This is a genomic window from Paractinoplanes hotanensis (assembly GCF_023717965.1).
Taxonomy (GTDB): domain Bacteria; phylum Actinomycetota; class Actinomycetes; order Mycobacteriales; family Micromonosporaceae; genus Actinoplanes; species Actinoplanes polyasparticus.
The window spans coordinates 1-182,083 of the sequence record NZ_JAMQOL010000047.1 but is presented as its reverse complement, the minus strand read 5'-3'; the positions used below and the strand labels follow the sequence as shown (position 1 = coordinate 182,083).

The 182,083-nt window shown below is 68.1% G+C and carries 161 protein-coding genes and 1 pseudogene; 102 read left to right on the top strand and 60 right to left on the bottom strand.

All coding sequences use genetic code 11. The annotated features are described in order from the left end of the window. Positions 1–74: 74 nt before the first annotated feature. From LXN57_RS32700 to LXN57_RS32690, 3 genes are all read right to left on the bottom strand, one after another. Positions 75–1,877, bottom strand: a complete 1,803-nt coding sequence (locus LXN57_RS32700; protein ID WP_251802053.1) for a DNA cytosine methyltransferase — start codon at positions 1,875–1,877, stop codon at positions 75–77. A gap of 326 nt (positions 1,878–2,203) precedes the next feature. Then, entirely contained in the window at positions 2,204–2,548 is a 345-nt protein-coding gene (locus LXN57_RS32695) for a tyrosine-type recombinase/integrase (protein ID WP_307853939.1), read from the bottom strand. Positions 2,549–2,556: 8 nt separating this feature from the next. Then, positions 2,557–4,053, bottom strand: coding sequence for a restriction endonuclease (locus LXN57_RS32690; RefSeq protein WP_213008819.1), 1,497 nt, complete (start codon positions 4,051–4,053; stop codon positions 2,557–2,559). A gap of 362 nt (positions 4,054–4,415) precedes the next feature. On the opposite strand from LXN57_RS32690, the gene LXN57_RS32685 reads away from it, so the two are divergent. Further along, entirely contained in the window at positions 4,416–5,624 is a 1,209-nt protein-coding gene (locus LXN57_RS32685) for a tyrosine-type recombinase/integrase (RefSeq protein ID WP_251802052.1), read from the top strand. 590 nt (positions 5,625–6,214) lie between these two features. Here the strand turns inward: LXN57_RS32685 and LXN57_RS32680 are convergent. The 3 genes from LXN57_RS32680 to LXN57_RS32670 all read right to left on the bottom strand — a co-directional run bounded on the left by LXN57_RS32680 (position 6,215) and on the right by LXN57_RS32670 (position 11,320). Next, complete coding sequence (locus tag LXN57_RS32680; protein ID WP_251802051.1) at positions 6,215–8,281, bottom strand: hypothetical protein; 2,067 nt, start codon at positions 8,279–8,281, stop codon at positions 6,215–6,217. A gap of 70 nt (positions 8,282–8,351) precedes the next feature. Further along, complete coding sequence (locus tag LXN57_RS32675; protein ID WP_251802050.1) at positions 8,352–10,562, bottom strand: hypothetical protein; 2,211 nt, start codon at positions 10,560–10,562, stop codon at positions 8,352–8,354. Next, on the bottom strand, positions 10,559–11,320 hold the full coding sequence (locus LXN57_RS32670) for a hypothetical protein (RefSeq protein ID WP_251802049.1): 762 nt from the start codon (positions 11,318–11,320) through the stop codon (positions 10,559–10,561). Before LXN57_RS32670 ends, LXN57_RS32675 begins: the two co-directional genes overlap by 4 nt. A 309-nt stretch (positions 11,321–11,629) precedes the next feature. Here LXN57_RS32670 and LXN57_RS32665 point away from each other — a divergent pair, with 309 nt between their 5' ends. Together LXN57_RS32665 and LXN57_RS32660 are read left to right on the top strand one after the other, a co-directional pair. Continuing rightward, positions 11,630–12,031, top strand: coding sequence for a hypothetical protein (locus LXN57_RS32665; RefSeq protein WP_251802048.1), 402 nt, complete (start codon positions 11,630–11,632; stop codon positions 12,029–12,031). Beyond that, positions 12,028–12,369 carry a hypothetical protein gene (locus LXN57_RS32660; RefSeq protein ID WP_251802047.1) on the top strand — a complete coding sequence of 114 codons (342 nt, stop codon included), beginning with the start codon at positions 12,028–12,030 and terminating at the stop codon, positions 12,367–12,369. The genes LXN57_RS32665 and LXN57_RS32660 overlap by 4 nt, the downstream gene beginning before the upstream one ends. 1,016 nt (positions 12,370–13,385) lie before the next feature. Here LXN57_RS32660 and LXN57_RS32655 read toward each other — a convergent pair. From LXN57_RS32655 to LXN57_RS32630, 6 genes are all read right to left on the bottom strand, one after another. Further along, on the bottom strand, positions 13,386–13,982 hold the full coding sequence (locus tag LXN57_RS32655; RefSeq protein ID WP_285904698.1) for a cation-translocating P-type ATPase C-terminal domain-containing protein: 597 nt from the start codon (positions 13,980–13,982) through the stop codon (positions 13,386–13,388). A gap of 108 nt (positions 13,983–14,090) precedes the next feature. Then, positions 14,091–14,837: an SDR family oxidoreductase gene (locus LXN57_RS32650; RefSeq protein ID WP_251802045.1), complete on the bottom strand. Its 747-nt coding sequence runs from the start codon at positions 14,835–14,837 to the stop codon at positions 14,091–14,093. 417 nt (positions 14,838–15,254) lie between these two features. Continuing rightward, positions 15,255–16,061 (bottom strand): carotenoid biosynthesis protein, encoded by an 807-nt coding sequence (locus LXN57_RS32645; RefSeq protein WP_251802044.1) that lies wholly within the window; start codon positions 16,059–16,061, stop codon positions 15,255–15,257. A gap of 56 nt (positions 16,062–16,117) precedes the next feature. After that, the gene (locus tag LXN57_RS32640) at positions 16,118–16,543 is read right to left on the bottom strand and encodes a hypothetical protein (protein ID WP_251802043.1); all 426 of its coding nucleotides are present in this window, start codon (positions 16,541–16,543) and stop codon (positions 16,118–16,120) included. 643 nt (positions 16,544–17,186) lie between these two features. Beyond that, entirely contained in the window at positions 17,187–17,654 is a 468-nt protein-coding gene (locus LXN57_RS32635; protein WP_251802042.1) for a carboxymuconolactone decarboxylase family protein, read from the bottom strand. A 41-nt stretch (positions 17,655–17,695) separates the two neighbouring features. Continuing rightward, positions 17,696–18,445: an SDR family oxidoreductase gene (locus tag LXN57_RS32630; protein ID WP_251802041.1), complete on the bottom strand. Its 750-nt coding sequence runs from the start codon at positions 18,443–18,445 to the stop codon at positions 17,696–17,698. 79 nt (positions 18,446–18,524) lie between these two features. On the opposite strand from LXN57_RS32630, the gene LXN57_RS32625 reads away from it, so the two are divergent. Both LXN57_RS32625 and LXN57_RS32620 read left to right on the top strand, forming a co-directional pair. Continuing rightward, on the top strand, positions 18,525–18,998 hold the full coding sequence (locus LXN57_RS32625) for an RrF2 family transcriptional regulator (protein WP_251802040.1): 474 nt from the start codon (positions 18,525–18,527) through the stop codon (positions 18,996–18,998). A 1,079-nt stretch (positions 18,999–20,077) separates the two neighbouring features. After that, entirely contained in the window at positions 20,078–21,427 is a 1,350-nt protein-coding gene (locus LXN57_RS32620; protein ID WP_251802039.1) for an NAD(P)/FAD-dependent oxidoreductase, read from the top strand. On the opposite strand, the gene LXN57_RS32615 is transcribed toward LXN57_RS32620, so the two are convergent. The 5 genes from LXN57_RS32615 to LXN57_RS32600 all read right to left on the bottom strand — a co-directional run bounded on the left by LXN57_RS32615 (position 21,418) and on the right by LXN57_RS32600 (position 24,492). Further along, on the bottom strand, positions 21,418–22,614 hold the full coding sequence (locus tag LXN57_RS32615; protein WP_251802038.1) for a cation:proton antiporter: 1,197 nt from the start codon (positions 22,612–22,614) through the stop codon (positions 21,418–21,420). The two genes, LXN57_RS32620 and LXN57_RS32615, sit on opposite strands and share 10 nt — an antisense overlap. A 298-nt stretch (positions 22,615–22,912) precedes the next feature. Continuing rightward, on the bottom strand, positions 22,913–23,329 hold the full coding sequence (locus LXN57_RS32610; protein WP_251802037.1) for a hypothetical protein: 417 nt from the start codon (positions 23,327–23,329) through the stop codon (positions 22,913–22,915). A gap of 78 nt (positions 23,330–23,407) precedes the next feature. After that, the gene (locus tag LXN57_RS48225; protein WP_308206670.1) at positions 23,408–23,713 is read right to left on the bottom strand and encodes an MmyB family transcriptional regulator; all 306 of its coding nucleotides are present in this window, start codon (positions 23,711–23,713) and stop codon (positions 23,408–23,410) included. Between the two features lie 7 nt (positions 23,714–23,720). Next, on the bottom strand, positions 23,721–24,113 hold the full coding sequence (locus LXN57_RS48220) for a helix-turn-helix domain-containing protein (protein WP_308206669.1): 393 nt from the start codon (positions 24,111–24,113) through the stop codon (positions 23,721–23,723). 112 nt (positions 24,114–24,225) lie between these two features. After that, complete coding sequence (locus LXN57_RS32600; protein ID WP_251802036.1) at positions 24,226–24,492, bottom strand: Rossmann-fold NAD(P)-binding domain-containing protein; 267 nt, start codon at positions 24,490–24,492, stop codon at positions 24,226–24,228. A gap of 411 nt (positions 24,493–24,903) precedes the next feature. Here LXN57_RS32600 and LXN57_RS32595 point away from each other — a divergent pair, with 411 nt between their 5' ends. The 3 genes from LXN57_RS32595 to LXN57_RS32585 all read left to right on the top strand — a co-directional run bounded on the left by LXN57_RS32595 (position 24,904) and on the right by LXN57_RS32585 (position 27,362). After that, complete coding sequence (locus LXN57_RS32595) at positions 24,904–25,860, top strand: alpha/beta hydrolase (RefSeq protein ID WP_251802035.1); 957 nt, start codon at positions 24,904–24,906, stop codon at positions 25,858–25,860. Positions 25,861–25,867: 7 nt separating this feature from the next. After that, positions 25,868–26,689 carry an alpha/beta hydrolase gene (locus LXN57_RS32590; protein ID WP_251802034.1) on the top strand — a complete coding sequence of 274 codons (822 nt, stop codon included), beginning with the start codon at positions 25,868–25,870 and terminating at the stop codon, positions 26,687–26,689. A 169-nt stretch (positions 26,690–26,858) separates the two neighbouring features. Continuing rightward, positions 26,859–27,362, top strand: coding sequence for an SDR family oxidoreductase (locus tag LXN57_RS32585; RefSeq protein WP_251802033.1), 504 nt, complete (start codon positions 26,859–26,861; stop codon positions 27,360–27,362). Here LXN57_RS32585 and LXN57_RS32580 read toward each other — a convergent pair. Both LXN57_RS32580 and LXN57_RS32575 read right to left on the bottom strand, forming a co-directional pair. Continuing rightward, the gene (locus tag LXN57_RS32580; protein ID WP_251802032.1) at positions 27,351–27,707 is read right to left on the bottom strand and encodes an STAS domain-containing protein; all 357 of its coding nucleotides are present in this window, start codon (positions 27,705–27,707) and stop codon (positions 27,351–27,353) included. The genes LXN57_RS32585 and LXN57_RS32580 overlap by 12 nt on opposite strands. 952 nt (positions 27,708–28,659) lie before the next feature. Then, positions 28,660–29,295, bottom strand: coding sequence for a helix-turn-helix transcriptional regulator (locus LXN57_RS32575; protein ID WP_251802031.1), 636 nt, complete (start codon positions 29,293–29,295; stop codon positions 28,660–28,662). A gap of 474 nt (positions 29,296–29,769) precedes the next feature. On the opposite strand from LXN57_RS32575, the gene LXN57_RS32570 reads away from it, so the two are divergent. The 4 genes from LXN57_RS32570 to LXN57_RS32555 all read left to right on the top strand — a co-directional run bounded on the left by LXN57_RS32570 (position 29,770) and on the right by LXN57_RS32555 (position 37,415). Further along, positions 29,770–30,513, top strand: a complete 744-nt coding sequence (locus LXN57_RS32570) for an SDR family oxidoreductase (protein ID WP_251802030.1) — start codon at positions 29,770–29,772, stop codon at positions 30,511–30,513. A 2-nt stretch (positions 30,514–30,515) separates the two neighbouring features. After that, positions 30,516–31,343, top strand: a complete 828-nt coding sequence (locus tag LXN57_RS32565) for an alpha/beta fold hydrolase (RefSeq protein ID WP_251802028.1) — start codon at positions 30,516–30,518, stop codon at positions 31,341–31,343. Between the two features lie 275 nt (positions 31,344–31,618). Continuing rightward, the gene (locus LXN57_RS32560) at positions 31,619–33,934 is read left to right on the top strand and encodes an AfsR/SARP family transcriptional regulator (protein ID WP_251802027.1); all 2,316 of its coding nucleotides are present in this window, start codon (positions 31,619–31,621) and stop codon (positions 33,932–33,934) included. 490 nt (positions 33,935–34,424) lie between these two features. Next, positions 34,425–37,415 (top strand): AfsR/SARP family transcriptional regulator, encoded by a 2,991-nt coding sequence (locus tag LXN57_RS32555; protein ID WP_251802026.1) that lies wholly within the window; start codon positions 34,425–34,427, stop codon positions 37,413–37,415. Positions 37,416–37,449: 34 nt separating this feature from the next. Here the strand turns inward: LXN57_RS32555 and LXN57_RS32550 are convergent, their stop codons facing one another. Then, on the bottom strand, positions 37,450–38,145 hold the full coding sequence (locus LXN57_RS32550; RefSeq protein WP_251802025.1) for an acyl-CoA reductase: 696 nt from the start codon (positions 38,143–38,145) through the stop codon (positions 37,450–37,452). Between the two features lie 362 nt (positions 38,146–38,507). Between LXN57_RS32550 and LXN57_RS32545 the strand changes: the two genes are divergently transcribed. From LXN57_RS32545 to LXN57_RS32510, 8 genes are all read left to right on the top strand, one after another. Further along, the gene (locus LXN57_RS32545; protein WP_251802024.1) at positions 38,508–39,401 is read left to right on the top strand and encodes a universal stress protein; all 894 of its coding nucleotides are present in this window, start codon (positions 38,508–38,510) and stop codon (positions 39,399–39,401) included. An 83-nt stretch (positions 39,402–39,484) separates the two neighbouring features. After that, the gene (locus LXN57_RS32540; protein WP_251802023.1) at positions 39,485–40,891 is read left to right on the top strand and encodes a cytochrome ubiquinol oxidase subunit I; all 1,407 of its coding nucleotides are present in this window, start codon (positions 39,485–39,487) and stop codon (positions 40,889–40,891) included. A 20-nt stretch (positions 40,892–40,911) separates the two neighbouring features. After that, a complete protein-coding gene (cydB, locus tag LXN57_RS32535) occupies positions 40,912–41,907 on the top strand; it encodes a cytochrome d ubiquinol oxidase subunit II (RefSeq protein WP_251802022.1) in 996 nt (331 codons plus the stop codon). After that, positions 41,904–43,511, top strand: a complete 1,608-nt coding sequence (gene cydD, locus LXN57_RS32530; protein WP_438872938.1) for a thiol reductant ABC exporter subunit CydD — start codon at positions 41,904–41,906, stop codon at positions 43,509–43,511. Before cydB ends, cydD begins: the two co-directional genes overlap by 4 nt. Beyond that, positions 43,508–45,160, top strand: coding sequence for a thiol reductant ABC exporter subunit CydC (gene cydC, locus LXN57_RS32525; protein WP_251802020.1), 1,653 nt, complete (start codon positions 43,508–43,510; stop codon positions 45,158–45,160). Before cydD ends, cydC begins: the two co-directional genes overlap by 4 nt. 4 nt (positions 45,161–45,164) lie before the next feature. Further along, on the top strand, positions 45,165–45,590 hold the full coding sequence (locus tag LXN57_RS32520; protein ID WP_251802019.1) for a hypothetical protein: 426 nt from the start codon (positions 45,165–45,167) through the stop codon (positions 45,588–45,590). Between the two features lie 89 nt (positions 45,591–45,679). Then, positions 45,680–46,894 (top strand): globin domain-containing protein, encoded by a 1,215-nt coding sequence (locus LXN57_RS32515; protein ID WP_251802018.1) that lies wholly within the window; start codon positions 45,680–45,682, stop codon positions 46,892–46,894. A gap of 99 nt (positions 46,895–46,993) precedes the next feature. After that, complete coding sequence (locus tag LXN57_RS32510; RefSeq protein ID WP_251802017.1) at positions 46,994–47,989, top strand: DUF4331 family protein; 996 nt, start codon at positions 46,994–46,996, stop codon at positions 47,987–47,989. 201 nt (positions 47,990–48,190) lie between these two features. Here the strand turns inward: LXN57_RS32510 and LXN57_RS32505 are convergent, their stop codons facing one another. Then, positions 48,191–50,941, bottom strand: a complete 2,751-nt coding sequence (locus LXN57_RS32505; protein ID WP_251802016.1) for a helix-turn-helix transcriptional regulator — start codon at positions 50,939–50,941, stop codon at positions 48,191–48,193. Between the two features lie 215 nt (positions 50,942–51,156). Here LXN57_RS32505 and LXN57_RS32500 point away from each other — a divergent pair, with 215 nt between their 5' ends. From LXN57_RS32500 to LXN57_RS32420, 17 genes are all read left to right on the top strand, one after another. After that, entirely contained in the window at positions 51,157–53,997 is a 2,841-nt protein-coding gene (locus tag LXN57_RS32500) for an AAA family ATPase (protein WP_251802015.1), read from the top strand. Positions 53,998–54,035: 38 nt separating this feature from the next. After that, positions 54,036–56,795: an ATP-binding protein gene (locus LXN57_RS32495; protein WP_251802014.1), complete on the top strand. Its 2,760-nt coding sequence runs from the start codon at positions 54,036–54,038 to the stop codon at positions 56,793–56,795. 188 nt (positions 56,796–56,983) lie between these two features. Then, positions 56,984–57,406: a nitroreductase/quinone reductase family protein gene (locus LXN57_RS32490; RefSeq protein ID WP_251802013.1), complete on the top strand. Its 423-nt coding sequence runs from the start codon at positions 56,984–56,986 to the stop codon at positions 57,404–57,406. Further along, positions 57,406–58,671: an NAD(P)-binding domain-containing protein gene (locus tag LXN57_RS32485; protein ID WP_251802012.1), complete on the top strand. Its 1,266-nt coding sequence runs from the start codon at positions 57,406–57,408 to the stop codon at positions 58,669–58,671. Before LXN57_RS32490 ends, LXN57_RS32485 begins: the two co-directional genes overlap by 1 nt. 405 nt (positions 58,672–59,076) lie before the next feature. After that, a complete protein-coding gene (locus LXN57_RS32480; RefSeq protein WP_251802011.1) occupies positions 59,077–59,319 on the top strand; it encodes a hypothetical protein in 243 nt (80 codons plus the stop codon). A 198-nt stretch (positions 59,320–59,517) separates the two neighbouring features. Continuing rightward, entirely contained in the window at positions 59,518–59,925 is a 408-nt protein-coding gene (locus LXN57_RS32475) for a catalase-related domain-containing protein (RefSeq protein WP_251802010.1), read from the top strand. Positions 59,926–60,223: 298 nt separating this feature from the next. Then, positions 60,224–60,889: a sigma-70 family RNA polymerase sigma factor gene (locus LXN57_RS32470; protein WP_251802009.1), complete on the top strand. Its 666-nt coding sequence runs from the start codon at positions 60,224–60,226 to the stop codon at positions 60,887–60,889. A gap of 48 nt (positions 60,890–60,937) precedes the next feature. Further along, positions 60,938–61,339 carry a cupin domain-containing protein gene (locus LXN57_RS32465; RefSeq protein ID WP_251802008.1) on the top strand — a complete coding sequence of 134 codons (402 nt, stop codon included), beginning with the start codon at positions 60,938–60,940 and terminating at the stop codon, positions 61,337–61,339. Between the two features lie 83 nt (positions 61,340–61,422). Beyond that, the gene (locus tag LXN57_RS32460) at positions 61,423–62,586 is read left to right on the top strand and encodes an FAD-dependent monooxygenase (protein ID WP_251802007.1); all 1,164 of its coding nucleotides are present in this window, start codon (positions 61,423–61,425) and stop codon (positions 62,584–62,586) included. Between the two features lie 48 nt (positions 62,587–62,634). Continuing rightward, positions 62,635–62,970, top strand: coding sequence for a cupin domain-containing protein (locus tag LXN57_RS32455; RefSeq protein ID WP_251802006.1), 336 nt, complete (start codon positions 62,635–62,637; stop codon positions 62,968–62,970). Between the two features lie 77 nt (positions 62,971–63,047). After that, entirely contained in the window at positions 63,048–63,470 is a 423-nt protein-coding gene (locus LXN57_RS32450) for a hypothetical protein (protein WP_251802005.1), read from the top strand. A 358-nt stretch (positions 63,471–63,828) separates the two neighbouring features. Further along, positions 63,829–64,746, top strand: coding sequence for an SDR family NAD(P)-dependent oxidoreductase (locus LXN57_RS32445; protein WP_251802004.1), 918 nt, complete (start codon positions 63,829–63,831; stop codon positions 64,744–64,746). A 14-nt stretch (positions 64,747–64,760) separates the two neighbouring features. Continuing rightward, on the top strand, positions 64,761–65,618 hold the full coding sequence (locus LXN57_RS32440) for an NAD(P)-dependent oxidoreductase (RefSeq protein WP_251802003.1): 858 nt from the start codon (positions 64,761–64,763) through the stop codon (positions 65,616–65,618). A gap of 95 nt (positions 65,619–65,713) precedes the next feature. Next, on the top strand, positions 65,714–66,010 hold the full coding sequence (locus LXN57_RS32435; RefSeq protein ID WP_251802002.1) for a hypothetical protein: 297 nt from the start codon (positions 65,714–65,716) through the stop codon (positions 66,008–66,010). Positions 66,011–66,125: 115 nt separating this feature from the next. After that, positions 66,126–66,536 carry a hypothetical protein gene (locus tag LXN57_RS32430; RefSeq protein WP_251802001.1) on the top strand — a complete coding sequence of 137 codons (411 nt, stop codon included), beginning with the start codon at positions 66,126–66,128 and terminating at the stop codon, positions 66,534–66,536. A 184-nt stretch (positions 66,537–66,720) separates the two neighbouring features. Continuing rightward, positions 66,721–67,218 (top strand): LuxR family transcriptional regulator, encoded by a 498-nt coding sequence (locus LXN57_RS32425; RefSeq protein WP_251802000.1) that lies wholly within the window; start codon positions 66,721–66,723, stop codon positions 67,216–67,218. 86 nt (positions 67,219–67,304) lie between these two features. After that, positions 67,305–67,733, top strand: a complete 429-nt coding sequence (locus tag LXN57_RS32420; RefSeq protein WP_251801999.1) for a MerR family transcriptional regulator — start codon at positions 67,305–67,307, stop codon at positions 67,731–67,733. Position 67,734: 1 nt separating this feature from the next. Here the strand turns inward: LXN57_RS32420 and LXN57_RS32415 are convergent, their stop codons facing one another. From LXN57_RS32415 to LXN57_RS32400, 4 genes are all read right to left on the bottom strand, one after another. Beyond that, complete coding sequence (locus tag LXN57_RS32415; RefSeq protein ID WP_251801998.1) at positions 67,735–68,724, bottom strand: NAD-dependent epimerase/dehydratase family protein; 990 nt, start codon at positions 68,722–68,724, stop codon at positions 67,735–67,737. 50 nt (positions 68,725–68,774) lie between these two features. After that, the gene (locus tag LXN57_RS32410; protein ID WP_251801997.1) at positions 68,775–69,488 is read right to left on the bottom strand and encodes an alpha/beta fold hydrolase; all 714 of its coding nucleotides are present in this window, start codon (positions 69,486–69,488) and stop codon (positions 68,775–68,777) included. A 78-nt stretch (positions 69,489–69,566) separates the two neighbouring features. Continuing rightward, positions 69,567–70,448, bottom strand: coding sequence for an alpha/beta fold hydrolase (locus tag LXN57_RS32405; RefSeq protein WP_251801996.1), 882 nt, complete (start codon positions 70,446–70,448; stop codon positions 69,567–69,569). Between the two features lie 552 nt (positions 70,449–71,000). Further along, positions 71,001–71,720, bottom strand: a complete 720-nt coding sequence (locus LXN57_RS32400) for an SDR family NAD(P)-dependent oxidoreductase (RefSeq protein ID WP_251801995.1) — start codon at positions 71,718–71,720, stop codon at positions 71,001–71,003. Positions 71,721–71,805: 85 nt separating this feature from the next. Between LXN57_RS32400 and LXN57_RS32395 the strand changes: the two genes are divergently transcribed. Further along, complete coding sequence (locus LXN57_RS32395; RefSeq protein WP_251801994.1) at positions 71,806–72,462, top strand: TetR/AcrR family transcriptional regulator; 657 nt, start codon at positions 71,806–71,808, stop codon at positions 72,460–72,462. A gap of 267 nt (positions 72,463–72,729) precedes the next feature. Further along, positions 72,730–72,909: a hypothetical protein gene (locus LXN57_RS32390; protein WP_251801993.1), complete on the top strand. Its 180-nt coding sequence runs from the start codon at positions 72,730–72,732 to the stop codon at positions 72,907–72,909. Between the two features lie 146 nt (positions 72,910–73,055). Here LXN57_RS32390 and LXN57_RS32385 read toward each other — a convergent pair whose 3' ends face one another. Then, on the bottom strand, positions 73,056–73,922 hold the full coding sequence (locus LXN57_RS32385; protein WP_251801992.1) for a hypothetical protein: 867 nt from the start codon (positions 73,920–73,922) through the stop codon (positions 73,056–73,058). Positions 73,923–74,518: 596 nt separating this feature from the next. On the opposite strand from LXN57_RS32385, the gene LXN57_RS32380 reads away from it, so the two are divergent. The 6 genes from LXN57_RS32380 (at position 74,519) to LXN57_RS32355 (ending at position 83,872) form a co-directional block, all read left to right on the top strand. After that, a complete protein-coding gene (locus LXN57_RS32380) occupies positions 74,519–78,958 on the top strand; it encodes an AAA domain-containing protein (protein WP_251801991.1) in 4,440 nt (1,479 codons plus the stop codon). Next, entirely contained in the window at positions 78,951–79,814 is an 864-nt protein-coding gene (locus LXN57_RS32375; protein WP_251801990.1) for a hypothetical protein, read from the top strand. The genes LXN57_RS32380 and LXN57_RS32375 overlap by 8 nt, the downstream gene beginning before the upstream one ends. Before the next feature lie 80 nt (positions 79,815–79,894). Further along, positions 79,895–80,440: a hypothetical protein gene (locus LXN57_RS32370; protein ID WP_251801989.1), complete on the top strand. Its 546-nt coding sequence runs from the start codon at positions 79,895–79,897 to the stop codon at positions 80,438–80,440. 9 nt (positions 80,441–80,449) lie between these two features. Then, positions 80,450–80,776 (top strand): restriction endonuclease, encoded by a 327-nt coding sequence (locus tag LXN57_RS32365; RefSeq protein WP_251801988.1) that lies wholly within the window; start codon positions 80,450–80,452, stop codon positions 80,774–80,776. Positions 80,777–81,206: 430 nt separating this feature from the next. Further along, on the top strand, positions 81,207–82,556 hold the full coding sequence (locus tag LXN57_RS32360) for a tyrosine-type recombinase/integrase (RefSeq protein WP_251801987.1): 1,350 nt from the start codon (positions 81,207–81,209) through the stop codon (positions 82,554–82,556). A 968-nt stretch (positions 82,557–83,524) separates the two neighbouring features. Continuing rightward, positions 83,525–83,872: a histone-like nucleoid-structuring protein Lsr2 gene (locus LXN57_RS32355; protein WP_251801986.1), complete on the top strand. Its 348-nt coding sequence runs from the start codon at positions 83,525–83,527 to the stop codon at positions 83,870–83,872. A 111-nt stretch (positions 83,873–83,983) separates the two neighbouring features. Here the strand turns inward: LXN57_RS32355 and LXN57_RS32350 are convergent, their stop codons facing one another. Then, a complete protein-coding gene (locus tag LXN57_RS32350) occupies positions 83,984–84,547 on the bottom strand; it encodes a type II toxin-antitoxin system prevent-host-death family antitoxin (protein ID WP_251801985.1) in 564 nt (187 codons plus the stop codon). A 230-nt stretch (positions 84,548–84,777) separates the two neighbouring features. On the opposite strand from LXN57_RS32350, the gene LXN57_RS32345 reads away from it, so the two are divergent. Beyond that, positions 84,778–86,613 carry a hypothetical protein gene (locus LXN57_RS32345; RefSeq protein ID WP_251801984.1) on the top strand — a complete coding sequence of 612 codons (1,836 nt, stop codon included), beginning with the start codon at positions 84,778–84,780 and terminating at the stop codon, positions 86,611–86,613. After that, positions 86,610–88,301, top strand: a complete 1,692-nt coding sequence (locus LXN57_RS32340) for a UvrD-helicase domain-containing protein (protein WP_251801983.1) — start codon at positions 86,610–86,612, stop codon at positions 88,299–88,301. Before LXN57_RS32345 ends, LXN57_RS32340 begins: the two co-directional genes overlap by 4 nt. A gap of 189 nt (positions 88,302–88,490) precedes the next feature. Here LXN57_RS32340 and LXN57_RS32335 read toward each other — a convergent pair whose 3' ends face one another. Further along, positions 88,491–88,760, bottom strand: a complete 270-nt coding sequence (locus LXN57_RS32335) for a hypothetical protein (protein WP_251801982.1) — start codon at positions 88,758–88,760, stop codon at positions 88,491–88,493. 473 nt (positions 88,761–89,233) lie between these two features. Beyond that, complete coding sequence (locus LXN57_RS32330) at positions 89,234–90,259, bottom strand: helix-turn-helix transcriptional regulator (protein ID WP_251801981.1); 1,026 nt, start codon at positions 90,257–90,259, stop codon at positions 89,234–89,236. Positions 90,260–90,423: 164 nt separating this feature from the next. Between LXN57_RS32330 and LXN57_RS32325 the strand changes: the two genes are divergently transcribed. The 5 genes from LXN57_RS32325 to LXN57_RS32305 all read left to right on the top strand — a co-directional run bounded on the left by LXN57_RS32325 (position 90,424) and on the right by LXN57_RS32305 (position 94,948). Beyond that, positions 90,424–91,578, top strand: a complete 1,155-nt coding sequence (locus LXN57_RS32325) for a glutathione-independent formaldehyde dehydrogenase (RefSeq protein WP_251801980.1) — start codon at positions 90,424–90,426, stop codon at positions 91,576–91,578. Positions 91,579–91,707: 129 nt separating this feature from the next. After that, complete coding sequence (locus LXN57_RS32320; RefSeq protein WP_251801979.1) at positions 91,708–92,265, top strand: type 1 glutamine amidotransferase domain-containing protein; 558 nt, start codon at positions 91,708–91,710, stop codon at positions 92,263–92,265. Continuing rightward, positions 92,262–92,753 carry a hypothetical protein gene (locus LXN57_RS32315; protein ID WP_251801978.1) on the top strand — a complete coding sequence of 164 codons (492 nt, stop codon included), beginning with the start codon at positions 92,262–92,264 and terminating at the stop codon, positions 92,751–92,753. The genes LXN57_RS32320 and LXN57_RS32315 overlap by 4 nt, the downstream gene beginning before the upstream one ends. Further along, positions 92,750–93,943, top strand: a complete 1,194-nt coding sequence (locus LXN57_RS32310) for a zinc-dependent alcohol dehydrogenase (RefSeq protein ID WP_251801977.1) — start codon at positions 92,750–92,752, stop codon at positions 93,941–93,943. The genes LXN57_RS32315 and LXN57_RS32310 overlap by 4 nt, the downstream gene beginning before the upstream one ends. A 162-nt stretch (positions 93,944–94,105) precedes the next feature. Then, a complete protein-coding gene (locus LXN57_RS32305; RefSeq protein ID WP_251801976.1) occupies positions 94,106–94,948 on the top strand; it encodes an aldo/keto reductase in 843 nt (280 codons plus the stop codon). Between the two features lie 422 nt (positions 94,949–95,370). Here the strand turns inward: LXN57_RS32305 and LXN57_RS32300 are convergent, their stop codons facing one another. The 3 genes from LXN57_RS32300 to LXN57_RS32290 form a co-directional block, all read right to left on the bottom strand. Further along, positions 95,371–95,967: a hypothetical protein gene (locus LXN57_RS32300; protein WP_251801975.1), complete on the bottom strand. Its 597-nt coding sequence runs from the start codon at positions 95,965–95,967 to the stop codon at positions 95,371–95,373. Then, complete coding sequence (locus LXN57_RS32295; protein WP_251801974.1) at positions 95,964–97,319, bottom strand: MFS transporter; 1,356 nt, start codon at positions 97,317–97,319, stop codon at positions 95,964–95,966. The genes LXN57_RS32300 and LXN57_RS32295 overlap by 4 nt, the downstream gene beginning before the upstream one ends. A 122-nt stretch (positions 97,320–97,441) precedes the next feature. Next, a complete protein-coding gene (locus LXN57_RS32290; protein WP_251801973.1) occupies positions 97,442–97,885 on the bottom strand; it encodes a hypothetical protein in 444 nt (147 codons plus the stop codon). A 451-nt stretch (positions 97,886–98,336) separates the two neighbouring features. Here LXN57_RS32290 and LXN57_RS32285 point away from each other — a divergent pair, with 451 nt between their 5' ends. Both LXN57_RS32285 and LXN57_RS32280 read left to right on the top strand, forming a co-directional pair. Next, complete coding sequence (locus LXN57_RS32285) at positions 98,337–99,206, top strand: aminoglycoside phosphotransferase family protein (RefSeq protein WP_251802056.1); 870 nt, start codon at positions 98,337–98,339, stop codon at positions 99,204–99,206. A 10-nt stretch (positions 99,207–99,216) separates the two neighbouring features. Continuing rightward, complete coding sequence (locus tag LXN57_RS32280) at positions 99,217–100,245, top strand: phosphotransferase (RefSeq protein WP_251801972.1); 1,029 nt, start codon at positions 99,217–99,219, stop codon at positions 100,243–100,245. Positions 100,246–100,384: 139 nt separating this feature from the next. Here LXN57_RS32280 and LXN57_RS32275 read toward each other — a convergent pair whose 3' ends face one another. From LXN57_RS32275 to LXN57_RS32265, 3 genes are all read right to left on the bottom strand, one after another. Further along, positions 100,385–101,311: a hypothetical protein gene (locus tag LXN57_RS32275; protein ID WP_251801971.1), complete on the bottom strand. Its 927-nt coding sequence runs from the start codon at positions 101,309–101,311 to the stop codon at positions 100,385–100,387. A gap of 383 nt (positions 101,312–101,694) precedes the next feature. Next, positions 101,695–101,883, bottom strand: coding sequence for a DNA-binding protein (locus LXN57_RS32270; RefSeq protein WP_251802055.1), 189 nt, complete (start codon positions 101,881–101,883; stop codon positions 101,695–101,697). Positions 101,884–101,996: 113 nt separating this feature from the next. After that, on the bottom strand, positions 101,997–102,221 hold the full coding sequence (locus tag LXN57_RS32265; protein WP_251801970.1) for a hypothetical protein: 225 nt from the start codon (positions 102,219–102,221) through the stop codon (positions 101,997–101,999). Between the two features lie 216 nt (positions 102,222–102,437). On the opposite strand from LXN57_RS32265, the gene LXN57_RS32260 reads away from it, so the two are divergent. Then, positions 102,438–102,908: a hypothetical protein gene (locus tag LXN57_RS32260; RefSeq protein ID WP_251801969.1), complete on the top strand. Its 471-nt coding sequence runs from the start codon at positions 102,438–102,440 to the stop codon at positions 102,906–102,908. Continuing rightward, positions 102,908–103,516, top strand: a complete 609-nt coding sequence (locus LXN57_RS32255; RefSeq protein ID WP_251801968.1) for a hypothetical protein — start codon at positions 102,908–102,910, stop codon at positions 103,514–103,516. Before LXN57_RS32260 ends, LXN57_RS32255 begins: the two co-directional genes overlap by 1 nt. 636 nt (positions 103,517–104,152) lie before the next feature. Here the strand turns inward: LXN57_RS32255 and LXN57_RS48720 are convergent. From LXN57_RS48720 to istA, 12 genes and pseudogenes are all read right to left on the bottom strand, one after another. Beyond that, positions 104,153–104,791 carry a MucR family transcriptional regulator gene (locus LXN57_RS48720; RefSeq protein WP_507185055.1) on the bottom strand — a complete coding sequence of 213 codons (639 nt, stop codon included), beginning with the start codon at positions 104,789–104,791 and terminating at the stop codon, positions 104,153–104,155. A 316-nt stretch (positions 104,792–105,107) separates the two neighbouring features. Next, complete coding sequence (locus LXN57_RS32245) at positions 105,108–105,326, bottom strand: NUDIX domain-containing protein (protein WP_251801966.1); 219 nt, start codon at positions 105,324–105,326, stop codon at positions 105,108–105,110. A gap of 50 nt (positions 105,327–105,376) precedes the next feature. After that, a complete protein-coding gene (locus LXN57_RS32240; RefSeq protein ID WP_251801965.1) occupies positions 105,377–105,649 on the bottom strand; it encodes a GNAT family N-acetyltransferase in 273 nt (90 codons plus the stop codon). A 7-nt stretch (positions 105,650–105,656) separates the two neighbouring features. Continuing rightward, positions 105,657–105,893 (bottom strand): GNAT family N-acetyltransferase, encoded by a 237-nt coding sequence (locus tag LXN57_RS32235; protein WP_251801964.1) that lies wholly within the window; start codon positions 105,891–105,893, stop codon positions 105,657–105,659. A gap of 127 nt (positions 105,894–106,020) precedes the next feature. Further along, entirely contained in the window at positions 106,021–106,488 is a 468-nt protein-coding gene (locus tag LXN57_RS32230) for a hypothetical protein (RefSeq protein ID WP_251801963.1), read from the bottom strand. Positions 106,489–106,779: 291 nt separating this feature from the next. Continuing rightward, positions 106,780–107,445 carry a hypothetical protein gene (locus LXN57_RS32225; RefSeq protein ID WP_251801962.1) on the bottom strand — a complete coding sequence of 222 codons (666 nt, stop codon included), beginning with the start codon at positions 107,443–107,445 and terminating at the stop codon, positions 106,780–106,782. Between the two features lie 11 nt (positions 107,446–107,456). Next, on the bottom strand, positions 107,457–108,353 hold the full coding sequence (locus tag LXN57_RS32220; RefSeq protein ID WP_251801961.1) for a carbohydrate kinase family protein: 897 nt from the start codon (positions 108,351–108,353) through the stop codon (positions 107,457–107,459). A 3-nt stretch (positions 108,354–108,356) separates the two neighbouring features. Further along, positions 108,357–108,800 carry an NUDIX hydrolase gene (locus tag LXN57_RS32215; RefSeq protein ID WP_251801960.1) on the bottom strand — a complete coding sequence of 148 codons (444 nt, stop codon included), beginning with the start codon at positions 108,798–108,800 and terminating at the stop codon, positions 108,357–108,359. Between the two features lie 73 nt (positions 108,801–108,873). Next, positions 108,874–110,076, bottom strand: coding sequence for a radical SAM protein (locus tag LXN57_RS32210; RefSeq protein ID WP_251801959.1), 1,203 nt, complete (start codon positions 110,074–110,076; stop codon positions 108,874–108,876). 50 nt (positions 110,077–110,126) lie between these two features. Continuing rightward, positions 110,127–110,879: an adenylate kinase family protein gene (locus LXN57_RS32205; RefSeq protein ID WP_251801958.1), complete on the bottom strand. Its 753-nt coding sequence runs from the start codon at positions 110,877–110,879 to the stop codon at positions 110,127–110,129. 730 nt (positions 110,880–111,609) lie between these two features. Next, positions 111,610–112,407, bottom strand: a complete 798-nt coding sequence (gene istB, locus LXN57_RS32200; protein WP_251801957.1) for an IS21-like element helper ATPase IstB — start codon at positions 112,405–112,407, stop codon at positions 111,610–111,612. A gap of 218 nt (positions 112,408–112,625) precedes the next feature. Then, a pseudogene (gene istA, locus LXN57_RS32190) lies at positions 112,626–114,139 on the bottom strand (IS21 family transposase); the annotation flags it as partial. Between the two features lie 279 nt (positions 114,140–114,418). Here istA and LXN57_RS32185 point away from each other — a divergent pair. Together LXN57_RS32185 and LXN57_RS32180 are read left to right on the top strand one after the other, a co-directional pair. Continuing rightward, positions 114,419–115,969, top strand: a complete 1,551-nt coding sequence (locus tag LXN57_RS32185) for a S9 family peptidase (RefSeq protein WP_251801954.1) — start codon at positions 114,419–114,421, stop codon at positions 115,967–115,969. A 1,150-nt stretch (positions 115,970–117,119) separates the two neighbouring features. After that, positions 117,120–118,499 carry an NsdA family TPR-like regulatory protein gene (locus LXN57_RS32180; RefSeq protein WP_251801953.1) on the top strand — a complete coding sequence of 460 codons (1,380 nt, stop codon included), beginning with the start codon at positions 117,120–117,122 and terminating at the stop codon, positions 118,497–118,499. Between the two features lie 98 nt (positions 118,500–118,597). On the opposite strand, the gene LXN57_RS32175 is transcribed toward LXN57_RS32180, so the two are convergent. Next, positions 118,598–119,428 (bottom strand): alpha/beta hydrolase, encoded by an 831-nt coding sequence (locus LXN57_RS32175; protein ID WP_251801952.1) that lies wholly within the window; start codon positions 119,426–119,428, stop codon positions 118,598–118,600. 374 nt (positions 119,429–119,802) lie between these two features. Between LXN57_RS32175 and LXN57_RS32170 the strand changes: the two genes are divergently transcribed. Then, the gene (locus LXN57_RS32170) at positions 119,803–120,519 is read left to right on the top strand and encodes an HAD family hydrolase (protein WP_251801951.1); all 717 of its coding nucleotides are present in this window, start codon (positions 119,803–119,805) and stop codon (positions 120,517–120,519) included. A gap of 8 nt (positions 120,520–120,527) precedes the next feature. On the opposite strand, the gene LXN57_RS32165 is transcribed toward LXN57_RS32170, so the two are convergent. From LXN57_RS32165 to LXN57_RS32155, 3 genes are all read right to left on the bottom strand, one after another. Continuing rightward, on the bottom strand, positions 120,528–121,967 hold the full coding sequence (locus tag LXN57_RS32165; RefSeq protein ID WP_251801950.1) for an NsdA family TPR-like regulatory protein: 1,440 nt from the start codon (positions 121,965–121,967) through the stop codon (positions 120,528–120,530). Between the two features lie 121 nt (positions 121,968–122,088). Then, positions 122,089–122,346: a DUF397 domain-containing protein gene (locus tag LXN57_RS32160; RefSeq protein WP_438872937.1), complete on the bottom strand. Its 258-nt coding sequence runs from the start codon at positions 122,344–122,346 to the stop codon at positions 122,089–122,091. A 2-nt stretch (positions 122,347–122,348) separates the two neighbouring features. Next, positions 122,349–123,236 (bottom strand): helix-turn-helix domain-containing protein, encoded by an 888-nt coding sequence (locus LXN57_RS32155; protein ID WP_251801949.1) that lies wholly within the window; start codon positions 123,234–123,236, stop codon positions 122,349–122,351. Between the two features lie 573 nt (positions 123,237–123,809). Here LXN57_RS32155 and LXN57_RS32150 point away from each other — a divergent pair. From LXN57_RS32150 to LXN57_RS48035, 30 genes are all read left to right on the top strand, one after another. Then, positions 123,810–124,070 (top strand): hypothetical protein, encoded by a 261-nt coding sequence (locus LXN57_RS32150; protein ID WP_251801948.1) that lies wholly within the window; start codon positions 123,810–123,812, stop codon positions 124,068–124,070. A 767-nt stretch (positions 124,071–124,837) separates the two neighbouring features. Further along, complete coding sequence (locus LXN57_RS32145) at positions 124,838–126,295, top strand: APC family permease (protein ID WP_251801947.1); 1,458 nt, start codon at positions 124,838–124,840, stop codon at positions 126,293–126,295. Positions 126,296–126,432: 137 nt separating this feature from the next. Further along, positions 126,433–127,194, top strand: coding sequence for a hypothetical protein (locus tag LXN57_RS32140; protein WP_251801946.1), 762 nt, complete (start codon positions 126,433–126,435; stop codon positions 127,192–127,194). Further along, on the top strand, positions 127,191–128,429 hold the full coding sequence (locus LXN57_RS32135) for a pyridoxal-dependent decarboxylase (RefSeq protein WP_251801945.1): 1,239 nt from the start codon (positions 127,191–127,193) through the stop codon (positions 128,427–128,429). The genes LXN57_RS32140 and LXN57_RS32135 overlap by 4 nt, the downstream gene beginning before the upstream one ends. 244 nt (positions 128,430–128,673) lie before the next feature. Further along, on the top strand, positions 128,674–129,483 hold the full coding sequence (locus LXN57_RS32130) for a hypothetical protein (RefSeq protein ID WP_251801944.1): 810 nt from the start codon (positions 128,674–128,676) through the stop codon (positions 129,481–129,483). A 35-nt stretch (positions 129,484–129,518) separates the two neighbouring features. Then, positions 129,519–130,235 carry a hypothetical protein gene (locus LXN57_RS32125; protein WP_251801943.1) on the top strand — a complete coding sequence of 239 codons (717 nt, stop codon included), beginning with the start codon at positions 129,519–129,521 and terminating at the stop codon, positions 130,233–130,235. Beyond that, on the top strand, positions 130,232–131,038 hold the full coding sequence (locus LXN57_RS32120) for an SAM-dependent methyltransferase (RefSeq protein ID WP_251801942.1): 807 nt from the start codon (positions 130,232–130,234) through the stop codon (positions 131,036–131,038). The genes LXN57_RS32125 and LXN57_RS32120 overlap by 4 nt, the downstream gene beginning before the upstream one ends. 105 nt (positions 131,039–131,143) lie before the next feature. After that, positions 131,144–131,833 carry a GPP34 family phosphoprotein gene (locus LXN57_RS32115; protein WP_251801941.1) on the top strand — a complete coding sequence of 230 codons (690 nt, stop codon included), beginning with the start codon at positions 131,144–131,146 and terminating at the stop codon, positions 131,831–131,833. A gap of 88 nt (positions 131,834–131,921) precedes the next feature. Next, positions 131,922–133,418 carry an APC family permease gene (locus LXN57_RS32110; protein WP_251801940.1) on the top strand — a complete coding sequence of 499 codons (1,497 nt, stop codon included), beginning with the start codon at positions 131,922–131,924 and terminating at the stop codon, positions 133,416–133,418. 53 nt (positions 133,419–133,471) lie between these two features. After that, positions 133,472–134,101 carry a GNAT family N-acetyltransferase gene (locus tag LXN57_RS32105; RefSeq protein WP_251801939.1) on the top strand — a complete coding sequence of 210 codons (630 nt, stop codon included), beginning with the start codon at positions 133,472–133,474 and terminating at the stop codon, positions 134,099–134,101. Further along, entirely contained in the window at positions 134,098–134,784 is a 687-nt protein-coding gene (locus LXN57_RS32100; RefSeq protein ID WP_251801938.1) for a hypothetical protein, read from the top strand. The genes LXN57_RS32105 and LXN57_RS32100 overlap by 4 nt, the downstream gene beginning before the upstream one ends. Positions 134,785–134,959: 175 nt before the next feature. After that, entirely contained in the window at positions 134,960–136,045 is a 1,086-nt protein-coding gene (locus LXN57_RS32095; protein ID WP_251801937.1) for an NAD(P)H-dependent oxidoreductase, read from the top strand. Next, positions 136,042–136,263 carry a hypothetical protein gene (locus LXN57_RS32090; protein ID WP_251801936.1) on the top strand — a complete coding sequence of 74 codons (222 nt, stop codon included), beginning with the start codon at positions 136,042–136,044 and terminating at the stop codon, positions 136,261–136,263. The genes LXN57_RS32095 and LXN57_RS32090 overlap by 4 nt, the downstream gene beginning before the upstream one ends. A 395-nt stretch (positions 136,264–136,658) precedes the next feature. Beyond that, the gene (locus LXN57_RS32085; protein WP_251801935.1) at positions 136,659–137,564 is read left to right on the top strand and encodes a CPBP family intramembrane glutamic endopeptidase; all 906 of its coding nucleotides are present in this window, start codon (positions 136,659–136,661) and stop codon (positions 137,562–137,564) included. A gap of 128 nt (positions 137,565–137,692) precedes the next feature. Further along, positions 137,693–138,574 (top strand): S1 family peptidase, encoded by an 882-nt coding sequence (locus LXN57_RS32080; RefSeq protein WP_251801934.1) that lies wholly within the window; start codon positions 137,693–137,695, stop codon positions 138,572–138,574. 666 nt (positions 138,575–139,240) lie between these two features. Beyond that, positions 139,241–140,035: a hypothetical protein gene (locus tag LXN57_RS32075; protein WP_251801933.1), complete on the top strand. Its 795-nt coding sequence runs from the start codon at positions 139,241–139,243 to the stop codon at positions 140,033–140,035. A gap of 111 nt (positions 140,036–140,146) precedes the next feature. Continuing rightward, positions 140,147–140,605, top strand: a complete 459-nt coding sequence (locus LXN57_RS32070) for a hypothetical protein (protein ID WP_251801932.1) — start codon at positions 140,147–140,149, stop codon at positions 140,603–140,605. A 314-nt stretch (positions 140,606–140,919) separates the two neighbouring features. Then, positions 140,920–142,065 (top strand): DUF932 domain-containing protein, encoded by a 1,146-nt coding sequence (locus LXN57_RS32065; protein ID WP_251801931.1) that lies wholly within the window; start codon positions 140,920–140,922, stop codon positions 142,063–142,065. Positions 142,066–142,207: 142 nt separating this feature from the next. Beyond that, positions 142,208–143,104 (top strand): hypothetical protein, encoded by an 897-nt coding sequence (locus tag LXN57_RS32060; RefSeq protein WP_251801930.1) that lies wholly within the window; start codon positions 142,208–142,210, stop codon positions 143,102–143,104. A gap of 437 nt (positions 143,105–143,541) precedes the next feature. Next, positions 143,542–144,006, top strand: coding sequence for a hypothetical protein (locus LXN57_RS32055; RefSeq protein ID WP_251801929.1), 465 nt, complete (start codon positions 143,542–143,544; stop codon positions 144,004–144,006). A gap of 157 nt (positions 144,007–144,163) precedes the next feature. After that, on the top strand, positions 144,164–145,924 hold the full coding sequence (locus tag LXN57_RS32050; RefSeq protein WP_251801928.1) for a ParB/RepB/Spo0J family partition protein: 1,761 nt from the start codon (positions 144,164–144,166) through the stop codon (positions 145,922–145,924). A 452-nt stretch (positions 145,925–146,376) separates the two neighbouring features. Then, positions 146,377–147,219 carry a Mom family adenine methylcarbamoylation protein gene (locus tag LXN57_RS32045; RefSeq protein ID WP_251801927.1) on the top strand — a complete coding sequence of 281 codons (843 nt, stop codon included), beginning with the start codon at positions 146,377–146,379 and terminating at the stop codon, positions 147,217–147,219. After that, the gene (locus LXN57_RS32040) at positions 147,212–147,592 is read left to right on the top strand and encodes a hypothetical protein (RefSeq protein WP_251801926.1); all 381 of its coding nucleotides are present in this window, start codon (positions 147,212–147,214) and stop codon (positions 147,590–147,592) included. Before LXN57_RS32045 ends, LXN57_RS32040 begins: the two co-directional genes overlap by 8 nt. Then, entirely contained in the window at positions 147,585–148,571 is a 987-nt protein-coding gene (locus LXN57_RS32035; protein WP_251801925.1) for a phosphoadenosine phosphosulfate reductase domain-containing protein, read from the top strand. Before LXN57_RS32040 ends, LXN57_RS32035 begins: the two co-directional genes overlap by 8 nt. A 428-nt stretch (positions 148,572–148,999) precedes the next feature. Continuing rightward, on the top strand, positions 149,000–149,869 hold the full coding sequence (locus LXN57_RS32030; RefSeq protein WP_251801924.1) for a hypothetical protein: 870 nt from the start codon (positions 149,000–149,002) through the stop codon (positions 149,867–149,869). Positions 149,870–150,570: 701 nt separating this feature from the next. Next, positions 150,571–151,224, top strand: a complete 654-nt coding sequence (locus LXN57_RS32025) for a GGDEF domain-containing protein (RefSeq protein WP_251801923.1) — start codon at positions 150,571–150,573, stop codon at positions 151,222–151,224. Positions 151,225–151,299: 75 nt separating this feature from the next. After that, positions 151,300–151,878 carry a hypothetical protein gene (locus LXN57_RS32020; protein WP_251801922.1) on the top strand — a complete coding sequence of 193 codons (579 nt, stop codon included), beginning with the start codon at positions 151,300–151,302 and terminating at the stop codon, positions 151,876–151,878. Between the two features lie 176 nt (positions 151,879–152,054). Then, positions 152,055–152,417 carry a hypothetical protein gene (locus tag LXN57_RS32015; RefSeq protein WP_251801921.1) on the top strand — a complete coding sequence of 121 codons (363 nt, stop codon included), beginning with the start codon at positions 152,055–152,057 and terminating at the stop codon, positions 152,415–152,417. 55 nt (positions 152,418–152,472) lie between these two features. Then, a complete protein-coding gene (locus LXN57_RS32010; RefSeq protein ID WP_251801920.1) occupies positions 152,473–153,057 on the top strand; it encodes a hypothetical protein in 585 nt (194 codons plus the stop codon). Between the two features lie 96 nt (positions 153,058–153,153). After that, positions 153,154–153,285, top strand: a complete 132-nt coding sequence (locus LXN57_RS48035) for a hypothetical protein (protein ID WP_275410685.1) — start codon at positions 153,154–153,156, stop codon at positions 153,283–153,285. Here LXN57_RS48035 and LXN57_RS32005 read toward each other — a convergent pair. Beyond that, positions 153,269–153,763: a hypothetical protein gene (locus tag LXN57_RS32005; RefSeq protein WP_251801919.1), complete on the bottom strand. Its 495-nt coding sequence runs from the start codon at positions 153,761–153,763 to the stop codon at positions 153,269–153,271. The two genes, LXN57_RS48035 and LXN57_RS32005, sit on opposite strands and share 17 nt — an antisense overlap. A gap of 211 nt (positions 153,764–153,974) precedes the next feature. Between LXN57_RS32005 and mobF the strand changes: the two genes are divergently transcribed. The 6 genes from mobF to LXN57_RS31975 all read left to right on the top strand — a co-directional run bounded on the left by mobF (position 153,975) and on the right by LXN57_RS31975 (position 162,691). Then, positions 153,975–158,264 (top strand): MobF family relaxase, encoded by a 4,290-nt coding sequence (gene mobF / locus LXN57_RS32000; RefSeq protein WP_251801918.1) that lies wholly within the window; start codon positions 153,975–153,977, stop codon positions 158,262–158,264. A gap of 90 nt (positions 158,265–158,354) precedes the next feature. Further along, positions 158,355–159,386 (top strand): hypothetical protein, encoded by a 1,032-nt coding sequence (locus LXN57_RS31995; RefSeq protein ID WP_251801917.1) that lies wholly within the window; start codon positions 158,355–158,357, stop codon positions 159,384–159,386. 13 nt (positions 159,387–159,399) lie between these two features. Beyond that, positions 159,400–159,696, top strand: a complete 297-nt coding sequence (locus LXN57_RS31990) for a hypothetical protein (protein WP_251801916.1) — start codon at positions 159,400–159,402, stop codon at positions 159,694–159,696. After that, a complete protein-coding gene (locus LXN57_RS31985) occupies positions 159,693–160,097 on the top strand; it encodes a hypothetical protein (RefSeq protein WP_251801915.1) in 405 nt (134 codons plus the stop codon). Before LXN57_RS31990 ends, LXN57_RS31985 begins: the two co-directional genes overlap by 4 nt. After that, positions 160,094–161,785, top strand: a complete 1,692-nt coding sequence (locus LXN57_RS31980) for a hypothetical protein (protein ID WP_251801914.1) — start codon at positions 160,094–160,096, stop codon at positions 161,783–161,785. The genes LXN57_RS31985 and LXN57_RS31980 overlap by 4 nt, the downstream gene beginning before the upstream one ends. Before the next feature lie 270 nt (positions 161,786–162,055). Further along, the gene (locus tag LXN57_RS31975; protein WP_251801913.1) at positions 162,056–162,691 is read left to right on the top strand and encodes an HNH endonuclease family protein; all 636 of its coding nucleotides are present in this window, start codon (positions 162,056–162,058) and stop codon (positions 162,689–162,691) included. 242 nt (positions 162,692–162,933) lie between these two features. Here the strand turns inward: LXN57_RS31975 and LXN57_RS31970 are convergent, their stop codons facing one another. Together LXN57_RS31970 and LXN57_RS31965 are read right to left on the bottom strand one after the other, a co-directional pair. Then, entirely contained in the window at positions 162,934–163,191 is a 258-nt protein-coding gene (locus LXN57_RS31970) for a hypothetical protein (protein WP_251801912.1), read from the bottom strand. Between the two features lie 28 nt (positions 163,192–163,219). Next, positions 163,220–165,859, bottom strand: a complete 2,640-nt coding sequence (locus LXN57_RS31965) for a tetratricopeptide repeat protein (RefSeq protein ID WP_251801911.1) — start codon at positions 165,857–165,859, stop codon at positions 163,220–163,222. Between LXN57_RS31965 and LXN57_RS31960 the strand changes: the two genes are divergently transcribed. Beyond that, the gene (locus tag LXN57_RS31960) at positions 165,755–168,388 is read left to right on the top strand and encodes an NACHT domain-containing protein (protein ID WP_251801910.1); all 2,634 of its coding nucleotides are present in this window, start codon (positions 165,755–165,757) and stop codon (positions 168,386–168,388) included. The genes LXN57_RS31965 and LXN57_RS31960 overlap by 105 nt on opposite strands. A 361-nt stretch (positions 168,389–168,749) precedes the next feature. On the opposite strand, the gene LXN57_RS31955 is transcribed toward LXN57_RS31960, so the two are convergent. After that, entirely contained in the window at positions 168,750–169,379 is a 630-nt protein-coding gene (locus LXN57_RS31955; protein ID WP_251801909.1) for a hypothetical protein, read from the bottom strand. 79 nt (positions 169,380–169,458) lie between these two features. Between LXN57_RS31955 and LXN57_RS31950 the strand changes: the two genes are divergently transcribed. The 3 genes from LXN57_RS31950 to LXN57_RS31940 all read left to right on the top strand — a co-directional run bounded on the left by LXN57_RS31950 (position 169,459) and on the right by LXN57_RS31940 (position 173,581). Next, positions 169,459–170,739, top strand: a complete 1,281-nt coding sequence (locus LXN57_RS31950) for an MFS transporter (RefSeq protein ID WP_251801908.1) — start codon at positions 169,459–169,461, stop codon at positions 170,737–170,739. A 441-nt stretch (positions 170,740–171,180) separates the two neighbouring features. Beyond that, positions 171,181–171,885, top strand: a complete 705-nt coding sequence (locus LXN57_RS31945) for a hypothetical protein (RefSeq protein WP_251801907.1) — start codon at positions 171,181–171,183, stop codon at positions 171,883–171,885. A 295-nt stretch (positions 171,886–172,180) separates the two neighbouring features. Next, on the top strand, positions 172,181–173,581 hold the full coding sequence (locus LXN57_RS31940) for a hypothetical protein (RefSeq protein WP_251801906.1): 1,401 nt from the start codon (positions 172,181–172,183) through the stop codon (positions 173,579–173,581). Between the two features lie 192 nt (positions 173,582–173,773). Here LXN57_RS31940 and LXN57_RS31935 read toward each other — a convergent pair whose 3' ends face one another. Continuing rightward, on the bottom strand, positions 173,774–174,316 hold the full coding sequence (locus LXN57_RS31935; protein WP_251801905.1) for a GNAT family N-acetyltransferase: 543 nt from the start codon (positions 174,314–174,316) through the stop codon (positions 173,774–173,776). Positions 174,317–174,481: 165 nt separating this feature from the next. On the opposite strand from LXN57_RS31935, the gene LXN57_RS31930 reads away from it, so the two are divergent. Next, on the top strand, positions 174,482–175,030 hold the full coding sequence (locus tag LXN57_RS31930; RefSeq protein WP_251801904.1) for an AAA family ATPase: 549 nt from the start codon (positions 174,482–174,484) through the stop codon (positions 175,028–175,030). Between the two features lie 100 nt (positions 175,031–175,130). Here LXN57_RS31930 and LXN57_RS31925 read toward each other — a convergent pair whose 3' ends face one another. Next, entirely contained in the window at positions 175,131–176,069 is a 939-nt protein-coding gene (locus LXN57_RS31925) for a DUF4238 domain-containing protein (RefSeq protein ID WP_251801903.1), read from the bottom strand. Between the two features lie 368 nt (positions 176,070–176,437). Here LXN57_RS31925 and LXN57_RS31920 point away from each other — a divergent pair, with 368 nt between their 5' ends. Then, a complete protein-coding gene (locus LXN57_RS31920) occupies positions 176,438–177,337 on the top strand; it encodes an aminoglycoside phosphotransferase family protein (protein WP_251801902.1) in 900 nt (299 codons plus the stop codon). Between the two features lie 308 nt (positions 177,338–177,645). Beyond that, positions 177,646–178,572 carry a class I SAM-dependent methyltransferase gene (locus LXN57_RS31915; protein WP_251801901.1) on the top strand — a complete coding sequence of 309 codons (927 nt, stop codon included), beginning with the start codon at positions 177,646–177,648 and terminating at the stop codon, positions 178,570–178,572. Positions 178,573–178,830: 258 nt separating this feature from the next. On the opposite strand, the gene LXN57_RS31910 is transcribed toward LXN57_RS31915, so the two are convergent. The 3 genes from LXN57_RS31910 to LXN57_RS31900 form a co-directional block, all read right to left on the bottom strand. After that, positions 178,831–179,412, bottom strand: coding sequence for a hypothetical protein (locus LXN57_RS31910; protein ID WP_251801900.1), 582 nt, complete (start codon positions 179,410–179,412; stop codon positions 178,831–178,833). A gap of 190 nt (positions 179,413–179,602) precedes the next feature. Then, the gene (locus tag LXN57_RS31905) at positions 179,603–180,865 is read right to left on the bottom strand and encodes an MFS transporter (RefSeq protein ID WP_251801899.1); all 1,263 of its coding nucleotides are present in this window, start codon (positions 180,863–180,865) and stop codon (positions 179,603–179,605) included. Positions 180,866–181,632: 767 nt separating this feature from the next. Next, a partial coding sequence (locus LXN57_RS31900) for a nuclear transport factor 2 family protein (protein ID WP_251801898.1) occupies positions 181,633–182,083 on the bottom strand: 451 nt, incomplete at its 5' end.

Genomic DNA, 182,083 nt, shown 5'->3' with positions numbered 1-182,083 from the left:
AACCAACCGATAAACTCAACCCAACCAGGTGGGGACTTTCACCGAGCAGACCTGGGGATTTCCACGGAGCCTCATCATCCTCGCGTGGGCGGGGCGCCGATGAAGACGTCGGCGTGGCCTAGCCCGCGGGATTCGACGTTCTGGATATCGCCCCGGTAGGTCAGAGATTCACCGAAGTTGGCGGCGTAGGTCGTTGCGGCGGCGAGGTCGATGTCGACTGCGAAGATCGGACGGTATCCCTCTTGAACGAATCCGAGGGTCACTCCGCCGGAGCCGGCGAATACGTCGACTACGGTCGGCTCTCTGAGATCAGTAGGCGCCGGATCGACCGGAGTTTCATCCGTCACTGGCGGCCGATGCTGCGCCGACCTCGCCGGAAGATCGCGCGCCGTAACGGTCTTGCTGAGTGTGTCCAGATCGAAGGTCAGCTGTTGCTGAACTAGGCGGCGAGGCGGGCCACACAAGCTCGGCCCGCCCGCGAGCGCGTCGGCATCCCTATTTTCGATCACGTTCCTCGTGGTTGTTTCGCTCGGCGCGGTGAGTGCAATCCGGCCCACGGCGATCGGTGTTTCCATGCCGTTGCCGTAGTGGGCCGCGATCAGCAGCGTGCCTTCGTGCCCTGTGCACAGCTCGTGCGCTGCCGGCCGAAGGCCCAGGTCTGCTAGGTGAGAGAACCTGCCAGACAGAAGGTCGGTGCGCCCGAGGGTGACGTTGTCTCCTGAGGTGATGACCGTGCCGTCACCGATGCTGACCAGCCCGGTCGCATTCGCCTGTGCGGCGCGATGCCGCCGCAGTTGAGCGGTCGCGACGGTGGTGATCAGCAGTTCCGGGCCGATCGTCAACAGATCGTCGTGGTCAATCCACGCGGACGTGGTAGCTGCATCGCTGGGATACGCCAAGCTGTGGCGCTCTTCGTCGCCGAGCTTGTCACCCAATCGGGCGATCGATGCGCCCGACCGGCCGTCAGTGCCGCCGCTGGCGAAAGCCCACACAGTGCCGTCCGGGTGGGGCGCGAGACGCGTGGTTCCGAACAGCCCTCCGCCGATCACGGTCACTTGATTGTTCGCAAGCCGTCCGACGCCGTGACGGCGCGTAAACAGAACCGCTCCGTCGGCTCGCACCACGGGATTGCCGTGACATTCGGCTACGGAAACGGCCCACCGGGACCTCCGCGACTGGATGTCGACAGCAAGAATGCCCTGGTCTGTAGTGACTAGGACATGGCCCTGCGGATCGATGCCGACACCAAGGCGCAGCGACGTCGGAAGCGTGAACAGCACCTCGCCGGTCACCACCGCATTTGTGTCGGTGACCAGGCCGTCCGGCATCATGTCCGGCGTGCCGAAGGCCACGCTCGGTGGATCCTCGGAGGAACCGATCAGGGTTAGCAGCGGGACGTACGGCTCACCGTAGAACGACGCCCGATCGTGCAGCTGGGTGAAGAGTTCCTTCGGCGGCACGAGCCCGCTGAGCATTGCCTCGAAGTGGGTGGCGTCCATGAGTAGGACCTGGAGCTGTTCACCGTCAGCGATTTCCGCGAGCGCGTCCGGGCTATATCCGCCCATGGATAGGAAGACTCCCGGAGTTCCGGCGAAACGTTGACGAAGCCGTCTCTGCAGCTTAGCGATGTATCCAGTGTCTGCTGAACGGTTCTCCCATTTCGCTTCAAGGACGTAACGAACTTCTCCGATACGGAAGACGACGTCCGCCTCGCCTTTGGCAAAGACCGAGGATTCCGCTCGATGTCCCCAGCAGCGCAGCATGTCTGCGATGAGGTCGTTGAACGCCTGGCCTCGCGACTGCGGCGTATGGCCGTCCAGCCGGCGAAGCTGCCCGTACTCCGCAATGAGGGCCTGAAGTCGCGGTCCGTTGTGCACTGTGCCATCTTGCCGTCAGTAGAAGGATGCGTCGACGCCGCGTCGCCGGGATCAACCGCCGCATGATGGTGTCAACCGCCTGTACAGCCGTGCTCCTGCGCGACGATGCTCGAAGATCGCCGGTCCGCTCCACAACTGACCGCGGAGGCCCTGATTGCCGGAGGCACCAGGCTTCGGCGCGGCCGGCCTCCTCGCCGCCCAGTAGAGTGAGGTCTCCGCCACCGCTGCGCGGATAACGGTCTCGCCCGGCGGATCCTCACCCGAGGATGTGAATGTTCCGTCGGGCCGATGACGTCGATGCCGCGGCCAATACGTAGCAGGACGCGTCAGGTGAGCTTTCTGCGACGTGGTCCGAGTGTGTCCAGTACGTCGGTGACGTCCGGCGCGAGCTGCGGTTTGGCGATGTAGTAGACCTTGGTCACCTCCTCGCTGGCGTGTCCGAGCTGGAGCGATGCTTCTTTGGTTTTGACGGCGCTGTCCAGCACCGTGGCTACTGTTTTACGGAAGATGTGCGGCGTGACCCAATCCAGTCCGACCCTGGTGCGGACCTCGCGCCACTGCCGGCCGACATTGTCGGGCGAGAGCCAGGTGTCGTTGCGGCTCTTGAAGACCGCGTCGATGCTGTGCTGACCATGGACCGGATGCTCACGGTCGTGGAAGCGCCGCCACAATACGTTGACTAAGAACTCTGGCGATCCCTCGTGTCGTCGGATGGGGCGGGCCCGGCGAGGCTGCGTCGTGTCTGGGGCGAGACGAATGGACCCATGCCGGCGACGCTGATCACGATTGGATGTGGACTGGGATCGTTGCCTCGGATGTCAGCGAGCAAGTACGCGTCGCGGTCGTCGCGGATGGCCATGCCGTGGACCCTGTTGACGGTCAAGTGGGCGAGTTGGGCGCTGCGCCCACTGGTCGTGCTGGTCTGATAAAGGCTGCCGCGCACGCCTTGGTCGTAGGCGGCGGTGATAATGGACTTGGCGTCCCTGGTGATCAGCGGCCGCGGGCCGGATTGCGGTGATTCGACCCAGGCGGAGCGGTCGACATGGTTTGACACGTCGAGATCGACCACGGCGGAGTGGCCGTCGGCCGCCAGGAAGAACCGCCGGCGTTCCAGCCAGGTGGCGTTCCATACGTTGGCTGAAAAGTCGATCTGATGGCGGTCCTCGGCACCAAGCCCGGCGCCGAGCCCGGTCAAGCTGACCAGGTTGTCGTACATCGTGCCGGTGTTGTCGAAAACCCATGCCGGGCCGTCCGGGCCGGACAACAGGCTGCTGTTGCCGGTGAAACCACCACCGATTACTTCCAGCTTTTCGGCCTGCCAGCGGACGACGGCGTTGTTGCACACCGTCAGTAGTGCGCCATCGGGTTCAACGATCGCTGTTCCCCGGCAGCCAGGCAGCGGCAAGGCCCATTGGGTGGTGCCGTGCCGGATATCAACCGCAACGATCCCGTCGCCGGTGGTGACGAGCAGGGTATGCCTGTCGGGGTGGATGCTCAGAGCCTCCGGCTCGGGCCATCCCGGACCGCCGATCAGGATCGCTCTGGCGCTCACTCCGCCGGCCATTTCCCGGATCAGCTGGTCCTGCACGGTTTCGTCAGGCGGGATGGTGAAGGCCGGAGGGGGACCGGGACGGCGTTGCAGGACCAGATCGGTCAGTGGGACATGGACCCCACCGTGCCGGGCGACGTTGGTGATCACTTCCTCGATGAGGTCTTCGGGTGGGAGGAGACCGGACAGGATGGCCTCGAAATGGGAGCGATCCAGCATGATGACGTCGGGCTGTTGACCGATCTGTGCTGTCTTGGCGGCGTGCCGGGTGTAGCCGGACATCGAAAGAACGATGCCGCGGGTTCCCCGTAGCCGTTGCCGAACCCGACCGGCCAGTTTGACGATTGCGTCGCTCGATTGAGGCTTGGCCAGCCATTTCGCCTCGAGTAGATACCGGGTCGGCCCGATGCGGAAAGTTACGTCGATCTCGTCGACGCCATCCAGTCCACGTACCCCTACCTCGACGTCGTCAACGCCCCAGTGCCGCAGCAGATCGGCGACCAGCGTGTTGAACTGCTGGCCACGGCGATGCTCAGCGCCGCGCGCAGCGTTCGCCAGTTGGCCGTAGCGGGCTATGAGCGCGTGGAGGCCCAAGGTCCACTCTCGGCTGGCCGAGTACCTGACCATTCAGCTCGCCACCCTCCGCCTGCTTCTGCAACTTCCGTGGGGCAGCATGCCACGTTAATCGGCATCCGCTATGTAACGGGCCGGGACCTCTGCAACCCGGGTCGGGACGATTACTCGGGTATGGGTTTCTCCGGGCATGAGGATCGCTACTGGCTGGATCAGGCGGCCTTCCATCGCGCTGAACGGCTCGTGGCGGCGTCTTGCAAAGGTGCTCCGCGCTCCGAATTAGTGCTACGGCACTTGATGAAGCGACAAGACCGACGGTCACACGCAGGGGTGACGTAGGGGGTGGTCGCAGTGTGGTCGCCGTCTGATCGGGCACGCAGAGAACGACAGACACCAACCTGAACTGGGAGGCCGTCATGAGGCCGAATCCGCATCGGGGCCGGGTCTACCGTCGCTGCGCCTGCCGAGGCGCCGACGGCAAGCAGCTCGGCGCCCGCTGCCCGAAGCTCACCAACGCCCGTCACGGCACTTGGACCTACGCCGTTGATCTCCCCACCCTCGACCGCCGCAAGACCATGCGCCGCGGCGGCTTCACGACCAAGACCGAAGCCTCCGCCGCACTGACCAACGTGCTGCAGTGCGAGCGGGCCGGCGTCAGCATCGACGACACCGAGACGGTCGCCGACTACCTGCACCGCTGGTTCGAGGCGAAGGCGCCGACCCGTAAACCGAATACGGTCAACCGCTACCGCGCCTACCTGGACAACGATCTCATCCCGGCGTTCGGCGCCATCCGCCTCGAGAGCCTCAACCACCAGCACGTCGCCCAGTTCATCCGTAGCGAGCTCGACGCCGGGCGAGGCCTGGTAACCCTGCGTCGATGCATCACCACCCTGTCGACCGCGCTCAACGACGCCCGCCGGGCACACCGGCTCGAGCACAACGCCGCCCGCTACGCGCAGATCCCCCGCCGGTCCCGCAAGGAGCTCACCTGCTGGAGCACCGCCGAGGCCAGCGCCTTCCTGCGCCACTGCCACACCGCTGAGGAACCTCTGGCTGACCTGTACGAGCTGATGATCGGCACCGGCATGCGCAAAGGCGAGGTCCTCGGCCTGCACTGGGCCGACGTCGACTTCGACGCCCGGCGGCTGTTCGTCCGCTGGACGCTGGTCGCCGTCGACAACAGCCGCACCATGTTCAACGCCCCGAAGACCAAAGGCAGCCAGGCCTGGATCGCCCTGTCTGGCCGGGCTGTCGACGCGCTCAAGCGGCAACGCCGCCGCCAGAGGGCACGGCAGGTTGCCGCCAGCCGTTACGACGACCTCGACCTGGTGTTCCCCCGCACCGACGGCCAGCCGATGCGTCCGCAGTACCTGCTCAACCACTTTCGCCGGACGATCGCCGACGCTGGCCTGCCCGACCTGCGAGTCCACGACCTGCGGCACGTCGCCGCGACCGTCATGCTCACCAACGGCGTCCCGATGGCCGTGGTGTCCAAGACCCTGCGGCACAAGAACGTGGCCACCACCATCGACCTCTACGGCCATCTGACCCCGGACGCCGCCGAAGACGGCGTTGCCACCGCCGCCGCGGCCCTCGACCGAGCCGACGCCCAGGCCGCCTGACCTGCAACGTGTAAGAACAGTGCCGGGATGCGACCACCAGGCGACCACATCGCCCCGGAATGATCTCAGGGGATATGCCTGATTCGGCATATCCCCTGGTCAAAGCTGGTCGGGCTGACAGGATTTGAACCTGCGACCCCTTGACCCCCAGACAATTCGGTTAAGCACTGTCGGCCTATGTCTAAATGTACACAAGAACGGACAGGACGGCACCGCCGTGCCGCCCGATTTCACCCAATCCAGCAGAAGTTGATCATCGCTGTGACCAAGCGTGTGACCACGGCCAATCAAGTGCGGTAGCTGCCATTCGGTTCGTAAGCATTCCGCTATCAGCTGAGCCGGTTCGCCTGCAGAAGGTGTGAAGAAACATTCGAGGTCGCCACCCAAGACGTTTGCACGTCTTTGAATTTGCCGCAGGTGGCCACTTGACACCCCATGAGAGGGTCGCTCTTCCTGCCGCATCGAACTGGTTCGCGTGGCGGAACCATGTTGGCCACTAGATACTATCGGCTGGACGAGCTAACTCTCAATGCCCACGAAGGTCATCGCCGGCTCGGCCGAGAACTCTCGATCCCTCACTTGATCGTTGATCACGTCGCGTTTCGATATTCAGATGCGGTTAGGCCTGTAGCAGCCCGCCCCCTCGCCGCCTGTGGTGTCGATTGGTAGGAGGGAGACGGCAGATTTGCTTGTACCTTGACTACCATGACCGTCTCGGGATGTCCTTCTGCTTCGACGGGCGGCACTGTCACCACACGCACTGCGTCTTTCAGTTGCGTCCGCCGAGTTTCCTTCGTTAGGTCGAGGACTACCAAGAATGCGACGCCGGGATCTGCCCAATCGTACTCAGCGGCTTGAAAGGCATACAGTTCGGCTAAGTGGTCCATGGATGCGTCGTCAAGCTCGCGCTTGCACTCGATTACCAAAGAGATGACGCCGAAGTGACAGATTAGGTCGATTCGCCCGTTGGCAATGTGTGATACCTCTTTCTCGGGGACAAGGGGAAGGTTCATCGCTAGAAAACCATGGAGGTCGTCCGCGAACTCGCTTTCCTTGGGTGCGTCCGATCTGCTAGTGAACTCCCGCTGGAAAGATGCTGCGAGATTACTTCCTCTAGTCACACTTCCGCGCCAACGCGCGTATCGGAGAAGCGCCAGGGCGACTTGCTCGACGCGCATTGCGGGTTCATCAGACAGCGCGCTCGCAGCCAGTAAGTCTTGTTTGACTTGCGCGAATTTTTTCTGGAAGTCAATGTTTACATCGACTGCGCTTGCTCTCACTTTTGCAGCGGCCAATGTGTTGAGTCTTGCGGTAACGCTGGGAAACTCTGATAGTGCAGGGGCTATCTCGTGGACGTCCGTGACCGCTATACCGAGGAGGTCGGTCAGCGCCGAGATGTCGGCGCTAACGACTTTTGGGTGCTCTGGTACACCTCCGGCACGAACACGGACGCGTAGCTCTTCGATCGATTCGATGTCCTGCTGGTTGTTGAAGCTTCGCTCAACCGTTGTGAGCCACTGGTCGAGTAGTTCGGTCCCATGTGGGTTGTGGGTTACCGCGGTAACGAGCCGGGGTTGCAGTAGGGCGGACAGCGCTGGAGATTCGGTTACGCCTAGATGCTCGGTTCCGATGACGCTGGCCGACTGGACCAGGGTCAAGGTTCGATGCGCGCGGTAGATGGCTGCCATGTCGGTGATGAGTTCAGAGGCGTGAAGCCAGCCGCGGTCAAGGTCTTGCATGCGGGCGAGGGCGTCAACCAGATTGAGCCATTGCAGTGCCGTGTCAGCGCGAGGCTGACGCCAATGCGGTATTTCCGATAGCATGCCGAGGCGGTACTCGTACACCAACGCCTTCAGCGAGGTTAGGTTCACGAGCGTGGGAACTGCGCCTCCAACGAAGGCGATGAGGGCGTCGATCGCCGTACTGAAGATCTTGGCGTCGACACGATCTTCGTACTGTGCGCAAAGCGCGAAGTGGCTCCGGGCCTCAGTGAGCGTTGTTATACATCGCTGCGGTTCGGCGTCCTCGAGGCCGCTGTGCAGTTGGAGCATGGCTAGTTCGAATGCCACGTTGTCGTCGAGCGAGGTATGGGGAAGTAGCGCGGTCAGCGCGGCCGACATTTCGGTGCGATGTTCGCTCCAGTGCTCGCCGGCGGCACCGAGGCAGCGGACAAGGCGTTGCAGGAAGGTGGCGTCAAGGGCGTCGGGTTCGGCATCTGCGGCCGTTGCGGCGTGCTCGTCGAGCATGCCCAGCAATGGAATCGGGCGTGTCCATGCGCCCAGGGTCAGCCTGAGCCAGGCTTCGAGTGCGATCCCGGCTGCTGCATCTTCGCCGCGGGCCCTGCGTTTGAGGGGAGCTTCGAGCTTTGGGGCGAGATCGGGGACAATGGCCTCGTTCATGAGGACTTGGTCGAGAAGGTCGTCGAGTTCGAAGGGCTGAGCAGCCTCCACAGCTCTCACTATGAGGTCGGCCAGCGCCGCCCGGTCGCGGATGTGTTCCCAATCCGCGATGACCAGAGACATGACGTAGGAAAATTCGTCTGTGGCGGGTAGGTCGTCGGCGGCTGCGAGGATTGCAGCGGGTCCTCCGACGGAGGCGAGGGTGGGTTCGTCGTCTGTCGCGAGTGCTTCACGCAGGCGTTCGAGTGCTTGTCCCATGTCGCCTCCTCTCACCGTGTCGTTGTCGCTTACGGTGTTGGGCTTGAGTCTGCTCGACTGTGGCCGCTGTTCACCAGAGCGGTTGCCCCTTCTGAGCCAGTAGTACGCGCTCTTGTCCCAGTCCTTCGACGAGGCGTTCTCCGTAGGCGCTTGTCAGCACGACTTGGAGGTACGGGACCTCTCGAGTGAGTTTTACCAGCTCGGCGAGCATGCTGATCATGTCTTTGGGGTTGAGTTCCTCCCTACCTAGCGAGTCGATCACGATGAGGCCGGGGTGACGGGCGACGCCGGCTTCTTCACCGACGCGCATGAGGGCAACGATCAGGGCGATCTTGAGGCGGAGTTTTTCACCGGGTTCGAGACCACCGAAGTTTGCTTTTTCGCCTCCCTTGACGACTGGCATGTGCCCATTGCCAACGAGGGTGACGGACTCCAAGTTGCGGACGCCGAGGGTCTTGCCAAGGATGGCCACCTGGTTGCTGACCATGCGGAGCAGGTCTTCCTGATCGCCTCTGAGGTGCTCTTTGGCCTCATTTTCGGCGGCCTTGACGATCTTCTGCTGACGCTGGACCTCCTCGATGTCTCGCTCGAGGCCGCTGGTAGACCGGGTGTTCTGGCGTTCTTCGATCCGCGCGGCGGTTACGGCACGTGTTGTCCATAGCTGCTGCCAGCGGGCGAGGTTTTTCTCCGGGCCTGTTGTGGCTGCCTGCTGCGCTGCTTGCCAACCCTGGTATGCCGTATCGCGAGCCTCTCGCGCGCCGTCACGCTGGCGGTCGACGATTGCCAGCTGGCCTTCGAGTTGGCGCATTTGGAGTTGAGCTGCGGTGAGATCGTCGAGGCTGTCGATGTCCAGGTCCGTGCCGTCGGACAGAAGCTGGTCGAGGTCAGTGACCTTGAGTGGCTGCTGCGGCTCGGTGTTCGGGTCTTCGCCTACCTCGTCGAGTGGGCTGTCGCATAGTGAGCACTGGCCGACTCGTTCTCGAGCCCATCTGTCTTCGCTGACGTCGGTGTCGCAGCGGGGGCAGCAACTGGGTTTGAGGGAGTGCCAGAATCTGCGTGTCAGTTTTGCCTCGTGGAGTGCTTCCACGTCGGCTTCGGCGCTCTCGAGAAGGCGGCTGACCTCGCCATAGTTGAGGGAGGCTTGCCGGTATACGGCTTCGGCGGCCGCGGCCTTTCGGCCGGCTTGCGCTGCAGCCTCGATCCTTCGTTCGAGGTCGGTGAAGTCCCCGGGCGGGGGTTGGGTCTTCAGCTCTTCGTCGATGGTACGGAGCTGAGCTTGCAGCTGGGCAAGATCTTCACTCTGAGTGCCTTTTGCGTCCTGCAGGCGACGTTGCAGGATGCCGAGCTGGCTGCTCAGTTGGCCTTTGCGTGCTGCGATGGCTGCGACGGTGATTGCCCAGGGGCTGCCGAGGTACATCTGCAGGAGCCGGACGACGGCATGCTGTTCTTCACCTAGGACTACGGGGACGCTCGGCTCGGTGATGCTCAGAGCCGAGCTCCAGGTCTGCCATCCGAGTTCGCCGAGCGTGCCGTCTCCGTCGTGGGCCTGCTGCGCGCTTGGGCGGTTCTGCCAGCTGGGTACGCGCGGGAAGCCGAGGCGTTCGAGCATGAGGTCGTCCATGACGCGTTCGAAGTCGTCGGAGGAGTCGAATTCGGCGACTGCGACGGCGTGCTGTTCGTGGAGGTATCCGTGTACGGCAGCGATCACCGTGTTCGTCGCGTTGTGTGCGTCAGGGTTGGGCTCGTCGCGTAGCGCCTCGATCGGCTCGTCCAGGCGTTGGCGTAGGCCGGAGAAGTCGATGGGCTGCCGGAGCCGCATGACGGCTCCGGTGGGTTCTCCTTCGTTGACCGCGAACGCGACGACGAGACGTTCGTCTTCGATGCTGAACTGGAGGACGACTACGCGCATCCATTTTCGTACGTCGTTCTGCAGTTGGGATCGGCCCCGCAGCGCCCAGCGGAGGGTACGAATGACGGTGGATTTGCCGGCGTCGTTCTCGTTGTGCGTGCCGAAGGCGGTGACGTTGTGAGTGAACGGGATGTCGAAGATGTAGGGCGTTCGAGGTTGGCCCTTGGGGGTTTTGACGCCTGCGAACAGCAGGGCGTCGAGGTGGAGGTGCCGTTGGGGTCCCCAGCCGGCGGGTGGGCGGATCTGCTGGCGGGCGAGTTCGATACGTGCTTCGTCAGGCGTGCACCGGGCCCGTTTGGCGACGGCACCGATCCAGTGGTCCGCTCCATCGAGGATCTCGACGGTTGGAGTGAGGGGGATTTGGTCGGTCACGGCTGGTCCTCGACGACAGAGCGGTGGGGCGGCAGTTCGAGCGGGTAGTTGAATTGCTCTGCGATCTTCAAGGCTCGACCTCGGACACGTGCGGTGACCTCCGGGATGATGGCTCCCCAGGGTGTCTTCTCGTATTCTGGTTGCTCGTACTGACGTCTGCGGGCCAGGCTCCCCTGCCGTGCTTCGGGGATGAGGGCCACAGCATCGGCCTGCTGGTCGTACCAGGAGAGGATCGGGACAGCGGCGCGCATTTTGGCTGCAGCGTCCTGTCCTTTATCCAGCAGGTAGTAGTCGCGTCGCGCCTTGGTCGCATCGCTGAGGCGAACGTGGCGAATGAGCCGATTCGAGGTCATCAAGGCCAGGGCGTTGTCGGGCCGCTCGTAGGCGCCGTAGAGGTATCTGGCCATCGGGTATCGATGGAGGGCGGGTGCCTTGCCGCCGATCATGGTTGCGACCGAGTTCAGCAGGTTGGGGGGCTGGCGTTCCTGTTCGATCTCGGTCAGAAGTTCGTCGGCGAGGTAGTCAGGGTTCCTAATCCAAAAGTCGATCTTGATCAGGAGGCTCAATGACTGCACTACTTTGACTGCGCCTTCAACCGTGCACCCTCGAGGTACGTCTTCACCTAGCTTGTCCAGGGCGATCAGCAGGCGCGAAGCGGTCTGTGAACTGGCACCACCGCCAACGCGGCTCCGACTTGCCGTGATCACGACACCCCTTACGCTCAAGTGCACCCGAGACAACATCCTGTAGCGAATCACGCGCCCACGGTGACGATTATCGAGGGTTGGCGCGCGTCTGGCTAGATCCCCCACTGGCCCGGTCGTCCACAATCGAGTCAATTATCGGCGTGTCGCGGCTCACCAGTTCGGATCATCAGTGGCCGTTGCGCGCCGTCCCGGCAGGCAAGCGGCTACTTCGAACGGACAGGTTTCGGTGAGTTCCTCGCGCGCGGCGCGCAACAGCTTCTCCCGCGCTGCGGTACCGCGAGGTGACTTGGTGTCGTCACAGCACGAAATACGGGTCGTCTGTCACGTCCGGCCCAGCTACGGCGTCCTGAGTGTATGAGCATGTCGATCAAGCGGTTCTCGGCCGCGTTCCTGGCTTCCGTAGCCGCCGTCGTCGGGATCTGGGCCGGCTTCTTCCCGCTGTCGTTCCACGAGTTCTTCCCTTTCCCCGGCTGGGGCTGGGTATCCCGGCTCGGCCCTTACAACGAGCACCTGGTCCGCGACTACGGGCTGTCCAACCTTGCGCTACTGATTTTCACCGTCTGGGTATTCCGAAAACCCACCACGGAATCCCTCAAAGTCCTCGGCGGTGGATGGCTGGTCTACTCCAGCTTCCATTTCCTCTGGCACATGTTCCACCTGGCGGCCTTCCCGATCTGGAGCCGGATTGGTGCGGTGTTCTCGTTGGCCCTCATCCTCGTCTTCTCAATTCTGCCGATGATCCCGGAAAGGAAGAAGGCATGAACGACTTCGCCTTCACCGTCACGATCCCCGAAAACCGCGTCGCCGATTTCCGTCAACTGCTGGCAGAGGTCGCGAAGGACACCTCCGGGCTCGCCGAACGCGCCCGCACCCTCGGATACCACCATGAGCGGATGATGCTCCAGCCCCGCCCAGACGGTGGCGCGCAGCTCATCGTCTACCTCGAACTCGACGAGGGGGTCGAACCGGCCGGCCTGCTGCACGGCCTGATGACGTACGAGTCGGCCTTCACCCGCTGGTGGAACCCGCGCTACATGTCATTCCTCGGCGGTCCACCAACCTTATCCGAGACGGTCTTCGCCTGGAACAGCGACCGGTGACAGCCCCGTATCACCTGGCCCGTCGGGTCACCTAATGAGGCTCGTCACTGTTTCGACATAGGGGACGCATTCATCGTTCCCAGCGTGACGGCACCACGCTCGACCCGTTCTTGCTCGACCTGAGCCAGTTCGCCGCCATGGACCGGCTGCTGTCCATGGCGAGGACGCAAGCCACGTCAAGGCGAGCCCGCCCCGCCCGGGATCGGGAGGTGTACGACCCGACCCGATCATCCTGCAGCAGGTAGCGCGGCTGTACAGCGCTGTGCACCAGCTCACGGCCGCAGTCCTACGCGTACACGGTCACCGATCGGGTCCTGCCGGACGCCCCGTCGTACCGGATCGGGACACCCGCGGTCTGCGGCTTGCCCATTCAACGGGCTGCGGCTCGGCGACAACGAGGCGAAGGTGATGTTCTCGCTGGCCACCGACTCAGCGGTCGGGATCGGCCAGACGACCGGCCCAAACCGCGACACCTTCCCGTACGTCATTGCCGTCTGACACACACAATCGCCGCCGCGGACAGGTGCGGGCCGTGTAGCCGGAGCGTCCGGCGGATCTCCAAGAACAGATTGTCGTACGAACGCCGGTCCATGACGTCCTCGCGGCGAGCAGAACGAACGGCATTTTGTTCGATGCGCGATCCGCCGTCATGCTCAGCGATGTCCGGTACGTCACTTCAATTCGGCCTCGACGGGCCGGGCCACCCAGGAGTTCATAGGTAGCCGGCCTGCAGAGTCTCGGCGAAGTGCAAGCCGTCGAGCAGTCCCACCGCGGACCGGATCGCTCCCCGCCCGTAGGCGTCACCGGATAGTCACAGGCCGGGGTGGACGGGCCGCGCTCGATCGTCGCGGGGTCACTGGTGATGGCGAGCCCGCGTAGTGGACGCCGGAGCCGCGTAGCCCGGCCACCCCGCCGTCCGGAGTCGGTGAACGCGGCCTCCCCACCGTCGGCGGCCATGTCACTGGGAGCCAGACGGGCAGCAACGAAGTGAGCGGCGCGTCCTCTTCGGGCCGTGCTCATCTAACCGCCTCAACGTTTGGCACGGGCCAGCGGTCACCCGGTGCGGGCACGTCTTGGCTCCGGCCTCCGACTCCACGAGACACCAGCTTCACCAGCTCCCCCAGGGCCAGCACAACCGAGCCGGTCAGTGCGCACACCGCCCACTGCATCGCAGTTAGGTCGGTGGTGGCGAGCAGGCCATGGACCGGATTCCACTGGACCAGGACCACCAGGAGTAGCACCACCGCGGTTGTGGCGATCAGCACCCACCGGTTGGCGAACATCTCCCGATGGAACGCACCACGGGTGTCGTGCCGGACGTTGAACAGGTTGAACGTCTGGAAGAACACGAACGTCACGAACCCCATCGTCGCGGCGGCTGGCGCCGGGGTCCAGGTCAGCACAGCCAGGGTGCCGGCCGCCATCACTGCGCTGGACAGCAGGATCCGTGCCAGCCGAGACCCGTTCATGATCCGTTCCCGAGGGCTGCGCGGCGGGCGCTGCATCGCGTACTCGCCGACCGGGTCGAGACCCAACGACATCGTCGGCGGGCCGTCCATGACCAGGTTGACGAAGAGGATCTGCAAAGCGGTGAACGGGGCACCACCGGCCAGTCCGGTCAGCGAGGCGACCAGGAAGATCAGGACGAAGCCGAGCGAGGTGGAGACCTGGAAGCGTTGGTGGCCCTAGCCCGCGGCGACCGGCGACTACAGGCACCCGCGTCACGATTGCGGCGCGAACGACTGTTGCTCCAGCCAGCCGGTAAACGTCAGGGTGCCGCGCGGGCCGGTCTCTGTGGGCAGCAGACCACCGTTGCTCATACCGCCGGGGAAGTACAGCGGCAGGACCGGACGCCTTCTGGCGCCGCCCGCGGCCATCAGTTGTCTGGCCATACCCGCCAGTGTCTCGACCCTGGGGCCGGCCAGTTCAGGGGCCATGGACTGAGGAGCCTCGAGCGCGATCTCAGCGAGCGCATCAGCCACCTCGCGGACGGCAATGGGCTGGATGCGTCCTGACGGCACGACAGCGAGCGGGCCGGGCACGCTACTCAGAAGCTGGCCGGCGAACTCGTGGAACTGCGTCGCGCGAAGGATCGTCCACGGCACCGCCGCGCCCCGCACGATCTCCTCCTGGCGTACCTTGCCCGAATAGTAGGGGTTCTTGACTCGGTCGACGCCGACGACGGACAAGGTCACCAAGTGCCGTACTCCCGCTTGCTGCGCCGCTCCGACAAGATTTCGGCCGGCGCGCTCGAAGAAGTCGACGGAGACCGAGCGGCTCATGGTCGTGACGTTACTGACATCGATGACCGCGTCGGCGCCGGCCAGTGCTTCCTCCAGGCCGTTCCCGCCAAGAAGGTCCACCCCTCGGCTGCGGGAGAGCACCACTGCGGTCTGTCCACGGGCCTCCAGCGCCTGCACCACGAGGCGACCGGCCAGTCCGGTACCGCCGGCAACCGCGATCTTCATAGCTACTCCCGTTCTCTTTGCACCGTCGAGCATTGGGACGACCTGCGGCTCAGGAACGTGACAAAAGACAGCGGTGATCCGGGCCACACCACTGAGTCAACACTGTGCTGGTACTTGTCACGTCTAACGTTCCCCGCGACGCAGTCCCCGATCGAAAGGAGGTCTCCCTGCCTGTCTTGCTCATCCACGGTGTTCCCGACACTCACCGGTGTGTGGAACCAGGTACGCAGCACCAGAACCGCAACGACGTCTTGGCCTGGACCTAATGATTCAGCGTTGCTCGTGCCAGCGGTCTCGGCAGCACCAGGTTTGGGTAGCCGTCAGATCGTGGGCCCGGGCCGGCTGTTCATCTTGCATCGCGCAGTCGGCTCACACGTCCACCGGGTCTACCGCCGGCTCAGTGTCAATGGGGCGAGGTCAGCTTTCCGCCGCGCTCCCCGGGGACGACTCTCGGACCGGTCGGGGGCCTCCGGCGACATCCGATCTGCCGGATCGCAGGCTAAGCAGCGCTAGAGGCAGCACGATGAACAAGTTGATGGTCATCATGGTCTCGGCCAGTGCTTGGTGGCTCCAGACAGCACCGGACGGGTCGGTGATCGTAATGTCGTCGGCGGTCACGAAGTAGGAGATGGCATTGGCGGCGAGGGCGGCGTAAACGATGGGCGCCGCCGCGGCGGTCGCCTCGGTTCGCACCGATGGGCGGCGGACTAGGCAGAGTGCGAAGACCTGGAAGAATAGCCAGGTGACGAACCACCAGCCGAGGTAGTTGGTGTACGGCACCCCGAAGACGCCGCCGCCACGTTCCCACACCCAGATCCCGTTGACCGTCGACGCGATTGAGTCACTGCCCAGATCGAACGCCGTCATTAGGGCCGCGGCCAGCGCCGGCACCGCGACGACGTCCCCCGCACGGCGTCCGCTACCGGCCAGCAACAGACCGGCCAGGCGCCAGCAAAGATAGCCGAGCCCGAAGTACACCGGGCCGATGTAGATCGGCACATGGATCAACTGGGGGCCGCCGGTGTAGTGGTAGTGACCGAACGGGAAGCCGGTCTCCACACTGAGGTTCTCGAAGAAATTGCTGATCAGCAGCGTCTCGACGGCGAAGAACAACATCAGCTTCCAGCCGTAGCGACGGATGCCGTCGATCAGCGCGATCGGCACTGCCAGCAGCAGCACTGGCAGGATCGCCGCCCGTCCGGTGGTGACCAGCGGCAGGACCACGGCCAGCAGCGCGGCCGCGCCTACCAGAATCCACGTGATGAGGTTCCAGAAATTTCTCATTTCGCCGTCCGCTGCGCCTGGTATACGCGCCCAGCCAGGTAGAGCAGTGCGACCGCGAGGACGACCTCTGCGCCGAGCCCGGTGCCTACGCCAAGGGCCTCGGGCAGCGAAAAGTGCTCGAAGTGCCGGACATGGAACAGGAAATGCAGGGCGGCGTAGATCAGATAGCCGATCAGTGCAGAGATCATTACCTTGTTGTCCAGCGCCCAGGCCGCGAACCACAGGATGCCTGCCAGCGCGAGCCCGAGTCCGCCGATGTCGGTGATCAGATGCTCGTTGTACGGCGGATCGAGGTTCACGGTCGGGAAGTCGTCGTAGAAGGATCGGGGAAAGATGTATTGCCAGGCCGAGGCGAACGTCTGCAGTGCTGCCAGGGCGATGAGCCCACCCCGCAGCCATTTCCGAGCGGATTCGATGTTCATGCTCGAAGGACGCACTGCGGGGCGTAGTCGTGACAGCGGTGATGCGTGCCATACGGCGATGGGGAGCCGAAGCATGCCAATTCCGTGATCGAGGATGGACGCATAATAGGCGGGGTCGTGCGAATCCGGCACCAACGCGGTGAGCATTGATAGTGCGGTCGAAGCGGAACCGACACCGCTGTAGCTCGGCAGGTCAGGCTCCCCACCGCAACGCCGCAATGGGCGGGCCGGTGACATCTGATGATCGGTCCGGAGTGCCAACGGCTGAGCGCGGTGGGGAGCATCATGGCGCCGCTGCTCCCTCTGGCCACGCTCCCACCGTCGTGCCGGACACCATCAAGTGACGAGTGGTCCGGGACGAAGAAGGGGACCGGCGTTGCCCTGACGACGTCGCCGGACTGGTGATTGGAGGTCACCGCCTTGGTCGGCCCACCCGGCCTGCAGCTGTTCTGTGCGGTTGACCTGGCGACATTGCCGGCTCTCGAGCTGCTGCTGGATAGCGCCGGTGACGTCACCTCCGGCCTGTGCGATCGGAGTTCGGCGTCTTCAACGCTCAACGCTCATGATCGCCACCGCGATCTACGAGACAGCACCTGGTCCAATGCGGGCCCTTTGCGGGTCCGCAAGGCCGTGACCTGCGGCTCTAGTCGCGCTGCTGCGCGGGCATGTGCAACGGGACCCCGAACCGGTTGAAGGCGTTCATCAGGGCGACCTGCACGACCAGCGCGCCGAGTTCCTCGTCGGTCATGATGTCGCGGACGCCCGCCCAGACGGGCTCGCTGACGCCGTGTTCGGTGAGCTTGGTCGCGGCCTCGGCGTACTCGAGTGCCGCTTGCTCGGCCGGGGTGAACAGCGTCGACTCACGCCATGCGCTGAGTTGGAGGATGCGGTTGAGTTTCTCCCCCGCGTCCAGGGCGTCGTGGCTGTGCAGGTCGATGCAGTGCACGCAGTGGTTGAGCTGCGAGACGCGGAGCTTGATCAGTTCGCGGAGGGTCGGGTCGAGTGGTGAGTCGAGGATGGCCTGGTCGGCGGCGTACAGCGCTCTCGCGGCCTTGGGGGCGGCGGTCCGCAGGTCGAGCCGGGGCCGGGTGGTGTGCACGGGTGTGGACATGACTGCTCCTGAGGTCGTTGACGGAAGGGAAGAGCGGGGACTCACGAGGTCTGCGAAGCGGACCAGTCATCGAAGGCCGTTCGGCCGATGCGTGCCTCGCCGAGCGGCACCAGTGAGTCGCGCACGATCGGCACGCCGAAGTAGCCGGCTGTCGCGTCGGTTCGGACGGGCCGGACGTCGCCCTGCGCGGCTAGGACCGGGCGAATGAAGCGTGCGAAGGATTCGCGTTCCGGGCCGGCGATCTCGACCACCCCGTCTCGCGGGGTGGAGGTGACGACCTCGATCAGGGCGGCGGCGACGTCTGCGGCGGCGATTGGCTGCAGGTCGGCGTCCGGCAGCACGATCTCGTCGTCACGGACCATGCCGGCCCCCATTGCTGGCAGGTTCTCGAAGAACTGCGTGGACCGGACCGTGGTGAAGGCGAGGCCCGAGCCGGCGACGAGTCGTTCCTGGGCGGCCTTGGCGTTCAGGTAGCCGGGGTGGGAGAGCCGGTCGACCCCGACGATCGAGAGCAGCACGTGATGCTGCACTCCGGCATCGCGTCCGGCATCGAGCAGGGTCCGGGTGGAGGTGGTGAAGAAGTTCATCACTGTCTCCGGGTCGAAGACCACCCGGTTGGTCACATCGATGACGACGTCTGCGGCCTGGAGCGCGTCCTTCACTCCTCGGCCCGTGATGGTGTCGAAGCCGGTCTCCGGCGCGGCGGGCACGGCATCGTGGCCCCGCGCACGCAGTAGGGCGACGGCTTTCGAGCCGATAAGGCCGGTTCCTCCGGCGACAACGATGCGCATGACTCCACCTCTAATTGCGGACAATTTTTATCCGTAATCATTGCGGACAACTTTCATCCGAGTCAAGTAGGCTGTGACCATGAAGATGACCGGCGGGGTGGAGTGGGGGCTGCACTGCTGCGTCGTGCTCAGTTCGGCCACCGAGCCAGTTGCGGCGGCCAAGCTCGCGGAGCTGCATGACGTGTCGGCCACCTACCTGGCCAAACAGCTCCAACTGCTGTCCCGGGCCGGCCTCGTGCGATCGACGCCGGGGCAGTTGGGCGGCTACCTGCTGACGCGGCCTGCGACCGAGATCACGGTGCTCGACGTCGTCGAGGCGATCGACGGGCCACAGCCGGCGTTCCGGTGCACCGAGGTGCGTCAGCGCGGGCCGATGGCGGTTCCCCCGGAACGGTGTGACACCCCATGCCCGATCGCCGCGGTCATGGATACCGCCGACCGGGCCTGGCGCGAGTCCCTGCGCGTAGTCACCATCGGCGCGCTCGCGGCCACCGTCACCGCCACTACGCCGGGCGAGCTGCTCGATCGAGCCCGGGTTTGGCTGTCCGCCTGAGTCGGCGCGAATGCCGGTCCGGCGTACCAGAGTTCTCTGCCGTTCTCATCCGTTCGATCCGGAAATGAACTACGGTGCTCATCTCGACCCGTGGAAGGGCCTGCAGAGCGCTGAGCGTGGCCGCCGGGTTGTCCTCGGGCAGGAAATGTCCACCGTCAAGCGCCTCACCGATCACGTTGTCAGCCCACGCCCGCAAAACCTCCAGCGGGTCGTACCAGACGCCGATAGCGCCCGGCTACCTCAGCCCGGACGAGTACGAGACCGCCTGGCACACCCAGACCGAGCCAGACAACCTCACCCCTTCCCCGACCGGGAGCAGGTAACCCCCCGCTCCGTCGAAGCGGGGGACCAGCGTAGATGCACAGCCTGCTGCGGGCATACGCGTCGACGGTGACCTCCGCGCGCACTCGATCAGCACTGGATCCACACTGACGCTCGATAGCCTCGGGCCATGGCTGTGAGACCCATGACTGTCAAAGTGAATCGTGGTCGCGGACGTCACCGGGCGGATCGGGCGACTGGCACCAGACGATCCCGTCGCTCTCGATCGGCACGGACGTGTTCTCCGGTGCTGGGCTTGACGCGGCGCTGGAGGGTGCGGACGTCGTGGTGGACGCGACGAACTCACCGCGTTCGGAACAAGTCGCGGCCACCCGGTCCTTCCTGACCGGGACGGGCCGGTGCTGCATCACTCTCATGGAGCTCCGCACCGCCGACGGCGCCCTGCATCTGCCCCGCGGCAGTTGCAGGCGCTTACGCTGCCCGATCTGGCCGAGGTAGCCGGTTGACCGCCCTGAACGCTGGCTGCGAGGTCGCCGGGATCGACGAGACCGCGACGGCGGTCGCCCCACACGCGGACGGCGGGCTCCGCGTGCGCACGGACCTTCCGTGCGCCCGTTCTTCGGCTCGGAAGTCGGGCATCGACCGCTGTTACCAGGCCCTTCAGCCCAGCTCACCACCACCGGCCTGGCCGGTTGGCTCTGCTCGATGTGACGGGCGGCGCAAGGCGGAGCTGTACGAACCGGAGCGCTACTCGGTCAATGTAGTTGCGATCGCCGACAGCCCCAGGAGCGTGTGAAATGCCAGAGAATCACCGGCACCAAGTCGTCATCGTCGGTGCTGGATTCGGAGGCCTGAACGCCGCCCGGGCGCTTCGCCGGGCACCCGTGGACGTCACGGTGATCAACGCCACCAACCATCACATCTTCGAGCCGCTGCTCTACCAGGTCGCGGCCGGTGTGCTGGCGCCTGGCGAGGTCGCGATCCCGGTACGTGAAGCTCTCAGGAAGCAGCGCAACGCCAAGGTCCTTCTCGGATGGGCCACCGACGTCGATCCTCGGTCCCGAACCGTGACCGCGGCCGGCCCCGACGGGACCCGCTACGAGGTGCCCTATGACACGCTGATCGTCGCAGCCGGTGCCACCCAGTCGTACTTCGGGCATGACGAGTACGGCCAGTGGGCCCCGAGCCTGAAGACCATGGACGACGCCCTCGAAGTACGCGCACGGATCTTCGGCGCCTTCGAGCAGGCGGAGCTCGCTGACGATCCGCAGGACGTCCAGCGCTGGCTGACGTTCGCGATCGTCGGCGCCGGCCCGACCGGTGTGGAGATGGCCGGGCAGATCGCCGAGATCGCCCACCGTTCGCTGCCCGGCCGGTTCCGCCGCATCGACCCACGGCGGGCGCGCGTGATCCTGATCGACGCCGTCGACCGGGTCCTGCCGACATTTGATCCGGGCTTGTCGGAGCGGGTCCTCACCAAGCTGCGCAAGATCGGTGTCGAGGTGCGGCTCGGCGACAAAGTCGTCGACCTGGACGAGACCGGCGTCAAGGTGGAGTCTGCGCAGTCAACCGAGCGGATCGAGGCGATGACCAAGATCTGGGCGGCGGGCGTGGCCGGCACGACTCTCGCGCGGCGCCTGGCCGAGGCGGTCGGCGCCGAGACCGACCGCGCCGGGCGCATCCTGGTCGGGGAGGACCTGACCGTCCCCGGTCACCCCGAGATATTCGTGCTGGGTGAGGCGATGAGCCTGGACAACCTGCCGGGCGTCGCGCAGGTCGCCATGCAAGGCGGCACCTACGCCGGGCGGACGGTCGCACGCCGGCTCACTGCCAAGTCCACCGCGAAGCCGTTCTCCTACTTCGACAAAGGCAACATGGCGGCGGTGTCGCGCTTCTATGCGATCGCCGACATCGGTCCGGTCCGCATCGGCGGGGTGCTCGGCTGGCTGATGTGGCTGGCAGTGCACCTCTACTATCTGCCGCTGATGCGTAACCGGGCCACCGTGCTGCTGCGGTGGGCGGTCAGCTTCGTGGGCCGGGGCCGCTCGGAAGCGGTCATCAGCTCCCAGCAGATCCTCGCCCGTCAGGCCCTGCGCCATGCCCCCGGCGAGCATGAGCTCGCCGCCCCCGTACCCGCTCAGCCCTGACCCGGCGGTTGCGATGCCCGCGCTTCCCGCAGCAGGGCGAAGGCGACCGTCGGGAAGATCGCGACGGAGAGGATCCCGGTGGTGATGAGCGCGGCGGCCGACACCGGGGAGAGCAGGCCGACCGCCACGCCGACCTGGCTGGCGGCAACGATGAACGGTAACGACGTCGCCTGCAGGAAGCCCGCCGCGATCGAGCGCCGCATCCCGATCGACCGGACGAACAGCAGGGCCGGCACGCCACGGACCGCCAGCAGGGCGAGGAGCAGAACGGGTACGCGCAACAGCGCCGAGGAGTCGGCGAGCAACCCGGGCAGATCGAGGTTGAGGCCCGTGGTCACATAGAAGACCGGTATCAGTAGACCGAACCCGAGTGCGTCGAGCTTCGGGCGGAACTGTGGGTGCTCGCCCGTACGCCGGTCGAGCAGGCTGAGCACGACACCGGCCACAAACGCGCCGAGGATGGTCTCGAGCCCGAAGCGGGCGGCGAGCGCGGTCAGCGCCACGAGCAGCACCACCGCCAGACGGATCCGGATCTGCGCGGTGCTGTCCTGCAGCGCGACGAGCACGCGTTGCAGCCGCGGCAGCCGCCCCGCCGTCGCCACGACCACTGTCATCCCGGCGATGACCACGCCATAGGTGAGCAACAGCGCGGTGCGGGAGGCCGTGCTGCCGTGCGTGCCGAACAGGACCGACAGCAGGACGATCGACGTCACGTCGGCGACCGTGCTCGCTACGATCACCGACTGGCCCAGTGGCGTGGACACCTGACCGGCGTCGCGGATGACCGGGACAACCAAGCCGATCGCGGTCGCTGACAGGATGACCACCAGCAGCGCGGGGTCCTCGATCCAGCCGGCCGCGAAGAGGATGAGCGTGACCGGGGTAGCCAGCAGCAGCGTGATCAGGTAACCCAGTCCCGCCGTGCGGACCAGGCTGCTCTTCAGATGTGCCGGATCGACCTCCAGCCCGGCCAGGAAGAGCAGGAACGTGAGTCCGAGCCAGCCGAGTACCGCCACCGGCGCGTCCGCCCGGACCCAGCCGAGCACGGCCGGCCCGAGCAGGACTCCGGCGGTGATCTCGAGCACGACGGAGGGCAGCCGCACCCGGGGCAGCAACCCGAGGGTGAGCGGGACTAGGGCCCCGACCAGACAGACCAGCAGGAGATTCTCGTACGACAACTCGGTCACGTCGGTGTCCTCACGGCGGTGAACAGCTATCAGTCCGTGCGACGAATGCGGCTGCAGCCAAGTTAAGACGGCGTAGTGACTGGCAAGTGCCGAAGAAGTGCGGCACTGACACCGACCACCGCGCTCCTCTCCGACGGCCCGACCTCGTGCCCTTTCAACGTCACGGCGTCGGTGACGTCCACTTCGGATGTGAACTCGTTGCGCACACCACAGAACCGAAGCGATTCGCCTGGAACACGTTGTACGGGACAGAGCCTCTACGGAAGGATCCGCCATTTCCCACCATCTCGACTCCCCTCTAGCCCGGCAGGACCCGCGCCTCAACATCACCGACCAGTACGTCTTCGACGACCGGGACGCCACGGTGCTCATCGTGAACGTGCGTACCTCGCTCGCCGGCGCCGAAAAGCCGCTGGGCTTGCACGACGAGGGCCGCTACGAGTTCGAGGTGCACCTTGACGACTCCGAGACGGAGAATTTGGGCTTCCGACTGGTCTTCGACGCCGAGATCGGCGGTGCGCAGCAGTATCGGGCGTTCCGGCTCGAGGGCGCCGAGGCCGCGGACGACTCCGCATCCGGGGTGCAGATCGCGCAGGGGCGAACCTCCGAAGCCGTCGACGGCGTGGACGGATTCCGGGTCTGGGCTGGCCGCGTGGCGGATCCGTTCTTCCTGGACATGCGCCAGTTGGGCGCCGTCGACCTGCTCGTCCAGCACGGCGAGGACGCGGACGTCAGTGCGCAGCCTGAGCAGGGCCTGACCCCGCTTACCGCGCAAGCCGATCGGTTCGGTCGGTCACCGGCTTTGAGCTCCGACAACCGACAGCAATCGCAGCTTGTCATAGCTGTCGGTGCCCGGCGTCGCGGTGTAGAGCACGAGAGACTGCGACTGGTCCGGGTCGACCAGCATCTGACAGTGCAGCTCTAGCAGCCCGACCTGCGGGTGCAACAGCCGTTTCGGCGCACAGTAAAGCCTTGCGACCGGATGCCCGCGCCACAGCTCGGCGAATTCCGGGCTGCGTGCCAGCAGCGCCTCGGTCAGCTTTTCCGCTTGCGAGCCGGGCCCGCCATCGGTGTATGCCGCGTGCAGGTGCGAAGCCATCGCCGGCTCATCCTGGCGTGATCCCGCACGGGGAAGAGCTGCCGCGCGGCCGGGTCGGTGAACCAACGGTGGTGCTGATTTCGATTCCCGTATGAACACTGTCGTCGCCGAGTAGCGCCACGGCCAGCCGGGTCTGGCGCAGCGTCTCCCCCAGGTGGCTGATCACCTGCGCCGCCGTCCCGTCGAGGCCGTCGAGGATGCGCATCATGGCCGGGTTGACGTGATCGGCTAGCCGGCCACGCTGGGGAACCGCGTAACGGCCCAGGTGGAACAGGTGGTCGCGTTCCTCCAGCGACAGGCGCAGTCCGCGCGCCAGCGCGGCCAGCATCTGCTCCGACGGATGCGGGCCGCGCTTTTGCTCCAAGCGGTTGTCGTAGTCGATCGACATGTCGGACAGCACGGCGACCTCCTCGCGGCGCAGGCCCCCGGTGCGGCGACGCTGCCCGCACGGCAGTCCGACGTCCTCCGGCGGCTGCGCACAAAGTCCGCGAGACGGGCCCTGTCCATGACTGTCACTCTCCTCCGGTCGCGCCCGTCAGAGCGGGATATTCCGTGCGTGCCAGCCGTGCCAAGGCGTCCCACAGCCGGGCAGCCTCCCCCGGGCGCCGCGCGGAGGCATACACCTTCAACTCGGTCGGAGGCCCGATGAACTGGCCGAAACCGTTCGGGCCGTACGGGCACCCGCCGCGAGCTTCGAGGCTCGTTGCCGCGTACAGCACGGGTTGCACGCCCCGATCCACGGTCTGCGCCACGATGCCCCAGCCCGCGAGCCTTTTCATGATCGCGTCGTGCGGCGAGGGCCGGCCGTGGCCCAGGTTCGGCCCGGACGCGTACAGAATGGTCAGGGTCGCCCCGGGGTGGGCCGCGTTGCTTATGATGCCCCACCCCTCGAGGCGAGGGCCAATCGGATGCCGTCACTGCCACCGGTCACCACGACCAGTTTCTGACTCAGATCCGGTACGGGCAGGTCGTGCGCGCTTTTCGCAACTACTCCTCGGGGATCGGTATTTCCTGAAGAGAATCGCGCGACGGCGGAGTGACAACCATGCCCTCGTGCTACATGGCTGAGCCACCCGGATGACGACCATTTCAGCCGGCCCGGCATCGACACACTCGTTTGGAACTGGATGCGCACACCCGCTGCCTAGCGTCGACAGCGGAACATCCCACCGCACCAGGAGGCACACCCCATGTCCGAAGTCGTACTCGAACCCGCCGGCCAGGCCTTCGCCGACGCCACCTCCACACCGCCCTTCCTCTACGAACTCACCCCCACCGCCGCCCGCAAGGTCCTCGACGACGTCCAGGCCGCGCCCGTCGAACTCCTCCCCGTCGACGAGAAGTGGATCACCGTGCCCGCCGAGGTCGGCGACGTGCGGGTCCGCATCGTCAAGCCTCAGAACACCACCACCACCCTGCCCGTCGTCCTCTACGTCCACGGCGGTGGCTGGGTCCTGGGCAACGCAGGCACCCACGATCGGCTCGTCCGCGAGTTCGCCGTCGGCATCAACGCCGCCGTCGTCTTCGTCGAGTACACCCCCTCCCCCGACGCCCACTACCCCGTCGCCATCGAGCAGGCCTACGCCACCGCCCGCTGGGTGACCACCCACGGCGCCACGGAGAACCTCGACCCCACCCGTATGGCGGTCGCCGGTGACTCGGTCGGTGGCAACATGACCGCGGCCCTCGCCATCCTCGCCAAGCAGCGCGGCGACGTCACCTTCGTCCAGCAGTCCATGTATTACCCCGTGACCGACGCCCGCCAGAACACCGAGAGCTACCGGACCTTCGCCAACGGCCCCTTCCTCACCGCCAAGGCCATGGCCTGGTTCTGGGACAACTACGCCCCCGACCACGCCTCCCGTAGCGAGATCACCGCATCACCCAACCTCGCCACCCCCGCCGACCTCGAAGGTCTGCCCCCCGCCTTCCTGCTCGTTGACGAGGCCGACGTCCTGCGCGACGAGGGCGAGGCCTACGCGGCCAAACTCCGCAGCGCCGGCGTCCCCATCACCACCGTCCGCTACGACGGCATCTGCCACGACTTCATGATGCTCAACCCCCTCAAGGACACCCACGCCGCCAAGGGCGCCACCGCCCAGGCCATCGCCGTCCTCCGTGAAGCCCTCGGCACCGACAAGAGGTAGGGAAGTCATGTCCCGCATCAGGAGGACCCGAGTTCTCGGGCTCGCCGCGTCGGCTCTGCTCGCCGCCGGCATCTTCAGCACCGCCGGGCCGTCCGCGGCCTCCGCCACGCACGGACAGTCGCGGAGCAAACCGACGATCGTCCTGGTGCACGGCGCGTTCGCCGACTCCAGCGGATGGAACGGCGTCACCCGGCGGCTGCTCGACGACGGCTACCCGGTCGTCGCCGCCGCGAATCCGCTTCGTGGGGTGGCCTCAGACGCCACCGCACTCAAAGCTCTGCTGACCAGCATCAAGGGACCAGTCGTTCTGGTCGGGCACTCGTACGGCGGTCTGGTCATCTCCACCGCAGCAGCCGGCAACGCCAACGTCAGAGCGCTGGTCTACGTCGCCGCATTTGCCCCGGAACCGGGTGAAAGCGCGGCGGACCTCTCCGCCAAGTACCCGGGCAGCACCCTCGGCGAGACCCTGCGGCCGGTTCCCCTGTCGGACGGCGACGTCGACCAGTACGTCGACCAGGCGTTGTTCCGGAAGCAGTTCGCCGCCGACGTCCCGGCCCGGGACGCGGCCCTGATGGCCGTTGCACAACGCCCGATCACGGCCTCCGCGCTCAATGAGGACGCGACCGGCCCGCAGGCGTGGCACGGCGTCCGGAGCTACTTCCTGATCGCTGAGGCCGACAAGAACATCCCGCCGGCCGTTCAGCACTTCATGGCAGAGCGGGCGCACGGGGTCGTGAAGAGCGTCAAGGGCGGCTCGCACGCGGTGTTCGCTTCCCAGCCCGGTATCTCCACGTCGTTCATCGAGCGCGCCGCGCGCGAAACGGCCTGATCGGGTCCTGAACGGCGAGTGATCCAGCGATGGGTGGCGGACAGTATGGTCCGCCACCCATCGCTCTTCCCGGCCTTTTTCTCACGAAGGACGAGATTCCCTGACGGTTCTCAGGAGAGGCCGTGCCGGCCACGGCGCCGGATCGGTCTGCTCCCGGACGACGAGGAAGGTGTCCGGCGGCGGCCGAAGCAAGTGCCGGGGTGCACCACCACGTCCTGACCTCATTCGTCGGCGCGGAACGCGCGCCGGGCTGGGCTACTGCCGTGCCGAACTCGTCCAGGAGAAGGTGGTGAGCCCTGCGGCGATGCCGTGGTCCATCATTCGATCGACGCACTCGTTCGAGTTTCTGGCCGACCTGATCGAGGTCAACACCGAAGATGACGTCGTTCGGTTGCCGGCACTGCGCATCCAGCCGATGGCCGCGTCCGACCTCGGCAGGGTCCTCGCCGAGGTGGCCGGCGCACCGGCCGGTGCCGGCATTCAGGAGATCGCCGGACCCGACGAGCTCGGCCTGGACGAGTGGGGCCATCAACTGGCCGGCTATGCAGGGCTCCGGCCGAGGATCATGACCGCACCGACCGCGCGGCCGTTCTTCGGCGCCGCGATCGACGAGCGGGCTCTTCTTCCCGCGCAGGTGCCCGCCGGACGACCACGAGCCTGCTCACCTGGTTGACCGATGAACCTCGCGACCGGACGGCTGCGAGTCGGTGAACTCGAAAAGTCCGTTCCACCCGCACAGTCCGAGAACGTGCAGGGTCAGCGAGTTCACTCCGCGCAAGTAGACCTTTCCACCAGCGCCATGCAGCTCGATCGCCGCGGACGCGAGCGCCTTCAACCCACGTACGTCAATGAATGTCACCTTGGCAAGATCCACGATGAAGTCACCGGCCGCACCTACGAGAAGTCCGAGGGCCATTTCGAGAAGCGGCAGCGTGGACAGGTCGATCTCGCCACCGAGTCGCACACCCGGCGCCTCCGTCAATGCCGTCACTTCCAACGGCCACACCGGTGCGTCCATGGTTGATATGGTTCGCAATCCGTCCTCCAACAGCCGGGTTCTTGCTCTCCGTGATCGGCGGATGATTCACCGCTTCGCTCGAAGCTAGAAGCCGTCCGTGCAACATCAGTGACAGAGCAGTGCCAAGAATCCCCGCCCGATCGGCTCGCGCGGGAAGGCCGGCCCACCGATCGTCGACCTGCTTGTCCTGAGCTCGCTGGAGCCCCACCATGCCCGGCTCTGTATCCGGTAGCACCGGTGCCAGGACCGGAGCCTCCCCGGTCATGACCAGAACACTCGATTCTCAGTGCATACGCACTGCCCCTTCGTAGCGTCCTGAACCTGTACCCGACGCAGTGGAGGCCTCCGTGTCCAGCGCCCAGCTTCGACCGGCTCGCACCCTCGCCACCGATGATGCCCGGGATCAGGCGCCTGACAAGCCCACACTCGGTCGGAACTGCTTTGGCACTCACCCCTCCTAGCGTCGGTGACGACACGGAGCACTCCCGACAAGGCACACCCGAGACCTCCAGAAAGGCAGACTCCTCATGACCGTTCCAACGATCGACCCGAACAAATCTCCCGATCCCTGGTCCAAGCTGTTCTACCGCGGCACTCACCGAGCTCGACGACGCACCACCCCGGCGCCGACAACGGTCACACCGGAAACGGTTCAGTCGCCCGGCGTCACCCGAGCGGCCTGACCCATCACCAAGTCTTTCCACCCGGAGCGTCATGACGGACGCGCTCCCGTTCGGCGTCGCTGCCTGACTTCCCACTGTCCGACGCTGGCCCGAGGCCCGGCTGTGAACGCATCGCATGCCGGATGCGGGCCGCCGGCAGGCCACCAGTACATCAGCGTCAGAACGTCGGTCGGCACGGCGTGCGATCGCCGGTCAGCCGACTCGGCCAATGCTGGGATAACGCCGTCGCGGAGTCGTTCTTCGCCGCCGGGTCGTCGGCCGGGCCGGGTTCAGCCGGTGATCACCCGGCAGCGGTCCGGCGCATCGAAGGGGATCAGGCTGCGGATCCGCAGCGGCTCCCCGGCGCCTTCCATCAGCCCGCGCATGAATCCGAGGTGCATGGCACAGATCGCCCGGCCGTGTTGATCGACCAGCTCCAGGAAGGGGCAGTTGCGGATGGCGATGCCGTCGGCCCGGTCCGTCGCCGGCGCGAACCCGATGTCGTCCAGCTCGCGCACCAGCCACGCCGCCGCCTCCGCCGCGGCCATCCCGGGCGGCGGCGCGGCGTGGCGCAGCCCCCACCGGCGGCCGATCTCCAGCGCGGCGTCCGCCGGTTCGTCGGTGTCGTCCAAGCCGTCGAGCAGCATCTCCGCCAGGATGTGGTAGTTACGCCGACCGGCCGGGTCCATGCCCGGCCGGGTCCGGAACATCAACGGCGGACGTCCGGGCCGGGCGGGGGGCACCGGGGCCTGCTCGACCTGTCCGGCCTCGACCAGCGTCTCCAGGTGAAACCGGACCGTGTTCGGATGGATCTCCAGCCGGCTCGCGATCGCGGCGATGCTCATCGCCTCGTCCGACTCACGCAGCACGCGCAGGACCGCTGACCGGTGACCCGCCCGCGCGGTGCTTCTGCTCGTCTTGGTCATCTGCCGGCCTCCCTCACTGCGGGTGCCCAGGTGGAAGCCGCGGCGGCCGCTCGCCCGGCCAGTTTCCCACAGCGGAGTTGGAAAAACGACTCACGTCCGGCGGCTGTCCCGGGTCGGGCAGCGCCGACCCGAGCACCAGGGCCAGGTCACCGCGGGAGGTCACGCCGAGCTTCGGGAAGACGCCGGGAACTCCGCCGCGGATGCGGCCCGCCCGGGGCCACGTCGTACTCGTGGCGGGTCGGTCGGGGCCGGCGCCGAACCGCGGGGGCCGCCGATGATCGCGCCGATGGCGGCTTCGTCCCGGTCCTGGCCATGACCGTCCCCATCCTGGTGCCGCGCCCGACCCGGGGCCGACGGTTCACCGGGGCCGGTTTCCGGCACAGCGCCGGACAGTCGTCACAGCTTCGTCAGTCGATAGGCACTCGATCTCCCTACCGTCAGGGTCATCCACCGTCACGGAAGCGGGAGACAACCATGAAGTTCGTCATCGTCGGCGGGACCGGCCGGGTCGGCAGTGGCGTGGTCACCAAGCTACGCCAGCAGGGACACGACGTCGTCGCCGCGGCGCCCGAGACGGGCGTCGACACCATCAACGGCACCGGCCTGGACAAAGCGCTGGACAGCGCCGCGGCCGTCTTGGACGTCACCAACTCACCGGACATGTCCGAGCAGCCGGCCACCGAGTTCTTCCGGACGTCGACTCGCAACCTGCTGGCCGCGGAGAGCAGTGCCGGCGTCGGGCACCACGTGACTTTGTCCATCGTCGGTATCGACCGTCCGCACGACCTGGGCTACTACCGGGCCAAGCTGGCCCAGGAACAGGCCGTGCGCGACGGCGACGTGCCCTACACCATCGTGCGTTCCACCCAGTTCATGGACTTTGTCAAGATGCTCGTCGACAGCAGCGCCGACGGCACGCAGGTGCGGCTGCCCAGCACGATGGTGCAGCCGATCGCGGTCACCGACCTGGTGGACGCTCTGGCCACGATCATGACGGAACCGCCGGCCGGGAGCATCGTGGAGGTCGCCGGACCGGAGGCGATGGCGTTCGACGAGTTCGCCCGCCGCCTGTTCGCGGCCACCGGCAACCAACGCACGGTGGTCACCGACCAATCGGCGACACCGTTCTTCGGCGCGGCCCTCGGCGAACGGCTGTTGGTGCCCGGCGCCGGCGCGCGACTGGGTTCCACCGGCATTGCGGACTGGCTGGCGTCCTGACCATGCGGGTACGCGCCCGCGGGCTGACCTTCGACGTGGCGGTGGCCGGGCCGGCCGATGGGGTGCCGGTGCTGTTGCTGCACGGCTTTCCCCAGGACCACCGGGAGTTCGATCAGTTGCTGCCCCGGCTGCACGCCGCCGGTCTGCGCACGTACGCGCCGGATCAGCGCGGGTACTCGCCGGGCGCGCGGCCGGTGGACACCGCGCGGTACGTGTTGACCGAGCCGCAGGCTGATGCCGTGGCCCTGTTGGACGAGCTCGGTCTGGGTTCGGTGCACGTGGTCGGTCACGATTGGGGCGCCCAGGTGGCCTGGCGACTCGCCGCCGAACAGCCGGACCGGGTCCGCACCCTGACCGCAATCTCGCTGCCGCACCCGCGTGCGCTAACCACGGCCCTGAAAAACGATGTCGGTCAACGGATCCGGCTGGGCTATGTGCCGTTGTTGCGTACCACCCGGGCAGGGGATCTTCTGCTGGCCGGCGACGGCCGGGCGATACGTCTGATGATGCGGCGCCTCGGCCCGGCCGCGGACCAATACGTCACGGCGCTGCGCGAACCGGGACGGTTGTCCGGGGCGCTCGCCTGGTACCGGGCCCTGACCGCCGGCCGGGTGCCACGCATCGGCTCGGTCGCGGTGCCGACGACGTACATCTGGGGTACGAAGGATCCCGCGGTGGGCCGCCGTGCCGCCCTCGGCACCCGGGACTGGGTACACGGCCCGTACCGGTTCCTGCCGCTGCCCGGCGTCGGGCATTGGGCGCCGGAAGAGGCACCGGACGACGTGGCGACTGCGGTCCTGGACCGGATCGGGGCGCCCACCCAGCACTGACACCGGGTCACCGCTCGTCCGGCCGCCTCGGCACCGTGCCCGGCGTGCTCAGCGGCTGACCGACGACCTGCACCGCGAAGAAGCGAGACCACACGGCCGACCAGCAGCGCCGGGTTCCCGTGGTGGGGCTCGGCATCTGCGCCGGGCACCGCCCCGGTAAGCCCCCGGGCCTCGGTGCCGCGATGCTGCCCACACCGATCTCAGTCATGTGACTCATTCTTCGCTACCCGGCCGCTGCGCATGCTGGCAGGACGGCGACGACAGGGGGCACCGCGATGCAGGTACGGTTCGGCATTCTTGGGCCCGTCCGCATCTGGCACGGGGACACGGAGCGGGACGCCGGCGCACGGCAGCAGCGGCTGATCCTCGGTCTGCTCCTCGCGCGATCCGGCGCCGTCGTCAGCCAGTACGAGCTCGTTGACGCGGTCTGGGGTTCCGAGCCGCCGCCGAGCGCCACCAATGTGCTGCACCGCTCGATCGGTCTGCTGCGCCGGACTATGGAGCCGGGCCTGCCGACCCGCGCCACCGGTTCGTTGCTGACCAGGGTCGGGACCGGGTACCGGCTGACGGTGCGGCCGGCCACTCTCGATCTGCTCGCCTTCCGTGATCTCGTGACACAGGCCCGCCGGCACCCCGACAAGCACACGGCACTGGAGCGATACCTGCACGCGTTGAGCCTGTGGCGCGGTGTGTGCGCGTCCGGCCTCGAACCGGCCGGCCGGCCGTGCCCCGTCTTCACCAGCATCGACGGCGAGCGGTCGCAGGCCACCCGGGACGCCGCCGACCTCGCCCTGACCATCGGCGAGGTGTCCCGGGTGCTTCCGGCGCTGCGGTCCGCGGCCCTGCCCCACCCGCTGGACGAGGCCCTGCAGAGCCGCCACGTGCGGGCCTTGGCCGCCGACGGGCAACGGGCCCAGGCGCTGGCGGTGTACCGCACCGTCCGCGTTCGTCTCGCGGAGGAACTCGGCATCGACCCGGGCGCGGAACTGCGCGCGGCACATGACGCGTTGACCCGCGCCACCACCGGCCCCCGGCCGGGGGCGTACCGGAGCCGACCGGCCCAGCTGCCGTCCGATCATCCATTCTTCGCCGCCCCGCCTCCGGTGGTCGACCGGGCGCTGGAGATCATCGAACGGCAGCGCCGTGCCGGGCCCGCGGTCCTGAACATCAACGGGATGCCCGGGATCGGCAAGACCACGCTGGCGATCCACGTGGCACACCGGCTCGCCGCGGCAAGCCCGGACGGGCAGCTGTACGCCGATCTGCGCGGCGTCGACCCGACCGCCGTGGTCCGCCCGACCGAAGCCCTGCGTGGTTTCCTGACCTCCCTGGGTGAGCTGCCACGGACCCTGCCGGGCGACGTCGCGGCACTCGCCCGTCGATACCGTGCGGTGCTTGCCGGCCGCCGGGTTCTGCTCGTACTGGACAACTGCGACGACCCGGACCTGATCCGTGAACTGCTTCCCGGTACGCCCGGCAGCGTGGTGATCGTAACGAGCCGCTCGGGGTCCGGTACCGGCGACAAGACCCTTCGCCTCGATCTGCCGGACAGCGACGAGGCCCGTGACCTCCTCGCGCTGCGCCTCGGCGCCACCCGGACCGCCGCGGAGCCCGGACCGGTGCAACAGATCATCGCCGCCTGCGGCCACCTCCCGCTGGCCCTGGCGATGGTCGCCGCGCGAGCCGCCGCCAACCCGCACACGCCGCTGGCCACGATTGCCGGGGAGCTGCGCGACGGGCCCGGCCGGACAGCCGGCTTCTGGTCCGACGACGCCGGCCTGGCAGCCGCCTTCTCCTGGTCCTATCAGCGGCTCACCCCGGCGGCCGCCCGAGTGTTCCGCCTGCTACCACTGCATCCAGGCCCGGACATGACAACCGCCTCCATCGCCGCGCTGGCCGGTGTCACCGCGCCGGAGGCCCGGCTGGTCGTCGGTGACCTGATGTCGCACGCTCTGCTCGAGCTGCGCACCGGCCGGTTACACCTGCACCAACTCCTGCGGGCGTATGCCCGCGTCCTCAGCGCCGAGGACGGCGCCGGCGCCGACCATCGCGCCGTCGACCGGGTCGTCGGCTACTACGTGGCCACCGCGGCGGCGGCCTACCGGTGCAGCGGTCTCCTCGTCACGGCGCAGCCACCGCTGTCACCGCCCGGCGCCACGCCCGCGGTGTTCACCGGCCGCGACGACGCCGTCGCGTGGCTCGCGGCTGAACGGCCCACGTTGATCGACATCGCGCTCACCGCCGACCGGCACGGCCGCCGGCGCCTCGCCTTGCACCTGGTGACCCTGCTGCGGGACGACCCGCACCTCACCGATCGGCGGCCCGGCCAGGAGACGACCGGCCGGTACGTGCGTGCCAGCCTGCTGCACCGCAGCCTCGGCGAGACGGCGGTGGCGCTCCGCGGGCCCGCCCGGGTGGCCGGGCCGACGCACCCGTCCCCCGCCGGTGCCGACCCGGCCGGCGCCCACCTGAGCGTCGCGATCGGTGACGTCATACGCGACGGGCTGGCAGCACCGCACAGCGTCCGCGCCTCATGGGAGAAGGCGTTGGCGTTTCTGCGGCCCGGTCCGCGGTTCTCCCCGCCCCGGTGATCAGAGTTGTGGCGGTGGGTGGGGACGCGTCGCGGCTCACCCCGCGCGAGGCCGGGCACCACGGCGTCCCGGCGACGCGCCGCACAGGGATAGACGCCTTGTCCCCCGCACCGGAGTCGACCGGGAGGGCTGGCTGGTCCGGCGGACGGCGGACAGCCGACAGCGATGCCCGCGGCGCTCCCGACCGGCGATGACCCCGGTCGCTGTGGCGCAGTCGCCCGACTGATTACTTCGGCAACGGACCGGACGAGAGTCGTAACGGCCGGAACGCCGTACCAGCGGCGCCGACGCCGACAGGGGGTCTTCCTATGCCCACCGCCGCCGCCACGACCACTGCGGCCACCGCCACGACCCAGACCGACGCCCGCCCGGGACCGAAGGCCGTACCGGCCTCCCGGCGACAGCCGCACCGCACCGCCCGAATGACCCGGCCGCCCACCTGGTGACCCCACCGACCGATGCCCACGCTCATCACCTCACCGGAGCAGCCATGTCAGCTGTGCGTTTCACCATCCTGGGCCCGGTCCGCGCCTGGCGCGACGACGCCGACCTCGACCTCGGCGGCCGGCAGCAACGCCTCGTACTGGCCCTGCTACTGGCCCGGACCGGCACGGTGGTCAGCGTCAGCGAACTGATCGACGCGGTCTGGGAGAACGAACCGCCGCCGAGCGCCGTCAACGTGGTCCACCGCTACATCGGCACCCTGCGCCGGCTGATCGAGCCCGACCTGCCGGTCCGCGCGACCGGCGAATACCTGATCCGGCACGCGGCCGGTTACCGGCTCAGGGTCGACGCCGACACGCTTGATCTTGTCCGGTTCCGCCGCCTCGTCCAGGATGCCCGGCGCGCCAGCGACCCCGACGCGGCAGTGAAGTACTACGCCGGCGCGCTGGCGCTGTGGCGCGGTCTCTGCGCGGCCGGGCTCGAGCCGATCTCCCGGACCCATCCCGTCCTGGTGGCGATCGAAGCCGAACGGGCACAGGTGCTGCGCGACGCGGCCGACGCGGCTCTGAACCTGGGTCAGGTGCGCCTGGTCATCCCGGCTCTGCGGCAGGCCGTCGGCTGGACACCCCTGGACGAGCCGCTGCAGGCCCGCCTGATCGCTGCCCTGGCCGCCGACGGACGGCAGGCCGAGGCGGTGGAGGCGTACCAGGAGGTCCGCCGCCGGCTCAGCGCCGAGCTCGGCATCCCGCCGGGGCGGGAACTGTCCGAGGCGTACGACCGGCTGCTGCACCAGCGACCCAGCGCGCCGATCGCCGAACCCGCCCCCGCGCCCCCGGTGGAGGAGCCGGCCACTCCCGCGCAGCTGCCACCCGATCACCCGTTCTTCACCGGCCGCGACGACGTCCTCGCCCGCGCGGCGACCATCGTCGAGCACGACCGCGCCCTGGGGCGGCCCACGGTGACCCTGGCCGTGGACGGCATGCCCGGCATCGGCAAGACCACCCTCGCGGTGCATCTGGGACATCAGCTGGCCGATGCCCATCCGGACGGGCAGCTGTACGCGGACCTGCGGGGCTTCTCCGCGCGGGGTCCGGCGATGAACCCGGAGGAGGCGCTGCGCGGCTTCCTCGGTTCACTCGGCGTCGCGCAGGAGATGATCCCGACCGAGTTGCACGCGCTCGCCGGGCTCTACCGCAGCATCATCGCGGGCCGCAGCGTGCTGGTCGTGCTGGACAACGCCCGCGATTTCGAGCAGGTCAGACATCTGTTGCCGCCCGGCCCGGACAGCTCGGCCATCGTCACCAGCCGAGTCCGGATCACCGGCCTGGTCACCGTCGCGGGCGCTCATCCGATGCCCCTGGAGCTTCCGGCCGCCCCCGAGGCCCGGCAGATCCTGACGCGCCGCATCGGCAGGGGGCGCGGGGCGGTGCACCCGGCGGCAGCCGACGAGATCATCCGCCGGTGCGGCCGACTGCCACTGGCCGTCGCGCTGGTCGCCGCCCGCGCGGTGGCCAGGCCGGACAGCCCGTTGACCGACATCGCAGCCGAGCTGTCGCTCGATGGCAACGGCCTGGACGGATTCGGCATGGATCCCACCACCGGCCTCGCCGCGGTGTTCTCCTGGTCCTACCGGGCGCTGAGTCCCGCGGCGGCACGCCTGCTGCGGCTGCTGCCGGTGCATCCCGGCGCCACGGTGAGCACGGCGGCCGCAGCTAGCCTCGCCGCGGTCGACCTGCGAGCCGCGAAGGCCCTTCTCGGCGAACTCGCGACGTACATGTTCACCCAGGAGCAGTCCGGCCGGCACCGGGTCCACGAACTCATCCGGACTTTTGCCGAGGACCTGAGCCTGCGACACGACCACCCCGAGGATCGCCGGGCCGCCCTCGACCGCATGCTCGAGCACTACCGGGCCGGGTCGTACGCGGCCCATCTGCGCCTCGACCCCGCCCTGGCCGCACCGGCGCCGCCACCCGCGCGACCGGGTGTGCTCGTGCCGGACATCGCCGACCGGGAAGAGGCGATGGCGTGGTTCACCGATCGACATCGGGTCCTGGCCGACGTCGTCGCGCTGGCCGACGCCCACGACGCCCACGACATCGCCTGGCACGTGGCTCTGACGGCGCAGAATTTCCTGCACTTCACCGGCCGTATCCGCGACTGGGCCGCGATCTCCCGCCGAGGACTCGCCGCCGCCCGCACCGACGTCGCCCTCGACGGCCAGGCGCATCTGCACCGCAGCCTGGCAGGCGCCATGTTCCTGTCGGATGACCCGGCCGGCGCGGCCAGGCAGCTGAACCTGGCCGACGACCTGATGCGGCGGACCGGTGACCGGCACGGTCGCGCCGTCGTGGCCCTGAACCGGGCCTACCTGCAAGCCGACGAGCACCGCCATGCCGACGCGGTACGGCACGGTGAACAGGCCCTGGCCCTGTTCCGGGCGGCCGACGACACCCAGAACCAGGCGCGGGCCCTCCGCGTCATGGCGGGCAGCCTGGCGATGCTCGGCCAGCATCAGGACGCCCTGGACCTGCTACGGGAGACGCTGGCGATGTCCTGGGCGGCCGGCGACGCGGTCGGCGCAGGGCACAGCTGGGACCTGCTCGGGCAGACCTATCAGGACATGGGCCACCGTCAGGAGTCCATCGACCACTGGGAGCAGGCCGCTCAGACGTACCGCCGGGCCGGTGTCCCGGCCGCGCTCGGCGACGTGCTGCTGATCCTCGGCGACACCTACCGGCTGGACGGCGACGAACCGGCCGCCCGACGGCGCTGGGCCGAAGCGCTCAGCCGCCTGCCCGATCAGGGTGGACCGCTGGCCGACGAACTGCACGACCGGCTGGGCTCCGGTCCCCGCCGACCCGATCGCCTTCTCCCCGGCCTGGCCGCCCTCTCGCCGACACCGCCTGAAAAAATCATGAAATGCGTCAACGACGACATCGCGACCTTCCGGGCCGATCGGGGTGACGTCGGCGGTCCCGAAGCTGGCCGGCCGGCAGCGGGGCCGAGCCGGCCTCGGGGCCGGGTCAACTCCGGATGACGCTGACCGGGGTCGCGGCCCGCACGGTCCGCACCTAGCCGTCGAAGCACACGCTGTCGGCCTGCTCGACGGCGTGGCGCAGGGCGGTGGTGTCGTCCCGACGCCAGTACGTGACCACGACGGCGTCCGCGACCAGCGGCTCAACCGCGTGGATGGAACGCAGGAACGCGGCCGCGAAACCCGGCTCCCGCGACGGGACCCGCGCGAGCACCGCCGATCCGCCGAGCAGAATGCGCGTCACGGTCCGGACGATCGAGCCCGGCACGGCGCCGGACATCATGCCGAGAGTCACCGCCGTTCCATGCCACGCCGCCGGTTCCTGGTCATGGCGGTGGTGTCGTCGCGCCCGTAGCGTACTGAGCAGCACGTCGCGGCGGCAGGCGGCCAGCTCGGCGTCGAACAGCCGCTGCAGCGTCCACACCGGCATACCCGTACTTCGGGTAGCCGCGTCGAGGACGGCGCGACGTGGCGCAAAGGCGTGGTCGGTCCAGCGCGCGGCGGCCGTCTCGATCACCGTGGCGACGTGTTCGTCGGGTAGCTCCCGCATCAAGTACCCGGCGACGCGCAACCCGTCACCGAGTTGAGGCCAGCCGGCCGCGGCGGGGCGCCGGCCGTGCCGCACCGGCGCGTACAGGGTGAACGGCACGAAGGCGATATCCGCGGCCCAGTCCGGAATCCAGGTCAGCTGCCTGGGCCGCGGCTCGTTCGCGTCAGCGCGCGTGATCGTCACTTTCGTCCTCCAGAGAGTATCCGTCCGGAGCACTCACTGTTCGCCGGCACAGTGCCAAGCCGGTGACCTTCCTCTGACACCGGCGCTGACAACCCCCGCCGACGCACACCGTCGGCGGTGTCACCGAGATGTCACTGGATCCGCACCGCGTGCCCCTAGCGTCAGCGCCGATCAGCAATGCGGGCATACCGCTGCCCGCGCTTCCGCTTCGAATCCCCAAAGGGGAGACGCATGGCGCTCGCCCCGCTCAGCAGCACACAGCGGCGTGTCCTGCCGAAGGTGTCCGACCGGCGAATCCGCCGAAATGGACCCCCACCGCTTTGGTGCGCCGACGATGACCCTTCCCAACCTATTAGCTGGAGATGAGAGCCGTGTCTGAGGCACCCGTCCTGGTCGGCATCGACGGATCGGTCCGCAGTCTCGACGCCGTGCTGTGCGCTGCCTCGGCAGCCGCTGCCCGAGGACGTCCACTGCGAATCGTGTACGCCCATATCTGGCCCCTACTGCACCAGGGCACACCGCCGGGCGTACCCCGCGTCTCGGCCGCGTCGCTGGCCGAGCAGGCCGAGAACGACCTGGCCGAAGCGGCGCGGGTCGCCGCGTCGGTGTCGCCGGACCTGGTCATCGGCACCGCGCTGATTCCCGGCGCGGCGGCGCCGGTACTGATCTCCGAGAGCCGCCACGCCGAGCTGCTCGTTCTCGGTGACCGTGGCCTCGGCGCGTTCTCCGGGATGATCATCGGTTCGATCGCGGTGCAGGCCGCCACCCACGCCCACTGCCCGGTCCTGGTGGTCCGGGGCGTGACCCGCGATTCCGGCCCGGTCGTCGCCGGAGTCGACGGATCTGCGATGTCGGCGGCGGCCATCGAGTTCTCAGCCGCCGAGGCCGTACGACGTGGCACTCATCTCGTCGCCCTGCACGCCTACACCGACGTCCACCCCTACGGCAGTGACCCGGAGACGCCGCCCGGCCACAAAGCCGCGGTGATCGAGGAAGGTCACCGGCAGGCCCTGACGGAGACCATCGCCGCGACCGCCGCGCGCTTTCCCGAGCTGACGATCCGGCACGAAGCAGTCAACGGCAGTGCCGGCCGGCTGCTGACCGAGAGGTCCCAGGAAGCCCAGCTGGTGGTCGTCGGCAGCCGGGGCCGGGGCGGCTTCACCGGGCTGGTGCTCGGTTCAGTCAGCCAGCACCTCGTCTATCACGCCGAATGCCCGGTCGCCGTGGTCCGCCCGGCGCTGGTCACCACCATGTGATGCCCTCAGCGGTCCGCGCCGTTCTCCTCGGAGATGACAGGGATCCCGGGACCGCCCCCTAACGATTCGAACAGGGAACGTTCATGGACACGCTCGACATCGCCCGATGGCAGTTCGGTATCACCACCGTCTACCACTTCATCTTTGTCCCGATCACCATCGGGATGTCCGCCCTGGTGGCGGGATTACAGACCGCCTGGGTACGCACCGGCAAGGAGCACTACCTCCGCGCCACGAAGTTCTGGGGCAAGCTGTTTTTGATCAACTTCGCGATCGGGGTGGTCACCGGTCTGGTGCAGGAGTTCCAGTTCGGAATGAACTGGAGTGACTACTCCCGCTTCGTCGGTGACGTGTTCGGCGCACCCCTGGCCATCGAAGGATTGCTCGCCTTCTTCCTCGAGTCCACCTTCCTCGGGTTGTGGATCTTCGGATGGGACCGACTGCCGAAGAGGCTGCACCTGATGACGATGTGGCTGGTCGCCATCGGCACCCTGTTGTCGGCCTACTTCATCCTGGCCGCCAACTCGTGGATGCAGCATCCCGTCGGCTACCAGCTGAACCCGGAGACCGGCCGCGCTGAACTGACCAGCATCAGCGCGCTGCTCACCAACTCCACGACGCTGGTCGCGTTCCCGCACACCATCTCCGCGGCGTACATGACCGCCGGGGCAGTCATGCTGGCGGTCAGCGCCTGGCATCTGAGCCGCCGAAACCAGGTGGAGGTCTTCCGCCCCGGCCTCAAGCTCGGCGCCTGGGTCGTCCTCATTGCCGGCCTGGGCACCCTGATCAGTGGCGATCAGCAGGCCCGCGTCATGACCGAACAGCAGCCGATGAAGATGGCCGCCGCCGAAGCCCTCTACCGGACCTCCGCCCCGGCCAGCTTCTCGGTCTTCACCGTCGGCTCGCTCGACGGCGACGAGGAGCTGTACAGCCTGCGTATCCCGAACCTGCTGTCGGTGCTGGGCACCGGAACACTCGACGGCCGGGTAGAAGGCATCGACGACCTTCAGGCTGAATACGAGCAGAGGTACGGCCCGGGTGACTACTCCCCCAACATTCCGGTCACCTACTGGGCGTTCCGTCTCATGATCGGCACGGGCGGCCTGGCCATCCTCGTGGCTCTGGTGGCGCTCGCCGCCGTCCGCCAGGGGCGACATCCCGCCGGCCGTACCGGGCGCTGGCTCTGGATCGCCGCGATCTCAGCCGTGGCCATGCCGTTGCTCGCCAACAGCTTCGGCTGGATCTTCACGGAGATGGGCCGGCAACCGTGGACCGTCTTCGGTGTTCTCCAGACCGCCGACAGCGTCTCCCCCTCGGTCACGCCAGGAGAAGCGGCGACCTCGCTGATCACGTTGACCGTCCTCTACGGCGTACTCGCCGTCATCGAGATCGGGCTGTTCCTCAAGTACGCGAAGGCGGGCGCACCCCAGCAGCAGCCACCCGGCACCGATGACGAGGAAGCCGACCGCCCGATCGCCTTCGCCTACTAGCAGCACCGACCGAGGACATCATGGAACTCTCCACCGTCTGGTTCATCCTGATCGCTGTCCTGTGGGCCGGCTATTTCCTGCTGGAGGGCTTCGACTTCGGCGTCGGCATCCTGGTGCCCGTGCTGGGCCGCGACGACCGCGAACGACGCCTGATGATCAACACGATCGGCCCGGTCTGGGACGGCAACGAGGTGTGGCTCGTCGTCGTCGGCGGCGCCACGTTCGCCGCCTTCCCCGAGTGGTACGCGACACTGTTCTCCGGCTTCTACCTACCACTGCTGATCATCCTGCTGGCGCTGATCGTGCGGGGTGTGTGCTTCGAATACCGAGGCAAGCGTCCCGGCGCGCGCTGGAAGCGCGGTTGGGACGCCGCCATCTTCGTCGGCAGCCTCCTGCCGGCTCTGCTGTGGGGCGTGGCGTTCGGCAACATCGTTCGTGGTGTCCGGCTGGACGCGCGGCACGAGTACGTCGGCGGCTTGACCGAATTGCTCAATCCCTACGCGCTACTCGGTGGGCTGACCACGCTGACGCTGTTCACCTTGCACGGCGCGGTGTTCCTGGCGCTGAAGACCGACGGCGACATCCGGCACCGGGCGGGCCGGTTCGCCGGGCGGCTGGCCTGGCCGACGGTCGCCGTCGGCGGAGGGTTCCTGCTGTGGACCGTCCTGGCCAACCCGGACCCGGCCGGAGCGGCACTCGCGGTCGTCGCCTCGCTCGCGCTGGCCGGCGCTGCACTGTTCACCCGTGCCCGGCGGGAGGGATGGGCGTTCCTCGCCACCGCCGCCACCATCGTGCTGGCGGTATTCGCCCTGTTCACCATCCTATTTCCGAACGTGATGCCGTCCACGGTCGCCGAGGCGAACAGTCTCACCACGACGAACGCCGCGTCCAGCCCTTACACACTGACGGTGATGACCTGGGTGGCCGCGTTCTGCACCCCGCTCGTCCTGATCTACCAGGGATGGACGTACTGGGTGTTCCGCAAGCGCCTCACCCTGGACCGGATCCCCACGTGAGGCCCCTCGACCCCCGGTTGCTGAGATACGCCCGGCCGGCACGGGCCTACCTGGCGCTCACCGTGGTTCTCGGAGTCGTCCTGGCCGCGCTGATCGTGGCCCAGGCGACCTTGCTGGCGAACGGCATCACCGACGTCTACCTGGGCGGCGCGCAGGCTTCCGACCTGTGGCCTCTGCTCACCGCGCTGGCAGCCGTCGTCGCCGGGCGCGCGGTGGTGGGGTGGGCGCAGGAGCTGGTGTCCGACCGGGCCTCGGCGGGGGTGAAGTCGACGTTGCGCCGGCAGGTCCTCGGCCACCTGGCCGCCCTGAACCCCGGCACGGGCCCGGACACCGGCGCCGCCACCACACTCGTCACCCGCGGGCTCGACGCACTCGACGCGTACTTCTCCCGCTATCTGCCGCAGCTGGTGCTCGCCGCGGTCGTACCGGTCATCGTGCTCGCCCGGCTGCTCGGCGCGGACCTCACCGCCGCAGTCACCGTCGCGCTCACCCTGCCGCTGATTCCGCTGTTCATGGTGCTCGTCGGCTGGCACACCGAAGCCGCGAACCGCCGCCAGTTCCGGCTACTTGCCCGCCTCGACCACCACTTCCTCGACGTGGTCTCAGGGCTGCCGACCCTCAAGGTCTTCGGCCGTGCCCGCGCACAGGCGCGGACCATCCGCCGGATCAGCGAGGAGCAGCGACGCCTCACCATGCGCACCCTGCGCACGGCGTTCCTGTCCTCGCTCATTCTCGAACTGCTCGCCACCCTGTCGGTAGCACTGGTCGCCGTCGGGGTCGGATTGCGGCTGGTCAGCGGCAACCTGGACCTGGCAACCGCGCTGCTGGTGCTGATCCTCGCGCCGGAGGCATATCAGCCGCTGCGCCAGCTCGGCGCCAACTATCACGCCAGCGCCGAGGGACTGGCCGCCGCCGAGCAGGCCTTCACGATCCTGGCGACGCCCGTACCGGCCGCCGGGCCGGACCCCGCGCCCGGCGGTGCCATCGTCTTCGACGAGGTCGCAGTGCGCTTCCCGGGCCGCCCGGGAAGCGCGCTGAACCTCACCGTGACCGTCCAGCCCGGTGAGGTGGTGGCGCTCACCGGGCCCAGCGGCTGCGGCAAGTCGACCGCACTGCACGCCCTGCTGAGATTCGTCGTCCCGTCCAGCGGGTGCATCACGGTCGGCGGTGTCCCGCTGACGAACGTGGACCCGACTGCCTGGCGGGCCAGGATCGCGTGGGTGCCGCAGCGACCGTACCTGTTCGCCGGCACCATCCGCGACAACATCACCCGTGGCGCCCACGCGGTCACCTCCGCCGAGGTCACGACCGCGGCCCGGGCCGCCGGCATCGACGTACCCCTGGACAGCCAGATCGGTGATGCCGGTGCCGGCTTGTCCGCCGGACAACGACAGCGGGTCGCTCTGGCCCGCGCGTTTCTGCGCGCCGCACCGATCGTGCTGCTCGACGAGCCCACGGCCAACCTCGACGCCGACACCGCCGCCGGCGTGATGGCCTCGATCCGGCGGCTCGCAGCCGGCCGCACGGTGCTCATCGCCGCGCACCGCCCGGAGCTGTCGGCCCTGGCCGACCGCACCATCAGCCTGGACGTGGTGAGCGCGTGAATGTCCTGACGGTACTGCGCCCAGCAGCCGGCCGCCTCACGCTCGCCCTCCTCGCCGGCGCCGGCGCCGCGGGCTGCGCGGTCGGCCTCATGGCCGCCGCCGCCTGGCTGATCTCCCGGGCCGCGCTGCATCCGCCGGTGCTGCATCTCATGGTCGCCATCGTCACCGTCCGCGCCTTCGGCATCGGCCGCGGCGTGCTGCGCTACGCGGAACGGCTGGTCGGCCACGACGCGGCCTTCCGTATTCGGGACGCGCTGCGGATCCGGCTCTACACGCATCTCGAGGCACTGGCGCCCGCCGGCCTGGCCGGCTTCCGGCGCGCCGACCTGACCCGGCGGCTCGTCGCCGACGTCGACGCCGTGCTCGACCTGGTGACCCGCGTGCTGCTGCCCTACTCGGTGTCGGTGATCATCGGGGTCGCCGCCGTTACCCTGGTGGGTACCCTGTTGCCGGCCGCCGGTCTGGTGCTGGCGATCGGCCTGCTCGTGGTGGGCTGCGCGGTGCCGGCACTCCAGGCCACCACTGTGCGCCGGGCCGACGGGCGGCTCGCGCCGCTGCGCGGCGAGCTTGCCACCGCGACGGTCGATCTGCTGCACGGTCATGCCGATCTGACAGCGTACGGGGCGGTCGACGCTCAACTGGCCACGCTGGCCGACGTCGACAACAGGCTGAGAAGAGCCCAGCAGCGTTCGGCGCTCAGTACCGGAATCGCGTCCGCCGTCGCCGCCCTGTGCGCGGGGGTGTGTGTGATCACCGGGCTGGTCGCCGGCGCCGGCGCGGTTCGAGCGGGCACCCTCGACGGCGAACTGCTCGCCCTAGTGGTGCTCACCCCACTCGCCGTCTTCGAGATTGCCGGGACGCTGCCGGCGGCCGCCCAGCACCTCGCCGGTGCCCGCGCCGCCTGGCGACGGATGACGGAGGTTCTCGCCGCCGTACCAGCGATCCGGGAACGGCCGCATGCCCACGCTGCCCCGCCCGGGCCGGTCACCCTGACCCTGACTGATGTGACCGCCGGGTGGACTCCAGGACAGACCGCCGTGAGCCGGCTGTCGTTCACGATCTCACCGGGCAGCCGGACCGCCCTCGTCGGGCCGAGCGGCTCCGGTAAGTCGACGGTGGCCGCTCTGCTGGTGCGGTTTCTCGACCCGCGCAGCGGCAGCGTACTTCTCAACGGCGCCGACCTTCGCGATCTGGATCCGGGCGCGGTCCGGCGGCTGGTCGGCTATCTGCCGGAAGACGCGTACCTGTTCGACACCACGATCGCGGAGAACCTCCGCATCGGCCGGCCCGACGCCTCGGACGACGAGCTGCGCGAGGCACTGCGCGGGGCACGGCTTCTCGACTGGGTGGCCTCTCTGCCCCAGGGGATGCAAACCGTCGTCGGCGAGCACGGCGCGCAGCTGTCGGGTGGTCAGCGCAGGCGGCTCGCCCTAGCCCGGGCGCTGCTGACCGACGTCCGCGTGCTGATCCTCGACGAACCGACAGAACACCTCGACGACGAGACCGCCCGGGCGTTGACCCACGACCTGCTCGCCGCGGCCGGTCACCGGGCCGTACTGCTGATCACCCATCGCACCGACGACCTCACCGGCGTAGATCAGGTGGTGACGATCCACTCAGTTTCTACAAGAGAAACTCGTATAAACTAATCCGGTGTCCACCTCGCTGGCCCTCGCCATCGCTGTCACCTTCGTCTGGCTCGGCATGGTCCTCGCCATCTCGTTCCTCGAGGCCCCGCTGAAGTTCCGGGCGCCCGGCGTCACCCTGCCCATCGGCCTCGGCATAGGGCGTCTGGTCTTCCGGGCCCTCAACGGCATCGAGCTGCTGCTCGCCCTCGCCACCGCGATCCTCGTCGCGTCGGCGAGTCCGGCCGGCTCGGTGATCACGGTCGCCGCCCTCGCGCCGGGGCTGCTCCTGGCCCAACTCGCCCTCGTTCGGCCCCGGCTGCACCGGCGTACGGCCGCGGTCGTGGCCGGGGCAGCCGCACGGCGCTCGCGCGCCCACCTCGGCTACGTCGCCCTGGAATGCGCCAAGGTCCTGTCCCTGGCCGTCACCGGCGCCTGTCTGCTGACCGCCTGAACCGCCGCACCACCACTGCCCGACACCAGGTGCTGTCGATCAGGTCGTACCTGATCACCGCACGATCAACCGCTCAGGAGAAACCCATCATGTTGTCCGCCAACAGCGCCACCGCCGTCGAGGCGACGCTGCCCGTCGTCGGCGAGCACCTCGACACCATCGCGAGCGTCTTCTACGACACCATGCTCAGCGAGAACCCGGACCTGCTCAACCTGTTCAGCCGCAGCGCCCAGGCCACCGGGGAACAGAAGTCGGCACTCGCCGGAGCGGTCGCCGCCTACGCCGCACACCTGGTGGGCCGGGGCCCGGACGCGGCCACCTTCGAGCACATCGTCGAGCGCATCGCCCAGCGGCACTGCGCTCTGGGCATCCGGCCCGAGCAGTACACGATGGTCGGCCGCTACCTGCTCGGCGCGGTGGGCACGGTACTCGGCGCCGCGGTGACGCCCGCCATCGCCGCAGCCTGGGACGAGGTCTACTGGCTGTTCGCCGCCCGGCTCATCGGACGCGAGGCCCGGCTCTATACCCTGGCCGACGTCGACGGCGACAACCCCTGGCGCCGATACACCGTCAGCGACAGGATCGACGAAGCACACGACACGATCTCCCTCGTGCTCACCCCCGCCGACGGCCGACCCGCCCCGGCCTTCTCCCCCGGTCAGTACGTCACGATCGCCGCCGACCTGCCCGACGGCAGCCGCCAGCTACGGCAGTACTCACTGTCTCAAGCCGCCGATGGTGCAACGCTGCGCATCACGGTGCGCCGGGTCCGCGGCCGCGCCGGAACACCGGACGGCGTCGTCTCCGGCCACCTGCACGACCATGTCCACACCGGCGACGCACTGACGGTCAGCCAGCCGTACGGCGATCTGACGCTACGCGGCGGCGGAGAGCCGCTCGTCCTTATCAGCGCCGGGGTCGGCATCACCCCGATGGCCGCCATCCTGGATCACGTAGCCGGCAACCAGCCCGGCCGCACAGTTGTCGCGGTGCACGCCGACCGCAACCCGAAGCGGCACCCGCTGCGCGGTGACGTACGCGGCCACGGCGCCCGGCTGCGAACGTTCCACCACCTGACCTGGTACGAGCACAGCGATGACGTTGCGGACGCCCGCATCGGCCGGGTGGACGTCGACGAGATTCCACTGCCGGACAACGCCCGGGTCTACCTGTGCGGCCCGGTACCGTTCATGCAGCTGATCCGGGCCGGGCTGCACCGCCGCGGAGTGGCCGACGAACGCATCCACTACGAGGTTTTCGGCTCCGAGCAGTGGCGACCGAGTCCCGTCACCGCCACAGCCTGAACCAGGCACCCGGGCGACTCCAGCCTCACGCCGGCAGCGATGTCCGACTGTCACTGCTTCGTCAGTCGAAACGCATTCACCGCTCCTAGCGTGGCTCGTATGTCACACCATCTCGATTCCCCCGAAGCCCGCCGGGACCCGCGGCTCAACATCACCGACCAGTACGTCTTCGACGACCGCGACGCCATCGTCTTCGTCATGAACACCCGGACCTCACTGGCCGGGGACAACGTGCCGGTCGGTTTTCACGACGAGGCCCGCTATGAGTTCCGGATCCACCTCGACGGCGCGATGGTCGAGAACCTGACGTTCCGGTTCGCGTTCGGACCGGACGGCTTCCGGCTGTCCCGCCTGGAAGGTACGGCGGCAGGTGACGACTCCGCGACGGGCGTAGAGATAGCGCGCGGGCGTACCGGCCAGGCGATCACCGGTGCCGACGGCATCGAGGTCTGGACCGGCCCCGCGCTCGATCCGTTCTTCCTCGACCTCAGCCAGCTTGCCGCCGTCGACCGGCTGGTAATCCACGGGCAGGACGCGGAGATCACCGGGTTCCTGCCGGGCAAGGCGAACAACACGTTCGCCGGAGCCACCGTGCAGAGCATCGTGCTGCGGGTCCCGCACCACGACAGTCACCTCTTCACCGACCGGGTGATCCGGGTGTGGAGCACCACCCGCCTGGCTACCGACGCCGGCGGCTGGCGGCAGGTGAGCCGGGCCGGTCTGCCGATGATCTGGCCGCTGTTCCGCGACGCCGACAGCGAGGAAGCCAGCCACGCAAACACGTCCCATCCGAGCCAGGACACTATGAACTACGGTCAGCAAGTCCGGAAGCAGATCGCCTCGACGGTGCACCGGCTGGGTACCACGGCGCGGCCGGAGGCCTACGCCCTCGAGGTCCTTCAGCGGATCCTGCCCGACGCGCTGCAGTACCAGGTGGGGACGCCCGCGATCTTCGGCTTCACCGACTTCAACGGGCGCCGGCTCGATGACAACGCTGCCGAGGTGATGTTCTCGCTGGCCACCAACTCCGCCGTCAGCACCGGCCTGCCGGCCGGCCCGCACAGCGACGTCTTCCCCTACGTCGTGGCGCTCTGACCTGTGCCGCACCTGCCAGGGTGAACGAGACCGGGTGCCCGCGCCGGTTCCGGCGGCCGGGAACCCGGTCGTCCCCCGGCGACCGCCGGATGAATACGGTGGCAGGACCAGGCGCGGCCCGCGGCCGCCAGACGCCGAGCGATGCCAGCAGGCGTCTCGCCGAGGGCGATCGTGGGCTTTCTTCCGGGGGTGCGTTGACCGCTACGTCGGGTGGCCCTGCAGGGCGCTAGCGAGTTCGTTGCGGGAGCGGATGCCGGTCTTCTGGAACACCCCACGCAGGTGATGCTCCACCGTCCGCACGCTGATGAACAGGCGGGTGGCGATCTCGCGGTTCGACAGCCCGTCGCGCGCCAGCCGAGCCACGTTGAGCTCCTGCACGGTCAGCACCTCGTCGACCTCGGTCGTACGTGAGCGTGCGGTTTCTCCCGTCGCCGCCAGCTCGCGGCTCGCGCGATCCGCGAAGGCGTTCGCCCCGCGCTCCGCCAAGGTCTGGTGAGCGGCGCGCAGCTGAACGCGGGCATCGATGCGCCGGCGGCTGCGGCGCAGCCACTCGCCGTACGCCAGCCGGGCCCGGCCCGCGTACACGGTCAGGCCCGCCCGGTCGAATCGTTCCATCGCCTCGAGATGGAACTTCTCCGCCTCGGGGCCGTTGGCGACCAGCGCCCGCGCCGCGGCGAGAGCACCCAGGGCCCAGTCACCTCCGATCGGCTCGGTCAGGTAGGTCAGCTCGGCCAGGGCTTGCTCGGCCAGGCGGTGGTCACCTACGCGCATCGCGGCCTCGACCAACTCGCAGACAATCCGGGACGAGTAGTTGACCTCGCGGATGTGGGGCAGTTCGGCGCGGCCCGCGGACACCGCATCCTCGTATCGGCCCAGCCCGTTGGCGAGGATCGCCTCGGCGAAGTTGGCGATGCTCAGCACACTGCCGTCACTGCGGGCGACGGCCCCGCTGCGGATCTGTTCGGCAAGTCGACCGGTCGCGGGAGCGTCTCCCAGCCAGGCCGCGGTCAGGAGCCTGGTGTGGCGGGGGAAGGGGTAGCGGGTCAGCTCGTTGAGGACGTCGATCTCGTCGGCGAGGGTGGTCGCATCGTCCAGGCGTCCCTCGACCAGGGCAGCTGTGCCAGCGAACGACAGCGCCAGCGGCAGGCTCATGAGCAGGCCCTCGGCCCGGCCGACCGCGACGTGGCGATCGGTCAAGGTGCGCAATGAGCGAACATCCCACAGGTCGACCGCCGTGGCGCAGTCACAGCCCAGCCACTGGGGTGCGATGAGGTCGTACGGCCCGTCGAGCAGCCCGGCAACCGCCCGTCGAAACACCGGGATGGCCGATCCGCGGTCACCACTACCCACCAGCGCCTGCCCGCGGACGAGCATGTCGACCGGGTGCGTGGAATCCTCGCTGATCGCGTCGAGGACGGTCCGGCTCACTTCGGCCCAGCGCGCCCGGTGGTCCGCACTGCTGCCTGGGAGGCCGAGGGCGAAAATCGAGGTGAACATGGCTTCGTGGTACGTGCTACGGGCCAGTTCCGGGTCGAGGCTGCTCAGGCGCTGCGCCACAGCGAGGAGGTCGTAGGCGACGGAGGAGTCCCGGTTGAGTTGAAAGGCAACCTGTGCCCGCAGCCGGGCTGCAACCGCCGCGTCCCGTTCGCCGAGGGCATCAGCGGATAAGGCGTCCAGCAGCGCCGCCGCCCGGGTCGGCACGCCGGAGTCGAGCCGGGATCGCGCTGCGGCGAGCTGACGTCGCACGTGGTCTTCGGGCGCCGGGCTGAGTGCGGCGGCCCGTTCGAGCAGCACCGCTGTGGCAGCCGCGCCGCCCCGGCGGCGTGCTCGCTGCGCCGAGGCGGTCAGCTCCGACGCTATCTGCTCGTCGGGTTCGATCGTGGCCTGGCCGAGATGCCACACCTGTCGATCCGGATCGTTCTCGACAGCGCCGGCCAGCGCGGCGTGCGCGCGACGGCGCGCTGCGGCGCTCGCAGCGCCGTAGACGGCGGAGCGGATCAGCGGATGGCGGAACCGCACCCGTGAGTCGATGGTGAGGGCTCCGGACTCCTCGACGGCCTCGACGGCCTCGGCGTCGAGGCCGATACTGCGCATGGCCCGCCACAGCAGTTGCGGGTCTCCGGTGGGGTCCGCAGCGGCGAGCAGAAGCAGCCGGTGAGCTTGCTCGGGCAGGGATTGGTATTGAAGAAGCAGGCTCCGTTCGATGCGGGCGGCCAGCGGGGCGGCACGCCCGCCGGCATCGGTGTAGAGCAGGGCACGCGGTAGCTCGCGCAGGGCCAGCGGGTTACCGGCGGCCTCGGCGAGGAACTGATCCAGGATCCGGGAATCGACCGGCTCGCGCAGCACTCTGCGGAGGATCGCCAACGCATCGGTCTCGCTCAGGCGGCCGACCTCAAGCTGAGCCATTCCCTCGAACTCGGGGCCGACCGAACGGCTCACCAGCACCAGAGCGATCCCCTCGGAGCCCAGCCTGCGGGCGGTGAAGGCCAGGACCAGCCGGGACGCCTCATCCAGCCATTGGGCATCGTCGATCAGGCACAGCAGCGGGCCGTTCGTGGCCTGTTCGGCGAGCACTCCCAGCACCGCCAGGCCGACCAGGAAAGGACTGGGCGGAAGGGCTGCCCGCAGCCCGAGGGCGGTCTCCAGGGCGGCCTGCTGTGGTTCCGGCAGCCGGTCGGCGAGGTGGGTCAGATCGCCGAGCAACTGATGGAGGCCGGCGTAGGGAAATTCACTCTCCGACTGCACCCCCACCATCCGGATGACCTGAACGGCACTCGTATCGACCTTGTCGATGAGGGCCGTCTTGCCGATGCCAGCCTCACCGTGGACGACCAATGCCCCGCTGTCGCCCGCGCGAGCGCGATTGAGCAAATCCTCGAGTACGGACAGCTCCCGCGTGCGGCCCAACAGCTCGTGTACGGATGCGAAGCTGTCAGCGACTCCGGACTCCACGGATGCGACCGTACCTCACCCTGACGTGCTCGATCAACGCCGAGCCGCTGCCATCGATGCGATCGGGTGGCTCTCGGCGTGACGATGACAGGCATGACGACATCCGATCTGGCGGTGCACGGTCGTCGGCCCGCCCGGACCGCTTCCGCATACGGTTCCGCCAGCGTGACTGGGCACCCGGCTCACCAGCGGGAACACGCCGGATGAACAGGGCCATGACCGAGCTGTTGGTGGGTCGGACGGCCGAGGTGCGCCACCTGCGCCGGCTCGCCGACGAGGCCGGCCTCGGCCATGCCACCACCGCGACGATTCGCGGCTGCGCCGGGTCCGGGAAGTCGGCGCTGCTATGGGACCTGCACCGGTACGCGACTTCGCGGGACTTCCTCGCCCTGATGACCGCGGGGGTGGAGAGCGAGCGCGAGTTTCCGTTCGCCGCGCTGCAGTTGTTGCTGCGTCCCGTCGCGCGGCACGCGCAGAGCTTGTCCGCCGGGCATCGGCGGGTCCTGGAGGCGGCGTTCGGCTCCCTCCGCTTCCCCGATTCACCGGCCGGACCTGGCAGTGTGGAGCGGGTCGGGGCGGCGGCACTGGCGATGCTCACCGAAGCCGCCGGCGGGCGGCCGCTGCTACTGCTCGCCGACGATCTGCCGTTGACGGACACCGCCAGTCGTGACGTGCTCGCGTTCCTGGGCGAGCAGGACGTGTGCGTCGTCGGTACCGCCCGGACCGGCCAACCGGCCCCGACGGGCGGCACAGACCTTCACCTGGGGCCGCTCGACGACGAAGCTGCCAGCGCCCTCCTCGACTCCCGGGCGCCCGACCTGCCCGCCAGTGTCCGTGAGCTGATCCTCGATCTTGCCGCGGGCAACCCACTCGCCCTGTCCGAGCTGCCGACGACCGTCTCCGGCGACCCGGGCGAGGAGATCATGCTGACGCAGCCACTGCAGGACGCGTTCGCTAGCCGCGCCGATCAGATGAGCGACGCCTGCCGGAACCTGCTGCTGATCCTCGCCGCCGAGCCGGATGCCCACCTGGACCAACTACTGGCCGTCGCCGACCGGCCGGGCACCGCCGGATCGGGCACCGCCGAGGCGCTTCAGGAAGCCATCGATGCCGAGCTCCTGTCCGCGACCGGGAGCACCCTGGAGTTTCGGCACCCGCTGATGCGTACGGCGATCTACTCCCGTGCCACGCTGACCGACCGCCTCGCCGTCCACCGTTCCCTCGCCATGGCCTTCGCCGGGGCTCCTTGCGCCGAGAAGGAACTGTTCCATCGGGCGAAGGGCTCGCTCGGTGCCGATCCCGAACTGGCCGCCCGCCTGGAGCAGTTCGCCGGCACGGCCCTCACCCAGGACCGGCCCGGCACCGCCGTGGCGGCGCTGCGGCACGCCGCGAAACTCGTGCCGGACGGCCAACACCGCACTGCCGTCCTGATCCGGGCGGCGGGCCTGGCTGCTGAAGTCGGCGCACCCGCCCAGACCCATGCTCTGCTCACCGAAGCCGACCTCGACCTGGCCGGGCCGGCGGAACGGGCACGCCTACTACTCGTGCCCAGGGATGCCATTCCCGGTCACAGCCAGCCGTATCCGCAAGTGGAGGACGTGGTTCGGGCCGCCGGCGCCGCCAGGGACGCGGGCGTCCGGGACGTCGCGGGCACCCTGCTGCTGCAGGCAGCCGCCCGCTGCGGCGTGGAGGAGCCCGGACTCTCCGTCCGGGCCGCGCTCCTGGCAGAGATCGAGCGCTGGGATCCACCCGCCGACGATCCGACGGCCCTTTCGGTACGGGCATTCGCCGAGCCGTACCGCTACGGCGTCGACCTGCTCAAACACCTCGACGACACGGTGCCCGGCGACGGACGCACCGCACATTACCTGGGTGCATCCGCGCTCGGGCTCGGCGAGTTCTCCCGCAGCGTCCCTTTCCTGGCCCGGGCCGCGGCAGTGTGGCGGCGCCAGGGCCGGTTGTTCCTGCTGGCCCGTTCCTTGAACAGCGCCGGACCGCGGATGTGGCTCGGCGAGCTGGCCCGGGCAGGTGCCGAGGCCGGCGAGGGCCGGGCACTGGCGGACGAGACCGGCGAGCGGACCGTCTGGCTCAGCCTGACCGCCACCGCCGCACTGCTCGCCGCGATCACCGGGCGGAACTCGGCGCGCTCCCTCATCGCGGAGGTACGCGCTGACAACACGGTGCTCTACACGCACTTCGCGGCGATGCGCGCCCGGCAGGCCGAGGGTTTGCTTCTCCTCCTCGAGGGTCACGCATCCGAGGCGTACGAGGTCCTGCGTCACGTCTTCCTCCCCGGCGACCCGCACTTCCACTCGGTGAGCCGCTGGCACGTGGTACCCGATCTGGCTGACGCCGCCGTAGCAGCCGGCATGATCGAACCGGCCCGGGCCGTGCTCGCCGGGCTGCCCGCCGCTGCCCGCGACCTACCGTCCGAGCTGCTGCTCTCCACGTTCGCCTACAGCAGGGCGGTGCTCGCCGACGACGCCGAGGCCGAACAGCTATACGCCGAGTCACTGGCCGCCCTGCCACCCGGCAGCGTGCTGCTACGCGCCCGCCTTCACCTGCACCACGGCCGCTGGCTGCGGCGGCATCGTCGGTATCTGGACGCCCGTGAGCTCCTGGGCCTGGCCTGCGACGAGTTCGAACGCATCGGCGCTATCCCCTGGGCCCAGGCCGCGAGGGAGCAGCTGCACGCCACCGGCAGCCCGAACGACCGACGCCCCAACGCGGTCAAGCAGCTGTCGGCGCAGGAGACGCAGATCGCGGTGCTCGCCTCGCAGGGACTGAGCAATCGTGACATCGGGCGGCGCCTGCTCATCTCGCACCGAACCGTGGGCTCCCATCTTTACCGCATCTATACCCGCCTGGACATCACCGGCCGCGCGCAGCTACCGGCGGCACTGTCCGCCCTCGAGCCCCGATCGGCGGTCATCGGCGCACGGCGCGCCGCTGGAGAAGGACGTCCGCGGCCTGGCGATGACCTCGTCGTTCATCGAGAGGGCAGCGCGAGCGGGCCTGACGACGAAAACGTCACCCACATCAGTGTCGCCGCCTGATGATGTATCGGGCCGATCGAGTACAGCGGGGAGGTTCGATGTTGTTCGGCGTGGCGCCGGAAGCGGTGTTGGATCTCAAGGAGACCACGACCGTTCTGACCGGACGTGACGATGAACGTCGCGTCCTGCGCGACCTGGTCGCCGCGACCGCGCAGGGCCGCGGCGGATCCCTGCTGGTGTACGGCGCAGCTGGGGTCGGCAAGTCGGTGCTGCTGCACAGCGCCGTCAGCGACGCGCAATCCCGCGGGTTCACCGTCCTGCACGTGGCCGGGTTGGAACCCGAGCGGTGGTACCCGTTCGCCGCCCTGCACCGGCTGCTGCGACCGGTGCTTCCGCTCACCGTCATGCTGCCGGACGCCCACCGGGAAACCCTGGACGCCACGTTCGGCGACAGCGGCAGTGATCACGACGTTTACCGGGTCGGCCTGGCCGTGCTCGAGCTGCTGACCGAGGCCGCCGAGCAGCGCCCACTGCTGGTGACCGCCGACGACGTGCAGTGGATCGACTCGTCCAGCCGGGACGCGCTCGCCTTCGCCGCCCGGCGTGCCGGTGGGCACGCGCTCCTGGTGCTCGGGTCCGCCCGTACCGACGACGCGGACCGCTTCAACTGGGGCATGCGGCCGGCGGTGCGTCTGGGCCCGCTTTCCCCCGAGGCGGCTGGAAAGTTGCTCGATGCCACGACGCCGGGGCTGGCCCGGCCGGCCCGGCAGCTCATTCTCGATCACTCGGGCGGCAACCCATTGGCTCTGGTCGAACTGCCCAAGGTGGTACGCAGCGGGGCAGGCGGGACCGGTGCCCTCCCGCTGACCCGCCGGTTGGAGGACGCCTTCGCCGACCGGGCGGACGCCGTCTCCCCCGGCTGCCGGGCCGTGCTGCTGGTCCTGTCCGCCGAACCGGCCGCGACACTGGACCGGATACTGATCGTCGCGAGCGCCCTGAGCGGTACTCCGCTCACCGTCGACGTACTCCAAGAGGCGATCGACGCCCGGCTGGTGCGACTGGCTGGCGGCGCCCCCGAGTTTCGGCATCCGCTGATCCGGTCGGCGGTGTACCACCGGGCCGCGATCGGTGAACGGCGCGTCGTCCACCGGATTCTCGCCGCGCAGATGTCGGACTCCCCGGAACGCAGCCTGACGCACGAGGCCGCCGCCGCCACCGGCGTCGATGTGGCTCTGGCCACCCGGCTCGAGCAGTTCGCCGACGCCGCGCTGGCCCGTGGCCGCGTCGCCGCCGCGGTGCCGGCCCTGTGCCGGGCCGCCGGTCTGACCGGCGACGGCGGGCGGCGCACCGGTCTGCTGGTCCGGGCGGCCGAACTCTCCGCCGAACTCAGCGACCGGCACCTCACCCGCTCGTTGCTGGCCGATGCCGACCTGAGCCTGGCCGAGCCGGTGGATCAAGCACGCCTGCTGATCGTCCGGGACAGCGCCGCCTTCGAGCCGGACGAGCCGACCCGGCGTATCAGCCGGATGGTCACGGCGGCTGCGGCGGCCTTCGACACCGGGTCCCGGGTGATCGCCGAGAACCTGCTGTGGCGAGCCGGCGCCCGCTGCTTCTTCCAGGATGGCAATGATCGGGTACGGGCGGAGACCTCTACCCAGCTCGACCGGTGGGGCGGCGACCCGGCGGACCCGATGGCACTGGCCGTACGCGCCTACGCCCGGCCCTACGATCACGGGAAGCAGATCGTCGAGGGCTTGGCGGACGCCGCCCCTGACTGGCAGGACGGCCGTACCCTGCATTATCTGGGCACCAGCGCGATGGTTGTCGGCGCTAGCACGCACGCCGCCCGCTACCTCGGCCCGGCCGCCGCCGTGTGGCGCGCCGAGGGCCGGCTCGGCCTGCTCACCCGAGCGCTCGCCGGTTCGTGGCCGATGGTCTACCTGGGCCGGCTCGATCAGGCACGGGCCGACGCGGAAGAGGGTGTCGCTCTCGCCGAGGAGACCGGCGAGAAGATCGCCTGGTTGGGTCTGAAGGCGACCGCCGCCCTGGTCGCAGTGCTGCGCGGCGAGACCGAAGCGGCCGGGCGCGCCTCCGGCGAGCTGCGAGCCGCACCGCTGTTCCCCGGCATGCGATTCGCCATGGTGATGGCGCAGCAGGTGGACGGCCTGCGCGCCCTGCTCGCTGGTGAGGCCGAGACGGCGTACCAGCTTCTGGCGCAGGCCTTCGACCCGGCCGACGAGCATTACCATTCGGTGAGCCGTTGGCTGCTCGCCCCAGACCTGGCCGACGCCGCGATCGCTGCTGGAACCGCTGACCAGGCCCGGCATCTGATAGCCGAGCTACCGCTCCTGGCGCGCCGGCTTCCCTCGGAGATGATGACGGTCGCCGCCGCCTACACCGGCGCCGTACTCTGCGCCGACACCGAGTCGGAGGCGCGTTACGTCGAGGCGCTGGCCGCTCTGCCGGCTGGCTGGCCGCTGGCTCGAGCCCGGTTGCATCTGCACCACGGCCGCTGGCTGCGTCGGCATCGACGGGACGTGGAGGCCCGTAAGCCGTTGCGAGCTGCCCGCGACGAGTTCGAACGCATCGGCGCGTGGGCGTGGGCAGCGGCCGCCCGCGAACCGTTGCGCGCCGCGGGGGAGGCCAGCGGCGGGCCACATCGCACCCCCGCTGTGCAGCTGTCCGCACAGGAGCTGCGGATCGTCGTCTTGGCGTCGCAGGGGCTCACCAATCGGGAGATCGGCCAGCGGTTGTTCCTCTCGCACCGCACCGTCGGATCGCAGCTGTACCGCATCTATCCGCGCCTCGGCGTGAGCAGCCGCCGGGAACTGGCCGCAGCCCTGAACGGTCAGCGCTGACAGCGAGGCGGCCCGATGCCGACGACGTACCTCGTGACCTTGTCCGCCCGAGAGCGGAAGACTTCCGGCCGGCGGTAACCGCTGCCGGTGCTCGGCGGTCTGCGGCACAGGCCACGTTGGAGGAAGTTCACTGATTCGGCACTGGCGGGCACCAGCCTGAAGTTTCATGTACTCGACTGGAGGGGCTCATGGCCTCGTTCAACGACCGCATCATCGCCACGTTCCGGGCCAACAAGAGCGTCGCCGGCGGGCCCTGGCAGGGCAAGACACTGATCCTGCTGCACCACACCGGGCGCCGCTCCGGCCGGCAGTACGTCACCCCGGCCCTGGCCGCACCGGACGGTACGACCTACGTGATCTGCGGAACGCTCGGCGGAGCACCACACGACCCGCAGTGGGTAGCCAACCTCGAAGCGGCCACCGGACCGGCCACGATAGCGCTCGCCGGTGCCACCGTGACCGCCGACTACGAAGTGGTGCTGCCGGCGGACCCGCGCCGGCCGCGCCAGTACGGCATCTGGCGCGACAACCGGCCGAAGGCACGCGAATACGAGCGGATGACTGACCGTCAGTTTCCGGTAGTACGGCTGCGGCTCCGGTCGTCGCTCTGATGACCGCTAAGACGGGACGGCAGCTCGGCGTGTCCGTGGGCGGCGAGCGCGGCGCGGCGCTGGTCCGCAATCTCGCCCGCCGCGGGTACCGTCTCGCCGTCGCCGACCGCAGGAACCGCGCTGATCCGGTGGACCATCCGCTGGTTCGCTCGGTCGCCACGCTACCGCAGCTGGTCGCCGCCACCGGACCGGACCGCGTCCTCATGCTGCTCGACGCTGCCGGCAATGAGCTGGACCGGCTGCTGGGCCGACTGACACCCCTGCTGGACCCCGGTGACGTGATCGTCGACGGCGGTGCGGCCCGATTCGGCGACACCAGCCGCCGGGCAGCCGGGCTGCGGGCCACCGGCCTCCGATTCGCCGGCTGTGGCATCACCGGAGACCCCGCGCTGATCGAACACGGACCCGCGTACGTCGTCGGCGGCGATCGGGCCGCCCACGCCCGGATCGCGCCGATCCTGGCGGCCACCGCGGCGCGGATGCAGAACGTGCCCTGTGTGGCCTACGCCGGCGCAGCCGGCGCCGGGGACTTCGCGCTCATGGTGCACGACGAGCTCGCGGCCGCCGAACACCGACTGATCATCGAGGTGGGCACCTTGCTGCGCGCAGGCCTGGGACGCTCAGCCGCGCAGACCGCCGACGTGCTGGCCGGGTGGGCCGGCCTGGTCCCATCGCAGGTCCTGGACGCCGCGCGCACAGTGCTGCAGCGACCAGATCCGCCCGGCTGGCGCGAATTCGGCGACGTGCTCGAGCTGCCGGTGGGCGGTGACGGCTTACCCGGCGTACGCAACGCTCTCGACCTGGCCGTGCCGGTCACTGTGGCCGCCGAGGCCGTGGCCGCACGCACGCGGCGCTGGACCTCGACAACGGTGCCCGCCGAGCCGGCCGCACTGCTCGCGGTGACCGCCGACGACATCAGAACGGGCTGGTACGCGGCCCGGGTGGTCGCTTACGCGCAGGGCTTCCAGCAGCTGAGCGTCGCAGGCCGGGCGTACGGTTGGGGAATGGACGCCGCAGCCGTCGCCGGCGCGTGGCGGGGCGGAACCGCCCTGGACGGCCGGTTGCTCACCTTCGTCCGCGAGGCGTTCACCGCCGACCCGGACGGCCACCTGCTGGCCGATCCGTACTTTGCCGACGTGATCCACCATGCCCTGCCGCCGTGGCGGCGGGTCGTCACGGCCGCGACCACAGCGGGCCTGCCGGTGCCCGCCCACGCGGCGGCCCAGCAGTTCGTCACCGGGCGCCTGGTCACCGGTACCCGGTAGGCCACCTCTTCCGTTTCCTGCTCCGCCTCCCGCGCGGAAAAGGGCAGGGCTCTGCGGACCTCACGTAGGACACGACGGTCCGCGCTCGGCGCCCACGTCACCAGCATCACTGTCGCCGGCGGCTGGTGCCAAAGCGCTGCGCATCACCCTGAAGCAGCATCGACGCCGCCGCGCGCAGAAAGCGGTAGGACGTCGTCACCCGGCTGCCCGGGGCGCAGCCGAACCGCACGGGAAGTGTCGAACCTCCCGCTCCGCACAACGGATTGCAGCCCCGGTCGTGGCATCGGCGGGCCCGGATGCGCGGCGGTCATCAGCGATAGCCGCGTACGACACATGGGCCGTTGTCACGTTCCGTCCCCCGCACGGCGTCCTACTGGCGACGCAACGGTGAGAGAGGAAGTCATCATGAACATCGTTGTCATCGGCGGTACCGGTACGGGCGGTCGTGGTCTCGTGACGGCGCGGGCGCGGCGCCGGCCGGGGGTGTGGTGCAGGTGGCCGGCCCTGACCCGGTGGCGATGGACGAGGCGGGCCGGAGATCGTCGCGGCCACCGGCCACCGGCCACCGGTCAGCGGGTGAGCGTGATCACCGACCCCGAGGTGCCGCTGTTCCTGGGGGCCAAGCTCACCGACCGGGTGCTGTCCTGACTCGGGTGCACGCCTCACCGCCACCGGGCTGGCCCATTGGCTGCGCGTCCAGAAGGGCTAACCGCGGGGCCGCCGGGAGAGCCGAACCCCGCCACCGCACCGATGACGCCCACTATGGCGATCGTTCCGACGGATACCCGCAAAAGTGACGCCGGCCGCACGGCCGGCCGCGTGGAGATCGACGGAGAGGCTGCGCCGATGACCTGGAACTTGCGCCGCGACCGCCATTGGTGCGCCCTGGCCGCCGCCGCACACGCCGGCGACGTGCGGATGCTGGCCGTGGTCGCCGCCCGGATCGACCACCGGGACCGCTGGTGCGCCCGGCCCGAGGTGTTCGACCAGGTCACCGCGCGGCTGATCGGGACCGGCGAACCAATCAGGGCCCGCGGTGACGGCGCGGTGGGCCGGGCGGGCGCCATGTTCCGGGGCCTGGACGCGCGGCAGCGGGAGGCGTTGTGCCGGGCCACGGCCCGCGCCCTGATCGGCGCGCCCGACGACCTGCGGCACGAGCACGTCGCTCTCTGTGCGCGCGCCGACCCCGCGTACGGCACAGGGGTGGTCGCCGCCGTCGTCGCGTTGCACGCCGTGGCCGCCCTGCTGGCCTGAAGCTGTCATGAACCAGACAGCCACGGCGTCTGGACGCTCGGAGTGCACGTCTGGCACCTGTACGGCCTGCGCAACAAGACGACTGTGCTGCTGCGCTGGGCGGTCAGCTTCCTGGGGCGTACCCGATCGGTGGCCGTCGTGACCGCCCAGCAGGTGCGGGCCCGCAAGGCTCCGCGCGGCCGGCCCGGGCAGTGGCGGCCGGCCGGAGAAGCGACTGACCCGGAGGCACACTCGATCGGCACTGCTTCGACATTCCGGCTTCCTAGCGTCACTGACGCGGACATCAAGGGGAGCAGACATGCCGATCGCAACGCCACACCGGCCCGAGGGCCTCGCCGACTTCCTCGAGGCGCGCGAGCGGCTGCTGGCCATCGCGCACCACATCGCCGCGGGCTACGCCGACGCCGACGACATCGTGCAGGAGGCGTGGCTGCGTTGGCAGCACACGGACCGCAGCGTGGTCGTCAACCCCCGGGCGTTCCTGTCCCGGACGACGTCGCGGCTGTCGATCAGCGCGATCCGCACCGCGCGGCGGCGGGCCTCCGTGTCGGCCGTCACCTGGCTGGACACGGTGCCGGCGCCGGACGCCGACCCGGCTCGGATTGCCGAGCAGGCTGATGACCTGCGTAGCGCGATCCGGCTGCTGACCCGGCTGCTGGCCCCCCGCGAACAGGTCGCCTACATCTTGCGGGAGGCGTTCGGGTGGCCGTACCGCCAGATCGGGGACGCCCTGGGTCTCAACGAGGTACACGCCCGGCAGCTGGCCTGCCGTGCCCGGGTGCGGCTGTCCACCGGCGCCCGGGCGACCGCCCCGGTGGCGGCGACACCGGCCCCGCAGCCGGCGTTGCTCGGCTCGTTCCTGGAAGCAGTGCGGACCGGTGACCCGGCCGCGCTGATCGCCCTGACCGAGCAGGATCCGACCGAGGACGACCCGTCTGATGTGTACTTCGGCCGGGCCCACTGACACTGCTTCGTCACTCGTACCGCACTGGTCGTGCCTAGCGTCGCCGCCATGACTGACAGCGGACACGAGTCCAACGCCCTGACGATCCTCCAGACCGTCGAGCCGCCGTTCCTGCCCGAACGGCCGCAGGCGATCACGTTCACCATCGAGTACCCACCCGGGCATCCGGGCGCGGCCCCGCACCGCCACCCCGGGCCGGCCTTCGGCTACGTCGTCGAGGGCGAGATGCTCTTCGAAATCGAGGGCGAGCCCGAACGCGTGCTGCGCGCCGGGGACGCCTTCTGGGAGCCGGGCGGCGACGTCATTCACTACCAGGACGGCAACCACAGCACCACGGCGAACCTACGCTTCCTGGTGACGCTGCTGAGCCCGCCCGGGGCGCCGATGCTGACCTTCGTCGACGCCGGCGAGCTCGAGGCCCGCCACGACCGCCGGGTTCCGCGCCCCTAGAGAATTCGACCCGTCCCGGGTGATCCCGGCGGGGCCGGTGCCGTTCAACAGGTTGCCACGATCACCGGAGTAAGGAGAGTCGGATGCCCACATCACGCAAGGCGCTCGTGGTCGGTCTCGGGATCGCCGGCCTGGCCACGGCCGCGCGGCTCCATGAGATCGGCTGGACGCCGGTAGTGGTCGAGCGGACGCCGCAGCGGCGCACCGGCGGCTACTTCGTCGGGCTGTTCCCCCGGGGGGCGCAGGCCGCAGAGGAGCTCGGCGTGCTCGCCACCATGCATCTACGGACGCCGGCCGACCACCGGACGTGGGCGGTCGACGCCAATGGGGCGCGGGTGCGCAGCATCGGCTTCCTCGATCAGCCCGGGCATCCCGACGGGGTGCTGCGCGGAGACATCGAAGCCGCGCTCTGGGAGAAGATCGAGGGGCGGGTCGAAGTGCGGTTCGGCACCGAGCCGGTGGCGATCGAGCAGACCACGGGGACCGCGCGGGTCACTCTGCGCGATAACGCCTCCGGCGCGACCAGCGAGGAGGACTACGACCTAGTGGTCGGTGCCGACGGGCTGCGCTCGACGGTACGCCGGCTGGTGTTCGGCCCGCACGAGCGGTTCATGCGCTCGATGCACGCCATCATCTGCGCGTACTCGCTGGAGCATCAGGTGACCGGCTACGGCGACCACGAGCAGGTCGTGATCGCCGCGCCCCGCCGGGCACTGTGGATCTTCCCGTTCCGGGACCACCCGCCGACCGCGCTGTTCACCTACCGCACCCGCGAGGAGGACCGGCAATTCCGCGGGGATCACGCCGACGTGCTCGCCGGCCGTTTCGCCGGTCTCGACGCCGGCGGCATCGTCACGCAGGCCCTGGCCGACCTGCGCCGCGCGCCGCAGGCATTGTTCGACTCGGTGCATCAGGTCCGGATGCCGCGGTGGCACCGGGACCGGGTCGTGCTCATCGGCGACGCCGCATGGTGCATGACGTTGTTCTCGGGCATGGGCGCCAGCTCCGGCATGATCGGCGCGGTGGCGCTCGGCGATGCCCTGGCCGGGTCACCGGAGTCGATCGGGAGTGCGCTGGACGCGTACGAGCAGGAGATGCGCCCGCTCATCCGCAAGCACCAAGCCCTGGCGTACGTAAAGGCGCAGCTGTTCGTGCCGTCCAACCGGGCCGTGGCGCTGCTGCGGGCGGCCCTGCTCAAGATCGTGTCCCGCCGCCGGTTGCACGCGTGGATCGGCCAGCCCTCCTGAGCCTGCTCGTGCCGGAACTCCGCGCGTACGGAGATATAGGAGACCCCCATGCAGTCCACCCACTTGACCGACCTCGCCCGCAGACTGCTCGACGAGGCCCGCACAGCGCACAGCGGTCGCAGCGCGCACACCCTCTTCGGGCGGCACGAGCACCAGCTTCGCCAGACCGTCATCGCCCTGGCCGCCGGGCACGAGCTCGCCGAGCACAACAGCCCGAGCGAGGCGACGCTCCAGGTGCTCTCGGGCCGGGTCACCATTCACGCGCCGTCCGGCACCTGGACCGGGACCGCCGGCGACCATGTCATCATCCCCGACGAGCGCCACGGCCTGCGCGCGGAGGAGGACTCCGCGATCCTGCTCACCGTGCTGGCTCCGCGCGGCTGAGCAGGCCCCTGGCCGCTGAAACCGGCCTCGGGCCGGCCGGCGCTGTCACATCCGGGTGGATGTGACGTCCTATCGGCATGAACATGTCGATCAAGCGCTTCTCCGTGGGCTTCCTGGCCGTCATCGCGGCAGTCGTCGGCATCTGGGCCGGCTTCTTCCCGCTTTCGTTCCACAACGAGTTCCCGTTGCCGGGCTGGGGCTGGGTGTCGCGGCTGGGCCCGTACAACGAGCACGTGGTCCGCGACTACGGTCTCTCGAACGTCGCCCTGCTGATCATCACGACGTGGGCCTGGCTGCGCCCGGACGAGAAGGTCTATCGCGTGGTCGGTGGCGGCCGGCTCGCCTACTCCGTCATCCACTTCATCTGGCACATGCTCCACCTGTCGGCGTTCCCCACCGTCAGCCGGGTCGGCGCGGTGGTGTCGCTGAGCCTGATCGTGGTGTTCTCGCTGCTGCCGATGCTGCCGGACAGGTCGCGGCGGGCCGCCGAAGCCCCGTAGATCGTCGCGTCCTGCTCACTCGGACGGCCCGGCCCGCACGAACCGGCTTTCGGTTCCGGCCGGCCGGGTCCGTTCGGCACCTGCCGGATCCGGCGAGGTAACCATGGCCGGTAGAGCCGGCACAGGGCACGATGCCGGGCGGTCATCGACACCCCGTGAACCGCGAACTCCGGCGCGCAGGTCGTCGACGAACACCGGGCCGGCCAGAATGCCGTACCGCTCGCGGTAGTAACCGCTCGCCTCGCGACCGGTCCAGCGGCCGTCGGTCCGGCGATACACGAGGGCGTGACACTCGTACGGCACTGGATCAGCACTCGCGCGGCACAGGGTGGAGAGACCAACGCGTCAGGAGACAAGCATGCGAATCACCACGCCGTACGGGGCCGAGTCGACGGCCGACGAGGTCTCCGAGGGCATCGACCTGACCGGCCGGCGAGCCGTCGTCACCGGCGGCGCCTCCGGGATCGGGGTCGAGACCGCCCGCACCCTGGCGACGCACGGCGCCGCGGTCACCCTGGCCGTCCGGGACGTCGAGCGCGGCCGCAAGGTGGCCGCGGAGATCGGACACGGCGTAGAGGTGCGGCCCCTGGAACTGACCGACCACGCGTCGATCGCCGCTTTCGCTGCGGACTGGTCAGGGCCGCTGCACCTGCTGATCAACAATGCGGGAGTCATGGCCCTGCCGTCGCTGACACCCGACCCGCGGGGCTGGGAGTTTCAGCTCGCCACCAACCACCTCGGCCACTTCGCCCTCACGACGCGACTGCACCCCGCCCTCGCCGCAGCCGGCGGCGCCCGGGTCGTCAGCCTCAGCTCATCGGCGCACCTGTTCTCACCGGTCGTCTTCGACGACATCAACTTCAAGTTCCGCCCGTACGACGCCACGCTGGCCTATGCGCAGTCGAAGACGGCGGTGAACCTGTTCGCCGTGGCAGCCACCGCACGCTGGCGCACCGACGGCATCACCGTGAACGCCGCCAACCCCGGCGCCATCGCGACGCCGTTGCAACGCCACGTCGGTGGCAAGCTGGCCACCCCGGCGGACCTGCAGAAGACCACCGAGCAGGGCGCCTCGACCTCGGTCCTACTGGCCGTCTCGCCACTGCTGGACGGCATCGGCGGGCGCTACTTCAACGACAACAAGGAAGCCGTGCCGGTCGCCGAGAGGCCCGCCGACGTCCAGGAACTCGTCACCAGCGTGGCGCCGTACTCGCTCGATCCGGACAACGCCGAGCGGCTCTGGGCGATCTCCGCCGCGGCCGTCGGCCTCCTCTGACCCCAGGAGTCACCATGACCGTACTGCTTCCCCGTGTCGGCTGGATCGGCCTGGGCGACCAGGGCGCCCCGATGGCCCGTGCCGTCGCCGAGGCCGGCTACCCGCTGCACGTGTGGGCCCGGCGCCGGTCCTCATTGGACGTGCTTGCCGGGGTGCCGTACCAGCTCCACGACACCGTCGCCGACCTCGGCGCCGACAGCGACATCGTCGGGCTCTGTCTCGGCGACGACCCGGACGTCCGCGAGGTCGCCACCACCGGCGGGCTGCTCGAGTCGCTCGAGCCCGGTGCGGTGCTCGTCAACCACGGCACCGGGCTGCCCGCGTTCGCCGCCGAGCTCGCCGAGCTCGCGATGCCCTACCGGGTGGAGGTCGTCGACGCCCCGGTCAGCGGCGGGCACGTGGGCGCCGTGGAGAAGCGGTTGACCGTGCTGGCCGGCGGGGACCCGGAGGTCGTGGCGTTCGTCCGGCCGGTCTTCGCGACGTTCGCGACTACGGTCGCCCACCTGGGCGGGCACGGCGCCGGGCAGATCGGCAAGCTGCTCAACAACACGCTGCTCATGGCCAACCAGCAGAACATCGCCGAGCTGCTGGACGTCGCCGGCCGGCTCGGCCTGGACCTGCCCGCCCTGCTCGACGCCATCCGCGCCGGTACCGGCTCCAGCGTCGCCCTCCAGTCGCTGGGCCGCGCGATCACGCCGGACAACGCCGAGCACCTGAGCCGCCTCCAGTTGATCGACATGGACATCTACCGCAAGGTGGTGGCGCCGTTCGTTTCCGGGCTCGACCCGCTCACCGAGCGGGCCGTCGCCGGTGCCCAGGCCCTCCCCCGGCTGGCCCGGCTGACCTTCCCACCTCCGACCGCTGCCGGTTGATCCGATGATCGAAGCGCAGCCGTGAAGCCTGCCAGCACCCCGGCCGCGCCGATCGAGGGCTGTCACGGATCCGGGGACCGTGGCGCCTGAAGGGCATGTCTCATCATCTCGACTCGCCGCTCGCCCGCAGGGACCCGCGGCTCAACATCACCGACCAGTACGTGTGCGACGAACTGGTGCGGCACGGCGGCGACGCAAACATCCTGTGCTTCGCCGCCAAGGCAACGAACACCTTCGCCGGCGCCGCGGTGCACAGCCTGGTGCTGCGGGTGTCGAACGACAATCACGCCTTGCTCTCCGACCGGGAGACGCCGGTGCGGGCCCGCGCCCTGCTGGCCACCGACAGCGCTGGCTGGCACCAGGTGGGCCGGGCCGGGCCGGGCTGCCGATGATCTGGCCGATCTTCCGGGCCGCGGACAGCGACGCCGCGAGCCAGCCAACGAGACCCACCCGTCCCAGGACTGGGCGAACTACGGCGGCACGCTGCGCAACGCGATCATTGCGGCCGTGCGCAAGCTGGGCACCACGGACCGTCCGGACGCGTACGCCCACGAGGTCATCCAGCAGATCATCCCGGACACCCTGCCCTACCAGATCGGCACGCCCACGATGTTCGGCTTCACCGACTTCAACGGCCGACGGCTCGGGGACAACGCCCCCGAGGTGATGTTCTCGCTGGTCCTGAACGCGGCCTGGGCACCGGTCTGGGCGTCCGGGCACGGCGGGCTCACGTTCGGACACCTCTCCGTTCGCCATCCCGGCCTGAGCACCGGCATGTATGCCTGGCACCATGTCGGTGGCCGCACCCGCGCTCGGTCGCCGGAGACGGTCGCGCTGCCCCGGGTCTTCGCGGTGCCCCGGTCCGCGGGCGTGCCCGATCCGCGGACCGCGTCGTCCGCACCCGGCGGCGTTACCTGACGCCGTACCGCGAGGTGTTCACCGGCAACCAGTGGAGCGGCGCGGACCTCGCCGCCGGGGTGGAGGACGGGTTAGCCCTGTACAGCACATCCGGCGCTGGAGTCCGGACGGGCCGAACGCGCCGCTCGCCGAGGCTGCGGTCCTAGCCGGCCGCCGGGGCGAGCTGGCCGAGATCATGGCGGAGATGGATCCGGTCGCCACCGTTACGGAATCGCCGATTCTGCTGTCCGGGCTCCGCTACGCCCGCGCGGTGCTGGCCGACGCCGATGCCGCCTTCGAGTCAGCGCTGTCGGCGGCGGACGTGTCCCCGGTGGAGGTCGCCCACCTGCGGCTGGCCCACGGCGTCTCGCTGCGCCTTCGCCGACGCCCCGTAGACAGCCGGATCCCCCTGGCCGAGGCCCACCGGGCCTTCACCGACCTCGGCCTGCTGCCGTCGGCCGCCCGGGCCGCCGACCACCTCAACGCCACCGGAGCCGCTTTCGAGCCCGCCCCCTCCGCCGCCCTCGACGCCCTGACCACCCAGGAACTCCAGGTAACCCGGATGGCCGCGGCCGGCCTGACCAACCGCGACATCGCCCAGCGCCTGCACCTGTCGCCGCGTACGGTGGAAACCCACCTCTACCGGGTCTACACGAAACTCCGCGTCACCAACCGGCGGCAGCTCCGCCGGTTCGTCTCCTGACACCACCGGCGCGGCAGCGCGGGCTCGTGCCGCGGCAAGCGCGGCGGCGGTACCGCACCCTCCGCTGAGCGGTTACGTTTGCCCCCGTGCAGAGACCGTTGACCGTGCAGGAGATGTCCCGCAAGTCGGGCTTCACCGAGCCCACGCTGCGCTACTACGAACGGATCGGGCTGCTCGGCCCGGTCGGCCGCGACCCGGCCAGCGGTCACCGCCGCTACGAGGACGACGCCGTCGGCCGGGTCGCGGCCCTCGCCTGCCTACGCTCGTCGGGAATGACCGTGGACGGCATGCGCGCCTACGTCGAACTCCTCGGCCGCGGCGACGAGGCGGCCGAGCAGCTGCGGGACTTGTTCACCGAACGCGCCGGGCAGTTGGCGGCGGAGATTGCCCGGCTGCGGCTGCGCCACGAGTATCTGGAGCTGAAGGCCCGCCTGTGGCAGGCGCGTATGGACGGTGACGCCGAGGCCGAAGCCGGGGCCGTCGAGCGGCTCGAGGAGATCCTGTCCGAGCTGTGACTCAGGCCGGGATCAGGCCGAGCGCGAGCAGGCTGTCCGCGGTGTCGTTGATCGTGGTCCCGACCGGCCGGGGCGCCCAGCCGAGCACCCGGCGCGCCTTCGCGTTGCTGATCACCGGGATCTGGCCGCGCAACCCGGCCGCCTCGCGCAGCGCCGGGTTGGTCCTGGCCGCCTCGCGTACCTGCTCGTCGGTCAGCTCGGTGGCCGGCACCCGGTCGGCGTATTGCGGCAGGTGCCGGGCGAGCTCCCGGCCCATCTCGTAGAAGCTGGTCGCCGCGTCGCCCACGGCGATGAACCGTTCGCCGGCCGCAGCCGGACTCAGCATGGCCCGCAGGTGCAGGTCGACGACGTCGCGCACGTCGACGACCCCGAAGTACATCCGCGGGACCACCGGCATACCGCCGGTCAGGAACGTCTTGACGAGGCCGGTCGAGGCAGACACCCGGGGGTTCAGCAGCGGTCCGAAGATGCCGGTCGGGTTGATCACGGTCAGCTCCGGGCCGCCGTGGTCACGCACGTCGTCCCAGGCCGCGCGTTCCGCGACGACCTTCGACCGGATGTACGGCGCGATGTCGCCGGCCGGGTCGGTCCAGTCCGACTCGTCGTAGTGGCCGTCCGGCTTGACCGTGTAGCCCACCGCGGCGTAGGAGGAGGTCATGACCACCCGCTCGACGCCGGCTTTGCGTGCGGCGGCGAGCACGCGCAGCGTCCCGTCCCGGGCGGGCACGATCAGCTCGTCCTCGTTCTCCGGCGGGGTGAACGGGAACGGCGACGCGTGATGCCACACGTAGCGGACCCCGTCCACCGCCTTGTCCCAGTTGGCGTCCGAGGAGAGGTCGACCGTGACGGCCTCGATCCGGCTGTCGGCCCGCACCTGCTCGGGGTGCCGGACGGCCACCCGGACCCGGTAGCCCTCGTCGAGCAGCCGGGCCACCGAGTGGCTTCCCACATGTCCGTTCGCCCCGGTCACCAACACCATGTCATTTGTCATGCTCACGACTGTGCTCGCCTTGCAGCGCTTCAAGTCCAGGGTGATCCTCGTTACTGCGTGCCGGCGACCGCCTCGAGGATGGTGGCGGCCACCTCGGCCGGCCGGGAGGCGGCGATGGCGTGGGACGCCCCGGCGATCTCGCGGACGCTGCGCGGCGCCGAGCGTTCCACCTGGAATCGGAACAGCTCGGCCGGGATGTTGCGGTCGCCGTCGCCGTAGACCTGCCAGGTCGGCAGCGTCTTCCACGCGGGCTCGACGTCCAGCGCGTCGGTCAGCGCCTTCTCGGTCACCGGGCGCTGGGTGCGCCCGAGCAGGATGGCGTCCTCCAGTTCGAGGTCCGCGGCGAACTGGTCCGGGAACTTGGCCGGGTCGATACGCACCTCGTTGCCCCCACCGGTCACCGGGTACGCCTGCAGGGCCGACCCGAGGGTGCTGCCCGCGAACTTGTTGGCGAGGTCCAGCGCGGACTCCCCGGTGTCGGGCGTGAATGCGGCCACGTAGACCAGCCCCCGTACGCCGTCAAGCTCGCCCGCGGCCTCGGTGATGACCATGCCGCCGTACGAGTGACCGACCAGGACCACCGGCGTGCCCAGCCCGCCGACCACGTCCCGCACGTACTGGGCGTCGCCGCGCAGGCTGCGCAGTGGGTTCGCCACCGCGACGGCGTCCACGTCCTTGCGGGCGAGCTCGGCCAGCACCGGGTTCCAGGCGGTGGTGTCGGCGAACGCGCCGTGCACCAGGACCACCGTAAGCTTGTCGGACATAGTGTTCTCCCCAGCTCTGCCGCCGGTTCCGGAGTGGAACCGGCGCTCACAAGAACCATGGTCCCGGCCAGTGCCTTTTCACTGACGATTGAATGCGCTTGCGTGAAAGGCACTCAGCGCGGCGAGGGTCGCCTCGGTGGCCTGCTCGGGCAGGAAATGTCCGCCGTCGATCGGGCCGCCGGTCACGTCGTCCGCCCAGTCACGCCAGATCTCCAGCGGGTGGTACCAGGTGTCCACGGCGCCACCAGCCGCCCACAGCACCTGGACCGGGCAGGCGATGCGCCGCCCGGCCGCCCGGTCCTCGTCGTCCGCGCGCCGGTCGACGCCGGCCGCGGCCCGGTAGTCCTCGCAGATCGCGTGGACGACAGCGGGGTCGCGCAGATGACGGGCGTACGCGGGAAAAGCTTCGAAGGTTTTCAGGGCCCCGCCGAACTGGGCGTCGACGAAGAACCAGTCCGGGTCGTGCTTGATGATTGTCTCGGGGAACGGGTTCGGCTGGGCCAGCACGCTCCAATGCCAGTAGCCGAGCGCAAACCGGTCGTCCGCGCGCGCCCAGACCTCCCCGGTCGGCACGATGTCGAGCACGGTGAGGCGGCGCACGGCGTCCGGGCTGTCGAGCGCGAGCCGGTAGCCGACTCGCGCGCCCCGGTCGTGCCCGGCGACGTCGAACCGGTCGAACCCGAAGTGCCGCATCAGGCGTACGGCGTCGATGGCCATGGCCCGCTTGCCGTACGTGCTGTGGTCGTCCACCGTGGCCGCCTTGCCACTGGCGCCGTAGCCGCGAAGGTCCGGCACAACCACGGTGAAGTCCGCCGCGAGCGCGTCGGCGATCGGTCCCCACGCGAGGTGCGTCTCGGGATAGCCGTGCAGCAACAGGATCGGGGGACCCGAGCCACCGTGGCGCGCGTGCAGGACGACCTCGCCGACATCCACAGTCTGGGTATCGAAGTTCTCAAACATGTCCGCACGCTAACCGTGGCCGGTGCCGGAACAGTGCGGATCGGATGCGCGCCGGACTGAACCGCCGGGTCCCGTCGCGCAAGTGCGACACCTACAGCGCGATCGTGCGACCGGCCTGCGACTCGCTGGGGTGGACCTACTATCAGGCGGCCCAGCAGTTCGGGTCGCCAAAAGTCAGTGCCGCCGAGCCGGCGCGGGCCAAGCGGATAGGCCGCGGCGCTGAGGAGAGCCCGGTGACCGGTCGTGATGCGCACACTGCGGGCCCCTGGCCTGTGACTGTACAGATAATGCCGCTGACCTGAGTGGCGGCCGATCCGGCGGCAAGGTGATCACGTGCAGGCAGATATCGACCGCTCCGAGCTGGTGGGGCGGGACGCCGAGCGGACCGTGGTCCGTGGTGCGCTCCGCGCGGCCGGCACAGCGCTGCTCGTGGCCGGCGGCACTGGCACGGGCAAGTCGGCGGTGCTGCGCGCGACCCGCGACGAGGCCGCCGCGGGCGGGGGCCCGGGTCATGGTCGCGGTGTGCGCCGAGACCGAGCGCGATACGGGGACTCAGCCGAACTCGGGAACCTGCACCTCGAACCGGTCGCGCTTCGCGTAGATGTCCCATAGGGCCTCGGCGATGTCGGCCGGGTCGATCTGCGGAATCTGCGACACGTCGATGCCGCTCGCCAGTTCGCCGTCCGTCATGGCCGTGTGGCCGGCGCTGCCGAGGACCATGGCCGCCACGTGGACGGCGCCCACGTACACGCCGCGGTCCTCCACCTCCGAGTGCAGTGACTGCAGGTAGTTGCGGGCGGCCGCCATGGCGGGGCCGAGTCCGCTGAGCCCGGGCATCGGGTGGGTGGCCGAGACGCCCTGGCCCAGCAGAATCGCACCGTCGCCGCGCTCAAGCAGCTCGGGAAGCACCGCACGGACGATCTCGATCGGGGTCAGCAGGAAAAGGTCCAGGTGCCGGCGCATCCCGGCGGCGTCGAGCTCGGCGGCCGGCGTGAAGCCCTCTGTGGTGATCGGGGCGTACTCGATGACGTCGATGCGGCCGAACCGGTCGCGGATGCGGGCGATCAGCTCCGGCACGTCAGCCGTACGCGTGAGGTCGGCCGGAAAGCCTTCGGCCTCGATGCCCTCGGCGGACAGGACCGCGGCCAGGCGGTCCAGCCGCTCACGGTTGCGGGCGACGAGGGCAACACGGTAGCCCTCGCGGCCGAACCGGCGGGCGACGGCTGAGCCCAAACCGGTGCCCGCACCGAAGACGACGACGGTCTTACTCATGATCGTGCTCCCTAAATTGACGACGGTCTCAACTTACCGACAAGTTGAGGATGCCGTCAACTTTCCGGACGGATAGGATTCCTCGGTGGGTGACACGGTGAAGCCGCCGCTGCGGCGCGACGCGCAGCGCAACCTCGAGCGGCTGGTCGCAGCCGCCACCGAGGCATTCCGCGAGCGCGGACTGCAGGTGCCATTGGAGGAGATCGCCCAGCGCGCCGGTGTCAGCGCGGGCACCCTCTACAACCGATTCGGCGGCCGAGACGCGCTGATCGACGCGGTCATGCCCTCGCTGGTCGAGGCGCAGGTGCGGGAGGCGCTCGCTCGCGCAGGCCGGGTCGACGACCCGTGGGAGGCTTTCACGCTCTACGTGTCGCTGCTCTGCGAGCTCCAGGCCACCAGCCCGGCGCTCAACGACGCGGTAAGCAGCCGATTCCCCGACGCCTCCGAGCTGACCCGGATCTGCGACGCCCAGATGACCGACGTACGCGGGCTCATCGCCGCCGCGCAGCTCTCCGGCGACCTTCGCACGGACTTCACGACCGAGGACCTGGCCTACCTGCTCTGGTCGACCTCGATGGTCGTCCGGGCGACGGCCGGCATCACCCCACACGCGTGGCGGCGTTCACTCGCCCTATCCTTCGACGGCCTGCGCGCGTCAGCCGCCCGCCCGCTGCCCGTCCCGCCGATGACCAAGGCCGAGGTGCAGGAGGCGATGCTCCGCCTCGGCACCGCCCGCCGCTGATCGGCCCGGGCCGGCCCGTTCGCCCGCCGCCTCGAGCAACGCGCACCGTACCTGCCGAAAAGACCCGACGCTGGTACGCCACGACGATCGCGCGAAGCGACGGAAGAGCGGGGCGACTGCTCGGCTGCCACGGCTGGCCGCGCCGCCGACAATGGCCTACCCCAGAGCGTTTACACCACGATCCCCCGCCCGGATACAACGACGACGACGACGGCGGCGTGCTGATCAACCTCCCATGACCGGCCCGAGGCGGGTGCACGGTTCGACGTGAACCGGCAGCACGACGTCCTGGAATTCCTGGCCGGGCTGCACGAGACCCTGGACGCGGAGCACTATCTCGGCCGGGTCGCCGGCTCGATCGACCGCCTCGACCACCGGATTTACCACTGCCGATGGCTGCGGTCCAGGGGGTGCGTCCCCGAGTGCGCGGGTCTGGTTACCAGGTAGTGAGGGGTTCCTTCGAGCGGGTTCTGGCGCTGGTCTTGGCAGGTGTCCGTGCCAAGGGAGGTGATAATCCTGACAGCCGGGGCGTCGCCTTGTGCCCAGGTGTGGTTCGTGACGGCAGTACGGATGGCCGTGAGGCTGGCGGGTTCTCACTGCGGCTGAGTTGTGGCGAACAGCAGTTGGTCGGCGTGCAGAAGGTCGGCGAGCAGGATCTTCTCCTTCACTTCCTTGGCCGGTGACGAGCCGAGGGTGTTGCTGCTCTTCGCTTCGCCCACGATCACTTGTTTGTCAGCGTGGGCGGGCAGGTCGAGCTCCGCCTTCGGCCTGCCAGCTTCGCAGAGTTCGAACTCGGAGGCGTCGGTGTAGGAGCGGGCCAGGGCGCGGAGGTGGTGTGCGAGTTGGAGAGGTACCTCTCCATTGCTGCCCAGTAGGTCGCGGGCGACGGGGTGTAGGTCGAAGAACCATTGTGGGCCCTTCGCGGGGTGGCGCCAGCGGGGCTGGGTGAGGGAGTTGGTGGCGGTGCATCGGGGGCAGGTGTTGGTGTGTCCGGCCGTGTCGAGGGAGACAAGCTGACACGGGCGCAGGTGGCGCAGTCGACGATGATGCCGCGGGTCAGGATCCGGGCGGTGGTGAGGGTGTCGATGTCGGCGATCAGCGCGTTCTCGTCGGCTCGGGCGTCGTAGGTTTGTATCCCCCTCGAAGGTGAGGTAGCCCTCCCAGCCTGCGTCGTTGGTGCCCGCGGCGTGCAGGACCACACCTTCGCCGTCGGGGTAGCGATCTTTGGTGTTGCCGGTGCTACTGAGGAAGCCTCGCAGGATTGGCAGCATCTGGCCGGCGAGTAGTTCGGCAAGCGGTTGGCGTCCTCCGACGAGGCGCTGTAGGACTTCGGCGCGTCGCCCGGCGTCGGACAGCCGCACGGTTTTGCCGTGCTGGCCGGCGATGTCGGTCGCCCATCGCAGGATGGTGGGCTGGCGCAGTGCGGGTTGGGCGAGGCGGGACAGGCGGGGCGTTCCCACGGCGATCAGATTGTAGCGGTGCGACTCGAATCGGGGCCCGTTGCGGCCGCTGCGAACCCACGTGAGGTAGGGGTCCGAGCTGGCGGCAAGCAGGTGGCCGCTGTCGAGTCCACGTCCGGCGGGCGTGTGGGTGGTCTCGGAGCGGACTTCGCCTGCCAGGTAAGGTCCAAGACTTGGCGCACTCCTCGGTGATCCGGGACGCGACAGGCCAGACGACGGCTAGGACGCGGCTGCCCTCGATGAGCGATACACCCATCGCGTGCTCGAAGTCGGCCGGCAGCGACCATGGCACGCGCCCGGTCTCGGCGGTAACGGCACGGATCGCAATCGGAGTGCGACGGTTTGTCGTTCTCGTAGCGCCTGAAGGTTCGCCTCGTGGCGCTCGGCCTCCCGCTGGGCCGGGCGAGTTCGTGGTTCCTCGAACCTCGAGTCTCGGCTCGGTTCCTCGATGACAAGCGGCTCAGTCCGAGGGGCGCTGCGATCATGGCTTCCCCGCGTGACGGTTCTGCCGATCGGCCGATTCATTCATGCCCATGCCGTTGCGATCAGTGGCGGCCTTCGCACAGTCTGTATAGCTGGGCTGCGAGGAGGGCTGCGTGCCAGACGTGATGTCACCGACCGATCCTGACCTGATCGACCAGACTCGTCGCCTCGTGACCTACCTGAGGTTTGTCAACCGCAACGCTCGTCCTGGTGCCCGGGACGCGCTCAAGGATGCTTCCCCGATCTGGCTGAACGACCTGATGCCGCTTCGCAGCCAGGCCGACGACGTGTTCTTGGCGGTCGAGCGGCAGCCACCGGATCCTTTTCCCGTGCCTCCCCCGCTGCTGGATGGCTGGCTCAGTGCGGACATGGACCTCACAAACCCGTGGGGCGAGGGGCCGTCGCTGCGTCAAATTGACAAAACCGGGCCGGGATCCGGTTACCCGGACGAGGTCGTGCGGGCGATGCACGGGTGGGATCCGCTGTGGCGGGAATGGGCTGCCGCGGCGCAGGCTGCGCCGGCGGCCGCTGATCCGTACGCGAGTCTGCAGGATCTGATCGGCAAGGCCCTGAAGGAGGATCAGGAGCTGGTGCTCGGCGTCGGCCTGGTCAGCCTCTTCGATTCCGGGCGCTGGCTGCTGCGCCAACACGTCCTGGTCGCCGAGGTCGAGGCCGAGGTCGATGCGGACCACGACATCATCCGGCTGGCCCTGGTCGACGGACTGCATCGTGCGGACGAGGACGCCCTCGATCTCAACGACGGGTACATCGCCGCCAGGGCCGGCCCGCCGTTGGGCGCGCCCGGCGGACTCGACCCGCTGTCGCCGGAGGTCGAGCGTTGGCTTCATGCCTGGCTGGAACGGCATTGGCGGGCTCGGCCGCGGTGGGAACCGGTCATGGCGGAACCGGATCCCGCACCGGATGGACGCCTGCTGGTGACCATGTCACCGGCGCTGTTTCTGCGGCAGCGGGAGAGCAACGGGGTGGCCGGCTTCTACGACCAGATCGCCCGCACGCTGGAGGGCCCGGAGGCGCGCTGCCCACTCGGGCTGGCCCAGCTGGTGCAACCGATGGACAGTCAGCAGCGGGTGGCATGGCTGGACGGCTCATCCGTGGTGCCGGCGATCCTGGCCGACCCGCTGTTGCCGTTGGCGTCCAACCAGCAGCAGCGACATGTCGTGGAGCAGCTGCGCACCGATGCGGCGGTCGTCGTGCAGGGGCCGCCCGGTACCGGCAAGACGCACACCATCGCCAACCTGATTTCCGCTTTGCTCGCCGACGGCCTGCGGGTCCTGGTGACCAGCAAGCATGCGCAGCCGCTGCGTGTCGTGCACGATCTTCTTCCCGAGAGCGTGCGGAATCTGGCGGTGCTGGCGACCGGGAAGTCCGCCGACGGCCGCAAGGACCTGGACCGCACCCTCATCGCCCTGTCGGAGCAGTCGTCGGTGACGAACGAGGCGGTGCTGCGTCAGGAGATCGACGACTTGCGGCGACGGCACGCCGACCTGCGTCACCGGCTGGTGCGGGCGGGTGATGCGCTGCGGGATGTACGCGCGGAGGAATACCAGCCACGGTCGCTGTCCATCGACGGCTACAGCGGAACTCCCGCCCAGGTCGCCGCTGCGGTCGAGCGCGGTCGTGCCCAGCACGGCTGGGTCGGCCCGGTGCCGAGCGGCGCGCCGTCGCCGCCGTTGAGCGACGACGAGGCCGGCGAACTGCTGGGCCTGCTCAGAAGGTTCGCATCGCCAGACGCGGCGACCGATCAGGAGGTACCGGATCCGGAAACCCTCATGCAGCCCCGGACGGTCGTGCGTGCGGTCCGCGCGATCATCGACGCCGAGCACATCTTCGGCGCTGACCTCGACGAGGCGAAGTCGCTGATGAACAGCCTCAGCGGCCCGGTTCTGCAGGAGATCGCGCGCAGTGTCGATGGGGCTGCCGACGCGCTCGGCGGGTGCGGGTTGACCGAGATGATGTCGTCCTGGGACATGGACGACTGGCGCCGCAACGCGGCCATCGACATGTTGCAGCGCCGTAACACTGCCGCATGGCAGGCCCTCTCGCACGCCTTCTCCGAGATCGCCGCCCACCTGCAGACGGTCACCTCCGCGCGGGACCGTGACGTGGAATGGGTTGTCGAAGGTTTGTCCGAGGCGGACTACGCCCGGCTGCTGAGGCAGGCCAAACGCCTGCGTGCATACCTGCAGGGCGGTGGAGGTGTCCGCCGTTTCTGCCCGTCTCCGGAACAGTCGCAGGCGGCTGAGCTGCTAGTCTCCTGCACCGTGGGAGGGATGCCACCGACGTCGCTCGTCCAGGTGCACGCGGTGATCGCCGCGCTGCAGACCGACGGTGCCTGCGTCACGGTGGTCGAGATGTGCCGCGCCCTGGGCATCATCGTGGGCACAGCAACGCATCGGCTGCAGTTGGCCCAGCTTCAGGACGTGCACAGTAGCCTGACCGCGTTGGCGCGCATGGCAGCGGCGCGGCAATCGATCGAGCGGGCCCTCCTGCAGCCGGACACGCGATACCTCATCAACTCGGCGCAGCGATGGGACCTGATCGTGCGGCTGGTGCGCAACTCGTCGCGCGTCATCGTTGCCGGACAGTCCGCTCAGGTGCTGGAGCGGCTCAGGCACACGCTGCTTTCTGCAGGTTCCTCTGCCCGGCCGGGACCGATCGTCGGCCGCCTGCTAAAAACGCTGCGGGACCGGGACACCGACGGCTACGCCGCGGCCTACGAGGACCTTCTCCACGTGTACGACGGACAGGTGGCGCGTCAGCGGTGCGGTCTGCTCGGTGATCGGCTGGCCGCTGTGCATCCCGACTTGGCCGAGCGGCTCCGGGCCGGCTTCTCCGAAACGGCCTGGGACCAGCAGATGCCGCAATTGCAGGCCGCATGGAACTGGTCGCGGGCGGCGGCCCACGTGGCCGGCATGTCCGGTGTGCACCGCGAGCGTGAGCGTCGTCAGGCCCTCGACGAGGTCGAAGTGAGGTTGCGCCAGGTCACCGAGGTACTGGCCGGAAAACAAGCGTTGCTGCATTTCATCATGCGCAAGGACGTGCCGATGTCCAAAGCGCTGCAGGCGTTCCGGACAGCGGTCAACCTGTTCGGCAAGGACGGCGGAACCTACAAGTCGCAGCGGCTCAAGAGCCTGCGCTCGGCGATGCGGGACGCGTCACGTGCCATTCCCGCGTTGCTCATGCCGGTCGGTGAGGTAGCCAGCGATGTTCCGGCGGAACCTGACACTTTTGACGTGGTGATCGTCGACGAGGCCAGCCAGGTGACGATCGACTCGACCTTCCTGCTGTGGCTGGCACCCCGGGCGATCATCGTCGGCGATGACCAGCAGTGCAGCCCCGGCGTTCCGCCGAAGAAACTGCCGGCATATTGGCGGATGGCCAACGCATACCTGCGGGAGATGCCTGATCACCTGCGGCAGGGATTCGGCCCGGACTCCAACCTCTACGAACTCATGTCGACGCATCTGGTGCGAGTCGTGCGCCTTGTCGAGCACTTCCGATGCATGCCGGAGATCATCGGGTGGTCGTCGGACGAGTTTTACCAGGGCAGGTTGCTGCCGCTGCGGCAGTTCGGCGCCGAACGCCTCGACCCGCTCGTGGTCATCCCGGTGGAAAATGCGGATGTGGACGGGGTCGGCACCAGCATCCGCAACCACACCGAAGCCGCCGAGATCGTCGAGCGGATCAAGAAGCTGATCGAAGATCCCCGTTACCAGGACAAGTCCATCGGCGTCATCGTCATGTTCGGCGCCGATCGCCACACCAAACTGCTGGACCAGCTGCTGGACGAGCGGATCGGCCACGCCAACCGCAAACGGTTCAACATCCGCGTCGGCGATCCTCCAGCGTTCCAGGGCGACGAGCGCGACGTCATTCTGCTGTCCATGGTGGTGAAAACGAGACCCAGCCCGGCGACGAGCAGGAAGGATCGGCAGCGATTCAACGTGGCGGCCAGCCGGGCACGTGACCAATTGTGGCTTTTCACCTCGGTCCCGGCCGACGAACTCGGCACCACGGATCTGCGTCGTTCGCTGTTGACCTACATGCAGAACCCGCCAGCCAAGTTCCTGATGGACCGACGCCTGGACCAGATTCCGACCGACCGGCTGAGGACCCCGTTCGAGTCGCTGCTCGAACAACGCGTCTTCGGTGAGCTTCGCCGCCAGGACTTCACCGTCATTCCGCAATATCCGATCTACGGTCGACCGATCGATCTGCTGGTGGTCGGCGACAACGGCCAGCTTGCCGTCGAATGCCACTCCCCCGCGCTGCCCATGACGCCGGACGACATCGCCCGCGACATCGAACGTGAACGAGAACTCCGGCCGACCGGCTGGGAAATCGTCCGTATTCGGGAAAGCGACTATCTGCTCGACCCTGAGGCGGCGCTCGCCCCGCTGTGGGAACAGCTACGCCGTCGTGGCATCGGCCCGACATCCCTACGTCCGGCTCCGCTCAACAGCACGCAGACATGGACGCCGATCAACCTTCCCGACAGCGAAGACGACGACCACGAGGATTCCGATGCTTGAAGGTGCCGACGACAACATCCTGTCCGAGATCGCCCGTATCGCCTGCGGCGACGGCGACGGGCTACCGGTCCGACGCACCGGAAACGAGCTGGCGAAACTGCTGCAGCAGGCCGGATGGCCGAACGTTCCTCGGTTTCAGGAACCGCGTAGAGCGTGGCTGACCAATCAGCTGCGGACCCGCCGCGATCATCCTGGCGCCGTTGAGGCCGTCGTCAAGCGCCTGGCCGACCGGCGCGAGTACGTGCACCTACACCTCCCGCTAGCCAGCGCAGAGGTCACCGAGGAACTGAACCGGCTACTCGCCGTCGAGGGTCTCGAGGTCGCCCACCACCTCGGCCGGCCCACGATCCGTCCGGCGACGCAGGTCCGTGGCGAAGCCGCGGACGATGGCGACGTGGCGTTGCACGCCACGATGGCAGATCTGGTGTGCGACCCCGACCTCGCCGCGATCCTGCAAGGCCGGCTGGAGGAGGCGCGCATCTGTGAACGTAACGGGGCGTGGGTGAGCGCAATCATCATGCTGGGAAGTCTCCTGGAAGGTGTCCTGCTCGACGCGGCCGCGGTACGCCTGCCACACCCGCAGAAAGCGCCCAAGGACTGGAAGCTGTACACACTCATCGAAACCGCACACGCACAGAAATGGATACAGCGAGACGCCCAGCGCTTCGGTCATCTCCTGCGCGAATATCGAAATCTTGTGCACCCGAACGTGCAGCGCGAATTGGGCGATCCACCGGACAGGTTCACCGTCGACATGTTCAGACCGGTCGTGAACGCCACGCTCAACGACCTAGCCGCGACCGCTCCACCCAGCCAACATGCTCCGACAGCCGCTGACCCTGCATCCCACCGATGATTCAGCAACCCCTTCGACGGTGATCTCACACGTGACCCGCGGCGCCTGCGACAGCCGATATCGACCGACTTGGAGGATGGATGGGCGTCGACCCTGAGCAGGATCTGCGGCGCCTTCGCGAGCAGGCGCTGACCGATATCGGCCGGTGGTCGAGCCGGACCCCGATCAGATCGGCGGTGTATCACCTGACGCGTGGTCGCATCGACCAACGGCCCCGATACAACGTGACCCAGCTGCCGACATTACCAACGCCCTGGCAGGACACCGACTCAGGCCGCTATTTCGGTTGGCGGTGCCGGCAGGCGAACCTGTACGGCGAACTGGCGTTCGTCGTGGAGTACATCGTCTGCCCATACTGCGGGATCGGCTGGGCCGACCGCCCGTACACCGTCGAGGAGTTTCAGCGCAACGGGCTCGCCGCCGCGGGACTCGAGGCACTGCGAGCCGAGCATCCGACCGTCGCCTGGTACACCGGCAGCGGGCACATGAATGACGCGAAGGCGTTCTGGGCGGCGGTCGGAGACGGTGTCCCCGGCGGATACTGTCCCCGAGATCTGTGCCGGCATGTCGCTCGCCACGGAGGGTTGCTACCTCGATGGCAGTGGGAGAGATTGGATCAACGCTGATTCTTGGGCATGGTGTCCGCGAAGCCCCAGAGCCGCAACGGCATTGAAGGCTTCATCACCCTCGTGGGTGCGCCGATCTTCGGCGGCAAGGTCGTCATCCAGGCAAAGCGCTACCGCAACACCGTCGACGTGTCCGCGGTCCGCGACCTGCACGGTACGTTGCAGACCGAAGGCGCCTCCAAGGGCATCCTCGTCACCACCAGCGGCTACGGCCCCGCCGCCTACGAATTCGCCTCCGGCAAGCCCCTCGAACTCATCGACGGCGCCAACCTGCTCTACCTACTCGCCGAACATGCCCAGCTCAAAGCTCGAATCGACCCCAGCGAACTCGACTGATAGGACCATTCCACGTGGTCGGGCCACCTCGCCCAGCTGGATTGGTCGCTGCCGGCCGCAGGACTGAGCCCGAGACATGCCGCCCCCTCCCCCGCGAATCAGCCGACAACAACACAGCCCCCAAGCGTCCTAGGAACCTGGGCTAGAAGGATAGTTCCGTCAAGTGTTTGGAATCCGCGGAGACCCTCACGAGAATGAGAAAAGCGCGCACAAACGGCGCACCAAAATCATCGAGACAGCCAAATATCTGCTCGTTGCCCACCCCTAACCCCCACACTGCCAGTTCGAACTTATACAAGCTGTGACCTGCACGTTTGCAAGTAAGTCCTGGTCAGATGGTTTTCAGGGTGCCGGTTCTTACGCTCAGTAGGAGCCGACATGCCTCGTTGGTGTTCGCATGCGTACACCTGTTCGGCCTACTTTCCTGGGCATGGCATCTATGAAACCGCGTGGGCGGTCTTACGAGGTTCGGTGGCGTGCGGGTCGCAAGGGTGACTGGCAGACGTGCACGTTCGCTACCGAGAAGCTGGCGCAGGCGGCCAAGGATCTGGCCGAGGCGCGTCACCACAGGATCAGCGACACAGACGTGTACGCCGCGCTCTTGGGCATCGACAGGGTCGACGACGAGCCGGAGGACGAGCAGAGGGAGGAGGTGGAGCGCAGTCCAACGCTTGGCGCCTGGGTGGATGAGTGGCTGACGTTGAAGGTCGACGTGGCGGAAAGCACCCATAAGGAGTACGCCCGCATGTTGCGGGGGCGGGTGGTGCCAGTCTTGGGTGATCTGCGGGTAGACGAGATCAGCCGGGACGAGGACGTCGACCCGTGGAAAGTGAATCTGTCGGCGGATCTGATGCCCGCAGGCGTTCAGAAGCATTGGGCTGTGCTGAGCATGGTCATGCGAGATGCGGTCCCGCGGTTCCGACCTGACAACCCGCTCGACCGCCAGCCGGGCCATCGGAGCAACGGACTGCCGAAGGTCTACAAGTACAACGCGTGCTTCCTGTCGACCGAGGAGGCGCGTCTGCTTGTCGCTGCGTGCCCGGACGCGATCCGTGATCTCGTGCGGGTGGCGTTGGGGACGGGAATGCGGATGGGCGAGATCTTCGGTCTGCAGGTGGGATCTGTGGATCTGCGCGGCGAGCGGCCGGTCATTTATGTCGAGCAGACGTTGCGCCGGGGTGGCACGTTCGCCGAGCCAAAGTCGGAGCGGTCGAGGCGTTCCATCTTGCTGCCGAAGACGGTGGCCGCGTTGCTGGCCGAACGGATTAAGGGCAAGCGTCGCGGTGATCTGGTTTTCGCTGCTCCCGGAGGTAAGCCGTGGGACGCGAATAATTTCCGGTCGAGGTACTGGGATAAGGCCGTTGCGGCGGCGCAGCGGTGTGCAGCTCATCCGCCGACCCCGGCGAAGGTCGGTAATGGCAAGAAGGTGCGGCGGGTCAGCGACTTGGCCGTTTCGTCGTGCGAATGCACGACACGGCTGCATCAGCGGCCCCGTTTCCACGACCTACGTCATTCGCACGTGGCGTATCTGATTGACGCCGGGTGGGATTTCTTCGTCATCCAGCACCACATCGGGCACGCCTCGATCAAGACGACGTTTGACGTCTACGGGCACCGGCTGACGCGCGGCGACAAGGCCCGACTGAAGGCTCTTGACGAGCGGCTCACCGACGGGACCGTCACGGACATGCAGAGCGCAAAGAAGGGCCGCAAGAAGGCGGCGAAGAAGACGAAGGGCAACATCTCACCCTTCATCGAAGGGATGGGCGAGGCTGCTTGACGTAGCTCCGTGTCCGAGAGCGTTGTTGAGGCTGCTGGTGCTGCGCGTGAGTCGGTCAGGGCCAGCGATTTTTTCAGGGCCGGCTTACGCGCAGCCCGGTCGACGCTTCGTCGGTATTGCGCGCGTCCGAACGAGCTTTTCGTTCCATAATGGAGGTATGGGCATGAGCGATAGGCAGCTCCCGCGGCAGCGGGCACACGACGCGGTGTGCTTGCGGTGCCGTCGCCTCGATCAGTTGGTGAGCGTGCCGGCCGCAGTACGCGCCGGTCACTCCACCGGAGTGGTGCGTGGCAGCGTGACCGGCCGGTTTGGCTACGACGTTCCTGTCACCGGTCGGGTGTCCCAGGTCAGCGGGTTGGCTCGTGCGTTGGCCGCGCCGAGGCGACCACCTGCCGCCACTGGGCCGGCCATCGTCTTCGGCGGGTCTGCCCTGCTGGTGATGTGGAATCTCCTGCTGGCGGTGTCGGATCCTGCTGACGGTACGGCGTGGTTTGGGACAGTGTTCTTTCTGGCCGTGGCAGCAGGCAGTGGTTGGGTGCTGCGAGCGCGGCAGCGTCGCCTCCGGGTGATGGGTCCCCTGGCCGACGAGGCGGTCGGACTTTGGCGGCGGTCGTGGTACTGCCGCCGGTGCGGCGTGGTCAGCGTCTACGGCGCTGGTGTGCCGGTGACCGTGCCGGCGGGCGGGCTCGCCTCTGCGCTGATCTCGGTGGCTCGACAGCGCCGTCAGCGGCCGGCGCAGTCTGTGCGGTCCCCGTCTGCGGGTGTTTCGCAGTAGCCCGCATTGGCGGTGTCTGCCGCGGTTACAAGATCTTGGGCAGCGAGGGCTTTCGCTTCGCTGCCTCACCGCGTTCGGGCACTCTTTCCTGGTCAGTGCCGGTGGCGGCCCGCTGGATGTCGGCACGTCACGACTATGGTGGATGTTGATACGGCGACGACCGAACAGGTCGTGAAAACAGGAGTGTTGATTTATGGCGAAGCAAGTCATTACCGTCCTGACGGACGATCTCGACGGCGGCGACGCCGATCGCACTGTGGAGTTCGGGCTCGACGGGGTGAATTACACCATCGATCTGTCGGAGAAGAACGCCGGCAAGCTCCGCAAGGTCCTCGATCCCTACCTCGAGAAGGCAACCAGGATCGGCCGGGGGACGGCAGCGAGCCGTGTCACGTCCCGCACCGCCGCAGCCCAGCCCAGCAGGTCCAGCCGTGATCAGAACCAGGCGATCCGGGAGTGGGCTAAGAAGAACGGCCACGAGGTGTCCGACCGGGGCCGGATCCCGACTGGTGTCGTCGAGGCGTTTCACGCCACGCGCTGAGCCTTCCGCAGGACGATCCGTCCGGGGCAGGGCGAACGAGACGCCGTTGCGAATTCCACGGGGGAAGAACTCGCAACGGCGTCTCCACGAGAGAAGTCGATGCCATGGACTTCAGCTCGATCGTGCTGGCGAGCTGGCAGCAGGTGGCGGCTTGGACATTACGTCGCGTTGGGCGACGCGTAACTCGTCGGCAGCGCGGTCTGACCCTCGTGGTGCAACCCTGTCGATGATGTTCCAGGCGTCGGTCAGCGCGTGTTCCAGTTCGCTGATCCGCGTCGCGTGTTGGCGGCGGACCGCCTCTCGGACTTGTTCGATACGGCGCATCCAGCCAGCTACGGCACTTCCCGTGTGAGTGTTGGGTTCCGCGGACGGCTCGTCGATGACCGCCGCGCCTGCCGGGAGTATCGCGGCTGCGGGGCGCCCTTGATCAGTGACTACCGTGACTTGGCCGGTCAGGGAAGCCAATCGTACGAGCTGCGTGAACCGGTTCCGCGCCTCGAGCATCGGCAGCTCGATACGACGACGACGCGGCAGCGGTGCGACGGTTTCGGCCATAGGCTCATAGTGACGCGAGGCTATGACATTTTCTTCGTGGCTGGCGCTGGCTTCGTCCGCCAGACCCGGCACCACTTGCGGATCTTGACTGCTGGCGCGGTCGCGGCGGCGCAGGCTCATCCTGATAGGGCCGGGTGATCGCCCGGGTCAGCCAGCCGAGAGTCCGCAAGTCTGTCGTCCACCAGCTGCGCGACCGCGGCGGCTCACGTCTCCGCCGTAATCAGCCGAGTCGCTGGCGGTGTCATGGCTCGCAGATGGCCGGAATGGGCCCTCGAACGGATGAAATTCCGGCTTTTGGATGCCGCTTACCGCTCGATCGTGGAGAATACGGCGTGCGCGTAAGCAGGCTGGTGATCAACTCCTTCCGCGGCTGGCAACACCTGGAGTTGCGCAGCGACGGCCATGTAGTCCTGGTCGGGGTACCCCGGGCAGGGCGTTCAGACATTCTCGCGGCCCTCTCGCGGGTACTGCTACCGGAGTCCACTCGTACGAACCCCGTTCTGGCTGATCTGTGGCAGAGCATTGCGCTCCCTACTGCAAGTTCTGCGATCGGCGAGCCGGAGAGCACCGAACCGTCGAGTGGCGAGCACGATCTGCCAGCACAGACTCCCGCTTCCTCTCCAGAGGCATCGACCTTCGCAGACATCGAGGTCACGCTGATCGATCTCGACCCGGAGCTCGAACAGCTCTTCGAGGGCTTTCTCGAACCTGCCGGAGTTGATGGGTGTGCTGTACCTGAAGACCAAGCCGAGCCGGCCGCCTCGTGGTGCGTGCGCCTCGCCTACCGGCTGACCCACGACGCGGACGCCGAGACCCTGGAACAGGTCGTCTACTTCCCGCTGGCGAGCAATCCTGATGTGGGCACGTTCAGCCGAGTCCCCGCCGCGACCCGGCGGGCACTACCGGTTGTCGCGCTCACCGCAGGTCGTCCGTTGCAGCTTCGCGCGGGCTCACCGCTACGGCGCATCATCGACGAACTCGACCCGGAAGCCGCAGGCAGCGCCTTCGAGAAACTCCGGACTCAGGTCACTGGCGCCGCCGAGGAACTGTCCGGCCACGCAGCAGTGGCGGAGGCCGTCGGTGTTGCCCTGGCCAGCGGTGGCGTCGGCGCGAGCCTGGCAGACACACCGATCGGAACCACCCAGGTGGGCTTTCGCGCGGACGACGGCTCCGCGGAGGCCCTACTGCGGACGTTGCAGCCGACCGTTCATCTGGACGATGCCGGCCCGCTGGCCCTGACCAACCACGGCAGCACCGCGGCGGCCGCATTCGGGGTCGCCGAGGCCATCATGTTGGCGACAGCGCCCGGCGCCATCATCCTCGCCGACGACTTCGGCGATCAGCTGGACACCGCGAACGCCGAGCACTTCGCGGCTCAACTCCGGGCCAGCGCCGGACAGGTGTGGCTATCCACCCGCCGCCCCGAGGTCGCACGCAGTTTCGAGCCGGAAGAACTCGTACGGCTGACCCGCCACGGCGGCGCACGCGCCTGCCATCGGCTGCAGCGCCCGGTGGAGAAGGCAGAGATCCGCGCGATGCGGCAGCTCCACACCCAGCTCCTGCCCGCCCTGACCTCGCCGACGGTGACGATCGTCGAGGGACCTCACGACCTCGTGGTCTACGGGACCATCGACCGACAGCGCCTTCCCCATGGTGCGCCGCTGTCCGCGGCGGGCGTGCGTCTCATCGCTGCCGGCACCGGGCAGGACGGCGGCATCGGAGAGATCCCTTATGTCGCTGATCTGGCCCGCCAGCTCGGCTTCCGGGTCATCGGCCTGGTCGACCGGGACAAAGCCGAAGGCGAGACGATCAAAGCGCTTGAGAGCAGCTGTGATGTCGTGGTCCGGCTGCCCCCGAAGACTGCCATCGAAGGTGCGCTCTTGGCCGGCGCCAGCATCGCCGCCGTCCGGGCGGCCAGCGCAGCACTGCTCACTTACACCAGCGAGGATCCAGCGGCGGGCAAACCCGATCTCAACGTTGCCGCTGCCGTCGGGGCGCGGCTCCACAAGAAGTCGCTGCACGAGCCGTTCCTCGCAGCGCTTTTTGAGGAAACCGGAACGCCGCCACCACTGATCGTCCACGTCCTCGACCAGGTGGCTGCCGCGGCGTCCTCCTCGTACCCGGGCCCTACGACGGTCGACATCCAGGACTTGCCGGCGCCCGCGGATGCGACCGACGTCGCATGACGTATAAACCGACGCCGCTCCAACAAGCCGTCATCGACAGCACCGCACCCGTAACGATCGTGCTGGCCGGCGCCGGGACCGGCAAAACCACGACGGCGGCCGCCGCGACTGGCAAATTTCTGCACAGCTGCGATACCGAACGCGGCGAGCAGCGGCGTGCAGCGATCCTCAGCGGACGGCGTACTCGCCTGCCCCCGCAGGCCCGAGTGTTGTTCATGTCGTTCTCCCGCACCGCGGTCACGCAGGTGATCGACCGCGCGGGCGGCGTCATCGGCCCATATTTGTCTCGGATCGACGTGTCCACGTTCCACGGCATGGCCTGGCGAATGATCAACGACTTCGGGGAGCGCCACGGCTTCCCCGCGCCGCAGGGGGTTCTCAGTGCCGCCGAGGCGAAGGTGCCGGGCGGCCCAGTCGGCCTGACCTACGACGAACTGATGCCGGCCGCCACGACATTGCTGCAGATTCCGCAGATCGCCGCGCACTACGCGGCCCGCTACCGCCTCGTCATCTGCGACGAGTTCCAAGACACCGACGACACCGAGTGGGAGTTTCTACAGCTCATCGCCCCTGGGGCTCGCCGGATCTTCCTCGGCGACCTCAACCAGGCGATCTACGAGGACATGAAGAAGATCAATCCGGCCCGTCGCGTCGAGCTCGCGAAGTCGCTGCCTGGCGCGATCACCCTGCCGCTACCCGCGGCCAGTCACCGCGACCCCAGCGGAGTGCTCCCCGCCGCGGCCGACGCCGCCCGCCAAAGACACTTCGATGACCCCGCGATCCATCAGGCGGTCGTCGGCGGGCGCCTCACTGTGACCCGATCGGCGGCGGCCGACGTCTTCGAGCACGTCGTGGCTCTCATCCGCGATGCCAGGGCGCGCCAGCACACCGTCAACATCTTCACCCATACGATGGCGGCCACCAGCCTGCTGTCCGATCTGCTCGTGCGGCAACGCATCGTCCACGAACAGGTCGGCTTCACCGAGGCCAATGCAGAGGCGATCGCGGCACAGCATGCCCTTCTCCAATTCGGGCTGAACATCGACGGCGCCAACGTCCGACGCGCGCTGGCCGTCTACGTGACGGCCAACACTCGCGTCAAAGGTGGTGGCCTGGCCCCGTTGGCCACTCAGATGCTCGACAAAAGCAACTTAGCCCTGGAGTCCAGGCTGCTGACTCTGGCTCGCGAACTACGGCAGGCAGGCACAGCCGCGGACGGCCCGGAGTACCCGGAACTCGCGGACATCGTCGCCGGCGCCTACGCCCGGGTCGGAATGTCCCGAGGAGAAGAAACCTGGGCTCGGGCCATGCCCCAAACGCGAGCAGCGATCGGCCAACTCGCAGGCGGCTCAACATTCGACGACGTCAGCGCGGCACTCAAAGCGGCCCGCAACGGCGCGCTAGTCGGCGCGGGTAACCAACGCCCCCGCGCCATCCAGGTGATGAACCTCCACCAAACAAAAGGCCGCGAGGCTGACACCACGATCCTGCTATTGCAGGACGACGAGTACCACGGCAGAGAAAGGCCGCCGTTCCCCACGGGCTCCAAACTGCTGTACGTCGTCATGACCCGCGCCCGCCACCAAGCCCACATCGTCGTTCCAGCAACGCCTCACCCGTTGTGGCGACCTCTCGTCGAGGCCTGCGAGACGAGCTTGGCGGTCATTCAAGCTCCCGGATCGGGCTAGTCGGCAGTCAGTTCGCGCTCCGGTCGACCACATCCGAGCCCGGCGGTTCAAGGGTGAGTCTTCCCCCGCCAGCGGCCGGACAGCGGCAGCCCCGCCGCCTCTCTACCCGGCGGTTGCGTTCAGGCGGCAACTAGTGGCCGGGCCGGGACCCTTCGGTGGTCGAATCGTTCGGCGACGGTGGCTGATCGCCTACGGCTGCCACAGCTCCACGTCAGCAGTATTGAGGTCGGCGCGGATGCGTAGGTACCGGACGGGATGGCGGTATCGGCCCTGGTCGTACGCCTGGTCGACCACGATCTCGGCGATCAGCAACGGCTCGACTTGGACGTAGGGCTGTGGCTCGCGTCGGTCGAGCTGGCCGATCCAGGCCGCGGGCAGCGGCTGCGGCCACGGGTGGGCGCCGGTCGTAGTGGTGAGCAGTTGGGCGATCTCCTGGCGCTGGCTCAGCGCGAGCGGCACGGTCCGGGCGATGTAGCGCAGCCGGCGGCCGCGGCCGTCGATGCGGCCGAGCAGCAGGGCCCGCGGGTCCTCGATGGCGCCAGTGATCCCGCCGACGATCGCCTCGACGGTGACCTTCCTCTGCTGGTGAAGAGTCGGTATTCCGAGGTTGCGCTATTCACCGGTCGTTGGCGGTTTCGCCCCCATCCGTCGGCGAAGCCCTGATCGGTGAACCAAGACTTTCACGCGAAACGGCTCTGCCGAGCTCGGGTGGTGCTTAGCGGCGGCTCAGCGGACCGAGTTCGTATCCGGCCACCGCAGAGTTCGCGATGGCCGGCCCGTTCCGAACCCGAACTGCGGGGCAACCCGCAGTGGCTAGTCGAGCAGGCGCGGCTCGCGTGTGAGCGAGCGAGTCAGACCCGCAAGCCCATGAGTGAAGAAGATCGCGACGACGGATAGCAGTGGTGACAATCTTGTCTGTTAGGCGGTACGACCTAGGAGGTGCATTGGTCTCGCCGCAGGAGTGCAGGCGGTATGTACAGCCCGCGCCGTTGGGCGCGGACGGCGGCGAGCGCTCGGGTGCCGGCGTCGAGCCTGGTGAGGATGTGTTCGATGTGGGTGGCGATGGTGCGCTGGGTGACGCCGAGGCACTCAGCGGCTTCGTTGTTGTGCATTCCGGCGATCAGCAGGCCGAGGACCTCGAGCTCGCGGCGGGTCAGTCCGTGCAGGTCTCCGCAGGGTGAGAGCACCACGATCGCGCTCGCATCGCGGGGGGCGTGATCGGGCACGTCCAGCACGGTCACAGTCAGGTAGCCGCCAGGTTCTGCCGGCGCGGCGAGCAGGAACGAGGTGTGCGGCCCGTCGAGCAGTGCGCGGGCCGCGCCCAGGACCGGCGAGCCGGGACATAAGGCGGCGTGGCCGGGCAGCCCGGGCAGCGCCAGCACGGCGCCGGTCCGGGTGACGATCACGGCGGCGGTCGCGGAGCGCACCAGCCGAGCCGCCACCGCGATCGTGCGCAGGGGATCGACCGCCTGGGCTAGTGTCGGCCCGAGGGCGGCGAGCAGGTCGCGGGCGGCGTCTGACGGCATGGTGGGGCTGCTGGTGAACAGCCCCAGGACGCCCAGGTGGCGGCCGTCGGGGGCGAACAGGCACATGCCCAGGCCTTCACGGAGGCCGGCGGGCAGCAGGCACTCCGCCCAGGACCGGAACTCGCTCGCGGGGGCGGCGAAGTCGGCCACCCGCAGCGGGGTGCGGGAGCCGATCATGCCGAGTTGCTCGATCTCGTCGACCAGGACCGGCCCGTCCAGGTAGGCGGCTGCGGGCCGGTCCCACCCGGTGCTGACCAGCGAGCGGTGACCGCGACGCTGCTCGTCGCACAGCGCCAGCCACGCCCCGTCGAACGGCAGCAGCCGGTGCAACGGCTCGAGCAGCGCCGCGGCGCGCTCGGCCGGCTCGTCGGGCGTTGCCGCGATCCGCGCGACCTCGACGGCGATGCGCCCCGCATTGGCTGTTCGATGCATGTCGCCCCTCCGTGGTCCGCCGCAACGTCAAATGCCGTCGTCGGTTGTTCTGCCGATGCGCCGCAGGACGGGTTCGGGGTTTGCTGGCGCTTGTGAGGCTCGCGGTGCCTCGGCAACGCGCGGATACCCCTCGGTCGGCGAGCAAACCTGAGTTAGGAGCAGACATGAAGGCACTGGTGTACGACGGGCCTCGGAAGGTCAGCGTTGAGGAGGTCCCGGACGCCAAGATCGAGCGTCCCACCGACGTGCTGGTGCGCATCACCGCCGCGAATATCTGCGGGTCGGACCTGCACATGTACGAGGGCCGCACCGACTTCGAGACCGGCCGGTGGTTCGGCCACGAGAACCTCGGCGAAGTGATCGAGGTCGGCGACGGGGTGGACAAGGTCAAGGTCGGCGAACGGGTGGTGCTGCCCTTCAACATCTCCTGCGGGTTCTGCAAGAACTGCGAGCGGGGGTTCACCAACTACTGCCTGACCACTCAGCCGGACCCGCAGCTGGCCGGGGCGGCGTACGCGTTCGCCGACATGGGCCCCTACGGCGGCGGTCAGGCCGAGCTGCTGCGGGTGCCCTACGGCGACCACAACTGCCTACGTCTAGGCGAGGACTCGGTCGAGAAGGAGAACGACTACGTGATGCTGGCCGACATCTTCCCGACCGGCTACCACGCCACCGAGCTGGCCGGCGTCGTCCCCGGCGACTCGGTCGTGGTCTACGGGGCTGGTCCGGTCGGGCTGATGGCCGCCTACTCGGCCACGCTCAAGGGCGCCGGCAAGGTGATGGTCGTCGACCGGCACCCCGACCGGCTGCGGCTGGCCGAAAGCATCGGGGCGATCACGATCGACGACAGCAAGGTCGACCCCGTGCAGGCCGTCCTCGAGCACACCATGGGGCTCGGCGCGGACCGGGGCTGTGAGTGCGTCGGCTACCAGGCTCACGAGCCCGACGGCACCGAGCACCCGAACGACACGTTGAACAAGCTGGTGGCCTCGGTGCGGTTCACCGGCGGCATCGGCTCGGTCGGGGTGTACGTGCCGCAGGACCCCGGCGGCGTGGACAAGCTCGCGAAGCAGGGTCAGATCGCGTTCGACTACGGCCTGCACTGGTTCAAGGGCCAGACTCTGGGTTCAGGGCAGTGCCCGGTGAAGAAGTACAACCGGCGCCTGCGCGACCTGGTCGCCGCCGGCAAGGCCACCCCCTCGTTCATCGTCAGCCACGAGCTGCCGCTGGAGCAGGGGCCCGACGCCTACGCCCACTTCGACGCCCGCGATGACGGCTGGACCAAGGTCGTGCTCAAGCCGGCCCTGGCCAACGCCTGACAGGGCAGGGCTACCTGGCGATGCCGGGGTGTGTGCAGCCGGTGAACCCGCCGGCGCGCTGCCCCAGTACCGCCTTCAGAATCTGGCCGCGCTCAGCTGCGGCCGCCCCCCGACCACAACGGAGAAACCATGGCAGGCGAACTGAACGGCAAGCGGGTGGCGATCCTGGCCGCCGACGGCGTGGAACGGGTGGAACTGGAACAGCCCCGGCAGACGCTGAACCAGGCAGGGGCGCGCACCGAGCTGCTCTCGCTGCACGACGGGGTCATCCAGGCGCGCAACAACGACTTAGAGGCGGCCGGCACGTTCGATGTTGATGCGCTGGTGCGTTCGGCGTCGGTCGCCGACTACGACGCGTTGCTGCTGCCGGGCGGGACGGTCAACCCGGACAAGCTGCGGGTCGATCCGGCCGCCGTGGGATTCGTCCGGGACTTCGTCGCGACCGGCAAGCCGGTGGCGTCCATCTGTCACGGCCCGTGGACGCTGCTCGAAGCCGGCGTGGTGTCCGGCCGGACCCTGACCTCGTTTCCCAGCATCCGTACGGATCTGCGTAACGCCGGTGCCACCGTGGTCGACGAGGAGGTCGCCACCGACGGCAACCTGATCACCAGCAGGTCTCCGGACGACCTGCCCGCGTTCTGCACGGCCATCGTGAAGATGTTCGCCGACGCCGGTGGTGCCCGATGACGCCGCGCGTGACCGGCACCGCGGTCCTGGCCGCCGGCGGCGCCGCGGTCGCGCTGGTCCGGCACCTGCAACGCCGGACGGCGGGAGGCGCAGGTGAGGCTACTGAACCGCGGTCGCGGTGGCGGGCGGTCACCATCAACCGCAGCCCGAAGGAAGTCATGCGCGACGACCGCATTCCCGGCCCCCTGGCTGAGCTAGGCGACCTCATTGAGGTCGAGGTGCGCGCCGCACCGGGCGACAAGGGCAGCGAGCTGCGCGCCCGGCTCCGCAGCCCGGAGCCCACCGGGCTCGCCTCGGCGACCGCCCGGCTGTCCGGAGACGACCCGCGTCAGCAGGTCCGCGCCGCGCTGCGCCGGGCCAAGCAGCTGATCGAGGTCGGAGAGGTGCTGCGCGTCGACCCGACGCCGCACGGCCGACGGACACACACCCCGACCGGGGCGATCGTGGATGCGGCCACCCAGCGGGCCGGCGGGGAGGGAGTGCTGTGAGAGCGCTGTGCTGGACTGGAGTCAACGAGACCAGCGTCGAGACGGTCGACGACCCGAAGATTCTTAACGACCCTGACGTCATCGTCAAGGTACGGCTCACCACGACGTGCGGATCCGACCTGCACCTGCTGGGCGGCTACATCCCCACTATGCGCGCCGGCGACGTGCTCGGCCACGAGTTCATGGGTGAGGTCGTCGAAGTCGGGTCGGCGGTGCAGAAACACCAGGTGGGTGACCGGGTGGTGGTGTGCTCGTTCATCGCCTGCGGGCAGTGCTGGTATTGCTCGCAGGAGCTGTACTCGCTGTGCGACAACGGCAACCCCAACCCGGCGCTGACCGAGACCATGTGGGGATCGGCGATCGGCGGCTGCTTCGCCTACAGCCACGCTCTCGGCGGGTTCGCCGGCAGCCACGCCGAGTACATCCGGGTCCCCTACGCCGACCACGGTGCGTTCCCAATCCCCGACGGGGTCTCCGACCTGTCGGCGCTGTTCGCCTCCGACGCTGCCCCCACCGGCTGGACCGGGGCAGACCTCGCCGGCATCACACCAGGCGACACCGTCGCAGTCTGGGGAGCCGGAGGAGTCGGGCAGATGGCCGCCCGCGCGGCGATGCTGCTCGGCGCCGAGCAGGTGATCGTCATCGACCGGCTCCCCGAACGCCTCGAGCAGGCGCACCAGCACATCGGCGCGGAGACCCTCGACTACACCAAGGACAGTGTCGTCGCCGAGCTCAAGGAACGCACCGGCGGCCGCGGACCCGACGTGTGCATCGAGGCCGTCGGGATGGAAGCCCACGGCACCGGACCCCAGTACCTCTACGACCAAATCAAACAGCAACTGCGGCTGCAGTCCGACCGGCCCACCGCCCTACGCGAGGCGATCTACGCCTGCCGCAAAGGAGGCAGCCTGTTCGCCCTCGGTGTCTTCGGCGGGCTCGTCGACAAGTTCCCCTTCGGCGCGATCATGAACAAGGGCATGACCGTACGCGGCGCCCAGCAGCACGGCCACCGCTACATCCCGCGGATCCTGCAGCACCTTGCCGACGGCGAGCTGTCCACCGAGCACCTCGCGACCCATGTGATGCCCTTGGAAGAAGGCCCGCGCGCCTATCAGATGTTCAAGGACAAGAAAGACGGCTGTGTGCGCGCCGTGTTCCAGCCGAACGGAGCCTCCAGCACGTCGTATTAGGACGAGGTCTCCATTACACGCTGCAGGTCCCCCGGATCGGTGTTGGCAAAGACAGCCCATGCCGACCCGGGGGCTTCAATCGGCAGCCGCGATCGGTCGACCCGCGGATCGGCCCGACAACCCCGGCAATCCACTGGTACCCAGGCTCTTGGAAAGGGCGACATGACCCTCGATACCCACGTGATCGAGCTGCCCTCGGGCCAGACGATGCCCACGCTCGGCCAGGGAACCTGGTACCTGGGCGAGCGCCCCACAAGGCGGCGGGACGAGATAGCCGCCCTACGCCGTGGGCTCGACCTGGGCATGACCATGATCGATACTGCGGAGATGTACGGTGACGGCGCTTCCGAGGAACTCGTCGGCGAGGCGATCGCCGGACGAGGCGCGGACGTCTTTCTGGTCGACAAGGTACTTCCGTCCAACGCCAGCCGACGGGGAACCGTGCAGGCCTGCCGCCGCAGCCTGCAACGACTCGGCGTCGACCACATCGACCTTTACCTGCTGCACTGGCGCGGCCCACATCCACTCGCGGAGACGATCGAGGCGTTCGCCGAACTCGTCGACGCCGGTGACATCGGGCAGTGGGGCGTGAGCAACTTCGATCTTTCCGACATGACGGATCTACTCGAGACGGGCGGGAGTTCGTGCGCGTCCAATCAGATCCTGTACAACCTGACCCGCCGTGGTCCCGAGTACGCCCTGCTGCCGTGGTTACGCGAGCACCGAATCCCGGTGATGGCGTACTCCCCGATCGAGCAGGGTCGACTGCTCGGCCATCCCCAGATCACGGAGGTCGCCGCCCGGCACGGTGCCACGCCCGCTCAGGTGGCGCTGGCCTGGCTACGGCGTCAGGAGATGGTCGCGGCCATCCCCCGATCGTCCAAGCCCGAACACACCCGGGAGAACGCGGAAGCGCGCGACCTGCATCTGAGCACGGAGGACGTAACAACACTCGACACGGCGTTCCCGCCGCCGGCCGACCCACAACCGCTGGAGATGTTGTAGCGTCACCGGCCGTTTCGGCGGACGGCGCCGGTCGAGGTCGACGCCATCCGCTCGGCGATCGGGCGGTGGAGGGCGGTGGGCGCCGACACTGTCTTCCGCCGGGTCGCCGCCACACTGTGCTGGCGAGGCGGTACGACGTTCCAGATCAACTTCGACGAGGGTGCCTCCCGGGAGTGGTTTCTGCCGATGGGTGTGCGATCGCGGTACGGCGGCGTCGAGGCCCGAGTGCGCCGCCGCGCTCGGAGAGAGGGGCGGCGGCGAGCCGGCCGAGCTGGTCGGCGTCGGAGAAGGTAGGTCGGTTGCCCAGGCCGTGGCGGGCCGGGCCGGGCGGCCGCCATTTCGGCGGGACGGCAGGGTGTCGCTGCGAACCGCGACGACACCCTGCCGCCGATCTGGGGACTTGCGCTGGCGCGTACGCCGGCTCAGAAGTCGGACACCCCGGTCGCGCCGGTCGCCCAGCCGGAGGTGTTGTACAAGATCCCGGCCCGCATCCGGAAGTACGTGCCGTCTTTGACGTTCGTGGCGGCGTTGGCCCAGGCGCCGGCCGCGATGGTGGTGTAGTAGTTGCAGGTGTTGCTGGTCTTGCCGAACATCACGCAAACGCGGATCTTGCCTCGCGTCGTGTTCTTGACGTTGATGTCCCGGCACTGCGAGGTGGTCTTCAGCACCGGCGTGACCGAGTAGTTGTACTGGCCGGTGGGGTCTTCGGGGAAGGCCAGGCTGCCGTAGCCCTCGAAGTGGAACGAGTACGGGGACGCCCTGCAGCCGGACGCGGCCAGGGCCGACAGCTTGCCGGAGCCGGGGGTCGGGTCTCGGTAGGTGGCGGCTTGCGCGGGGGTGGCGCCCATCAGCGGCAGGGCCGCGGCAACCGCGGCGGCGAAGATCAGCAGCAGCGGGGTGCGCCGGCGTTTCCGGGCCGTAACCCGGGTCGCGCTGATCGTCGTGTCGTGCCGGGGAAGCGCCGCGGCGGCGTCGGCGACGGCCGTGGTGGTGGCGGTGCGGGTCAGGGTGGTGTTCATCGCAGTGCTCCTTCGAGCTCGGTGACCGGATGGTCGACGTGTTTGGTAGGGAAATCAGGCGCGAGGAGCTGGCCGGCGGGGCGATTCGTGTCGTCGCTCGAGGCCAGCGCGAGCGTGGTGTTGCTGCGGGTTCTCGCCGGCCGGTGGTGTCGGCCGCGGCTGCGATGCACCACGGGCGCGCCGATGACCAGCAGCGTCGCGAGGACCGGGAGGATGAGCAGGGCGTTGCCGAGGCCGATGTGCATGGCGGCGCCGCCGATGATGGCCGGTCCGAGGACGTAGCCGAGGTAGCCCAGTGCTGCGACTTGTGACAGCGCTGCGCCGGGTCGGGCCGGGTCGAGGCCGCTGGCGGTGGAGTAGAGCAGCGGGACGACGCAGGACAGTCCGGCGCCGAGGCAGGCGAAACCGGCGATCGCGGTGGCCGGAGTGCCGCCGATCAGGCCGAGGGCGAGCCCGCCGCCGCCGATCAGGCCGCAGCCACGCAGCAGGGCGGCGGGCGCGACAGCGGCGGTGAGGCGGTCACCGACGAGCCGGCCAATGGTCATGCTCGCGGCGAAGGCCGCATAGGCGGTGGCGGCCATGGCCGGTGTCGCGCCGAGGCGGGTCAGGTAGGTGCTGGCCCAGTCGGCTGCAGCTCCTTCGCTGATCAACGCGCTGAACGCGAGCAGGCCGAGCAGCAGGATCCGGGTTCGCGGCCGGCGCTGCGCCGGTGCCGCCGTAGCGGTGGCTTCATGGCTGTCGGTGCTCGCAACAGGCGCGGGGATGAAGCGGTGGATCGCCCACCCGGCCGCAGCGGTAGACATGACCGCGGCAGCGGCGAAGGCGTCGGCAACGCTCAGGCCGATGTGGGCGCAGGCTGCGGACAGCAGTGCCCCGGCAACACCGCCGATACTGAACAGCGCGTGGAACGAGGTCATGATCGGCCGTCCGTACGCGGTCTGGCACGAGACCGCGGCCGCGTTCATCGCCACGTTGAGGGTGCCGTGCAGAATGCCGAAGGTGAGCAGGGCGGCGGCCAGCGTCTTCCACGTCGGGGCGTGCCCGGCGAGCAGGAGCGCCCCGCCTAGGGCCAGTGACGGGAGAACCATGACCGTGGTGCTGCCGTGGCGGTCGATGAGCCGTCCGGCGGCGCGCATGCCGAGCAGGCCGCCAGCGGCCAGGAGGAGTAGGCAGATGCTCAGCTTGCTGTCGGCCATCTTGATGTTGTGCTGGATGGTGGGGATCCGCGCGGTCCAGGTGCCGATGGTCATGCCGGCGATGCCGAACATCAGGCTGATCGCGAGTCGGTAGCGGCGCAGCACCTCAGGGACAGCGGTGCTCGGACTGGACTCACGGGTGAGGGCGAGGGTCATGGAAGATCTCCACGGAGGGGATAGGGGCGTCACGGCGGCAGCGGAAAGGGCTTCACGTGCGGTGCCGGCACGGGGCCGGTGATGCCGCCGGCATCACCGGCCGCTGTGGTTAGCCGTGCGGATCAGCCGACGGTGGCGCAGGCGGTGCCGTAGCTGGAGTAGCCGTTGGACGTGCCGGGCCCGGTCGCGCCGGTGTAGCGCCAGAACTTGGAGCAGATCTTGGTGCCCTTGGCGTAGTCGCGGTTGACCTTCCAGGTGCCGGTGGTGACCTCGGCACCGAAGATCGACTCGGAGCAGTACTCCTTGTCCTTGCCGCTGTTGGAGTCGGCGTAGTGCTTGCCGTTGATCAGCACTTGGCTGTGGCCGGTCCGGCACGTTTTGGCGTAGAGCGCGACGCGGCTTTTGATCGAGTTGACGTGCAGCTTGCTGCCGTTGACCGCCACGCAGCTGGCGTACGCGTCGCCTTTGCATTTGTCCGCGCTGGCCAGAGCGGGCGTGGCTACGGGGAGCGTGAGGCCGAGAGCGGCGGTGACGATGGCTCCGGTACGAGCGATGGTCTTGTTCATGGTTGCCTCCGGGAAGGGTGGTGGGCCCGGTCCGCGGCGCAGGGTGATGAGCTGGCAGCGAACGCGCCGACCGGTGTCCGCCGGTTCGGTTCACGTGCCGCCGTTGGATGCGGTACGGAGTGTCGGGGGCCGGCGTCGGTCGCTTCCCTGACGACCCTGCCTGCTCAGCTGACCGCGATATAGCTGTCCGCAGCTGTCCTGGGTTGTCCCGGGCTGTCCTGGTTGACGCGGCGGGAGTCGCCTACCTCGACCTCGTGGGTTTCTGGACGAAGGCCGAACGGTTGCCCGCGGTCAGGCGAGCCGAGAGATCAGCGGCCTTCATGACCAGGTGGGGCGCGCAGGCCCGATCACCGTTCCTGTCCGCAAGCCGCTCGCGTTGAATGGCCACCAGCGTGCGCGCGGGGTACTCGACGTACGTCGGGACGGTCAGCAGGATGAGCGTGTGGAGGAGATGGCCAGCACGCCCGGTGGGTTCCTTACCGACGTCGACACCTTGCTTGACCTGCCCGGCTTGCAGCAGGTCAAGCAGCTGCGGAGAACCGACAAAGCCGTGACCATCGCTGGCCGCTGGCGTGGCCAGGACGTGGTCGCCAAGCAGCTGACCAGCTCCGAACGGCATTGGGTCAAACGCTTCGCGCACGAGGTCAGCGTCTATCGGGCGTTCGCCACCACGCCGCCGCCGTGGCGGGTACCGCGGCTGCATCACGCCGGCCGCCGCTTGCTGATCATCGATGGTCTACCCGGGGCGTCCCCACACACCGACCGGTACCCGCCACGGCTACCGGAGCCCGTCGTGGCGGGAATGATCGACGCGCTGGTGGCCTTCGCCGAGTGGCAGCCTCCTCCAGGTCTGCTGAGCACGCTGACCACCAACTGGCCGGCCCGCATCCGCCGCTATGCCGCCGCCGGGAACCTGCCCGGCGACGTTCAGCAACCGTTGCTGGACGCTGTCGCCGACGCTCCCCTGGTGTTCGGTCACGGTGATCCGCTGGCCAGTAACGCGTTGGCCGACCCTGGGCAGCCGCTGGTCTTCATCGACTTCGAGTTCGCCGGCATGTATCCGCGCGGCGCTGATCTTGCGCTTCTCGGGCTGTGGTTGGGCCGCCACGATCCCGGCGCCGAGCGGCGCTGCGCCCAGATCGCCGAGGACGGCGGATCGCTGCACACCTACCAGGCCATGCGGGTCCTGTGGCTCGCTCGCGAGCAGCGGCTCTACAAGAGTCTGTTCGATGTGGTTGAGGACCGCGAGCACCGTCAGTGGCTCGATGACCAGACCGCTGACGCGGTCACTGGATTGCGCCGGGCCGTGGGCCGTGGCTGAGGCTGCGTCGATGCCCGGTGACATGCTGGAGGTATCGCTCGCTGCGGAGATCGCCGCAGGGTTCGGGCTGGGCACGGTGCTGTCCTGGCAGCGGATACCGCAGGGTTTGATGAACGCGAACTGGCGGATGACGACCGGCACCGGCCGTTATGCCGTCAAGCAGCTTCGCGATCGGCCGCCGGCAACGGTGCGCGAGGTCCACCGGGTCCTGCCGCAGCTCGCTATGAAGGACATCCCGGTGCCGCTGCCCTGCTCCACCGAACAGGGCGACACGCTGCTGGGTATCAACAACGAGTGGTACTGCGCCAGCGGTTGGATGCCTGGCGCCCACCTCAACGGCCACGATCTGCCGATGGACGCATGTGCGGAGCTGGGCGCGGTGTGCGGGCGGTTGCACACCGCCCTCGCGGCGGTCTTGCCCGAGGCACCGGATCGGTTGCCGGATTGTCCGACCAGCACCGGCGAGGCCCAGGTCCGCCTCGAGCACTACGCACAGGCCGCCGGGCGCAGGGCCGGTGATCGCTTCGACGACCTGGCCCGTCGGGAAATTCAGCAGCGGCAGATTCTGCTGAATCGCGTGGCAGACCGCCAGCCATCCGGCGGTGAGGTCGGACCGGCGGGGTGGACGCACGGGGACCTGCAGCCGCTGAACATCCTCGTCGACCCGAGTGCCACGCGGGTGAACGCGATCCTCGACTGGGACCGCCTCGATGTCCGTGGCTACGCCGCCGAGATCGTGCGGACCGCGACGATCTGGTTCACCGACACCGGCACGGGCGCCCTCGACCTCGAACGCATCGCTGCCTTCATCCGCGGCTACCGCGCCCGCCGATCGATCAGTGACGCGCAGTTGGTCGACGCCGCGCACCGGCGCTGGTGGGACCTGGTCACCGGGACCTGGCAGCTGCATCGGCACTACGAGCAGCAGGACCGCGGCTGCGACTACCTGTTCTTCTCCGACGGTCAGCTGCTGCGCTGGTGGTTCGACCACAGCGACACGGTGAATGAAGCACTGACCGCATCAACATTGCCGCACTGAACCGGGCGGGTGAGTCGTCTGCTCTTGGGCGCATCCTTGCCGGATTAACCCGAGACCCATGCTTGGTCGCATCGAAGGCCGTCGAGCTACGCGCGGGGCCACGCAGAAGGTTCAGCCGCGAGGAGTGACTGACTCGACCCTATCCGACGCTACGTTCCGTCACGAGGAATGAAGTCCCAGCTAGAGCGAATCCGACTTGCGTCTCTGACCAACCATTGATGACTGCTGGGTCCACGGCCAGATCGAGGAGCTGAATTATCTCGGTAAGTGGCGGCGTTTGCGGCAGTTCGCAATCCAAAACCCAATCTAGGTCAGGGTCGACTTTACCGACATCGACCCACCGACGAATCGTGATCCTCCAAGTGCTACTGGCTGATGGCGCTGGTGACACCTCAAGGATGCAGTTCGCGTAGTCTCCATTTTCGACGACCAGCGCCCAGAACGGCATGTCGATGTGGACGTGCTGATTGCGGGTCAGCCGCATCGCAGCGACCATGGAGCGCATCGCTGCGGCGAGCTCGGCCAGCGGCACGTGCTGGTATCCACCAAGGGCTTGTTGGAACGAGTTGCGACCGGCCGGGTTCAACTCGGTACTGTAGCGACCTAGCGGCCGTGGGCCGAAAATGCTGCGAATTCCTCGCCCGCCCGAGGACTTTCGGAGATTTACACCGACTTCTCTGACTTCCTGCAGGACGGCAGTTCTGATTGCAGACGGTATCGTGGCGACAGCCTCGTCAAGATCTGCAAGTGCGTAGAAAAGTTCTGCGGTCGCGTAGGCATACCACAATGAGTGTCCGGTGGTCAGCAATTCTGAGCGCCGCGTGGGATCGAGTAGGGCTTCCACGTGCCCCTCCGGGTAAGGGCCGTCGCGTTCCAGCCATTCCGACATGGCTGTCAGTGGCGCCCGGGCGGCGTCCACCACACGATTTAGTACGTCGACCAGCTCGCTGGCTTTCTCGCCTTCTTGAAGTCGGGTAACGGTGCTGGTCACTAAACGATCACCGGAAAGGTATGTGGCGAGGAGTTGGTGGCGGCCATGGCTTTCAAGTGCGGAGTACAAGGTCATCTAGTGAGTTTTCTTTCGGAGCCGACAGGTCCGCCCAGCAAGAAGGTGGGCGGTGAGCGTGCCGGGTGGTCGCAACAGGTCCGCTCCCGTCGCACCGTGCCCAGTTGGAGTTCCGGTGGCTTCGCAGACGCATTTCCGCGTGCCGTGCCGGGGCGATCGTCAAAAACGATGCTCCACTGCGGTAGCTAACGACGCCGAAGCCCTCTAGCTACGGTCGGTATCCCCCGTTTGACGCCGGCGCGTTCTGCCCGGCGCTACGTGTCTGCGCATGACGTGTGCTCTCGTGGCCGCGGGGCACGCAGTTACCTTCACCTCGCACGCAGCGCTTGACTCAGGTGGCCGCCCGCCAGGGGCGAGGCCGTCCAGGCCGCCATCCTCCGGGGTCAACGATTCTCGCCCTCGGCTTGGCCCCGCCGGTGCTTCCTGAACCAGCCTTCGACGTCCTCTTGAGACCACACTTTGCCTTGCGCCAGGTCGGCGACCGGTGTGGGGAAGTCCTGACGGCAGGTGATCTGGTAAGCCCGTTGCCGGCTCACCCCGCCAAGTCGGATGCGTATTTCATGGGCCCCCATCAATGGGATTCGCTGGCTACTCATACAGCAACACTCTAGGCGTTGCGCTAGGTGTCGCCAAGCAGGTTGCTGTAGGTTCAGTCCATTCACCGGGCTGCGCCGCTGCCAGTCGGTCAGCGAGGCCGGCGAGCGGTGAACGCCCCGCAGGCCGCGGCGACGGTCAGTGCCGTGTCGAGGCCGGTGGCCCACGACGGGCTGTGCACCGCGAGCAGGCCGGCCAGGACGGCCAGGACGGCGAGGCCGCCGGTGACCGCGGATCGGCGGCCTCGGGTCCGGTGCGCGGCGCTGGGGCTGGCAGAAGGCAGACGCCGGCGGCGCGGCTTCCTACAGGTTGACATTCGGCGGCTAGGCATAGTTCGGGCTCTCCTTGGTTCGGGGATCAGCGGCCTTGGTGGCCGCGGCACGATCAGAAAAACACCGCTGTAGATCCCTGAACCGGATGAGTTTGCGGGGCTGTGGGCAGGCGGCCGCGTATCTTCGACGACGTGCCCCGGAAACCACCGAGCTCTGCAGACCAGGCGTTGATCGATCACGCCCGGCAACACGAGGTCGTCGTGACCGCCACGCAGCTCGAGCACTGGCGTCACGTAGGTCTGCTTCCCGCGAACACGCCCATGAGGCAGGGCTTCGGTGGAAGTTCCTCGCAGCCCGCGCTCGGCACGGCTGACCTGGTCATCTGGCTCGGCCTGAATGCTCGCCGAGGTCAGCGCACTTACGACGTAGCGTTGCGGGCGTTCGGCGACGGGCACGCGGTGCCTGATCCGACCGTCCGAGCCGCCTTCCTCTCCGCGGTCGCCCTGGACCTGCCGGATCCCGGCACGGGCAGTCAGGACCCCGGCGACTGGGCGCAGGAAGCGGCGGCGCGGCTGCCGGGCCGGGACACGACCGCGTTGATCCCCCAGCGGATGCGCCGCATCGACGCCAAGATCAAGGCCGCCGGGATCTCCTTCGCCCCCGCCGAACTGAAGGCGTTCGACAAAGACCCGGGCTCGCCGAGCCCTTCACCACGGCCGACTTCCAGCTGATGTCCACGACCGTGGCACTCGACGGCTCCGAGCTCAACGGGACCGGCATGGCCGCGCTCGTGCGGTCGATGAGTCCCGCCGGCGCGGCCGTGCCCGGCGCCTCGATGCTCGAATTTCCCGACGGGGTAGAGGCCACCGAGCTGGCCGACGAAGCCGGGAACACACTGCTGCCGACCGGCGACGTCCGGGTCGAGCTACGCCGTGTCGTCGAGGAGTCGACGCTGGAGCGGCTGCGTTCCGGTTGGGCGGCAGCCGTCGAACGCCGCAGGTGGGCGCTCGACCTCTGCGACACGGTCGAGGCCGAGCTCTCCGCAGGCACACCGGGTGACGCTGTCCTGCAATGGATGATCGCGACCGCCTTCGGCCCCATGCGCATGGAGATCCAGATCGCCGTCCACGAGAAACCCACCCCGCACGGCGCAGCCTGCACCGCAGTGATGCTGCTCTGGCAGGCCCGGCAGCTGACGTGGCTGCAGAAGGTTGAGCCCGACGGGCTCTACCACTTGTTGTTCGCCCTTCTGCCGCCTTACGTGTTGCGACTGCTCGGGCTGGAACCAATCAGCCTATCGGCCGCGCTCCAAGCCGCCGCCACGGCCGAGCCGGCGTAGCACTCACGGGCATCAGCTACCGGATACGCGACAAGCTCACGACGAAACGGCGGCCCACGCCCGCGGCCAGGCCAGCTCAGGCCGAAGTCGTGCCGAACAAATCGGGTGTATGAACACTCTGCCAGACCAATCGGCGTTGGCGCTCGTCTTGGCACCCGGGCGCCGAGTCCAAGCAGGGCGGCGGGACGTCATCCACGCTGCCGCAGCGGACCGGTTCGCCTACCCCCATTTGCCAGTGGAGCAGAGCGCCGACATGTTGCACGAACTGGCCGCGGGTCAACGACACCAGAGCAAGCGTCCGGTGCAGGGGCTCCGCCACCATTGGCCCGACCCGGATCACGATGGCCTGGTATGGACCTTCCTGCTCGATTTCAGTGGCAAGGACCGAGCCGACGTGGAGGGGCTGCCCGCAGACGCAGGAGCGCACGAGCCGACCGGCGGGAACGTGTTCGGACATAACGGGGTCCTCTCGGATAACCGGGAACCCCGCATGCGCGGGGAAAGCCCCTCAAACGGGAGGCGGGCCGTCCCCGTGTGAACGGGCTCATAAACGGCGTGGTCAGGATAGCCCAGGCTGACGCGGTCGCGCGAGGGTTGTATGCCACGATGGCCGGCGCGAAGTCGGATCCTCGATGATCAGCGTCGCAGGCGCAGGCGTTGAGACACGGTGGGCGCCGGGATGCCGGTGACGCGGCTGATCTCGGCCTGCCGCACCCCGTCATCGACGAGTCGTTGTGCGGTGTGCGCCCACGTGCCGATGTCTGCGGCGGTGGCGAGTTCGGCGACCTCGTCCGGGGTCAACGGCCTGCCCCGGCGGGCGCGGGTGCCGGTACGGGCACGAGTCGCGCGAAGTTGCGCCCGGCGCTGCCCCTCATCCGTCATCGCCGCGCGGGCGCGGTCTGGGTCACGGTGTGCTTCCAGAGCGCGGCGCCCTGCGCTGCCTTCCTGAGCCTGCGGGAGGGCCGAAAAGCGCTGCTGGGACGCCGGCGACGCGAGCGACTGGCCAGAGGATAACCCGTGTCGCTGGCGGTACTGCGCGGCCGTGATGTCGTGCCGGTACCAAGCATGGGTACCCAGGGCGCGTTTCCATTGTCCGCATTCGTGGCACAACAGCGATTCGCCGTCCTCGCTAACGTCGAGTTGCGCCCAACGGCCGTGGCCGTCGGGGTCACCCGGGGCGGACGGACGGTCCGGCAGAGACGTGGAACTGTCATAGCTCGCGCTCCCCCAAGCAGCCGAGCCCGATCCAGTGGTGGGAGGGTGCGCCTGGCTCATCGCACCAGCATCCGTCGAGCGCGACTTTCACGCCAAGATGCTCATCGAGCCCTAACTTCATTGTCGCGCCGAGATAGCGGGTAAGTCTGTGGCTGCGGCGAACATCTGCGTCACCGAAGCCTCTCAGCTGGCGCCGCATTCGACCGAGCGAGTGACGAACCAGTATTGAAAGGAACACCTACGGCTGGTTACCACAGCTGCTGTGACGTTCGACGATAGTTGGCACTCAGCCTGTCGTCCGGGGTGAGCATTCCGCCGTCGAACAGCAGCATCAGTCCTTCGGTGCGGTCCTCGCGGGTCGGTACCCAGTCCACGATCAGCAGCCGCCCGGGCGAGACGGCCAGCCCGAGTTCCTCACGATCTCCCTGATCGTGGTGGCGCGCGGTGACTCGTCAGCCTCCACCGCACCACCCGGAATCTCCCAGTAGTCCTTGTAGGTCGGCTCGACGAGCAGAACGTGTCCGTCCTGGTTGGTGAACATGACGCCGGTGCCCATGCGTTTGCGCGGCAGGGGGGTCGCGGTGTAATCAGTCACGACAACCTCCTCCAGGGTGGGGCCGCCAGGCCGGGACGTCTCGCCGGTGATCAGGGAGCGCGGTGGTCCGGTCGGTGGAAGTCGAATCGCAACTGGGTCAGGCCGTACTGCTCGAAGCTGCCCGCCCCTACCGGGCCGAGACGGTCGAGCATGCGCTGTGAGGCCAGGTTCGCCTGCTGAGTCGTAGCGATCAGCACGTTCTCCTCGGTGGTGGCGAAGAACCAGTCGCAGACCAGCGTCACGGCCTCACCGGCCAGCCCGAGCCGCCAGAACGCGTGACGCAGCTGGTAGGAGATCTCCCACGGCCCGCGTTTGCGGGCCACACTGCCGCTACCGGCCACCACACCCGCGGCCCGGTCGACGGACGATCACGAACTGACCCCACTGCGCTTCGCTGACCTTCCGGGCGGCATCAGCCTCAGCAGCCCCCTGATCCTTCGGGCCGCCCAGATAGCGGCGCACCCGCGGGTCGGTGGCCATCTCCACCAGCGCATGCTCGTCGCCGGGCGCAGGAGCACGCACCACGACGCGCTCGCCGGTCAGGACCCCCAAGGGCGCCGTGGTCATCGCTGGTCACTTCCGCTCCGGCCGGCACCGGAGCGGTGAGCCGGGGTCAGCAGATACTCCCGCCGGCCGATTCCAGGGGCGGGCAGCGGTGCGGTGCGGCCCGCCGGGCGCAGTGCCGTCCAGGGCATCAGCACGGGGCACGCCAGCAGCACCACTGCCAGCACGGCGATGGCCGTGCGAATACCTGCAGGTCGGTGGCGGCGGCGTCGCTACCCAGCAGCGGCGCGGCATCGCCAGAGCGGATCTGCTCATCAATTGCCCGCTGCCGCTCGAGGACATGAGCGGCCGGGAATCGATGGGCGATAGTCGATCCGATGCGGTGCGACAGGCACAGCTTGCCGTCAGAGAACAGCCCGGCGCCGCCGAAACCCGTGGTGATGACCTGCGAATCGTCCGGCCGGTCAAGGCGGGAACGTAGCCGTTCGGCGACGTCGTCGCCGGCATCGACGATCAGGATCTTGCGGGAGCCACCGCTGAGCGCACGGAGCGCGGCGAATAATCCGCCCGGTCCGGCGCCCACCACGACGGCATCGAAGGAGGCGGTGAGGTGATCTGTCGGCGGAGCAGCGTCACTGCCCGGGTTGTCGAGTAGCACCAGGTCTCCAAATCTCAGGCTTTAGCGGGCGCGCCACACGTCGAGGCTGAAGGGGGTGCGAGCCGGAATCACGCTGCCTGCCGAATCGGCGTGGGCGGGCAGCGTGATGCAACGGCGGGAGGCAAGCTGGGCCGCCTGTCCCGGCATCACGGCTGGGGGCCGAGCGCGCGTCAGCCGACGCCGGCCGCGGCCCGGCGTAAGCGCCGGCCCCTATCGGCCGTTGATGAGGTTGTAGTTCCGCGGGCCGGCGCTCGATGGGTGGAGCGCAACTTCCGGTGGTACGGCGACGCTCTAGCCGAAGATGCCGCGATCGTGCAGTCCCTGCACGCTCGCGGTGACCTGAGCGGCGCTCATACGCTTGGCGGCCTGCGCTGCGGGGTCTTCCCGTACCGCGCCGTACTGCCACCAAACGGTGGCGTTCTCTCGGTCGGAGACAACGAACCGGTCGGTGACGGCCGGACCACGAACGATCAGAGTCGTGGTCCAATCCGCCGCGACCACGGAGTGGATCATGCTGTGGTGCAGGGCGTAGGTGCTGCCCGACGACTCGGTGCGCACCATGCGGGCGATCAAGGCCCGGGGGTCGATGCCGGACAGATCGTCGGAGTCGCCGAACTGGTCGGCGGTCCCGTACAGGGTGTGCTGGTAGCTGCCGTCGAGGAGGCGGCTGACGTAGTCCCAGCGGTGCGTGTGCGGCCGATCGAAGTACCCGGGCAGGAAGACGTGCAGGCGGAGCCGCCAGCCGGTCGGATCATCGTGAATGACGATCTTGTCGAGAATGTCATAGTGCTCGTGAAGCCGGGTCAAGTCGGGGTCGCTGACGGCCCCGTCGACGAGCTTCTGGAGGTCACTACGGTCCTGGTCGAGCGCGTCGAGCACAGTGCGGCTGGCCGCCGCGACCGCGGGCAGATCGGTCCAGTCAATGGTGCTCAGCGGGGTGAACAGGTCAACAGTCATCCGTTGGCTCCTTATACGGGGACAGCAGCCGATGGCCGCACGGGGATGGGGGCTCCAGGGCTCGTGCAGTGTCGAGTGCCGGCGGCGCAACCGGCGGCGAGCGCTCCCGGCAGGTCGGCGCCAGACAGGATCGCGTGTGCGTAGCCTGCGGAGAACGCGGCTCCCGCACCGTGGGTATGCCGGATCTGTGCCTGCGGCGTCGGCGCCGGTACTCGCACGATGCCGTCGTCGGTGACCGCGACGGCTCCGTGGCGCCCTACGGTGACGATGACAGTGGGCGTGGTGAAACGGCGTCGCAGAGTGGCGGCGACGTCGCCGGCAGTGTCAACGGAGTCCTCGTCGATGCTGGTCTGGACGGCCAACACGGTGCGCTCGTTCGCGGCATCGATCAGAACCGGTGTGGGGGTGTCGCCGCCGAGGTTCAGCAGCAGCGGGGTGGTGCCTGCATTGCGGATGGCACGTTCAGCGGCGCCGGCGACGACCGTGTAACAGTCGATATAGGCCAGGCGGGCTCGGCCGAGCAGGTCCAGGGGAACGTGTGCCAGGCCGGTGTAGGCGTCGTGCAGGGCGGCAAACCACGTCCTGGTCCGGGTATCGGAGATGATCGTCAGCTGAGGGGTGATCTTGTCGATAGCCGGCCGCAGATGGTGGGTGACATGAGCTTGGTCGAGCCACGCCAGCGCGAGGGTTCCGGACGGGTCGCCGCCGACGGTGTTGCTGACCAGTGCAGTGCGCAAGCCGAGGTTGGCGGCGGTCACGGCGGTCAGCGGACCGTCGCCGGCCAGGGATGCGGCGATCTCGGTGACGACCGTACCGCCGTTGGCACGCGGGTAGGCGTCCACGGTCAGCACGTTCGCGGTGGCGAGGTAGCTGAAGCACACCAGGTCCAGCGGACGGTCCGCTGTCATCATCTACTCCTGCCAGCCGCGCTCGGAGTACAGTTCGCCGGCGGCGTACTGCTCGAGCGCCTGACGTCCGTACGGGATCATCTGCTCAGGAAGCGCGTCCAGCGAGAACCACTCCCACGCGGCGCACTTGTCCGGTTCGGTGACGACCGGTTCACCGGACCAGTGAGTGACCTCGAAGAACAAGGCCATGCGCCCTGATCCGGTCCAGTGGTGCAGCACGTGGGCGAGCCGCGCCTGTTTCGCCTTGATGATGACGCCGGTCTCCTCTTCAGCCTCGCGGACGAGCGTGCCGAGCGACGACTCGTGGTCCTCGCCGTGCCCGGACGGCACATGCCAGCAGCCGTCCCCGAAGCCGGTATTGATTCGCTGACCCAGCAGAACATCGTCGCCGCGGCGCAGGATCAGGTGCACGTCGACCTGGGCGCGCTGGTTCTTCTCGTTCGCCATAAAAGTCTGGCTCCTTGTTCTTGATTGCCCTAGGGGCGGACTCTGCTGCCCCGCCGGTATACACAACGGGCGGTCAGCCGGCCGTGGCCCGGGTGACAATGTCGGCCTTCCACAGTCGGCACACGGACACCACCTCGGGGTCCTCGGCGCACGCCGAGGTATTCATGACGACCTGCTCGGCCGGGCACCCGCCACCGCAGCCCGCGGTGCACGAACCGCAGCTCGGGCGCGATAACGGCCTAGTGAACAGGTCGAACTCGTTGTCGCCGCTGTTCACACGTAGCTGCCCGTCGTCGAATTGGGCGTAGAACAGGTTGGTGTCGAACAGATAGGAGCACACGTACATACGTCCGTCCGGGAAGATCGACGCTCGGTCCAGCGTGCGGCCGATGCAGCCGTAATAGCCTTGGTCTGCATAGCGGGGCAGGTCCTCGCGAAGAGCGAAGGTCGGCTGGTACCAGACTCGAGTCCGATACTGGCCAGCGACGCTTTCAAGTTGCTTGTAAAAGGCGATCCATTCGCGCGGGGCCATCGCCATCTGCTGGCCGCCATGGCTTGAGCCGGCGCCGATCGTGCTGAACACGTGGTACTTGACGAGCGACACGCCCAGTTTGTCCGCAATACCCAGGAGATCTAAGGCGTCGCCGGCGTTGACGTTGTTCACCGTGCAGATCAGACGTGTGTCGAAGCCGGCCGCGGCCAGGCGGGCCACGTTGGCCAGGGTTTCGTCGAACCGGCCGGCGCCGCGGATTCGGTCGTGGCTCGCCGCTGAGCCGCCATCAAGGCTGATCTGAACATAGGCAAAGTCATCCGGGGTCATTATGGCGAACTTGCGCATCGCCGGGTCCAGGCCGTTGCTGGTGGTGATTACCTGCTCGTAACCCATCGCCTTCGCGGCACGGATGACCGTCTCATAGTCGGGGTGCAGGGTCGGCTCTCCGCCGAGAATCGTCAGCTTCGAGCTGCCCATCTTCCTCATGTAGTGCAGCGTTCCCAGCGACTGGTCCAGGGACATGCGCTGCGCCTCGTCCAGCCGTTCGCCCATGTAGCAGTGCTCGCAGCGAAGCTGGCACGCGTTCGTGATGTACAGGTACAGGTTGCGGAAACGGCCGTACGCGATGCGATCGACGTGGCCCGGGTCGACGGCGCGGGCGCCGGCGGGAAGTCGCGCGTGACCGTATCGATCAGTAGTGCCTTGGACAGTAGGGGCGGCCAGCAGGGGCAGTGAGCCGGCAGCGCGAACCGTGCGAGGAAAGCCGAGGGGGGTGGCGGTCATCGTGCTCCTTCCAACGGAGGCCTTCGGGGCGGCGCAGCGCGGTGAGCACGTCACCGTGCCGGTGCCGGTGCGGCGCCCACGTTGTCGATGTCGTTCTTAACCCCGGTCAGACAGGCCGGGGAGAGATCACGAAGTAAGCGCGACAGGTCGGCCGGGTCGCTATTCGTCGTGTCGATTTGCTGGTACGAAACGCCGAAGGAGTCGGCGGCGGCACGGATACCGGACAGCCGGTTGCGGTATCGCTCCAGACGTCGCGCGAAGGCTTTCGGGTCGTCACTCTGACGCCGCGAGAGCCGTTGACCACAGCCTTGACACCGGCCGGTGTCTTCCAGGCTAGGTTGCGCAGGACGATGCGGCTGGCCGTCAAGATCAGGTTCGCACGTACCGCATACCCATCGGTTATCCACCCGGGCCCGCAAGACATCGTCGTCAGCGTTTAGCTCGACGATCGACAGCGGAGCGCCCAACCATTGCGCCGTGCGGCGCAGAATGTGGACCTGCTCTGCCGTTCCAGGAAAGTTTTCGCACACAACCAACGAACTCAGCGGGAAACGCCCTCGTAGAAACGCTTCGCCAATCAACGCCTCGACGGTGTTGTCCGAGAACCAGCCTAGGAGGTCGTTGGTGAGGAAGCTTTCCGGAGTGACCCAACCGGCGGCACATGACAGTTGCGCGAACTCTCGCAACCGGAACAACCTGGCTCCGTAAGCCTCTGCCAGCCGACCGGAAGCGGTGCTCTTGCCCACGCCCGGTGGCCCTATCAACGCGACGAACGCGAGCGGGCGGGCCGTAGGCGTTGCCATCTGTCCTCCTTGAGCCAGGCGCCGAGAGGTGCAGGATCACTCCTGATCGATGATGCTCGATCTTCAATCTCGGGTTCGGTGAGGCCGCCGCCACACCCGACTTCCACAGTCACGCATCGCAAGACACGGGAGAACGCCATATAGGAGGGAATTCAGGGGGAATTTAAAGGGGAGGAAACGCTCCCACCTCGGAAAACCCCCTGGACAGGGAGAGACGCTCAAGATTCACGTTCGTGCCAGGCCGCACTGGCACAGCTGACAGTACGAGCAGAATCACTATTGCCTCCATCGGCAACACCCAGCCGGCCACGATCACCACACCGTGCCCCTCTGCCCGGGATGCGCGACGGTCGGACGATACGCGCGCAGCTGCGCGCGTATCGTCCGAATCCGGCATATTCGATCATCATCCGAACCGTAGGCTCGATCACGACCCGAGCCGTTCCTATCGAGGGAGGTTTGCAGTGCAGCACTCGGCGCTTCCGCGACGGCTTGATCCTGCCGATGTGGCGCAGGCCGTAGTGTCGGTCGACGCATTGACGTGGGCTCGCGGATCGGCGTGGTGGCTTCAGTCGTTTCCAGCCGAGGACGGCCGGGTCGCACTCATGCGCTGGTCACCTCCCGATCCCTGTCAAGGGTCAGGACGAAGTCCTGTCCGATGGCCTTTGATCTTCCTCGTGGACGGACAGCAGAAATCCGTGCCGGTGGCCAGGTGATCTCCTTGCGGTGGTTAGGTCAGGGCTTTCACCCCCTTGCCGGCGAGGGCTTGCTGTAGCCGGTGTGAGTCGCCCTGGGTGGTGATCAGGTGGGCGTGGTGCAGGAGCCGGTCGACCGTGGCGGTGGCCAAGGTCTTGGGCATGAACGTGTCGAAGCCGGACGGGTGGATGTTGCTGGTCACGGCGATCGAGCGGCGTTCGTAGGCGGCGTCGACGATGCGGTAGAACGCTTCGGCGGCGTCCTGGCCGGCGGGCAGCATGCCGATGTCGTCAACGACGATCAGGTCGGCGCGGCAGATCCGGGTGACGGTGCGGGCGGTCGAGCCGTCGGCTTTGGCCCGGCTGATCGTGGCGGTCAACGTTTCGAGGGTGAACCAGGCGACGCGTAGGTCGGCCTCGATCGCGTGGTGGGCGAGAGCTTCGACGAAGTGCGACTTGCCGGTGCCCGACGGTCCCGACACGGCCAGGTTCTCGGCTCGGCCGATCCATTCCAGGGTGGATAGCGCCTGCTGGGTCGCTGCCGAGATGGACGACTCGTCGGGTCGCCAGGTGGCCAGGGTTTTGCCGGTGGGGAAGTTCGCGGTCTTGCGGCGCAGCCGGCGGGTCGCGGCGTCCCGGCCGATGACCTCCTCGTTGATCAGCACGCGCAGGACTTCGGCGGGGTCCCAGCGTTGGGCCTTGGCGGTGGCGATGACATCCGGGGCGGCGGCGCGCAGGTAGGGCAGCCGCATCCGGCGTAGGAGCCGGTCGAGGTCGTCGGGCAGGGCGGGCGCCGACCGGGCCGGCGCCGGTGTGTTGGTGGTGCGGGTCATCGGGTGGTGGCCTTCCTGAGCCGGCGGTGCAGGGTCGTGGCGTTGTGTCCGAGCAGGGTGGCCAGGCCGGCTGCGGCGAGGTGTCCGTTGCCGCTGCCGTCGAGGAAGCCGGCCAGGTCCGCGCGGGCGTCGTCGTCGGCGTGCAGCAGCCAGTCCTCGACCAGATCGAGCAGCCGGGCCAGGTCGGCTGCCTCATCGGCGTCGAGGACCACGCCCGGCTCGACGACCGCAGGGGTGACGGGCGTGGGTGTCATCGGCCGAACCTTTCCCAGGAGGCGGTGCCGGGCTGCGCGGAGAAGCTCTCGTCGACCCGGACCAGGTCGCCGGGTTCACCCCGGGTGGCCAGGTGGTCCAGGATCGCGCCGAGATCCGCGTCGTCGAACCGGCCCGCCGCCGCGGCCAGACCGAGGGCCTGATCGACCTTGTCGAGGCCGAGGATGGTCGCGAACTCGACCGCGCGGGCCATCTTCGCCCGCACCCGGCTGGCGCCGGTCGCGGCGGCCTCGACCAGCCATGCATAGGCGCCGTCGCCGATGGCCAGGAAATCGGCTTCGGCCTTGCTGCGGGCCCGCGGCCGCGGGGGGCGCGGATGGTTGCCGCCCGGATGGTGCGGATAGTGCTCGTCGACGATGCGCGGGTTGCCCGGGGTGGACAACTGATGCCGGGCGATCTCAGCCGTGCCCGTACTCGTCATGGCAACGATGACCAGTTCCTCACCCACGGTCCGGCACCACACCCGCTCGCCGACGTGCCCGGGCGGCGTCGAATACCGCACCGACCCGACCCGGACTGTTTGGTCGTCGTTGACCAGACGCTCGTCACCCAGCGCAGCGGTGTGCGGCTCGGCCGGCAACACATGCAGATGACCACGCTCGACTGCGAGCCGATCGACCGGCGCCGCGCCGGTCTCGCGATGCACCCGGGCGTTGATGTGCTCACACCACTGCTCACACGCGGCGACCAGCTCGGCGAACGTGCCGTAGGCGCCGCGCAGGTTGGTCTCGGTGGGCACCAGATCGGCCTTGGCGACCCGAACGGTGGCCTCGACCCCGCCCTTGGACTCCGGGTCGAACGGCTCACACGAGTGCACCGTCGCCCCGTAATGCCGCCCAGCGGCGACCACCGTCGGGTGCCGGACCGCGACACCGGCGACGTGCTCGACCGTGACGGTCTTCGCGTTGTCGCCCAGCAGATACGCGGGCACCCCACCGACCTGCCGCAGCGTAGCGTCCAGGCAGGCGATCAGGCTGCCCATCGTCTGATCGAAGACCGGGATCACCACCCGGAACCTCGACCAGGCCAGCCACGCGCAGAACAGATACGTCTTCCTGCCGCCGATCCGCGGCCCGTCGCCCCAGTCGAACTGCAGCCACAACCCAGGCTCGGGCACCCACGGCCGGTAGGTGCGCCGCCGCCCGGCCCGCCACGCGATCTTCGCCTCCCGGACCGCCCGCCGTGTAGTGCGTTCGGTGCCGGTGAACCCCATCGCCAACAGCCGTTCGTGCACCTTGTCCGCGCGAATCTTCGCCTTCGAGATGTCGACGAGCTCTTCCACCTTCGGCAGGAACGCATCGATCAACTTCGGCCGCGGCGCCGTCCGAACCCGCAGCGGGTCCCCGACACCGGCGTCGCGCAGCGCCACATACCGGCGCACCGTCTTCGGGTCACACCCGGCCAGCTGCGCCGCCGAATGCGCACAACGCGTCGCGTCGTACGACTCCAAGATTTCCATGATCTCCCTGTCAGACTTGGTCACGGTCTCTCCGGTCGGGTCGGTTGCAAGGTCAGCAACCAGCAGCCAACCGGCCGGAGAGATCCACTTTCACGTGCCCGAGACGGAGATCACCTGACCGCCCAGCAGGATTTCTGCTGTCCGCGAGCAGGGACTCAACTGTCCGCCAACAAGGATTTTTCAGCGTCCGCTAGCAATCCCCAGGTACACCGGGTGACACCCTCGTCAGTCGATGTCGGTACGTCGATCCACGCCTACGGCGGAGGTGCGTACGCGGTCATGGACCGCGCGGTCGCCTACGTCGACCGCGCCGACCAAGCCATCCACATAGCCGACGACACCGGAACCTCGTTTCCGACTACTGCCGTCGAGCCGCACGTCTCCTACGGGAATCTGACGTGGACCGGCACGGAGCTTGTTGCCGTACGGGAACTACTGGCCGGCGATGAGATCGTCGCCCTCGATGCAACCGGAACCTCCCCGCGTCCGCTCCTGGCGTCGCCCGGTTTCCTCGGCTCGCCGCGGGTCCACGACGAGCGCCTTGCCTGGTTGCAATGGGGCGCCGACCGGATGCCGTGGGATGGCTCTGAGCTGTGGGTAGCCAACTACCGAGATAGATCGATCTTCGCTGCTCAGCAGGTTGCCGGCGGACCGGATGAGTCCGTCGTCGAACCTCAATGGGACGCCAATGGCAACCTCACATTTCTCAGCGACCGTAGCGGCTGGTGGAACCTCTACCGCTGGGACGGCCACACGACGCACTCCGTGGCGCCCATGCCGGCGGACTGCGCCGCCGCGCCGTGGGAGCTGGGCTACGCCAGTTACGCGCACCTTTCAGCCCGACGCGTCGCACTGACGGTGCACGCCGGGCCCCAGCAGCAGATCGTCGTCGTTGATCAGTCCGGTGAACTCGCCGCTCTTGACCTGCCGGTCACCTCGATCAAGCCCTATGTCGCCGCGACCGATGGCGGCGTCGCGGTCATCGCCGCATCCGCGACGGCACTGCCGCATGTCATCCACGTCGACCTCGCCGGGCCTACACCCCGGTGGCAGCCGATCATGTCCGTCGACGCCGTCTATGTGGCCGAGGCCGTCGCAGCGCGACCGCTGGTCATCGACGGACCCGCAGGACCACTTCACGCTTTGCTCTACCCACCCGTTGGAGCCACCGGCGAGTGGCGTGCGCCGCTGATCGTGCGTGCACATCCGGGCCCCACCGCGTCCATGCCGGCTCGCCTGGACGGGCAGGTCCAGCTTTTCTGCAGCCACGGTTTCGCCGTGGTCGATGTCGACTACCGCGGCAGCACCAGCTACTCCAGGGCCTTCCGGCAATCCCTGTACGGGCGGTGGGGAACAGCAGACGTCGAGGACTGCACTGCCGTCGCGCAGTATCTGGTTGCCGCGGGGAACGCCCAGCCGGAGCAGGTGTTCATCATGGGCGCCAGCGCCGGCGGATACACCGCGCTGCAAGCCGTCTGCGCTACCGACGTCTTCGCCGCGGCCATTGCCCGGTCAGCGATCGTGGATCCTTGGCGCTGGCAGCGCACCGCGCCTCGATGGCAACGAGCGCACGCCAGTGCGCTGGCCGGCCCGGCCGGCGCGGTCCGCGCAGACCGTATTCGCCGGCCAGTCCTGTTCATCCACGGAGCCGACGACGATGTTGCCCCGTTGACCGACGTGCGAGCCCTGGCGAACACCATGGGCGACCATGGGCTCGACCATGAGCTGGTGGTCCTCGGCGACTCCGCCCACGAAGTCACCGCGTTCGACGACAACACCTTCGCGCTGATGGCCGAACTCGACTTCCTGCGCCGCCATGTACGGACGTAGTGGCTATCCCGCCTCCGGCAGAGTCTCGTGCAGATACTCCAGACACGACGCGACGTCCGGTTCCCCTTCGAAGGGCGAAAGCTCCAACCGGATCTGCGCGACACGCTGCACGGTGCGCTATGACGCCGTCCGACGCGCGAGATCGGCCGCATCGCACGCCCTCGCACAGCCTTCATCGAGCTGGCCAGCGCGAACCAACGACGAGGCCAGCAGAGCTCCGTCGATGGCCTGGCGCGCCGCAGCCGTGTCTTCCCGACGCCCGCCATGGCGCCGATGATTTCCCGCTGCGCAGCCTGGTCGACGACTTCTTCGTCAGGGCCTACCTGACCGCCATCGACTAATAGGCAGGCTGCACTTGACCGCGTCGACTGGCGGTAGCAGCCAAGCGGTCTAGCACCAGCCGCTGAGTGCAAATTGCCGTCCCTGCCTGAACGCTTCCACGCAGGCCGTGGTGTAGGGGTACGTGTTCGAGGGCAGGAGCTCGGCCGGCATGCCCAACATGGTCATGATCGATGTCTCCTCGAGGGGTGAGGGCGGATCGGGCAACGTTTGGCAGTTCCAGAGGGCCGCGAACCGGGCCAGGTAAAGTCGTCAGAGCACGGGGTGAGGTTGGGAAGGCTCGAGAGTCTGAGGGTCGCGGCTGCGCTACCTTGCTGGACGAAACACCGCAATGTGTCACTCCACAGTCACCCATCGCGAGGCGGTCAGGAACGCCAGACACAGGGGATTTTAGAGGGAATTTAGCTCCTTGAACTGCAGGTTCTCGCCAGGGAGGGTACTCGGCGCTTCGTCCGGCGGCCCGGACGGAGCACCGAGCGCGTTGATCGACGCTGTGGCCGATGCGAGATCGCAGGCGGCGTTTGCGGTACGAAGTGCTCGCCGCGGCCATCGCCGGTTCGGCATTAGATCCGCGGCGTTGGCAGCCTACGGCGCCTTCGCCCAGGACGACCCGCCACCTACTTCTTCAGGTCGAAGTAGCTAGAGATCGCACCTCCCACTGGGATTGCTGTCGCCGCCTTGCTCACAATGCTTACGCTCCGTAGGTAGTCAGCTTGCTGCCCATCGCCTGGGGACGGCAGTTCTCAAAATCTGAGAGGGTTGCCTACACTCAGGGTCCACGCGCTTCCACTCGGTGGTGATCAGAGGAGCCATGACCTCATCGCGACGGCCTCCGAACGAACTCTTCCGCGCGGCACGGCTTCGTCTCAAGTCGGCCGATGGCGACAGCCCGATGTCACGCGAGGAGTTGGCCGATCTGGTTAATTCCATCATCGACCCTCGCGACACTGACGGTCCCGTCGCAGCCAGCGACATCGGCAAGCTCGAACGTGGGATCGTGGCCTGGCCCCGCAAATACCGGCGTCAGGCTTACCGCAAGGTCTTGAACGCGGCGACCGACGCAGAGATCGGATTGACGAACCGCCGAATTCGCCCTACGGACCGAACTGCCGGGCTCGGGGCAATCGCAGCGGACGCGTCAAGTGATGGGTATTTGCACCTGGAGGCGGTGCAGCGCACAACGGACGATGCTCCGCACGAGCGACCCGGCCGAATTCCGTTGCCGGAACCGAGTCTGGGCATCGCAGCGCCGGCGCTGACGCTCGACGACCTTGACCGCATCGACGCCGTCGCCCGCAACGCTCGCCGGTACCTCGACGAGACGCTCGTCGGGTTCTTAGACAAGCAGCTGGCTGAATGCGCTGTCGACGATGGCGTCCGCGGACCACGGTATGCCTTACCCGGCGCATTAGGCATCGTTTCGATCGTGCAGCGCAACGCCCGCGTGGTGAAGTGGAACGTGCGCCGACCGCTGCTGCGTGTCGGCGCTCGAGCGGCAGAGTTTACCGGCTGGCTCTACCGCGATGCCGGCCATCCCGAAGCCGCGGACTACTGGCGTGACCGAGCATCCGAGTGGGCCATGGAAGCCACCGACTACGCCATGCCCGGGTACATTTTGATCAAGAAAAGCCAGTCCGCATGGGACGCACGTGACGCCACCCGGATGCTTGGCCTGGCTGAAGCCGTCCAGGAAGGCCCGTGGGCCTTACCGGCGCGTGTCATGGCGGAAGCCGTTCAGCAGCAGGCCCGCGGAATGGCCATGCTCGAATCCAGCCGCGCACAAGTCGATGACACCCTCAAGCGAGCTCGCGAATTACTGGAGAAGGACTCGGCCGCCAAGACCCCGCTCGCCGCGCACTACGACAAGGTTCTGTTTGAGGTTCAGACAGCCATCTGTTATGGCGAGTCCGGCCGTCCGGAAGACGCTGCCGCGATCTACGAGGCAACCTTGAAACCGACCGTCTTTTCAACCCGTGACTATGCCTACTTCTCTACGCTCAGGGCCCAAACTCTGGTGGCTGCGGTGCTCCCCGATGACGCAGCGTCGGTTGGTGCGTTGATCGCCCCCGACGCTGTCGCAGCTGGCTCGGCGCGCACCATTCGAGAGTTGGTGCGGCTCGGCGCCGCGCTAGGCCCTTGGAGGCACCGTCCTGGGGTAAACGCGTTCCTGCGGCTCGTGGCCACCCTCTGACTGATGCGGACGGCGGCCGGCGATCACGCATAGGCTCCTGGCATTCGCCAGCCGCCCTCACGGGGCCGACCGCCTATAGGGCGTCGATCGGATGAATTTCACGCAACCCAGTCTGCGATGTCTCGAATAGCGGTTGCCTGCCATGCCTGCGTTCGCGGATCCCGATACTTCGGGTCGTTGTCGACGGCGATTCCGTGCTGCGCACCGTCGATCTCAATCAGCCGGGTCGGAGCGGGAATCTTGGCGATGTAGTCGCGGGAACTCTGCACCGGGATGAACGTGTCACCCGTGCCGTGCAATACCAAGGTGGGCGCAGTGATCTTCTCGATGGCCTGGTCGGGACGCAGGTAGAAGACCTCGTTGAGTAATGGCCGCCCCAACTTAAACGTCGCCGAGTGAGCCAAGAAGCCGTTCTCACTGAGTTCCCGCGCAGCGTCCTCGCTGATCTGGCCGTCCGACCAGTAGGGCTTGTCGTCGACGAAGCGTTTCTTGTAGTTGATAAGCGGATTGATCAGAACCAGCTTCGCGACCTCGCGCCGGTAATGAGCGGTAAAGTAGGCACTGACTCCGCCGCCAAAGCTGGCGCCCAGAAGGTTCACTGGGACGGCGTCGGCGAGCTGACGTAGATGTGTGACAGCAGCATGGATGTCATTGAGGACGCCAGCCAAGGTCAGGTCCTCCTGCTGGCCTTCGCTCTCGCCATGGCCGCGCAGGTCAAACCGCAATGACGCTACGCCGCGTCCGGCGAGCCCGGCCGCGAGGCGGGTGAAGAAGCCGCCTTCCTCGCGGGTTACACCTCCTCCGTGAACGAGGACCACGCTGGATGAAGGCGAAGCGCCTGGCGAGTCGAACGAGCCTTTCAAAAGCAGCCCGTCCGCGCTTCGGAAGACAGTTGGCGTTGACGTGCTGGTTACTGTCTCGTCACTCATCCCGCACTCCTTCGGTCACGACGGGGGCTTGCGCGCGTAGGCTACCGCCTCCGGGGCCGACACGGAGTGGACGAGTGGACCACAGACCCCCCGGTCAACCTGCCTCTCAAGAGAGCCGTGACCCAGCCAACGATACAAATCAAGGTTGGCCGCTGCCCAATAATGGCGGCTTCGACCGAAACCCCGGTACCGCGACGCGACGATCTGCTGCCGCAATTCCGATACCTTAGTATCCCGCCGGATCTCATCAATCTTGGACAGTCTATTTGCGGTGTCCCACGCGAGGGCTGGCCAACAGATGTCGACAAGACAAACGTCGCTTCCGCATGGAACATGCGTGGCTCTGCGAACCGCAGGATGCCATGATGCCTGTCGTGACGAACACAGAGGCCGGGCTCGTGGTGTGGGACGTCGACGGCACGCTGATTCCTGCGGACCTCCGATGGCTGCGGCGCGCTGTCGCCAGGACCTACGGCCTGGCAGAGTCGGCGGTGGTGTTCCCGACATCGAAGGTGCATGGCTACACCGACGAGTCGATCGTGATCGATACGGCTATCGCCTCCGGGATAGATACGCAAACCGCCGAGGTCGGCGTCGCCCGATTCGCTAACGTGCTTGCCCATGTCATGCAGGAGGGCCGCGACGAGCTCGCCCGCGACCAGCCCGCCTACCCGGGCGCGAGAGAGACGATCCAAGCGCTGCACGATGCCGGCTTCGTTCAAACGGTTCTGACCGGGAACCTGCGCTCAGCCGCGGAGATGAAGCTCGCTACGGCTGGCCTGGACGAGTACATCGACTGGCGTATCGGCGGCTTCGGCTCCGATGCCCGTGACCGGTTCGACCTGCCCGACGTCATCCGGCGCCGGTATGCCGACGTCGTTGGACATCCGCTGGACCCGGACAAGACCGTGGTCATCGGGGACGCCGCCAACGACATCGCCTGTGCCCGGCATGCCGGCTTCCGCGTCATCGCCGTGACTCACCGAGTCACGCGTGACGAGTTGGCCCAGCACGATCCCGACGCGATCCTTGACCGCCTGTCCGCGCCGGATGTCGTCGCGACGGTATCCCGGCTAAGCGGGGCTGCCTGACACGGCTATCAGGCAGCCCGACAGGCCGCCATCCGCTCGTCCAGTTCCCGGACGAGGCGCTCGGAATTCCACGGGCTGAGCCGTTCACGAGCCCGCTCGGCGCGATCGACGCCACGCCGGTTGCCAATGGCCACGAGCTCGCCGTACGCGTCGCCAAGGAGCGCGCACGACTTGTCCAGGTCATCGGTCTGCGCGTACGCGCTGGCCAGGTCGACTTGAGCGGCTAGGCCGACGCTGACGTTGCTGCTGTCGGACGCGAATTGTGCGACGGCTGCTTCAAGCAGGTGGGCGGCCTTCTTCGGTTCGCCGAGGAACAGGCGGCAGGTTCCTTCGTAGACGCCGAGCCGCGAGGCGTTCCAGTCGGAGAACAGACCGGATCGGTCGCGTTCGGCGATGCTGGCGGACGCGGCCCGGGCTCGCTCGAGGGCGGCGTCACATTCGCTGGGCAGCTTCAGGACCGCGAAGATCTGAGCCTGCTCCGCGGCCAGCCGAGCCTGGGCGGTAGGACCGAGGTCGGCTGAGAGTGCCTGGGCCTCCTGCAGAAGGCGGAGTCCGTCGGCGATGTCACCGGAGCGTCCGATCAGAGTCGCCGCGTCCGAGCGCAGATTGCTCTCGAAGATCCGCGCTGTTGCGGCTAGGGCACGGTTGCCGAGGTCGTCGCCGAGCTGCCGGGCGCGGGTGCAGTGGGCCAGCGCCATCGGCCGGTTGCCTTGGGCGCTCCACAAGCGGCTGGCGACGATTGAGGCTTCCGCCACCATCGCGCCGATGCGGCTGCGTAGCGGGTCGTGCTCGGCTTGGCGAAACAGCATGGCGAGGCAGTCGCGATGTGCCTCGACCAGGCTGAGGAGGGCGGCCGGCGCGACTGCTTGGCGCTGGCTGGCCAGCAAGCGCGTCACGGTGAGGAAGCTGTTCCACTCCCCGCCCGGATAGTCGCCGAGGTCAGGAACCGGTGGCAAAGCCGGGGGGATGATCGTTTCAGGCAGCGCCTGCCGCGTGGCATTGGCTGCGACGATCGAAAGCTCTGCGGGCGGCTGCGCCTCATCGCGAACAGCTAGGTAACCGACAATCCGCCACCCGGCAGGCGTGGATGCGTCTGTCACGACCGGGATCGCTACGTCGGTGCTCACGGCAACGACCGCGCCTGGCCCAGCCGATGGCCGCGCCTCGGTGGCCGGGAAGCGTGCAGACAGCGGCACACCACCCCGCCGTTTGTGCCTTTCGAACCCGATCTCGGCGTCGGTCTGCACGCCGCAGATGGTTCGCAATGCCGCCCGTCGTGGAGCGCTGGGCCGGTCGACGACACCGCGCTCGAGTTTGCCGATGTGGTTGGCGGTCAGCAGGTAGGTCGGCGCGAGGTGTTCGTTGGCGGCGTCGGCCATCGCCGCCTGTGTCCCGAATAGACGCTCGCGGTAGGCGCGGAGCAAGTTGTTGGGATTCTTCGGTGCCAACGTGGCCTCCTCGGGCCGTCGATGACCAGTACCACTATCTCACCTCGCCACCGCAGCTCAGTACGATGCGTACCCTGCGCTCCTGCATCGGGTACGCATCGCCCTCGACGTCGCCGCGTGGCTAGCGGTCGAATTCGCCGTTCTTGGCGCCGCCCACGAACGCCGTGAATTCGGCGTCGGTGAAAGCCAGAACTGGTCCGTCGGGGTTCTTGGAGTCGCGAACGTGCACGCTCCCGCCGTCGAGGAACATGACCTCGAGGCACTCGGCGCCGCCGCCCGACCGGCTGGACTTGAACCACCGTCCGATCGGCGGCCACGACGCGTCGTCGTCCGGACTGGCGCCCTTGAACGTTCCCGTCGCTTGACGTGTGGTGTCCATATTCATCTCCTACTCAGAAAAGCCTCAGCCGCTTCGGTAAGGCGTTCGATAGATTCGGCCGGGCTTAAGGCTGCTTCGCGCAGCTCGGACGCAAGACCGGCGAAGACGGCCAGTTTGTCCTTGTCGTTTGTGTGGTGGCTCTGATAGAGGTGGTCCTCTACGTTGGTGTCGACCATCGTAATGTCGAGCGCCTCTGGGTCTGTGAACGCGTACTGTGTGAATGCGGTGCGCGCTTGCGCGTGTTCATTCGACGCGGCCTCAAAGGGAAGAATACGAACGGTAACCGAGCATTTGTTGAGTGCGGAACCGATGATATGTTCGATTTGCTCGTGCATGACATCAGGCGGTGCCGACCTGCGACGAAGAACCCCTTCATCGATAATGACTTGAAAGCGTGGGGCATCGGCCCCGGCGAGGATAGCCTGCCGTTTCTCGCGGGCTTCCAGCATCCGCGCTTTGGAGAAGCGGCGAGAATTCGCCGATCGATCCGCGACCGCCCGCACGGCAGCGAAGTTTCGGGTCTGAAGAAGTCCCGGCATCAGGAACGGCTGGAATTGGAAGATACTACGGGCACCCTGCTCAATAGCGGCGGCGAAGGCCTGGCGAGGCCCCATCTCGTCGTCGAAGCGCTCCCACCAGCCAGGTTCGGCTGAACCTGCCGCAAGTCTCATAACGCTATCGAACTGATGTGCCTGAACGTCCAGATGCGCCAAGAGCTGGCGGATAACTTCAGGATCCACCCGCTGTTTAGCCGTCTCAATGTGGCTAATCTTCTGGCGCTGAATGCGCGACGCGCTGGACAAATCCTCCGTCTTAAGGCCGGCCTGCTGCCGTAGGTCGAGCATACGTTCAGCGAGGACCAGCCTGTACACGTAAGGACTGATCGCCATGACGACACCTCCGATGATCAGCCTGGCGTGTACCTCCCCAGATTTTTAGCAGACACGGCCACTCGCGAGTAGCCACGTCGCAGGCGACGATCTTCGCCTGACCAGGCATTTGAGTAAGTTGCCGCAGGTCAGAGGCCAAAACTCCCCTTATCAATCCCTTTTAAATTCCCCCTAGATTCCCCTCTTTATGACCTTCCCGCCCCGTTCGCGATACGTGATCGTGGAGCCAGACGAGCGCACACAGTCGGCAAGAACACACGTCTTTGCCGCTGCTGTTTCTGGCTAGACCACGTACCTCGCCGTTCCTAGCTGTTCCGGGGCGGGCGCGCTCATATCGCCGCCCGCCTCGGAGACATAAGCACCACCACTGAACTTCCCGCACGTCGACCCGGCACACGTCGCCCACGATGCGACCCGAGCCGAAGGAGGAGAAGCCGATGCACTCGACGCAGCCAGCCGATCAGCTTCCCGACCACGACGTGCAATCCCACGGTGCTGTGCCCGTTGACGCTTCCGCGTGGCAGCCGGCACGCTGCGCGACCCTGTCTCGGCGGCCGGAAGGGCGGACATGCCATGTCTGAGCATCAGGTTCTGAGTGATGTCTGTGCCGCCTCCGGTGGGTCTCTCATGGTGTCCACGTCGAACGGTTACAGCGTGCATCTGCGCGATGCGTACATCGGTTTCATCCATGCGAGCGTCGGCGATCGCTGGAACGCCTACCTGCGACAGGTCGAAATGCATTCTCGCTATCTCGGCAAATTCAGCCAGGTGGAGGCCGTCGACCGGATCGTCCAGGCGTTCATCGCCGACACGCTTGAGAAAGCAGGCCCTTGATGCCCGGGCTTGTGCGGCCAAATCGAGCGCGGCTTGCGGCTGGCTCGGTTCCATCGGAACGACCGAAGTGCGCATCGGCCGCCTGGCTGCCCTCCACGTTGGGCCAGCCATCCCTTCTTGTTGGGAGCTCACGATGAATTTGTTGCTGGGTATGCCCATTGCTGGGCAACCTTTCCGGCGTCGGTGCTGTCCGACGCCGACTCAGCGGACGCCGTCGAGGGCGGCTCTGATGACGAACGCCGGGTCGGTGGCGTGGGCGGTGCGTCGGGATTGGCCGGACGGGAGCCATGAGTTCATCGGTCCGGAGCCGACCGAACTGCAAGCCTGTCAACTGTTGGATGGTGATTTCGGTAAGTGGCGGCGGTCGCCGGTGCGTCCACGGTTGTCGGTAGTTGCGATCGGTGTGGGTTCGTTCTGGTCGCATGCGCGGGCACGGCAGGACTGCCGGTCGACGGCCTGTCCGAGCGTGTCAACGGGGGCGTTGGCGTGAACGGACGGCGTCGATGCCGGCCCGCTGCTCTTCCGGCGGCGCCTGACACTTGCGGCCTGGCTTTAGCAGATCAGCGTGAGGCGCGCGGCGGTGCCGCCGCTCGGACCCGACGAGGCACCTGCCCGTTGGCAGGCTTTCGTCGACCCGGGATACCCGGGACCCGGGCTGGACTTGGCCGCAAGCGCCTGCGGAGCAATGGATGGGTCAAGGCGGTTGCAACCGCCTCGAGCGCTGGCCCTGCTGCTGTGCGCGGATTGATGAAGTCGGGGGGTAGGTCGTGACGGGGCCGGTGACGTTGGCGCGTCGCACGATGGGTGCGGGGGCGTTGGTGGGGGTGGCGGCGGTGGCGTCGTCACCACAGACGGTGCTCAACGGTGGTATCCCGGCGACGTACGCGCAGAGCGGTGTGCAAGGTGTGCCGCTGTCGTTTGTGCTCGTCATGTTCGTGGTGGCGCTGCTGGCGGTGGGGTATGTGGCGGTGTCGCGGCATGTGCCGCACGGCGCCCCGTTCTACGCCCAGCTCGCCCGTGGCCTGGGCCCCGGCTGGGGGTTGGCCGGGGCCGGCGTGGCCTTGCTGGGCTACAACAGCCTGCAGGTGTCGTTGTTCGCGCTGTGGAGCACGAGCCTGGCTGGTTTGGTCGGGGCCGGGCCTTGGTGGGTGTGGGCGGCGGCCGGCTGGCTGGTGGTGCTGCTGCTGGGCCGCTATCCGGGTGCGGCGAACGCGAAGCTGCTGGGTGCGCTGCTGGCTTGCGAGATCGGCATCGTGCTCGCCTTCGACATCGCGGCCTTTGCGAACCCGGCCGACGGGATTTCGCTCGACGGGTTCCTGCCATCGGAGTTGTTCATTGCCGGTGGCGGTGCGGGTGCGCTGGTGTTCGCGATGGCGGCGTTCGCCGGGGCGGAAGCGGTTCCCTCGTATGGCGATGAGGCCCGGTCCACGCGGACGATCGTGGTGGCCACGTTCGGTGGGTTTGGTGTTTTGGGTGTGCTGTATGCGCTGACGTCGTGGGCCTACGCGGCCGCGGTCGGCCCGGCTGGGGTGCGGGCGGGCGTGCCGGCTGCGGATCCGATGACGATTCTGGCCGGGACGTGGGGGCCGGGGATTGGCGGGTTCGGACAGTTGCTGCTGGTGACCAGCGTGCTCGCCGCGATGTCGGCGTTCAGCGGCATCGTCGCCCGCTACCTGTGCGCGTTGGGCGATGAGGGGGTGTTGCCGGCCGGGTTGGCGGCGGTCAGTCCGGGCGCGGACGGTGGTGCCCCGCGCGGCGGTTCCCTGGCTCAGGCCGGTATTTCGGCGGTGATGCTGGCCGGGTTCGCGGTGTCGGGCGCGGATCCGATGGGGTTGATGTTCGTGTGGCTGTCGAGCATCGGCGCGGTGTGCATTATGGGTTTGCTGATGGTGTCGTCGTGGTCGGCGGTGGCGTTCTTCGGCCAGGGCGCCGGTAGCCGGGAATCGGTGTGGGTGCGCCAGCTGCTGCCCGGCGCCGGCGGTGTGGTCGGGGTTTTGACGTTGGTGTTCATGCTGTCGAACCTGCCGATGCTGCTCGGTCTGCCCGACGGCTCACCGTTGCCGTTCCTGATCGCCGGCCCAGTGCTGGCGGTGATCGTGGTGGTGTTCGTGGCCCGCGGCCGCTGGCTGAAACTGCACCGCCCGGACGTGTACGCCCAGCTCGGTCGGCGCAGGGTGGATCCGTTGCAGGTGCGGGATCCGCGGATCGTGGGGCTGCAGCTGTGAACGCGAGAACCGACCCGCAGCACCCCTCACCGAACCCGAACCCGGTTGGCTCTCGCCCTTCGTCCCCGGAGGATCAGCTCGATCACGCGCGGGCGTTGGGGTTGCAGTACGACATCGCCAGCAGCTCGTTACGCCGGATGCTGACGTTCAATGCTCGGCATGCTGAGCTGGCGTGGCAGCGCCGCCGCCGCGACCCGATCGCCGGTTACGCGTTGGCGTTGTTGTTCGCGGTGCCGACGGGCCGGCCGGCGCGGAGCCGCGACACGATGATGCTCAACGGCGACGACTGGGTGGGCGGGGTCGAGGTCGCCGCGGCCAGCCGGGTGTGGCTGGCCGGACCGGAATCCGCCGACCTGCCCGACATGTTGTACCGGCTCGAGTGTCAGGTCACCGACCAGCGCGACACCGACGGGTGGGTGCTGCGGGAGCAGCTGACCACCAGCCTCGATGACACGCTGTCCGAGGACGCGTTCTGGGTGGGTGTCGGGGTTTCCAGCCTGGACACCGCGACCGGCACCTGGGCCCAGACCGGCGACCAGGCACTGTCCCACGCGCACGTGCCGGGCACGATCCGGCTGTTGCTCAACGTCGGCGCCACCCCGATACCCGACCTCGCGTTGCTGGTCGGTGAACGGCGCGGGATCGGCGAGTACAACGCCCGCACCATTCACTCCAGCCACCGCATGTCGAGCTTCGACATCAACGCTCCTTACCCGTATGCGCTGGTCGGCGTGGAGCAGCTGTTGGCTAACCCGTGGCACGAAACGGTCCTGCGCCGGATGCACGGTCTGTTCGGCGCCCTGCACACCAGCCGGCACTTCGCCCGCCCGCTCGGCCGCCCGCCCAAGGGCAGCCTGTGGCGGGGCGCGCTTGAGCAACCGAAGGGGCGACAGTCATGACCTCTCCCGTGTTCGGTCCCCCGTTCGCCCTAGGCGACGCCACCGCCGACCCGGCTGTACGGGAACAGCATTTCGCCGACCTGGCCCAGCAACTGGCCGCGGCCCGCTTCCACAATCTGGCCTATCCGGGGTTCACCGACATCACCCACCCTGCCCTCGGCGCCTTACTGACCGGGCAGCTGCTCAACAACGTGGGTGACCCGTACGACGGCGGGCACGGCCACGACCACACCAAAACCTACGAACGCGACGTCATCAACCATCTGGCTGACCTGTTCGGCGCACCCGCATCGCGGTGGGGGTATGTCACCTCCGGCAGCAGCGAAGGCACCGACCACGCCCTGTGGGACGCCCGCCTCGCGTTCCCCGGCCAGGAGCCGGTCGTGCTCGCTTCCACCGCTGCGCACTACTCGGTCGCCAAGGCCTGCAACCGGCATCGCCTGACCTTGATCCACGTCCGCACCGATCCGGGCGGGCGGATGGACATCGGCGACCTGCGCACAGTCCTCGGGCAGTTCCGGCACAGGCCGGTCGTGATCGTCGCGACCGTGGGCACCACGATGACCGAGGCCTACGACGACGTCGCCGATATCGCCACCGTCTGCGACGACCTGGCGATCGTCCGCCGCCGGATTCACGTCGACGCCGCCCTGTCCGCCCTGCCGCTGGCCCTGCTGCCTGCCCACGAGCGGCCCGCTTTCGACTTCAGCTGCGGGGCCACCAGCATCGTCAACTCGGGCCACAAATTTCTGTCCACCCTGACACCGTGCGCGGTGCTGATCTACGCCGAACCGCCAGTGCTGGCCCGCACCCCGCACGTGCCCTACACCGGCACCGCCGACACCACCATCGGCGGCTCCCGCAACGGCCACAACCCGCTGCGCCTGTGGTCGGCACTCAGCCACGGTCTCGACGTCCACCGGGGCCGCGCCGAACGCTCCCGCGACCTGGCCGCCTACACCCACGACCGGCTGCTCGCCGCGGGCTGGCCCGCCTCCCGTGGCCCGCACGCCATGACCGTGGTCATCGCCCAACCCCCAGCGCGAGTGTGCGCGAAATGGGTTCTGGCCCCCGACGGCACCCGTGCCCACATCATTTGCAAGCCGGACACGGACCCTGCCGCCATCGACGAATTCGTCCACGACCTGACCCACCCCACCACCGTGCCGGCCACGCCTCGGCAGCCGGCCGCAGCCGTTCTTCCCAGCCAGGTCTCCAGCGAGGTGCCGGCGTGACAACCGGCCCGGTTCCGGCCGAGCTGACGGCCTACCACCACGTTCTTCCCCGCCGCGGCCCAGCACAGTGCCGGCGCCGGGGACAGGCCAGGACCGGTAACCCCAGACCGTGTTCTGGCCGCCGGCCGGGTGCGCAGCACCGACGAGGAAGTGGGATGGCTACGCACCCGGCCCCATCGAGGCCTGCCGCGCGGCCGCGTGTCGCCCGCCGCCGCGCGGCAGGTCCACCCGCAGACGGTGCAGTATGAGCACCCTGACCTGGCTTCGAGCCATGACCCGCAGCGAAACCGCCTCCACTCCACGCGAGAGGGCATCCACCGACAGCGGTGAACTGGAATTGATCGCGGGCCTAGAGCCAGGCACGGCCGGCGCTGATGCCGACACCGTCGCGGCGGCGGTGGCGTTCGCCCGAAACAGCCGCCGGGATGCGCAGTCGCGGTTGGCGTGGGCACGCTACGCCCACCACGCCGCCGAGCAGCTGTTCGGCCAATTGCATCCAGTGGCGCTACAGGCGGGACGGGTCTACCAGAGTGTGCTGGCCGAGCACGGCCACACCCTCGACGCGGTGACGGTCGCGCGGGCCCGGCTGCACGTGGCCGAGCAGGCAGGTGATCAGGTGCTGGCGTTGACCAGCCGCTGCTCGTATGCGACCGCGCTGCACCGCCACGGTCACTGCGAACAGGCCCTCCGGCAGGCCCGCCTGTGCCTTCAAACGTGGTGGGCCAGCCCGCACGGATTCGGGCATCCCGCCACAGTGCTGCTGTCCGCGGCAGCGATCCACGCCGGCTGCGGGCGCGGCAGCGCCGCGGTCAATGTGCTGGTCGACGACGCCGCCCATCTCAGGCTTCTCGACCCGCCCAGCCGGCGGATGGCCGCCCGGTGGCTGGCCCTGGTCGCCACCACCCACCACGGCCGATGCGCTCTGCCCACCCTCGAGACGGCTTCCGGACGCGATGACCGCCTCCAGCAGCAGTTCTGGCTATCGGTGCTCGAAACCCCGCACCACCACACCCGCAGCACGGCAACCAAGCGGCTCGGCGGAGCGATCTCATGACGCACCCACCCACGACAGGGGGCCCGGAGCCGCTGGTGACGGCGACCGAGGGGGAAACCACGGCTGCTGAGGCGGCGTTGCGGTGGGCGTGCCGGGAGATCCTGACCAGCCCTGTGCGTGCTCGGCATTGGCTGCGGGCGCAGCCGCGACGTGCGGAGCAGCAGGTCCCGCTGATGCAGATCGTGCGGGCTGAAGCCCATGTGCGGGTCGGGCAGGGCGATCAGGCGCGGCAGGCAGCTGCCGCGGTTCTGCGAATACCGGGTATTGAGGCCGGTGCCCTGCTCGCGGGCAGTGCGGTGCTGGCCGATACGGCCTGTTGGAACGGTGATCGGGACGCGGTCGAGCTGTGCCTGGACTATCAGCGGGCGGCCGAAGCGTTCACCGACTACGACCGGGCGTGGTGCGCGCAGGCGTTGCATGCTGTCGCCGTTTACCAGCAGCACAGCTGCGCCGAGGGCCGCCAGCTGCTGCGGGTCGCCTACCGGACTGCCCGCCAGCACGGCTCCGACAGGCTGGTCGCCGCTTGCGCGGCGGCCCTGTTCGGGATGGGCGCACGCTGTGGACGCCGGTCCGACCCTGAGCAGAGCCAGTGGGCACCGGTCCCGGGTGGGCTGCTGTGCCCCGCCGGCAGCCCACGTCTGGACTATCTGACGTCCCGGCTGCGCAGGCATCCCGGCACCCACTCCTGCCGCCCGGCGCCTCCCACGATTCCTCATCCACTGCCCGACATCATCGACAAGGCACCCTCATGACGGACGCATCCCTCGACACCAGCACCCCGCACCCGGCCCGCCGGTACAACTACTGGCTCGGCGGCAAGGACAACTTCGCTGCCGACCGCGACTCCGGTGACCGGGTGGCCAAGGTCTTCCCGAGCATTGTTGAAGCCGCACGTGAGAACCGGCGATTCCTGCAACGCGCCGTGCGGTTTCTGGCCGGTGAGTGCGGGATCGACCAGTTCCTGGACATCGGGGCCGGGCTGCCGTCAGTGGACAACACCCACGAGGTGGCGCAGCGAATCAACCCGGCCGCCCGCATCGTGTATGTCGACAATGACCCGATGGTGCTGGCACACGGACGAGCCCTGCTGTTCAGCGCACCGCAAGGCCGTACCGCCATGGTGCCCGCCGACCTGCGCCAGCCCGCCGCCATCCTGGCCAACCCCGCCCTGCGAGAAACACTCGATCTGGGCCGGCCGGTCGGATTGCTGCTGGTCGCGGTCCTGCACTTCCTCGACGATGCCGATGAACCCCACCGGATCGTCGGCGAGCTGCTCGGCGCGCTGCCGGCCGGCTCGTGGCTGGTCGTGTCCCACGTCAGCCAGGACCTGCTCACCGCCGAGATCGCTGCCCTCTCCGACCAGGTGATCTCTGAGTCCGAGGTGCCGACGTTCTTACGAACCGGCGAGCAGATCAGCGGATTTTTTTCCGGCCTCGATCTGGCCGAGCCGGGCCTGGTTCCCGTGCATCGTTGGCGGCCCGACGCACCGGCCGACGCGCTGGCGGCCGACACGGACATCGGCGTGTACGGCGGCGTCGCTGTCAAACCCGCATAACTCCCCGCGCCGGGCGGCACCAGCACCCCCTGCCGTTGACGGCTGAGGGTGCCGCTGCTGTGCGCCTACCTCCTGTATTTTTGCCACCTTTCAAAGGATTTGAGCATGCTGGCCTATTGGGCCTTGAACGCCACCCAGGACCCGTCCGGGGCCCTGCTCACCTCACGCCGAGCCGCCGGGCTCATCGTCGCCGCCGCCGTCCTGATCGACCTGGCCAGCCGCGACACCATCCATGTCACCGCCGCGGTCATCACCGTCACCGTCCCGGACGACCCGCACGACGTGACTGCACATGCCGACTCTTGCCACCCGGCCGCCGCGGCTGCGCGTACCGGCACGGCCCCACCCGCTGCTGGTGCCCGTCTGGATCGGCTCAGCGCTGACGTTCTCGAGCAGATCCGTCAGGATCCGGGATTGAGTACGGCTGAGGTCGTCGAGGCCTTGGCCGACGACATCCGGGAACGGTTGGCCCGGCACCTGATCCGGGCCGGGACCGCGAAACCCGGACCCCGCCCGTGGTGGCGACGCCAACCACTGTCCGCCGTGCTGGGCGATCCACCGGCCGGCGGGAAGTCACCTGTCGTGAAGATCGTCTGCCAGCAGCGGCTCACCACCGATGAGCGGGCGCTGTTGCACGTGATCGCCGGGAGCAGCCTGCGCCCGATGGTTTTGGGCCACATCCGCGACACCAGCGTGCACCGCGCGCTCGGCCCGATCGAGTCGCTCGACCCCCGACACCAGCCCCTCGTCAATGGCGCCGTGACCGTGCTGCGCGATATGGCCCTCGCCCGCTAACCACCACCTTCCACCCACTGGCCCGCCGCGCGGGCCGGACGCCGCACGCCTCGAAACGCCACTCACCTTCGTTTTGGAGTTCATCATCATGTCGCCTCGCGGTGTCCGGCCTCTGCGTGCCGGTCTGCACGCCTCACGGCTTTCCGCGCCCCGGCTGTTCTGGTACGCCATCGCCGCGGTCACCCCGCTGACCATCGTGATCAGCGCGGTCCCGATCGGGTTCGGCCAGCTCGAACAGATCGCCACCCCGGCCGGCTACCTGCTCGCCGCCGCCGTCCTGGCCGTCTTCAGCGTCGGCCTGTCCGCGGTGGCCCAACACGTCCCCAACGCCGGCGCCCTGTACTCCTACGTCGCCGCCGTCAGTAAAACCGCCGCCGTCGGAACGGCGGTGATGGCTTTGCTCGCCTACGCGACCATCCTGATCGGCTTGTACGGGGCGTTCGGCTCCGCCGTCGAACGGGTCGTGCACCCTGGCGGGCAGGGGGCGTGGTGGCCGATGTGGGCCATCGGCGGCTGGGCTGTGGTCACCTGCCTGGTGCAGCTGAACCTGCGCACCAACGCCATCATTCTCGGTGTCCTGGTGGCCGCGGAAGCCGGTTACGTGATCGCCGTCGACCTGGTCCTGCTCGCTCACCCTGCCGACGGCTACCCGCTGACCGCCTTGAACCCGGCCCCGCTGGCCAGTTTCACCGGTCTCGGTTCGCTGATGGGTGCGATCACCGGCTTCCTCGGCTTCGAAATTGTCCTGGCGTTCGCTTTGGTGGCGGTCGACCCGAGCACCACCGTGCGGCGCAGCATCCGCGCCGTGCTGGCCGTCACCGGACTGCTGTACGGGGCGACCGCCTGGATCATGACGGTGGCCGCCGGCCCGGACCGGATCATCGCCCTGGCCCAGGAACACGGCCCCGGCCTGTTCTTCCACCTCGCCGCACCGTACGTGCCCGGCGAGGTCATTGAGGCCGGCGCTGTCCTGTACGCCGGTGGCCTGTTCGCGGCGATCCTGGCTTTCTCCAGCACGATCGGCCGTTACATCCTCACTCTGGCCCGCGAAGGGATCCTGCCCGGCTGGCTGGCCATCATCCGCGGGGAACGAGTCCCCGTCGCCGCCGGCCTCGCCCAAGCCGCCCTCACCCTGACCGTGCTGGCCCTGTGCGTCGGCGCCGGGGTCGACCCCGACCGCGACCTGTTCTTCTACGCCACCACTGCCGGCGGGCTCGGCGTCCTGTTCTGCATGACCCAGACCGCCATCGCCGTCCCTGTCTTTCTGCACCGAAACCCACACGGCGAACCCTGGCTACGCCGCCGCGCCGCCCCCATCACCGCCGCCCTTCTGCTCGCTGCCATCACCGTGCTCAGCGCCGTCTTGTTCGGCGAGCTCGTCAACACCACCAGCACGATCGCCGCCTTGACGCCTCCGGTGACCTACCTGAGCGTCATCGCCGTGACCACGCTGTGGGCGCGGTGGCTGCGCCGGCACCGGCCACACGTGTACCAGGCCATCGGCCACGGCAGCGGCGCTCTCACGCCCGCCGCACCCGAGCTCGTCTCACTGGCCGGCGCGGTCGCCGAGCCCGCGCGCCGGTAAAACTCCCGCCCTTTCCCGTTTTCATTAGGACTGCTGCTGTCATGAAACCCCGCGTGAGCGTGCACGACGCCGGCTTCGACGACCTGCCCACCGCTGCCCGGCTGCTGACCGACGCCTTCAGCACCGGCCCGATCATCGAATGGGCCGAACCCGACCCACAGGCTCGGGCCGGGCTGCTCGAGCCGTGCTTCGCGGCGATGCTGCACCACCCCTTCGGCCAGGTCCGTCTCGCCCGCCTGGACCGCCCCGGCCGCCCGATCGCCGCGGTGGCGTTATGGGTGCCCGAACCCACCCCGGACGTCGACCTCGACGAACTGACGGCCGGCCTGCCACCGGGCACCGCCGTCCAACGACTCGCCCTGCTGGAGACGACCACCGCCCGGCACCGCCCCCACGGCGTCTACCAGCATCTGGCCTACCTCGGCGTCCACCCGCACTGGCAACGACACGGCATCGGCAGCCAACTGCTGACCGACCACCTCACCCAGCTCACCACCCAAGGCATCCCGGCCTACCTGGAAGCCAGCAACCTGCACAACCGTGCCCTCTACCAACGGCACGGGTTCACCGACCTCGGCCGGCCCATCGCCGTCGATGACAGCCCACCGATCTGGCCGATGTGGCGACCCGGCACCACCACCGCCACCCCGGCCGAGTCCGCCACGTGGGCAGGGCAACCATGACCGCTGCTCCCGGCAGCCGCACAAACCGGTACACGATCCTCGCCGCGGTCACCGCCGTGGCCGAACTCGGGGTGGCAGCCCTGGTCACCGTCGCCGCGCTACCTGACCCCGATACCCGCGTACTGATGTTCGCCAATGCGGCCGCCGCCTTCAGCGTGACCGTGACCGTGGTCGCAGCGGCGTTCGCCGCGTGCCGGCCCCGCTGCAGTCGGGCGCTCGCCTCAGCCGTCTTCGGACTGATCACGGTCCACGTGATCGCCCTCGGTGTTGTCAGCGTGGTGATCTACCTCGGCGGCGCCACAGTTCCCGACCGGGTGTTGTGGGCAGTGCTGGCCAGCACGGTCGTGCTCACAGCAGTGTTCCGCTTCCACCGTCTCCGCCTGTTCCCTGAGCCCCAGCCCCGCCACGGGCACCCGGCCCACACCTTCCACGGGCCCGGCACTGGTGGCCCGCCGACCGAGTCGGCAGCGGCCGGCAACCAACCCGGTATGCCGGCCGTCGCGACGGGCGGTAACTGGTTAACCGCCGTGGCCCTGGGGCTGCTCGTCGCCGCTGCGGCGATGGCAGTCAACATCGTGTTGGCCGACCTGGGCGTCCACGCTGGGCTACGGCTGGCCGTGTCCATAGTGATGCTCTCCGCGGCTATCTCCGCCGCCCGGCGCGTTGTGCAGCGGCGGTCGTGATGGCGCCCGCGACCAGCTCGCGCTTGCTGAGCACGCCGGCCCAAACATGTGTTCAGCGGTGCTCGGATCGGCAGACATGTGCCAGTCGGCGGCGAGATCAACCCGGCGTCGCCGCAGCCCATCGGATCGACCAGCGGCCCGGCCGGCCGCGACCTGGCTGCCGCCGGAGGCCCGGGTGAGTGCTGATGTGAGCACGTCGCCTGCGGCCGGCCGCCTGGCCGCCGGGTCAGCACCCGGCCGATGGGTGCTCGAGCAGCGTCAGCACCTCACCGGCCGCCTCCTACCGCTGCTCCCGGCCGCCGACCAGCACCCGATCACGACAACCGAACTGGGTCACCGCTTGGGCCTAGACGGCCGCGAACGCGACCAGCGGCTGTGGCCACTGCTGGACCGGCTCGCCCACGGCGGCCTGCTCCAGCGTGTCCGCCACGGCCGGTCCTGCTCCTGGTCACCTCATCCACTGTTGACTGACATCGTCACGGCGCTGCGCGAGGGCGGTGACAAGCCCACCAGCAGCGCGGGCATAACCGGCCGGCTGGCCGAGGACCCCGCCGCTGTTGCTGCACTCGTCTGGTGCGGTCTGATCATCGAAGGCAGGTCCGGCGGTCAGCGTGGCGCCCGCCGGACGGGTCCGGATCCACACACCGCCTCGACCGGCCCGGTGCTGAGGTTTGCGGCCGCGCCGCCGACCGTCCGCGTCGTCGCCCTGATCGGCAGCGGCCCAGGTTCTCGGACCCGGGCCTTGGTAGGCGCAGGCCTGGACGCCTTGACTGCCGCCGGGGCGCTGCGAGTCGCCCGTTCGCCCGTCATCGCCGAGCTCGGCGATGCGTGCCCGGCCTGCACGCGCACAGGCGCCCCCTGCTGTCGGCACCGCCAGCACGGCCTGAACCCGGTCGATGCGATAGGTCGCGCGCAGCTACTGGTCGCCGCGTCGCCCACCCAGCTGGGCGGCGTGTCCGGGCTGCTGAAGGTGTGCCTTGATCAGATCGGCCCGGCCGGGCTGGGCGGCATTGTCGCGGTCGCCGTCGCGGTGGAAACCAGCCACCGGCACCACAGCCGCACCGCATCCGCGCTGACCGAGCTACTCACCCACGCCGGGGCCCGCCTGCCGGCCGCGCCGCTGGTCGTCCACGGACCCGTCGACCCCGCTCCCGACGCCCGGCAATGGGCACGAACCCACAGCACTGCCATCCGCGACGCCCTCACCACCGTGGCCCGGCACCGTCGGTCACACCCCAGCCCGGACCGAAAGAAGCCATGACCACACCACCACGACACCGCGACCCGCACCCGACCTCCACCGTGCGGTCACCGCAGGCTCCGACCGGCGCGGTGATCGCAGCGATGACCCGGTTCGGGGCGATCCGACCCGCGCACGAACCTGCCTGGGCCGGTGAGGTGCTGTCCACGGACGTACCGGCGCAGCGAGTTGCTGTCGTGCCGGGTAGTCCGTCGCGCACCGGCAGCACCCTGCTGTGAAGGGCGTCATGACCACTGCGACATCCGGCACACCTTCACCCGGCAGGTCCACCCCGACCGGCCGGCGCGCCCGGCCGGCGCTGCTGATCGCGATTGCTGCTGCGGTCACTACCTGCGTCATAGGCGCCAGTGCGGTGCTCGCGCTCGCCGCCACCGCCGACTTTCCGGTTCGCCACCTGGACCCGAGATTTGCTGTGGGCACGGTGCGGGCCGCTCTGGGCGCAGCAGCCTGTCGTAGCGGCCTCGTTCTACAGGCCCACTGCCCGCAGGTGTGCCGGGGATGTGCTGCCCGAGCCGCCGGACTCAGGTGATCACCGCTGTCCGCCGATCACACCTCGCCGCATTTTTCGTTGCCCGTCTCGTTCCTGTTCACACCTCCAGGAGAAGAAGTGTCGATGTCAACGGTCGTGCCGGCGCCCGCCGATGTGCAGGCCGAGTTCCACCTTCGGGGCCGATCGGTTCCCGGATGGCGGTGGTGGCGGCCGATCACCAGCATCATCATGGCCGTGGCCGGCAGCGTGCTGGTCCTGGACGAGATTCCCGTGCTCGCGTACCGGCTGATCGGCCCGTCCGGTGGACTGCCTGTGCTGGGTCCGCTCACCGACATCGTGGTGCGGCTGATCTCCATCGCCTTGGTCCTGCCGGTCGTTGTCATCGTGACCCGGCTGATCGGGCGCAGGCCAGCCACCAGCGTGCTCTCGGCCACCGGCCGGCCGCGATGGCGGCTGATCGGGATCAGCTTGCTGATCGCCACACCAGTGCCTGCCGCCGTTCTGATGCTGGTCATCTTCGGCACCGTCATAACCGCTGCACAGCAGGGAACGCTCGGCTCGGTGCCCCTGATGGCACTGGCCGCCGCCCTCACCCTGATCGTCGCCCTGATTCCCCTGCAGGCATTGAGCGAAGAGGCCCTGCACCGGGGGCTGATCCTGCAGGCCGCTAGCGAGTACAGCCGTGGCCCGTGGCCCGGCATCGCCGTGCAGGCCACCGTGTTCGCCGCCCTGCACGGCCCGGGCGGCAGCATCGCGGGCTATCTGAACCTTGCCGGATACGCGGTCATCCTCGGCTGGCTCGCCGTGAGCACCGGCGGGATCGAAGCAGGCCTGGTCCTGCACACCACGGTCAACACGATGGGGATCGTGGCTCTCTGTCTGCAGATCGTCGTGCTCGGCACCAACCTCGACGCCGCCGGCGCCACCTCCGCCGACACCGGATGGCAGCAACCGGCCATGGAACTGCCCCTGATCCTCGGCTACGCGTTGCTCGTGCGATGGATATGGCGGCGCCTCACCCGCCGATAACCCCACCTGCCAGCGTTCCCGTCCGGCCCTGCCGTACCGAAGCAGCCCCGACTCCGCGGCTGCCTCGGCTCGCGGCCCTGGTGCGTGGCTATGCGCACCAGGATCCCTCACCAACCCGAAGGATGATCTTGACCCCACGATCCTGGCTGACCGGACTGGCATCCGCCGGACTGGCCGCTGCCACCATTCTGACCATCCCGGCCTCCGCCCCAGCAGCGGCCGGCGCCGGCGACGTCAGCGTGAACATCATCGGCGGCACCGACGCCACCGAGACCTACCCGTACGCCGTACGTCTGCTGACCGAGTACCCGGGCCTCGGAACCGGCCGATGCACCGGCACCCTGATCACCGCCGGTGGCAAAGTCGCAGTGGCGACCAACGCCCACTGCGTCACCGACTTCGACACCGCCCAACCCGTCCCCGCCACCCAGGTCACCGTCCAGTACGGCTCCACCCACCTCGACCAACTCACCAGCGTGGCCGCCGCCCGCATCGAGGTCCACCCCGACTGGGACTGGATGACCGGCAACGACCCGGTCGCCGACACCGCTGTCATCGCGCTACCCGGCGGGCTGAACCTGACCGGCATCCCCCTCGGCACCGCCGCCGACCCCGGCCGCCCCGTCCGGCTTCTCGGATGGGGCAGGACCACCCTGGACGCCGCCGAACCGCCGCCCGTGCTGAAGCAACTCGACACCCGTATCACCGGCCCCAGCGCCTGCGCCACGGCCGGGATCACCGCCGGGGAAATCTGCGTCGCCGCCCGCCAGGGCGCAGCCCCGTGCTTCGGAGACAGCGGCGGCCCCGCACTCGCCCGTAACGGCCGACTGTGGACACTGCTCGGCACCGCCTCGCGGGAAACCAACGACACCTGCACCGGCGCCACCATCTACACCGACACCAGTCACTACGCGAGCTGGATCACCGACGCCGTCACCGCCCGCCAGCCGTACTGCCCGCGCCGCGTCGCCGCAGGCGCTGCCGTCCGCTACAGCCACACCATCAGCTAACACCCCTCACCCAATGTGGTGTCCTGGCCCGCTCCGGCAACGTGTCCCCACGAGCCAGGACACCACCGCCGCGGCAGAACATCCCTGTCCGCCCAGCCACTCCGACGACTGCCGCCGGGCGCCGTAGCGCACTGATCGCGTGCAACAGCCACCTCGGGCAGCCTCCGCGTAGATCCCAGATCACATGCCACGTGCAACAGGGGCTGGGTCCATCCCCGAGCCAGGCGGGCGTCTTGCGCTGAGGGCTTTGATCGGTGCGGCCTACGGCCGCGCTGTCCTTTGCCCTTTCCCGGCCACCGGGACGAGCCCGGCAGTGTGGGTCACGTGCGCCGTCAGTCCAATCCGGGCCGGGCAGGTAGAACATCATGCACACCCCGCATGATCTTCTACCCGAAACCCCCGGCCCGGATTGGACAGCCGCCACCCGCAACCGGTGCGAACAAGTTCGCCCCCGCCGGCCAAAAACGGCAGGACGCCCATCAGGAAGCGGCGCACCGGGCATGTCTGCGGCTCACGGTCGACGGCAAAGGCTCTTGAGAAATTCCTGATCAGGGCCTATCTGAGGTGGACACTCAACCAGGATCGGTGTATATTTAGATGTGTCGGGGAGGTTGGGCAAAGGCCAACCCGACACCCACATCACCACCAGAGCTTGGGAGCTCCCTCATGCAACAAGTACGCCGAGGCGACCTACTGGTCACACAATCAGTCGAGCCCAACGACGGGCTCCGCACCGTCGACCAGCGCAGCACCTACCAGCTCGCGCTCGTCACGTCGGTGACTCGCGAGCGCCAGCTCAGCAGGGCGCGACGCATCACGGGACGGAACACCGATTCGATCTACCTCACCGCAGGCACTCTTGCGCCATCGTTCTGGACGATCCTGCCCGCCGCGACGCTGCACGTGGCCGACGCCGTCGCCGCCATCACCGCGACCCGCAGCAGGCCGGGCGACGTGCTGCTGTCGCCCTACACCTCGCCAGTTGAATTGGCGCGCGACCTCGCGCCCTGGCGTCGAGGCGATCACGACCTCGGCGAGTTGCGTTCCGCCGCGTACCGGTTCATGCAGGAGGACGACGACAAGCGGTGCGCGCGGTGTGGCGTGACCTGCCGTGATCGCGCCCGCGTCGAGTTCGACTCCAACGACTGCCCTGTCGCCTTCTGTGACCCGGCTTGCCCCGTCGGCGTCGCCTTTCTGACCGACTATCCGGTCGGCACCCAGGTCCAGATCACTCAGGGTTTCGCGGCCGGAGCGACGGTCACGATCGACAGGGTGTCGGACTCGTTCGTCAACGAGCCGTTTCGCCCTCAAGATCCGCCGGAGTATGTCGGCCGCTCCTACGTCGTTGACCTTCCCCATTGGGGCCGTCGACCGATGACCGAAGACATCGTGCGCCCTGTCGATGAAGCCCTAATCGACCAGTACGCGGTACACCGGCCCGCGCCCCGCTCCGAAAGCTGAACTGCTCTCCGTTCGACGAACCCATTCGCGGCGATGAGCTGCCGCTCATCGCCATCCCTTTCCCTGGCGGCAGCACCACGAGCACCCGCCAGAGAGCCCGCAGGAGACGATATGGACAACCAGCATTCCGAGATCATTCCCGCACTGTTCCAAGGCGATCTGGTGGTGATCGCCGAAGAGCACCAGCGACCGGACGATCGAGGACTCGTTTTCGAGATCACCAGAGTCAACCCGGTCAACTGGTCACTTTCCCCGGTCAACGGCGACCGTCCACTCCGCTGCCCACCCGAGATGCTGCGCAAGGCGACCGCCGAAGAGATCACTGCCGCCCAGGCCGCCCCGCCCGTCGCGCCCGTGCACTGCGGCACGGTGGTCACCGTGCAGGGACCCGGCTGGAGGCAGCCAGCCAAACAGCTGTGGTGCGTACTGCGACTCAAGGGCCAGCACCACGCCGAACTCGGTCGCCTCGGCGGGGACATCCGGATCTACCCCAAGGTGCCGCGCAAGTACCTCACCCCCCTGACAGATGACCAAGTCGTCGCCATGATCGAAGCCGCGAAGGCCGCCTGAACCAGCCACACGCACCAGCCGGAGATGCCCGGCGCCTCGCGAGGCGCCGGGCAACCGGCAAGGACCGCATTCCCGTGGACGCCTTGCGCCCTCAGCTTCGCATCACCGATCCGCGGGCCACGGCCCTGGTCGCCAACCCCGCATGAGCCCAGGAAGTGGACGCCGCACACCAGTTACATCACCGGATTTCGGTACGCCGAGCCGGCACCCCAGGTGGACACCCGGCCAAAATCAGTGTATATTTAGATGCGTCGGGGAGGTTGGGCAAAGGCCAACCCGGCACTGACCATCACCACCACAGAAAGGCATTAGCCATGACCAGCGCCATCGACGGTATTCAGCTCACCGCCCGCAACGTGGATCTGCCCACGCTGGGCGGGATCCTCGAGCGTCAGCAGGCCCGCAAGTTCGATGCGGTCGTCCCGGCCTCCCGTGTCAGCGCCATCCACGGCAACCTGCACGTGAGTGGCGCGCGCACGACCCTGTCACTGGACGGCGTAACCACCAGCGACCAGATCTTCCGGCCCTCCGACATCTGTGACGGCGGCATCAGCGAGAAGCTCGGCATCCCGCGCCAGTACCTGCGCAAGATGCGCGAGCAGGCAGTCGACCTCTATGACGCCAACGTCAACGGCTGGTTGCTTCGCGCGGAGGACAAGAAGTACCTGCTGCGCGGGTTCACCAGCGACGACGACGGCGAGATCGGCATCGGCCGGGCGCTGCTGTCGGACGGCTACCGGATCATCGACAACCTCGACGGGCTCACCGCGCTGCTGCGCGGGTTGCGTGACTCCGGCATGAAGGTCACCGTCAGCTGCGACCTCAGTGAGCGCCGCATGATCGTGCGTGTGCACTCCGAGGAGATCCGTTCTCTCGCGCCCGCACTGCTGAGCAACTACCGGTCGCCGTTCACCGGGAAGACCGGCGCGGACAACCCGGTCGTCTTCGCCGGATTCGTCTTCACCAACGGCGAGACCGGCGGCGGAGCGCACACCTTCACCCCCCAGATCAAGATCCAAGTGTGCAACAACGGCATGACCCTGACCCGCGACGCCCTGCGCGCCGTGCACCTAGGCGCCCGCATGGACGAGGGCATCATCCGCTGGGGCGAGGACACCAAGAAGGCGAACCTCGACCTGGTCAGCAAGCAGGCCCGCGACGCCGTGCGGACCTTCCTCGACGTCAAGTTCGTCGAAAAGAAGATCATCGAGATCGAGGAGAAGGCCGGCCGCAAGGTCAGCAAGCCCAAGGAGACCATCGAGTTCGTCACCAGCACGCTGCGCTTCACCGAGGCCGAGCGTGAGGCGATCTTCGAGCACTTCATCATCGGCGGAGACCTCACCGCCGGGGGCGTCATGCACGCCGTGACCAGCGTCGCGCAGACGCTGCCCGACCCGGACGCCGCGTACGACATGGAAAGCGTCGGCATCCGCGCGATGGAACTGGCCGCCACCGCCTAACCGTGTCAGCGGCCCGGCGGCGCCCACCGCGCCGCCGGGCCGCCCCTGAGCTCGCAGCCACGCCCCGGGGGCGCATCGAGCGCCCCGGGCGTTACGGCGTGCGGCCGCCGCGCCCTCGTCCACCAGCCAAGCGGAGAACGACATGCTTGAGACCGTCCGACTGCCCCACGGTGTCACCCTGCCCCGCAACCTCGCCGAAGACGACGCCCGTGACCTGGTCGCCACGCTGGCCACCGCCTACGGATGGGCCTACACCCTGCACGGCCGGGCCGAGGTCGAAGCCCACCTGAGCGCCAACACCTACCCCCGCCCGGCACAGGCACGGCGCCTGAACACCGACGAGTGGGCGCGGCTTCGGCGCACCGCCGCATGGTCGACGCTGGCCGTCGCCAGTCGCCACTGGGTGGACCACGCGGCCATCATCCCCACCGCGATCACGCAAGCATCCCTGGAATGCATCCGATGCAGCGCTGCGCTGACCGGGCCGCCTACGGCCACCTGGGGCCTCTGCCCGCCGTGCCTGAACACCGCCGACCTCGACGAGCTGCGCAACCGCCCATGCCCGGTCACTACCGACGCCACCGCGCACCTGTGGAGAGACACCAGCTGCGGCCGGTGCGGGCTTCCCGCGCCCATGCGCACCGACGTAGCGGCCAGCGTGCGACTGCCGGCCGCCAAGCGGCCTGACACCGCTCGACACATACCTCACTCCTGTGGTGGTGAACGGGCTGCCGATCATTTGCCGGCTCCATCGATCGGCAGCCCGACCACCACCCCAACCCGCACCCGCGAAGGACCACCGGTCATGACCGACCACCCCGCGCCGGACGAACCGACGGCTTACCAGTGGAACAGCCACCACAACGCCCTCGACGACTGGTGCCCCTGGTCCCACGTCGCCGTGTCGGCGCGACGTGCCGCCGCCGATGTGCACTGCCCCGCGGATTGCTTGGACAGCACCATCGAGGCCCGGCCGCCGGCCAGCGCCGCGCCGAGCGCACCGGGCACGCAGCCGGACGCCATCATCATCGTCGACTGACGGTTGCGCTGAGGGCTTTGATCGGTGCGACCTGCGGCCGCGCTGTCCTTTGCCCTTTCCCGGCCGCCGGGACGAGCCCGGCAGTGTGGGTCACGTGCGCCGTCAGTCCAATCCGGGCCGGGCAGGTAGAACATCATGCACACCCCGCATGATCTTCTACCCGAAACCCCCGGCCCGGATTGGACAGCCGCCACCCGTGACCGGTGCGAACAAGTTCGCCCCCGCCGGCCAAGAAAGGGCAGGACGCCCAACAGGAAGCGGGCGCACCTGGCATGTCTGCGGCTCGCGGTCGACAGCAAAGGATCTTGGGAAAGTCCTGCTCAGCGCCACTCTGAGGTGGACACTCAACCAGGTACGGTGTATATTTAGACGTGTCGGGGGGGGTTGGGCAAAGGCCAACCCGACACCCACATCACCACCACAGAAGGGCACCACACATGCACCACAGCGAGTCCCCGGAATCGGGCGACGACATGTTCGTCATCGCCCTCCCGCTGGCCAACCTGGGCGGCTTGGGTATCCGCCCCCAGGGCAACAAGCAAGCCCTGACCCTCGTCGAGTCGACCCGCAAGCAGATGCTGCGGGCGTACCGCACGGTCGTGCACGAGTCCAACGCTGACAGCACGGTCCTGTTCCAGCCGGTCACGACCTGGGACCAGGTGCCGGACCTGCTGGCTCACGGCCTAGTCGATGTTCTCGCCTACAACGCCACGGAGACCTGCCGATACGCGCCGTTCGCTGCCGCCGCTGTCTCCGCCTGGCGAGCGGTCCTCGTGCTCGCGCTCTGCTTTCGCGACGGCGAAATTCCCTTCGCCACCCTGGCCCGGCGCGCTGCCCTGACGGCACAGCTCTGCGAGTGGATCAGCGGCGGCGGGGTCGCCGCCGCCCTCGACCCGCGCTGACGCCGATGGTGCCGTCCGCTCGGGCGGACGGCACCACCCAGCCCCCGCGTCGCGGCACACAGCCGCACCGACGCAACCACCGACCACCGGAACAGGCCCGGAGGGCAAAGCCGGACCCGCACCGGAACACATCACCATCGATCCAAGGAGAAACACCGTGACGATCACGGCCGAACCAATCGGCACCGAGCAGACCACCACCGAGCAGCCCGACACCACCGCACCGGTCGCCTCCGCGACCCTCACTGCGCCCGACACCGCAGCACCCGCGCTCCCGGGCGCGTACAAGATGCTGGCGATGGCACAGGTCATCGTCAACGAGAACAACATCCGCGACGACGCCGCCGCGATCCCCGGCATCACGCAGAACCTCATCGAGGACGGCACGGACGGCCTCATTCAGCCCATCACGGTCGCCCCGACCATCGAGCGAGCGCTCGCCGAGAGCACGCCGATCGAAGAGCAGATCTTCGTCATCGTGGAAGGCGAACAGCGCTACTGGTCCGCCCAAGAAGCCGCGCAGGAATTCATCCAGGCGATCATCCGCTGGGACTACGCGGGCAAGCGGGCGCAGCGCATCGTGATGCTGCGCCAGGTCCACCGCAAGGACCCGACCTCCGCGCAGCAGGCACGCGGCATCGAACAGCTCGCTCTCGACGGCATGAGCGAAGCCGACATCGCTACCGCGACCGGCTTCCAGATCGAAGAGGTCCGGGCTGGCCGCGCGGTCGCGGCCCTCGATCCCGCCATGGCCGATCTGGTACGCAAATCGGATCTGAACCTGATCCAGCAGGCCATGCTGAAGGAGTTCCAGCAGGAAGACGACAGGGTCGTGAAGCGGCTGGTCGACGCGGCCACGCAGAGCCCCCACGCGTTCGCCCGCACCGTCGAGTACGAGCGCAACGAGCGGGCCACACGGCAGAAGGTCGCCGCGCGCAGGACCGAGCTGACCGCAGCCGGAATCACGCTGCTCACGGTGAGGCCGTCGTACTACGACAGCAAAGAGATCCGCCCGGTCACCGAGCTGCGCAACGCTGACGGCCCGCTGACCGTCGAGAGCCACACGAGCTGCCCCGGCTACCGCGTGTTCCTGAGCAGCACCGGCAGCGAGTCGCACTACTGCACCGGCTGGCGCGGCCACGGCCACAAGGCCATCACCGCCGCCCGTACGGGCACGATGAGCGAGCAGGAGAAAGCCGACCGCAAACGGACCATCGCCAACAACAAGGCGATGGAGGCGGCGAATCCCGTGCGCCGCAGCGAATTCATCGCCCCCTTACTGGCGGGCAAGAACGTTCCCAAGGACACGGCCCAGTTCCTGGCCGAGATCCACGATCGCGACCCGGGTGCCCTCGGCGCACGCGCCAGCCAGGAGGGCCGGGCCATGTTCGACGAGCTGGTCCACCCGGGCAAGCGCCGTAAGCCCGGCAGCCGTAACGTCCCGGCACGCATCAGCGAGGCCCGGTACCAGATCCTCACCCTGGCCAGCGTGGCCGCCGCCATCGAGTGCCGCATCACCCGGGAGTCGTGGCGTATCTCGAATGCCACCGTCGCCCTGTGGCTGAGCTTCTGCGTCCACAACGGCTACGACCCCGACGAGGTCGAGCAGATCATCATCGACGCTCACCACGCCATGGCGTGGAACAGCGGGCCGCGCCGCCGCAAGCGCCCGGCAACCGAGACGGTCACGCACCTCGACCCCACGGACGCAGCCGAACTCACCGACCTCGCCGAGCCGGTCGGCGACCAAACCGAGCCCGACGGCTCGGCCGACGACAGCACCGCTGCTGAAACGCAGAACGATGCCGAGCCCGCGACGACCGTCGCCGAGGAGCTGGCGGAGCTAACTCTGCTGGTCACCGCACCGCAGTCCCACAAGGACGACGGCAGCGATCAAGCCGCTCCGCTCGCCGCCTGATCGCAGGGTCGGGGGGGGGGGGCCCCCCCCCCACCACCCCCCCCCGCCCCCCCCCGCCGCGCCGGGGCGGGGCCCCCCCCCGGCCCCCGACCCGCACCATCACCGAAGTCCGGCGCGGGCTGCGGTCCGGGTCCGCAGTGCATCGAGCACGCGGCCCCGGGCTGCCGCACTCGTCGCCGCCATGCCGAACCCAAGGACAACCCCACCACCTCGGCACCAAGCCCCGGTGTCCCGCCCTGCCCACCAGTCCAACCGACACCAATCCGTCGCAACGCCGTCCACCCGCCGCAGGCAGTCCCGAGACGGGCCAACCTGGTGCTGCGGCGCCGGGATCCGGTTCGGGCGCATCGAGCGCCCGAACCGGAACAGCCCCGAAAACCCCGCACCACGACGACCCCGGCACCGCAGGGACAAGCCGTCCACGATCGAGATGAGGTTCCGAGGTGCTCGACATGGTCGCAGTCGAGACCGCGCTCTACGACTCCGGGTGGTGCCTTCGCACCACCGAGCGCGTCCCGTCCTGGCGGCACATCAGCGAGGGCGGCTTCAACAAGCGCCGCTACTCAGTGCTGTCGATCTCAGAAGAGGTCGCCAGGGCGTTCGTTCTGCTGCACCACTACTCCCGCTCGTACCCCGGCCGGCTGGCGTACGGAATGTTCGAGAAGCACCACCTGGTCGGTGTCGCCGTGCTCGGCGAGCCGATGCATCCGCGGGTCATCACCAAGCCGCTGCCGACGCTCACCAACCGCACCGGTGCAGAACTGTCCAGGGTGGTCCTGCTCAACGAAGTACCCGCCAACGCGGAGAGCTGGTTCGTGCGCCGCGTCCTTCGAGACGCGGCGACCCACGGCCTGCGCGGGGTGGTCGCGTTCTCCGACCCGATGCCCCGCCCGGCCGTCGGCATGCCCGGCCACGTCGGGGACTTCTACCGCGCCCTCGGGCTGAGCTACTGCGGACGTGCCACCGGGCGCACGCTGACGTTCCTGCCCGACGGCACAGTTTTCCCCGACCGCTCCGCCCAGAAAATTCGGGGCAGGGAACAGGGCGCCCTCGGACAGATCCGGCGGCTCGTCGCTCTCGGCGCGACCCCGCCACCCCCCGGCCTCGCAGATACCAGCTGGCTCCGAGATGCCCTCGAAGAGGTGGGCGTAAGGAAAGTCCGACACCTCGGCAACCACCGCTTCGTCGCCCGCCTCGGCGGCCGGGTCACCCGCCGCCGCACACCCCTCGGCTTACCCAGCGAGCCCTACCCCCTGACCGCCGACCCTGAACCCGAGGAACTACTCCATGTCTGAGAGCAACGAAGAGGCCCGGCTCCGCCGAGTGCTCGAACACATCCGGGCCCGAGCCGCCGAGCTGGGCGACATCGCCGGGGCGTACGGCTTCGAGGAACTCGCCAGGCGAGCACTCGCCGGCGAGGACCTCGCTCCGGAACCGCGCCTGATGAACCGGGCCGACCTGGAAACCAGCGTCACCGCGCAGCGACCGCCGTTCCTGCTCGTCAGCTTCCTGGTCACCCGCGACTCGGAACGGCAGCACCCGATGGACGTGTCAGTCGTGAAGCTCACCCTCAACGCCGACGGCGTGCCCGACGACGCCTCCTTGATGGACCTCACCAGCCGAGTCTCGCGCCACTGCGTGCTCAAGGCGGTAGAGCCCGATGCCTGATCCGGATGCTGTCCGGCATGAGGCCGAACGACAGCTGTCCCTGCTCGACCGGGACATCCCGAAGATCAACCTGTGGGACTACGGCGGCGGCATCATCAACGCATCGGCCGGCAAGGACTCACTCGCCATGATGCTCGACGTCTACCGCCTGGCACTCGAACAGAGCTACCCGCTCGACCGGCTAGTCGTGCAGTACAACGCGCTCGGCGACCGGGTGACCTGGCCCGGCACCGCCGACATAGGCCCGAACGCCGAGCCCCTGGTCCGGGCGTTCGGGGTCCGACCTGGCACCGGCCAGCTGGTGCAGGAGCACGCCGAGCGTCTCGGCCTGCGGCTGGTCATCACAAGCCGCAACCCGGTCAAGTACCCGAACGAGAAGGACCTGCCCGACCACATTGAGCGCCGCGGCCGGTTCCCGAACCACGGCAACCGCTTCTGCACTTCGGAACATAAGACCGGGCCGGGCGGGACGACCATCACCTCCGAGTACAAGCGCCTCGGTGACCTCGGCCGGCCACCGCGGCTGCTCTACATGCTCGGGTTCCGGGCCGCCGAGTCCGACGAGCGCGCCAAGCGGACGCCGTTCAACCTGAACCAGCGCAGCAACACCATGCGCCTGGTTGACGAGTGGTACCCGATCCACCACTGGTCCACCGAGCAGGTGTGGGCGGCAATCCGCGAATCGGGGCTGCCGCACCACTGGGCGTACGACGCCGGGATGCGAAGGCTGAGCTGCTCCTTCGGCGTACTGGCCGGATTCGACGACCTGGTCCTGGCCGCCGCCCTGCGTCCGGACGTCGCTGCCCAGTACCACACCCTCGAGAAATTCAATCTGGCCCGCGGGAAGGCTGCCACGGCCGCCGGCGTCAAACACGCCATGACAGGCCGCACCTTCCAAGACCGCCGCACGATGACTCAAATCATCGAGGCGGCACGGACCCACCCGATAGTCAAGAACCTCGGGCTGTGCGTGCCATGATGGCGCCCGCGCGAACGTATCGCCGCCGGCCGCACACCGTGAACCCACGGCACCAATGGACTCGCGGCCCGCCGCAAGAACCACGGCCATGCTCAAGGAAGGGTTTTACGTCGGCCGGCGTTCAGCCCCGAAGGGAGAAACATTCCCGAAGGAATTAACCGGCAAAGTTCACCGGCCGACTTAACATCACCACCATCGAAAGGGAACCCCGAAAGGACCCGGCCGCTGGCAGATTGTCACCGCCAATGCTACCCATCACGGACAGCATCGCTCAACACGGCCGGCGCTCCGCACACAAGCCTCCCCAAGACTGCGCAGAAGGGAAAGCCGCCGTGTCCACCACCGCACGGAGCGCGACGGACCGACGCGCCGTGGCCCGGACACCCGGCGCGGTGCACGCACGAGCCCGAATACGGCACTATCAGAGCATGCCCAGCCCTGTAGCCGACCCCCCGACCGTCGACCGCACCGGAGACCCCGACGAACTCGTCGGCGCAACCGAGGCCGCCCGCGTGCTCGGCTACAGCCGGCCGGAGAAACTACCGCCGACGCTGATCGACCGAGCCGACGTCCCGCGCGGGAAAGGCGCCACCCGCCAGTGGAGGCGGCAAACCCTGTGGGATTTCCACGACACCGTGCGCACCACCGGCACGACCAGCATCGGCGGACGCACCGCGCTCGACCGCGCCGGCATCATCGCCCACACCGGCGCTGCGGTCCCCACCGTCGCGAACTGGCTTGCCCACCGCGCCAACAACGGCTTCCCTAGCCCCGTCCACGATCGCTGGTACTACCAGGACGAGGTCGACGCCTGGCTCGCCGACCGGGCCGCGGCCAGCCGCGCCCAGCTCACCGAGGTCGACCGCAGCGGAGACCCCGACGAACTCGTCACGAAAACCCAGGCCGCGAAGATCCTCGGATACCAAGACGTCAGCCACCTCAACAACTCAACGGTGTGGCGCAACCTGCAACAGCTGCACGACCCCGCCGACGATCAACTTCTGCCCGCCGGCGGGGCGCGACAGTTCTTCCGTCGTCGGGCGGTCTGGGAGGCCGCCGACATGCGCCCGGCGCGCCGCGGCCGCCTTAAAGACGCCGAGCCCCGCACCGTCGACCGCGCCGGCGACGCCGATGAACTCGTCGGCGCTACCGAAGCCGCCCGAGTCCTCGGCTACCGTCACCCCTCCGGCCTCACCCCGGCCATCCTCGAGCGCGCCGACGTGCCGCTCACCGCGTCGACCACCCGTAAGTGGAAGCGCCGCACGCTCTGGGCCATCGCCGACGAGGCCGAGCTGTAAACGCAACGAGCTCGGTCAAAAGCAAAGCCGATCAAAATCATCCTTGCCCCGGTTCATCGGGGTACAGACCGCAGCTCCCGCGGCAGCCGGCCGGTCCCGGCGGCTCGCTAGCGCTCGCACCCACACCGGGACCAGCCTCCACCTGCATGCGTGGTCACCCACGCCAGTCAACAGCATGGCCCTGCTACCGGACGCGCCGCACGGCGCGTAGCCGGGCCGGCAGACCGGCCCGGGAAAACGGAAACGGCCTACGGCCGCCGACGCTTTCCCAACCCCAACCCCAACCCCCGCGTTCCGCCGGCACGGGCCCTGGAGGCTACCGACGTGCTCGCTCCGGTCAAGGCCGGCCACGACAATGACGAAAACATCACGGGAAAACCACCCATGATCTTTTCCCCATTCCCGCGTCCACCCTTGACCTCCACTGCGCGCGCCGAGGCGAACAAGTTCGCCCGCGCCGCCGAAAAACGGGGGTAACCCCGCGCGAGCACGCCTGCGACTCCGCGACAATGCGCGGCTCTCGCAACACGACAAAACCCGCGCACACCCACGGAATCGGCAAGCACGCGAGCGCTCCGCGCTCTCAGAAGCAATTCCGGGAATAGACACATGAGAGTTTGCAGTGTATATTTATATGTGTCGGGGAGGTTGGGCAAAGGCCAACCCGGCACACATCACCACCACTACCGAAAGGACCCGCAGTGGCCTTCACCGCCCTGCTCGTGCTCGCAGTCGCCCTCCAGGCCATCACCCTCGGTGGCGGACACCTAGTGTTCGTCCGTCTGCGCTACACGATCGCCGCCCTGCTCTACCGGGCCACCACAGACAACCTCACCGGCGTGCCCAACCGCGAGGAAGCAGAGAAGCACCTCACGGCCCGACTTGCCAACGGCACCGCGCTCGGCGTGGCCTTCGTCGACATCGACGACTTCAAAGCCATCAACGACACCTACAGCCACCACGCCGGAGACGCAGCCCTGCGCTACGTCGCCGCCCGCCTCAACGAAGCCGCAAACCCGTACATGGTCGCGCGCTACTCCGGCGACGAATTCCTCATCATCCTCGACGACGGAGGACTCTACGTCGCCGAGGTCATCGCCCAAACAGTGCTGCGCCGCATCGAGGAAAACCCGTTCGTCTACTTCGGCAAGCCGATCCCCATCAAGGTCAGCATCGGAGTAGCCGTCGCCGACGACACCAACAACCCCGATGAACTCCTCCGCCGCGCCGACCACGCCATGTACCAGGCCAAGCGCAACAACGACATGAACCCCGTCACCTGGATGCCCGGCATGACTATGCCGGAACCCACCACCGAGACCCGCCGCACCTTCCGCGACGCCCCGACGCGCTGAACCCCCGCGCCCGCCCCTCCCGGGGCGGGCGCACCACCCTTCCAGCGCCGCCCGATCGCCGAAGGAGAGCCGCCCATGACCACCACCCTGACCGTTGAACGGGGCTTCCCCGCACGCACCGGCTACGCCGTCAAACTCCTCCACGAAGCCATCCACGACGTACATCGCGCCGTCAACACCCTCGACCTCTGCGCCGACGCCCCGCACTGGCCCAGCACGCACCAGCTGAGCACGTGGGACGTGCCCCGATGGGTCGAGATCGTCCACCAGTTCCGCAGCCACGCCGAAGACGCGTGCGCGTGCAACCCGAACGACCGACGCCAGGCCGCCGACCTCACCGAACAATGGCTGCACCTGTGGACCCAGGCCCTGCGCCACATCGAGCGACCCGACTGCCATGACAAGTACGCCGTGCTACGCGCCCTGTACGTCGTGCGTGACTTCGCCGACCACCTCGAGAACGCCGAAGCGTTCCCGATCCTCGCCTACGACCCGCTCGCCACCGCCGAGATCAGTAGCGACGATCTCCCGATCTGGCACCAGGTCGAGCACGATAACCAGCCCGACAACCTCGCACCGGCCGATGACACCCACGACAGCGACCGCGCCGAGCAGGTACCAGCCCACCACGGTCACGGCGACCCGCCGTTCTGAACCCGAACGGCCGCCCGGTGATCCCCGGGCGGCCGCCCCGGCTGCAGCTGCGCCGACCGCGTCTCGGGCGCATCGAGCACCCGATCCACGGACCGCCCCGGTCACCCGACGCGTGACACCACCGCCGGCCGCGCCACTCGCTTACCCCAGAACAAAGACCTTCACGGAGCCACACCATGAGCCACCACGAACTCACCCCGAAATCCCGCTACGCCGAATACCGGATCGCCGTCGGTTGGGACCGCCCACTCGGGAGCTATTTCGCCCAGGTCATCAACCACAACCCCGAACCCGCCGCCCAATCAGCGTCGCGCGCGATCGGCGCCGTTCTGTGCCGCCTCGCGCCGATCCTGCACCTGCCTGACCGCTGGCGCCCGGCCGAACCGGTGTTCATCTGGCTCGGCGCCGATCGTGTCGCGATCCTCGACCCCGCCGAGGTGGTCGACGCCGTCGCACCGTATGCGGTCATCCCGCCTGTCCTAGCAAATGTCCTCGCCCTCGATCGACGGCGTGAAGGAAGTCGCCACTACCGCCGATGACCATCACCAATGACGTCGGGGTGCCCGCACGGGCACCCCCACGGGAAGGCTTGTCATGACCACAACAGTCCGAACCATCACGACGGCGACCACGCTCGACCACGTCACCGTCTGTCGGCAACTCCCCATCCCCGGCCGCCGCCCGATCGGCCTCCGCGAGCGCACATCCGCCGACGGCACCGTCACCTACCGGTTCACCGGACCCCGCGCGATCGGGGCACTCACCATCACGCCCACCTACGCCGACGACCTCGAGGCCGTCCCCACCCGCATCCGCCTTCGACTCGGCATACACGGGCCGGCCACCGACTACCGCAGCGAAACCCACGACGAACTACCCACCATCAACACCGTCACCCTCCACGGCGAAATACCCGCCCTCGACCCGGGCGAATACCTCACCCGCGCCCGCCCCGGACTGCACTTCGCGCGCACCGGCCGACGCGAAGTCTCGGACCGGACGAACGACTACTTCTGCCGAATCCTCACCGCCATCATCGGCAGCTACGTCGCCCGCCCGCAGACCGAACACGAACGACGCACCACCGCCATCCGGCACGCCGCCGCCGCCTACACAATCTCAACCACCGGCACATCCAGCCTGCCCGCAACGCGCTCAACCAGATGCGCGCCCAGCTAGCCGCACTCGACGATGCCGCCACCCACCTACGCCACCTCGCCGACGAGGCCGCCTAACCGCCGATACTGAACCCACCCCGGACAAGCAGGAGACGCAATGCCACTGATCAACAACGACCCCGCCGGCCGCCGCACCGTTCGAGCCGGCCACATCATCGCCGCAATCGGCCTAACCGTCGCCCTCATCGCCGTGGCGTTGCTCCTGTTCGCCCTCATCTTCCTTCGCTGAACGTCGCCACTTCGCCTACCACCGAAGCGGCAGGATCACCCGAACCACCCGAGTTTCTCGCGGCCCCAGCGGCCGGCGCCGACCCGGCAGAAGCCGTGCCGCCGCCGGACCGGCCACTCCCACGCGGACGCCCCCGACGCCGGACCACGGGAGCACCGTCGCTCAACTCGCTCACCCGCGCGTTGACCTCTTCCGCCGGCGCCCGCTGCTGACCCAACCGCACGCGCGCAGGTGTCTCCTGCATCAGCACCGCGGCGGCATCGGGAGCCATCAGCGACGCCAGCACCGCCAACGCCACATCCGCGCCCCGCTCCGCATCGGCCACCATCTCATCCAGCCGCGCCAGCTCCGCCGCGCGCCGCTCCTGCGCCCGGCGTACCACCGCCCCCGCATCCGTCGCCGCCTTCAGCGCGGCACGCTCCGCCGCGTGCCGCCGCTCCAACGCCTCAATAGCACTGTTCGTCGCCTTACTAGCCATACCTCGACGCTACCTATTTCACAGGCTCGCCCTCTACACCTAGCAATCGTTGAATGTTAGTTGTAAATGGTCGCCTAATCGTTCAACATTGCTCACACCATCTCTGATCAGCACAGATATCAGGTCACTCCCTAACCCCTTCTCAGAGCGAGCACACCCCTTGGCATTCCAATGTCGAAAAGGGGCCGGGCAGGCGCCTACGCTCGGCGGCATGCTCACGGTCACGCGCATCTCGCCTGGGGCTGGGATCGCGTATCTGACCCAGCAGGTCGCAACCGGCCGGCACGACTTCCGCCCTGCTGGACCCAGGTCTGCCGTCGCCTACCACGCTGATCCCGCTGCCCATGGCGAGGCGCCGGGGTGGTGGGCCGGCGACAGCCGAGCGCTGTTCGGCGTCGAGGAGCAGGTCACCGAGAAGCAGATGCTCAATCTGATCGGTGAGGGCCGGCATCCCGTTTCCCGGGTCCAGCTCGGCCGGTTGTGGCGGCATTTTACGGCGATGAACGACGAGGACCGCAAGGCCGCGGTGGAAAGGCAATGGGCAGGGCTTCCCGCTGACGCCACCTATGAGCAGATCGCGCAGTCGTGGCTGCGTGTCTGGACGGCGCCGGAACGGCACCCGGTCGCCGGTTTCGACGTCACCGTCTCACCTGTGAAAAGCGTGTCGTTGTTGTGGGCATTCGGCGACGACAAGGTCAAGCACGAGGTGATGGCCGCCCACCACGACGGTGTCCGCGCCGCCCTGCAGCACCTACGGGAGCACGGCGCGTTCACCAGGTTGGGCACGAACGGCATCGTGCAGGTCGACACCGACGGTCTCGCCGCGATGGTCTTCGACCACCGCATGAGCCGCGAAAAGGACCCGCACCTGCACTCGCACATCATCGTCAGCTCCAAGGTCCGCATTACCCGCGAAGGCCGCGAAGACTGGCTCGCGCTCGATTCCAAAGCCTTCTACCAAGCCACGGTCAGCGCCCGCGTCGCCTATGAACGCGCCGTCGAACACCAGCTCGGCCGTCGCCTCGGTGTACGGTTCGCCGCCCGCGACGGATCGTCGATCCGGGAGATCGTCGGCTTCGACCCCCGCGCGCTCATGCACTACGCCAAGCGGCGCGCGGCGATCCAGACCGAGATGGACAACCGCACCAGCGACCCGGCGAGCCGTCGGGAATGGATCCCCGTCGGCCGGTGGCGCCGCTCGGCGCAGGACGCCACCCTGCGCACCCGCCGCCCCAAGGACGGACCAGAATCCACCACCGAGGCCGTCGCCCGCTGGCGACGTGAGGACCGGCAGGCTGGACTCGACACCGCCACCGCCGTCCGCCAGATCGTCACCGGCCGGTTCGTCGACCACGTCGACCGGCAGGCACAGCAGCTCATCCACCGCGCGCAGCAGCACCGCGCCGGACAGCCGGTCCGCGTCGACGACCTCCACACCGCCGCCATCCAGGCCGGGCTCGACACCGAGCAGCAACGCCACCCGGCCGTGGCCGCCGCGATACGGCGCCTGCCGCACCTGGCCGTCGAACGCGCCGTCGACGAGGTCAGCGCCGACCGTGCCGTGTTCACCGTCGACCACCTCGAGCTCGCCATCGGCCGGCATCTGCACGTCGATCCCGCCACGGACCGCCGCACCGATTGGCGGCGCGTGCAACGCCTCGCCGCCCACGCCGTACGTACCCGAGCCGGTGGGCTGCGGGTCCTGACCCCGCCAGCGCTGGTCGAGTGGGGCGACACGCTGGTGCGCGGCAGCGACCGGCACAGCATCTACAGCCGGCACCGCGACTTGAAACTGTCCACCGAACCTGTGCTGGCTGCGGAGAAGGAACTCATCGCCTACGCCACCGGACGCGGTGCCACCCTGGCGCCGGCACCGGTGCTGGACCAGGTCGCCGACCGGCTGCATCTGTCCGCCGAGAAACGTGCAGCGCTGCACTTCGCCGTCGGCGACACCCGACAGGTCACCGGGATCGTCGGACCGGCCGGCACCGGAAAGACCTACCTCCAACGCGCTGTCGGCATCGCCGCCCGCCACGCCGGCGTACCCGTGCTCGGACTGACGGTCGGGCAGAACGCGGCGTTCGTTCTCGGCGACGCCACCCGCGACGGCGACCAGCCCGGCATCCGCACGGAGAACATCGCCATGTGGTTGCACGCCCAGTCCCGCCCGCCGCAGGACACCAGCCCTGCCGACTGGGCCTTCCAGCCGGGTCAGTGGGTGATCGTCGACGAGGCTTCTCAAGCGTCCACGCACGACCTCGTCCGGCTCAGTCAACTCCTGGCACCCGTCGGCGGGAAACTCATCCTCGTCGGCGACCCCGAGCAGATCTCCGCCATCGGACCCGGCGGAATGTTCCGGTATCTCGCCTCCCTCGGCACGACCACCGAACTCCGCGAGGTACGCCGGTTCACCGACCAATGGGAGGGACCGGCGTCACTGCGGCTGCGCGACGGGGACACCACCGTCCTGGCCGAGTACGACCGTCGCGGCCGGATCCTGGCCGGGCACCGCACCGAACTCGTCGGTCTGGTCCTCGACGGCTGGGCCGCCGACGTGCTCCAAGGCCGGACCAGCCTGATCCTCGTCGAAACCGAACGCGAGACCGCCGACATCGCCGTCCAAGCCCGCCGGCTGCTCGTGCGCGCCGGGCTCGTACAGGCCGGCCCCACCGTGCAACTGCGCGACGGCACCCGGGCCGGCGTCGGTGACCTGGTCGTCACCCGCCGCAACAACCGGATGCTGTTCGCCGGCGACGCGTTCGTCGCGAACCGCACCCAATGGCGAGTCGTTCAGCTCGGCCCGGACGGCGAACTGCTCGTCGAGGACACCACCAACGAGACCCGCACCGCCCTGCCCGCCGCGTACGTCGCTGAACATGTCCAGCTCGCCTACGCCGCCACCGTCGACTCCGCGCAGGGCCGCACCGTCGACGTCGCCCGCGCCGTCATCGACCAAGCCACCAGCCGGGCCCGGCTCTACGTCATGGCCACCCGCGGCCGGCTGCACAACATCCTCGCCGTCGTCACCGCCGACGAACCCCTCGAAGCGCACCCACCTGCACCCCCTACCGCCGGCGTCACCGTGCTCGCCGGCATCCTGCGCGCCGACGGCACCGACCGGTCCGCCACCGAAACCGAACAGACCCTGTGGGCCGACGCCGACACCCTGCGCCACTGGGCACCGATCTACGACGACCTCACCGCGCGTGCCGCCGCACACCGGTACGTCGCCGTCATCCGCGCCGTTGCCGGGCCGGCGGTCGCCGCCAGCCTCGCTACCGATCCCGCCCTGCCCGCCCTCGCCGCCCGCCTCGAAAGCCTCGCCGCGGCCGGATACGAGCCCGAACAGGTTCTGGCCGCGGCCGCCTCCGCGCGGGAACTGCACTCCGCCCGCGATACCGCCACGGTGCTCGCCTGGCGCATCGACCAGGCCTACACCGACCTGCAGCCCGACCCGAGCGTCGCGCTCGCCCCCGCCCAAGCCGGCACCTACACCCAACGCGCACCCACCGTCGACGGCGACATCGGCGACGCCCTGCGCCAAGTCGCCGCGATCTGCGACACCCGCATCGACGCCCTCGCCCACCAAGCCGCCGACCACCAACCGGCCTGGACCACCGCGCTCGGCCCACTGCCCGACGACGAACCCGGACGCCGGCAGTGGACCGGCCGCGCCGCTGTCATCGCCGCATACCGCGACCGCTACCAGGTCACCGGCGACGACCCGATCGGCGCCGAACCCTCAACCCGCGACGTCAGCCGGTGGGGGGCCTGGCAACGCGCGCAAACCGTCCTCGGCATCGCCACCCTCGCCGGGCACATCCACGCCGCCACCGACAGCCAGCTGCGCACGCTCATCACGGCCCAACGCGAAGCCGACCAGCAGGCACCCGACTACGTAGCCGGACGCCTGCGCGTGGCCCACACCCAGCTCGTCGCCGCAGAACACCACCTCCGCGACGCCCGCGTCGACCTGGCCACCGCCCAAACCACGGCCAACAGCGCGACCCAGCACGCGGCAGCGGTCGTGCCGCGTTGGTGGCAGGCCGGCCCGCTCCGCACGCAGGCCGCTCTACGCTGGCAGCGCGCCGCCACTGACGCCCTGCGCGCCACGGCAACGGTTGACGAACTCCGGGATCGCTTCAATGACGCCCGCGGCCGTGTCGTCGCCGCCCGCCACAGCGTCCACGACCTCGAAGACCAGCACGCTGTCTGGGCCGCCTGGTATGCCGAGGCCCTGCCTACCCGCTATGCCGGTCTGGCCGCAGCAGGCGAAGCTACTCGCCGCGCCCAGCAACTGGCCGGCAGTACCGCCGACCTTGCCGCCGCCGTCCGCGAAACCACCGCCAAAGTCCGCGCCGTCGACGGCACCCGGCCCCAACCCCATACCCAGCCGGTCCCGGACCACCTCGCGCACCACGCCCAAACGGCGCAGCACCGGGTCCTCGACGACACCGAACCCGAGCGCGAACCAGTGATGCCGGACGCCGACCATGCCTGATCCCGGCCACTTCATCACGTGGACACGGCCATCGGGCCGAATCTGCCGGCAACTCGATCCCGCCGGGATAGCGCCCGGTTGGAGCAGGCCGTGACCGCGCATCCGGTCGCGTTCGTCGACGAGGCATACATCCGGCTCCCCGCTCACCCCGGCGCCTACCTGTTCGCCGCCGTACTCGTCGACCCGCAGGATCTCACCACCGTGATCGACGCCGCCCGGCACGCCGCCCGCCCACATCCCGAATTTCACGCCAGCGACCTCTACCGCCGCGGCCACATCCAACCGATCGAGGACATGCTCGACACCACCGAAGCCCACGCCGGCTGGACCCTCACGGTCGCCCACATCCCCCTCGGCAAGCACCTGGAGACAGCCCGCCAGACAGCGCTCACCCAACTGCTGCAACGGCTCAACGAGCAGAAAGTCCGCGACGTCGTCCTCGACACCCGCGCCAGCCCGCGCGAACAACTCGACACCCAGCTCCAAGGTCGCAAGGCCAACCCCAGCGACCTACCCGACCTCACCACCTACCGGCAACTCGTCCGCGGCCGGCAGATCAACGCGCGGATGCGTCTGCAACACGTAGACGACCGCCATCAGCCGGCGCTGTGGCTGGCCGACGTCACCGCCTGGGCGTTCCAACGCATGCTGGTCTTCGACGAGCCGCAATGGTGGAGCCGGGTCGCGGACGTCGCCACTATCCACGACGCCGCGACCGGCAGAGAACTCCAACTCCCGGACAGCAGGACCGCTCTACCCACAGGCGAACGCGACCCCCGAAGCCTGGGCCCAAGTGCCCACAACCCGTTGCCGGCCCCCGCATTCTATACGCTCAACGGGGGCACGACGAACCGCGCGCAAGGCCCGGGATACCACTACACCGACCTGCACGCACAAGCGCGCCAAGCGCCCGCAACGGCCTCCGCCTCGCCGATCGCCAGCAGCATGCGCGCCCTCGCCGCGAGTATCGAATCGCTCGCCGCCGCGATCGACAGGACCGCCACCGAGCAGCCAACAGCACTCGGCGGCCGCGCACCTCGCGCAGAACGGCAGAGCCCGCACCCCGGCGAGGACCCCACCTCCGATCTCGAATCCGGGATTGCCGAACCGGACATCCCATAGGCGGCGACCGGCCATGATCCAGATCATCCATCAGCTGCCGGGCCGATCGACCCGTGTTGCGACGGGCCGGAGACCGACCGAGGCGACCGGAACCGCCCTCTATTTCGCTGCCGAGGAGCTACGCATGAATCTCACCCACAGCGGTACACCGGATGCGTTGCAGCCTGCCAAGTGGCAGGGCCGGATCGGGAATCGCGATGTCCGAACAACAACTCGCACGGCCCGCACCGCCCGCCGTCCACAGAGTTATCCACAGGCCCGAAAGGTGGCACACGACCGCCCGGCCGCGGCCGTCAAGGTGTCGTCATGACCGCCATAACGATCCTGCAAGAGCTGATCGACACCATCACCGATAACGGCGATGACGACGCCGTTTACGCGGCAACGGTGGCCGCCGCCCGCATCGCATCACATGCCGCTGCCGCCGAACCCGACGACTTCACCGCCCAGCGATGGGACTTCGCCAGCCTCTCCCTCGAGCACGCTGCGGCCGCCCTGCGACATCCCGGCACCATCGAGGCAGCCGTCCACCTCGACCCGATCACCGCGGAAGACCTGCCGGAGATCACCACGTTGCTGCATACCCTCCTCACAGCGCTGCTCGAATCCTGCGGCAGCCCTGCCGTTCCTGCCGCAGTGTCCGGCCGCCGGGGTGAGGCCCCCAACATCGCCGTGGCCGGCTTGCGCCAGGCCGCCGGGGAACTTCCATGAACGCCGGCGTCACCTACGGCAGCGAACTGTCCGCCGCCCACGAAGCCCTCAACCAGCTGATCGCCCACGGCCTGGCCGACAGGGCTACCACCGCCCGGCACAGTGCGCAGCTGGCGCTCGGCCAGCTGTACCGCGTCCTGTACCGCCATGCCGCACTGATCACGGGCAACGGGCGAAGCCCCTTGCCGGGCGCGCTCGCCGCGGCCGCACGGTACTCAGCCGACCCGCCGACCGGAGGTCAGATGGCGGAATTCTCCAATGCGCCGCCGCAACTCATCCGGGCGTTCGATCATCTCACCGTCGCCGCCGACATCCTGTTCAGCCAGATCGGCCCGGACGGCGGCGCCCGAAGCCCAGCAGGCATTGCCCTGCTCGCCGGCGTCGAGCGCAACGCCCACCTCGCGTCACTAGCGCACATTGCCGCAGCGACCGCCACCATCCACGACCAGCACCGCGTCGACGACGCACTCCAGGCGACCGCCGCAGTGTTCGAGGACCCCGTCCGCAGGCTCGACACCATCGCGCGAACGGCCGCTCAGCCGGACTTGAACAGCGGCACCTGGCTCGCCGCCATCCGGCCGATCGTCGACGTCAGCGGCGACAGCTGGCCCGCCGTGGACAACCACACCGGCTTTCGCGAAGCCCTCGACGCCGCCCGTACCTGGCTGGCACAGCACTACGCCCTCGACCTGTCCGGACAGACCATTCGGCAACTCGTTGGTGTCGGACTCGCCCTGATCCAAGAACTCGGTCACATCGGACTGCGCTACCACGAAGGACTCACCAGCGATCTACGCGCACGCCACATTACCCAAATCTGGCGCAGCGCATACCACGCCACCGACAACATCATCAGCCTCCACCCGGCCGACAATGCCGCCGGGCCGACAGCACTGCTCAACGCTGAGCGCTGGCTCCGCCAACAGCTCCGCACACCCAACAGCTGGCGACCCGACGCACTCCCCGACCTCAACACCGGAAGCGGTCAGCAATGGCTCGACACCGCCCGCGCGCTCGCGCGCGCCCTGCCCGACATCGCGACCATGCTGCACCACGGCGCCCGCTTCAGCGCGAGCCACGATCGCCTCTACGCCCTCGACGCTGTCTACAACGGGAGCCAGCTGATCCGGCAACCTGCGTGGATCTGCGCTGACCCGCGCACGCCCGCCATCGCTCGACTTGTCACTGGACTGGACGGCCTCCGGAGCTCAGCCACTCTCTTTTGCCATCTGCTCGATGTCATCCCGCACACCGGGCTGCACGAAGCCGCCCGCGCCAACCGCCAGCTCGCCGCCGAACCGTCAACACACGACCGGCCAAGCGATACCGGACCGACCAGCCGGCTCACGCGATGGCCCGGAATTGCTGACATCTCATCGGTCCCGCTCCTACCGCCAGCCACCGCGACCCTGCACACCCGCGTACGACGTGCAGACGTCCGGGGAGGTGAGACCACCAGAATCCCCATCACCCTCGCCCGCGGGCTCGTCGCCGAGGTCGAGCGGCTGCAAGACGAGGTTTACCGACTCGCAGCACGAATCAACGATCCCGAGTCCCAGACCGCGACGGGGCAAAGAGTCCCCGATCAGCTGGCGAGCGATCAGCAGCAGGAACCGGTCGTTGGGCTCGAGCCCGACGCCACAAGGTCCGCCCGCAGCGAGCTAAGCACCGATCCAAGCATGGAGTGACACCGAGGTCTCTCAGCCCTGAGGCCTTCGGGCATACACGTCGTCCGCGTAAAACAGCCTTGATCTCAATCGCTGTCTGGCCGAACAGCGGTGACGACAGCTGACGTACGTGGCAATGGCTCGCGGCGCAGGTGACAGCTGCTGCTACGGCGGCGGGGTAGGAGCGAAATGGGATGTTCACACCTGTGCACTCATCCCGGACACTGACTTTCATCGATATTGAGTGGGGTTGTCCGCGACGGGTGGCCTGACATCCGATGGGAGCCAGGCATGAACCGACCGCTTCGATGGATCGCTCTGTCCACCCTTACCGCCGTGGCCGGCCTGCTGCTGGCCGGTCCGGCCGTCGCCACCCCGCCGGGGATCCCGTCGAAGGCGACCGCGCAGTCCCGGCTGGGCGCACTCACCGTCGCTGCACAAGGTTCGATGACCGGCTACTCCCGCGATCTGTTCCCGCACTGGATCACCATCAGCGGCAGCTGCAACACCCGCGAGACCGTCCTCAAACGCGACGGCACCTCCGTGGTCACCGACAGCGCCTGCGCCGCGACCTCCGGACGCTGGTACTCCCCGTATGACGGCGCGAACTGGACAGCCGCCTCCGACGTCGACATCGACCACGTCGTACCACTGGCCGAAGCCTGGCGCTCCGGGGCCAGCAGCTGGACCACCAGCAAACGGCAAAGCTTCGCCAACGACCTCAGCCGCCCCCAGCTGATCGCCGTCACCGACAACGTCAACCAGGCCAAAGGCGACCAAGACCCCTCGACCTGGCAGCCGTCAGTGACCTCATACCGGTGCACCTACGCCAAAATGTGGATCACCGTGAAGTCGTACTGGGCCCTCACCCTGCAATCCACAGAGAAGACCGCACTGCAGACAATGCTCAACACCTGCACCTCCTGAACAACCCGCACAACACACCGACCGGACGCAGACGCGACAACCGCAGCTACGTCCCACACCGACCGCAAAACAAAGCCACCGCCAACAACGATCGGCGTGACCAAACGCCGCTCAAGCCGCCGGCCGTGCGCGCGAACCCGTCACGCCATGTAGCGGAAGCCCAAGGTGCCACTGGCATGCGGATCTGCCGATGACAGTACGCACCAGCGGCGACGCGCATTTACAGAGGACACAACTTCCAGCTAGCTGTTGGTTGCAGGTTCCGACTTTAGATTGTCATTTTTACCTCCGGCCACCGCTATTGCAACGGAGGATAGAGTCTGATCACGCGCAGGTCCCTGCATTTTCATCGCGATTCGTTCTGCCGCCAGGAAGCGCGAAAATTCTAAGGGCTGCAAAAAATACGATTTCAGATGGCTTGAAGCGTTCTCCTGGGTGCGGATAAAGGTACCTGCGACATATGCAGCCGCACCTGGTTTTGAATGACCCTCCAGGTCCATACCTTGCCCATAGGCCCGTCGCGTGACGTCATCCGAGGCGGCGTAAGGCGTCTCGGCACTCGTCGGCTCTGTCCGTGCGGCCAGCCTGGTCGAAAAGCTGAATCGCCTCCCGGAGATCAATGCGGGCCTCAGCCGTGTTCCCGAGACCGGCGTGGGCCTTGCCCCGGCTCTGGTACAGGGCGGCCAGCCACAGCCGGTCATGGCGCGGTTTGAGTACCGCGAGGGCGCGTTCGAGCCGGTCCAGCGCCTCGGCGTGCTGCTGCCGGCGGTTCAGCACCTCGCCCAGCAGGGTATACGCGCGCGCCTGCTCGACACGGTTGCCGAGTTCGCGCTGGATCGTGATCGCCGACGTTAGCCGGTCCGCCGCGGCGTCTAATTCGTCAGCGTCCAGGTAGATCTTGCCCAACATCCGCTGAGCCACCGCTTGTCCAGCGCGGTCGCCCATAGCCGAACGAGCCGTTGACTCACGCTCCATCCACTGAATTGCCGCATCCGGGCGCCCTCGGAAAAAGCTGACCTCCCCCAGGGTGTTCGCGGCCGTCGCCATGCCCACCGCGTCGCCCGCGGCGGAGAACAGGTCGTAGGCTTCCTTGCCGTCGGTCGCGGCCTGCTCCAGCCATTGGTCGTCACTGGTGGTCCCGGCCAGGCCGGTGGCAAAGTCGGCGCGCCCGTCCAGCGCGTAGGCAAGGGTCACCGGATCGTCGGTGTCGCGCAGCAGCGTGACCGCCTCGTCAAACTCTCGGTAGGCCAACCGGTAGTCGGCCGGCTCGTAGCGGAGGAGCTGGCCGCGTGACATCTTCAGCCGCGCCGTGGCGACCGGGTCGGCAGATCGCGGCGCAGCGTCCTGCGCAATCTTGAGCAGTGTCGCCCAGACGGCCGTGTCCAGCAGTTCGTTTAGGATCGGCTGCACCGCGACCAGTATCCGGGCCGGGTAGTCGGGCATTCCCAGATGCGCGCCCTGACCAGCGGCCTGGGTGATGTTGGCGCTGTTGGCCTCAAACCAGGTGAAGGCGTCCGGGGCTCGCGAACCGGCGTCCGGACGCGCACCGGGCCGTGTCGTGGACGCCACGGTCTCGGCTTCGGCGAGCAGCTGGAGCAGCGCACGTTGCAGGGCTGGGCGCCACGGCGTGATCGGTTCGCGGGTTCGCGCAGGCCCGCGCATGATCTCCGGCATCCGGTACCGGTTGCCGTCGGCCCGCAGGAGCTGCGCCCGAGTGAGGACGCTTAGCGTGCTCGCAGCCTCATCGCGCGGCACGTCCTGAAGGGCGGCGACTCGCTCAATGGTCACGTCTTCGGCGTCGAGGCGGCCGATCAGCGCGAACGCCTCCTGCGCGGCGCGCGGGACGTCGCGAAGGCTGTGGTCCAGCAGCAGGCGCGCTGCCGAGCCGTCGGCCGTCTCCCCGGAGCGCAGCTCCGCGACCACGGAAGCAATTTGCCGCCCATTGGTGTCGATGTCCTGGCCGACGATCATGATCCACAAAGGGAGGCGCTCGCACAGCTGGACCAGTTCGTACGCGGCAGGCCGAGACTGTTCGACGACGTCGGTCCCGACGATGCTGCGCAACAGGTCGACGGCTGCGGAAAGCTCGAGCGGTCCGACCGGGACGAGCCCGTCGGCCGGTACCCCCGGCAGCTGGGCCCGGCTGCAGACCACGACCGTCGCGTCGACGTCGGTGGCCGGTACCAGCGGAATGACCTGGCCGGCCTCCCGGACGTGATCGAGGACCAGGACGAGGCGTCGGCGTGCGGTCTCGGCGGTGAGGCGTTCGGCGTACTGGCGGCCACGCTCGGCCGGTTCACCGAGCTCCGCGCGGGGCAGACCCAACGGGCCGAGAAGCAGCTCGCGTTTAACTGTGCTGGCTTGCTTCGGCACCGGTCCGACGTTCATCTCGACCCAGACAACCTCACTGAACCCGGCGACGGCGCGCCGCACCACGGCGCTGACACCGGCGCCCGGAGGCCCGTTCACCTGTACGACGAACCTTCCGCCCTGAGCCGCGGCCTCCCGCAGCCGCGCAACAAGGCCGGCGAGGACCTCGTCGCGGCCGACCACGACGGTCGTCGCGGCGTCGTCGACACTCGGCTGCTCCACTGGCAGAACGAGGTCCTGCTCCACGGCCAGCAGAGCGTTCACCTCGTCGTCGCGGCGTAGCCGCCGCAGCGTCTCAGCCAGCTTCTGGACCACTTCCAGGCGCTTCTTATCCCACACGGCAGCGAACCGGCGGGCGAACCCGAACTGCTGCAGATCGCGCATCGCCGCGGTGTTGCCTTGCCAGCAATCACGAGCCACGCTCAGTTGCTCGGCTAGCGCGGAGAGGTCGCCGCTGCGCTCGGCCTTGTCGGCGGCGGCGCAGGCCAGCTGGAACCTGCGCAGGTCGCTGCGGTCACCCACGTCACGGAGGGCATAGCGACGCCCCGATCCGGTCGGCAGTTCGTCGCCAAGCTCGCGGCGCAACCGACTGATGTGCGCCTTGATGTCGGCGTCGTTACCCCGCAGGGAATCCGGGTCGTCGTCCCGGTAGAGCTCCTGGATGAGCGCCTCGACGGAGAGCCCATCCTGCGGATGGGTGATCAGCAGGGCGAGAACCGCCAGCTTCGCGCGGCCCCCGCTCACCAACTGAGTGCCGTCGGGCAAGTCGGCGCCGACCGGACCGAGGACGCGGTACATAGGTCGACCGTCGTTTGTCACCGGTTTGTCACCGTTACATGGACCGTGGTGCGAGTAGGGGTCCAGAGCTGCCGTCCGTGGCGCGTCACGGGATCGATAGTGCAGTACGGCGGCAACTTCACCGAAGGGGTGAACATGACAATCCGCGACGAGGGAGGCCTGAACCGCCGCAAGGTACTTCTCGCCCTGCTCGGCTCGGTTCTCATCGCCGGAGCATGCGTCCGCTACGGGCTCTCAGGTGGTGACTCCATGTCCAGTATCGTGCTGGCCGTACTGGGGTTGCTCGCGTACGCGGGCATACTCGGCAGCCGCACCGAAGAGCCGGACATGGACCGGTTCGCTGCGGATGTCCGGAACGACGGGCTCGGCTACTGGCGTCAGCAGCTGATATTGCGCGGCCTGCAGAGCAGGCTCTACATCCCGCCCCGGCTCGCCGTCATCCGACCGGGCCACACCAACGAGGTCGCGTTCACCTTCGTCAAGCCGGCCTGGTCCCAGACACAGTTCTCCGCCAAGATCGCGACGCTGCTCGTGGCCCAGGGAATTCGCCGGGCCGTGGTCTACGGGCGCGGCGGCAGTGGCAAGTCCCTGCTCGCTCTGATGGGGATGATCGGCATGTTCGAGCAGCCTGGGACCTTGGTCCCGCTGCTGCTCTCGCTGAACTCCTGGCGGGCATCGGAGTCGTTCGAGTCGTGGATCAACCGGCGCTTGGTCTCCACCTACCCGTCGACCCGGGTGCTCAGCCCTCGCTCGCCGGGCGGCCGGGTCGGCCGGCTCGTGCGGTCGGGCAAGTTCATGGTCGTGCTCGATGGCTTCGACGAGCTGCCGCCGGCCTTCCAGCAGGATGCCCTCGGACAGATCAACGGGTTCTTCATGCCGACGGATCCGCTCGTCGTGCTGACGCGGCAGATGAACGCCGGCCTCGACGAGACGCTGGCCGTCCCTGGCGCGATGCACATCGGCGTCGACGACCACGAACCCGCGCGCATCGGCGAATACCTAAAGTCGCTGCCCGACAAGGACGCCGTGGTGCACCAGCTCGCGGACCGCGTGCTGACCGACGAGCACGACCCGATTGCCAAGATCCTCGCACGGCCGCTGTACCTCGAGCTCACAGTGGACGCCCTGCTCGACGGCCGCCTCACCCTGCCCCAACTGGACGCAGTGATCGCCGCCGGCGGCGTCCACGCCGGCGAGCAGTACCTGCTCAGCCTCAAGATCGACGACACGCTCGCCCAGCCCGACGTTCCGGGCGGACCACGGGCGGGCCTGTGGCTGACGTACATGGCCCGGCAGATGAGCCGTAACGACGTGGGCGCCTTCGCGTGGTACCACACCGTGGGGCTCGCGCCGGCGCCGATCCTCGCAGTCGCCGCCGCCCTGACCATGATCCCCGCGTACAAGATCGCCCTGACCATGCCCGTCGGGCTTACCCGGGGCCTGGCGATCGGCCTGTTCGCCGGCACCTGCATCGGGCTGATGCGCGGGGTCCGCAGCGGGCCGATCGCCGCCGCGTCCGCGTTCCTCGTGGCGTGGCTCGCCGTCGCCGCCGTCGGCCTGCTGACCGTGCCGGCCGCGCAGACCATCGCCGACGCGACCGAGATTGCGCTTGCCGCCGGGCTGACCACGCTCGTCAAGGACCGCCTGATGACTGCCGCCGGCCCGCACATCGAGATGCCAGTCCGTCTGCGGGCCTGGTCCATCGCGACCACCCTGATCGTGGCCATGGCAGTGGTCGTCGCCGCGGCCACGAAGGCAGTCAGCGCGGCCATGCACTTCGACGACCCGAACCGGGGCTTCGCGGCCATCATCATCGCCGTCGTCGCCGGGGTCGGTGTCGCCGTCGTGGCCAGCCGTGTCCTGGTACACGATCCTCGGTTCGTTCAGCCGTCAACCGTCCTGCTGACCATGCGGCGACGCCGAGGCGGGGTGTTGCGCCCCCTCCGGTCCGGCCTGATCGCCGCCACCGCGATCGGCATCGGCGGCGGCCTCGGCGGTGCCGTGCGGTTCGGCGCCGAGTACGGACTGGCCCTCATCATCATCTTCGGGCTCGCCATCGGTGTCCCGGTCGGCATCGTGGGCGGCGCCATCAAATGGTTGTCCGCCCCACCGGCCAAGGGCGGCCAGCACGCCGTGTACTCCCCGATGCGCAACGACCGGCTCACCGCCATCGGCATCGTCCTGGCGATCAGCGCAGCCGCGATCGCCGGGATCGTCACGCTGACCGGAGCACCGTTGGCCTCACTCAACACCGCCCTGCAGCAGCACTCCGGAATGGCCCTGCTGGTCGTTCCGCTCGACGGGGTGCTGTTCGGGCTGACGATCGGCGTGGTCGTCGCCTGCTACTACTCGGCATGGTTTGCCTTCTCGGTCTCGCACGCCTACCTTGCCCTCCTCGGCCGGCTGCCCTGGCGGCTATTCCGCTTCCTCGAAGCCCTAGAGGAGCACGAGCTGCTACGCCGTGAGGGGCTGGTCTACCAGTTCCGCAACATCGAGATGCAAGACCACCTCACCGGCCTCAAGAAATAGAGCTAGAGCGGCACCGTGCCTGGCATCCTCGGCGTCGGCCGGGGACGAACTCGGGACCCTCTTCGCGGGACAGAACCGAGTTTGGGGCGTCAGATGTTCGCGACTTTCGGCACCGTCCTGCCAGCACCAGACGCCGCAATGTTCGTGAGAACCGGAACTGCTTACGGATTTTGGCCTACGGGTGTAGCTAGCGGTTCCTCAGGAACTTGCTCACGCTGCGTACAAGCGATCATGAGGCCACTCTGAATGCGGGTGCGCGGATCTGCCGATGTGAGTGCATTGCCCGATGTTCCGCAGAACGTGGTGCGCAAGGCTGGCCTTGCGCATTCAGGTGCGGGGCACGACGGCAGCGCGAACTTGTCTAATCGGCCTCGGGGCTCATCGCGATGTGCAAGAGATAGACGTCTTTACCGAGGCCCGAGGCGTCTGTCTTTGATCGGTACTTCTGCACCAACTGCCACAGCTGCGCCTGGAGGACCTTGGCGGTAGCGCGGTCCAGGTAAAGGCTAGCCCAAGTGGAAAGTACAGCGGGGGAATGCTCGTCGAGCGGTCGGTGTCCCTCAAACGGGACACGATCCATGTTGACAGTGCCATCCGGCTCGAGGACGACCCGCATCTCCCCGTCGTGCACAAGGTCAGGTCTGTGAGCAGCGATAGCTCGTTGCAGCGTGGCTGCCCGCCCGGCCTCGTCCCGGTAGAAGGCATTCGCAGGCAGCAAGGTGGCTGGGATGCGATAGGCCTGAGCCGTCGACATGTATCTCTTGACCGGTCGCCCAGGCCTGCGCACGGTGCCGACCACTCGGAGTAAGCCCAGCCGAACCAAACGACTAGCCCAGTAATGCACCTTTTGCACCGTTTCATCCAAGAGGCGCGCTGCTTCTGCGGCAGATCGAGCCTCGTAGGCGAATGCCTGCAAGTAGGTGGGAGCTACCCCGCCGACAAGTGCCTTGGCCGCTCGTTCTTCGCTGATCGTAATCTCGGTCGGTCTCACCTACTCAGGATGACTGGTTCCGAGTGGAGTTGGTCAAGTCGTAGCCTCCCCTCGTCGCAGCGAATTTCACGGAGGTCACATGCCTGAGCCGGCTTCTATCCCGGTGACTGGGTTACGCCGGAACATGCCCTTCCTGGGCTTCATCACCGGCAACGCGGTTTCCCTGTTGGGTGATGCTTTCCGCGGATTTACCCTGACGCTGTGGGTTTACGAGGCGTCAGGCGGCCTCGGCTTGGCCGTCTCGGCACTTGTGCTGGTGCAGCTGCTTCCCAGCGTGCTGGCGGGCGCGATGGTAGGCGCGTTCATCGATAAATGGCCTGACCGCCGGAAAATCCTTATCGTTTGCGACATCGCGAGAGCCGTCACTGGCGCCGGACTTATCTACTGCGCCTACACCAACAACATATTGGTTTGTTTGTTCCTGGTCGCCTCGTCCGCTTCAGTCAGCGTCTTCGCCTCTGTTGCAGGAATGACGTTAATTCCGCAACTGGTGCCTGACGATCAACTCGAACGAAGCAATAGCATTTGGAGCATCATTGAGCAGCTATCGTTTGTCGTAGGCCCCGCTGCCGCCGCAGTCTCCTACACGCTGTGGGGACCCGGGCCCGCCTTTCTGCTCGACGCTTCGTCGTTCGTCATGTCTGCGGTGATCCTTGCAATAGCGCTGCCAAAGCAATCGAGGATCACCAACGGTCCAACCCAAGAACTGGAAGCAGCCAGCCCGAGTCTTCATAGAAGCATCGCCCAGGGTCTTCGCTATCTGCAGCAAGACAAGATGATTCGCGCGGCAGTCCTGACTTTCAGCCTCAGAGCCCTAAGTGCCGGGATCAACAACACCGTCATGATCTTCTTTATCGCCGAGAGTCTACGCCGGCAGTCGGCAGACCTTGCATGGCTCGGCGCAACGAATGGAGTTGTTCAGATGGTGATCGGCGGCGTATTAATAGCGGCGGCCAGCAAGCTGCGCCTTCCCGCAAATATCCGGGCTGGGGCTGCCACCATGGCCACCGGCGGCCTCGTTATCGCATCGGCCCCTAATCTTTTAGTTCTCATTCTCGGCACCGTCATCACGTCGATCGGCAACGCCCCGGTCAACATTTCCCACAACGTTCTCGAACAACGTTACGTTCCTATCGGCCTCCTGGGTCGAGTGCGCGGACTTCAGGCCACGCTGACGCCCTTAGCGTTCCTGGTGGCTTCAACGGCGTCGGGAGCTATGGTGAATGTCGTCGGGGCGCGGCCAATCCTCATAGGTTCAGCGGCTCTTCTACTGGCGGCTATGTTCGTCACTGAACTGGGTGTGCTCACCCGGCTCCGCGCACGGAGTCGCGATGAGCCGTCCACTCCTGACAAACACTGACGTCTGGCTAGGGACCTGCGTACACGGGCGGCATGATGTCCAGCAGCGGAAACGGCTGCCGCATAGACGCGCTCACCACACCGATACTGACAGATGCCGTCTGGCAAACCCACTCATCCAAGCGGCGCATGATCACGTGAACTCATTTGCCGCCGAGTTTCGCACGCGGGGGGTGGTGGCCGCACAGACGTCGGAGTGCCGGGCAGTGGCCATCGCTTGGGGAGAACCTCACGACAAGGGACCATCACCCGGCACTTCTCCAGGGTAGGCGCATCATGATCCAGTCGGATCGACAGCTGCCCGCCAGGATCAGCCCAGGTCGAGCACGCAGCTCGCCCGCAGGGTGCCGTCACGCTTGGTGGATGAAGCCTGTTGCCCTGCTGGCATCCGGTCGTGCTTGATGTGAGTGCGAGGCGACGTCGCGTCGGGCATGCTGCGTGCGTGAGCGACGAGTGCCACCACGAAACCATCTTTACTGCGTTCAGAAGTCGGCGGAGCGCACGCCGCGAGGAGGCGATCCGGGACGCCTACATCGACCCTCATGCAGATCAGCTGCTCGCGCAGATGCTCGATGAGTCGGCCGACTTCGACAAGGTGGCCATCGCCGCCCACTTGGGCGACCTCACGGGAGCCGTCGAGGACGACGCCCTTCGGCGGGCGACCCGCGTGTCCGGCCGCGGTAGTAGGGACTTGTGTTGCGCATCCCTCCTCGCTTTGGCGAAGAGGCTGGGCACCCAGGCCACGCCGGATCTGCTCGCCGGTCTGGCCGGGCCTGACGCTGCGGTGAAGGACTACGCGGTGATCGGCCTCGCCGGTGCCGGCAACAACGACGCCTGGAAGCAGGTCTTCGGCTATCTACGGTCGGTGCTGCGACGAAAGCGTCGGGCACACGGACAGTCCGAGGTCGCCTTCGCCCTCGCGTACTTGGCCCAGCATCTCGCTGACCCGTCCTGCAGATCCGAACTTGTCGCGTTCATCCGGGGGCACTGGGATGCGCTCGACGAAGCCGGCTGGTTTGCCCAGCTGTGGCCGGAGGCTAGCCCCGACGGGCCGCACCTTGATTCGGTCGCGGACCCGGACCGTGAATCGATTCAGGCGTGGGCCCGCGAGCCTCTCTTCCGTCCGCTCGGCGTGCCGAAGGGGTGACCGCTCATGGCGATCCGGTCGCTACGCAGTGTCAGGGTGTGCACCGACGCCTGGCTCACGGACATGCCGATATGAGGGCCACTACGTTAGTAGCACGATGAATGCTGCAGCAGCCTGTTCGCCGGCTCTTCACCGGCGCACAGGCAGCACAGTTGGGGCCATAGAATCCGGCTAAGGCTTCCGAATGAAGGCATTCAATCTGAATGATATCGCAGGTGCCCCAGGCAAGCGCAGCTAAGATTAGCTTTTACGGAATCTCATGCTACGCCTTATTGGCAGACCAGGAGGGCCGGGGATGGACTTCGCATCGCTATCCGTGGAAACCTTAGCGTACGAGGCGATCCAAAAGCAATTCCGCAACGCCATCGTTCGATTCTTGCGACGACGACTGGTCGCCGCATTCCCAGATGACTGGCAAAATATGCTACGCTCCGTCTTCAAGAAGGAGTGGGATTCAATTGAGCGTAGCTCGCTGCTCGCATCCGCAACAGCCACGGTGTCTCGTGAAGCAATTGATGACTTTGACCTACTTAGCGTAAATCATTTCTACAACGTATTCGAACGATTCTTCCGCGACCTCGTGGATGACAGTCTCTACCCACCGGACGAACAGGGCGCCAAGGCATTCAAATCGGCGCTACTCGGATGTCTCCGAGATATCAAGGCTCTTCGTGACCCCATCAGCCACCCGCCACAGACGGATCTCCCCGTCCATGACGCACTTAATGTCGTGCACAACGCAACGCGCGTCCTCCGACTCCTTGGTCTAGAGCCCGACCTACAGGGTCTCCTCGACGTGAGGACCGAATTAGTACGCCGGGCAGCGGCCGCAGAAGGCTTCGCGAAGTCAGAGGGAAATACTTCTTCGCCACAGCCGATCGGGCGAGAGAGGCTTGCCTTGCGACCTTCGATGAAACTGCACCAGCTTGTACTAGCACTGGGCGGTGCGATTGACGGTATCGCGACCGGCGAGGACGCGCGCTCGCTGATCCGTGAGCTCTATTCGAACTCCTCTAGACCAATGTCGTCACACGCCATGGAGAGGGCGCTGATCGCAGTCAGCAATTCTCGCCGCCTCGGGTCCGTCCTCGAAGACTGCATTCCCCCATATCTCGAGGAGGAATTCTCGGTGGCGCGCGGATATAATACCGTCGCCGACTTTAGCGGTACTGCAACCCTGAGCCAAATCGTCGCCGAGCTAGATGGCCGCCACGATTTCCGGGTCGAATTGTTGGGCAAAATAGCGAAAGCTGTCCGCAATCGCGCTATGGTCTTGACGCTAGCTTGGGCCGGCATCGAGCGTCAATTATCTGGTTTACTAGAGGGGTTGAGCGCACCCGAAGGACTTCCCCTGCCCTATCGCATCCCCTTGGAATGGGTCGCTCGTCGAGATGACGAGCCAGTCGAATTGTATGATATCTATCGTCCGAACTTCTCCTTTAGAGCCGCAATGCCGGATCGCGTCATCGGATTAGTCGACTACATGAGGGGGCCCGACGGAAAACTCGGCTCGCCCTACACTCCGCCACAGAAACTCTCGGTAGAACTGGTTGATCCTCCGGCCTGGCCACTCGTTCTCCTGCCGATGGCAACCGCGAGCTTCCTAGCTCCTCAGGAAGAGGTAGGAAAGGAAAACATAGCAGCATTCGTCCAATCGATACTTGGGTACGGCGAGTTCCATGTCGGGCTGGCTTGAGTTCCGAATATTGCGGCCAACTGCGGTGTCACGCAATGCCAACTTCACCGCGGTACGTTTCGGCGCCGTGCCATGTCGAGCGGGGGCCCTTCGAGGGTTCGCTTACCTGTCATGCCGCCGATCGCGCACGCGGCCCACGGAGATCGGCTACAGCGTGTCACGCCATGAGCGAGCCCGTGCCGAGAACCGCGGTCATACACCTTCACCCGCTGCTGGTGAACGGTCGGCCCCGCGCGCGAGGAGATATAGCGCGAAAGGCTCGTCGCTGACGGTGATGTCCTTGCTGTACTCGAATCCGAGCCGCTCCATAACCGCCCGAGAACGGTGGTTGTGCACTTCGGTGAAGGAGGCGACCTCCTGGGCGCCCAGCTCGCCGAAGGCGAGCTCCAGACCCGCCCGCCCGATTTCAGTGGCGTACCCCCGGCCCCAAAATTGTCGGTGCAGCGCCCATCCGAGTTCCAGACGCTCACGGCCCTCTACACGTGTCCGTGACAAGCCGCCACGTCCGACGCATTCACCGGTCACCCGCTCGTAGGCCATCCATTTGTGGACTCCGTCAACGAGCCAGCTCTGGGCGATCCGGGCAACCTCCTGCTCTACCTGCTCGCGCGTCCATCGGCCGTACCATCGGGCCACGTCGGCATCCTGGTAAAGCGCAAACAGATCACCTGCAAGCCTGGCACCGATCGGCTCCAGGCGGAGCCGATCGGTCAGGCGGGTACATGCGTGTGACATCGCCCAATCTCACTGCAGGACGGCTGGCCGCGCATCCTCATTTGCCGCCGAGCGTGCGCTGCGGCTGGCGGAGATCCGTTACGCACTGCGACACAGACCGGTCGGCCCAACGCTCGCTTGTAGCCGATGAGCGGACGCTTGGCTACCTCGCCCTACACTGGCTAGGTGCCGCGACTGATCTTGCTGAACGGACCGCCGGCATGCGGCAAATCGACGCTGGCGCGCATGTACGTCGAGGATCATCCTCTTACCCTCGACCTTGACATCGACGTAGTACGCAACCTGATCGGCCGTTGGCGTGACCATGCCCCCGAGGCTGGACTCCTCGCCCGTTCCATCGCGTTGGCTGGCGCGCGAGCCCATCTCGCCAGCGGACACGACGTGGTGGTACCTCAGTTGCTGGCCCAGCCCGCCTTCATCGACCAGGCCGCAGCGCTCGCCAGTGAGTTGAAATGCAGGTTTTACGAGATCGCCCTGCTCGACAGCAAGGAGAACTCAGTACGCCGCTTCATTGAACGCGCTGCGGCCAGCCGACAATCCAGTTTCCGTGAGACCGCGAAATCGCTCGGCCAGCAAGGGCGACTCGCGGACCTGGACGAGATGTACGACAGGCTTATGGCCTTGCTGGTAGCTCGTCCCGCAACAAGCCTCATTCGGGTAAGAGACGGTGCGGTGCGACAGGCCTACCACGACCTTCTCGGCGTTTTGGCGTAACGAGATCAGATGCACGGATCCGCCGCGACGTGCACGCTAGCCCGACCTGCGCAAAGCTACGCAGCGACAACCCTGAGGGGCTGCGGCTGTCTGCTCAAGGTCAGGCTATTGCCGGACCGAATCGCGTGTCGCGAACGAACTGCTCAAGCCCGCTGCCAGGGCGTACAAAGACAAACTCATGCGCCGCCCGAACTTGGAATGCGTTGAGTTGGTTCACGCTTGCCTCTGGCACCTGACCAACTGCGGACGGCCCGAACGCCAGCAATGACCGAGGGGTAAGAGGCATGAAGATCTGCTCAGCGTCACCAAGTGCGACACCGATCTGACCCTGCGCGCCGAGCGTGATCACCGGCGCATCCCCGATAAGGAACTCACCGGACTTGGGATGCACGATCTGGATCGGTCGTTCAGACATCCACTCGCGGCAAACCATAAACAAACGCTCAACGCTGAAACGCAGCAGAAGGCCGTCTCTAAAGTCGGTATCCCAGCTACGCGCGAGCACCATCTCAAAGAAAAACTCGAGATCCTCGTTGCCGCGAGGCGGCCGGCCGAATCGGCGCTGGAAGTCCTCAACGTACTCTGGCTGCCCTTGCAGGGCCCGCTTAGCCGCCTCGCGCGAGCTTCCGTACGCATGCTGATGCGCTCGCCGCAGGCTTCGGTTTCGGACATAGTGCAACGCGATTAAGTCACGTATCGCGGCCGTTGCCTCGGGATCGCCAAGGATCGCGTCTGTGTCGCATTGATGCAGAAGTGCCGGAATCTGCCGTTCGGTTTCGCCCCAGAGCTGCTCCGCGGACAGGGACGCTTGCGGCACGAAGTTGGGGATTTTCCCTAGTCCCCTCGGACCGCGCCGGATGACCTTCGCCGTACGGTCAGACACGCTCATGGCATGCAGTTGCCGGTGGCCGTCTGCAAATTTCTGCAGAAGGCTCCGGGAGACGACGTGCTGCTCTCGGACGTTGTCACCCGCCTGCACCCGCAGCGCAGCGAGCCGTGCAACCTCACGAGGCACGTCACGAAGGGGCGGCAAAGTCACGCAATGATGGTCTCACCATCGTCAATTCAAATCGAATGCGCAGCGCTGCCCGTTGCCAGGATCCAGGCGAACCACCTGTATCTCTGGCATCCTCATTTGCCGCCGATAATTCGCGGCGCCGGGCAGATTATCGCAGGCGGCCGATCTGGCATGGCGGGCTGGCGGGCGGTTGCGGGTACAACGCCCGCCAGCGTGATCAAGGGTACGAGCTCCGAGAGGCCAAGGCCGGCAAGCGTCCCGATCTGCCGCCGAGCGTTGCGCGCCAGCCCTCGTGGTCCAGGCCGTGTGACGGCGGGACGCGGGCAGAGGCTGCCCGCGGTGCCGGGCTGCCCCGGTCAGGTCATGATGCTCAGTTACCGTGGCTTCCCGTGATTGAGTCCGAGATCGAGGTCACCGAAGATCTGGTCCGCGACCTGCTGCGGGAGCAGCACCCGGATCTGGCCGAGCTGCCCATCCGCGAGGTCGAGGGCGGTTGGGGAAACCAGATGTGGCGCCTCGGGGACGACTTGGCCGTCCGGATGCAACGGATGGACAACAGCCCCGATCTGCAACTCAAGGAGCGCCAGTGGCTGCCAGTGCTGGCCTCACGCCTGCCGCTGGCGATCCCGACTCCGGTGCGCAGCGGCACACCGTCCGAGCGCTTCCCCAAGATCTGGACGGTCATGACCTGGGTTGAAGGCACGCCCCTGGACCACGGCTCGATCACCCGCAGCGACCACGCGGCCGACACGTTGGCGGCCTTTCTCAAGGCGCTGCATGTGGCGGCGCCGGCCGACGCGCCGGACGGCTCGGACTTTGGGGCTCATCCCAAGGAGTGCACGGGCGGGTTCGAGCGCTTCCTGCGTTCCGTGGATCTCGGCGGCGTGGCCGAGGACGACGTCCGGGCGGTGTGGGACGACGCGGTGGCGGCCGACGAGTGGCCGGGCCCCCGGGTGTGGGTGCACGGGGATCTGCATCCCGCGAACATCATCATCGCGGATGGCACGCTGGCGGGCGTCGTCGACTTCGGTGCCCTGTTCGCCGGCGATCCGGCGTGGGACCTCGGGGCCGCCTGGCTGCTGCTGCCCGAGGGAAGTGCCTCGCGGTTCTTCGACCGCTACGCCCAGGCGGACGAGGCGACGGTCCGACGGGCGCGTGGGCTGGCCGCGATGAAGAGCTTGTTCTTGATACTGATGGGCCAGAACGGGGACCGCGGCCTGCCCGGCGGCAAGCCGAACTGGGGACCCGCAGGCCGGTCGGCACTTGATCGTGTCCTGAAGCGCCTTTGACGCTGGCATAGACCGACCGGCTCTCCCCGGTGTCAACACCCGCTCTTGCCGCAATCGGATGCGCCAGCCAGAGCACGCCGTCACGCTCGGTGGTCGTCCGGCGCCCGGCTGGTTCCCGGACATGCCGATGTGGGTACACGTGATCTTGATGGCAGGGCCGACGATCGGCACGGCTTCCGCCTGTGCGGTGAATCGGTCATCGTTTGTTACCCTGCGGTAACCAGTCACGTGTCGGCGTAAACCAGAGCACGGCTGAGTCGTGCGGGAATTGGGTAGTCCGATCCGCACGTCGTCGCTACGGTCGCGTGGTGGCCTACCAGCATCCGCTCGCTTACACGTTGGGGCTCGAGGGCGTGTCGTTGCTGCGTGCCTTCGCCGGCGACTACGACCAGGACTTCGTCGAAGCGCGGATCAGCGAGGTCCGGCGCCTTCTGGACAGCCCTGCACTGGACGGTGCCGGAGTCACCGCGGAGCAGGTCGACTCCCTGAACGGCTACAAAGTGTGGTCCGCGACCTATGATCAGCCAGGTAATGGGTTGTTCGCTGTCGAAGAACCCATCGTGCACGAGATCCTCGGCGCTCTGCCTCTGGGCGTGGCCTTGGACGCGGCTTGCGGCACCGGCAGGTACACCGGGTACCTGGCCGAGCAGGGCCACCACGTCATCGGCGTCGACAGTTCCCCGGACATGCTTGCTCACGCTCGTATCCGCGTTCCGAACGCGGAATTGCGGCAGGGCGACCTGCGCAATCTTCCCCTGCCTAACGACCATGTAGATGTCATCGTGTGTGCTCTGGCGCTGACTCACCTTCCGGATGTCGGGCCGGCGATCACCGAGTTTGCCCGAGTCCTGCGTCCTGGCGGCCATCTGGTGATCACGGACGTGCACCAGGAACTCGTGGCGTTGGGCTCAGTGCCGCGCGTTCGTGCTGCCGACGGTGATCCTGGGCTACTTCCGGCTTTCCGACATCGGGCTAGTGACTATCTCCGCGTCGCCTTGCCGTTGGGCCTGCAGGTACGGCGTTGCGAGGAACCTCGGATGCTCGGCGATGCCAGCGGGAACATGCCCGCGGAAATCGTGACGGGACCGTGGGACGCATGGCCTTGGTCGCTGCTGGGCATCGTCCCGGCGGCATTCGGCGCCGCCTGGGACGGAACACCGAGCCAAATTATCTGGCACTTCCAACTGGCGACAAGCGCAACCACAGCTGCTGCCCCTTCTTCCACTATGCGCTGAGCTAGTCCTGACACCGTTTCCTATCGATGATGTTGGACGAGGCCCGACCCGAGACCGAGCGGCCGATCAGACCGTATCGAGCGGCAACGGCGCCATTGCCGAACTCTCGCCGCCCTCGATCTGACTCGTTCCGGCCCTCCGACCGCATGATCACGTGCGCGGATCTGCCGCTGATACTGCGCGTTGACAGGACGCGAGCCATCGCTCTCGGTGGCCGGCCTGAGCGGCTGTTGCCCTCTCGCGTTCCGGGAGTCGTGGTTACGGGGAATCGTTCGACGGATTGGTCAGGTCGTCGAGCGTGTTTTCCACAACGACAGCCAGGGTGGAAGCGCGTCCGCCCGTCCGTAGCGCCTCGAGCGCGGCGATGGCTCCTGGTCGCAGGTCAGGGGCATGGAACGCCAGGATGTCTATGAGGTCGACGCAGGAGTGCAGGTTCGCCGTAGCGGCGTCTGGTGCCCTGAGAACCGCTAGATAGTGGGGGAATCCGACCGCTATTGCCCGGCGGATCTCGGCGGTGTCGACCCTGCCGATCTGTTCGTGTGCCGGCCCTGTCATCTCGGCAGCTGCGATGATCGCGAGGAGGTTAAGCGCCACCGTGTGTCCGGCCGACGTCATCTCCGGCAGTGCTGCGACCAGGACGGTAGCCACCGGGGTGCAGCCTTCGCAGGGGCCAGCCACGGAGAGAAGGATGCGCTCGATCCAGGTGCCGAGGTGAGCTGCCTCCTTCTCGTCATTGACGGTCACGAGGCTGCGGATGGCGTGGGGCACCATTTCGGCGTAGCCCACGTAGGTCCGGATGCCAGACCAGTCGAAGCGGGCGATCTCGTCGTCGACCCTCATACCGAAACCTTGCCATGGCAACGCATCGGCAGCTTGCCAGCGCCCACTTATCGGCCGAATCACAGTGCACGCTTCTGCCGCTGAGCGCGCGTTGGGTAGTTCGCTCGTCGGCTGGGGTGGGCCACCCTCAGCGGATCTCCAGCAGGAGAAACTCGCGCCAAGACCGCTGAGGGGCAAGCGGCCCGCGTCTCTACATCCGTTTCGCCTTGAAACTTCGCGGCAGTGAGCCCTCTGTCCTGTCGTGGGGAGAGCCGCTGCCGTCCATCTGTCTCCAGGCCGGGAAGATCACCGGGCAGAACGTGGCGAGCAGATACACGCCGCCGGCCGTCAGCAACGCACCGGGCAGGCCGGCCGCATCCACGAACAGGCCCGCGGCGAGTCCACCCAGCGGAGTGACCAGCTGGACCGCGGCTGCCGTCGCACTCAGCACGCGGCTGCGAAGTTCCTCAGGCACCGTCTCATACGTCACGGTGGCGATGATGGGGTTGAGCACACCGAAGGCGAGACCCTCCACCGCCATGATCACGGCCAGCGGGGTGAACGTGTCGGTGAAGGCGGCCACCACGAAGCGCGGCAGGCCCCCGATGAGAAAAGCGATCGTGAACACGGGCCACCGCCGAAAGCGGCTGCCCACAGCCCCGTAGATCAGCGCCCCCGCGAGTGCGCAGATACCGAACGCCGCGTTCAGCAGACCGAGATCGATGGCACCATCAAGCTGTTCACGGGCGTGCACGGGGAGAAGCACGGCGCTCCACCCTTGGTCGAGGCCTCTGGTGACCAGCGTCATCAGGCACAAGCCCAGCAGCAGCGGCGTGGCCGCCAAGAAGCGATACCCGTCCGCGAGTTCACGACGGTAGGCCGGCAACGACGCCGGCTCGACCTGCCGCAGAGGCTGCGCCTCGGGCAGGTCACGCACCCCGAACGCGAACAGCGGCGCCGCCACGGCAAAGGTCACGGCATCCACCAACAGGACGCTGTCGGCTCCGAGTACGGCGATCAGCACACCTGCGAGAGCGGATGCTGTCAGCGCCGCACAGCGTGCCGCACCGTCGTACAGCCCAGCTGCCCTGGCCATCGGCATCCCGGCGCGTTCGGCGAGCGCGGGCAACAGCACGCCACGGGCCGTTTCCCCAGGCGCACGGAACAGCCCCATCAGCGCCATCAACGCGCACAACATCCAGAACTGCAGGATGCCGGCGAACTGCAACAGCGGGATCGCCGCTACAGCGACTCCGCAGGCGAGATCAGAGGCGACACTGACCCGCCGTCGTCCCATCCGGTCGATGACCGGACCAGTGACCAGCGCAGCGAACACTGCGGGCAGCAGTGTGCAGAACGCCACGATCCCGGCCTTGGCGGCACTGCCCGTACTCTGCAGCACGAACCACGGCACGCCCATGTACGTGAGGCAATTCCCTGCAATCGAAACGAGGTTGGCGGCAAGGACCGTCATCAGAGGACGGCGATCACCCGTCAGAAAGTCTTCGGGCACTACGGTGGTCTCCCCAGGGAGGAAACGCCCACCGCGAACGAAGCAGGTCAGCCGGTGGGCACAGCGAAGTGGTCAGCGTCTGGCGCGCACAGCGAGGCGCACCGCAGAGCGGTGTTCACTAGCAGCGCCTCCAACACTTCGCCGGGAAAATCCACCCGGCACCTCCACACATCCTCACCTGGGACACCGGCACTCCGCAACGACAATCCGTTCGCACCGGGCGGGGCTCACACAGGGGATCACCCCGGGTTGCGCCAACGACAGAACTGCAGACGATCTGGATCCAGCGGGTGCCGCAGCCTTCGAACGGTCACGGTCACGATGCACTCTTCTGCCGCCGATAACGCGTCCTGACTTCCGTCGCGCGAACCGTCGGGTGCCGGACGCCGGCCACCGCTCGGGGAGAACCTCACGACATTGGCCGTCGCCCGGCACTTGTACAGGGTAGGCATCTCAGGGTCCGCCGCACCGGCCGCCAAGTCGACGACGAGATGCTGGCGCACATCTGACCGACCCACCACGAGAACGTGCACTTCTACGGCACCCACTCCGTCGACATCGATGGTGAACTCGCCCAGCTCGACACCGACGGCTACCGGCCCCTGCGGATGGCCGAGACCCGCGGGCGGGCATCTGACCGTCCGTCACCAGTCACCTGGGACGTGTTCGGCGGATCGCCGCCAGCGTGCGCCGTGGTCCGCCGAACACGTCTTCAGGCACCGATCGACTCAGGAGACGGGCACCGTGAGAACGGCCGGGTCGCCTGTACTCCAGAGGCCCCGGATACGGCGGTTGCTGATCTGCCAGCCCTGCTCGGTACGCCGGAAGGTGTCGTCATAGGTGCCGCCCAACAGGAACTGCTCTCCACCCCGCACATGCTGGGCCGTCATCGTGGCGTGGGTGGTGGCGACGTCGCCGTCGATGCTGACCTCAATGTTGTGTACAGCGTGATGGGTCGCATCGAGCGACCCCAGGAAAGCCCGGGTGCCCTCGACGATCTCCGCACGCCCGCCGGCGGCCGCGTTGACGTAGTCGCCCTGGGCATCCTCGGTGTAGCCGGCCGCGAGCAGCTCCCAGTCCTTGCTGTCCATCGCGCGGGCGATCCGGTACAGCACGTCGGTGATGGCGGCGCGGTCGAGCAGTTCCTGAACGTCGTTGCTGTGCATGGTGGTTCTCCTG

Coding starts and splice junctions, on each gene's coding strand:
- LXN57_RS32690 (WP_213008819.1), bottom strand. CDS start 4,053: ATGGTCAGGTACTCGGCCAGCCGAGAGTGGACCTTGGGCCTCCACGCG.
- LXN57_RS32685 (WP_251802052.1), top strand. CDS start 4,416: ATGAGGCCGAATCCGCATCGGGGCCGGGTCTACCGTCGCTGCGCCTGC.
- LXN57_RS32680 (WP_251802051.1), bottom strand. CDS start 8,281: ATGGGACAAGCACTCGAACGCCTGCGTGAAGCACTCGCGACAGACGAC.
- LXN57_RS32665 (WP_251802048.1), top strand. CDS start 11,630: ATGTCGATCAAGCGGTTCTCGGCCGCGTTCCTGGCTTCCGTAGCCGCC.
- LXN57_RS32660 (WP_251802047.1), top strand. CDS start 12,028: ATGAACGACTTCGCCTTCACCGTCACGATCCCCGAAAACCGCGTCGCC.
- LXN57_RS32650 (WP_251802045.1), bottom strand. CDS start 14,837: ATGAAGATCGCGGTTGCCGGCGGTACCGGACTGGCCGGTCGCCTCGTG.
- LXN57_RS32640 (WP_251802043.1), bottom strand. CDS start 16,543: ATGAACATCGAATCCGCTCGGAAATGGCTGCGGGGTGGGCTCATCGCC.
- LXN57_RS32635 (WP_251802042.1), bottom strand. CDS start 17,654: ATGTCCACACCCGTGCACACCACCCGGCCCCGGCTCGACCTGCGGACC.
- LXN57_RS32630 (WP_251802041.1), bottom strand. CDS start 18,445: ATGCGCATCGTTGTCGCCGGAGGAACCGGCCTTATCGGCTCGAAAGCC.
- LXN57_RS32625 (WP_251802040.1), top strand. CDS start 18,525: ATGAAGATGACCGGCGGGGTGGAGTGGGGGCTGCACTGCTGCGTCGTG.
- LXN57_RS32620 (WP_251802039.1), top strand. CDS start 20,078: ATGCCAGAGAATCACCGGCACCAAGTCGTCATCGTCGGTGCTGGATTC.
- LXN57_RS48225 (WP_308206670.1), bottom strand. CDS start 23,713: ATGGCTTCGCACCTGCACGCGGCATACACCGATGGCGGGCCCGGCTCG.
- LXN57_RS32600 (WP_251802036.1), bottom strand. CDS start 24,492: ATGAAAAGGCTCGCGGGCTGGGGCATCGTGGCGCAGACCGTGGATCGG.
- LXN57_RS32595 (WP_251802035.1), top strand. CDS start 24,904: ATGTCCGAAGTCGTACTCGAACCCGCCGGCCAGGCCTTCGCCGACGCC.
- LXN57_RS32590 (WP_251802034.1), top strand. CDS start 25,868: ATGTCCCGCATCAGGAGGACCCGAGTTCTCGGGCTCGCCGCGTCGGCT.
- LXN57_RS32580 (WP_251802032.1), bottom strand. CDS start 27,707: ATGGACGCACCGGTGTGGCCGTTGGAAGTGACGGCATTGACGGAGGCG.
- LXN57_RS32575 (WP_251802031.1), bottom strand. CDS start 29,295: ATGACCAAGACGAGCAGAAGCACCGCGCGGGCGGGTCACCGGTCAGCG.
- LXN57_RS32570 (WP_251802030.1), top strand. CDS start 29,770: ATGAAGTTCGTCATCGTCGGCGGGACCGGCCGGGTCGGCAGTGGCGTG.
- LXN57_RS32565 (WP_251802028.1), top strand. CDS start 30,516: ATGCGGGTACGCGCCCGCGGGCTGACCTTCGACGTGGCGGTGGCCGGG.
- LXN57_RS32560 (WP_251802027.1), top strand. CDS start 31,619: ATGCAGGTACGGTTCGGCATTCTTGGGCCCGTCCGCATCTGGCACGGG.
- LXN57_RS32555 (WP_251802026.1), top strand. CDS start 34,425: ATGTCAGCTGTGCGTTTCACCATCCTGGGCCCGGTCCGCGCCTGGCGC.
- LXN57_RS32545 (WP_251802024.1), top strand. CDS start 38,508: ATGAGAGCCGTGTCTGAGGCACCCGTCCTGGTCGGCATCGACGGATCG.
- LXN57_RS32540 (WP_251802023.1), top strand. CDS start 39,485: ATGGACACGCTCGACATCGCCCGATGGCAGTTCGGTATCACCACCGTC.
- cydB (WP_251802022.1), top strand. CDS start 40,912: ATGGAACTCTCCACCGTCTGGTTCATCCTGATCGCTGTCCTGTGGGCC.
- LXN57_RS32515 (WP_251802018.1), top strand. CDS start 45,680: ATGTTGTCCGCCAACAGCGCCACCGCCGTCGAGGCGACGCTGCCCGTC.
- LXN57_RS32510 (WP_251802017.1), top strand. CDS start 46,994: ATGTCACACCATCTCGATTCCCCCGAAGCCCGCCGGGACCCGCGGCTC.
- LXN57_RS32500 (WP_251802015.1), top strand. CDS start 51,157: ATGACCGAGCTGTTGGTGGGTCGGACGGCCGAGGTGCGCCACCTGCGC.
- LXN57_RS32495 (WP_251802014.1), top strand. CDS start 54,036: ATGTTGTTCGGCGTGGCGCCGGAAGCGGTGTTGGATCTCAAGGAGACC.
- LXN57_RS32490 (WP_251802013.1), top strand. CDS start 56,984: ATGGCCTCGTTCAACGACCGCATCATCGCCACGTTCCGGGCCAACAAG.
- LXN57_RS32485 (WP_251802012.1), top strand. CDS start 57,406: ATGACCGCTAAGACGGGACGGCAGCTCGGCGTGTCCGTGGGCGGCGAG.
- LXN57_RS32480 (WP_251802011.1), top strand. CDS start 59,077: ATGAACATCGTTGTCATCGGCGGTACCGGTACGGGCGGTCGTGGTCTC.
- LXN57_RS32475 (WP_251802010.1), top strand. CDS start 59,518: ATGACCTGGAACTTGCGCCGCGACCGCCATTGGTGCGCCCTGGCCGCC.
- LXN57_RS32470 (WP_251802009.1), top strand. CDS start 60,224: ATGCCGATCGCAACGCCACACCGGCCCGAGGGCCTCGCCGACTTCCTC.
- LXN57_RS32465 (WP_251802008.1), top strand. CDS start 60,938: ATGACTGACAGCGGACACGAGTCCAACGCCCTGACGATCCTCCAGACC.
- LXN57_RS32460 (WP_251802007.1), top strand. CDS start 61,423: ATGCCCACATCACGCAAGGCGCTCGTGGTCGGTCTCGGGATCGCCGGC.
- LXN57_RS32455 (WP_251802006.1), top strand. CDS start 62,635: ATGCAGTCCACCCACTTGACCGACCTCGCCCGCAGACTGCTCGACGAG.
- LXN57_RS32450 (WP_251802005.1), top strand. CDS start 63,048: ATGAACATGTCGATCAAGCGCTTCTCCGTGGGCTTCCTGGCCGTCATC.
- LXN57_RS32445 (WP_251802004.1), top strand. CDS start 63,829: ATGCGAATCACCACGCCGTACGGGGCCGAGTCGACGGCCGACGAGGTC.
- LXN57_RS32440 (WP_251802003.1), top strand. CDS start 64,761: ATGACCGTACTGCTTCCCCGTGTCGGCTGGATCGGCCTGGGCGACCAG.
- LXN57_RS32435 (WP_251802002.1), top strand. CDS start 65,714: ATGTCTCATCATCTCGACTCGCCGCTCGCCCGCAGGGACCCGCGGCTC.
- LXN57_RS32425 (WP_251802000.1), top strand. CDS start 66,721: ATGGATCCGGTCGCCACCGTTACGGAATCGCCGATTCTGCTGTCCGGG.
- LXN57_RS32415 (WP_251801998.1), bottom strand. CDS start 68,724: ATGACAAATGACATGGTGTTGGTGACCGGGGCGAACGGACATGTGGGA.
- LXN57_RS32410 (WP_251801997.1), bottom strand. CDS start 69,488: ATGTCCGACAAGCTTACGGTGGTCCTGGTGCACGGCGCGTTCGCCGAC.
- LXN57_RS32405 (WP_251801996.1), bottom strand. CDS start 70,448: ATGTTTGAGAACTTCGATACCCAGACTGTGGATGTCGGCGAGGTCGTC.
- LXN57_RS32400 (WP_251801995.1), bottom strand. CDS start 71,720: ATGAGTAAGACCGTCGTCGTCTTCGGTGCGGGCACCGGTTTGGGCTCA.
- LXN57_RS32375 (WP_251801990.1), top strand. CDS start 78,951: ATGCTTGAAGGTGCCGACGACAACATCCTGTCCGAGATCGCCCGTATC.
- LXN57_RS32370 (WP_251801989.1), top strand. CDS start 79,895: ATGGGCGTCGACCCTGAGCAGGATCTGCGGCGCCTTCGCGAGCAGGCG.
- LXN57_RS32365 (WP_251801988.1), top strand. CDS start 80,450: ATGGTGTCCGCGAAGCCCCAGAGCCGCAACGGCATTGAAGGCTTCATC.
- LXN57_RS32360 (WP_251801987.1), top strand. CDS start 81,207: ATGGCATCTATGAAACCGCGTGGGCGGTCTTACGAGGTTCGGTGGCGT.
- LXN57_RS32355 (WP_251801986.1), top strand. CDS start 83,525: ATGGCGAAGCAAGTCATTACCGTCCTGACGGACGATCTCGACGGCGGC.
- LXN57_RS32350 (WP_251801985.1), bottom strand. CDS start 84,547: ATGAGCCTGCGCCGCCGCGACCGCGCCAGCAGTCAAGATCCGCAAGTG.
- LXN57_RS32340 (WP_251801983.1), top strand. CDS start 86,610: ATGACGTATAAACCGACGCCGCTCCAACAAGCCGTCATCGACAGCACC.
- LXN57_RS32330 (WP_251801981.1), bottom strand. CDS start 90,259: ATGCATCGAACAGCCAATGCGGGGCGCATCGCCGTCGAGGTCGCGCGG.
- LXN57_RS32325 (WP_251801980.1), top strand. CDS start 90,424: ATGAAGGCACTGGTGTACGACGGGCCTCGGAAGGTCAGCGTTGAGGAG.
- LXN57_RS32320 (WP_251801979.1), top strand. CDS start 91,708: ATGGCAGGCGAACTGAACGGCAAGCGGGTGGCGATCCTGGCCGCCGAC.
- LXN57_RS32315 (WP_251801978.1), top strand. CDS start 92,262: ATGACGCCGCGCGTGACCGGCACCGCGGTCCTGGCCGCCGGCGGCGCC.
- LXN57_RS32305 (WP_251801976.1), top strand. CDS start 94,106: ATGACCCTCGATACCCACGTGATCGAGCTGCCCTCGGGCCAGACGATG.
- LXN57_RS32300 (WP_251801975.1), bottom strand. CDS start 95,967: ATGAACACCACCCTGACCCGCACCGCCACCACCACGGCCGTCGCCGAC.
- LXN57_RS32295 (WP_251801974.1), bottom strand. CDS start 97,319: ATGACCCTCGCCCTCACCCGTGAGTCCAGTCCGAGCACCGCTGTCCCT.
- LXN57_RS32290 (WP_251801973.1), bottom strand. CDS start 97,885: ATGAACAAGACCATCGCTCGTACCGGAGCCATCGTCACCGCCGCTCTC.
- LXN57_RS32285 (WP_251802056.1), top strand. CDS start 98,337: ATGGCCAGCACGCCCGGTGGGTTCCTTACCGACGTCGACACCTTGCTT.
- LXN57_RS32280 (WP_251801972.1), top strand. CDS start 99,217: ATGCCCGGTGACATGCTGGAGGTATCGCTCGCTGCGGAGATCGCCGCA.
- LXN57_RS32275 (WP_251801971.1), bottom strand. CDS start 101,311: ATGACCTTGTACTCCGCACTTGAAAGCCATGGCCGCCACCAACTCCTC.
- LXN57_RS32270 (WP_251802055.1), bottom strand. CDS start 101,883: ATGGGGGCCCATGAAATACGCATCCGACTTGGCGGGGTGAGCCGGCAA.
- LXN57_RS32265 (WP_251801970.1), bottom strand. CDS start 102,221: ATGTCAACCTGTAGGAAGCCGCGCCGCCGGCGTCTGCCTTCTGCCAGC.
- LXN57_RS32255 (WP_251801968.1), top strand. CDS start 102,908: ATGTCCACGACCGTGGCACTCGACGGCTCCGAGCTCAACGGGACCGGC.
- LXN57_RS48720 (WP_507185055.1), bottom strand. CDS start 104,791: ATGAGCCAGGCGCACCCTCCCACCACTGGATCGGGCTCGGCTGCTTGG.
- LXN57_RS32235 (WP_251801964.1), bottom strand. CDS start 105,893: ATGACCACGGCGCCCTTGGGGGTCCTGACCGGCGAGCGCGTCGTGGTG.
- LXN57_RS32225 (WP_251801962.1), bottom strand. CDS start 107,445: ATGACTGTTGACCTGTTCACCCCGCTGAGCACCATTGACTGGACCGAT.
- LXN57_RS32220 (WP_251801961.1), bottom strand. CDS start 108,353: ATGACAGCGGACCGTCCGCTGGACCTGGTGTGCTTCAGCTACCTCGCC.
- LXN57_RS32215 (WP_251801960.1), bottom strand. CDS start 108,800: ATGGCGAACGAGAAGAACCAGCGCGCCCAGGTCGACGTGCACCTGATC.
- LXN57_RS32210 (WP_251801959.1), bottom strand. CDS start 110,076: ATGACCGCCACCCCCCTCGGCTTTCCTCGCACGGTTCGCGCTGCCGGC.
- LXN57_RS32205 (WP_251801958.1), bottom strand. CDS start 110,879: ATGGCAACGCCTACGGCCCGCCCGCTCGCGTTCGTCGCGTTGATAGGG.
- istB (WP_251801957.1), bottom strand. CDS start 112,407: ATGACCCGCACCACCAACACACCGGCGCCGGCCCGGTCGGCGCCCGCC.
- LXN57_RS32185 (WP_251801954.1), top strand. CDS start 114,419: ATGGACCGCGCGGTCGCCTACGTCGACCGCGCCGACCAAGCCATCCAC.
- LXN57_RS32180 (WP_251801953.1), top strand. CDS start 117,120: ATGACCTCATCGCGACGGCCTCCGAACGAACTCTTCCGCGCGGCACGG.
- LXN57_RS32175 (WP_251801952.1), bottom strand. CDS start 119,428: ATGAGTGACGAGACAGTAACCAGCACGTCAACGCCAACTGTCTTCCGA.
- LXN57_RS32160 (WP_438872937.1), bottom strand. CDS start 122,346: ATGGACACCACACGTCAAGCGACGGGAACGTTCAAGGGCGCCAGTCCG.
- LXN57_RS32155 (WP_251801949.1), bottom strand. CDS start 123,236: ATGGCGATCAGTCCTTACGTGTACAGGCTGGTCCTCGCTGAACGTATG.
- LXN57_RS32150 (WP_251801948.1), top strand. CDS start 123,810: ATGTCTGAGCATCAGGTTCTGAGTGATGTCTGTGCCGCCTCCGGTGGG.
- LXN57_RS32140 (WP_251801946.1), top strand. CDS start 126,433: ATGCTGACGTTCAATGCTCGGCATGCTGAGCTGGCGTGGCAGCGCCGC.
- LXN57_RS32135 (WP_251801945.1), top strand. CDS start 127,191: ATGACCTCTCCCGTGTTCGGTCCCCCGTTCGCCCTAGGCGACGCCACC.
- LXN57_RS32130 (WP_251801944.1), top strand. CDS start 128,674: ATGAGCACCCTGACCTGGCTTCGAGCCATGACCCGCAGCGAAACCGCC.
- LXN57_RS32120 (WP_251801942.1), top strand. CDS start 130,232: ATGACGGACGCATCCCTCGACACCAGCACCCCGCACCCGGCCCGCCGG.
- LXN57_RS32115 (WP_251801941.1), top strand. CDS start 131,144: ATGCTGGCCTATTGGGCCTTGAACGCCACCCAGGACCCGTCCGGGGCC.
- LXN57_RS32110 (WP_251801940.1), top strand. CDS start 131,922: ATGTCGCCTCGCGGTGTCCGGCCTCTGCGTGCCGGTCTGCACGCCTCA.
- LXN57_RS32100 (WP_251801938.1), top strand. CDS start 134,098: ATGACCGCTGCTCCCGGCAGCCGCACAAACCGGTACACGATCCTCGCC.
- LXN57_RS32090 (WP_251801936.1), top strand. CDS start 136,042: ATGACCACACCACCACGACACCGCGACCCGCACCCGACCTCCACCGTG.
- LXN57_RS32085 (WP_251801935.1), top strand. CDS start 136,659: ATGTCAACGGTCGTGCCGGCGCCCGCCGATGTGCAGGCCGAGTTCCAC.
- LXN57_RS32075 (WP_251801933.1), top strand. CDS start 139,241: ATGCAACAAGTACGCCGAGGCGACCTACTGGTCACACAATCAGTCGAG.
- LXN57_RS32070 (WP_251801932.1), top strand. CDS start 140,147: ATGGACAACCAGCATTCCGAGATCATTCCCGCACTGTTCCAAGGCGAT.
- LXN57_RS32065 (WP_251801931.1), top strand. CDS start 140,920: ATGACCAGCGCCATCGACGGTATTCAGCTCACCGCCCGCAACGTGGAT.
- LXN57_RS32060 (WP_251801930.1), top strand. CDS start 142,208: ATGCTTGAGACCGTCCGACTGCCCCACGGTGTCACCCTGCCCCGCAAC.
- LXN57_RS32055 (WP_251801929.1), top strand. CDS start 143,542: ATGCACCACAGCGAGTCCCCGGAATCGGGCGACGACATGTTCGTCATC.
- LXN57_RS32045 (WP_251801927.1), top strand. CDS start 146,377: ATGGTCGCAGTCGAGACCGCGCTCTACGACTCCGGGTGGTGCCTTCGC.
- LXN57_RS32040 (WP_251801926.1), top strand. CDS start 147,212: ATGTCTGAGAGCAACGAAGAGGCCCGGCTCCGCCGAGTGCTCGAACAC.
- LXN57_RS32035 (WP_251801925.1), top strand. CDS start 147,585: ATGCCTGATCCGGATGCTGTCCGGCATGAGGCCGAACGACAGCTGTCC.
- LXN57_RS32030 (WP_251801924.1), top strand. CDS start 149,000: ATGCCCAGCCCTGTAGCCGACCCCCCGACCGTCGACCGCACCGGAGAC.
- LXN57_RS32020 (WP_251801922.1), top strand. CDS start 151,300: ATGACCACCACCCTGACCGTTGAACGGGGCTTCCCCGCACGCACCGGC.
- LXN57_RS32015 (WP_251801921.1), top strand. CDS start 152,055: ATGAGCCACCACGAACTCACCCCGAAATCCCGCTACGCCGAATACCGG.
- LXN57_RS32010 (WP_251801920.1), top strand. CDS start 152,473: ATGACCACAACAGTCCGAACCATCACGACGGCGACCACGCTCGACCAC.
- LXN57_RS48035 (WP_275410685.1), top strand. CDS start 153,154: ATGCCACTGATCAACAACGACCCCGCCGGCCGCCGCACCGTTCGAGCC.
- LXN57_RS32005 (WP_251801919.1), bottom strand. CDS start 153,763: ATGGCTAGTAAGGCGACGAACAGTGCTATTGAGGCGTTGGAGCGGCGG.
- mobF (WP_251801918.1), top strand. CDS start 153,975: ATGCTCACGGTCACGCGCATCTCGCCTGGGGCTGGGATCGCGTATCTG.
- LXN57_RS31990 (WP_251801916.1), top strand. CDS start 159,400: ATGATCCAGATCATCCATCAGCTGCCGGGCCGATCGACCCGTGTTGCG.
- LXN57_RS31985 (WP_251801915.1), top strand. CDS start 159,693: ATGACCGCCATAACGATCCTGCAAGAGCTGATCGACACCATCACCGAT.
- LXN57_RS31980 (WP_251801914.1), top strand. CDS start 160,094: ATGAACGCCGGCGTCACCTACGGCAGCGAACTGTCCGCCGCCCACGAA.
- LXN57_RS31975 (WP_251801913.1), top strand. CDS start 162,056: ATGAACCGACCGCTTCGATGGATCGCTCTGTCCACCCTTACCGCCGTG.
- LXN57_RS31970 (WP_251801912.1), bottom strand. CDS start 163,191: ATGGACCTGGAGGGTCATTCAAAACCAGGTGCGGCTGCATATGTCGCA.
- LXN57_RS31960 (WP_251801910.1), top strand. CDS start 165,755: ATGGGTGATCAGCAGGGCGAGAACCGCCAGCTTCGCGCGGCCCCCGCT.
- LXN57_RS31965 (WP_251801911.1), bottom strand. CDS start 165,859: ATGTACCGCGTCCTCGGTCCGGTCGGCGCCGACTTGCCCGACGGCACT.
- LXN57_RS31950 (WP_251801908.1), top strand. CDS start 169,459: ATGCCTGAGCCGGCTTCTATCCCGGTGACTGGGTTACGCCGGAACATG.
- LXN57_RS31940 (WP_251801906.1), top strand. CDS start 172,181: ATGGACTTCGCATCGCTATCCGTGGAAACCTTAGCGTACGAGGCGATC.
- LXN57_RS31935 (WP_251801905.1), bottom strand. CDS start 174,316: ATGTCACACGCATGTACCCGCCTGACCGATCGGCTCCGCCTGGAGCCG.
- LXN57_RS31910 (WP_251801900.1), bottom strand. CDS start 179,412: ATGAGGGTCGACGACGAGATCGCCCGCTTCGACTGGTCTGGCATCCGG.
- LXN57_RS31905 (WP_251801899.1), bottom strand. CDS start 180,865: ATGACGGTCCTTGCCGCCAACCTCGTTTCGATTGCAGGGAATTGCCTC.